General features: G+C 69.0%; 236 protein-coding genes, 1 tRNA gene and 1 pseudogene (2 of these 238 only partly in view). 109 read left to right on the forward strand and 129 right to left on the reverse strand.

Features of this window, described 5'->3' with window-relative positions; translation table 11 throughout:
• Both EPL03_RS01120 and EPL03_RS01125 read right to left on the reverse strand, forming a co-directional pair.
• On the reverse strand, positions 1-460 hold the start of the coding sequence (locus EPL03_RS01120; RefSeq protein ID WP_135827497.1) for a mannose-1-phosphate guanylyltransferase. Its footprint begins 581 nt before the window's first position; 460 of the gene's 1,041 nt are visible here — the first part of the coding sequence; the start codon lies at positions 458-460; its stop codon lies off the left edge, out of view.
• Between the two features lies 1 nt (position 461).
• Positions 462-740: a DUF7091 family protein gene (locus tag EPL03_RS01125; RefSeq protein ID WP_135827498.1), complete on the reverse strand. Its 279-nt coding sequence runs from the start codon at positions 738-740 to the stop codon at positions 462-464.
• Between the two features lie 162 nt (positions 741-902).
• Here EPL03_RS01125 and EPL03_RS01130 point away from each other — a divergent pair, with 162 nt between their 5' ends.
• From EPL03_RS01130 to EPL03_RS01145, 4 genes are all read left to right on the forward strand, one after another.
• Positions 903-1,568, forward strand: a complete 666-nt coding sequence (locus EPL03_RS01130; protein ID WP_135827499.1) for a LysE family translocator — start codon at positions 903-905, stop codon at positions 1,566-1,568.
• 128 nt (positions 1,569-1,696) lie between these two features.
• Positions 1,697-2,629 (forward strand): replication factor A, encoded by a 933-nt coding sequence (locus tag EPL03_RS01135; protein ID WP_135827500.1) that lies wholly within the window; start codon positions 1,697-1,699, stop codon positions 2,627-2,629.
• 1 nt (position 2,630) lies between these two features.
• Positions 2,631-3,269 (forward strand): RPA family protein, encoded by a 639-nt coding sequence (locus EPL03_RS01140; protein ID WP_135827501.1) that lies wholly within the window; start codon positions 2,631-2,633, stop codon positions 3,267-3,269.
• Positions 3,270-3,727: 458 nt separating this feature from the next.
• Entirely contained in the window at positions 3,728-3,982 is a 255-nt protein-coding gene (locus EPL03_RS01145) for a hypothetical protein (protein WP_135827502.1), read from the forward strand.
• A gap of 30 nt (positions 3,983-4,012) precedes the next feature.
• Here the strand turns inward: EPL03_RS01145 and EPL03_RS01150 are convergent, their stop codons facing one another.
• A complete protein-coding gene (locus EPL03_RS01150; RefSeq protein ID WP_135827503.1) occupies positions 4,013-4,414 on the reverse strand; it encodes a universal stress protein in 402 nt (133 codons plus the stop codon).
• Positions 4,415-4,580: 166 nt separating this feature from the next.
• On the opposite strand from EPL03_RS01150, the gene EPL03_RS01155 reads away from it, so the two are divergent.
• Complete coding sequence (locus EPL03_RS01155; RefSeq protein WP_135827504.1) at positions 4,581-5,111, forward strand: DoxX family protein; 531 nt, start codon at positions 4,581-4,583, stop codon at positions 5,109-5,111.
• Between the two features lie 26 nt (positions 5,112-5,137).
• Here the strand turns inward: EPL03_RS01155 and hutH are convergent, their stop codons facing one another.
• Positions 5,138-6,769, reverse strand: a complete 1,632-nt coding sequence (gene hutH / locus EPL03_RS01160) for a histidine ammonia-lyase (RefSeq protein WP_135827505.1) — start codon at positions 6,767-6,769, stop codon at positions 5,138-5,140.
• Positions 6,770-6,908: 139 nt separating this feature from the next.
• Between hutH and EPL03_RS01165 the strand changes: the two genes are divergently transcribed.
• Positions 6,909-7,565, forward strand: a complete 657-nt coding sequence (locus tag EPL03_RS01165) for a DUF7437 domain-containing protein (protein WP_210424878.1) — start codon at positions 6,909-6,911, stop codon at positions 7,563-7,565.
• 4 nt (positions 7,566-7,569) lie between these two features.
• Entirely contained in the window at positions 7,570-8,091 is a 522-nt protein-coding gene (locus EPL03_RS01170) for a hypothetical protein (RefSeq protein WP_135827506.1), read from the forward strand.
• Positions 8,092-8,097: 6 nt separating this feature from the next.
• On the opposite strand, the gene hutI is transcribed toward EPL03_RS01170, so the two are convergent.
• From hutI to hutU, 3 genes are read right to left on the reverse strand one after another with little or no spacing between them, the layout of a single operon-like run.
• A complete protein-coding gene (gene hutI / locus EPL03_RS01175; protein ID WP_135827507.1) occupies positions 8,098-9,366 on the reverse strand; it encodes an imidazolonepropionase in 1,269 nt (422 codons plus the stop codon).
• Positions 9,363-10,313, reverse strand: a complete 951-nt coding sequence (gene hutG, locus EPL03_RS01180; RefSeq protein WP_135827508.1) for a formimidoylglutamase — start codon at positions 10,311-10,313, stop codon at positions 9,363-9,365. Before hutG ends, hutI begins: the two co-directional genes overlap by 4 nt.
• Positions 10,310-12,073, reverse strand: coding sequence for a urocanate hydratase (gene hutU / locus EPL03_RS01185; protein WP_135827509.1), 1,764 nt, complete (start codon positions 12,071-12,073; stop codon positions 10,310-10,312). The genes hutG and hutU overlap by 4 nt, the downstream gene beginning before the upstream one ends.
• An 87-nt stretch (positions 12,074-12,160) precedes the next feature.
• Here hutU and EPL03_RS01190 point away from each other — a divergent pair, with 87 nt between their 5' ends.
• Entirely contained in the window at positions 12,161-12,805 is a 645-nt protein-coding gene (locus EPL03_RS01190; RefSeq protein ID WP_135827510.1) for a helix-turn-helix domain-containing protein, read from the forward strand.
• Positions 12,806-12,829: 24 nt separating this feature from the next.
• On the opposite strand, the gene EPL03_RS01195 is transcribed toward EPL03_RS01190, so the two are convergent.
• The 3 genes from EPL03_RS01195 to EPL03_RS01205 form a co-directional block, all read right to left on the reverse strand.
• Positions 12,830-13,645: a mechanosensitive ion channel family protein gene (locus EPL03_RS01195; protein ID WP_168216157.1), complete on the reverse strand. Its 816-nt coding sequence runs from the start codon at positions 13,643-13,645 to the stop codon at positions 12,830-12,832.
• A gap of 71 nt (positions 13,646-13,716) precedes the next feature.
• Positions 13,717-15,909 carry an ATP-dependent DNA helicase gene (locus EPL03_RS01200; protein WP_135827512.1) on the reverse strand — a complete coding sequence of 731 codons (2,193 nt, stop codon included), beginning with the start codon at positions 15,907-15,909 and terminating at the stop codon, positions 13,717-13,719.
• A gap of 93 nt (positions 15,910-16,002) precedes the next feature.
• The gene (locus EPL03_RS01205) at positions 16,003-16,980 is read right to left on the reverse strand and encodes a cation diffusion facilitator family transporter (protein WP_135827513.1); all 978 of its coding nucleotides are present in this window, start codon (positions 16,978-16,980) and stop codon (positions 16,003-16,005) included.
• A gap of 121 nt (positions 16,981-17,101) precedes the next feature.
• Here EPL03_RS01205 and EPL03_RS01210 point away from each other — a divergent pair, with 121 nt between their 5' ends.
• Positions 17,102-17,626, forward strand: a complete 525-nt coding sequence (locus EPL03_RS01210) for a metallophosphoesterase (RefSeq protein ID WP_135827514.1) — start codon at positions 17,102-17,104, stop codon at positions 17,624-17,626.
• 359 nt (positions 17,627-17,985) lie between these two features.
• Here the strand turns inward: EPL03_RS01210 and EPL03_RS01215 are convergent, their stop codons facing one another.
• Positions 17,986-18,642, reverse strand: a complete 657-nt coding sequence (locus EPL03_RS01215) for an ArsR/SmtB family transcription factor (RefSeq protein WP_135827515.1) — start codon at positions 18,640-18,642, stop codon at positions 17,986-17,988.
• A 113-nt stretch (positions 18,643-18,755) separates the two neighbouring features.
• Here EPL03_RS01215 and EPL03_RS20585 point away from each other — a divergent pair, with 113 nt between their 5' ends.
• Complete coding sequence (locus EPL03_RS20585) at positions 18,756-18,890, forward strand: DUF7859 family protein (protein ID WP_280178808.1); 135 nt, start codon at positions 18,756-18,758, stop codon at positions 18,888-18,890.
• A gap of 8 nt (positions 18,891-18,898) precedes the next feature.
• Here EPL03_RS20585 and EPL03_RS01220 read toward each other — a convergent pair whose 3' ends face one another.
• Positions 18,899-19,921, reverse strand: coding sequence for a threonine aldolase family protein (locus EPL03_RS01220; RefSeq protein WP_135827516.1), 1,023 nt, complete (start codon positions 19,919-19,921; stop codon positions 18,899-18,901).
• A gap of 122 nt (positions 19,922-20,043) precedes the next feature.
• On the opposite strand from EPL03_RS01220, the gene EPL03_RS01225 reads away from it, so the two are divergent.
• Positions 20,044-21,126, forward strand: a complete 1,083-nt coding sequence (locus EPL03_RS01225) for an aminopeptidase (RefSeq protein WP_135827517.1) — start codon at positions 20,044-20,046, stop codon at positions 21,124-21,126.
• Between the two features lie 369 nt (positions 21,127-21,495).
• On the forward strand, positions 21,496-21,645 hold the full coding sequence (locus tag EPL03_RS19700) for a hypothetical protein (protein ID WP_168216146.1): 150 nt from the start codon (positions 21,496-21,498) through the stop codon (positions 21,643-21,645).
• A gap of 8 nt (positions 21,646-21,653) precedes the next feature.
• Here EPL03_RS19700 and EPL03_RS01230 read toward each other — a convergent pair whose 3' ends face one another.
• Both EPL03_RS01230 and EPL03_RS01235 read right to left on the reverse strand, forming a co-directional pair.
• Positions 21,654-21,833: a hypothetical protein gene (locus EPL03_RS01230; RefSeq protein ID WP_135827518.1), complete on the reverse strand. Its 180-nt coding sequence runs from the start codon at positions 21,831-21,833 to the stop codon at positions 21,654-21,656.
• Positions 21,834-22,036: 203 nt separating this feature from the next.
• Positions 22,037-22,111, reverse strand: a tRNA-Arg gene (locus EPL03_RS01235).
• Between the two features lie 263 nt (positions 22,112-22,374).
• Here EPL03_RS01235 and EPL03_RS01240 point away from each other — a divergent pair.
• Positions 22,375-22,950: an AAA family ATPase gene (locus EPL03_RS01240; protein ID WP_135827519.1), complete on the forward strand. Its 576-nt coding sequence runs from the start codon at positions 22,375-22,377 to the stop codon at positions 22,948-22,950.
• 10 nt (positions 22,951-22,960) lie between these two features.
• Positions 22,961-23,380: an RNA-binding domain-containing protein gene (locus tag EPL03_RS01245; RefSeq protein WP_135827520.1), complete on the forward strand. Its 420-nt coding sequence runs from the start codon at positions 22,961-22,963 to the stop codon at positions 23,378-23,380.
• A 40-nt stretch (positions 23,381-23,420) separates the two neighbouring features.
• On the opposite strand, the gene EPL03_RS01250 is transcribed toward EPL03_RS01245, so the two are convergent.
• The 3 genes from EPL03_RS01250 to EPL03_RS01260 form a co-directional block, all read right to left on the reverse strand.
• A complete protein-coding gene (locus EPL03_RS01250) occupies positions 23,421-23,978 on the reverse strand; it encodes a magnesium transporter (protein WP_135827521.1) in 558 nt (185 codons plus the stop codon).
• Complete coding sequence (locus tag EPL03_RS01255) at positions 23,979-24,557, reverse strand: magnesium transporter (RefSeq protein WP_135827522.1); 579 nt, start codon at positions 24,555-24,557, stop codon at positions 23,979-23,981.
• Positions 24,558-24,672: 115 nt separating this feature from the next.
• Positions 24,673-26,067: a signal recognition particle protein Srp54 gene (locus EPL03_RS01260; protein ID WP_135827523.1), complete on the reverse strand. Its 1,395-nt coding sequence runs from the start codon at positions 26,065-26,067 to the stop codon at positions 24,673-24,675.
• Between the two features lie 195 nt (positions 26,068-26,262).
• On the opposite strand from EPL03_RS01260, the gene EPL03_RS01265 reads away from it, so the two are divergent.
• Complete coding sequence (locus EPL03_RS01265) at positions 26,263-26,655, forward strand: OsmC family protein (RefSeq protein ID WP_168216158.1); 393 nt, start codon at positions 26,263-26,265, stop codon at positions 26,653-26,655.
• A 21-nt stretch (positions 26,656-26,676) separates the two neighbouring features.
• Here EPL03_RS01265 and ftsY read toward each other — a convergent pair whose 3' ends face one another.
• The 8 genes from ftsY to thpR all read right to left on the reverse strand — a co-directional run bounded on the left by ftsY (position 26,677) and on the right by thpR (position 31,152).
• Entirely contained in the window at positions 26,677-27,753 is a 1,077-nt protein-coding gene (gene ftsY / locus EPL03_RS01270) for a signal recognition particle-docking protein FtsY (protein ID WP_210424879.1), read from the reverse strand.
• 6 nt (positions 27,754-27,759) lie between these two features.
• Positions 27,760-28,227, reverse strand: a complete 468-nt coding sequence (pfdA, locus tag EPL03_RS20260; protein ID WP_210424880.1) for a prefoldin subunit alpha — start codon at positions 28,225-28,227, stop codon at positions 27,760-27,762.
• Complete coding sequence (rpl18a, locus tag EPL03_RS01275; protein ID WP_135827525.1) at positions 28,224-28,400, reverse strand: 50S ribosomal protein L18Ae; 177 nt, start codon at positions 28,398-28,400, stop codon at positions 28,224-28,226. Before rpl18a ends, pfdA begins: the two co-directional genes overlap by 4 nt.
• 265 nt (positions 28,401-28,665) lie before the next feature.
• On the reverse strand, positions 28,666-29,361 hold the full coding sequence (locus EPL03_RS01280) for a DUF3800 domain-containing protein (protein ID WP_135827526.1): 696 nt from the start codon (positions 29,359-29,361) through the stop codon (positions 28,666-28,668).
• 45 nt (positions 29,362-29,406) lie between these two features.
• Positions 29,407-30,072, reverse strand: coding sequence for a translation initiation factor IF-6 (locus tag EPL03_RS01285; RefSeq protein ID WP_135827527.1), 666 nt, complete (start codon positions 30,070-30,072; stop codon positions 29,407-29,409).
• 4 nt (positions 30,073-30,076) lie between these two features.
• Positions 30,077-30,355: a 50S ribosomal protein L31e gene (locus EPL03_RS01290; protein WP_135827528.1), complete on the reverse strand. Its 279-nt coding sequence runs from the start codon at positions 30,353-30,355 to the stop codon at positions 30,077-30,079.
• Positions 30,355-30,507 carry a 50S ribosomal protein L39e gene (locus EPL03_RS01295; RefSeq protein ID WP_135827529.1) on the reverse strand — a complete coding sequence of 51 codons (153 nt, stop codon included), beginning with the start codon at positions 30,505-30,507 and terminating at the stop codon, positions 30,355-30,357. Before EPL03_RS01295 ends, EPL03_RS01290 begins: the two co-directional genes overlap by 1 nt.
• Before the next feature lie 90 nt (positions 30,508-30,597).
• Positions 30,598-31,152: an RNA 2',3'-cyclic phosphodiesterase gene (gene thpR / locus EPL03_RS01300; protein ID WP_135827530.1), complete on the reverse strand. Its 555-nt coding sequence runs from the start codon at positions 31,150-31,152 to the stop codon at positions 30,598-30,600.
• 201 nt (positions 31,153-31,353) lie between these two features.
• Between thpR and EPL03_RS01305 the strand changes: the two genes are divergently transcribed.
• The 6 genes from EPL03_RS01305 to sufU all read left to right on the forward strand — a co-directional run bounded on the left by EPL03_RS01305 (position 31,354) and on the right by sufU (position 35,463).
• Positions 31,354-32,115, forward strand: coding sequence for a tetratricopeptide repeat protein (locus EPL03_RS01305; protein ID WP_135827531.1), 762 nt, complete (start codon positions 31,354-31,356; stop codon positions 32,113-32,115).
• Positions 32,112-32,402, forward strand: a complete 291-nt coding sequence (locus tag EPL03_RS01310; protein WP_135827532.1) for a DUF424 domain-containing protein — start codon at positions 32,112-32,114, stop codon at positions 32,400-32,402. The genes EPL03_RS01305 and EPL03_RS01310 overlap by 4 nt, the downstream gene beginning before the upstream one ends.
• 124 nt (positions 32,403-32,526) lie before the next feature.
• On the forward strand, positions 32,527-33,771 hold the full coding sequence (locus EPL03_RS01315; protein WP_135827533.1) for an aminotransferase class V-fold PLP-dependent enzyme: 1,245 nt from the start codon (positions 32,527-32,529) through the stop codon (positions 33,769-33,771).
• Positions 33,772-33,851: 80 nt separating this feature from the next.
• Positions 33,852-34,484: an HD domain-containing protein gene (locus tag EPL03_RS01320; protein ID WP_135827534.1), complete on the forward strand. Its 633-nt coding sequence runs from the start codon at positions 33,852-33,854 to the stop codon at positions 34,482-34,484.
• Between the two features lie 45 nt (positions 34,485-34,529).
• Positions 34,530-34,976 carry a hypothetical protein gene (locus EPL03_RS01325; RefSeq protein WP_135827535.1) on the forward strand — a complete coding sequence of 149 codons (447 nt, stop codon included), beginning with the start codon at positions 34,530-34,532 and terminating at the stop codon, positions 34,974-34,976.
• A gap of 58 nt (positions 34,977-35,034) precedes the next feature.
• Positions 35,035-35,463, forward strand: a complete 429-nt coding sequence (gene sufU / locus EPL03_RS01330) for a Fe-S cluster assembly sulfur transfer protein SufU (RefSeq protein WP_135827536.1) — start codon at positions 35,035-35,037, stop codon at positions 35,461-35,463.
• Between the two features lie 611 nt (positions 35,464-36,074).
• Here sufU and EPL03_RS01335 read toward each other — a convergent pair.
• The 4 genes from EPL03_RS01335 to htpX all read right to left on the reverse strand — a co-directional run bounded on the left by EPL03_RS01335 (position 36,075) and on the right by htpX (position 39,921).
• Positions 36,075-37,064 (reverse strand): AI-2E family transporter, encoded by a 990-nt coding sequence (locus tag EPL03_RS01335; protein ID WP_135827537.1) that lies wholly within the window; start codon positions 37,062-37,064, stop codon positions 36,075-36,077.
• 63 nt (positions 37,065-37,127) lie between these two features.
• The gene (radA, locus tag EPL03_RS01340) at positions 37,128-38,162 is read right to left on the reverse strand and encodes a DNA repair and recombination protein RadA (protein ID WP_135827538.1); all 1,035 of its coding nucleotides are present in this window, start codon (positions 38,160-38,162) and stop codon (positions 37,128-37,130) included.
• 147 nt (positions 38,163-38,309) lie between these two features.
• Positions 38,310-38,933, reverse strand: a complete 624-nt coding sequence (pspAB, locus tag EPL03_RS01345; RefSeq protein ID WP_135827539.1) for a PspA-associated protein PspAB — start codon at positions 38,931-38,933, stop codon at positions 38,310-38,312.
• 112 nt (positions 38,934-39,045) lie between these two features.
• On the reverse strand, positions 39,046-39,921 hold the full coding sequence (gene htpX / locus EPL03_RS01350) for a zinc metalloprotease HtpX (RefSeq protein WP_135827540.1): 876 nt from the start codon (positions 39,919-39,921) through the stop codon (positions 39,046-39,048).
• 132 nt (positions 39,922-40,053) lie between these two features.
• Between htpX and EPL03_RS01355 the strand changes: the two genes are divergently transcribed.
• Both EPL03_RS01355 and EPL03_RS01360 read left to right on the forward strand, forming a co-directional pair.
• Positions 40,054-41,190, forward strand: a complete 1,137-nt coding sequence (locus EPL03_RS01355; protein ID WP_135827541.1) for a 60S ribosomal export protein NMD3 — start codon at positions 40,054-40,056, stop codon at positions 41,188-41,190.
• Entirely contained in the window at positions 41,177-42,211 is a 1,035-nt protein-coding gene (locus EPL03_RS01360; protein ID WP_135827542.1) for a class I SAM-dependent methyltransferase, read from the forward strand. The genes EPL03_RS01355 and EPL03_RS01360 overlap by 14 nt, the downstream gene beginning before the upstream one ends.
• Positions 42,212-42,263: 52 nt before the next feature.
• On the opposite strand, the gene EPL03_RS01365 is transcribed toward EPL03_RS01360, so the two are convergent.
• Genes EPL03_RS01365 through EPL03_RS01375 form a run of 3 tightly spaced genes read right to left on the reverse strand, consistent with a single transcriptional unit; the run spans position 42,264 to position 43,457 of the window.
• On the reverse strand, positions 42,264-42,827 hold the full coding sequence (locus EPL03_RS01365; protein ID WP_135827543.1) for a DUF7504 family protein: 564 nt from the start codon (positions 42,825-42,827) through the stop codon (positions 42,264-42,266).
• The gene (locus tag EPL03_RS01370) at positions 42,817-43,173 is read right to left on the reverse strand and encodes a hypothetical protein (protein ID WP_135827544.1); all 357 of its coding nucleotides are present in this window, start codon (positions 43,171-43,173) and stop codon (positions 42,817-42,819) included. Before EPL03_RS01370 ends, EPL03_RS01365 begins: the two co-directional genes overlap by 11 nt.
• Complete coding sequence (locus EPL03_RS01375; protein WP_135827545.1) at positions 43,170-43,457, reverse strand: hypothetical protein; 288 nt, start codon at positions 43,455-43,457, stop codon at positions 43,170-43,172. Before EPL03_RS01375 ends, EPL03_RS01370 begins: the two co-directional genes overlap by 4 nt.
• 115 nt (positions 43,458-43,572) lie before the next feature.
• Between EPL03_RS01375 and EPL03_RS01380 the strand changes: the two genes are divergently transcribed.
• On the forward strand, positions 43,573-43,752 hold the full coding sequence (locus EPL03_RS01380; protein ID WP_135827546.1) for a hypothetical protein: 180 nt from the start codon (positions 43,573-43,575) through the stop codon (positions 43,750-43,752).
• 181 nt (positions 43,753-43,933) lie between these two features.
• Here EPL03_RS01380 and EPL03_RS01385 read toward each other — a convergent pair whose 3' ends face one another.
• Positions 43,934-45,730: a helicase C-terminal domain-containing protein gene (locus tag EPL03_RS01385; RefSeq protein WP_135827547.1), complete on the reverse strand. Its 1,797-nt coding sequence runs from the start codon at positions 45,728-45,730 to the stop codon at positions 43,934-43,936.
• 113 nt (positions 45,731-45,843) lie between these two features.
• Positions 45,844-46,053, reverse strand: coding sequence for a DUF7561 family protein (locus tag EPL03_RS01390; RefSeq protein ID WP_135827548.1), 210 nt, complete (start codon positions 46,051-46,053; stop codon positions 45,844-45,846).
• Positions 46,054-46,164: 111 nt separating this feature from the next.
• Between EPL03_RS01390 and EPL03_RS01395 the strand changes: the two genes are divergently transcribed.
• Both EPL03_RS01395 and EPL03_RS01400 read left to right on the forward strand, forming a co-directional pair.
• Positions 46,165-46,488 (forward strand): HalOD1 output domain-containing protein, encoded by a 324-nt coding sequence (locus tag EPL03_RS01395; protein WP_135827549.1) that lies wholly within the window; start codon positions 46,165-46,167, stop codon positions 46,486-46,488.
• Between the two features lie 58 nt (positions 46,489-46,546).
• Positions 46,547-47,416: a YkgJ family cysteine cluster protein gene (locus EPL03_RS01400; protein ID WP_135827550.1), complete on the forward strand. Its 870-nt coding sequence runs from the start codon at positions 46,547-46,549 to the stop codon at positions 47,414-47,416.
• A 33-nt stretch (positions 47,417-47,449) separates the two neighbouring features.
• Here EPL03_RS01400 and EPL03_RS01405 read toward each other — a convergent pair whose 3' ends face one another.
• Positions 47,450-47,626, reverse strand: coding sequence for a DUF5786 family protein (locus EPL03_RS01405; protein WP_244605206.1), 177 nt, complete (start codon positions 47,624-47,626; stop codon positions 47,450-47,452).
• Positions 47,627-47,773: 147 nt separating this feature from the next.
• Here EPL03_RS01405 and EPL03_RS01410 point away from each other — a divergent pair, with 147 nt between their 5' ends.
• Positions 47,774-48,790, forward strand: coding sequence for a DUF5784 family protein (locus EPL03_RS01410; RefSeq protein WP_135827552.1), 1,017 nt, complete (start codon positions 47,774-47,776; stop codon positions 48,788-48,790).
• 236 nt (positions 48,791-49,026) lie between these two features.
• On the opposite strand, the gene EPL03_RS01415 is transcribed toward EPL03_RS01410, so the two are convergent.
• Positions 49,027-49,311, reverse strand: a complete 285-nt coding sequence (locus EPL03_RS01415; protein WP_135827553.1) for a DUF5789 family protein — start codon at positions 49,309-49,311, stop codon at positions 49,027-49,029.
• A gap of 149 nt (positions 49,312-49,460) precedes the next feature.
• Between EPL03_RS01415 and EPL03_RS01420 the strand changes: the two genes are divergently transcribed.
• A complete protein-coding gene (locus EPL03_RS01420) occupies positions 49,461-50,276 on the forward strand; it encodes a PHP domain-containing protein (protein WP_135827554.1) in 816 nt (271 codons plus the stop codon).
• Positions 50,277-50,894: 618 nt separating this feature from the next.
• Positions 50,895-51,059, forward strand: a complete 165-nt coding sequence (locus tag EPL03_RS19710) for a DUF6757 family protein (RefSeq protein ID WP_168216200.1) — start codon at positions 50,895-50,897, stop codon at positions 51,057-51,059.
• Between the two features lie 42 nt (positions 51,060-51,101).
• On the opposite strand, the gene EPL03_RS01430 is transcribed toward EPL03_RS19710, so the two are convergent.
• A complete protein-coding gene (locus tag EPL03_RS01430; RefSeq protein WP_135827556.1) occupies positions 51,102-51,422 on the reverse strand; it encodes a 4Fe-4S dicluster domain-containing protein in 321 nt (106 codons plus the stop codon).
• A 160-nt stretch (positions 51,423-51,582) separates the two neighbouring features.
• Positions 51,583-51,831, reverse strand: a complete 249-nt coding sequence (locus tag EPL03_RS01435; RefSeq protein ID WP_135827557.1) for a hypothetical protein — start codon at positions 51,829-51,831, stop codon at positions 51,583-51,585.
• 123 nt (positions 51,832-51,954) lie between these two features.
• Between EPL03_RS01435 and EPL03_RS01440 the strand changes: the two genes are divergently transcribed.
• Positions 51,955-52,749 (forward strand): aldo/keto reductase, encoded by a 795-nt coding sequence (locus EPL03_RS01440; protein ID WP_135827558.1) that lies wholly within the window; start codon positions 51,955-51,957, stop codon positions 52,747-52,749.
• A 1-nt stretch (position 52,750) separates the two neighbouring features.
• Here EPL03_RS01440 and EPL03_RS01445 read toward each other — a convergent pair whose 3' ends face one another.
• Positions 52,751-53,188 (reverse strand): MOSC domain-containing protein, encoded by a 438-nt coding sequence (locus EPL03_RS01445; protein ID WP_135827559.1) that lies wholly within the window; start codon positions 53,186-53,188, stop codon positions 52,751-52,753.
• Positions 53,189-53,654: 466 nt separating this feature from the next.
• Here EPL03_RS01445 and EPL03_RS01450 point away from each other — a divergent pair, with 466 nt between their 5' ends.
• Complete coding sequence (locus EPL03_RS01450) at positions 53,655-54,242, forward strand: DUF7474 family protein (protein WP_135827560.1); 588 nt, start codon at positions 53,655-53,657, stop codon at positions 54,240-54,242.
• 135 nt (positions 54,243-54,377) lie between these two features.
• The gene (locus EPL03_RS01455; protein WP_135827561.1) at positions 54,378-56,930 is read left to right on the forward strand and encodes an efflux RND transporter permease subunit; all 2,553 of its coding nucleotides are present in this window, start codon (positions 54,378-54,380) and stop codon (positions 56,928-56,930) included.
• A gap of 92 nt (positions 56,931-57,022) precedes the next feature.
• On the opposite strand, the gene EPL03_RS01460 is transcribed toward EPL03_RS01455, so the two are convergent.
• Positions 57,023-57,766, reverse strand: a complete 744-nt coding sequence (locus EPL03_RS01460; protein ID WP_135827562.1) for a DNA polymerase sliding clamp — start codon at positions 57,764-57,766, stop codon at positions 57,023-57,025.
• A gap of 153 nt (positions 57,767-57,919) precedes the next feature.
• Between EPL03_RS01460 and EPL03_RS01465 the strand changes: the two genes are divergently transcribed.
• Positions 57,920-58,684: a 23S rRNA (uridine(2552)-2'-O)-methyltransferase gene (locus tag EPL03_RS01465; RefSeq protein ID WP_135827563.1), complete on the forward strand. Its 765-nt coding sequence runs from the start codon at positions 57,920-57,922 to the stop codon at positions 58,682-58,684.
• A 456-nt stretch (positions 58,685-59,140) separates the two neighbouring features.
• Here the strand turns inward: EPL03_RS01465 and EPL03_RS01470 are convergent, their stop codons facing one another.
• The 6 genes from EPL03_RS01470 to EPL03_RS01495 form a co-directional block, all read right to left on the reverse strand.
• Positions 59,141-59,350, reverse strand: a complete 210-nt coding sequence (locus tag EPL03_RS01470) for a hypothetical protein (protein WP_135827564.1) — start codon at positions 59,348-59,350, stop codon at positions 59,141-59,143.
• A 97-nt stretch (positions 59,351-59,447) separates the two neighbouring features.
• A complete protein-coding gene (locus tag EPL03_RS01475) occupies positions 59,448-60,224 on the reverse strand; it encodes an SDR family oxidoreductase (protein WP_135827565.1) in 777 nt (258 codons plus the stop codon).
• A gap of 121 nt (positions 60,225-60,345) precedes the next feature.
• Positions 60,346-61,086: a queuosine precursor transporter gene (locus EPL03_RS01480; protein ID WP_135827566.1), complete on the reverse strand. Its 741-nt coding sequence runs from the start codon at positions 61,084-61,086 to the stop codon at positions 60,346-60,348.
• Positions 61,079-61,252, reverse strand: a complete 174-nt coding sequence (locus EPL03_RS01485; RefSeq protein WP_135827567.1) for a ribbon-helix-helix domain-containing protein — start codon at positions 61,250-61,252, stop codon at positions 61,079-61,081. The genes EPL03_RS01480 and EPL03_RS01485 overlap by 8 nt, the downstream gene beginning before the upstream one ends.
• 123 nt (positions 61,253-61,375) lie before the next feature.
• Positions 61,376-61,954 (reverse strand): hypothetical protein, encoded by a 579-nt coding sequence (locus EPL03_RS01490; protein WP_135827568.1) that lies wholly within the window; start codon positions 61,952-61,954, stop codon positions 61,376-61,378.
• Positions 61,955-62,109: 155 nt separating this feature from the next.
• Positions 62,110-64,395: a twin-arginine translocase subunit TatC gene (locus EPL03_RS01495; protein ID WP_135827569.1), complete on the reverse strand. Its 2,286-nt coding sequence runs from the start codon at positions 64,393-64,395 to the stop codon at positions 62,110-62,112.
• A 93-nt stretch (positions 64,396-64,488) separates the two neighbouring features.
• On the opposite strand from EPL03_RS01495, the gene tatC reads away from it, so the two are divergent.
• Together tatC and EPL03_RS01505 are read left to right on the forward strand one after the other, a co-directional pair.
• Positions 64,489-65,340 (forward strand): twin-arginine translocase subunit TatC, encoded by an 852-nt coding sequence (gene tatC / locus EPL03_RS01500; RefSeq protein WP_135827570.1) that lies wholly within the window; start codon positions 64,489-64,491, stop codon positions 65,338-65,340.
• Between the two features lie 61 nt (positions 65,341-65,401).
• A complete protein-coding gene (locus EPL03_RS01505) occupies positions 65,402-65,914 on the forward strand; it encodes an NUDIX hydrolase (protein ID WP_135827571.1) in 513 nt (170 codons plus the stop codon).
• A 268-nt stretch (positions 65,915-66,182) separates the two neighbouring features.
• On the opposite strand, the gene EPL03_RS01510 is transcribed toward EPL03_RS01505, so the two are convergent.
• Positions 66,183-66,518, reverse strand: coding sequence for a winged helix-turn-helix domain-containing protein (locus tag EPL03_RS01510; RefSeq protein ID WP_135827572.1), 336 nt, complete (start codon positions 66,516-66,518; stop codon positions 66,183-66,185).
• A 226-nt stretch (positions 66,519-66,744) separates the two neighbouring features.
• Between EPL03_RS01510 and EPL03_RS01515 the strand changes: the two genes are divergently transcribed.
• Positions 66,745-66,936 carry a hypothetical protein gene (locus EPL03_RS01515; RefSeq protein ID WP_244605177.1) on the forward strand — a complete coding sequence of 64 codons (192 nt, stop codon included), beginning with the start codon at positions 66,745-66,747 and terminating at the stop codon, positions 66,934-66,936.
• Positions 66,937-67,009: 73 nt separating this feature from the next.
• Positions 67,010-69,013 carry a MutS-related protein gene (locus EPL03_RS01520; RefSeq protein ID WP_135827574.1) on the forward strand — a complete coding sequence of 668 codons (2,004 nt, stop codon included), beginning with the start codon at positions 67,010-67,012 and terminating at the stop codon, positions 69,011-69,013.
• Between the two features lie 10 nt (positions 69,014-69,023).
• Here EPL03_RS01520 and EPL03_RS01525 read toward each other — a convergent pair whose 3' ends face one another.
• Together EPL03_RS01525 and EPL03_RS19715 are read right to left on the reverse strand one after the other, a co-directional pair.
• Entirely contained in the window at positions 69,024-69,473 is a 450-nt protein-coding gene (locus EPL03_RS01525; RefSeq protein ID WP_135827575.1) for a hypothetical protein, read from the reverse strand.
• Between the two features lie 33 nt (positions 69,474-69,506).
• Positions 69,507-69,653 carry a hypothetical protein gene (locus EPL03_RS19715; RefSeq protein WP_168216159.1) on the reverse strand — a complete coding sequence of 49 codons (147 nt, stop codon included), beginning with the start codon at positions 69,651-69,653 and terminating at the stop codon, positions 69,507-69,509.
• Positions 69,654-69,925: 272 nt separating this feature from the next.
• Here EPL03_RS19715 and EPL03_RS01530 point away from each other — a divergent pair, with 272 nt between their 5' ends.
• On the forward strand, positions 69,926-71,059 hold the full coding sequence (locus EPL03_RS01530; RefSeq protein ID WP_135827576.1) for an ORC1-type DNA replication protein: 1,134 nt from the start codon (positions 69,926-69,928) through the stop codon (positions 71,057-71,059).
• A gap of 34 nt (positions 71,060-71,093) precedes the next feature.
• On the opposite strand, the gene EPL03_RS01535 is transcribed toward EPL03_RS01530, so the two are convergent.
• The 8 genes from EPL03_RS01535 to EPL03_RS01570 form a co-directional block, all read right to left on the reverse strand.
• Positions 71,094-72,479, reverse strand: a complete 1,386-nt coding sequence (locus EPL03_RS01535) for an ATP-binding protein (protein WP_135827577.1) — start codon at positions 72,477-72,479, stop codon at positions 71,094-71,096.
• Positions 72,480-72,591: 112 nt separating this feature from the next.
• On the reverse strand, positions 72,592-74,379 hold the full coding sequence (locus EPL03_RS01540) for a flippase activity-associated protein Agl23 (protein ID WP_135827578.1): 1,788 nt from the start codon (positions 74,377-74,379) through the stop codon (positions 72,592-72,594).
• A 130-nt stretch (positions 74,380-74,509) separates the two neighbouring features.
• Positions 74,510-74,722 (reverse strand): hypothetical protein, encoded by a 213-nt coding sequence (locus tag EPL03_RS01545; RefSeq protein WP_135827579.1) that lies wholly within the window; start codon positions 74,720-74,722, stop codon positions 74,510-74,512.
• Between the two features lie 57 nt (positions 74,723-74,779).
• Positions 74,780-75,553 (reverse strand): hypothetical protein, encoded by a 774-nt coding sequence (locus tag EPL03_RS01550; protein WP_135827580.1) that lies wholly within the window; start codon positions 75,551-75,553, stop codon positions 74,780-74,782.
• Positions 75,550-76,404, reverse strand: a complete 855-nt coding sequence (locus EPL03_RS01555) for a hypothetical protein (protein WP_135827581.1) — start codon at positions 76,402-76,404, stop codon at positions 75,550-75,552. Before EPL03_RS01555 ends, EPL03_RS01550 begins: the two co-directional genes overlap by 4 nt.
• The gene (locus EPL03_RS01560) at positions 76,401-77,672 is read right to left on the reverse strand and encodes an ArgE/DapE family deacylase (RefSeq protein ID WP_135827582.1); all 1,272 of its coding nucleotides are present in this window, start codon (positions 77,670-77,672) and stop codon (positions 76,401-76,403) included. Before EPL03_RS01560 ends, EPL03_RS01555 begins: the two co-directional genes overlap by 4 nt.
• Position 77,673: 1 nt before the next feature.
• Positions 77,674-78,426, reverse strand: coding sequence for an SDR family oxidoreductase (locus EPL03_RS01565; protein ID WP_135827583.1), 753 nt, complete (start codon positions 78,424-78,426; stop codon positions 77,674-77,676).
• 145 nt (positions 78,427-78,571) lie between these two features.
• Positions 78,572-80,050 carry an aldehyde dehydrogenase family protein gene (locus EPL03_RS01570; RefSeq protein ID WP_135827584.1) on the reverse strand — a complete coding sequence of 493 codons (1,479 nt, stop codon included), beginning with the start codon at positions 80,048-80,050 and terminating at the stop codon, positions 78,572-78,574.
• 226 nt (positions 80,051-80,276) lie between these two features.
• Here EPL03_RS01570 and EPL03_RS01575 point away from each other — a divergent pair, with 226 nt between their 5' ends.
• The gene (locus EPL03_RS01575) at positions 80,277-81,842 is read left to right on the forward strand and encodes an ABC transporter substrate-binding protein (protein ID WP_168216160.1); all 1,566 of its coding nucleotides are present in this window, start codon (positions 80,277-80,279) and stop codon (positions 81,840-81,842) included.
• A gap of 686 nt (positions 81,843-82,528) precedes the next feature.
• On the opposite strand, the gene EPL03_RS01580 is transcribed toward EPL03_RS01575, so the two are convergent.
• The 4 genes from EPL03_RS01580 to EPL03_RS01595 all read right to left on the reverse strand — a co-directional run bounded on the left by EPL03_RS01580 (position 82,529) and on the right by EPL03_RS01595 (position 88,410).
• Positions 82,529-84,604 carry a dipeptide ABC transporter ATP-binding protein gene (locus EPL03_RS01580; protein ID WP_135827586.1) on the reverse strand — a complete coding sequence of 692 codons (2,076 nt, stop codon included), beginning with the start codon at positions 84,602-84,604 and terminating at the stop codon, positions 82,529-82,531.
• 1 nt (position 84,605) lies between these two features.
• Complete coding sequence (locus EPL03_RS01585) at positions 84,606-85,511, reverse strand: ABC transporter permease (protein WP_135827587.1); 906 nt, start codon at positions 85,509-85,511, stop codon at positions 84,606-84,608.
• On the reverse strand, positions 85,508-86,455 hold the full coding sequence (locus EPL03_RS01590; protein WP_135827588.1) for an ABC transporter permease: 948 nt from the start codon (positions 86,453-86,455) through the stop codon (positions 85,508-85,510). The genes EPL03_RS01585 and EPL03_RS01590 overlap by 4 nt, the downstream gene beginning before the upstream one ends.
• Before the next feature lie 470 nt (positions 86,456-86,925).
• Positions 86,926-88,410 carry a CoA-acylating methylmalonate-semialdehyde dehydrogenase gene (locus EPL03_RS01595; RefSeq protein WP_135827589.1) on the reverse strand — a complete coding sequence of 495 codons (1,485 nt, stop codon included), beginning with the start codon at positions 88,408-88,410 and terminating at the stop codon, positions 86,926-86,928.
• A 173-nt stretch (positions 88,411-88,583) separates the two neighbouring features.
• Here EPL03_RS01595 and EPL03_RS01600 point away from each other — a divergent pair, with 173 nt between their 5' ends.
• The 3 genes from EPL03_RS01600 (at position 88,584) to EPL03_RS01610 (ending at position 91,178) form a co-directional block, all read left to right on the forward strand.
• A complete protein-coding gene (locus EPL03_RS01600; RefSeq protein ID WP_135827590.1) occupies positions 88,584-89,921 on the forward strand; it encodes an aminotransferase family protein in 1,338 nt (445 codons plus the stop codon).
• A 261-nt stretch (positions 89,922-90,182) separates the two neighbouring features.
• Entirely contained in the window at positions 90,183-90,704 is a 522-nt protein-coding gene (locus EPL03_RS01605; protein WP_135827591.1) for an Lrp/AsnC family transcriptional regulator, read from the forward strand.
• Between the two features lie 72 nt (positions 90,705-90,776).
• The gene (locus tag EPL03_RS01610; RefSeq protein WP_135827592.1) at positions 90,777-91,178 is read left to right on the forward strand and encodes a hypothetical protein; all 402 of its coding nucleotides are present in this window, start codon (positions 90,777-90,779) and stop codon (positions 91,176-91,178) included.
• Here the strand turns inward: EPL03_RS01610 and EPL03_RS01615 are convergent.
• Complete coding sequence (locus EPL03_RS01615) at positions 91,175-92,005, reverse strand: RNA ligase family protein (RefSeq protein ID WP_135827593.1); 831 nt, start codon at positions 92,003-92,005, stop codon at positions 91,175-91,177. The genes EPL03_RS01610 and EPL03_RS01615 overlap by 4 nt on opposite strands.
• A 274-nt stretch (positions 92,006-92,279) precedes the next feature.
• On the opposite strand from EPL03_RS01615, the gene EPL03_RS01620 reads away from it, so the two are divergent.
• From EPL03_RS01620 to EPL03_RS01635, 4 genes are all read left to right on the forward strand, one after another.
• Positions 92,280-93,206, forward strand: coding sequence for a complex I NDUFA9 subunit family protein (locus EPL03_RS01620; protein WP_135827594.1), 927 nt, complete (start codon positions 92,280-92,282; stop codon positions 93,204-93,206).
• A 216-nt stretch (positions 93,207-93,422) separates the two neighbouring features.
• Positions 93,423-94,601, forward strand: coding sequence for a tubulin/FtsZ family protein (locus EPL03_RS01625; protein ID WP_135827595.1), 1,179 nt, complete (start codon positions 93,423-93,425; stop codon positions 94,599-94,601).
• Positions 94,579-95,364, forward strand: a complete 786-nt coding sequence (locus EPL03_RS01630) for a hypothetical protein (protein WP_135827596.1) — start codon at positions 94,579-94,581, stop codon at positions 95,362-95,364. Before EPL03_RS01625 ends, EPL03_RS01630 begins: the two co-directional genes overlap by 23 nt.
• Before the next feature lie 289 nt (positions 95,365-95,653).
• On the forward strand, positions 95,654-96,469 hold the full coding sequence (locus EPL03_RS01635) for a GNAT family N-acetyltransferase (RefSeq protein WP_135827597.1): 816 nt from the start codon (positions 95,654-95,656) through the stop codon (positions 96,467-96,469).
• A gap of 23 nt (positions 96,470-96,492) precedes the next feature.
• Here the strand turns inward: EPL03_RS01635 and EPL03_RS01640 are convergent, their stop codons facing one another.
• Entirely contained in the window at positions 96,493-97,716 is a 1,224-nt protein-coding gene (locus EPL03_RS01640; RefSeq protein WP_135827598.1) for a hypothetical protein, read from the reverse strand.
• A gap of 1 nt (position 97,717) precedes the next feature.
• Positions 97,718-98,140 carry a MoaD/ThiS family protein gene (locus EPL03_RS01645; protein WP_135827599.1) on the reverse strand — a complete coding sequence of 141 codons (423 nt, stop codon included), beginning with the start codon at positions 98,138-98,140 and terminating at the stop codon, positions 97,718-97,720.
• 119 nt (positions 98,141-98,259) lie between these two features.
• Between EPL03_RS01645 and hisB the strand changes: the two genes are divergently transcribed.
• From hisB to EPL03_RS01670, 5 genes are all read left to right on the forward strand, one after another.
• A complete protein-coding gene (gene hisB, locus EPL03_RS01650) occupies positions 98,260-98,847 on the forward strand; it encodes an imidazoleglycerol-phosphate dehydratase HisB (RefSeq protein WP_135827600.1) in 588 nt (195 codons plus the stop codon).
• Positions 98,848-98,945: 98 nt separating this feature from the next.
• Positions 98,946-99,449: an ACT domain-containing protein gene (locus tag EPL03_RS01655; RefSeq protein ID WP_135827601.1), complete on the forward strand. Its 504-nt coding sequence runs from the start codon at positions 98,946-98,948 to the stop codon at positions 99,447-99,449.
• Positions 99,450-99,512: 63 nt separating this feature from the next.
• On the forward strand, positions 99,513-99,944 hold the full coding sequence (locus EPL03_RS01660) for a universal stress protein (protein ID WP_135827602.1): 432 nt from the start codon (positions 99,513-99,515) through the stop codon (positions 99,942-99,944).
• Positions 99,945-100,131: 187 nt separating this feature from the next.
• Complete coding sequence (locus EPL03_RS01665; RefSeq protein WP_135827603.1) at positions 100,132-101,238, forward strand: DHH family phosphoesterase; 1,107 nt, start codon at positions 100,132-100,134, stop codon at positions 101,236-101,238.
• A complete protein-coding gene (locus EPL03_RS01670) occupies positions 101,235-102,050 on the forward strand; it encodes a BtpA/SgcQ family protein (protein ID WP_135827604.1) in 816 nt (271 codons plus the stop codon). Before EPL03_RS01665 ends, EPL03_RS01670 begins: the two co-directional genes overlap by 4 nt.
• A 33-nt stretch (positions 102,051-102,083) precedes the next feature.
• On the opposite strand, the gene EPL03_RS01675 is transcribed toward EPL03_RS01670, so the two are convergent.
• The 5 genes from EPL03_RS01675 to EPL03_RS01695 form a co-directional block, all read right to left on the reverse strand.
• Positions 102,084-103,082 (reverse strand): carbohydrate kinase family protein, encoded by a 999-nt coding sequence (locus EPL03_RS01675; RefSeq protein ID WP_135827605.1) that lies wholly within the window; start codon positions 103,080-103,082, stop codon positions 102,084-102,086.
• A 341-nt stretch (positions 103,083-103,423) separates the two neighbouring features.
• Entirely contained in the window at positions 103,424-103,846 is a 423-nt protein-coding gene (locus EPL03_RS01680; protein ID WP_135827606.1) for a DUF5807 family protein, read from the reverse strand.
• A gap of 164 nt (positions 103,847-104,010) precedes the next feature.
• On the reverse strand, positions 104,011-104,451 hold the full coding sequence (locus tag EPL03_RS01685) for a DUF7112 family protein (RefSeq protein ID WP_135827607.1): 441 nt from the start codon (positions 104,449-104,451) through the stop codon (positions 104,011-104,013).
• Between the two features lie 56 nt (positions 104,452-104,507).
• Entirely contained in the window at positions 104,508-104,900 is a 393-nt protein-coding gene (locus EPL03_RS01690) for a 30S ribosomal protein S6e (protein WP_135827608.1), read from the reverse strand.
• Positions 104,901-105,000: 100 nt separating this feature from the next.
• Positions 105,001-105,645, reverse strand: a complete 645-nt coding sequence (locus EPL03_RS01695) for a nitrous oxide reductase accessory protein NosL (RefSeq protein ID WP_135827609.1) — start codon at positions 105,643-105,645, stop codon at positions 105,001-105,003.
• A 119-nt stretch (positions 105,646-105,764) separates the two neighbouring features.
• Here EPL03_RS01695 and EPL03_RS01700 point away from each other — a divergent pair, with 119 nt between their 5' ends.
• Genes EPL03_RS01700 through EPL03_RS01710 form a run of 3 tightly spaced genes read left to right on the forward strand, consistent with a single transcriptional unit; the run spans position 105,765 to position 109,299 of the window.
• Positions 105,765-107,693 (forward strand): NosD domain-containing protein, encoded by a 1,929-nt coding sequence (locus tag EPL03_RS01700; protein WP_135827610.1) that lies wholly within the window; start codon positions 105,765-105,767, stop codon positions 107,691-107,693.
• Positions 107,690-108,481, forward strand: a complete 792-nt coding sequence (locus EPL03_RS01705; protein ID WP_135827611.1) for an ABC transporter ATP-binding protein — start codon at positions 107,690-107,692, stop codon at positions 108,479-108,481. Before EPL03_RS01700 ends, EPL03_RS01705 begins: the two co-directional genes overlap by 4 nt.
• On the forward strand, positions 108,478-109,299 hold the full coding sequence (locus tag EPL03_RS01710) for an ABC transporter permease (protein ID WP_135827612.1): 822 nt from the start codon (positions 108,478-108,480) through the stop codon (positions 109,297-109,299). The genes EPL03_RS01705 and EPL03_RS01710 overlap by 4 nt, the downstream gene beginning before the upstream one ends.
• A gap of 3 nt (positions 109,300-109,302) precedes the next feature.
• Here EPL03_RS01710 and EPL03_RS01715 read toward each other — a convergent pair whose 3' ends face one another.
• Positions 109,303-110,058: a hypothetical protein gene (locus tag EPL03_RS01715; protein ID WP_135827613.1), complete on the reverse strand. Its 756-nt coding sequence runs from the start codon at positions 110,056-110,058 to the stop codon at positions 109,303-109,305.
• Positions 110,059-110,088: 30 nt separating this feature from the next.
• On the opposite strand from EPL03_RS01715, the gene EPL03_RS20820 reads away from it, so the two are divergent.
• A complete protein-coding gene (locus EPL03_RS20820; RefSeq protein WP_135827614.1) occupies positions 110,089-110,574 on the forward strand; it encodes a DUF7718 family protein in 486 nt (161 codons plus the stop codon).
• Here the strand turns inward: EPL03_RS20820 and EPL03_RS19725 are convergent.
• The 11 genes from EPL03_RS19725 to EPL03_RS01770 form a co-directional block, all read right to left on the reverse strand.
• Positions 110,571-110,720 (reverse strand): hypothetical protein, encoded by a 150-nt coding sequence (locus EPL03_RS19725; RefSeq protein ID WP_168216162.1) that lies wholly within the window; start codon positions 110,718-110,720, stop codon positions 110,571-110,573. The genes EPL03_RS20820 and EPL03_RS19725 overlap by 4 nt on opposite strands.
• 509 nt (positions 110,721-111,229) lie before the next feature.
• On the reverse strand, positions 111,230-112,702 hold the full coding sequence (locus EPL03_RS01725) for an aldehyde dehydrogenase family protein (protein WP_135827615.1): 1,473 nt from the start codon (positions 112,700-112,702) through the stop codon (positions 111,230-111,232).
• An 80-nt stretch (positions 112,703-112,782) separates the two neighbouring features.
• Positions 112,783-113,589 carry an ABC transporter permease subunit gene (locus tag EPL03_RS01730; RefSeq protein WP_135827616.1) on the reverse strand — a complete coding sequence of 269 codons (807 nt, stop codon included), beginning with the start codon at positions 113,587-113,589 and terminating at the stop codon, positions 112,783-112,785.
• Positions 113,586-114,359, reverse strand: coding sequence for an ABC transporter ATP-binding protein (locus tag EPL03_RS01735; protein WP_135827617.1), 774 nt, complete (start codon positions 114,357-114,359; stop codon positions 113,586-113,588). Before EPL03_RS01735 ends, EPL03_RS01730 begins: the two co-directional genes overlap by 4 nt.
• Positions 114,356-116,317, reverse strand: coding sequence for a NosD domain-containing protein (locus EPL03_RS01740; RefSeq protein ID WP_135827618.1), 1,962 nt, complete (start codon positions 116,315-116,317; stop codon positions 114,356-114,358). Before EPL03_RS01740 ends, EPL03_RS01735 begins: the two co-directional genes overlap by 4 nt.
• Before the next feature lie 163 nt (positions 116,318-116,480).
• Positions 116,481-117,161: a cytochrome c biogenesis CcdA family protein gene (locus tag EPL03_RS01745; RefSeq protein ID WP_135827619.1), complete on the reverse strand. Its 681-nt coding sequence runs from the start codon at positions 117,159-117,161 to the stop codon at positions 116,481-116,483.
• Complete coding sequence (locus EPL03_RS01750) at positions 117,158-117,742, reverse strand: TlpA family protein disulfide reductase (protein WP_210424881.1); 585 nt, start codon at positions 117,740-117,742, stop codon at positions 117,158-117,160. The genes EPL03_RS01745 and EPL03_RS01750 overlap by 4 nt, the downstream gene beginning before the upstream one ends.
• A gap of 39 nt (positions 117,743-117,781) precedes the next feature.
• Positions 117,782-118,570 (reverse strand): sulfite exporter TauE/SafE family protein, encoded by a 789-nt coding sequence (locus EPL03_RS01755; protein ID WP_135827620.1) that lies wholly within the window; start codon positions 118,568-118,570, stop codon positions 117,782-117,784.
• Position 118,571: 1 nt separating this feature from the next.
• Positions 118,572-119,258 (reverse strand): SCO family protein, encoded by a 687-nt coding sequence (locus EPL03_RS01760; RefSeq protein ID WP_135827621.1) that lies wholly within the window; start codon positions 119,256-119,258, stop codon positions 118,572-118,574.
• 283 nt (positions 119,259-119,541) lie between these two features.
• Complete coding sequence (locus tag EPL03_RS01765; protein ID WP_135827622.1) at positions 119,542-120,054, reverse strand: winged helix-turn-helix transcriptional regulator; 513 nt, start codon at positions 120,052-120,054, stop codon at positions 119,542-119,544.
• A gap of 68 nt (positions 120,055-120,122) precedes the next feature.
• Positions 120,123-120,443, reverse strand: coding sequence for a DUF7471 family protein (locus EPL03_RS01770; protein WP_135827623.1), 321 nt, complete (start codon positions 120,441-120,443; stop codon positions 120,123-120,125).
• A 128-nt stretch (positions 120,444-120,571) separates the two neighbouring features.
• Between EPL03_RS01770 and EPL03_RS01775 the strand changes: the two genes are divergently transcribed.
• From EPL03_RS01775 to EPL03_RS01810, 8 genes are all read left to right on the forward strand, one after another.
• Positions 120,572-121,294, forward strand: a complete 723-nt coding sequence (locus tag EPL03_RS01775; RefSeq protein ID WP_135827624.1) for a DUF7504 family protein — start codon at positions 120,572-120,574, stop codon at positions 121,292-121,294.
• A gap of 68 nt (positions 121,295-121,362) precedes the next feature.
• Positions 121,363-122,817 (forward strand): serine hydrolase, encoded by a 1,455-nt coding sequence (locus EPL03_RS01780; protein WP_135827625.1) that lies wholly within the window; start codon positions 121,363-121,365, stop codon positions 122,815-122,817.
• Positions 122,818-122,962: 145 nt separating this feature from the next.
• Complete coding sequence (gene tmk, locus EPL03_RS01785; protein ID WP_135827626.1) at positions 122,963-123,550, forward strand: dTMP kinase; 588 nt, start codon at positions 122,963-122,965, stop codon at positions 123,548-123,550.
• 278 nt (positions 123,551-123,828) lie between these two features.
• Complete coding sequence (locus EPL03_RS01790) at positions 123,829-124,842, forward strand: TRAP transporter substrate-binding protein (protein WP_135827627.1); 1,014 nt, start codon at positions 123,829-123,831, stop codon at positions 124,840-124,842.
• A 20-nt stretch (positions 124,843-124,862) separates the two neighbouring features.
• Positions 124,863-125,429, forward strand: a complete 567-nt coding sequence (locus EPL03_RS01795; RefSeq protein ID WP_135827628.1) for a TRAP transporter small permease — start codon at positions 124,863-124,865, stop codon at positions 125,427-125,429.
• Entirely contained in the window at positions 125,426-126,730 is a 1,305-nt protein-coding gene (locus tag EPL03_RS01800) for a TRAP transporter large permease (protein WP_135827629.1), read from the forward strand. The genes EPL03_RS01795 and EPL03_RS01800 overlap by 4 nt, the downstream gene beginning before the upstream one ends.
• Before the next feature lie 112 nt (positions 126,731-126,842).
• Positions 126,843-127,763, forward strand: a complete 921-nt coding sequence (locus EPL03_RS01805; RefSeq protein WP_135827630.1) for a decarboxylating 6-phosphogluconate dehydrogenase — start codon at positions 126,843-126,845, stop codon at positions 127,761-127,763.
• A 105-nt stretch (positions 127,764-127,868) separates the two neighbouring features.
• Positions 127,869-129,854, forward strand: coding sequence for a HEAT repeat domain-containing protein (locus tag EPL03_RS01810; protein ID WP_135827631.1), 1,986 nt, complete (start codon positions 127,869-127,871; stop codon positions 129,852-129,854).
• Between the two features lie 5 nt (positions 129,855-129,859).
• Here the strand turns inward: EPL03_RS01810 and EPL03_RS01815 are convergent, their stop codons facing one another.
• Together EPL03_RS01815 and rnz are read right to left on the reverse strand one after the other, a co-directional pair.
• Positions 129,860-130,471 carry a DJ-1/PfpI family protein gene (locus EPL03_RS01815; RefSeq protein WP_244605178.1) on the reverse strand — a complete coding sequence of 204 codons (612 nt, stop codon included), beginning with the start codon at positions 130,469-130,471 and terminating at the stop codon, positions 129,860-129,862.
• 55 nt (positions 130,472-130,526) lie between these two features.
• Positions 130,527-131,453, reverse strand: coding sequence for a ribonuclease Z (gene rnz / locus EPL03_RS01820; protein ID WP_135827633.1), 927 nt, complete (start codon positions 131,451-131,453; stop codon positions 130,527-130,529).
• A 224-nt stretch (positions 131,454-131,677) separates the two neighbouring features.
• Between rnz and EPL03_RS01825 the strand changes: the two genes are divergently transcribed.
• The 4 genes from EPL03_RS01825 to EPL03_RS01840 all read left to right on the forward strand — a co-directional run bounded on the left by EPL03_RS01825 (position 131,678) and on the right by EPL03_RS01840 (position 135,641).
• Positions 131,678-133,573 carry a DUF7282 domain-containing protein gene (locus tag EPL03_RS01825; RefSeq protein WP_135827634.1) on the forward strand — a complete coding sequence of 632 codons (1,896 nt, stop codon included), beginning with the start codon at positions 131,678-131,680 and terminating at the stop codon, positions 133,571-133,573.
• Between the two features lie 161 nt (positions 133,574-133,734).
• Positions 133,735-134,754 (forward strand): AAA family ATPase, encoded by a 1,020-nt coding sequence (locus tag EPL03_RS01830; RefSeq protein ID WP_135827635.1) that lies wholly within the window; start codon positions 133,735-133,737, stop codon positions 134,752-134,754.
• A 13-nt stretch (positions 134,755-134,767) separates the two neighbouring features.
• Complete coding sequence (locus tag EPL03_RS01835) at positions 134,768-135,148, forward strand: hypothetical protein (protein WP_135827636.1); 381 nt, start codon at positions 134,768-134,770, stop codon at positions 135,146-135,148.
• A gap of 55 nt (positions 135,149-135,203) precedes the next feature.
• Positions 135,204-135,641: an acyl-CoA thioesterase gene (locus tag EPL03_RS01840; RefSeq protein ID WP_135827637.1), complete on the forward strand. Its 438-nt coding sequence runs from the start codon at positions 135,204-135,206 to the stop codon at positions 135,639-135,641.
• Between the two features lies 1 nt (position 135,642).
• On the opposite strand, the gene EPL03_RS01845 is transcribed toward EPL03_RS01840, so the two are convergent.
• Positions 135,643-136,662, reverse strand: coding sequence for a methyltransferase domain-containing protein (locus tag EPL03_RS01845; protein ID WP_135828561.1), 1,020 nt, complete (start codon positions 136,660-136,662; stop codon positions 135,643-135,645).
• Positions 136,663-136,825: 163 nt separating this feature from the next.
• On the opposite strand from EPL03_RS01845, the gene EPL03_RS01850 reads away from it, so the two are divergent.
• The gene (locus EPL03_RS01850) at positions 136,826-137,386 is read left to right on the forward strand and encodes a TATA-box-binding protein (protein ID WP_115797963.1); all 561 of its coding nucleotides are present in this window, start codon (positions 136,826-136,828) and stop codon (positions 137,384-137,386) included.
• An 83-nt stretch (positions 137,387-137,469) separates the two neighbouring features.
• Entirely contained in the window at positions 137,470-137,814 is a 345-nt protein-coding gene (locus EPL03_RS01855; RefSeq protein WP_135827638.1) for a DUF7473 family protein, read from the forward strand.
• 175 nt (positions 137,815-137,989) lie between these two features.
• On the opposite strand, the gene hisG is transcribed toward EPL03_RS01855, so the two are convergent.
• Positions 137,990-138,856, reverse strand: coding sequence for an ATP phosphoribosyltransferase (gene hisG / locus EPL03_RS01860; RefSeq protein ID WP_135827639.1), 867 nt, complete (start codon positions 138,854-138,856; stop codon positions 137,990-137,992).
• A gap of 284 nt (positions 138,857-139,140) precedes the next feature.
• Between hisG and EPL03_RS01865 the strand changes: the two genes are divergently transcribed.
• From EPL03_RS01865 to EPL03_RS01875, 3 genes are all read left to right on the forward strand, one after another.
• Complete coding sequence (locus EPL03_RS01865) at positions 139,141-140,283, forward strand: M48 family metalloprotease (protein ID WP_135827640.1); 1,143 nt, start codon at positions 139,141-139,143, stop codon at positions 140,281-140,283.
• Positions 140,284-140,485: 202 nt separating this feature from the next.
• A complete protein-coding gene (locus EPL03_RS01870) occupies positions 140,486-141,790 on the forward strand; it encodes an amidohydrolase (protein ID WP_135827641.1) in 1,305 nt (434 codons plus the stop codon).
• 164 nt (positions 141,791-141,954) lie between these two features.
• Positions 141,955-142,716, forward strand: coding sequence for a hypothetical protein (locus tag EPL03_RS01875; RefSeq protein WP_135827642.1), 762 nt, complete (start codon positions 141,955-141,957; stop codon positions 142,714-142,716).
• Positions 142,717-142,770: 54 nt separating this feature from the next.
• Here the strand turns inward: EPL03_RS01875 and EPL03_RS01880 are convergent, their stop codons facing one another.
• Both EPL03_RS01880 and cofH read right to left on the reverse strand, forming a co-directional pair.
• Complete coding sequence (locus tag EPL03_RS01880; RefSeq protein WP_135827643.1) at positions 142,771-143,328, reverse strand: metal-dependent hydrolase; 558 nt, start codon at positions 143,326-143,328, stop codon at positions 142,771-142,773.
• A gap of 74 nt (positions 143,329-143,402) precedes the next feature.
• Complete coding sequence (gene cofH, locus EPL03_RS01885) at positions 143,403-144,800, reverse strand: 7,8-didemethyl-8-hydroxy-5-deazariboflavin synthase subunit CofH (protein WP_135827644.1); 1,398 nt, start codon at positions 144,798-144,800, stop codon at positions 143,403-143,405.
• A gap of 246 nt (positions 144,801-145,046) precedes the next feature.
• Here cofH and EPL03_RS01890 point away from each other — a divergent pair, with 246 nt between their 5' ends.
• Positions 145,047-146,072, forward strand: coding sequence for a phosphoribosylaminoimidazolesuccinocarboxamide synthase (locus EPL03_RS01890; protein ID WP_135827645.1), 1,026 nt, complete (start codon positions 145,047-145,049; stop codon positions 146,070-146,072).
• Positions 146,073-146,551: 479 nt separating this feature from the next.
• Here EPL03_RS01890 and EPL03_RS01895 read toward each other — a convergent pair whose 3' ends face one another.
• Positions 146,552-147,550, reverse strand: a complete 999-nt coding sequence (locus EPL03_RS01895; RefSeq protein WP_135827646.1) for a formyltetrahydrofolate deformylase — start codon at positions 147,548-147,550, stop codon at positions 146,552-146,554.
• Between the two features lie 152 nt (positions 147,551-147,702).
• Here EPL03_RS01895 and purS point away from each other — a divergent pair, with 152 nt between their 5' ends.
• Positions 147,703-147,954, forward strand: coding sequence for a phosphoribosylformylglycinamidine synthase subunit PurS (purS, locus tag EPL03_RS01900; protein ID WP_135827647.1), 252 nt, complete (start codon positions 147,703-147,705; stop codon positions 147,952-147,954).
• Positions 147,951-148,628 (forward strand): phosphoribosylformylglycinamidine synthase I, encoded by a 678-nt coding sequence (gene purQ / locus EPL03_RS01905; RefSeq protein ID WP_135827648.1) that lies wholly within the window; start codon positions 147,951-147,953, stop codon positions 148,626-148,628. The genes purS and purQ overlap by 4 nt, the downstream gene beginning before the upstream one ends.
• Positions 148,629-148,803: 175 nt before the next feature.
• Here purQ and EPL03_RS20590 read toward each other — a convergent pair whose 3' ends face one another.
• The 3 genes from EPL03_RS20590 to EPL03_RS01915 all read right to left on the reverse strand — a co-directional run bounded on the left by EPL03_RS20590 (position 148,804) and on the right by EPL03_RS01915 (position 152,201).
• Positions 148,804-148,929: a hypothetical protein gene (locus EPL03_RS20590; RefSeq protein ID WP_280178811.1), complete on the reverse strand. Its 126-nt coding sequence runs from the start codon at positions 148,927-148,929 to the stop codon at positions 148,804-148,806.
• A 708-nt stretch (positions 148,930-149,637) separates the two neighbouring features.
• Complete coding sequence (gene metX, locus EPL03_RS01910) at positions 149,638-150,855, reverse strand: homoserine O-acetyltransferase MetX (RefSeq protein WP_135827649.1); 1,218 nt, start codon at positions 150,853-150,855, stop codon at positions 149,638-149,640.
• Positions 150,852-152,201, reverse strand: a complete 1,350-nt coding sequence (locus tag EPL03_RS01915; RefSeq protein ID WP_135827650.1) for an O-acetylhomoserine aminocarboxypropyltransferase/cysteine synthase family protein — start codon at positions 152,199-152,201, stop codon at positions 150,852-150,854. Before EPL03_RS01915 ends, metX begins: the two co-directional genes overlap by 4 nt.
• Before the next feature lie 312 nt (positions 152,202-152,513).
• Between EPL03_RS01915 and EPL03_RS01920 the strand changes: the two genes are divergently transcribed.
• Entirely contained in the window at positions 152,514-153,599 is a 1,086-nt protein-coding gene (locus EPL03_RS01920) for an archaeosine biosynthesis radical SAM protein RaSEA (RefSeq protein ID WP_135827651.1), read from the forward strand.
• 648 nt (positions 153,600-154,247) lie between these two features.
• Here EPL03_RS01920 and EPL03_RS01925 read toward each other — a convergent pair.
• Positions 154,248-154,529, reverse strand: a complete 282-nt coding sequence (locus EPL03_RS01925; RefSeq protein WP_135827652.1) for a hypothetical protein — start codon at positions 154,527-154,529, stop codon at positions 154,248-154,250.
• A 168-nt stretch (positions 154,530-154,697) separates the two neighbouring features.
• Here EPL03_RS01925 and fer point away from each other — a divergent pair, with 168 nt between their 5' ends.
• On the forward strand, positions 154,698-155,462 hold the full coding sequence (fer, locus tag EPL03_RS01930; protein ID WP_135827653.1) for a ferredoxin Fer: 765 nt from the start codon (positions 154,698-154,700) through the stop codon (positions 155,460-155,462).
• A gap of 311 nt (positions 155,463-155,773) precedes the next feature.
• Here the strand turns inward: fer and EPL03_RS01935 are convergent, their stop codons facing one another.
• The 17 genes from EPL03_RS01935 to EPL03_RS20400 form a co-directional block, all read right to left on the reverse strand.
• Positions 155,774-156,313 (reverse strand): Lrp/AsnC family transcriptional regulator, encoded by a 540-nt coding sequence (locus tag EPL03_RS01935; protein ID WP_210424882.1) that lies wholly within the window; start codon positions 156,311-156,313, stop codon positions 155,774-155,776.
• 100 nt (positions 156,314-156,413) lie between these two features.
• Positions 156,414-157,853 carry an amidase gene (locus EPL03_RS01940; RefSeq protein WP_135827654.1) on the reverse strand — a complete coding sequence of 480 codons (1,440 nt, stop codon included), beginning with the start codon at positions 157,851-157,853 and terminating at the stop codon, positions 156,414-156,416.
• A gap of 112 nt (positions 157,854-157,965) precedes the next feature.
• On the reverse strand, positions 157,966-159,690 hold the full coding sequence (locus EPL03_RS01945; protein ID WP_135827655.1) for an ABC transporter substrate-binding protein: 1,725 nt from the start codon (positions 159,688-159,690) through the stop codon (positions 157,966-157,968).
• 200 nt (positions 159,691-159,890) lie between these two features.
• Positions 159,891-160,958: a succinylglutamate desuccinylase/aspartoacylase family protein gene (locus tag EPL03_RS01950; protein ID WP_135827656.1), complete on the reverse strand. Its 1,068-nt coding sequence runs from the start codon at positions 160,956-160,958 to the stop codon at positions 159,891-159,893.
• 7 nt (positions 160,959-160,965) lie between these two features.
• Positions 160,966-161,640: an aspartate/glutamate racemase family protein gene (locus tag EPL03_RS01955; RefSeq protein ID WP_135827657.1), complete on the reverse strand. Its 675-nt coding sequence runs from the start codon at positions 161,638-161,640 to the stop codon at positions 160,966-160,968.
• Between the two features lie 13 nt (positions 161,641-161,653).
• Positions 161,654-162,580: a nitroreductase family protein gene (locus EPL03_RS01960; protein ID WP_135827658.1), complete on the reverse strand. Its 927-nt coding sequence runs from the start codon at positions 162,578-162,580 to the stop codon at positions 161,654-161,656.
• Positions 162,577-163,524, reverse strand: a complete 948-nt coding sequence (locus tag EPL03_RS01965; RefSeq protein ID WP_135827659.1) for an aminopeptidase — start codon at positions 163,522-163,524, stop codon at positions 162,577-162,579. The genes EPL03_RS01960 and EPL03_RS01965 overlap by 4 nt, the downstream gene beginning before the upstream one ends.
• A 1-nt stretch (position 163,525) precedes the next feature.
• Positions 163,526-164,206: an AroM family protein gene (locus EPL03_RS01970; RefSeq protein WP_135827660.1), complete on the reverse strand. Its 681-nt coding sequence runs from the start codon at positions 164,204-164,206 to the stop codon at positions 163,526-163,528.
• On the reverse strand, positions 164,203-165,120 hold the full coding sequence (locus EPL03_RS01975) for a DUF1177 domain-containing protein (RefSeq protein WP_135827661.1): 918 nt from the start codon (positions 165,118-165,120) through the stop codon (positions 164,203-164,205). Before EPL03_RS01975 ends, EPL03_RS01970 begins: the two co-directional genes overlap by 4 nt.
• A gap of 36 nt (positions 165,121-165,156) precedes the next feature.
• Positions 165,157-166,242, reverse strand: a complete 1,086-nt coding sequence (locus EPL03_RS01980; protein ID WP_135827662.1) for a DUF917 domain-containing protein — start codon at positions 166,240-166,242, stop codon at positions 165,157-165,159.
• On the reverse strand, positions 166,239-166,676 hold the full coding sequence (locus EPL03_RS01985; protein ID WP_368277062.1) for a hypothetical protein: 438 nt from the start codon (positions 166,674-166,676) through the stop codon (positions 166,239-166,241). Before EPL03_RS01985 ends, EPL03_RS01980 begins: the two co-directional genes overlap by 4 nt.
• Before the next feature lie 2 nt (positions 166,677-166,678).
• Complete coding sequence (locus EPL03_RS01990; protein ID WP_135827663.1) at positions 166,679-167,734, reverse strand: ABC transporter ATP-binding protein; 1,056 nt, start codon at positions 167,732-167,734, stop codon at positions 166,679-166,681.
• Entirely contained in the window at positions 167,731-168,858 is a 1,128-nt protein-coding gene (locus EPL03_RS01995; protein WP_135827664.1) for an ABC transporter ATP-binding protein, read from the reverse strand. The genes EPL03_RS01990 and EPL03_RS01995 overlap by 4 nt, the downstream gene beginning before the upstream one ends.
• A gap of 1 nt (position 168,859) precedes the next feature.
• On the reverse strand, positions 168,860-169,765 hold the full coding sequence (locus EPL03_RS02000) for an ABC transporter permease (RefSeq protein ID WP_135827665.1): 906 nt from the start codon (positions 169,763-169,765) through the stop codon (positions 168,860-168,862).
• Entirely contained in the window at positions 169,766-170,785 is a 1,020-nt protein-coding gene (locus tag EPL03_RS02005; RefSeq protein ID WP_135827666.1) for an ABC transporter permease, read from the reverse strand. It abuts the gene before it with no gap.
• Positions 170,786-170,836: 51 nt separating this feature from the next.
• Entirely contained in the window at positions 170,837-172,546 is a 1,710-nt protein-coding gene (locus EPL03_RS02010; protein ID WP_135827667.1) for an ABC transporter substrate-binding protein, read from the reverse strand.
• 145 nt (positions 172,547-172,691) lie between these two features.
• Positions 172,692-173,171 carry a DUF7529 family protein gene (locus EPL03_RS20400; protein ID WP_244605179.1) on the reverse strand — a complete coding sequence of 160 codons (480 nt, stop codon included), beginning with the start codon at positions 173,169-173,171 and terminating at the stop codon, positions 172,692-172,694.
• A 192-nt stretch (positions 173,172-173,363) separates the two neighbouring features.
• On the opposite strand from EPL03_RS20400, the gene EPL03_RS02020 reads away from it, so the two are divergent.
• Positions 173,364-174,032, forward strand: a complete 669-nt coding sequence (locus EPL03_RS02020; protein WP_135827669.1) for a hypothetical protein — start codon at positions 173,364-173,366, stop codon at positions 174,030-174,032.
• Between the two features lie 60 nt (positions 174,033-174,092).
• Here the strand turns inward: EPL03_RS02020 and EPL03_RS02025 are convergent, their stop codons facing one another.
• A complete protein-coding gene (locus tag EPL03_RS02025; protein ID WP_135827670.1) occupies positions 174,093-174,464 on the reverse strand; it encodes a hypothetical protein in 372 nt (123 codons plus the stop codon).
• A gap of 189 nt (positions 174,465-174,653) precedes the next feature.
• Between EPL03_RS02025 and EPL03_RS02030 the strand changes: the two genes are divergently transcribed.
• The 8 genes from EPL03_RS02030 to hjc all read left to right on the forward strand — a co-directional run bounded on the left by EPL03_RS02030 (position 174,654) and on the right by hjc (position 182,162).
• Complete coding sequence (locus tag EPL03_RS02030; protein ID WP_135827671.1) at positions 174,654-174,848, forward strand: cold-shock protein; 195 nt, start codon at positions 174,654-174,656, stop codon at positions 174,846-174,848.
• Between the two features lie 298 nt (positions 174,849-175,146).
• A complete protein-coding gene (gene cofC / locus EPL03_RS02035; RefSeq protein ID WP_135827672.1) occupies positions 175,147-175,767 on the forward strand; it encodes a 2-phospho-L-lactate guanylyltransferase in 621 nt (206 codons plus the stop codon).
• A 50-nt stretch (positions 175,768-175,817) separates the two neighbouring features.
• Positions 175,818-177,107, forward strand: coding sequence for an AAA family ATPase (locus tag EPL03_RS02040; RefSeq protein WP_135827673.1), 1,290 nt, complete (start codon positions 175,818-175,820; stop codon positions 177,105-177,107).
• Positions 177,108-177,722, forward strand: a complete 615-nt coding sequence (locus EPL03_RS02045; protein ID WP_135827674.1) for a hypothetical protein — start codon at positions 177,108-177,110, stop codon at positions 177,720-177,722.
• Between the two features lie 54 nt (positions 177,723-177,776).
• Positions 177,777-178,922, forward strand: a complete 1,146-nt coding sequence (gene cofG, locus EPL03_RS02050) for a 7,8-didemethyl-8-hydroxy-5-deazariboflavin synthase subunit CofG (RefSeq protein ID WP_135827675.1) — start codon at positions 177,777-177,779, stop codon at positions 178,920-178,922.
• Positions 178,923-179,015: 93 nt separating this feature from the next.
• Positions 179,016-180,299, forward strand: coding sequence for an adenosylhomocysteinase (locus EPL03_RS02055; RefSeq protein ID WP_135827676.1), 1,284 nt, complete (start codon positions 179,016-179,018; stop codon positions 180,297-180,299).
• A gap of 272 nt (positions 180,300-180,571) precedes the next feature.
• A complete protein-coding gene (locus tag EPL03_RS02060) occupies positions 180,572-181,513 on the forward strand; it encodes an alpha/beta fold hydrolase (protein WP_135827677.1) in 942 nt (313 codons plus the stop codon).
• 157 nt (positions 181,514-181,670) lie between these two features.
• The gene (gene hjc / locus EPL03_RS02065; RefSeq protein ID WP_135827678.1) at positions 181,671-182,162 is read left to right on the forward strand and encodes a Holliday junction resolvase Hjc; all 492 of its coding nucleotides are present in this window, start codon (positions 181,671-181,673) and stop codon (positions 182,160-182,162) included.
• 63 nt (positions 182,163-182,225) lie between these two features.
• Here hjc and EPL03_RS02070 read toward each other — a convergent pair whose 3' ends face one another.
• Entirely contained in the window at positions 182,226-182,921 is a 696-nt protein-coding gene (locus EPL03_RS02070) for an SWIM zinc finger family protein (protein ID WP_135827679.1), read from the reverse strand.
• Between the two features lie 392 nt (positions 182,922-183,313).
• Between EPL03_RS02070 and EPL03_RS02075 the strand changes: the two genes are divergently transcribed.
• Together EPL03_RS02075 and EPL03_RS02080 are read left to right on the forward strand one after the other, a co-directional pair.
• Positions 183,314-183,517 carry a DUF7472 family protein gene (locus EPL03_RS02075; RefSeq protein WP_135827680.1) on the forward strand — a complete coding sequence of 68 codons (204 nt, stop codon included), beginning with the start codon at positions 183,314-183,316 and terminating at the stop codon, positions 183,515-183,517.
• A gap of 118 nt (positions 183,518-183,635) precedes the next feature.
• Entirely contained in the window at positions 183,636-184,769 is a 1,134-nt protein-coding gene (locus EPL03_RS02080; RefSeq protein WP_135827681.1) for a YihY/virulence factor BrkB family protein, read from the forward strand.
• Between the two features lie 40 nt (positions 184,770-184,809).
• On the opposite strand, the gene EPL03_RS02085 is transcribed toward EPL03_RS02080, so the two are convergent.
• A complete protein-coding gene (locus EPL03_RS02085) occupies positions 184,810-185,268 on the reverse strand; it encodes a hypothetical protein (protein WP_135827682.1) in 459 nt (152 codons plus the stop codon).
• 245 nt (positions 185,269-185,513) lie between these two features.
• On the opposite strand from EPL03_RS02085, the gene EPL03_RS02090 reads away from it, so the two are divergent.
• The 3 genes from EPL03_RS02090 to EPL03_RS02100 all read left to right on the forward strand — a co-directional run bounded on the left by EPL03_RS02090 (position 185,514) and on the right by EPL03_RS02100 (position 187,050).
• Positions 185,514-185,723 carry an HVO_0649 family zinc finger protein gene (locus tag EPL03_RS02090; protein WP_135827683.1) on the forward strand — a complete coding sequence of 70 codons (210 nt, stop codon included), beginning with the start codon at positions 185,514-185,516 and terminating at the stop codon, positions 185,721-185,723.
• Positions 185,724-185,819: 96 nt separating this feature from the next.
• Positions 185,820-186,023, forward strand: coding sequence for a DUF4177 domain-containing protein (locus EPL03_RS02095; protein WP_135827684.1), 204 nt, complete (start codon positions 185,820-185,822; stop codon positions 186,021-186,023).
• Positions 186,016-187,050, forward strand: a complete 1,035-nt coding sequence (locus EPL03_RS02100) for a hypothetical protein (RefSeq protein ID WP_135827685.1) — start codon at positions 186,016-186,018, stop codon at positions 187,048-187,050. The genes EPL03_RS02095 and EPL03_RS02100 overlap by 8 nt, the downstream gene beginning before the upstream one ends.
• A 27-nt stretch (positions 187,051-187,077) precedes the next feature.
• Here EPL03_RS02100 and alaS read toward each other — a convergent pair whose 3' ends face one another.
• The 3 genes from alaS to EPL03_RS20690 form a co-directional block, all read right to left on the reverse strand.
• Positions 187,078-189,900, reverse strand: a complete 2,823-nt coding sequence (alaS, locus tag EPL03_RS02105) for an alanine--tRNA ligase (protein ID WP_135827686.1) — start codon at positions 189,898-189,900, stop codon at positions 187,078-187,080.
• Between the two features lie 73 nt (positions 189,901-189,973).
• On the reverse strand, positions 189,974-190,156 hold the full coding sequence (locus tag EPL03_RS02110) for a hypothetical protein (RefSeq protein WP_135827687.1): 183 nt from the start codon (positions 190,154-190,156) through the stop codon (positions 189,974-189,976).
• A 214-nt stretch (positions 190,157-190,370) separates the two neighbouring features.
• On the reverse strand, positions 190,371-192,680 hold the full coding sequence (locus EPL03_RS20690; protein WP_135827688.1) for a replication factor C small subunit: 2,310 nt from the start codon (positions 192,678-192,680) through the stop codon (positions 190,371-190,373).
• A 143-nt stretch (positions 192,681-192,823) separates the two neighbouring features.
• On the opposite strand from EPL03_RS20690, the gene EPL03_RS02120 reads away from it, so the two are divergent.
• The 4 genes and pseudogenes from EPL03_RS02120 to EPL03_RS02135 all read left to right on the forward strand — a co-directional run bounded on the left by EPL03_RS02120 (position 192,824) and on the right by EPL03_RS02135 (position 195,388).
• On the forward strand, positions 192,824-193,891 hold the full coding sequence (locus EPL03_RS02120) for a polymer-forming cytoskeletal protein (RefSeq protein WP_135827689.1): 1,068 nt from the start codon (positions 192,824-192,826) through the stop codon (positions 193,889-193,891).
• A gap of 349 nt (positions 193,892-194,240) precedes the next feature.
• Positions 194,241-194,435: pseudogene (samp2, locus tag EPL03_RS20265) on the forward strand (ubiquitin-like small modifier protein SAMP2); the annotation flags it as partial.
• Positions 194,436-194,471: 36 nt separating this feature from the next.
• Positions 194,472-194,975 carry a peroxiredoxin family protein gene (locus EPL03_RS02130; protein WP_135828563.1) on the forward strand — a complete coding sequence of 168 codons (504 nt, stop codon included), beginning with the start codon at positions 194,472-194,474 and terminating at the stop codon, positions 194,973-194,975.
• Entirely contained in the window at positions 194,972-195,388 is a 417-nt protein-coding gene (locus EPL03_RS02135) for a GNAT family N-acetyltransferase (RefSeq protein WP_135827690.1), read from the forward strand. Before EPL03_RS02130 ends, EPL03_RS02135 begins: the two co-directional genes overlap by 4 nt.
• A 7-nt stretch (positions 195,389-195,395) precedes the next feature.
• Here the strand turns inward: EPL03_RS02135 and EPL03_RS02140 are convergent, their stop codons facing one another.
• Positions 195,396-196,814, reverse strand: coding sequence for a phosphoglucomutase/phosphomannomutase family protein (locus EPL03_RS02140; RefSeq protein WP_135827691.1), 1,419 nt, complete (start codon positions 196,812-196,814; stop codon positions 195,396-195,398).
• A gap of 172 nt (positions 196,815-196,986) precedes the next feature.
• On the opposite strand from EPL03_RS02140, the gene EPL03_RS02145 reads away from it, so the two are divergent.
• Positions 196,987-197,610 carry an NADPH-dependent FMN reductase gene (locus EPL03_RS02145; protein WP_135827692.1) on the forward strand — a complete coding sequence of 208 codons (624 nt, stop codon included), beginning with the start codon at positions 196,987-196,989 and terminating at the stop codon, positions 197,608-197,610.
• Between the two features lie 3 nt (positions 197,611-197,613).
• The gene (locus EPL03_RS02150; protein WP_135827693.1) at positions 197,614-198,576 is read left to right on the forward strand and encodes an SDR family NAD(P)-dependent oxidoreductase; all 963 of its coding nucleotides are present in this window, start codon (positions 197,614-197,616) and stop codon (positions 198,574-198,576) included.
• 45 nt (positions 198,577-198,621) lie between these two features.
• Here EPL03_RS02150 and EPL03_RS02155 read toward each other — a convergent pair whose 3' ends face one another.
• Together EPL03_RS02155 and EPL03_RS19730 are read right to left on the reverse strand one after the other, a co-directional pair.
• On the reverse strand, positions 198,622-198,897 hold the full coding sequence (locus tag EPL03_RS02155) for a GIY-YIG nuclease family protein (RefSeq protein WP_135827694.1): 276 nt from the start codon (positions 198,895-198,897) through the stop codon (positions 198,622-198,624).
• A 52-nt stretch (positions 198,898-198,949) separates the two neighbouring features.
• Positions 198,950-199,105 (reverse strand): DUF7563 family protein, encoded by a 156-nt coding sequence (locus tag EPL03_RS19730; protein ID WP_449272223.1) that lies wholly within the window; start codon positions 199,103-199,105, stop codon positions 198,950-198,952.
• Positions 199,106-199,523: 418 nt separating this feature from the next.
• Between EPL03_RS19730 and EPL03_RS02160 the strand changes: the two genes are divergently transcribed.
• A complete protein-coding gene (locus tag EPL03_RS02160) occupies positions 199,524-199,691 on the forward strand; it encodes a DUF1931 family protein (RefSeq protein WP_135827695.1) in 168 nt (55 codons plus the stop codon).
• A 446-nt stretch (positions 199,692-200,137) separates the two neighbouring features.
• Here EPL03_RS02160 and rpiA read toward each other — a convergent pair whose 3' ends face one another.
• On the reverse strand, positions 200,138-200,824 hold the full coding sequence (rpiA, locus tag EPL03_RS02165; RefSeq protein ID WP_135827696.1) for a ribose-5-phosphate isomerase RpiA: 687 nt from the start codon (positions 200,822-200,824) through the stop codon (positions 200,138-200,140).
• Positions 200,825-200,930: 106 nt separating this feature from the next.
• Here rpiA and EPL03_RS02170 point away from each other — a divergent pair, with 106 nt between their 5' ends.
• The 4 genes from EPL03_RS02170 (at position 200,931) to EPL03_RS02185 (ending at position 203,099) form a co-directional block, all read left to right on the forward strand.
• A complete protein-coding gene (locus EPL03_RS02170; RefSeq protein ID WP_135827697.1) occupies positions 200,931-201,746 on the forward strand; it encodes an ABC transporter ATP-binding protein in 816 nt (271 codons plus the stop codon).
• Positions 201,746-202,174 carry an ABC transporter permease gene (locus EPL03_RS20825; RefSeq protein WP_135827698.1) on the forward strand — a complete coding sequence of 143 codons (429 nt, stop codon included), beginning with the start codon at positions 201,746-201,748 and terminating at the stop codon, positions 202,172-202,174. Before EPL03_RS02170 ends, EPL03_RS20825 begins: the two co-directional genes overlap by 1 nt.
• A 188-nt stretch (positions 202,175-202,362) precedes the next feature.
• The gene (locus EPL03_RS02180; protein ID WP_135827699.1) at positions 202,363-202,650 is read left to right on the forward strand and encodes a toxin-antitoxin system TumE family protein; all 288 of its coding nucleotides are present in this window, start codon (positions 202,363-202,365) and stop codon (positions 202,648-202,650) included.
• 41 nt (positions 202,651-202,691) lie between these two features.
• The gene (locus tag EPL03_RS02185) at positions 202,692-203,099 is read left to right on the forward strand and encodes an HVO_A0114 family putative DNA-binding protein (protein ID WP_135827700.1); all 408 of its coding nucleotides are present in this window, start codon (positions 202,692-202,694) and stop codon (positions 203,097-203,099) included.
• 240 nt (positions 203,100-203,339) lie between these two features.
• Here the strand turns inward: EPL03_RS02185 and EPL03_RS02190 are convergent, their stop codons facing one another.
• The gene (locus EPL03_RS02190; RefSeq protein WP_135828564.1) at positions 203,340-203,642 is read right to left on the reverse strand and encodes an amphi-Trp domain-containing protein; all 303 of its coding nucleotides are present in this window, start codon (positions 203,640-203,642) and stop codon (positions 203,340-203,342) included.
• Between the two features lie 314 nt (positions 203,643-203,956).
• Positions 203,957-204,181 (reverse strand): hypothetical protein, encoded by a 225-nt coding sequence (locus tag EPL03_RS02195; RefSeq protein WP_135827701.1) that lies wholly within the window; start codon positions 204,179-204,181, stop codon positions 203,957-203,959.
• 157 nt (positions 204,182-204,338) lie between these two features.
• Here EPL03_RS02195 and EPL03_RS02200 point away from each other — a divergent pair, with 157 nt between their 5' ends.
• From EPL03_RS02200 to EPL03_RS02210, 3 genes are all read left to right on the forward strand, one after another.
• Positions 204,339-204,647, forward strand: coding sequence for an ArsR/SmtB family transcription factor (locus EPL03_RS02200; protein WP_135827702.1), 309 nt, complete (start codon positions 204,339-204,341; stop codon positions 204,645-204,647).
• Positions 204,648-204,867: 220 nt separating this feature from the next.
• On the forward strand, positions 204,868-205,848 hold the full coding sequence (locus tag EPL03_RS02205) for a hypothetical protein (protein WP_135827703.1): 981 nt from the start codon (positions 204,868-204,870) through the stop codon (positions 205,846-205,848).
• 135 nt (positions 205,849-205,983) lie between these two features.
• Positions 205,984-206,817 carry an HpcH/HpaI aldolase/citrate lyase family protein gene (locus tag EPL03_RS02210; protein ID WP_135827704.1) on the forward strand — a complete coding sequence of 278 codons (834 nt, stop codon included), beginning with the start codon at positions 205,984-205,986 and terminating at the stop codon, positions 206,815-206,817.
• 21 nt (positions 206,818-206,838) lie between these two features.
• Here the strand turns inward: EPL03_RS02210 and EPL03_RS02215 are convergent, their stop codons facing one another.
• The 4 genes from EPL03_RS02215 to EPL03_RS02230 all read right to left on the reverse strand — a co-directional run bounded on the left by EPL03_RS02215 (position 206,839) and on the right by EPL03_RS02230 (position 211,778).
• Positions 206,839-208,335 carry an amidase gene (locus EPL03_RS02215; RefSeq protein ID WP_135827705.1) on the reverse strand — a complete coding sequence of 499 codons (1,497 nt, stop codon included), beginning with the start codon at positions 208,333-208,335 and terminating at the stop codon, positions 206,839-206,841.
• Between the two features lie 301 nt (positions 208,336-208,636).
• A complete protein-coding gene (locus EPL03_RS02220) occupies positions 208,637-209,536 on the reverse strand; it encodes an NAD(P)-dependent oxidoreductase (RefSeq protein WP_280178813.1) in 900 nt (299 codons plus the stop codon).
• A gap of 280 nt (positions 209,537-209,816) precedes the next feature.
• Positions 209,817-211,007 (reverse strand): zinc-dependent alcohol dehydrogenase, encoded by a 1,191-nt coding sequence (locus EPL03_RS02225; protein ID WP_135827707.1) that lies wholly within the window; start codon positions 211,005-211,007, stop codon positions 209,817-209,819.
• Positions 211,008-211,778, reverse strand: coding sequence for an SDR family NAD(P)-dependent oxidoreductase (locus EPL03_RS02230; RefSeq protein WP_135827708.1), 771 nt, complete (start codon positions 211,776-211,778; stop codon positions 211,008-211,010).
• A gap of 214 nt (positions 211,779-211,992) precedes the next feature.
• Between EPL03_RS02230 and EPL03_RS02235 the strand changes: the two genes are divergently transcribed.
• Positions 211,993-213,336 (forward strand): NAD(P)H-dependent oxidoreductase, encoded by a 1,344-nt coding sequence (locus EPL03_RS02235; protein ID WP_135827709.1) that lies wholly within the window; start codon positions 211,993-211,995, stop codon positions 213,334-213,336.
• Between the two features lie 102 nt (positions 213,337-213,438).
• Positions 213,439-213,756, forward strand: coding sequence for an RPA12/RPB9/RPC11 RNA polymerase family protein (locus EPL03_RS02240; protein ID WP_135827710.1), 318 nt, complete (start codon positions 213,439-213,441; stop codon positions 213,754-213,756).
• A gap of 93 nt (positions 213,757-213,849) precedes the next feature.
• Here the strand turns inward: EPL03_RS02240 and EPL03_RS02245 are convergent, their stop codons facing one another.
• On the reverse strand, positions 213,850-214,734 hold the full coding sequence (locus EPL03_RS02245) for an alpha/beta fold hydrolase (protein ID WP_135827711.1): 885 nt from the start codon (positions 214,732-214,734) through the stop codon (positions 213,850-213,852).
• Between the two features lie 263 nt (positions 214,735-214,997).
• Positions 214,998-215,927 (reverse strand): 3-hydroxyacyl-CoA dehydrogenase family protein, encoded by a 930-nt coding sequence (locus EPL03_RS02250; protein WP_135827712.1) that lies wholly within the window; start codon positions 215,925-215,927, stop codon positions 214,998-215,000.
• A 160-nt stretch (positions 215,928-216,087) separates the two neighbouring features.
• Here EPL03_RS02250 and EPL03_RS02255 point away from each other — a divergent pair, with 160 nt between their 5' ends.
• Together EPL03_RS02255 and EPL03_RS20420 are read left to right on the forward strand one after the other, a co-directional pair.
• Positions 216,088-217,569, forward strand: a complete 1,482-nt coding sequence (locus EPL03_RS02255; protein WP_244605182.1) for a CoA-binding protein — start codon at positions 216,088-216,090, stop codon at positions 217,567-217,569.
• Positions 217,563-218,225 carry an acetate--CoA ligase family protein gene (locus EPL03_RS20420; protein WP_244605209.1) on the forward strand — a complete coding sequence of 221 codons (663 nt, stop codon included), beginning with the start codon at positions 217,563-217,565 and terminating at the stop codon, positions 218,223-218,225. The genes EPL03_RS02255 and EPL03_RS20420 overlap by 7 nt, the downstream gene beginning before the upstream one ends.
• A 33-nt stretch (positions 218,226-218,258) precedes the next feature.
• Here EPL03_RS20420 and EPL03_RS02260 read toward each other — a convergent pair whose 3' ends face one another.
• Positions 218,259-219,014 carry an MBL fold metallo-hydrolase gene (locus EPL03_RS02260; RefSeq protein ID WP_135827713.1) on the reverse strand — a complete coding sequence of 252 codons (756 nt, stop codon included), beginning with the start codon at positions 219,012-219,014 and terminating at the stop codon, positions 218,259-218,261.
• 4 nt (positions 219,015-219,018) lie between these two features.
• Positions 219,019-219,487: the 3' portion of an MBL fold metallo-hydrolase gene (locus EPL03_RS02265; protein ID WP_135827714.1), read on the reverse strand. 338 nt of this gene lie beyond the right edge of the window; 469 of the gene's 807 nt are visible here — the last part of the coding sequence; the start codon falls outside the window, past its right edge; the stop codon is at positions 219,019-219,021.

Raw genomic sequence — 219,487 nt, forward strand, 5'->3', positions numbered from 1 at the left:
TCGTCGGCTCCACGCCGAACGTTACCAACCCCCCGGTTTCGACTGCGGCGCGGGCGGCGGCCCGGGCGGTCGACCCGAAGTCGCCGGCGATTCGGTGGTCGCTCGGGACGCACAGCAGCACGCACTCGCCGACCTGCCGTCGCACGCGGTGGGTGGCGTACGCCAGCGCCGGCCCGGTGTCCTTCGAGGCGGGTTCGACGAGGACGCCGGCCTCGGGGACCGCTTCGCGCACGCGGTCGGCGTACTCGGCGGCGGTCGAGACGTACACCTCGTCGGCGAATCCCACGCGCTCGACGGTCTGCCGGAGGAGCGAGCCGTCCCCCTCGTTCCCACCGACCGAGAGGAACTGCTTGGGCCGGTCGGCCCTGCTCGCGGGATAGAGCCGGGTTCCGGTCCCGCCGGCCATCACGACCGCGACGAGAGGGGGCGTCGAGCGCTTGCGGTCCGAGTCGCCCGCCATCCTACCACGTCTCGATTCGGCCGTCGCGCACGTCGCGGACGCAGCCCTCGCAGTCGGGGTGGTCGGCGTCGAAGCAGGCCGGTCGGGCGGCCCGGTCGAGGTCGACGGCGCGGCGCTCGGCGTACCGCCGGCAGACGATGCGGGCCTTCCCCGTCTCGTCCTGCGGGAGGTCCGCGAGCGCGGCCCGCCGGGCGTTGGCGTAGGCGCGCTTCGCGTCGGCGTACTGTCGCCCCGCCGACTGGAGTTTCGAGCGGAGGAAGCTTTCGAGGCGGTCGTCCATGTGACCGGGCGTTAGGCGTCGGGAATCATAGGTCTGTTCGTGGGCTACCGTCCGACGGGGTCGACGTCGGTGCCGGGACGAGTGACCGAACCGGGCGCGTCGACGCCGTTTGCACAAAACCTCACGCTTAACCCACTCACAATCGACATGCGACTCACGCTGATGGCCCCGAGCGTCGACCTGCAAAGCTACCTCGTGTTCGTCTCGGCCGCAGCGGCGCTCGTCCTCACGCCCGGCCCGGACACCGTCTTCGTCCTCACGCAGGGGGTCGCCGGGGGCAAGCGCGGCGGCGTCGCGGCCGCGCTGGGAGTCAGCACGGGTATCGTCGTCCACACGACGGCCGCGACGCTCGGGCTCGCCGCGCTCTTGCGGGCGTCCGCGCTCGCGTACGCGGCGGTCAAGTACGCGGGGGCTGCCTACCTCGTCTACCTCGGCGCGAAGACCATCCGGCAGGACGGCCAGCTATCCCTGTCGGACGCCGGCCCGGATTCGCCCCTGGGCTCGGACTTGCGGACCAGCTATCGGCGGGGCGTGACGGTCAACGTCCTGAACCCGAAGGTCGCGCTGTTCTTCCTCGCCTTCCTCCCGCAGTTCGTGGGCTCTGGACCCGGTTCGGGCGTCACCAGCGTTGCACCCGCCGCCGAGATGCTGGCGCTGGGCGCGACCTACGCCGCCCTGACCGCGCTGTATCTCGGCGCGGTCGGCCTGCTCTCGGGGGGCGTGCGGTCGGCGCTTCGCTCCCGGCCGCGCTTTGCCGACGGCCTGCGGTGGGTCTCCGGGTCGGTGCTGGTCGGTCTCGGCGCGGCGCTCGCGCTGGCGTCGTCGTAGACAGAACAGGCGGTAGCGGCGCTGACGGCTTCACGTTCACTTTCACTCCGCGTACCAAGCCTTTTATACCATAGCGCACTAACCAGTCGCATGTCTCCCGGAGAAAACGACGCGGAGACGGATACCCCATGAGCGATGTGCGCCAGCACGCCGAAGACGTGACCGAACAGTTCTCCGAGCATCTCGACCTGTCCGTAGAGGAGGTCGAAGACCGCCTCGACAACCTCGTCAACGAGTACCGGGTGCCCCTCGACGAGGCCCGCCGGAGCGTCGTGAGCCACTACCTCGACGAGGCGGGACTCGAACGCGACGACATCCACAGCGGCGGCGGCACCGAGGAGGTGAACGTCGAGGACGTCGACGAGGACGAGATGTGGCTCAGCCTCACCGCCAAGGTCGTCGACCTCTGGGACCCCCGGAGCGACGCGGTCGGGCAGGTCGGCCTGCTCGGCGACGAGACCGGCACCATCAAGTTCACCAAGTGGGCCGACTCCGACCTCCCGGAACTGGAGGAGGGAGCGGTCTACCACCTCGCCAACCTCGTCTCCGACGAGTACCAGGGCGACTACTCGGTGAAGCTCAACCGGACCACGACGGTCGCGGACGTCGACGAGGACATCGAGGTCGGCGACGACACCGCCGAGGTCGAGGGCGCGCTAGTGGACATCCAGAGCGGGTCCGGGCTCATCAAACGCTGTCCCGAGGACGACTGCACTCGCGTCCTCCAGAACGGGCGGTGTTCGGAACACGGCGAGGTCGACGGCGAGTTCGACCTCCGCATCAAGGGCGTGCTCGACGACGGCCGGGAGGTCCGCGAGGTCATCCTCGACGAGGAGGCCACCGAGGAGTTCACCGGTATCGGGCTTCAGGAGGCCCAGGACATGGCGATGGACGCGCTCGACACCTCGGTCGTCGCCGAGGAGATGCGCGAGAAGACCCTCGGGAAGTACTACCGCGTGACCGGGCCGACGATGGGCCGGTATCTGCTGGCCGACGAGGTCGAGGAACTCGCCGGGCCGGCCGACGCCGAAAGCGTCCTCATCAAAGCGAGGTCGATCTGAGATGTCCGGAGCACCCACCCGAGAGGTCGCCCGCCGCGTGTTCGCCGGCGAGTTCAACGACGCGACCCACACGTTCAAGGAGTCCGAGGAGGAGCGCGCGCCGGTGTACGCCCTGCTGCCGACCGGCGAGAAGGCCAACCGCATCTTCGTCGTCGGCACGCTGACCGAGACCGAGGACGTCGGCGAGGACAGCGAGTACTGGCAGGGCCGGGTCGTGGACCCGAACGGCGACCCGTTCTTCGTCTATGCGGGCCAGTACCAGCCCGAGGCCGCGAGCATGCTGCGAGAACTCGAACCGCCGGCGTACGTCGCTATCACGGGCAAGCCCCGGACCTACGAGACCGACGACGGCGACGTGAACGTCTCCGTGCGTCCCGAGTCCATCACGCTGGTCGACGCCGCCACCCGGGACCGCTGGGTGGTCGAGACGGCCGAACGAACCCTCGAACGCGTCGAGCGATTCGAGGACGACACCAACGAGTACGCCCGGATGGCCGACGAGCAGTACGACCGGTCGCCCGCGCAGTACCGCGACCTCGTCGTCGCGGCGCTCGAGAGCCTCGAAGACGACCCGGACGCGGGTAGCGGCGAGTCGGCATCCGACGAGACCGACGAAGTCGAACCGGAGCCACAGCCGTAGGCGGCGTCGGACGAGGTCGACGCCGGGCCGCGTTCGGGGCGACCGACGCGGAATCGACGCGATATCGTCGCGGAATCGACGTTCGGGGGAGGGTGGACGGGACGCTATCGAGGACGCGGGAGAATCGCACGACGAGTAGCCCAGCGACCGCGCGTTCGAAACGCGCCGGGTGGTACCAGCACCCGGACGCCGGGCGTGCCCCAGTTCGGACGGCCCAATGGCTACGCATACGTCACGGTCACAAGAACGTATCGGGACCGTCTCCGGACCGCGCGAGGAGACGGGTAGGCACGGCCGCGTCGACCACCGCTACTGGCGGTGTCACCGGTGCGGCTCGGGGAGGACGGACCCGCGGCTCCGGGAGGGATGTTTCCGGTGTGAGTCGCGCGCTCGTCGGGCGAGCGACCGCAGTCGCGACGAGCGCGGCGAGGAAGGCACCCGCCGCGACGAGGTGGGACGTGGTTGACGACCGAACCTCGCCCAGCGCGGGCTGGCGGGCGGTGTACGCGGAACTCGGGGTCGACCCCGACGTCGAGGGGCAGCCCCGCGCGTGCCCGGACTGCGGCCGGGAATGCGACGGCCCGCTCGGGGGCGCGTACGAGTGTCCCGTACACGGGGTCGTCGCCGCGTCGGCGTCCAGCGAGGCGCACGCCGACGCGTCGTCGGACGCGGACGACTTCGGCGAAGCCGACCGGCACGGCCGGGCGGACTGACCGCACCCGGCGTCTCCGGGCCGACGGCGTCTACTCGCCGACCTTTCCGGGCCCGACGACGAGGACCGGACGCTCGGATTCGAGCAGCACCTGCTGGGTCACGCTGCCGAACAGCGCCTTGCCCGCCGGCGAGCGACCGCGGGGGGCGAGACACAGCAGGTCGACGTCGCGGTCGTCGGCCACGTCGAGGATGGCCTGGGCAGCGTCGCCGCTGGACTCGGCGTACTCGACTTCGACGCCCGCGTCTTCGAGGCGCTCTGCGGCCCGCCGGACCGCGGCGACCTGATGGACCGACGCCCCCGAGGGGTTGTCCGTGAAGTCGTGGAACAGCGTTACCTCGACGTCCTCCTCGCGGGGCAGGTCAGCGACGGCCGCGGCCTGTTCGAGCGCGCGCTCCTCGTCGGTGCCGATGGCGGCAAGTATCCGATACATACTCGTCCGTTCGCGTTCGTCCCTCATAAGTGTCGGACCGACTTTCGGGCCGCTGGAACCACCGCAACGGGTTTGGGTCGCCACCGCACCGATTTTCAGCGACTGGGATTCGCTGGCCCAGTTAAAGTGTTGTCCCGAACAACTTCCACACGTGAGGTGACTGACGATGTCCACACGAGAACTCGAAACCGAGCTGTTCGGACGGCACACGAACTTCCAGTACTCCGAGACGTGGATCGGCTACGCCCTGCTCACGCTCCGGCTCGTGATGGGGTGGACGATGTTCTACGCCGGCATCACCAAGGTACTCGACCCCTCGTGGTCGGCGGGGGGCTTCTTGGGTAACGCCATCCCCGCGGGGAACCCCTTCACCGCGTTCTGGACGACACTCGCCAACGACTGGCTGTGGCTCATCGACCCCCTGAACCAGTGGGGCCTGACGCTGGTCGGGCTGGCGCTGCTGGTCGGCGCGTTCGTCCGGTGGAGCGCCTTCTGGGGTGCCGTCATGATGCTGTTCTACTGGGCGGCCAGCCTCCCGCTGTCGAACGGCATCGTCATCGACGACCACGTCGTGTACGCCATGCTGCTGTTCGGCCTCGGCGCGTTCGGGGCGGGGCGCATCCTCGGACTCGACGAGTTCCTCGAAGACACCGGGTTCGTGGAGAACAACCCGTGGCTCCGGTACCTGATGGGCTGACGGGACCGACCCGTCGCCCCCGTGACTCACGCGAGCGACTCGCCTAACGCCGACTCGACCCGCTCTTCGAGCAGTCCCGACGCGACGAGCGCGTCGGCGGTTTCGATTTCCTCGTGGAGCGGCCGGTCCTCGACCAGCGGGGCCACGGCCTCGCGAACCGCCTCGTAGGCCGCGCCGGTGCCGACGCCGTGCGAGAGCGAATCGTCGTCTCGCGGTTCGTCACCGCTCGACCGGTCCGAGGCAGTCGCCTCGCCACCGACGAATTCGGCGGCCTGCGCGCCACAGAGCAACTCGATGCCGACCACGGTGACGGCGTTCTCGACCGCGCGCCGGGCGTCGAACGCCGACTGGGCGCTCATGCTGACGTGGTCCTCCTGGTTGCCGCTGACCGGCGTGTTGTCCATCGAGGGCCGCCCGGTCGCGCGGTTCTCGTTGACCAGCGCGGCCGCCGTGTACTGTGCTATCATGTAGCCCGAGCGCAGGCCGCTTTTCTCGGTGAGAAACGGCGGCAGGTGGGCCTCCTGGACGTTCGGATTCACCATCCGGTCGACCCGGCGCTCGCAGACGGCCGCGAGTTCGGTCACGGCGTTGGTGAGGTAGTCCAGCGGGAGCGCGAGCGGGTCGCCGTGGAAGTTGCCGCCCGACAGCACGGCGGCCTCGTCGGTGCCCGACGCCCGGTCGTCGGCGTCGGCGGCGTCGAAGATGAGCGGGTTGTCGGTCGCGCTGTTCAACTCGACCTCGACGGCCTCCCGGAGGTGGCGGACGGCGTCCCGGACCGCGCCGTGGACCTGGGGCAGACACCGAATCGAGTAGGCGTCCTGCACCCGGTCGCAGTTGCGGTGGGACTCGACGATCTCGGAGTCGGCCGTCAGTCGCTTGACGTTGCGCGCGCTCTCGGCGTGGCCCCGATGGGGCCGGACCGCCGCGATGGCGTCGTCCGACGAGGCGGTGGTTCCCATCGTCACCTCCGTCGTGAGCGCGCCCGCGACGTCGGCGGCTCGGACCGCGCGTTCGGCGTCCACGACAGCGAGCGCCGCGAGCCCGACCGTGAGCTGGGTGCCGTTGATGAGCGCCAGCCCCTCCTTGGCCCGGAGGGTCAGGGGGTCGAGGCCGGCGGTCGCGAGCGCCTCGTCGCCCGGCAGTCGCTCGGTGTCGGATTCCGTCTCCACGTCGGCCTCGCCCTCGCCGACCAGCACGAGCGCGAGGTGCGCGAGCGGCGCGAGGTCGCCGCTCGCGCCGAGCGACCCCCGCGACTTCACGACCGGGTGGACGCCCTCGTCGAGCATCGTCACGAGGTGGTCGACGACGACTTCCCGGACGCCCGAGTGGCCCTTCACGAGCGCGTTGAGCCGGCCGAGCAACAGCGCCCGGACCTCCTCGCGCGCGAGTTCGCGGCCGGCACCCGCCGCGTGGCTCCGGACCAGATTCAACTGGAGCCGTTCGATGTCCTCGTCGGGGATGCGCTCGTCCACGAGTTCGCCAAAGCCCGTGTTGACGCCGTAGACGGCCTCGCCGCTCTCGACGACCGCCTCGACGCGCTCGCGGGCGACTCGGACCCGCTCGCGGGCGGCCTCGGGCACGACGACCGGGGCGTCCTCGCGGGCGACTCGGGCGACGTCTTCGGGGGTGAGGCGCTCGCCGCCGGCTTCGACGGTCATCGTTGGCTCCCTCGCTGGCGGTGGTACTCGTCCATGGGTCGTCGTTCGCTCGCCGGTCGTTTCGTCGTTTCGCCTCGGCGTCGCGACGAATCGGTCGTGGCCGAAAATCTGAAATACGTAGATTTCGTACGCACGGTCGATGCCTACACTCACCGACTGGAAACCGGACGAGAGCGCGGTCGACGCGCCCTCGCTGGGCGACTTCGACGGCTTCGTCGCTGCGGCCACCCTCGTCCGCACTCCCCGACTCGCCCGTCTCTACGTCTACGTCTGCTACTACGGCCCGACGACCGTCCCGAACGTCGTTGAGGCGCTCGATGTCGCGCGAGCCACCGCGTACGAAGACGTGGACCGACTCGAATCGCTCGGCGTCCTCGCCCGCGACGACTCCACGCGCCCGCATCGTCTCTCGGTCGAACCGTTCGCGTTCGTCGACGACGCCGAGGTGGCGATTACCCCGACCGCCCTCCACGCGGTCGCACTCAGCGTGATCGACGACGACGTGGACTACTTCCTGAATCGGTACGGCGTCTCCCGTCTCGTCGCCGCCCTCCGGGTCGCTGGGGCCCACTACGCCGGGGACCTCACCCAGCGGATGGCTGCGGACGAACTCGACGTGACCGCCGCCGAAGGGATGGCGGTCGTCGCGGCGCTTCGGCCGGCGCTCGCCGCCGGACGGGCGTACGACCCGTTCTTCGACCGCCTGCTTCCCGAGCAGGCCGGGGAACTGGACCTCGACGTCGACGTTTCCGAACCGACGTCCGGTCGGCCGGACGACGACGCGAACGCGGGGTAGGCCGGTGAGCGAATACCTTCGACCGGAGACCGTCGCTCTCGTCGACACGAATCTCTTCGTGGCTGTCGGCGGTCCCGACAACGACAAGTATCGAGCGCTCCGGGAGTACGTCGAGAATCGGGACGCCTCCCTCAAGGTCCCTCGTCGGGTCGAACGAGAACTCACCACGATGCACTACGCGGACCGCGTACAGCGGGCCGTCGACGAGGGATGGGCCGAACGCATCGACCCGCCGTCGCCGACCGACCCCGGCGCGGTGAGCGCGATGGACTTCGTTCGTCGGGAAATCGCCCGCCGAACGGGGGAAGACGAACACGAGGTCGAGAAGGCGGACACGGCTCTCGCAGGGCTCGCGGTCGAGTATCTGAAACGAACCGACGACCCCGTAGCGGTGGTAACCGACGACCGAGTCTCCGCGCGGGCGATAGAGGCCGGAACGGCACGTAGCGACTGTGAGGGGTCGGTTTCAGTCTTCACCCGCGAGGACTTGATCGGGGGCGGTGGCGACGACCTCCGAATAATCTAGGCTCGTTCAGTACACCACCTCGCCGCCCTTCAGCACGGTCTCGACCGCGTTCACGCCGAAGTTGTACGGGACGTGGACGTAGCTCGGCGCGTCCAGCACCGCGAGGTCGCCCGGCGCGCCCTCCCGAAGCGTCCCGACCGCCTCGGGCAGGTCGAGCGCCGCCGCCGCGTTGGTCGTTCCGGCGACCAGCGCCTCGCCCGGCGTCATCCCCATCTCGACGCAGGCCAGCGAGGCCGCAAAGCCCATGCTCTGGCTGTAGCAGTTGGGGTTGAAGTCGGTCGCGACGGCCACGTCCGCGCCCGCGTCGAGGAACTGCCGGGCGTCGGCGTACGCCGCGCCCAGGCCGAACGCCGTGCCGGGCAGCAGGACCGGGACGACGTCGCTGTCGACCAGCGCGGCGACGTCCTCCTCGGTCGAGTGGAGCAGGTGGTCGGCGCTCGCTGCCCCGACTTCGGCGGCGAGCTTCGTGCCGCCAATGCGGGCCAGCTCCTCGGCGTGGACCTTCGGCGTGAGACCCGCGTCCCGCCCGGCGTCGAGGACCCGGCGGGACTGCTCGACCGAGAAGACGCCCTCCTCGCAGAACACGTCGACGAACTCGGCGATTCCCTGTTCCGCGACGGCCGGAATCTGTTCGGCGACGACCTCCTCGACGTACTCGTCGGCGTCCCGACCCTCGGGCACCGCGTGAGCGCCCATGAACGTCGGGACCACGTCGACCGGGTGGCGGTCGTCGGCGCGGTCGATGACGTCCAGCAGCCGGAGTTCCGTCTCGGCGTCCAGCCCGTAGCCCGACTTGACCTCGACCGTGGTGGTGCCGTGGGCCAGCATCTCGTCGAGGTGGCGGAGTAGATTCCCGAGCAGGCGCTCGTCGCCGGCCTCCCGGGTGGCCCGGACCGTCCGGAGGATGCCGCCGCCCTCGTCGAGTATCTCCTGATACGACTTCCCCCGGAGTTTGGCCTCGAACTCGTCGGAGCGGTCGCCCGCGAACACGGCGTGGGTGTGCGGGTCGACGAACCCCGGAATCACCGCCTTCTCGGTGGCGTCGACCGCGTAGGCCGCGTTCTCCGGCGGGAACTCGCGGGTCACAGGTCCCGTGGGGCCGACCCGGGCGACCTCGCCGTCCTCGATGGCGACGGCGGCGTCCTCGTAGATTCCGAGCGCCGCGTGTTCGTCGGTCGCCTCGCTCGCGCCGTCGTCGGTCGCGTCGGCCTCGTCGTCGGTGGCTTCCAGCGTCACGACCTGTGCAGCGTCGTGAACGACTGCTGTCAGCGTCATGGTCGCTCCTTCGCGGGCCCGCTACTTAGCAAGTGGGCGATAGCTCGCGCGCCGGCGGTCGCGGTCCGGTTCGCGGTCCCGGAGTCGAGCGGCGGGGCGCACTCGACGACCTCGAACCCGGCGAGTCGGTCGTCGCTGCCGGCCAGGCGCAGCGCCCGGAACAGTTCCCGCGTCGTGAGACCGCCGGGCGTTGGCGCGCTCACGCCCGGCGCGGCCGCCGCGTCGAGCACGTCGAGGTCGACGCTGACGTAGACGCGGTCGACCTCCCCCATCGCCTCTAACGCGCGGTCGACCGCCGCGACCGCGTCGTCGCCGACCTCCTCGCTCGTGACGACCTCGCCGCCGCGCTCCCGGACGAACTCGGCGTACGCCGTCGAGGTCTCGAAGTGGCGCGCGCCGACGCAGGCGTAGGCGTCGAGCCCGTCCTCGTAGAGCTGGCGGTACGGCGTCCCCGAGGTCGGGCCGACGTCCTCCCGAACCTCCCGCACGTCGAGGTGGGCGTCGAAGTTGAGTACGCCGACGCTGCCTTCGTCCAGCAGGGGCGCGACGTTGGGGTAGGTCATCGAGTTGTCGCCGCCGAGGAACACCGGGAACGCGTCGGTGGCGTGGACGCGCTCGGCGATGGTCCGGACCCGGTTCTGGAGGTCGGCGACTGAATCGACGTCACCGTCCCCGAGCGTCACGTCGCCGAGGTCGGCGACCGACCTCACCGGGCCCGCGTCGAAGTGGTGGGTCTTGGTGCCCGCGAGGCGCTGGCGGAGGGCGCTCGGTCCCTCCGCGGCCCCCTTCCGGCCGATGACCGCCTCGTCGAACGGTTCCCCGACCAGCACGGCGTCGAAGCGGTCGGCGTCGTCGATGCTCGACAGTTCGACCACGTGGCCGAACTGCTCGTCGGTGGCGTCGTTGGAGGGTCCCATCCAGTCGAAGGTTCGTCCGAGTCGCGTCATTCGTCCTCACTGTCCCGCATCGGCACCGCGACGTTCGATTCGGCCGCCTCGGCGAGCGCTTCGTCGTAGCCGGCGTCGGCGTGCCGGATGACGCCCATGCCGGGGTCGGTGGTGAACACCCGGCGGGCCGTCTCGGCCGCGCGGTCCGACCCGTCGAGGACGACGTGGTTGTTGGCGTGGACGGCGTTCCCGATGCCGACCCCGCCGCCGTCGTGGACCGACACGATGTCCGCGCCGGCCGCGCAGTTGAGCAGGGCGTTGAGAATCGGCCAGTCGGCCACCGCGTCGGAACCGTCCCGCATGGCCTCGGTCTCCCGGTTGGGGCTGGCGACGCTCCCGGCGTCGAGGTGGTCGCGCGTGACGACGATTGGGGCCGATATCTCGCCCGCCGCGACGAGGTCGTTGATGCGGAGCGCGAACCGCGCGCGCTCGGTCAGTCCGTCTTCCTCCTGATACCCCAGCCAGCAGACCCGCGACGGGAGGCCCTGGAACTCGACCTGCTCTTGGGCGAGGTCTATCCAGCGATGGAGGTGGTCCTTCTCGGGGAACAGTTCCGTGACCGCCTCGTCGGTCCGGCGGATGTCCTCGGGGTCGCCCGACAGCGCGGCCCACCGGAACGGACCCTTCCCGCGACAGAACAGCGGTCGGATGTACGCGGGCACGAAGCCGGGGTAGTCGAAGGCGTCCGGTCTGTCGCGGTGGGCTTCGACCTGCCCCCGGATGTTGTTGCCGTACTCGACGGCGACCGCGCCCCGCTCTTGCATCGTCAGAATCCCGTCGACGTGGCGCTCCATCGTGTCCAGACTCTCCTCGCGGTAGCGCTCGGGGTCCGTCTCGCGGAGTTCGTCGGCCTCGGCGACCGTGTACCCCGAGGGGTAGTAGCCCTCCAACTCGTCGTGGGCGCTGGTCTGGTCGGTCACCACGTCCGGCACGAAGTCCCGGTCGAGCATCCCCTCCAGCATGTCGGCCGCGTTGAGGTGGACCCCGACCGAGTACGATTCCCCGTTTTCGGCCGCTTCCTCGGCCTTCCGGATGGCCTCGTCCAGGTCGTCGGTCTTCTCCTCGCAGTAGCCCGTCTCGATGCGGCGGTCGATGCGGGCCTCGTCCACTTCGGCCGCGATGCAGACGCCGTGGTTCATCGTGACCGCGAGCGGTTGGGCACCGCCCATGCCGCCGAGCCCGCCCGTGGCGACGATTTTGCCTTCGAGGCCCCGATTGTCGGGGTAGTGCTGTCTGGCCAGTTCGGCCAGCGTCTCGTAGGTTCCCTGGATGATGCCCTGCGTGCCGATGTACGCCCACGACCCGGCGGTCATCTGGCCGTACATGATGAGCCCCTTTGCCTCCAGCTCGTGGAAGTGGGCCCAGTCGTCCCACTTGCCGACGAGGTTGGAGTTGGCGATGAGGACGCGGGGTGCCTTCTCGTGGGTCCGGAATCGACCCACTGGCTTGCCCGACTGGACGAGCAGCGTCTCGTCGTCGCCGAGGTCGCGCAGTTCCGCGAGGATGGCGTCGTAGGCGTCCCACGACCGCGCGGCCCGGCCGGTGCCGCCGTACACCACCAGCTCCTCGGGCTTCTCGGCCACCTCGGGGTCGAGGTTGTTGTTCAGCATTCGGAGCGCGGCCTCCTGTCGCCAGCCCTCGCACTCGATGTCGGTGCCGGTGGGCGCGCCCTGATACTCCTTCCACTGGTCGCTCGGCTCGCCGACGCCGAAGCCGTCGGCGTCGCCTTCCTCGGGGATGTCTGTCTGGCCGTCGCTCATACCTCCTCGTTCGGGCGCGAGACGCAAATAGCTGCACACCGCCACACGGAGGGTGTTTTAAGTGCTATCGCCCCGGAACCCGATGCGATGCACGAAGCGGTTCTGGGAATCGAACACCCCGGCGCGTACGCGGCGGCGACCGCAGGCACCGACACGACGGTCGAACTCTGGTGTAACGACCACTGCGACCTCCTGCACGTCGGGGGCGAGGGCGGCGAGGCGGTCGTCGCGCACGTCGAGGACGCGGTCGGCGTCCGCGAGCGCATCGCGGAGGGCGACGAGCGGCTGCTCATCACCGAGGCGTGCCTGAAAGCGAGCGAGGGCGACGCCATCGAGACCACGCTCGCGGCCCACGACTGCCTGCTCGTCCCGCCGCTCCGATACTCCGAGGGCCGCAAGTGGTGTCGCGTGCTGGCGCTGGACCCGGCGAACCTGACCGCGTTCTACCGCGACGTGGCGGCCGAGTTCCCCGTCGTCGTGGACTCGAAGCGCGAGGTGGCGTCGGTCCGGGCCGACCGACCCCTGCTGACCCTCGACTCGGCGCTCCCGGACCTCTCGACGCGCCAGCGCGACGCCCTGCTGGCCGCCGTCGAGTCGGGCTACTACCGGATTCCGCGCGAGACGACGACCGCCGAACTCGCCGACGAGCTGGGCGTCGAACGCCGTACGGTCGAGGAACACCTCCGGCGGGCCGAGAACAAGCTCCTCGGGTCGTTCGCGGACGCGCTGTGACCGCCGTCCGGGCCGACGCCCTGACTACCAGTTCTGCGGCAGGTCGATTCCGGCGTCCCGGAATCGCGCGCTGACGGCTTCGAGGTACTCCGACCGGATCGTCACGAACGCTTCCCGCGAGGGGCGGTCTATCCAGTAGCGGGCCTGCACGCCGGCCCGGCCGTCGTCGAGTTCGACCACGCGGACCGTCGGCGAGGGTCGGTCGAGCACGTCGTCGTGGCCCTTCGCGGCTGCCACGAGCAGGGCGGCCACCTCGCCGAGGTCCTCGTCGTCGTCGACGTGGAAGGTGTGCGAGAGCCGGCGCGGCGACTTCGCGACCGCGTTGACCACCGCGCTGGTCGCCAGCTGGGAGTTGGGCACCGTCAGCAGTTCGTTGTCGAACGTCCGGACGCGGGTCACGCGGAAGCTGACGTCCTCGATGACGCCCTCCTCGTCCTGCCAGCGTATCCAGTCGCCGATGTTGAACTCCGGGTCGGTGACGATGAACACGCCGCCGACGAGGTTCGACGCGATGTCCCGACTGGCGAACCCGACCGCGACCGTGAGCGCGGCCACGACCGTCGGCGGAATCGAGAGCAGGTGGCCGTAGTCGGCGGCGTCGAGCGCGACCCGGAGCGCCGCCACCGCTACCGCGACGTGGACCAGCTTCACGACCGCGCTCGCGACCGTCTCCTGAATCCGGCGGGTGCTCAGCGCGCGCTCGGCCAGCGGGACGACGACCCGCCGCCCCACGGCGTACACCGCCGCGAACGTGACGAGGAAGACCCCGACGTCCCAGAGCACCGCGAGGTAGCCGTCCACCGGCACGTCCGACAGGTCGACTTGCGGAGGGGTTCGCACTGTCAGGCAATCCACGGCGCGGCCGGCCCTCAAGATTCCGGCCGACTCGGAGTTTCCGGTCGACCCGTTCCTCACGGCGTCGGGGCGTCGCCGTCCCACGCGTCGTTGTCGGTGAAGAAGTTGAGCATGGCGAACTTCAGCTTCGTCGGGTCGATGTCGACCATCTCGTCGCGCTCCTCGGCCGGGAACGTCCCGCGCACGCTGTACTTGCCCATCTCGCGTTCGCCCGCCTCGGTGTAGCGTCTGTCGACCAGCGCCCGGACCCCGAAGTCCTCGGGCGAGCGGATGACCCGGCCGAGCGCCTGCCGCGTCTTCCGGATGGTCGGAATCTCGACGGCGTACTCCCACCCGGAGTCGCGTCCGGACCGGTCGGCGAACGCCCGGTCGTAGGCGTCCTGGACCGCGTCCATCCGGTCGTCGAGGTGGGGGTAGGGTACGCCCACCACGACCACCGTGCGGGCGTCGTCGCCGTCGAAGCTGACGCCCTCCGCGAGGGTGCCCCACAGGGAGGTGAACAGCGCGGCGTCGTCGTCGGCAACGAACTGCTGGCGCAACTCCTCGACGGAGGTGCCGGGTTCGTCGAGGTAGAGCGTGGCGTCGGGGTCGCCGTCGGTCTCTCGGTCGAGTCGCTCGTGGTAGCGCTCGGCCTCGGCGTAACTCGGGAAGAAGAGGAGGGCGTTGCCGGCCGTGAACTCGACGGCGTCGCGGAGGACGCCCGCGACGACCGCCTGGGTCTCGGGGTCGTCGCGCTCGCTGGCGAACAGCGCGGGCGACTCGACCGCGAACGTCCGGCGGTTGTCCTCGGGGAACTGGAGGCCGTAGGCCATCTCGACCGGGTCTTCGAGGCCCAGCACGTCGCCGATGACGTCGAACGGCCGGAGGGTCGCGCTCATCAGCACCGTGGCGTACACCTCCGAGAACAGGTCGGCCGTCACCTCGCGCGGGATGCAGGTGTACAGTTCGGCCCGGCCGTACACCTCGTCGGTGGCCTCGTCGCGCCGGACGGACACCACCGGATACTGGCCGAGTTCGGTACTCCCGTCCATGAAGTCCCGGACGAACGTCGCGACCTGCAGGGTCTGGCACTCCTCGCGGGTCGTGGTCTCGCCGTTCCTGTACGCCTCCTCGTACTCCTCGTCTAACTCGCGACCGAGGTGGACCGCAAGGTCGAGTTCGGTGTCGATGCCCTTGCCGGTGTACTGTTGGAGGAACGCCAGGGTGAGGTCGTCGCGCTTGCCCTCGTTGGTGATGGAGACGTCCTCCCACGCGTCCCCGACCTGCTCGCGGTCGCCGAATCCGAAGCTGTCCTCGTAGACCTCCTCTACGGCCGCGCGGAACGCCGAGACGACGTTGTAGGCGGGTTCGCTCCGGGCGTCGTCGCTGTCCTGTAGCTCGTCGAGCGCCGAATCCAGCGTGTTCTCGGTCAGGGTCCGGGTGGCGTGCTCGCGGGCGGTGTCCTCGACGTTGTGGGCCTCGTCGAAGATGGTGACCACGTCCTCGGGGTCCCTGCCGAGCCACCGGAAGAACTGCTCGCGGATGGTCGGGTCGAGCAGGTGGTGGTAGTTGCACACGACGAGGTCGACGCCCTCCATCCCGTCCTTCAAAAGCTCGTACCCGCAGAGGTGCTGTCGCTCGGCGTACTCGTAGACGTCGTCGGGCGTGCGCACGTCGTCGTACAACCACGAGTAGAACTCCTCGTTGTCGCCGACGAGGTTGTTGTAGTAGTAGTCGCAGGTGTTCTGCTCGCCGAGGTCCTCGACGCGCTGTTCGACGGCCTCCAGTTCGTCCATCACCGTGCTCCGTGCCTCTGCGGCCTGCTCGTCGCCGTCCTGGGCCTGCTCCAGCAGTTCCTCCTGTCGGGCTTCGAGCTCGCGCTCCTCGCGCTCGGCGTCGACCACCTCGTAGGTGTTGTCCCGCAACACCTGGCACTCCTCGAACCCCACGTCGATGTGGCACATCGACCCCTTCCCCCGGAAGACGACCGCTCGGATGGGTTCGTTCTCGGTGATAGCGCGGGCGTCCGCGACGAACTGGCGCATCTGCTGGTGGACGTTGGTCGTGATGACGACCGTCTTGTCCTCCTCGCGGGCGTACTCCAGCGCGGGCACGAGCGACGACAGCGTCTTGCCCGTGCCGCAGGCCCCCTCGAAGAGCACGTCCTGCCCGCGCGAGAAGGCGTTGTAGATGCGGTCCATCGCCTCCCGCTGGTTGGCATACGGCTCCTCGTAGGGGAAAAACCGCATGTAGTCGTCGGTCTCTGCCACGGCCGGGGTTTGCTCGGCTTCGGGTTTAAAAGCTCGCTTGCGAGTGGAAGTGTCGGACTGAAGGCCTCTTCTCCGACAGGCTGTCGGTCGCGGTTACTCCGCCGTCCCTCCGGTCCTGCTCAACTCCCGCGCCTCCGGTTCGACGTACACCCGATTCACGCTCGGGTTGGCCTCGCGCAGGGCGTCCTCGATGGCGGTGATGCGGTCGTCCATCCCGGCCGTGTCGAGGCCGTTCTCGAAGGCGACGTCGGCGGTGAGCATCACCTGCTCGGGGCCGAAGTAGACCGTCCGGAAGTCGACGATTCGGCCGACGCCGTCCCACTCCTCGACGATGGTCCGGAGCTTCTGCTCCTCGTCCTTCGGCAGGCTCTCGCCAAGCAGCAGGCGCTTGTTCTCCCACGCCAGCGCGAGCGCGAAGCCCATCAGCATGATGCCGATGAGCAGCGCGGAGACGGCGTCGTAGATGTAGTTGCCCGTGACTCGGGTGAGGTACACCCCGGCCAGCGCGAGCCCCGCACCGACCAGCGCGATGGTGTCCTCGGTGAACGCGGTCAGCGTGGTCACGTTGCTGGTCTTCCGGAACGCCTCGCGGAGGCCGCTCCACTCGTGCTGCTCGATGTCGGCCTTCATCCCGGCCCACGCCTTCCTGAGCGCGTAGGTCTCGAACGCGATGGCCCCCAGCAGCACGGCGTAGTTGACGTACACCGGGTCGAAGGGGCCGAAGCCGAGCAGTTCGACCGGCGTGCCGCCGCCGTGGCCGGGATGCATGATGGCGTCGTAGCCGTGCTTGGCGCTCTCCCACCCAGCGATGCCAAAGAGGAGGACGCTCACGAGGAAGCTGTAGAAGAACTGCGCCTTCCCGTAGCCGAACGGGTGGCCGCGACTCGCCTCCCGGTTGCTGTACCGGATGCCGATGAGCAAGAACACCTGATTGCCCGTGTCCGAGATGGAGTGGTACGTCTCCGAGAGCATCGCCGGACTCCCCGTCAGCAGGAAGCCGCCGAACTTCAGCACGGCTATCGCGCCGTTCGCGACCAGCGCCGCCATGACGACCGACTTGCTTTCAGCCATCGTGCCCTCGTTCTCGGCCATCGGATAAGAAAGTGGCCGCCGGCGAACGCGGCCCCGGGGCGTCGGGACGCCCGCCGTCGGACGGAAACGCTCAGGGAGGTGGCCCGCCTACTTCCGCGCGATGATAACCGTCCTCTCGGACACCCACAGCACGTCGGGGCACGAACTGGAGGGCCGCGCGCGGGAGGCCGTCGAGGCGGCCGACGCCGTCGTCCACGCCGGCGACTTCACGAACGAGGCGGCCCTCGACGCCTTCCGCGAGGTCTGCGAGCGACTGTACGCGGTCCACGGCAACAACGCCACGCCGGGGGTGTGCGACCGATTGCCGCCCGAGCGAACGGTCGAGGTCGCCGGCGTGCGATTCGTGCTGACCCACGGCGACGGCCAGTCGGCGACCGCGCTGTCGCTTTTGGGCCGTCAGCAGGCCGCCGACGCGGTGGTGTTCGGCCACTCGCACCGTCACGCGGTCAGCCACGGCGAGGACGTCGTCCTGCTCAACCCCGGCAGTCACGCCGACCCGCGCGGTGGCCGGCCGACCCACGCGGAACTCAGGCCCCGAGGCGGCGACGCGGAGGGCGACGGTCGACTGACGGGTGAAATCCGCCACCGGGACGGGAGCGTCCTCGAAGCGTTCGAGATTCGCTGAGGGTCGAATCCGGCGAACCGGTCGCTGTCGAAGGAGGTGACGGTCGGCGAGAAACCGACATGGTGTGCCGCCCCGCCGGGAGGGTGGTGGGGACCGGGCGACTGCGGTGGCACGGTCGACAGTGATTCGGGCAGGGCGCGTCGCCGGCGGTGGGAGGTCCGACGGCGGCGCGGTACGGCCGGCAGCGGGGTCGCGGTTCGACCGACGCGGCGCGACCGGGAGGGCCGAAGCGGGGCGGTACACCTCTGCCTACGACCCGACCTCCCAAATAGCTCCCGTAAGCTCAAAGACTCGTTTTAGTTACCGACGCCGAAGCTCGAAACGACGGATAGGGGCGCGCTACGGGTTGTTATAGACAGTTACGACTCGCGGTTCGCGTAGTACCACCACGCGAACCCGAGCGCGAGGACGAGCGCGCCGCCCGCGAAGAACAGCACGCCGGGCGGAATCGTCGAGGCGGCCGTCTCGGCTCCCTGCTGGACCGCGTCCGCCGAGTAGAGCGTCGCGTCGCCGCCGGTGGTCTCGGCCGCGTCGCCGGCTCCGCCGAGCGGTCCGCCCTCGAACAGCGCCCCGACGCCGTCGCCGAACGCCTGCTGGACCGCGAGGCTCAGCAGCGCCAGCGCGCCGACCGCGCCGGCGAGCCGCGAGAGCGCGTCCTTCAGCCCCGTGGTGTCGTCCTCGCCGCCCGCGAACACCACGAGCGGCCGGTCGGCGGGCGCGTACACCGTCATCTCGCGGCCCTTCTCCGAGTAGACCGTGTCGGCCGCCTCGATGACGTCGGCGTCTTCGAGCTTGCCGAGGTGGTGCTGGGCGTTCTGGAGCGAGGTGTCGACGGTCTCGGCGAGGTCGGAGGGCGTCGATGGTTCGTCGTGGAGGGCGGCCAGCAGTTCGCGGGCGGTCGCCGGCGAGAGCGCGCCCAGCAGGTCGTCGGCGTCCTCGCTGTCGACGCCGACCACGCGGGGCTCGGCCGACTCCGAGGCCGACGCGTCGGCGGAGGAGGGCAGGAGGTCAGCCATGGGTCGGGGTTGTCGCCGTCCGCCCTTGAACGTTGCTCCCGGTCGCGCGAATCGGCGGACTCGGGCGCGCGAGCGTCGAAACCGATTTGTTCGGCCAACTGAATGTGACGCACATGGAGTTCGTCTACAACAATCCCCTGGTCGTCGGGTTCGTCGTGGTTCTACTCGGCTTCGTGCTGTTCATGTACCTGTTCATCCGGCGGACCGTGACGGGCTTCCGCGAGGGGATGCAGAACGGCGACCGGTAGTCGACGCGCTACGCGTCGAGCGCCTCGCCCACGCGCTCGGCCGCCGTCTCGACATCCTCGCGGTCCACGTCCCAGTGGGTGCAAAAGCGCGCGACGTGGGTGTCGAACTGGGTGCCGAGGACGCCCGCGTCCTCGCAGTCGTCGAGGAACGCCTCGGCGGTCAGCCCAGTGCGCTCGGTGTCCACGAGGACGATGTTGGTCTCGGGTTCCTGCACGTCGAGGCCGTCGATGCCGGCGAGTCGCTCGGCCAGCACGCGGGCGTTCTCGTGGTCGTCGGCCAGTCGGTCGACGTTGTCGAGCGCCGCGAGGCCGGGCGCGGCGATTACCCCGGCCTGTCGCATCCCGCCACCGAACAGCTTGCGGTTGCGCCGCGCCCGTGCGACGAACGCCTCGCTGCCGGCCAGCATCGAGCCGACGGGCGCGCCCAGCCCCTTCGAGAGACAGAACATCACCGAGTCGACGCTCTCGGCGATGCGCGCCGGCGGGACGTCGAGCGCCACGGCCGCGTTGCACACCCGCGCGCCGTCGAGGTGGACCGGGACGCCGTGGTCGTGGGCCGCCTCGGCGGCGGCGTCGATTTTCCCGGGGTCGATGGCGATACCGCCCTTGCTGTTGTGTGTGTTTTCGAGGGTCAGCAGCCCCGTTCCGGGTCGGTGGGCGTCCTCCTCGACGTAGCCCTCCCGGACCTGCTCGGGCGTCGGCACCCCGCGCTCGCCGCCGTCGAGGCTCCGGAGCTGGAGGCCCGAGAGCTGGGCCATCCCGCCGAGTTCCCACTTGACGACGTGGCTCTCGCGCTCGCTCAGCACCTCCTGGCCGCGCTCGGTGTGGGTCCGGACCGCGACCTGATTGCCCATCGTCCCGGTCGGGACGTAGAGGGCGTCCTCGAACCCCACGAGGTCGGCCGCGCGGGCCTCCAACTCGTTGACGGTCGGGTCCTCGCCGTACACGTCGTCGCCCACCTCGGCGTCGCGGGCGGCCTCGCGCATGGCGTCGTCGGGCTTCGTGACGGTGTCGCTCCGCAGGTCTATCATGGTCGGCTCTTACCGGTGGGACGCCAAATACCCCGCGATGGCGGCGAGTCTGCTGGCACGGTCCCGCGATCGGAGGGCCGGAGACCGAAAGCGGTTTGCGCCTCTCGCGTCGAGTCGTCGACATGGACCCTCGAATCCGAAATCACGCCGAGACCGTCGTCGACCACTCCACCGAGGTCGAGGCCGGCGACGACGTGGTCGTCAGCGCGCCGTCCGTGGCCGAGGACCTGACGCTCGCGCTCTGTGAGGAAATCGCCGAGCGCGGCGCGAACCCCTTCCACGTCTCGTTCCGCATGGACCGGACCCGCGCGGCGTTCCTCGGCGCGGCCGACCCCGAGGAACTCGAACTGCCCGAACACGAACTCGCGCTCGCGGAGGCGGCCGACGTGTGGATTCACGTTCGCGCCCACGACAACGTCGCCGAGATGAGCGGCGTGCCGAGCGAGACGATGTCGACCTTCCGGAAGGTCAGCCAGCCCGTCCGCGAGGAGATACTCGACTCGCGGTGGGTGCTCACCCAGTACCCCGCGCCCGCCGACGCCCAGAACGCCGAGATGAGCACCGACGAGTACGAGGAATTCGTCTGGTCGGCCATCGACAAGGACTGGGCCGCCCAGCGGGACCACCAGCAACAGATGGTCGAGATACTCGACGCCGGCGAGGAGGTCCACATCGTCTCGGGCGACACCACCGACCTCCGGATGAGCGTCGCGGGGATGACCACTATCAACGACGACGCCGGCAACAACCTCCCCGGCGGCGAGGTGTTCACCGCGCCGGTCGCCGACTCGGTCGAGGGCGAGGTGCTGTTCGACAAACCGCTGGTCCATCAGGGCCACGAGGTCGAAGACGCCTACCTCCGATTCGAGGGCGGCGAGGTGGTCGACCACAGCGCGACCAAGAACGAGGACGTGCTGACCGAGGTGCTGAACACCGACGAGGGCGCGCGCCGCCTCGGCGAACTCGGCATCGGGATGAACCGCGACATCGACCGGTTCACCTACAACATGCTGTTCGACGAGAAGATGGGCGACACGGTCCACCTCGCGGTCGGGATGGCCTACGAGGCGTGTCTGCCCGAGGGCGAGACGGGCAACGAGAGTGCGGTCCACGTCGACATGATCGTAGACATGAGCGAGGACTCGTTCATCGAGGTCGACGGCGAAATCGTCCAGCGCAACGGCACCTTCCGGTTCGAGGAGTAGCGAGGCCGGCGTGAGACGAGCCCCGAGCTGGAGCGGGGAGCGTGGCGACCGCGGCGGACGGCTTCGAGGACCGAGCGCCCGATTTCCCCGGGGAACCGCGGCGGTCGCTCGCTCCCGTCACGGGACATTATTCCAATCACTTCTGTCCGGTGAAAACGCGCGTCGAGTCGGCAACCGCGTCGGCTCCGTCGAGAGCGCCGATTGCCCGGATACGCGTTCCGCGCTGCGGCGGCCGGGAACCCGGAGGCTTCCGTCGTTCCGTCGGTCGAGAGCGGTCCTCGCGGGACGGCGAGGCGACGAACCGGCCGTAACGCTTCTCCCTCGCGCTCACCTTAGAATTTAAGTATTTGGGCCATAGATTGATTTCCCGTGACGAAGGTCTCGTGTCCCGATTGCGGTCGCAGCATCGCGATGCACGAACTCGAAACGCGAACCGTCGCCCAGCGCAACGACTTCCAGACCAACTACCGGTGTCCGTTCTGCCGGTCCGACATCAACGACGTCGGCGACCTGTTCTGAGGTCGCGCTCAGGTTCGGAGTCGGTCGAGAAGCGAGCGGAGCGACCGCGTCAGGCGTTCGGCCCGGACTCGGTGGGGGGTCGCGCGTCGCGTCGGCCACTCGTCGAGCGTCGCGTGTTCGTCCCGCGCCCAGTCGAGGGTCGCGGTGCTGTACCGGAACTCGGCGTCGGTGGATGGAGGGCTGGACACGCTCGGGGCGTCCCGCGACCGTGGGGTAAGTTTTCCGCTTCGGCGTGACGGGCCGGCCCTCCTCGTCGACGATGGGCCGCTTCGCACCGCACTGGCACGATGAGATTCGACCCGGAGCAAACGGTCCGGGCCTGCGGCCGTTCCGGGGCCGGGACTTGCAGGGTTCGAATCCCTGCGAGTCGGTCGCTCGCGACGGTCGTTCACGGGCACGATGGGATTCGAACCCACGGCCATCGGATTAGAAGTCCGACGCTCTCTCCGGACTGAGCTACGTGCCCTCACGGATTCGTTGGTTTCGCTTCGACAAAAGGCCTTAGGATTCGTAGAGGCGCGATTCCACCGGCAGGAATCCGATTCGACCGGTCCGTCGCAGCGGAATTCGGCGTAGAGCGGCCGAAGACGATGGCTTCCGCGTGAGCCGCGCCGAGACCGCACCGCCGTCAGCGCGTGCCGGCCCGGAACCACGCGCTCGCTCGGAGACGAAGCGAGCACCCCGAACGGAACGCAGTACTTAAGCGGACTTCGACACTATCCAGACCCGATGAAGGTCATCGGAACCGTGGGGCTACCGGGAAGCGGCAAGGGCGAGGCCGCCTCGGTGGCCGAGGACCTCGGCGTCCCCGTCGTGACCATGGGCGACGTGATCCGACAGGAGTGTCGCGAGCGCGGCCTCGACCCGGCCGAGCACCACGGCACGATCGCCGCCGCGCTCCGGGAGGAGAACGGCCCGGACGCCATCGCCCAGCGCTCGCTCCCCATCGTCGAGGACGCGCTCGACGACAGCGACGCCGTGCTGGTCGACGGCATCCGGTCGGGCGTCGAGGTCGAGCGCTTCGAGTCGGCGTTCGGCGACGCGTTCACGCTGGTCAACGTCGCGGCTCCCTTCGAGGTCCGGGCCGAGCGCGTGACCGAGCGCGGCCGCGACGACACCGACGGCGGCGAGTCGCTGCGCGAGCGCGACGAGCGCGAGCGCGGGTTCGGCATGGACGAGGCCATCGCGCGGGCCGACGTGACCGTCGACAACACCGGCTCGCTGGAGTCGTTCCACGCCAAGATACGCGCGCTCCTGACCGAGGGCGTCGAGGGACTCGAACGGACCGCCGAGCGACAAGCGTGACTCCACAGCTATGATTTACAGCATCGACGTCCAGATCACCGCGCCCGTCAACGACACCGAGCTCGCCGACCGGGTGGCCGCCGCCGTCGAGAACGTCTTCCCCGGTGCGGACCCCGAACAGCGCCACGGCGAGGTCGTCGCCGAGGTCCACTCGCTCGACCACTTCTCGGAACTGCTCCATCGCCGGGAGATACTCGACACCGCGCGCTCGGAGTTCTTCGCGAACCGTCGCGGCGACACCGTCTCGTTCGACCTGAAGAAGCAGGCCGCCTTCGAGGGCGTCGTCAACTTCGCGGTGGGCAACCCCGACGAGCTCGGCGACCTCCACGTCCGGGTCCGGGTCGAGGAGCCGAGCGTCGAGGCGTTCGTCGACCACGTCGCCCCGCCGACCGAGGAGGGCACGCCCGTCACGGACGACGCCGACTCGTAGCGGGCCGGGTCGCTGTCCGGTTGGGCCCGCGATGGCGGGCTCACACCAGCACCCGCACGACGCCGAACAGCACCACCACGCCCAGCACGTCGCAGACGTTGGTCACCACCGGAATCACCACGTCGTCGGGGTCGAGTTCGAGCCGGTAGGCTGCGTAGGTCGCCGCGAACGTCACGGCGACCGCGAGCGCGGCCAGTACGAGCCCCGAGAGCGTCGCGACCGCGACCACGGTTCGGGCCGGAAGCGCCGTCCCGCCGGTCGCCAGCGAGAGCAACCACGCGCTCGCCCCGACCAGCGGGAAGACCGTGGCCGCGAGCCCGACCGTGGCGACCGCGTTCCCGACCAGCTCGTCGTCGCGGGCGTCGAACGACAGCGTGCCGAGGTGGAAGGCGGTCGAGAGCCGCGCCGCGAGGATGCTCCCGAGGTTGCCCGCGGTGCCGATCATCACCGGCACGAGCACCAGCAACGAGGGGTACCGGAGCAGGTACTCCTCGAAGGTGTCGAGGACGAGCCCGCTTCCGACCTCGACGACCGCGAGCACCACCAGCAGCGGGAGCATCGCGCGCGTGATGCCCCGGACCGACCACGTCGTCCCCACCTACCCACCTCCGAGCCCGACGACGAGTCGCACTGCGGCCAGCAGGGCGGCCATCCCGAACACGTCGCCGGTCGTGGTGACGACCGGCCCGACCAGCGTGTCGGGGTTGAGCCCCCGGCGATACCCCGCGAACGCGACCGCGACCACCGCGACCGTGAGCGCAACGCCGGACAGCAGCCCCGCAACCAGCGCGATGGCGACCAGCGCGCCCAGCGAGGCGCTGGGTCGGCCGACCGCGACGAGGACGCCGTAGGTCACCGCGGCGGCGAACGCGCTGATGGCGACGCCGTTGAGCATCGCGGCCGCGACCGCGGCGTACACGCGCCGGTCGTCGGGAACCAGCGTGGGTTCGACCAGCCCCTGATGGAGCCCGGTCGAGAGCTTCGCGCCCATCGCGCCGTAGACGTTCCCCCGGGTCGCGAGCAGTGCCGGAACCAGCACCAGCAGCCCCGAGACCGTCCGCAGGTCCGAGCGCATCCCGCCCAACACCAGGCCGGCGAACAGCCCGCCGACGGCGCTGACTGCCAGCACCGGCAGGGCCTCCCGGTAGGCTCGCTCGGCGACGTCGCGGGCGGACATCTACCGAACACGTCTCGGCGCCGCGTGAAAAAAGCGGGTGTGGCCGTCGTTGGCATTTCGGAGCCGCCCGACGACAGCCCGCGCGGGCGACCCGTGGTCGACTCCGAGAGGGTCGTCAGTCACCGAACGGTCCGAGTCCGCCCATCCCGCCGCCACCGCCGCCGCCCTGGTTTTGCATCTTCTTCATCATGCGCTCCATGTTCCCCTGTCCCATCCCCTGGAACTGCTTGAGGGTCTGGGACATCATCTTGTGCTGTTCGAGGAGTTCCCGCACCCGGTCGGCGTCCGTCCCGCTGCCGCGGGCGATGCGCTCGACCTGGCTCGCGCCGATGGCGCGCGGATTCTCCAGTTCCGCGTCGGTCATCGAGTCCATGATGACCTCGAACGAGCGCATCCGGTCCTGTGTCACGTCCATGGCGTCGTCGGGGAGTTCGTCCATCAGGCCGCCGCCCATGCCCGGAATCATGTCCATCACCTGGTCGAGCGGCCCCATGTTGTTCATCGCCTGCATCTGGCGACGCATGTCCTTCAGGGTGAACTCGCCTTTCAGCATGTCCTCGGGGTCCCAGTCGCCGTCGTCTTCCTGGGTCTCCTCCATGGCGCGCTCGACGCGCTCGGTCAACTGCTTGAGGTCGCCCATCCCGAGCAGCCGGGAGATGAACCCCGAGGGCTCGAAGCGCTCGACGTCCTCGACCGTCTCGCCGGTGCCGAGGAACGCGATCGAGGAGTCGGTCTCGTTGACGGCGGTCAGCGCGCCGCCACCTTTCGCGGTGCCGTCGAGCTTCGTGACGACGACGCCCTCGATGCCGATGGCGTCGTCGAACTGGCGGGCCTGGTCTTTCGCGCCCTGCCCGATGGCGGCGTCGAGCACGAGCAGGTTGCGGTCGGGGTCGACCGCGCGCTCTATCTCCTCGATCTCGGCGATGAGGTCGTCTTCGAGCGCGTGTCGCCCGGCGGTGTCGACGATGTGGACGTCGGCGTCGCTGGTGGCGTCGAGGCCGTCGCGGGCGATCTGGACCGGGTCGTCGGCGTCGGGGTCGCCGTAGAAGTCCACCTCGGCGCGCTCGGCCATCTCCTCGGCCTGGTCGTACGCGCCGGGCCGGAAGGTGTCGGTCTGAATCACGGCTGGCCGCAGGCCCTTCTTGGAGAACCACCACGCCATCTTGGCCGCGCTGGTGGTCTTCCCGGACCCCTGCAACCCCGCGAGCAGGATGGTCTGTCCTTCGAGCGGAATCTCGGTGCTGTCGCCCACGAGGTCGACCATCTCCTCGTAGACGATGCTGAGGACGTGGTCGCGTGCCGAGGTGCCGCCGGGCGGCTCTTCTTCGAGCGCCCGCTCCTCGATGGAGTCCGAGAGGTCCATCACGAGGCTGACTTCGACGTCGGCCTGCAGGAGCGACCGCTGAATCTCCTTGACGATGTCCTTCACGTCCGCCTCGGTCACGCGGGACTGCCCGCTGAGTTCGCCGAGAGAGTCGCGGAGGGAACTCCCGAGATCGTCGAGTACCATCGTTGTCGTAGGGTAGGCCGCGTGGGCGTTAAAGGCTTTTTCTACCGTACAGGTCAGGTCCGGCCGTCGAGCCACCGATGGCGTCGACCGGCTCGCACTCGCCCCCGTATGCGTCGCGTACGAGTGACCAGACGATGGAATTGCGTCGCGCGATGGACAGAGTTATGCCTCGAATCTCGAAACTCACGGACGTTCATGTCCGACATCCACGTCGAGACCACCGCCGAAACGGGGTACGACACGCGCTCGACTATCGACGACCACGAGGTCGACGTCGACGCGGGCGGCCCGAGCGCGCCGTCGCCGGTCGAGATGCTGGTCGCGGCGTACACGTCGTGTTTCCTCGCGTCGTTTCGCGCCGCCGCGAAGCGCAACGGCGTCCGTGACCCCGGACGCATCGACGTCGACGCCGACGCGTGGCGCGACGACGACGACCGTCTCGACGCCATCTCGTTCGCCGTCTCGGTAGAAGCGGACCTCGACGACGCGACCGAAATCGTCGCCGACGCGCGCGAGGAGTGTCACGTCGACGCCTCGCTGAAACAGTCGGTGCGGGCCGACGTCACCGTCGAAGACGACGCGTTCTGAAACGCCGTCGGGCCGCTCCGCTCACTCCCCGTCGCCGAGGAGCCGGTCGACCAGTTCCTCCGGGTCGAACGCCTCGATGTGGTCGTAGCCCTGCCCGACGCCCAGAAAGAGGATGGGCTTGCCCGTGACGTGCGCGATGGAGATGGCCGCGCCGCCCTGCGAGTCGGCGTCGGCCTTCGTGAGGACGGCACCGTCGATCTCGGCCGCCTCGTCGAACTGCTTGGCGCGCTGGACCGCGTCCTGTCCGGCCACGGCCTCGTCGACGAACAGGGTCATGTCCGGGCCGACCACGCGGTCTATCTTCTCTAGCTGGTCCATCAGCCCCTCGTCGGTGTGGAGCCGCCCGGCGGTGTCGCCCAGCACGACGTCGACGTCGTTCGAGTCGGCGTACTCGACGGCGTCGTAGATGACGGCCGCCGGGTCGCCGCCCTGCTCGTGGGCGATGAGCTCGGTGCCGAGGTTGTCGGCGTGCTCCCGAATCTGCTCGTTGGCTCCCGCCCGATAGGTGTCGCCGTTCGCCATCACGGTCGAGTACCCCCGGTCTTCGAGGTACTTCGAGAGCTTCGCGATGGTGGTGGTCTTGCCCACGCCGTTGACGCCCGTGAAGATGATGGTGACCGGCTTGTCGGCCTCGGCGATGCGCTGGTCGAAGTCGAACTGGCCGACCGAGATGACCTTCAGCAGCGAGTCGGCCAGTGCCTGCTCGACCACGTCCGCGGTCTCGCTGCTGAACGACCGGGTCGCGCCCACGAGGTCCTCGCGGATGCTGTCGAGTATCTCCTGGGCGACGCTCATCTCCACGTCGCTCTCCAGCAACGCCATCTCCAGCTCCCAGAGCGGGTCCTTGAGGTCCTGCTCCTCGATGACGATCTCGCCCTTCGCGAACGACTTGGCCTTCGCGGCGAAGCCGCCGCCCGACGAGCCCTCGTCGCCCGACGATTCGCTCGCGTCCGACGCCGACTCGGCGTCGGACGCGCCCGCACCGGCCCCATCGGTTCCGGCCCCGTCGTCGTCGGCCTCGGTCTCGGCCTTCTCCTCGGTCGTCTCCTCGACGTCCTCGCGGAAACTCCCGAGCTTGTCCTTCAGGCTGTCGAACATCGGGGATTACTCGTCCTCGTCGTCTCCCTGGCCCTGCATCTGCTGCATCTGCTGTTGCATCTGCTGTTGCTGGAGCTGTTGGGCCTTCTGCTCCAGCTCGTCGCTTTCGGCCTCCACGTCGCTGACCTCGTCCTGCAGGTCGGAGATGCGCTCGTCGAGGGTGTCCTGCTTGTGCTCCAGGGTCTCGACGGCGGCGTCCTCCTCGCGCTCGGCCGCGTAGCCGCCGCCGAGTTCCACGACGATCTCGTCGAGGTCCTGGACCTCCGCGTGGACGTGCGCGCCGCCGCCCAGCGGCACCTGCACGGTCGCGCCGGTGTCGAGCGCGTCGATGGTCTCGATGGCCTCGTCGATTTCGGTCTTCTCCTCGCGGAGCTCCTCGATCTCGGCTTCGAGCTCCTCCTTGGCCTCCTCGAGCTCCTGTAGCTGCTGGGAGAGCTCCTGCAGTTCGGGATTGCCGCCGCCACCGCCCATCATCGGCCGTCGACCTCCTCGACGGTCACCTGGGTCCGCTTGAGCCCGTACCGACCGCCCAGATTGGCGTAGGTGTGCTCGCGCGCCACGTCCTCGTTCTCGGCCTCCACGTCCGTCTCGAACTCCTGCCAGCCGTCTCGGGTCTGGAACTGGCCGCGAACAGTAAACTCACTCATGGACGAATCTGGGACGCGCGCAGGGAAGAATCTTCCTACTCGGGGATGGTCGGTCGCTCGGAGACACGCGACTCGGACGGCCGTGCCCGATGCAGCGCGACACTCTCATTCAAAGTCTAGCCGGTACACCCTACTAGGAATCCCTGCTAGGAAACGGGAAGGATTTATACTGCTAGGGTCGCTAGCCCTAGATAGGCGGCGCGGGAGGCGATGATCCCTCTCTGAAGGGGCACGAGGCTCCCGTGGCTGCACGTTTTCCTGCTGCTCACCGAGCAAACCGGAGGTCGTGGAGCAGCCCTGCTGCCGTTCCACAGTCTGCTCGCGTCAGATTCCGCCGCCACGAGTAAGCAGCTACGTCACCGAACTGGATTCCCGGCGTGCTTTTGCTGTCCCGAATCGAAAACGAGATACTATCCACGTTGAGCGCACCTCGCACGACGTTCGCCGCGTTTTCCCACGTCGTCGCGTCCAAGAGAACTCGAATCCCGTCGTACGATTCGTCGTCGAGGAGCGCTCGACGATTCGTTAGCGGAGCGAGGACCGAGGAGAGGCCCATCACCTGCATCGCTTCGAACGCCGAGAGGCGGCTGAGGTGGTCGTCCAGCACGGTTCGACAGACTCTCCCGTGAAGGGGAGCGATGGTAAAACCGACTGGAAACGACATCGTCCACGGCAGGTTGTTCTCGGCGGTGACGAGCGAGTCGTCGTCGTACACCTCCGACTGCAGTCGGTCGACGACGGTCCCGAGCGTGTCGGGGTCGAGCTTCGCAGATTTGATCTCGGAGGGCTGTCGCTCGTACCCTTTTATCGACTGGACCGTATCCAGAAGCCTGTCTTTGGTCGCCATCAGTACGTCGTGTGGATTACTCCACTCTGACAAGAACCAGCAACCAGCGACGGTGTAGCAGTCGTCCGTCGCCTTACGACCGCTCTCGTCTACACAGATGTACAGCGTCGTCATCGTCCGTCAACTCATCGATTGGGGTCCAACTCGCCCGTCTGTATCTCACTCGATGTAGCCCAGCGCCTGGTCGATGCGACCCAGCTCCGGCCCCGTGGTCTCCTGGCCGACCACGTAGCCCGCCTCGTTGGCGACCAGTCCCGACCCAACGAGCGGCGCGCCGTAGTTGACGGTGCCGATGTCGGCGGGCACGTCCAGCACGTCCTCCAGCCTGTCGAGCTGGTCGTCGGTCGCTTTCGGATGACAGAGGACGCCGTCGTTCGTGGCGACGCCCGCGGTCCCCACCGTCTGCACGTCGGCGAGGTCGCCCCGGTCGACCGGCACGTCGAGCGCGTCCTCGACCGCCTGCACCGCCTCGCGGGAGAGGTCCGGGTGGACGTACGCGCCGGCGTCGTTGGCGAGGACCACGTTCCCGGCGGCGTTTATCTTGCCCGGGAGCTCGGTCACGGTCGCGCCGGTGGCGTCGGCGATGCGGTCGCGCTCCCGATCTGTGACGCGGTTGCTGACCAGCAGGCCGTTCTCGTTGCCGACCGCGAGCGCGCCAACGGTCGAGGAGCCCCCGACCGTGGTCTCGACGGTCCCGACGCCGAGTTCCTCGCTCACGTCGGCCACGAGGTCGTCGTCGAGGTCCGGCCGGACCAGCAGGTACTCGTCGGTCGCGCGAGCGAAGACCCCGACGTACGACGAACCGAGAAAGGCGGCGCGGAGCAAAGCTCTACTCGGCGTGTTCCGCCTCGACGACGGTCTCGCCCTCTTCCTCGAAGCGCGCTGCGCGCACCCGAAGCTTGCTCGGGGGCTTCTTGCGGCCCTGCGACCAGACCGCTTCGTTGATGGAGGGGTCCAGACGGACCTCGCTGCCCTCGACCTTGAAGTGCTTTGCGAGGTGGTCCCGGACGAGCGACATCGCCTTGTCGGCGCGCTCGTGCTTCGGGGCGGCCTTGGCGTCCCGGAGCGGCACCGTCACGACGCGCTCCTCGAAGTCGCTGGCGCTCATTATTCGTCGGTGTCCTGTCGCCGCCAGTTACGGCGCTTGGGGTTCTGCATCACGTCGCGGTCGGTCTTCATGATGACCCACGCGGGGACGCGGCTGTTCTGGCGCTCGAGCTTGGACAGGCGTTTCTTCTTGGCCTTGGACTTCTTGCTCATGGTACCACGTTGTTCCCCACCGCGGCTTAAAATCGTGTTGCTTTGGCCCGCCGGGGGCGCTGGCGGTCGAGCCGCGGCGCCGACGACAGCCTACAGCTCGAACGACTCGACCGTCGAGTACTCCGGTCCCTCGTCGGTCAGTTCGCTCTCGGTCAGTCGGACCGCGGTCACCTCGGCCGTGCCGACGGTCGGGTCCAACTCCTCGACGGCGTCCTGCACCAGTTCCTTTCCGCCGGCGTGCTCCATGCGAGCGAGGGTGACGTGTGGCGTGAACTCGTGGTCGTCGGGGTCGAAACCCAGCTTGGTGGTCTCGCGCTCGATAGCCTCGTGGAGTCGCGTCAGTTGCTCGCCGCCCTCGCTCACGCCGAGCCAGAGGACCTGGATGTAGCTGATGTCCGGAAAGACGCCGAGTCCCTCGTACGTCGCGTCGAAGGGGTCGACCCCGGCGGAGGCGACGCCACGCCGGACCGCGTTCTTCACGCGGGGAAGCTCGCCCCGATTCACGTCGCCGAGAAACTGGAGGGTGACGTGGGCCTGCTCGGGGTCGGTGAAATCCAGCCCCGGCGCGCCCCCGAACTCCTGCTGTACCTGCTCGATTTCGGCCGCGAACTCGTCGGGGAGGTCGACGCTCACGAAGAGTCTCATCCTGCAGGGAGGTTGGTCGCACGGGGCTTGAAGGTGGGTGGTCGGCCGGACGGCGTCGGACGCCCGGTCGAGCGAGGTCTGTTCGTGACCGGCCGAGCGAGGTCGCGTCGCCCCCGACCGAACGGGGCGAGTTCGGTGTCGCTCGGGCTCTGATTCCCATGGCGCAGTCCTTAACATCGCTGCATCCCAATCCCGTGGTACATGACCGACCCCATCGACGACGACCACGAGTTCTCGGAGGGCGAGGGCTTCGGGGACCCCTACGAGGAGTTCGACATCGACCCGCCGGAACTCGACGTCGACCCCGAGAAGGTCGACCCCGTCGACTCCCGCGTGGTCACCGACCTGCTCGACGACCAGCAGCTCGCCGACGACGAGGTCGACGTCGAGCAGTTGCTCGACGTGGGCGTCAGCTACATGCAGATAAACCGCTTCGAGCAGGCCGCCGACGCGTTCGAGCGCACCGCCCAGTACGCGCCCGACGGCAGCGGCCTCGAACAGGAGGCCTGGACCAACAAGGGCGCGGCCCACGCCGAACTCGACGAGTGGGACGCCGCCATCGGCGCGTACCGCGAGGCCATCGCAGTCGACGAGGACAGCGAACACGCCGCCACCGCCGAGACGAACCTCGCGTACGCGCTCTGGGAGTCGGGGCGGAGCGAGCAGGCGCTCGAACACGCCGAGCGCGCGGTCGAGATCGACGAGCGGTTCGCCGAGGCGTGGTTCAATCGGGGCTTTTTCCTGCTCGAGCGCGGGCTGGCCGAGGACGCGCTCAACAGCCTGGAGAACGCCATCCGGCTCGGGATGCGCAACGCCCGGACGCTCGACGAGAAGGCCCGCGCGCTCGAAGAACTCGGCCAGTACGACGAGGCCGAGGAGATAGCCGAGGAAGCCGAGGAGATGCGCGAGCAGGTCGAGCAGGAACTCGTCGAGGAGCAGCGCGAGCGCCGAGAGCAGCGATGATACTCAAGGAGCGCGACACCGACGAGGGACTGCTCGTGGCGGTCTGTGACGACGACGTGCTCGGCGAGACGTTCGAGGACGACGGCGTCTCGCTCACCGTCACCGAGGAGTTCTACGGCGGCGAGTCGGTCGAGGAGGAGGCCGTCGTAGCCAGTCTCGCCCGCGCGTCGGTCGCCAACATCGTCGGCAGCGAGGCGGTCGACCTCGCCGTCCGGGAGGGGTTCGTCGACGAGGCCAACGTGCTGGAGGTCGACTCGACCCGCCACGCCCAGTTCCTCCGGATGTAGCCCGGCTTCTTCGAGCGGGCGTGAGCGACCGCGCGGCCCTCCCGGACGCGACGAAACCGGTTCTACTTACCCGCGAGCGCCGGGACCGAAGGAATGTTCTTGCTCGAACCCGTATTCTCACCCAATGGGACTTCAGCAATCGGACGCGCTCGACGTCGAACGCAGACGGGAGGATTTCCCCATCCTCCAGCGCGAGTTCGACGGTCAGCAGGTGGTCTACCTCGACAACGGCGCGACGACACAGAAGCCCGACGCGGTCGTCGACGCCATCGCGGACTACTACCGGACGTACAACGCCAACGTCCACCGGGGCATCCACCAGTTGAGCCAGGAGGCCTCCATCGCCTACGAGGAGGCCCACGACACCGTCGCGGAGTTCGTCGGCGCGGACGGCCGCGAGGAGATGGTCTTCACCAAGAACACCACCGAGGCCGAGAACCTCGTGGCGTACGCGTGGGGCCTGAACGAACTCGGACCGGGCGACGAGGTCGTGTTGACCGAGATGGAACACCACGCCTCGCTGGTGACGTGGCAACAGATCGCCGAGAAGACCGGCGCGGACGTGAAGTACGTCCCCATCACCGACGAGGGCTACCTCGATATGGAGGCGGCGGCGGACCTGATAACCGACGACACCGAGATGGTCAGCGTCCTCCACGTCTCGAACACGCTGGGCACGGTCAACCCGGTCGCCGACCTCGCGGACCTCGCGCACGACCACGACGCCTACATATTCGTGGACGGCGCGCAGGCGGTCCCGAACCGCCCGGTCGACGTCGAGGCCATCGACGCCGACTTCTACGCCTTCTCGGGCCACAAGATGCTCGGCCCGACCGGCATCGGCGGCCTCTACGGCCGGAAGGAACTGCTCGAAGGGATGGAGCCGTTCCAGTACGGCGGGGACATGATTCGGAAGGTCACCTTCGAGGACGTGACCTGGAACGACCTGCCGTGGAAGTACGAGGCCGGGACGCCGGTCATCGCGCAGGGCATCGGGCTCGCGGCGGCGGTCGACTACCTCGAAGACGTCGGGATGGACGCCGTCCGACGCCACGAGGAGCGCCTCGCGGGCTACGCGCTCGACCGCTTCGCCGAGTTCGACGACCTCACGGTGTACGGGCCGACCGACCCCGAGGACCGTGGCGGACTGGTCGCGTTCAACCTCGACGGAGTCCACGCCCACGACCTCGCCTCGATTATGAACGACCACGCGGTCGCCATCCGGGCGGGCGACCACTGCACCCAGCCCCTCCACGACGTGCTGGGCGTGGCGGCGTCGGCGCGGGCGTCCTTTTACCTCTACAACACGACCGACGAGATAGACGAACTCCTCGAGGCGATCGACAGCGCGCGAGAACTGTTCGCCTGACCGCTCAGCGGCCCCTGAGCGGCCGGTCGCTCGCGTTCGAACTCCGATTCCTTTTCCGTCCTCGCTCCCTCGGTCGAACCATGATGGACGAGGTCCGGGAGCGCGCCAGACCGTACTTCGAGGACGCGTCGCCCGCCCACGACTGGCACCACGTCCGGCGGGTCGCGCGACTCGCCGAGACGCTGGTCGACGAGCAGGACCGAGCTATCGACGAGGACGTCCTCTTCGCGGCGGTCTGGCTCCACGACATCGGCCGAACCAAGGAGGACCGTGGCGAGATAGCCGACCACGCCGAGTGGGGCGCGAGGGAAGCGGGCCAAATTCTGCGGGACCTCGACGCGGCCGCCGACACCGCCGAGGCGGTCCAACACTGCATTCGCGCACACCGTTACTCGAACGACGTGGACCCCGCGACGCCGGAAGCCGAGCTTCTCAGCGACGCCGACAACCTCGACGCGCTGGGCGCGGTCGGCATCGCGCGCGTGTTCAGCTACGGCGGGGAACTCGGCCAACCGCTCCACGACCCCGACCTCCCGCCGGAAGCAGACGACTCCGATTCGGGCGCGACGCAGTTGAACCACGTCCACGAGAAGATACTCTCGCTGCGCGACCGGATGTACACCGAGCCCGGCCGGGAACTCGCCGAGGCGCGCCACGACTACGTGGTCGCGTTCGCCGAGCGGTTCGAGCGCGAGGCCGCCGGCGAGCGCTGACCGGGAATCGCCCGCTTTTTGAGACGTCCGTCCCGAGATTCGGGCATGGTCGACTGGACACTCGCAGCGGTGATGGGTTCGCACACGCTGATGGCGGTCCTCTGGGCGGGCGGCTATCTGGTCACGTCGATGCTGGTCGTCCCGGCCGCCGGGCGACACGACGCCCCGGCGTTCGCGCTGGACGTGCTCGACTCGCTCAAGTGGTTCGCGTTCGGCGGCATCGTGGTGATGGGTGCCTCGGGCGGCGCGGCGCTGTGGGTGCTCTACGACAACAGCCTTCCCGACGGCGTGCGGGGCACCGCGCTGATAGCGATGATGACCCTCTACGGCGTCTTCGGTCTGACGAGCCTCTGGGCGTGGCGCGAGACCAAGAGCGCCCGCGAATCGGGCGTCGCCGAACTCCCGACCCGGCTGAAGATGGCGTTCCGCACGAACGCGCTGGTCGCGACCCTGCTCGTGTTGAACGCGTCGGTCATCGGCTACGTGGCCTGAGCCGCGAAAACCGGCTACGCAACTCTTTTACGCCGGACTCGCCTACGTTCGCCCAACAATGGGCATGGGCTCGGACATGTACCGCCAGCAGATTCTCGACCACTACAAGAACCCCCGCAACTACGGGGAGATGGAGGAGGCGACCTACTCCCACGCTGGCGAGAATCCGATGTGCGGCGACGAGATACGGATGGACGTGAAACTCGACGACGACGAGGAGACCATCGAGGGCGTCTCGTTCGAGGGCGACGGCTGTGCCATCAGTCAGGCCAGCGCGAGCATGCTGACCGAGAAGCTCCGGGGCATGGCGGTCGACGAGATGAAGGCGTTGGACCGCGACGACGTCATCGACATGCTCGGCGTGGAGATTAGCCCGATGCGGGTCAAGTGCGCGGTCCTCGCCGAGAAGGTGGTGCAGGACGGCGCGGACATCCACGAGGGCGAGAAGCAACTCGACAAGACGACGACAGAGGACGACGACGAGTAGCCCGGTTTTCGTCCCCGGGTCGAGCAGTCGGTCGGCGGTCCCTGTCGACTACCGAAGTTCGGACATCTGTACTGCCCACTGCAATCGACTGCAGCATCCGTATCTTCCGAACCGGCGCGCGCTGGCGCGGCGCGTTCATGCGCCGCGCCAACTGCGCGAGGGAGGGGCGCGCTCGTGCGCCCCGAGGCTGGGGAGGGGTGAGGCTCACCGTTGCGGCGCGGTCGCGGCGCTGTGCGGTTTCTCACGTGCCTCGGCAGTAGCTCGCTTCGTCGCTCCGTACGTTCTGTCGGGCGAGTGACGAGCTACTTTCCCGCCGGAAAGTGCTGGACTCCCCGTCGCCGAGCGTACTGAGCTAGCTCTGCTTGAGCCTATGAGTAAAGAAGCCCTCGCTCGTCGTCGCGACGCTCCTCCTCGCTCGCCCTTCGTCCGCCGAGGCTCCGCACCGCGAACCTCACCCCTCCCCAGCCGCCTCGCTCCCGCGCTCCCTCCGGTCGCACGGTCGGCCGTCCCTCGCACGCGCCGGGTGGATAATTCAGTTCAAGCTGAACGCTCCGTGAACACTCGTTTAGAACTGCGAAGACGCAGTCAGAGTCCGAGAGAGTCGATTAAATCTACGCCAGGTCGTAGTAGTCCGAGAACACCTCGACGGTGGCCTTGAACAGCGCCAGAACTATCGGGCCGACGAAGATGCCGATAGCGCCGACGAAGTACACCGCGCCCAGCACGCCCAGCAGGATGACCCCGGAGTGGAGCGACGACTCCCGGTCGATGACCAGCGCCCGGAGGTAGTCGTCCGTGACCGCCACCGCACTCATCCCGTAGACCACCAGCAGCCCGGCGGCCAGCCATCTCCCCTCCGCGAGGAGGTAGACGGTCGCGCCGCCGAGCACCGGCGCGACGCCGACGATGGGAATCATGGCGAGGACCATCATCACGACCGTCCAGAACCCGGCGTTCGGCACGCCGAACGCGAACAGGCCCAGCCCCGAGACGAGCCCCTGCACGGCGGCGACGAGCACGTGGCCCTTCAGTACCGCCCACGTCGCGTCGGCCGCCTCGCCGTACAGGTCGTCTTGCACGTCGCGGGGCAGGGGCGTGACGCGCTTGACCCACCCGACGAGTTCGTCGCCGTCCTTGAGGAGGTAGTACAGCAGAAAGAGCAGGAGCATCAGTCCGAGAAAGGCGTGGACGCCCGCGCTCGCGGCCGTCGACGTTCGGTCCGCGATACCGGACGTGACCGACTCGACCAGCCGGTCGGCCAACGGACCGATTTCGACGCCGAAGCGACCTTCGAGCTGATTCTGTATCGGCTGGAGCGCGGGCAGCTCCTCGGTCGAGGTCGGCAGGCTCTCTAGCTCGGCGACGCCGACCGTCACGAGCAGGCTCAGCGGGCCGACCACGAGGACGACCGCGAGACTGACCAGCGCGAACGCCGCCGCCTGCGGTCCGACGGCGGGGACGAGGCGTCGCTGGAGCGGCGAGAGCGTGAACGCCAGCAGCATCGCGCCGAGGACGTAGCTCAGGAACGGCTCGACCACGAGAACCGACAGGGTCGCGAGGGTCCCGACGAGGACCACGGCGAACCCGGTCCGGGCGTTCATGGCCCTAACGACACGGCTTCACGGCGTAAAAGCCGACTGGGCCGGGTGACCCGAGCCGACCTGTTACTCGGGCTTCAGGCCGTCGTTCTCGACGCGCATCACGGCCTCGCCGTCGGCGAGGTTCGGGGCGTCCACGAGCCGGACGATGCGCTTGTCGCCCTTCGACTTCCGGAGGTAGATGCGGAACGTCGACTTGTGGCCGAGGATGTTGCCCCCGATGGGCTGGGTCGGGTCGCCGAAGAACGAGTCGGGGTTCGAGGCGACCTGATTGGTCACGACGACCGCCGTGTTGTGGAGGTTGCCCACCTTGTCGAGGTCGTGGAGGTGCTTGTTGAGCTTCTGCTGGCGCTCGGCGAGTTCGCCGCGGCCGACGTACTCCGCGCGGAAGTGGGCGGTCAGCGAGTCGACGCAGAGCAGTCGGATGGGGTACTCGTCGTCCTGGGTCTCGTTGGCGAGTTCCTCGGCCTTCTCGGCCAGCAGCATCTGGTGGTTGGAGTTGAACGCCTTGGCGACGTGTATCCTGTCGAGGAAGTCCTCGACCAGCGCCTCCATCGCCTCGTCGTCGCCGGGCGAGCCCTCGATGTCGCGCTCGTCCATCGCGGCCTGGATGGCCTCGTCTGGCAGCCCCCGAACCATGTCGTCGATGCGCTCGGGTCGGAAGGTGTCCTCGCTGTCGATGAACATGGCGCTGCCTGCGAGGCCGCCGTGTTCGCGGGGAAGCTGGACGTTGACGGCGAGCTGGTGGGTGACCTGGGACTTGCCGGCTCCGAACTCGCCGTACACCTCGGTAATGGACTGGGTCTCGACCCCGCCGCCGAGCAGGTCGTCGACCTCGTCTATCTTCCACTCCAGTTTGCCGATCTTCTCGCGGCGCTCCAGCACCGTCGCGCCGGTCTCGAAGCCGCCCACATCGGCGGCCTCGCGGGCGGCCTGTACGATGTCGGCGGCCGTCGAGTCGCCGACGTCGGCGGTGTTGGAGAGTTCGCCGGGGCTCGCCACGGCGAGGCCCTCGTAGGAGTCGAACCCCGCGTCCTGAAGCTTCTCTGCGGTCGCCGGGCCGACGCCCGGAAGCTCTTCTAAGTCTGCGTTTGCTGCCATCGTATCCGTGGCTTGTGCGTCCCGTCATATAAACCTCCGTTAACAGGGGAGTGAAAGTGAAAATGCGGGCAAGCGGAGCCACGGCTGGAATCAGAAGACAGGATTTACGTTAGAAGAGGTCGGCCGTCATCGCGTTCCGGTCACGGGTCACTCCCACGGATGCCTGCCGGGCGAACTCGGCAGGAGGGCGTACCAGTACTCCTTGTTCTCCTCGACTTCGAGTTCGCCGTCGAGGTTGCTCTCCAGTTTGAACTCCGCACTGGAGTCGCGGTCGTTCGTCCCCTTGGGCACGAGCGGATAGTACGCGCCCCGGCGGAACGAGTACGCCCAGTAGACGTACTGGCCGTCGTCGACCCGCCCCGACGTGTCCTGGAACGCGAACAGGGCCGCGAGCAGTCGGGAACCGTAGCCGCGCTCGATGAGCGTGTCGGACGCGAAGTGGAGGCTGGTCACGAGGTCCTCGAAGTCGTCGTCGCGGAGGACGACCCACGAGTAGCCGTAGTCGTCGGTGTGGCCCTCGGCCTCGGTACCGGTCTCGTCCTCGCCCACGTCCAGAATCTCGTGGACTTCCTCGACCGTTTCGGCGAAGTCGGTGCTGTCGACCTCCGAGAAGCACAGCGCGGCCTCGCCGACCGCCTCGTAGCCCAGTTCGGCCTCCATCGTGAGGTACGCCGTGCTCATCCCGAACAGGTCCTCGGGGTCGGCCTTCCTCGTCGCGTCGGATTCGGCCTGGATGCCCAGCACTTGCCGCAGCCCGTCGAACAGTCCCATGAGCGGACGTAGGCGCGCCCGAACAAAAAGGATGGTAGTGCGGTCGCGCCGGGCGGGTTCCGGCGACCGCGCGGCCGTCAGAAAACGTCGGGGAGGCGACCGTCCCGCGTCGTCAGGCCGCTTCCATCTCGCGTTCGAGGTCCCGGAGCCGCTCGATTCGGGCCTCGGTGCTGGGGTGGGTGCTGAACAGCTTCGAGATGAGGCCGCTCTTGATGGGGATGATGAAGAACGCGTTCATCTCGGACTGCTCGCGGATGTCGTCTTTCGGCACCTTGTCCATGTCGCCGCTGATGGTCATCAGCGCCGACGCCAGCGCGGCGGGCTTGCCGGTGATGGTCGCGGCTCCCCGGTCGGCCGAGTACTCGCGGTACCGGCTGAGCGCCCGGATGAGGAAGAAGCTCACGATCCACACGACCAGCGAGGCCGCGATGGCGACCCAGACCGGAGCCTGATTCCGGCTGTCGCCGCCCCCGCCGAACCACCAGCCCCACCGCACCACGAGAAAGGCGATGGTCGAGAGGAACGACGCGATGGTCATCACCATCATGTCGCGGTTCTTGACGTGGGCGAGTTCGTGGGCCAGCACGCCCTCCAACTCCTCCTGGTCGAGCGACCGCATGAGTCCGGTCGTGACGGCGACGGCAGCGTTGTCCTGCGAGCGTCCGGTGGCGAAGGCGTTCGGGACGCGGCTGTCCACGACGGCGACCTTCGGTTTCGGCAGGTCGGCCTGCTGGGAGAGTCGGCCGACCATCCGGTGCAGCTCCGGATACTCGTCCTCGCCGACCTCCTTGGCTCCCATGCTCCACAGCGTCAACTTGTCGCTGAAGAAGAACTGGACGAGCGAGAAGCTCCCCAGCAGCAGGACCGGAATCAGCATGCTCGTGAACTGCGTACTCAGTACCCCGATGAACACGGCGTACAGCGCGAACAGCAGGAACATCGTGAGGGCCATCCGCCCGCGAAGCCCCCAGTCCGCTTTCCATTTCATGTGTACCCATAGGGAGTCACCCCTTTTAAGCGTTCTTCGACCGGTCGGCGGACGAGCTACCACCCGACTCGGCGACTGCCACCGCGTCCGCACTCCTTCAGACTTAAACCCGCGAACCTCCTACCCCGGAACATGACTACCGACGCTCGCCAGTTCTGCCCGAACTGCGGGGAGTCGCTCGACTCCGACCCCGCCGAGCGACCCTCGCTCCCGGACGCCACGGGCAAGCGCGGCCGCGAGCAGAAGCTCTGTGACGCGTGTTACTTCGACCGGTTCGACCTCGTGGACGCGCCCGACCGCATCGAGGTCCGGGTGTGTTCGCGGTGTGGCGCGGTCCACCGGGGCAACCGCTGGGTCGACGTCGACGCCCGCGACTACACCGACGTCGCCATCGAGGCCGTCAGCGAGTCGCTGGGCGTCCACCTCGACGCCCGCGAGGTGTCGTGGCAGGTCGACCCCGAGCAGGTCGACCGCAACACCATCCGGATGCACTGCCTGTTCTCGGGCGTCGTGCGCGGGACGTTCGTCGAGGAGGAGGTCGTCGTCCCCGTGAAGATATCGCGGGAGACCTGCACCCGGTGCGGTCGCATCGCGGGCGACTACTACGCCTCCACGGTGCAGGTCCGCGCCGTCGACCGAACGCCCACCGCCGAGGAAATCGAGCGCGCCGAGGAAATCGCCCACGACGTCGTCGCCGAGATGGAGGCCACGGGCGACCGCAACGCGTTCGTGACCGAGGTGGGCGAGACCGACGACGGCGTGAACCTCAAGGTCTCGACCACCAACATCGGCAAGAAGATCGCGGCCAAACTGGTCGAGGAGTTCGGCGGGGGGTACTCCGACTCCGAGACGCTCGTGACCGAGGACGAGGACGGCGAGGAGGTGTATCGGGTGACCTACGCCGTGCGCCTGCCGCCGTACTCGCCCGGCGAGGTAATCGACCCCGAGGACGGTGACGGCCCCGTGCTGGTCCGGAGCGTCCGGGGGAATCTGAAGGGCACGCGACTGACCACCGGCGAGGACTACGAGGCGACCTTCGAGGAGGGCGACGCGCCCGACGCCCGGCGGCTCGGCCACCGCGACGACGCCGAGGCGACGACCCTCGTGGCCGTCGAGGACGAGCGCGCGGTGCAGGTGCTCGACCCCGAGACGTACCGCTCGAAGACCGTCGCGCGCCCGGACTACCTCGACCCCGACGCCGAGACCGTGCCGGTGTTCAAGAGCCGCGCGGGGCTGCACGTGGTGCCGGAGCGGGATGACGGGGAGTGAGCTCGCGGCGGTCGTCCGCAAGCCCGAGAGCGAGGCGACCATCGCCGCGCTCCGCGAGGAAGGCGTCTACGACGCGACCCGGTCGGTCCGCGAGCGCGACGACGAGACGGTCGAACTCCCCGTCACGGACCCGCCGACCGAAACCGCGGTCCTCGACGTGGTCGAGCAGGTCGACCCCGACCGGCGACTCCCCGACCTCGACGCCCACCTCCGCGAGCGCGGCTGGTCCGACGCGGAAATCGAGCGCGCGCCGTCGTCGTGGGCGGTGGTGGGTAGCGTCGTCCTCGTCACCTTCCGCGACGAGGACGGCGACGACGCTCTCGACGCCCCGGAGCGCGAGGCGGTCGGCGAAGCGCTGCTCGACCTCCACCGCGAGGCCGACACCGTGCTGGCTCACGAGGGCGTGTCGGGCGAGCACCGCGAGCCGTCGGCGTCGGTGGTCGCAGGCGAGGGCGACACCGAGACGGTCCACGTCGAGCACGGCACCCGTTACGCGCTCGATCTCGCGGCGGTCATGTTCTCGCCGGGCAACAAGGCCGAGCGCGCCCGGATGGGCGAGGTGGTCGAACCGGGCGAGCGCGCGTTCGACATGTTCGCCGGCGTCGGCTACTTCACCCTGCCGATGGCCCGGGCCGGGGCCGACGTGGTCGCGGCCGAGCGCAACCCCGAGGCGTTCCGCTATCTGGTCGAGAACGCGATGCTCAACGAGGTCGCCGACCGCGTGTCGGCGTTTCGCGCCGACTGCCGCGACGTCGAGGTCGACCCGCGAGCCGACCGGGTGGTGATGGGCTACTACGAGGCCCACGAGTACCTCGATTCTGCGCTCGCGGCGCTGCAGCCCGGCGGAACGGTCCACATGCACGAGGCCACGCCCGAGGCGCTGCTGTGGGACCGACCGGTGTCCCGACTTCGGGACGCCGCCGGGGAGGCGGGTCGGGCGGTCGAGGTCCTCGACCGTCGGACCGTCAAGAGCCACAGCGAGGGCGTCGCACACGTCGTCGTGGACGCCAGAGTCGAGTAGCGTCGGACGCCGGCGGGACGAGCCGCGAGCGCGTCGGTGGCGAGCCCGGGGCTCAGTCGCGCCGGGCGGGCAGGGTCCGGTCGACCACCTGCTCGAACCGCTCGACGGTCGACGGCTCGACGCTCCGCTCGTCGACGACGTACACGCCCCGCAACCCCTTGCTTCGACACTGTCGCACGAACGAGTCGACCAGCCGGTGGAGGCGCTCCGGTCGCGAGTACATGAGCAGAACGCTGAGGTTGTCGAAGACGACCCACCCGCGTCCCTCCCGGAGGTGGCGGTACGCCCGCGAGAACGCGATGCTGACTCCAGTCAGGTCGCTGGGATAGACGTTCTCCTCGCACCAGAGCGGGCCGGTGTAGTCGTCCGTCGAGGGGGAGACCGGGACGACGCCGACGCTGTTTAGCGGCCGGCCCAGTTGGCGGAGCCGGGACTCCATCTTCCGTGCGGTCGTCCCGACCGAGACGACCAACAGGTTCTCGAACGCCCCGTCCGGGAGCGCCCCGAGTTCGAACGTCCCGCCGTCCGTCGTGACCAGTACCTGTTCGCCGGCGATGAGCGTCTCCAGTCGAAGCCCGTTCCCGTCGGTCGGGTTGGCGGCGTCGCTAATCAGCATCCTCGAAGCCTCCCTCCCCGTCGGCCGGTACCTGAAAGACGTCCCGGTCCTCGAAGACGATGAATCCCCGGGCGAACAGCCACACGCTTCGCAGGTGCAGCCAGCCGGAGACGACGTACAACAGGCTGTAGATGCTCGTGACGACCGGGTCGGTCGCGACGTCGAAGTACACCAGGTCCTCGACGACGGTACCGCCGGCGAAAAACAGCAGGCTCAGGCTGAAGTAGAGGACCCCGCGCCGGTAGAGGACGGCGTAGTCGTTCCGCACGACGGGAACGAGCAGCGCGAGGCTCGCAGCGACGAGCAGAACGGTGAGCACGACGAAGACGACGCCCTCGGCGATCACACGCGATCACCCCGGAGGAGCAGGGTGAGCCGGAGGGCGGACAGGCACGCCGCGAGGGTCCCGACCGCCCAGGCGACGACCGCGAACCCGTGCACCGCGGGCGCATCTATCCCGAGGATGACGATGACGAGATAGAGGATGAAGCTGACCTCGACCACCGGAATCGGCTGGAGCACCCGCCCCCACGGCGTCCCCCGATAGCCTCTGTACGCCAGAATCGCCAGCGGTAACGACGCCGCCAGCAACAGGATTTTCGCTAGATTTGCGAGCGTCGTAATAATCATCAGAGCGAAGATTGTACTCCGGTTATTTATAAACTACGGCGGCCGAGCGCCCCGGAGCGGCTCGCCTCGGACGCCGGCCCGCAGGTTTAACTGCCGACTGTCTGAACGTCCCCGCATGCCGACGTGTCCCGCCTGCGAGCGCGACGCGAGTTCCCCGAACTACCGCCGCCAACGGGTCGAACCGACCGCCGACCGCGACGGCGTCACCGTCACCGCGACCACGGGCCTCCAGTACTGGATGGTGGTCTGCCCGCACTGCGAGGCCGTCCTCGGGACCGTCTCGGGCCGGCGCTAGCGAGTCGTCGCGCCGCGCCGAGGACCCCAACCGTTATTTCGCTCGACTCGCTCCCGTTACGCATGGACGACGACACGCGCCAGAAGCTCATGTCGCTGTTTCTCGTGCTCCTGATGATAACGTCGGGGGTCGCCTACGCCGCGTCGTTCCTCTGAACGACGCCCCGCCGACCACGGGGCAGCTACTCGACGTCCCAGACGTCGGCCATCGGGCTCTTCCGGTCGTTCGAGCGCCGGCCCGCCGCGCTCCCGTCGCCGGAGTCGCTCGACTCGGGCAGGGAGTCGCGGCGTCGACCTCGGCTCCGCCGATTCGCGCCCGACCCGCTCGCGCTCGTGGGGTCGAACTCCGGGAGGTCGGGTCGGCTCATCCGGGCTATCTGGTCGGCGAACCACGGCGGCACGTCGCTGTCGGCGCGGTCGAACACCTGGAGCAGGCTCGCGTCCGCGAGGTAGGTCGCGCCGTGGTCGTCGGGCGACCGGACCACCCGACCGCAGGCCTGGATGACGGTCCGGAGCGCGGTCCGGTAGTACCACGCCCACTGGCCGTCTTCGAGCCGGTGGGCCACTCGCGAGTCGCCGGTGTTGAGGAACGGGGCCTTGCACAGCACCTGCCAGCGCGCGAGGTCGCCCTTCAGGTCGAGCGCCTCCTCCATCTTGACCGAGACCAACACCTCCTCGCCGTCGGTGGCCTTCCACGACTCCAGTTGGGCGTCGCGGTCGTCCGTGTCGTGGGTTCGGATTCGGTCGCCGACGCCGAACTCGGCGAGCCGGTCGGCCAGACGCTCCTGAATCGCGTACGAGTGGGCGTGGATTATCCCCTTCTCGCCGCGGTGGCGCTGCATGAGTCGGACGATAGTCCGGGCGATGTCGGGCAGGGTGTCGTCGCGGTCCTCGTAGGTCATCTTGCCCTGCGTCACGTCGTACAGCGGCCGGTTCTCGACCGGGAACGTGTGGTCGACGTCCACCAGCGCGACGTTCTCGGGGTCGAGGCCGACCTGCCGGCAGAACGCCGCCTTGTTCAGGATGGTCGCCGACAGGAGCGCGAACTTGTTGCCCCGCTCCCAGACGGTGTGGCTCAGGTAGCGCTCGGGGTTCATCGGCTTGATGGTGATGGCTCCGCCGTCGTCCCCACCGCCGCTCCCGTCCTGCTGGTCGACCACCCACGTCGTCGCGCTCCCGGCGTCGCGGTAGTCCTCCACGAACCACTGTAGCTCGCCGATGAGTTCCTGTAGCTTGTCGCGCTCGGCGGCCTCGTGGGGGTCGAGTTCCTGTCGAGCCACGAGTTCGTCCTTCCGGCGTCGGAACGCGCCGACCACGCTCTCGGCGAACCGAACCGCGCGGTCGAGGTCCCCGTCGGTCAGGTCGGGGACCGACAGGTCCTCCCACGTCGGGACGGTCCGGGGGTTCAGGTCGATGGTCGCGTACATCTCGGCCCACTCCGCGAGCCCGTGGGCCTCGTCTATCACGACCACGTCGCGCTTGCGGAACACCTCCGAGCCGGCGGTCCGCATGAAGTACGCCAGCGTCATCGCGGCTATCTCGCGGTTGCTCGCGATGGCCCGGTCCGAGAAGTACGGACACCGGTGCTTGACCGAGCAGTCGTAGCCCTTCTCGCGGGCGCAGGGCGCGCGATTTACCGGCGTGTCGGTCTCGCCCGGCAGGATACACGAGTAGTTGCGCTTGCCCCGGATTATCTTGAGGTCGTCGAGCAACTCGTCTTCGGCCACGTCGTCCAGTTGGGACACCTGCGGCGTGGTGTAGTACGCGCCGGTGGCGTCACTGGGGGCGGCCTCGTCGGGCTGGCGGGCGGCCCCCGCGATGGCGCGGGCGAGCAGCGATTTACCGCTCCCCGTGGGTGCCCGGACCAGCACCACGTCGTTGCCGTCGGCGAACGCCTCCCCGATGCGTTCGAGGGCGTCGCGCTGGTTGCCGCGATAGGAGGGCGCGGGGAACTCGTCGGGTATCCGCTCGGGGGTCACTATCCGAAGTCAGGACGGTGTGCCGGATAAAGGCTACTGGTTGCGGCGATTGGAGCGTCAGGGGTCCCCACCGTCTTCGGTGTCGTCGGCGAGCCTGAGACTTCCGGACCGTTTCAGCTCCCTCCGAGTCCCGCCACGTCCGACGCAGTGGGGTCGTCCGGGAGTCGGTCGATGCACTCGAAACAGAGGAAGTGTTCGCTCGCGTCGCTGTCGAATTCGAGGGTCATCCCGCCGGTCTGGTCGCGTTCGAACGTCCAGAGGTTGGCGATGCCGCCCGCGATGGTGACCTGCTCGCCACAGCCCTCGCACGTGTCGCTGGCCATGCCCCGACCGAGTGGTTCCACGCTCAAAGCCGTGCCGACGGAATCCGAATCATATTTATCCGAGTTCGTCGTGCTTCGCCGTACTCGGTTACCACCCACGATGGAGACACCATGAACGACACAGATTCACCGGCCTCACCCGCCGCCGACGGTCCGACGTACGCGTCGAACACGGCCCACGCCCACTTCGACGCCGAAACCGACGAACGCCCGGTCCCCGCCGTCCTCGAAGCGCTGGGCGAGGCGGCCGAGCGTCCGGTCGACGAACTCGGCGTTCGCCTGCACGACGCGGTCGACCCCGACGCGCTCGACGACCTGTTCCGGACGACTGCTACCGGCCTGCGCCGCGACGAGGGACACGTCTCGTTCGCCGTCGGCGAGTTCTCGGTGGACGTCCACGCCGACGGCCACGTCTTCGCGCGTCGGACGCGCTGAGCTCGGGACGCCACCCGATTCCTTATCCTGTTGGCCCGCCTACCTTCGCGAGGTATCGATGAAGGTCGACTGCGAAGGATGCGCCGGCTGTTGCATCGACTGGCGGCCCATCGCGCCCGAGCCCAGCGACCACGAGCGCCGGGGACCCCGCGTCCCGCTCGACGACGACTACAACCTCGTGCCGCTGACCCGCGACGACGCCCGGGCCCTGCTCGACGCGGGACTAGCCGACGCGCTGACGCCGCGACTCTGGCGCGCCGAGGAGGGCGTCGCGGTCGACGGCACGACGCTGGCGGCCATCGACGGCAAGCCCGCGTTCTTCCTCGGACTCCGGAAAGCGCCCAAGCCCGTCGCCCCGTTCGCGGCCGACCCGACGTGGCTCCCGACGTGCGTCTTCCTCGACCCGACGACCCTCCAGTGTCGGATTCACGGCGAGGAGACCTACCCCGAGGAGTGCGCCGACTACCCCGGCCACAACCTCGAACTCGACCAAGAGACCGAGTGCGAGCGCGTCGAGTCGGCGTTCGGCGGGGAGCGACTGCTGGACGACGACCCGCCCGACGACCGCTCGGGCTTCCTGCTCGGCCCGCAGGCGCTCGGCCAGAAGGTGTTCGTCTTCCCCGACGGCGACCGACTCGACGGCGTCGTGGCGCGCGCCGAGGCCGGCGACCTCACCGACGACGACCGCGCGCTGTTCGTGGCGGCCGCCGTCGCGGCCGCGCCCGGGACGACGAACGTCGACCGCGACCGCTTCGAGGACGCTCTCGCGGAGGCTCGGGCCGCCGACTCGTGGGCGGGCCGGGCCCTCTCGGAGTGGGCGGAGCGAGCGGGAGCGCCGGGCGACTCCGCCCCGGAGCAGTCCCTCGCCGAGCGAATCGAGGGCAATCGCGGCGCACCCGACACGCCGGGCTGGGACGGGATGCACTGAAACGGTCGAGCGCGCGACAGAAACAGACCGCGTTCACTTCCCGGCCTTGATCTCCTCGAACTGGTCGAGCAGCGCCTCGGTAGAGTTCCCGGAGTCGTACTCGACGGAGCCGTGATACGCCGTTCGGTCGTCGTCCTCGCTGATGTCGACCGAACTGTTCTTGCGTTCACGGCGCTCGTGTTCTTCCTCGTCATAGGCACCCATTGACATGACAACCACACTCATGGGTTGGGGGTGGCCGGTAATGAATGTAACGGATAATAGCGTTCGTTTCACCGGCTGCAAACATCTCGAAATCCGCCGGCCGCGAGCCGCCTCGACGCAAGAGGTAAATTCCTCGCGTGCTAGCGTCCGAACGTGGCAAGCCCGCTCCGCTTTCGCCGCTCGACGGAGCGGTGGACCGACGACCGAATCAAGCGCGACCTGCTCGCGTCGCTGGACGAGACGTTCGGCGCGCAGCTCCTGACGCCCCACTACGCCGCGCCCGCCGGCTACGAGGCCAGCCGATTCGAGATGGACAACGGCGACCTCGCGCTGTTCCTCCGGGCCGACGACGGCGAGGCGGCGTTCTGGCTCGGCAACACCGAGACGCCCTCGGCGCTGTGGCGCACCGAGAAGTACACCTTCGACGAGGTGCCCTACCCCGTCGCGCGGTGGGCCCAGCGCGAACTGCTCGCGGACCTCGAAGTCGAGGCCCCGTGGCTGGCCGCCTACGACCACCTCTCGTGGTTCTTCCTCCCGGTGCTGTTCTCGAAGGACGGCCGCCACTCCTCGCGGGAGTTCTTCCGCGACCACGCGATGGGCTTTCCCGACGCGGACCGCGACGAGGCCCTGGGATTCTACGAGGAGTTCCTCTCGACGGGCGCGCTCGACGACCACCGCTACGAGATGGCGTCGAAACTCGGCACCAGCCCGCAGGTCGACCCCGTGCGGATGGCCTCGGCGATGAGCGAGTTCACCGCCGCGAAGCTGCTCGTCGACGCCGGCTACGCGGTCACCCCCGAGATAGCGGTGACGACCGGCCACTCGCTGGACTTCCGGGCCGAGTCGCCGAACGGCGGCGAGTCCCCGCTGGTCGAGGTCACCCGGCCGCGACCCCCGACTCGGCGGCAGGCGAGCACGCCGGTCGCCGCGCTGCGCGAGACGGCCGAGACGAAGGTGTCGGGCCAACTCGACAAGCACGGCGGCGGCGCGGTGCTGTTCGTGGACTGTTCGAGCTTCCGCGACGACGAGTGGGCCGCCGTGGCGGGCGAACGGCCCGACGTGCGCCACCGGCCCGCCGTGGTGTTCCGAGCGCGACCCTCCGGCCGGGTCGAGGCCTACAGCAAGGGGTCGGTGCCGCTGGACCTCGGCGGTGCCGTGGAGTGGATATAGTAGCTGTTGACGGTGGTTGTGACGCGGTGGCCGCCTAACGACTCCCCGCGAGCGAGGGAGCGAAGCGACCGAGCGAGCGGCCCAAGGAACTCTCGACGGAGCGCCGGAGATGCGCTTTGCGCATCTCCAAGCGAGGGAGGGAGTGACGCCGTGGTTTTGGTCGAGCTTTTGCCAGGGAGCCGGGCGGGCGTGTCGCAAAGCGACCGCCCGCACTGCGACCGCAGCAAAAGGTCGTCTTAGAAGCTGACCTGTTCCGGCCCGAACGTCCCGAGCGTCGTCGGGTCGCGGTCGCTGTACCCCTTCCGGCCGATGGCCTTGCCGCTCACCGAGCAGTAGAGGGCCGCCTCGGCCTCGCCCGGTGCGTGGAACGTCTCGCTCTCGCCGCGTCGGAGTACCTCCCCGAGTCGCTCGGTGCCGTTCGGGAGGTCGAGTTCGTAGTCGCCGTGCGAGTCGGCGAGCTGGTCGGTCGTCGCGGGGTAGTCGTGTTGACGGAGTAGCTCCGTCGCCTGTCGCAGTGACATCGACAGCACGTACATCAAAGATAATGATAAACTTTGCTGGGGCATGTGATTCAGGAATTTAAGGAATCTAAGGACGGGGTTCGCGCACCGTTCGCGCCGCATCGCCCTCGTAACGAAGCGCTTTCGACCCCGGCGCGCGTTCTGCGGGTATGAGCGTCTTCGCCGACCTGCACGTCCACACGACCAACTCCGACGGCGAGATGGAACTGTCGGCGGTCGCCGGGGCCGCCCGCGAGGCGGGCGTCTCGGTCGTGGCGATCACCGACCACGACCGGCTCCACCCCGAACTCCCCACGCCCGTCACCGCGTTCGAGGGCGTGACGGTGGTCCACGGCATCGAGTTGCGGGTCGACCCCGACCCTGGGGACTACGAGAGCGAGACGGCCGGCGAGCGCGTGGACCTCCTCGGCTACGGGGTCGCGCCCACGCCCGACCTCGCGGACGAACTCGACCGAATCCAGACCGGCCGCGAGGAGCGCGGCCGGCGAATCATCGAGAACGTCGAGGACCACCTCGGCGTCGACATCGGACTCGAAGCCCGCGAGGGACTGGGCCGACCCCACGTCGCCCGCGCGGTCGTCGACCACCCCGACACCGACTACGAGGCCGTGGGCGAGGTGTTCGACGACCTCATCGGCAACGACGGGCCCTGCTACGTGGCCCGGGAGGTGACCTCGTTCGAGCGCGGCGTCGAACTCCTCTCGGACGCCTGCGGCCTCGTCGGACTGGCCCATCCGCACCGGTACGACGACCCCGAGGCGGCGCTCGAACTCACCCGACACCTCGACGCGGTGGAGCGATACTACCCCTACGACCGGGAGGTCGACCCCCGGACGATAGAGCGCGCCGTCGCCGAACACGACCTCGTCCCCACGGGCGGCAGCGACGCCCACGACGACGTGCTCGGCCGCGCGGGGCTGTCCGAGCCCGAGTACCGTCACTTCCGGTCGTCGGTGAATCTGTAACCGGGGTGTCCGTTGGTCGGTTCGGGCGGTCCGAGCGGTCCGCCGTCGCGGTGCGGATGCAGTGGGTCGCGGTGTGGATGCGGTGTGGATGCGGTGTGGATGCGGTGTGGATGCGGTGTGGATGCGGTGTGGATGCGGTGTGGATGCGGTGTGGATGCGGTGTCTCCTCGGCTCAAGCAGTAGCTAGCTTCGCGTTGACGTTCGTTCCGTCGAGTACGCTACTACTGCTTGAGCCGAGGAGTACCGCCACCGCCCCGCCATCGCCCCGCACCGCCACCGCCCCGCCATCGCCCCGCACCGCCACCGCCCCGCCATCGCCCCGCACCGCCACCGCCCCGCACCGCCACCGCCCCGCACCGCCACCGCACAGCACCGCCCCGCACCGCGACCGCGCCCCGTGCCTCCCCGCTTGCGAGCGCACGAGCGCGCTCGCGGCGCGTCCCGTGGTCGGTGGCGGGTCGCGCACCTGTCGTCAGTGATGGGTCGCACTCCTGCGCCGGTGACGATTCGAGGGACTGCTGGTCGGCGAACGGCTCGGCCTCGGTGTGGGGTACCGAGTCGACGCGGTCGCTGGCCCGAGCGCAGAACCTAAATCCTCCGCACCACCTACCAACTGGTATGCGGTGTCACTACTGCGACCGGGACGCGTCGTTCGCCCCCGAACTGAACGGCGTCAGGGTGGGACTCTGTGACGTGCACTTCCGCGAGCAGTTCGAGTACCTCGCGGAGACCGACGCGCTGGCGTACCTCCGGCAGGAACTCGACGTCGACCGGACGGAGTAGCCGCCCGCGACGTTCCCGGCCGTGCGGAAGAAGGGGGTCTCGTCAGGCCCGGCCGGCGTCGACGTCGATGGCGTCCACGGGGCAGACGTCGACACAGAGCATGCAGTCGATGCACTGGGCCTCGTTGGCGGGGTCGGCCTTCTGTTCGCTCTCGGGATGGTCCGGGGAGTCGACCCACTCGAACACGTCGACCGGACAGTCCTCCAGACACGCGCCGTCTGCGATGCAGATGTCGAAGTCGACCGCGACGTGCGTGCCGTGGATGCCGAGCTGCTCGGGCTCCTCGACGGGGCCCCACACGTCGTGGCCCTCGTGGTCGTCTACCTTCTCGCGGTTCTCGTGAAATTGCGGGTCGATTGCCATACTACAGCTTCGGCGAGAGGATACTTAAAACACGGTCCTCCACTTAAGCGTGGCGGTGGCGGCGGTTAGTTTAGGCCGGGCTAAAAACGCGTGACGGGGAGGAATTGCGGCGTTCGCCCCCGAACGTGCTCACCGGGGTTTAAGTAGTGGGCTCGCCGCGCTACTCGCGCATCTCGCACCCCGGTTCCGGCGTCGGCCCGAACCGCCGCCACGCGACCCCCAGCGCGGCGACCGTCAGCACCGTCACTCCCACCTGTGCGACGCCCGCGCCGAGTCCGCCGGCCGCCGCGGTGCCGGCTACTGCGCTGCCGGCCACCGCCGCGCCGCCGACCGCGGTGGTGCCGACACAGCAGAGGCTCGCGACCCCGGCGAGTCCGAGGAGTCGCCACGGCGCGTCGCGGTCGGTCACGCGACCGGCTTCTCGCGCCGTGCCTATCGCTCTTTCGCCCCGCTCGGTGCGACCGGCGACCGACGCGAGAACGAGGTTGCCGACGCGCGTAGCTTTTTGCCCGTCCGACGACACCGTTCGGCCATGCCGACGATTCCGAGTCCGGGCCTCGGCACCTCGGGCAACGACGACCCCGACCAGTGCGCCGAGACGCTCCGGACCGCGCTCGACGTCGGATATCGCCACGTCGACACGGCACAGATGTACGACAACGAGGCCGCGGTGGGCGAGGGCATCGCCGCCAGCGACGTGCCCCGCGAGGAGGTGTTGCTCGCCACGAAGGTCCACCCGTCGAACCTCGCGCCCGAGGACGTGCGCGAGACGACCGACGAGAGCCTCGACAGGCTCGGCGTCGACGCCGTGGACCTGCTGTACGTCCACTGGCCGACCGGGGCCTACGACGCCGAGGCCACCCTTCCGGCGTTCGACGAGGCCCGCGACGCCGGGAAGACCCGCCACGTCGGGGTGAGCAACTTCACCGTGGACCTGCTGGAAGCGGCCGAAGACATTCTCGACGCCCCCATCGTCGCCAATCAGGTCGAGATGCACCCGCTCCTTCCACAGGACGACCTGCTCGACTACTGCCGGGACCGCGATATCACCGTGGTCGCGTACGCGCCGCTGATGCAGGGCGAAGCGGGCGAGGTCGACGTGCTGGCCGACCTCGCCGACGAGTACGACGCCACGCCCGAGGCCGTCAGCCTCGCGTGGCTCGCCCAGCGCGAGGGCGTGGTCCCGATTCCGAAGGCTACGGGCGAGGCCCACCTCCGGGCAAACCTCGCCCCGCCCGAACTCACCGACGACGAGGTGGCGCGCATCGACGCTATCGACGAGCGCGAGCGCCTCATCGACCCCGACGCGGCGGCGTGGAACCAGTAGGTCAGACGGGTTCGACCTCGTCGCCGACCGCGATCTCGCCCGACTCGACCACGTCGGCTTCGAGCCCGCCCCGGTGGACCAGCGCCGACACCGCGCCGTCCTCGGTGAGCGATTCGAGGTGGCCGCAGGGTTCACAGAGCGCGACGCCCTCGCAGACGACCTCGCCGACCCGGAATCGCTCGCCCACGAGGTGGTTCAGCGCGACGTCGCGCGTGGTGACGTTGCGGCGGTGCGCGCCGTCGCGGAGGTCGACGCCGCCGTCGGCTGCCGCGTCGAGCGCTTCGGCTTCGATGAGGGTCAGGTCCGCGCCGTCGCCGCCGAAGTGGCGGTCGCCGCGAACGCCCTCGCCGGCGACCGTCTCGGCCGACTCGACCGGTTCGGTGTCCGCGCCCGACTCGGGCGCGAGGTGGACGGCTTCGACGGTTCCGGTTCCGTTCATGCTCGCGGTGTGGAACCGAACGCTCTTAATTCTCGCGCGTGGTTCCGCCGTAGCTCCCTGACAGCGTCGAGGCGAGTTCCCGTCGAACGGAATCGGATTGGTTGGGGAAGTGATGGCTCTGAAGAACAGTGGCGCTAGCTTCTGCCGAGGCAACTGAGAACCGCACCGCCCCGCAACCGCACTGCCCCGAAACTGCCCCGCAACCGCACCGCATCCGCCACCCGCAACCGCCCCGCACCGCGACCGCGAGCCTCACGCCTCCCCAGCCTCGGCGACCGCATAAAAGCGGTCGCCTCCCTCGCACGTTTTGGCGCGGCCACGAGGGCCGCGCCAGCGCGCGCCGGAGTGGGAAGACGAGTCGGCGAGCGCGCCGAACGCTCCCTCCGCGCACGATGCCCCGAACGCTCGCACTCCAGTTTCGACCGAATCAGACCAGTTTTGTACCCTCGGAGCCACACACCGACTCGTGCCGAGGTTCGAGTACCCCTGTCCCGACTGCCGGACGACGAGCAACCTCCACGGGGCCGACTGCGAGTTCGAGGGCGCGTCGTGGGCCGACGTCGAGAAGGCCTACGCCGACGTCGTGGCGGTGCTGTCGGGCGGCCCGCTCCCCGAGGACGCGCTCCCCGAGGCGGTCCACGGCCGGTGGAGCAGCGTCCACCGCGCCGCGCTCGACCGCCTCCAGCACGAGCAGCGCGTGGTCGAGGACGGCGGACAACTCGAACTCCTGACCGCCGAGCAGTACAAGGAACACGTCACCGACCCCACCGTCGAGCCCATCAAGACGGTCGCTCGGAAGGGGTCGGTGCCGGGTGCCCACGACAACGCCGTGTTCGCCATGATAGCGTGGTACGAGATGGTCGGCCTCTCGTGGTCCGAGACCCGCGAGCGCGTGGTCGACTGGCTCCGGGAGACGGGAACGTGGACCAGAGGCGGGTTCGAGGAGTCCTCGCCCGAGGAACTGGTCGACAACAAGCGACACGTCTACGAGTCGGGCTACGGCTGGAAGGAGAAGGCCGAGGCAGCCAAGGCGGTCATCGACCGGAGCCTGTAGCCCGCGAGCGGGTCCCTTCGACTTTCGCACAGTCGCTGGCTCTGCAACTGTGCGTCCCCCCTTTTTGCGTCGGGTGTCGTCGCTCGAACCGTCAGCCGTACGGTCCCCGAATCTACGGCGGAACCCGACACTACGATGGTACGAGACACACCCAAGCGAATCGTCGAATTCGTGACGAACCACAACCGAATCGTCGTCGTCTTGCTGTTGCTGTTGACTGCCGGCGTCGCGGGCGGGGCCACCCGGCTCGAGATGCAAAACTCCGTCCAGCTCGACAGCGATTCGGTCGGAGAGACGACGGTCGCACAGAAGAGCGAGTACATCGACGAACACTACGGTCAAGACGGGGAGGACTCGAACGACACGGCGTCCTCGACGGTGTACGTCCGGGCCGAGGACGGGAACGCCCTCTCGAAGCAGTCGTTGCTCGACTCGCTGCGCTATCAGCGCGACGTTCGGACCAACGAGTCGGTCGCCGGCGCGCTCGCCGACGAGGGCGGCGTCCTCGGCGTGTCGAACGTCGTCGGCGCGCGGGCCGCGGGCGACCCGGACGCCGACCTCGACGCCCGGATAGACGCGCTCGAAGCGCTGAGCGACGACGAGGTGGCCGACCTCGTCGCGGCGACGCTCTCCGAGGGGTCGTCGGCGCTCGAACTCATGCCGACCGACTACGAGCCAGGGAGCGCGACCGCCGAGAGCCGCCGGATGGTCTTCGAGTTCGAGGCCGCCGGCGACGGCACCGGAATGCCCGCCCCGCCTGCGGACGCACAGCGGGCGCTGTACGAGACGGCGGGCGAGTACGGGGCGGTCGACGACGGCACCGCTCGGGAGTACTTCACGATGGGGCAGTTCGCCTCTCAGTCGTACTACGAGCAGATGAACGCCGACGTCTTCGAGCTGATTTTGCCCGCCGCCCTGCTGTTCATCCTCGGCGTCCTCGGGTTCGCCTATCGCGACGTCGCCGACGTCGTCGTCGGCTTCGTGGGCGTGGTCGTCTCGGTGGTGTGGCTGTTCGGCGTCCTCGGCTGGCTCGGGATTCCGGCCGGGATGACAGTCATCCTCGGTCCCGTGTTGATAACCGGCCTCGGAATCGACTACGGACTCCACGTCTTCATGCGGTACCGCGAGCAGCGCGGCCCCGAAGATGGCGTCCGCGAACCGATGAACCGCGCGCTGTCGTCGGTCGGGGTCGCGTTCGTGCTCGTCACGCTTACCACCGCCGTCGGCTTCCTCGCGAACCTCACCAGCCCCTTCGAGACGATACGGAACCTCGGCGTCGGCATCACGCTCGGCGTGGTCTCGGCGCTCGTGGTGTTCACGACGCTCGTCCCCGCGCTCAAGGTGAGCGTCGACGGACTGCTCGAACGCGTCGGCTTCGACCGGCGAAAGCCCGCGCTCGGCCACGGTCGCTACCTGCGCGCCGTCCTCGGTGCGGGCGTCACCGCTGCCCGGCGGGCCGCGCCGCTCGTCGTCGTGGTCGCGCTGGTCGCGGGCGCGGGCGGTGCGGTCGCGTGGACCGACGTCGACCGGCAGGCCTACCAGACCTCGACCGACGTCGCAGAGTGGAAGACCGACCTCCCCGGGCCGCTGGCCTGGGACGCGACCGACGACCCGTACTACGCCAACCAGCAGTTCGTCCAGGAGGCCTACCAGTCGACCGACAGCGACCGCCGGCTGAGTTCCGTCCTGGTCGAGGGCGACGTGACCGACCCCGGGGCGCTCGACCGGGTCGCCGCGGGCGTCGCGGACGCCGAGCAACGCGACGTCGCGTTCGAGCGCGACGGGCGCGTCCGGGTCGTCTCGGTCCTGTCGGTCCTGGAGTCGGCGGCCGCCGAAGACGAGCAGTTCGCCGCGACGCTCCGCGAGGCCGACACCGACGGCGACGGCGTCCCCGACCGGAACGTCGAGGCGGTGTACGACGAGCTCTACGCGGCCGCGCCCGCGCAGGCCGCGCAGGTCCTCGAACGCACCGACGGCGAGTACCGGTCGCTCCGGATGCTCGTGCCGGTCGAAAAGGGGCTCGAAGTCGACGTCCGCGCGGAGGCGATGCACGGCGTCGCCGGTACCGTCGAGGACGGCGGGGGTCTGACCGCCACGGCGGTCGGGCAGGCGACGTTCGCGAACGCCGAACTCGGTCAGCTGGCGGACGGCATCCTCCGGACGATGCTGATCGCGCTGGGGATCATCGGGGTCGTGCTCGCGGTCGTCTACCGGCTCACCGCGGGGAGCGCGACGCTGGGCGCGCTCACTGCCGTCCCCATCACGCTCGTCCTCGCGCTCGTCTTCGGCGGGATGTACCTCACCGGGACGCCGATCACGTTCGTCACCGCGCTGTTGATGAGTCTCGTCATCGGACTTGGCGTCGACTACAACATCCACGTCAGCGACCGGTTCGCCCAGGAACTCGACCACGGACGCGACCCGGTGACCGCGCTGCGCACGGCCGTCACGGGGACCGGCGGTGCCCTGCTCGGTAGCACCCTCACGTCCGGCGGTGCCTTCGCCACCCTGCTGTTGCACGTGAGCCCGCAGATTCGCGGGTTCGGCGTGCTGGTGGTGCTCGGGCTGGCGCTGTCGTTCGTCGTGAGCGTCTACGTCTTCCCCAGCATCCTCCTGCTGTGGAGCCGTCGCGTCGGCGTGGCGTCGCTGGCCGACGGCGAGTCCGCAGCGACGACCCCGAGCGACTGACCGCTCGGGTGCCGTTCGTTTCCACTTCGGTCGCCGAAGGCGGCGCTACGGTCGAGCGGTCGAACGCGAGAATGACCGAAAGAACGGGCGTCTCAGTCGCTCTGAATCCGGGGCGCGAGCATGAACGTGACGTTGCCCTGGCCCTCCGCGATGTCGAAGTGGAGCTTGACCGGGAACTCCTCGCCGAGGTCGACCGTGACCTCGGCGTCGGTCGGGATGGCCTTGTTCATGTCCTTGAGGTAGTCGAGGCTAAAGAGCGACCGGGCGGGACCGGCGGTGAGGTCGACGAGGTCCTCGCGGTCGAGTTCGAGGCGCACGTCGTCGGTGTCGCCTTCGGCTTCGACGACGAACGTCTCCTCGCCGTCGTCGACCGCCAGCGCGATGTGGTCGCTCACCATGTCGGCGGCCGTGACCGAGCGGTCGATGTCCGCGCCCTCGACCACGATCTCGGCCGGGAGGTCGAGGTCCGGGATGTCGGGCTCCTGCCGGATGGAGTCGGGGTCGATGAGCGCGAGCGTGTACTCCAGCCCGTCGATCTGGATGTGGAGTTTGCGGGTCTCCTCGTCGAGTTCGAAGTGGACCGGCTGGTCGCCGCTCGCCATCCCCGCGATGTCGTCGAGCCGGTCGAGGTTCACGCCGATGACGCCGCCGTCGGCCTCGTAGGACTCGAACGCCTCGGCCGAGAGGTCGAGGTCGACCATCCCGACGTTCGCGGGGTCGACCGCCCGGATGGCGAGTCCGTCCTCGTTGAGGTGGATTTTGCACTCGTCCACCAGCACGCCCACGGAGTCGATAGCGTCCTTGAGCGTGTCGGCGCTCACGATAGCCTTAAACATCTTGGCAAGTGGTACGAACCCCCGGCATAAAAAGACACTCGTTCGGGCGCGTGCGCGCGACGCGACCACAGCGACTCTTTCGCCGGATTCGGGCGCGTACGTGCATCGAACGAAGCGCGTAAACCCCTCGCCGGACTACCACCGTACAATCGAATGAGCCACAAGGACCACTACTACAACAAGGCCAAACAGGAGGGGTACCGCTCGCGGTCGGCGTACAAACTCACGCAACTCGACCGCGAGGAGAACCTGCTCGGCGAGGGCAAGACCGTCGTGGACCTCGGCGCGGCCCCCGGCGGATGGTTACAGGTCGCCAGCGAGGCGGTCGGCGAGTCGGGCACCGTCGTCGGCGTGGACCTCCAGCGAATCGACCCCATCGACGGCGTCGAGACCGTTCGCGGGGACGTGACCGACGAGTCGACGAGGGAGGAGGTCCGCGAGGTCGCGGGCGATTCGGTGGACGTCGTCCTCTCGGACATGGCTCCGAACATGACCGGCGAGTACAGCGTCGACCACGCCCGGTCGGTCCACCTCGCGCGACAGGCGTTCGAGACCGCCCTCGACGTGCTCGACTCGGGCGGGGACTTCGCCGTGAAGGTGTTCGAGGGCCGGGACCTCGACGACTTTCGGGACGACATCGACGAGGAGTTCCAGTACGTCCGGACGCTCGGCCCGGACGCCTCCCGGGACTCCTCGTCGGAGGTGTACCTCGTCGCCAAGGGGCGAACGACCGCGCCGGTCGACGAGGGCGACACCGTCGAGGTCGAGGTCGTCGACGAGGGCTCGGAGGGCGACGGCGTGGCCAAGGTCGACGGCTACACGCTGTTCGTCCCCGGCGCTTCGGCGGGCGAGACGGTCGAAATCGAGGTCACCGAGGTCAAGCCCCGGTTCGGGTTCGCGGAACCGGTCGAGGAGTAGGCGCGCGCTCGGCCGCGGCTTTTCACGTCTCGAACTGTCGAACAGTCGCGGGTGGCGCGCGACCGGGCGCGGCGCTCGTGCGCCGCGCCCGTCCGCGCGAGGTCCTCGGGAACGAGGTGACCGAGGGCTCGGCGGACGTGGTTTGTCCGCCGGTGGACGAGGACCGCGGGAGGTTGGGGAGGTGCGAGGCTCGCGGTTGCGGTAGCGGAGCAGTGCTGTGCGGTGGCGGGGCGGTGCTGTGCGGTTTCTCATCGGTCGAGGCAGAAGCTAGCGGTACGCCGACGGAATCACTCGTCACGCCGACGGAATCACTCGTCACGCCAACGGAACCACTCGTCACGCCGACGGGACCACTCGCGACGCCGATGGAACTCCCCGCTCCGGCAGTACTCGTTCCGACCGACTCCCGACAGGACTCGTAGCGAACGCCGACCGAACTGACCTCCTCGTTTCGTCTCACCGCGAAATCCAGCAGTAGGTCTGAATCGCGCCGAACAGGAGCGCGAACACGCCGTTCTCCACGAGCAGGAACAACTGGGCCTGCGCCGGGTCGACCTCGCGGACGACCAGCAGCAGGACGCCGAACGCGGTCGCCAGCACGAGGTTGTACTTCGCCAGCGCCGACCAGCACGACTGGTCGAGTTCGATGAGGCCGTCGCTACCCATGCAGGACGAATCGGCGCGGAGGCCGAAAAGCCGAGGGGGCGCGGTCGTGGGTCGCGCGCCGTGGCTCACCCAGTGTTGGTCGTTCTGCCGTCCGTCGCTATCCGGTGTTGGTCATCCCGCCGTCGACCACCAGGCTCTCGCCGTTGACGTAGGACGAGAGGTCGCTGGCGAGGTAGAGCGCGGCGTCGGCGACCTCCTCGGGCTGGCCGAAGCGCCGCGACGGGATGGTCTGGAGGAAGCCCTCGCCCGACTCCGAGCCGACGATGGGCACGTCCTCGGTCGTCATCTCGGTCTCGATGAGTCCCGGGTGGATGGCGTTCACGCGGACGCCCTCGGGGCCGAGTTCCGCCGCGAGCGCGTACGTCAGCAGTCGGACCGCGCCCTTCGTCGTGGAGTAGGTGGCAAAGCCGGCGCTGCCCTCGAGGCCGGCGACGCTGGACATGTTGATGATGTTCCCGCCGCCGTTCTCGACCAGCTTCCGGGCGGCGTACTGCGCGCCGAAGTAGACGCCCTTCACGTTGATGTCCATCATCTGGTCGAACGCGTCCTCGCTGACCTCGGTGAACTCCTGTTCTCGGAAGATGCCGGCGTTGTTCACCATCACGTCGATGCCGCCGAACTCGTCGGCGGCGTCCACGGCGGCTTCGAGCTGGTCGAGGTTCGTGACGTCGCACTCGACGTACGTGGCGTCGACGCCGTGGTCGTCCGCGACGAGTTCGTGGGTCGGTGTTCCGCCCTCGCGTGGCTCGGACTGGATGTCGGCCACGACGATATTCGCCCCCTCCTCGGCGAACGTCTTCGCGATCTCGCGCCCGTTGCCGCTCGCACCGCCGGTGATGACTGCGGTCTGCCCGTCGAGTAGTTGTTCTGACATCGCAGACCGTGCTACGAGGGGAAGCCCCGTAAATGCCAGCAAAGCGGACATCCCGGTGACTTCCGTCCGGCGGGCGACCACTCGACCGCTGACGAACGTCCGGAACGGTGGGCTCGTCCGGTCAGTCGGCGGTCTCCGCTGGGGTCGGGCCGGTCTCGCGCGAGCGAAGGAGTCCGACCACGGCGTAGACGAACGGCGTGTCCCCGACCGCGATGAGCAGCTTCAGGACGTACTGGCCCACGATGAGTCCGAGCAGGGCGTTGACCGACTGCGGGTCGCCGCCCCGGAGCGCGGGCATCGCGGCGAACCCGACGACCACGAAGATTATCGAGTCGACGAGCTGGCTGGTCGCGGTCGACCCGACGTTGCGGAGCCAGAGGCGCTGGCTGCCGGTCCGTTCGCGGATGCGATGGAAGACGTACACGTCCCAGTTCTGGCTCACGGCGTACGCCAGCAGGCTCGCCACGACGACGTTGAGGCTCGCGCCCAGCACCGTCTCGAACGTCGCGGGGTCGACCTCGGTGAACGGCGCGGCGGGCGCGGCGATGGTCGAGTACACCAGGGCCAGCAGGACGAAGTTCATGACGAAGCCCACGTTGACCATCTTGTGGGCCTCGCGCGGGCCGTAGAGTTCGGAGTAGCAGTCGGAGGCGAAGAACGTCACCGCGTACGCCAGCGCCGCGCCGGGCATCGCGAGCATCGCGCCGGTGAACGGAAGCTCGAACGGAATCGCAAAGCCCAGCAGCTTCGACGCGGTGAGCTGTGCGGTCACCAGCGCGGTGACGAACAGCGCGACGAGCGCGACGCGCCCGAGCGGGAGCGGCGTGACGTCTCGGTACTCGTCGGGTCCGGGCTCACTCATCGTCGAGTCGCCCCTGTCGCTGGTCGATTTCGTCGAGCAGGTCGAGGGTCTTCCGGACCGACGCCCGGACGGCCTCGCTCCGGTTGACGAACTTGCCGTCCTCGCCGACGTGCTCGTCGAGGTCGTCGAGGAGCTCGTCGGGCACTTCCACGCTTATCTTGGTCATACTCGGGTATTATCGACGGCTGGTTTAAATCGTTCGGGACCTCCGGAGCCTCCCCCGGCTTTATCTTATCTGTAGTCGCTCGCTACTACAGGTCGACGTCAACGGCCTCGTCGCTCGGGTCCCTCACCGCGTCTCCGGTTCGAACGTGGTGGCCGTCTCCGTGCGGTAGGTCACGGGAGCGTCCGACGCGGTGAGTTCCAGTTCGAGGTCGACAGCGATTCGCTCGGCCGGGGCGGTATTCGGGTCGATAATCGTGTTGATGAACACTGTTTCGTCGGTGACGTCCGGCGCGTCCGACAGTGCGATCCGCGTCGAACCATCGCCTTCGACTCGTCCGTACCTCAGGTTCGGCCACACCGCACCGGGTGGCGAGGCGAGGTAGATGTCGGCGGGCTCCTCGGCTGGTTGCGTGCGGAGATCGAACCGGAAGGACTCGACGCTCGTCGCCTCGTCGTACTCGATGAAAATCCCGAACCCGAACCGGTCGTTCAGTGACGCCGGAAACGAGTGCTGATCGAACCCCACCACGCGGACCTCCTCGCCGTCGTCTCGGTAGACGAGGTACGTCTCGTTTTCGCGACGTCCGTCCTGCTGTTCGATTTCGGCTTCGAGCTCGACGGTCCGGTCGGCACCGAACGAACATCCGGCAGTCGTGACTCCGACCGGTATCGCAGCCGTCGCGAGGAATCGCCGTCTGTCCATGGTGGCACTCCTGACTGATTTTAATAATACGTGTCGGTTTTCCCGCAAGATCGACAGCAGGCGCAGCATACGCCCGTGAACCTATCACAAAATATGGACCCCGACGTGTCCACGCCGCTCACTCGACGGAAAACCAGAGAACCGGTTCCGGTCGGTTATCGCCGCCCGCCCAGCGACACCAGCCACAGCACGCCCAGCCCGAAGACGTACGCCAGCGACAGCGGGATGGCGATGAGGAACATCGTGTAGAGGCTATCGGGCGTGAGCAACCCGGCGACGGCGAAGATGGCGATGGTGACCTCGCGCCACCGGTCGTACATCGCCTCGAACGAGACGATGCCGCCGTAGCGGAACAGCCACATCGTGAGCGGCACGTCGGCCAGCAGGCCGATGCCGGCGGTGGTGAAAAAGACCAGCCAGAAGAAGTTGCTGACCCGGTAGGAGATTATCATCTCGGCGCGCACGGCGTCGGCGACCAGCCACGAGATGATGCGGGGCGCGACCTGGAGATAGCCCAGCGCACTGCCGGCGACCAGTCCGACCGCGATGGTGCCGGCCCACACGCCGAACACCCGGCGGTCGCCCCCGGCGAGGCCGCGCTCTTTCATCGCGGGCCACGCCCAGTAGAGCACGACGGGCAGGACGGCCACCAGCGCGAGCAGGGTCGATATCTTGACCTCGAAGATGAGCGCCTCCACGGGGTGGAGGACGACGATGTTGAGTATCTCCTCGCCCGACCCCATCTCGGGGCGCACCTCGGCGGGAAGCCGTTCGAGGAAGTCCTCGCGGATGTAGCCGATGCCGCCGCTGTAGAGGAACATGAACGCAGCCGCGAGCACGGCCATGAAGATGCCCACGAGCCAGAACATCTTCGAGGTGAGGCTGTCGAGGACGAACCGGATGTCGTAGTACCACCCGCCGATGTCCTCCTCGGTGGTCTCCTCCTCGGTGAAGGCGTCGGCCATCCCGGCCGCGGTGCTCCCGAGGACGCCGGCGTCGTCGTCGCCCGTGGCCACGTCCTCGGCCATCGGAGCCTCGCCGTCGCCGGTCCCGCCCTCGTCCGGGGTCGAGGTCCTCGGGGCGTCGCCCGACGCCGCTTCGGGCGCGGTCTCGGCGTCCGCGGGCTCGCCCGCCGACTCCTCGTCCTCGTCGGGGTTGAGTTCGTCCCAGCGGTCGAGGATGGTCTGGGCCTTCTCGGCCTCGTCGTCGTCCATCGCCTGCCGGGCGTAGTCGACCGCCTCCTCCTCGCCCATCTCGACGAAGACCTCCGGCGGGGCGGCCCTAACCGCGCCGGCGTCGAGCGCGCCGAGGTCGATGTTGCCCGGCGCGCCGCCCCCGTGCTCGTCGTCGCGGGGGGCCAGTTGGCTCAGCGTGACCGAGAGGTAGTAGAGGAACGTGACCACGAACGCGACGCCGGCGGCGGCCCCGGCCGCCGCGAGCACGGCCTGCCCGCGCGGGAGCCCGAGCAACTGTTCCACGGGCGGAATCGCGAAGTCGAGCGACGACGGGAGGCGCTCGTTGACCGCTGAAACGCCCGCCTCGGTGAAGAACAGTCTGACGAGGAGGAACACCAGCGCGGGCGCGCCGAACGTCCGAATCCAGTTGTCCCGGACGACGCTCCGCAGGGTGAACCGGTCGCTCGCGCGCTTGAGCATCACGACTACCTTCGTGAGGTAGAGGCTGAACGCGTACAGCAGGATGAGCGGGGTCGCCCACATGATCTGGGTGAACGGGTCCGGGGGCGACGCGAACGCGCCGAACAGGAAGATGCCCATGATGGCGTAGCGCCACTTGTCCCGGAACGTCTCGTAGGGGACGATGCCGGTGTAGCCCAGCGCGCTCATCGCCAGCGGCAACTCGGCCGCCAGCCCGAACGACAGCGACAGGAACAGGATGAACTCGGTCCACTTGACGATGGAGTAGTTGGTCTGGAACCCGGCGGTGATGGCGTTGTCCGCGAGGAACTGGAACATCAGCGGGAAGAAGACGAGGTAGCCGTAGAGGATGCCGCCGAAAAACAGCGCGAGCGCCAGCAGCCCCAGCCCCGCCAGCTTCCAGCGGGCGATGGGCGTCTCGGGGTACCACGACCGCTCCTTGAACGAGTCGCGGGCGTAGTACGCCAGCGCGGGGAGCGCGAGCAGTATCCCCGCGATGACACCGATTTTGGCCTGCAACAGGATGACGTCGAACGGCGTCACCGCGACGATGTTGATGCTCTCGGCGACCTCGTCGGACATCTGGGCGGTGGTGACGTCCCTGAGGAACGGCCAGCCGACGCCCCGCAGCGCGTAGAAACAGCCCAGAAAGCCCACGAGGAAGACGACGAAGACCTTCCGGAGGTGGTCCTGTGCGGCCGACAGCATCGACCCGACGGTCTCCCGGCCGCTGTTGACCGCGCGGGCGGTGTCCTCGTCGACGATGCTACTTCCGGTTCCCGACATTCGTTAGAAGGGGTTGCCGTGTCGTAGTTATCAATCTTCTCGTAGCGCCGGTCACAGAAGACCTATAAGAACCGCCGGGCTTAGACCGACTGGATGGCCGACGAATCGGAAGCGACCGCCAGCAACCTCTCGCGGGCCGAGAAGACCGACCCGACGGCCGGGCGGGAAGAGCTCGACGAACTCGACGACCCGTCCGGCCACCCGAACCGGGGAGGCGAGCCGCTGGAGGACGAGGAGATGCCGCTGGCCGACCACATCGAGGAGATGATAAAGCGGCTGGCGGTCGTCATCGTGGTCGCGGGGACCATCACCGCCATCGGGCTTCCGTTCGCCGAGGACGTCATCAACTTCCTGTGGTACAACATCATCCCGCTCGACCAGCTCGGCCAGGAGGCCCGGCCCCGCATCTACCACCCGCTGGCGCTGGTGTTGACCAAGCTCAAGGTCGCCAGCCTCGCGGGCGTCGTCGTGGCGCTGCCGGTGTTCGTCTACCAGACGTACCTGTTCATGAAGCCCGGGCTCTACCCCCACGAGCGACGCTACTACCTCGCGGCGGTCCCCACGAGCCTCGTGCTGGCGTTCGTGGGCGTGAGCTTCGCCTTTTACCTCGTCCTGCCCGCGATATTCACCTACTTCATCTACTACACCGACGACGTGGCGATTCTGGCGTTCGGCCTCACGAAGACGTTCGACCTCATCCTGATGTTGATGGGGTATCTGGCGGTCGTGTTCCAGATTCCGCTCTTTATCATGCTCGCCATCATGATGGGACTGACCACCCGCCGGTGGTTGGCCGACCGCCGCCTGCTGTTCTGGGGCGCGTTCCTCGGCATCTCCTTTCTGTTCACGCCGGACCCGACCGGGATGGCACCCATCCTCGTCACCGTGACGATGATCGGTCTGTTCGAGGGGACGCTCGCGCTCCTGAAGTGGACCGGGAACTGAGGGGACGGTCCGCAACCGTCGGAACGGTACGCTTTTTCGCCCGCGCTCCGCACCGTCGGCCGTGTCCCCAGACGTCGCTCCCGACGCCCCGCGCGAACCGCAGACGCTCCGGCTGCCGGCGTCGAAACTCGACTCGTTCCGCGCGTGGGCCACTCGCGGCACCGCGCTCGCGGCCGCAGCGCGCGTGCGGGACTCCGAGGGCAGAATCGCGCTCGTCCGAAACAGGTGGTCGGACGGGTGGACGCTGCCCGGCGGCGCGGTCGAATCCGGCGAGTCACCGGCCGAGGCCGCCCGCCGGGAGGTTCGGGAGGAGACCGGCCTCGACGCGACCGTCGGCGAGCCGCTGGTCGTCCTCGACCAGTCGTACGTGGCCGAGGGCGATGTGAACGACGGTGACGCCGCCGCGGACGTGCAATTCACGGCCGAGTACGTGGTGTACTCGGCGTTCGCCGAGGGAGCGATTCCCGGCGCGTCCGAGCTGGGCGTCGACGCCGACGAGATAGCGGCGGCCCGCTGGTTCGCGTCGCCGCCCGCGGACCTCCACGACGGCGACCTCCTCCGGCCGTACCTCTGAGCGCCCGCCGGGGACGACTGCGGGGCGTCCGCTCGGGCAACGTCGGATTTCCGCGAGCGTAATCGCCCTATAACTAAGGTGCTGTGGCTCCAAGCACGGCGTAGCGTTCGCACCTGCCACATAGCTCGCGTGCCAGCAGCTACGTACCGCAGTTCGCGTGCCAGCAAACTGCCACCCTGGGTGCGAACGCGACTTTCTGAGGACCAATCGGCGAGCGACGCGAGGAGCGGACCGTGTCTCGACGAGGACTCGACGTGGTTCGGGAACCCTACGCCTCGGGCACGCAGTCGAGCAGGTCCCACTCCAACTGCGCGAGGTCTTCGGCGGCGGGATTGTCGCGATTTATCCGGTACATCTGGCTGTTGCCGACCGTGCGCGTCCGCTCGACGACTCCGTAGGCGACGAGGTCGTCGATGTGTTCGTAGAACGTGCTCCGGTCGATACCCGCCAATCGAGAGACGTCGGTCGGATTGAGGTCGCGGTCGTTCTCGCTCAACAGCGCGACGAGAATCTTCACTTTGGCGTGCGGGCCGAGAACGTCGGTGAGGACGGTTCCCTCCGCAGCGGCCTCGGACGCGTTCTCGTCTATCTGGGGCGTACTCATCTATGACCGAGAACAGTCGTCGCGGAGTTATACCTTTCGGATATTCTCCGGCTTACTCTCGTATAAAAACGATATAGGTGAAGTCTTATCCCAACAGGTTTAAATAACTTACTTCGACTCTATCGACTAAATAGCGATGTCCGACGATGCGCAACTCCGGGTGAAAATAGTAACGAAGCTCGCCCGAAAACCAGTGGTTGGGTCACACAAAAAGCGGGTCGACACCGTGAAAAACTGGTTCGCCACGGACGACCAAGGACGAGTCGAAGACCTCGTCCGAGAGATGATTCGGAATCCCGACGCACCGCTGGAAGGATACGGCGGGAGTCGGGACAACGTGCGGTTGACCGGCGTCGAGGACGCCAAACGGTACATCGAGGAACGCGGCGGGGACCTGCCGTGGGGTTTGCGCGACTGATTCCACCCTCGGGCTCACGCCACGCGAACGCTCCGCGAATATTTTTAACCGAGGGGTCGGTACTCCACGCCGAATGGAACTGGAGGCCATCCCGGGCGTCGGGTCGAAGACGGCGGCGGCGCTCTCGGAACTCGACGACCCAGAGGCCGCGCTGGCCGACGGCGACGTGGCCGAACTCGCCAGCGCCCCGGGCATCACCGAGGGTCGGGCCGCCGCCATCGCTCGCGGTGCCGTCCGGGAGCGCCACGACGACCCCGGTGGCTTCGCGGCGACCGACCGCGCCGAGGAGATATATCGGGACGCCCTCGACCTGCTCGCGGAGCGAACCGTCACCGACTACGGCGCGAAGCGGCTGGAAACCGTCTACCCGAGCGGCGTCCGGTCGCGCATCGAGGAGGTCCGTGAGTTCGCCGAGTCGGCGATGGAGCGCGACCCCGACCCGGCGGTGTCGGACGCGCTGGCCGACGTGGAACCCCTGGCCGACCCCGGCGGCGTGACGGTCCGCGACCGGTGTCTGGCGACCGCCGACGCCGAGCGCTACAGCGAGGCCCAGCGGGCGATGCCGGAGCTGAGCGTCGAGGTGGTCGAGGACGCCCGCGACCTCGCGGACCTCGCGCGGGGCTACTCCACCGTGGTCGCGCTCGACGAGGCGTTCGCCGGCGTAGCAGTCGAGGGCGACGTGCGGGTCGAACCCGACGCCCTCGAACGCCCGGCAGAGGTCGTGCCCGAGCGCGTGCTGGCCTTCTTCGCGGCCAATCGGGAGTGTCTGCGGGCCGCCGCCGAGGTCCACCGCGTGGCCGACCTCGACCCGCCGCTGGACCTCGACGACCTCGAAGCGGCGCTGGCGCGGGTCGACGCGGACGGGACCGTCGTGGGCGACGACGAGTTGGACCGGCTGGCGCGGGCGGTCGACGACCTCGACGCCGCCGTCTCGACCGCCGAGAGCGCGGCCAACGACGCGCTTCGGGAGGCTATCGAGGAGCGCGACGTCACCGTCGAGGGGTCGGACCTGCTCTCGCTGGTCGAACAGGGTGCGGGGGTCGACTCGCTCCTGTCGCGCGAGTTGAGCGACGAGTACGCCGAGGCGGTCGCGCTGGCCCGCGAGGAACTGATAGACTCGCTCGACCTCGACTCGGGCGAGGCCGAGGTGGCTCGCCGGGCGTTCCCCGAGGAGCCGACCTTCCCGGTCGAGCGCGACGAGGACGTCGTGACCCGACTGCGCGAGGACCTGCAGGCCGCGAAGGACCGCCGGGCCGCCAGTCGGAAGCGCGAGCTCGCGGCCGACCTCGCCGACCGCCGCGCGGCCGCCGAGCAACTGGTCCGGACCGCGCTCGAACTCGACGTGGAACTCGCTATCGCTCGGTTCGCCGAGGACTTCGACTGCACGATGCCGGAGTTCGCGGACGAGCCGTCCGGGGGCGGAGCGCAGGGGTTCGAAATCGAGGGCGGGCGCTCGCCCCTGCTCGACGTCGAGTTCGAAGACGTGGAGCCGGTCGACTACGCGGTGTCGGACGTGGCGCTCCTCTCGGGGGTCAACAGCGGCGGGAAGACCTCCACGCTCGATCTGGTGGCGCTCGTCGCGATTCTGGCCCACATGGGTCTGCCGGTCCCCGCCGAGTCGGTCCGGTTGGAGCGGTTCGGCGAACTCCACTATCACGCCAAGACGCAGGGTACGCTCGACGCCGGCGCGTTCGAGGCGACCGTCCGGGAGTTCGCGGACCTGACGGCCGGCGGCGAGGACCGACTCGTCCTCGTGGACGAACTCGAGAGCATCACCGAACCCGGCGCGAGCGCCAAGATAATCGCGGGCATCCTCGAAGAGCTCCGGGACGGCGACGTGACGGGCGTGTTCGTCTCCCACCTCGCGGCCGAGATACGCGAGATGGCTGACTACGACGTGCCGGTCGACGGCATCGAGGCCGAGGGGCTGGTCGAGGGCGAACTGGTCGTGAATCGCTCGCCGGTGAAAGACCACCTCGCGCGCTCGACGCCCGAACTCATCGTGGAGAAACTCGCGGGGGATTCCGACGACGCGCCTCGCGGCGAGTTCTACGACCGCCTGTTGGAGAAGTTCTGAGCGCGAATGGTTACTCGCTCAGGAGGTCATCTAAGTCGCTGGCCGTAAGGGAGTCGTGGTCTTCGAGATACGATTCCACGTTCTCGACGGATTCCAAGTCGGTGATAGCGTCCAGTTTCTGCTGAGCCCGATAGCTGAATTTCCCCAGTTCCCCTCGGTCGTACTCGTGGTCTTCGTCGACGTACAGGACGTACACCACGTGATACTGCGTGTTCCCTTCGGGAATGTACGTGATTATCTTCGAGTACGCACGCCCTGCACCACTGAATCGTATGATATCCACGTTCCCGATATTCTCGTAAACGTAGCTATCGGGAGGTGCATCCGCTGCGGCGATATTCCTGAGCTTCGTCAGTAACTCCCGCTGCTCCGAAGTCCCGAGGCTAGCGAGTTGGTCGGGGACGCTCCCCTCGAATATGACGTGTGTCTCCTCGGAACCGCCTAGCGGGACGTAAGCCACACCTCCGTAGAAACCGATAGCGTAACTTAAAATTTAAAATTTCAGAACGGAATCGATGTCGTCCTCGCTGGCAGTGTCTCCTTCAGCAAGGTTGTCGATTGCTTCGAGAACCGCCTTCGGAACGCGAGGTTCACCGTCTCCCTCGCATTCTACGGATTCCCGGTCGAATTCGGTCGACATACTCCGGTTTACGGAACTCACCGGTATAAATCTGTCTCCAACCTGATTCGGCAATCAGGCGCGGCTGTCGTGTGAACGGCGACGGACAACTGCCCGCCTCAGACGACCGGAAATCAGTCAACACACCACAGAATTCTCCCGACTGATATCGAATCCCCGTAACCCTCCCCGGGAACGCCGAGACCCTCCGAATCGCCCGCGTTCGACCTCTCTCGGCTTTAATACTTCCGCCCGCCGAAAGGTTAAGTAGCTGGGAAAGCGAGGTGAAAGTGATGGCAGACGACCCCGAGGAGGGGATGCTCTCGTGGGACGAGACCGTGTTCCGGGACGAACACGTCTTCGAGATAGACTACGTCCCCGAGACGTTCTCGCACCGCGAGAGCCAGTTGCGGAGCCTGAAGTACGCGCTCCGGCCCGCCGCGCGCGGTTCGCGGCCCCTCAACGTCATCGCTCGCGGCCCGCCCGGCACCGGCAAGACCACCGCCGTCCAGACGGTGTTCGGCGAACTCGGCGCGCAGACCGACGTTCGGACCGTCCGGGTGAACTGTCAGGTCGACTCGACCCGCTACTCGGTGTTCTCGCGCATCTTCGAGGGCATCTTCGAGTACGAGCCGCCCTCGTCGGGCATCTCGTTCAAGAAGCTGTTCCGCCAGATAACCGAGAAGCTGGTCGACGACGACGAGGTGCTGGTGGTCGCGCTCGACGACGTGAACTACCTCTTCTACGAGGGCGAGGCTTCGGACACGCTCTACTCGCTGTTGCGCGCCCACGAGGCCCACTCGGGCGCGAAGATCGGCGTGGTCGTGGTCTCCTCGGACCTCAACCTCGACGTCATCGAGGACCTCGACGGCCGGGTCCAGAGCGTGTTCCGGCCCGAGGAGGTGTACTTCCCGGTGTACGACCCCGAGGAGATCGTCGACATCCTGCGCGAGCGGGTCGACCGCGGGTTCCACGACGGCGTCGTCTCCACGGATGTCCTCGACGAGGTGGTCGAACTCACCGCCGAGAGCGGCGACCTCCGGGTCGGCATCGACCTGCTCCGGCGGGCCGGCCTCAACGCCGAGATGCGCGCCAGTCGGACCGTCGACGTCGAGGACGTCCAACAGGCCTACGAGAAGTCCAAGTACGTCCACCTCAGCCACAGCCTCCGGGCGCTCTCCGAGAGCGAGATAGAGCTGCTGGAGGTCATCGCCGAGCACGACGGCGAGCGGGCGGGCGACGTCTACGACGCGTTCCACGACCGCACCGGGCTGGGCTACACCCGCTACTCCGAGATAATCAACAAGCTCGACCAGCTCGACATCATCGACGCCACCTACACCAACGTCGACGGTCGCGGCCGGTCGCGCCAGCTCTCGCTGCGATACGAGCCCGACGCGGTGTTGGACCGACTCGACGACGACTGACGCCCGGTATCTCGCTTCTCGCGGACGCCCCGACTCAGTGGTCGTGGCTGTGTCCGCCGTCCGCGCTCGCTCCACCCGAAATATCCCCGCCCGCGACCAGCGCGTCGTGGTCGCCCTCTATCATGTCGAGGTCCTTGAGGTTGTCCCGCTCCTCGAAGTCCTCGACCGCGTCCACGAAGTCCGACTGCGTCAGCGCGGTCCGTTCCTCGGTCAGAGCGTCCAACACGGCCTCGCGCAGCACCATCCGGAGGTCACTGCCCGTCAGGCCTTCGGTCTCCTCGGCGAGCTCGTCGGGGTCGAAGTCCGTGACGTCCATCGGCCGGGTGATGAGCCGGAGGATGTCCGCCCGCATCTGCCGGTCGGGCTTCGGGAAGTTGACAATTTCGTCGAATCGCCGCCACGCCGCCGCGTCCAACTGGTCGGGGTGGTTGGTCGCGCCGATGAGCAGCACGTCGTCCTCGATGAGGCTGATGTCGTCGATGGACTTGAGCAGGGTGTTGACCGCGCGCTTGATGGCGGCGTGTTCGTCGCTGGCGCGGGTCTTGGCGACGAAGTCGAACTCGTCCATGAAGAGGATGCACGGGGAGAGTCGCTTGGCCACCTCGAACACCTTCTCGACGTTCTTGGCGGTCTCGCCGAGGTACTGGCTGGTTATCATCGACAGCTTCACCTCCACGAACGGGAGGTCCAGATCGTAGGCCAGCGCCCGCGCCGTGGAGGTCTTGCCCGTCCCCGGCGGGCCGACGAACAGGAGTTTGCCGATCTCGCGCAGCCCTATCTGGGCGAGGTACTCGCGGTGCTCGATGGCCTTGACTATCTTGTGTATCTCGGCCTCCTGGTCGTCGGTCAAGACGAGGTCCTCCAGCGTGGTCTCTATCTCCTCGGGCGCGCGGATGTCCACGAGGTCGAGCATCTCCTCCTCGTCCTCGTCGGCGAAGTACTCGGCCAGCAGGCCGTCTATCCACGCCCGGTCGGCCTGCACCGGACGGTTGGCGTTTCGGGCGGCCTCGTAGTCCGCGCCGTCGACCTCGTCCTCGAAGGCGTCCGCCAGCACGGGGTTGTGGACCACGCGCTCGCCGCCGCGTTCGAGGAACCACTCCTCGGCCATGTCGGGCTGGGTGAACTCCAGCGCCCCGGTGAACTCGTCGCGGTCGGTGAACAGCAGCTCGGAGATGGCGCTCCACGGGTTCTCGACGCCGGTCGCCCGGCGGGCGGTCTCGATGGTCGGTCGGATGGGTCGCTCGATGCCGACCGGCGCGCCGTCGCCCGGGCGCTCGCGGTCGGCGCTCCCGCCCGTGCCGTCGGGCCAGAACACCTGTCGGTAGCGCGGCGGGAGGTCGTTCTCGTCCAGCGTGCGGTTGTCGTTGTAGTGGCTCGCGGTGAGCAGGAACTCGACGACGTCCAGTGCCGCGTCGCTCATTCTCCGAACGGTTGGCACCAAAGGTGCTTAAGCGCGTCGAAGGCCCGTCGGGCGTTCGGGTCCCGCCCCGGCGTCGGGTCGCGAGCCGGGCGTTCGCGCCCGCCCCGGCGTTCTACGTCGCGTCCTCGTCGACGTACACCATCACCGTGCTGATAGTACAGCCGCTGTCGTGGGCGAACCGCTGGATTTCGTGGCTCTCGTAGCCGTCGAGGTACTGTTCGACGTCGTCGGCCGAGTCGTAGCTCTCCGTGCAGGTGCTCGCTTCGCCCAGCGCCACGACGACGGGCGGCATCTCGTCCATCCCCCCGACCACGTCGGGGTCCCGGACGCTGTCGCGCTCCGCGCCGTACGCCTCCAGATACCACTCCAGGGGCAGGCGGCCGAACCAGCCCGAGCCCTGCGGTGCGGGCGGTACGTCGTGGCCGGCCTCGTCGGCCGAGTAGAACTCGTCGCCGTAGTACAGCACGTCGATGCCCTCGTTCGCCCGGGTCACCTCCCGGATGTCGCCGAGCAGCGGCTTCATCTCCGAGGACGACTGGGCGTACTGGACGAGTTCGTTGTGGTCGCTCTGGGGGTTCACGTAGGAGGTGTCGACAGCCGTCGCGCCGACCTGCGCGGTGAGCACCAACACGACGAGCGCCGCCGCGCTCGCCGAGAGCGCGTCGCCGTCCGCCGCGCTGGCGAGGCCGAGCCGAACCACCAGCGCGAGGCCGACCGCCGCGGGGACGACCAACGGGACCACGACGTGGATGACCTCCCAGGGGAACGGGTTGTCGACGATGACGGGGTAGCCCAGCAGGCTGGCGAACCCCCAGTAGGAGGCGAACGCCACCGCGTCGCGGGGCGTCTCGTCGGCGTAGCGGTCCGCGACGAACCCGAGGACCGCCAGCGCCAGCAGGACGCCCGCGCCGGCCACCAGCGCCGGCCAGAGCGCCTCCACCGCCCCGATGTACGACTCCTCGTTGCCGGTGCCCCACTGGTCGACGAAGTCGGTCCACGTCCCGAGGGTCGCGTGCTCGACGACGGCGGGCAACAGCGTCGGGTCGGCCAGCGCCTCGCCGAGGCTCGGCGCGCCGGCGTCGACCGCCGAACTGGGGTGTTCGGCGATGCGGTCGGCGTTCCGTGGCGCGTAGAAGAACACCACGATGGCGAAAAACTCCACGACTGCGAGCGCGAGGTGGGGCCACCACTCGCGGAGGCCACCCGCCCGCGCGCGGAGGTCGGCCCACGCCGTCCCGAGCAGGCCGCGCTCGCCCGCCCGTCGGGCGAACAGCCGGTGGTCCCACAGCAGGGCGGCCGCGCCGACCCAGCAGGCCGCGTACACCAGCGCGTTCTCCTTGGTGGTAAAGGCGAGCGCGAACGCGCCGACTCCGGCGTACAGGAACGCGGGCCGGCCGTGGTCGTACGCCCGAACGAGGAAGCCGAAGGCAACGAGCATGAACCCGGCCAGCAGCAGGTCGTTGCGGTAGAACCGCGAGTAGTACAGCAACAGCGGGTTGGCCGCGAGCAGGAGCGCCATCGCTATCGTCTCCGAATCGCGGAGCCGGTCCCGAAAGAGGAGGGCCGCGAGCGGGAGCAGGCCGCCGAACAGCGCCACGACCAGCCGCATCGTGAAGTCGTCGGCCCCGAGCAGGCCGAACAGGTGCCCGTCGACGATGGTGAGAAACGGGCCGTGGACGATGGGTCGGTACTCGTAGACGCCGTTCTCCATGTAGCGGTACGCCCAGTAGGCGACCCGGGCCTCGTCCTGGTGGGCCACCCGCGCGCCGAGCTCGAACAGGCGCGCGACCAGCGCGAGAAGGGTCACGCCGAGGACGGCGAGCTGGGTTCGCGAGAGGTGTCCGGGAAGCGCCTCGCGGAGGGTCACTGCGGACGGCGACGACTCAGTTTCCGAGGCCATGCGTCGGGGAGTGGGACCGATGGCTCGGTGTGCGAACGACGCGGGCGGCGGTCATACACCTCTTTGCTTCGGGTTCGGACAAATAGCTTCTGGACCGAGGTGTGGACGGCGTCGCTCGTCGGCTCGGGGGCTACTCCGCCTGCTCGCCGGCGTACCGCATCACCCACGCCGACAGCGGGAGGCTGGCCGCGACGAGTCCGTACACGCCGCCCATGATGGGTTCGAATCCGAGGCTCGGACCCAGCAGGTAGCCCGCGCCGAACCCGAGGGGGTCCAGCACGAGCGCGAGGATGAGTATCTGTCGCTCGAACGGTTTCGACTCGAGCCACTGGAGCGCGGACATGATGTGGTACCCAGACTCCCGTGGAATAAAACGCGTGCTTCGCGTCCGGGGAGCGCGCTACTCGCGGCGTTCCACCAGCCCCGACCGGTGGGCCGTCCGGGCGGCTCCGACCGTCAGGGCGTGGTAGGCGTCGCCGAGGTCGGCCTCGACCGCGAGGTCGTCGAACCCGCCGACGACCGCGAGGTCCGAGACGAGGTCCGCGATGGAGTGGGTGACCGCCTCCTCGTCGGTCGGGCTGAGGTACGGCGTGGTCGAGTTGGTCACCGACTCGATCAGCGCCTCGTCGTTGTCGCCCTGCGGGTCGACCTCGGCCGTGATGGTCGCGTCGCCGAGTCGGACGTCGAATCGGACGCCAGCCCCGTACTCGCGGGGTCGAAGCTCTATTTCGCCCCCGCCCGCCGCGAACGTCACGGGCTCGCTCACGGTCCGTCGGGGTCGAGGCTCGGACTCGACGAGGTCGACCTCGCCCAGCGCCTCGGCAAGTGCCGGGTTCGGCAGCCCGGCCGGGTGGCCGACGACGCTGTCGGGTCCCATCTCGGCGGCGTAGCAGAACCGGTGTTCTGGCCGGGCGAAGTCCCACTCCTCGCGGACGCCGACGACCTTCGCGGCCGTCACGCCCCGGAGTCCGAGCGGGCCGAGGACGTGTTCGACGACGAACGAGCGCGTCCCGTCCAGGAGGTCCGAACACGTCTCGTCGGCGAGGTCGACCCGCACGTCGGCCTTGGCGACGTAGTCGACGGTCGCGGGCACGCCGTTGACCTCGATGCCGGGCGTCTCCTTGGGCTCGACCCGGACCTCCGCGCCTTCGACCGGTTCGGCGAGGGTTCTCACGCGCTCACCCCCAGGTTCGAGAGGGTGGCGTCCAGCAGTTCCCGGCAGGTCTCGTACTGCTCGCGGGAGTACTCGCCCGCGCCGGGCGTGCCGGTCCCGAGCGCCACCTTCCCCGCGCTGGGAATCGCGCCGAACGCGCCGGGTTCGGGGAGCCACTCGTAGTCACACTGGCCGCGAACCTCGCAGTGGGCGGCATCGACCGCCTCGCGCACGTCCGGCGAGGGCGAACTCCGCTCGACGCCGACGACCGGCTCGTAGGCGACGCTCTCGACGCCTGCGACCTCGGCGAACTGCGACTCGACCGCGCGGGCGCTGGTGGCGGGCGTCGTCGACACGTCGAACGTGGCGGTCAGCCCCTCGCCGACCGAGAGGTCGTCGAGCGCGAACGTGGTCATCCCGGTGGTGAACGCGCCCTGCACGTCGTCGGCCACGGGGTAGTGGTCGTGGCTGGGTGCCGCCGCGTCGAGCAGCGCGGAGACGCGCCGGTCGAGGCGGTCGAGCGAGGGGTCGGCGCTCGCGTCGTACGCGAGGTCGACCACGGCTCGGCCCGTCCCCTTCGCGACCGTCGAGACGAACCCCGACAGCGGCGCGAGTACGAGCCACGGCCCGTCGGCGGTCAGGTCGGGCTCGGGGTAGTGGACGGCGAGGTCGCCCCCGGCGTCGACTGCGGCCGCGAGGCGACCGAGCGCGCCCGCCGTCTCGCCGACGTAGCCGTCCGCTGTACGCTCCACGGCGTCCGGGTCGATTTCGCCCGTGACCGCGAGGTTCACGGCTCCCTCCGCGGTGGCCTCGCGCGCTTCGGCCGCGACCGACTTCGGGTCCGGAAGCGTCGTCTCCTCGTCCCCGCTCATTCGGTCGCCCCCATCAGGTCGGCCGTCGAGGCCGCCATCACCTTGGTCGCGGTGACTATCTCCTCGACGGGGACGTACTCGTCGACGACGTGGGCCTGGTCGAGCAGCCCCGGCCCGTAGACGATGCACTCCTCGATGCCGGCGTCGTTGACCACGAACCGCTGGTCGTCAGACCCGGGCGAGACGACGGGCTCGGTCTCGTCGTAGAAGTCGAGGATGTTGTCGGTGTAGGTCCGGGCGACCGTGCAGTCTTCCGGGACGCTCGCGGGTTCGGCGAACATTATCTCCTCGTAGTCGAACCCGTGGCCGGTCGCGGCCTCGGCCTCGTCCATCAGGGTCCGTATCTCCTCGCGGGCCGACTCGACCGTCTCGCCGGGCACCAGCACGCGGTAGAACGTCGCCGTACACCGGTCCGGAATCACGTTCTCGGAGTAGCCCGCGTCGAGCATGGTCGCGGAGATGTCCGCACACCGCGACTCCGGCGGCGTCACCGGCAGGTCGGTGGTGCGGTCGTGGAGGACGTCCTCGTACTCGTCGATGCGCGTGAGGAAGTCGTTCATCGCCATCACGGCGTTCGCGCCGTCGTGGGCCATACAGCCGTGGGCCTTCTCGCCGCGCGCGGTGACGTGGAACTTCAGCACGCCCCGGTGGCCCAGACAGATGCGCGAGGAGTCGAAACACTCGGTGTAGACGCAGTAGTCGGTGTTCTCCGTGGAGACGTACCCTTCCTCGACCAGATAGCCCAGTCCGGTGAACCCGCCGGTCTCCTCGTCGACGGTCATGCTCTGGGTCACCGACCCGCGAACGTCGACGCCCGCCGCTTCGAGCGCGTCGACCGCGAACAGGCTGGCCGCGATGCCCGATTTCATGTCGCTGGTGCCTCGGCCGTAGACCCGGCCGTCCTCGACGCGCGGGTCGTAGGGGTCGTCGCTCCAGTCCTCGCCCGCCGGTACGACGTCGAAGTGGCCCGTGAAGTGGACGTCCGGGCCGTCGGCGTCCTCGGCCTCGCCGGCCTTCCGGCCCACCACGTTCACGCGCTCGTGGTCGGACCGGTCGGGGTAGTGGTCGGCCACGACGTCCTCGGGCACCGCGACGGTTTCGGTGTCGTAGCCCCGGTCGGCCATCGCGTCGGTCAGGAACTCGGCCCCCTCGCGGTAGTTGCGCCCCGGCGGGTTCTCGGTGTCGATGGCGACGAACTCCCGGAGGAACTCGACGATGTCGTCCTCGCGCTCGTCGACCGCGTCGTAAATCTCCTGCTTCCTAACCATGTTAGATGTCCCGTCCGCCGTCGACTTCGAGCGCGGTCCCGGTCACCATCTCGGCCTCGTCGCTGGCGAGGAACACCGCCGCGTTGGCGATGTCCTCGGGCTCGGCGAGCCGGCCCAGCGGGATGGTGTCGGCCATCCCCTCGACGCTCAGGTCGCCCCCGGCGAAGTCCGGCAGCATGTCGGTGTCGGTCGCCACGGGACAGATGGCGTTGACTCGGATGGCGTCCTCGGCGAGCTCGTACGCGAGCTGTTTGGTCAGCGTTATCATCCCGCCCTTCGAGGCGGCGTACGCCGACAGCCCGGTCCGGGGCCGGATGCCGGCGGTCGACGCGGTGTTCAGGATGACGCCGCCGCCCTGTTCGCGCATGTGGGGGACCGCGTACTTCGCGCCGAGGAACGCGCTCTTGAGGTTGACGTCCTGGATGGCGTCCCACGTCTCCTCGGTCACGTCCTCGACCGGCGTCGACTCCTGGGGGATGCCCGCGTTGTTGTGGAGGACGTCGATGCTCCCGAACTCCTCGACCGCGCGCTCGACGAACGCTTCGACCTCGTCGGCCTCGGAGACGTCTGCGGTGACCGCGACCGCGCCGCCGTCCCCGAGGCCGGCCAGTTCTTCGACCGTCTCCTCGGCCGCCTCGGCGTCGAGGTCGACGACCACGACGTCCGCGCCGCGTTCGGCGAACAGCCGCGCGGTCGCGCGGCCCATCCCGGCTCCCGCGCCGGTGACGACTGCCGTCTTGTCAGTGAAGCCCATGTCACACAGTTATTTCTCTCCCGTATCAAACTATCGCCGATACGTGCTTCATTGTTCGACAAAAAGCTCTGACGAGTGAACGGCATCCGAAGTTCTGGCGGGCCGCCCCGCTCGCCGACCGCTCCGGGCCGGCCGATTCGGTCCGCTACGCGCCGGGCAGCGAGTCCGAACTCCCTTCGGCGAGGTTGATGGCGACGTTCTTGGTCTGGAGGTACGAGTCGAGCGCCTCCAGCCCCTTCTCGCGGCCGATGCCGCTCTGCTTGTACCCACCGAAGGGGGTCTGGTTCGTGTCGCCGAACCACTGGTTGACGTAGACGTTGCCCGCCTCCAGCCCGCGAGCGAACTGGTGGGCGCGCGTGACGTCGCTCGTGAAGATACCCGCGACCAGTCCGTAGTCGACGTCGTTGGCGACTTCGAGCGCCTCGGCCTCGGTCTCGAACGAAATCACCGACAGCACGGGACCGAATATCTCCTCCTGGGCGATGCGCATGTCGTTGTCGACGTCGGTGAATATCGTCGGCTCGACGAAGTAGCCCTCGCCGTCGGGCGTTCCCCCGCCGGCCGCGAGCGTCGCGCCCTCCTCGCGGCCCACCTCGACGTAGCCGGTGACCTTCTCGAACTGCTCGGCCGAGACGACCGGCCCCATGTCGGGGTCGTCCGAACCGCGACCCAGTTCGTACGACTCGGCGCGCGCGACGAGTTTGTCGACCAGTTCGTCGTGGACCGACTCGTGGACCACGACCCGGTCGGCGGCCGAGCATATCTGGCCCGCGTTCGTGAAGATGGCCCGGTCTATCCAGCGGGCGGCCTCGTCGAGGTCGGCGTCGGGGAACACGACCGCCGGGTTCTTACCGCCGAGTTCGAGCGTGACCGGCGTGACGTTGTCGGCGGCCTGCTTCATGATGACCTGGCCGGTCGGCACGCTCCCGGTGAACGTGATGGTGTCGACGCCCTCGTGGGAGGACAGCGCCGCGCCCGCGGGGTCGCCGAAGCCGGTGACGACGTTGACGACGCCGTCGGGCACGCCCGCCTCCTCACAGAGCTCGGCGAGCCTGAGCGACGACAGCGGGGTCTGCTCGGCCGGCTTGACCACTGTCGCGTTGCCGGCTACCAGCGCGGGAGCCACGCCGCGAGCGAACAGATTTCCGGGGAAGTTCCACGGCGTAATCTGTGCGCTCACGCCGTACGGCTCCCGGAGCGTGAAGTCTATCCCGTCGGCCCCGACGGGGACGCTCGTGCCTTCGAGCTTGTCGGCCGCGCCCGCGTAGTACTCGAAGTAGCGAGCCGCCCCGTCCACGTCGCTTTTGGCCTGCGAGAGGGGCTTGCCCTGGTCGAGGCTTTCGATTGCGGCGAGCTCCTCGCGGTTCTCGCGCACGAGTTCGCCGATGCGGTGGACGATGCGGCCCCGCTCGTCCGGGTCGGTGTCGCGCCACGCCGGGAACGCCTCGCGGGCGGCCGCGACCGCGCGGTCGACGTCCTCGGCCGTGGCCTCGGCCACCTCGGTTATCGATTCTTCGGTCGCTGGGTCGACGGTCGCGAAGTGGCCGCCGTCCGACGCCGACACCCACGCCCCGTCGATGTAGAGGTCGTAGCTGTCGGCGACGTGCTGGGTAGGTACTCCCATACCACGTGGTATATTTTACAGGGTGTTAACTGCTAGGTCTGGAACCTCTCCTTGACTCCCAAGAAACGTTGAATTTTGTTGCGCTAACCGCCGCTTCAATTGAATAAAGATTTATCTACGTGGTCGCACAATACTGCGAACGAATCACATGGCAAATGATAGCAATCGGGATTGGCTGACACCTACTCGCCGTCGCCTCCTCGCCGGACTCGGCGGAGGCACGGCGATGTCGCTGGCTGGCTGTACGTCCGGCGGTGACTCCCAGGACACGACCGACGGCGCAGCGACGGACACGACCGACAGCGCGGCGACCGAATCCGGCGGGGCCCAGGACGACACGGAGTCCGGCGACGGCGGGGGCGGCGGCGACCCCACCACCGTCAGCATCGGCATCACCAACGGCGGGTGGGACCTGATTCCCGGCCGCGACACGGACTTCGACTCGAACAAGGTGTACACCCTCATCTACGACAACGTCGTCAACCTCGACTCCGACGGCGAGGTCGTCCCGGACCTCGCGACCGACTGGACCCGCGAGTCCGACACCCAGTTCGTCTTCGACCTCGAGGAGGGCGTCACGTTCCACAACGGCGAGGAGTTCACCGCCGAGGACGTGAAGTACACCTACGACTGGTTCTTCGAGTACGAGAACCCGCGACAGAACTACATCGAGGCCGTCGAGGACGTGGTCGTCGAGGACGACTACACCGTCCGCTTCGACCTCTCGGAGCCGTACGCGCCGTTCCTCAACAAGGTCCACGCGGTCATGTGGCCCCTCTCGAAGACCGCTATCGAGGAGTACGGCGACGACTACAACCAGAACCCGGTCGGGACCGGGCCGTTCGAGCTGACCTCGTGGGACTCGGGCAACATGGCGGTGCTCGAGAGCTACGACGACTACTGGAAGGACGACCAGCCCAACATCGACCGCATCGAGTTCCGCATCCTGCCCGAGGACTCCTCGAAGGTGGCCCAGCTCGAATCGGGCTCCATCGACCTCCTCGACCGGATGCCCCCGCAGTTCACCGACCGCGTCGAGAACTCGGGCAACGCGAGCGTCATCACGACCGGCGGGGTCAGTTCGGGCCGCATCGACTTCAACACCGACGTCGAGCCGCTCGGCGACCGGAACGTGCGGCGCGCCATCGCGTGGGCGCTCGACAAGGAACAGATTACCCAGACCGTCCTGCAGGGGTACGGCAACCCCGCCAAGTCCATCCTGCCCGACTCGTTCCCCTCGTACAACGACTCCATCTCGGACTTCAACCATCCGAACGGGGACGCCGAGCAGGCCCAGTCGTTGCTCGACGAGGCGGGCTACGACGACATCTCGCTCGAGATCAAGACGTCCACGAGCTCCCGCCACGAGCGCACGGCCACGCTGGTCCAGAACATGCTCGGACAGATCGGCATCGACGTGTCCATCCAGACGCTCGCGGGTGACACGTTCTTCTCGCAGGAGCTCGATGGCAACTACGAGATCGCGGTCTCGAACTGGACGTGGTTCGGCGACCCCGACACGCTGCTGTACCTCTACCACACGGACGGACAGAACGTCTGGAACATCAACAACGAGGACCTCGACGAGCTCCTCGAGGAACAGCGCCGGCTCGTCGACCCCGAGGAGCGCCAGTCGGTCATCGACGAGATTCAGAAAATCGTCTACGAGGAGGCGTACTCGGTGTACACTTACTACCCCCAGCGCATCCAGGGCATCTCGAACCGCATCGAGGGCTTCGAACAGTACGCCAACGGGTCGTTCCGGTCGCTCGACGGCGCGTCGCTCAACTGAACGCACTGGTCGAACTGCCCTGTTTTCTTTTCGCTTCGGTCGACGGCGTTGGCGCGCACACTGTCTCGTCTCTCGTTTCAACTGATACTCAATTCGCGCTCGCTTTTCGAACGATGTTCGAGTCAGCGTGCGCTGGCTTCGTTTTCCACGGTCGGCGCGCGCTGGCGCGACGTCGTGTCGCGCCAACGCGTGCGAGGTCTGCGCAAGCGAAGCGCGCGCAGGCTCGGCAGATGCGGTTTGTCTGCCGGCGGACTGAAAGGGCGAGGCGGGCTCCGGGAACCCCGACGACGTAAGCACCGCAGGAGCGAAGCGACGAGGAGCGCAGCGAGTCGCGGGACCGGAGCCCGCCGAGGGCTTTCGGGGACGTGGTTGCAGTGTGTCACTCTCCGACGCAAGGAGTCGATAGGCCGAACTGCGTTTCGGACCAAAGGAGTCGCACCGGGAAGCTAGCTATCGCTTGAGCCTAGGGGACACCGCCACCGCACCGCAACCGCAAGCCTCGCGCCTCCCCAGCCTCGGGGCGCACGAGCGCACCCCCCTCGCACGAATTGGCGCGAGATGAACTCGCGCCAGCGCGCGCCGAGTCGGAGGGACGGACCAGCGTACGGGTAGAGAAAATGGCTACTCGGTCTCCGAAAATCGAACCCCGACGACCTACAGTCTGACGACCTACGACCCGGCCCCAGTCAGACCGAATCCCCGCCGTCGGCCCGCGCGGCGTCGTCGGCGTCCGGTTCCGGCGGGTCCGGGTCGGCGGTCGCGTCCGCGCCGTCGCCCCGAACCGCGTCGTGGTGGAGCAGACACGCCACCTCGCCGTCGTCGCTCGCGACGAGTTCGGGGTCCATGCGCTCGCACTCGGGCATCGCCTCGGGACACCGGGTCACGAAGTTACACCCCTCGGGCGGTCGCTTCGGGTCGGGCATCTCCCCGTCGAGGACGATGCGGTCGGCGTCGACCTCCGGGTCGGGGTTCGGGACCGCGCTCAACAGCGCCTCCGTGTAGGGGTGGCGGGGCGCGTCGAACAGTCGCCGGGTCGCGCCGACCTCCACGATGCGGCCCAGGTACATCACGGCGACCCGGTCGGAGATGTGGCGGATGACCGAGAGGTCGTGGCTGATGAACACCAGCGAGAGCCCGCGCTCGCGCTTGATGTCCTCCAGCAGGTCGAGCAGTTGGCCCTGCACGCTCACGTCGAGCGCGCTGGTCGGCTCGTCGGCGACGATGACGTCCGGGTCGACCGCGAGCGCGCGGGCGACGCCGACCCGCTGTTTCTGCCCGCCCGAGAGCTGGTGGGGGTAATCGTGTCTCGTCTCCGGGTCGAGTCCCACCTCGGTCAGCAACTGGGCGATGCGGTCGTCGACGTCGGCGTCCTCGTCGTGTTTCTCGACGGCGAACCGGAGTATCCGCCCGACGGTCTGGCGCGGGTTGAGCGACGAGTTCGGGTCCTGGAACACGAACTGGATGCGGCCCCGCAGCTCCGACTCGGGCACCTCGGTCAGCGGCCGCCCGTCGAAGCGAATCTCGCCGTCGGTCCGGTCGGTGAGTTCGAGCAGGAGCCGCCCGAGCGTGGTCTTCCCGGAGCCGGACTCGCCGACCAGCCCGAGCGTCTCGCCCTCCGCCAGCGTGAGGTCGACGCCGTCGACGGCCTTGACCGGCGGGTCGCCGCCCGGCAGGAGGCGGTCGAGCAGCGAGTCGGCCGAGCTGAACTCCTTGCGGACGTTCTCGCCCTCCACGATGGTCGCGCCCGCGTCCGCGCGGGTCGACTCGTGTCGCTCGGCCTCCGGAATCGGGTCCATCGGGCCGATGTGGTCGGTCCGGACGCAGGCGACCTCGCGGCCCTCGGCCGCGTCGAGCGGCGGGTCCGCTACCCGGCAGTCGTCCGTGCTGTGGGGACACCGGGGCGCGAAGTTGCAGCCGGTCGGCCGCTCGCCGGGCCCGGGGACGTTGCCCGCCAGCAGTTCGGGCTCGACGTCGTCGATGCGCGGGGTCGACCGGAGCAGTCCGGCGGTGTACGGGTGGCGGGGCGCGACGAACACCTCCGAGACGGGCCCCTGCTCGACCACGCGCCCGGCGTACATCACGGCGACCCGGTCGCAGGTCTCGGCCACCACGCCGAGGTCGTGGGTGATCTGTATCAGGCTCATCTCGCGCTCGCTCACGAGGTCCTCGAGCAGGTCGAGAATCTGGGCCTCGATGGTGACGTCGAGCGCGGTCGTGGGCTCGTCGGCGACGAGCACGTCCGGGTCACAGGAGATGGCGATGGCGATGAGCACGCGCTGGCGCTGGCCGCCCGACAGCTGGTGGGGGTAGGTGTCGACGACCGACTCGGGGTCGGGGATGCGGACCCGGTCGAGCAGCCTGATGGCCTCCTCGCGCGCCTCCGCCTTCGTCACGTCGCGGTGTTCGAGTATCGTCTCGGTTATCTGGGTCCCCACGGTCAGCACCGGCGTCAGCGACGACATGGGGTCCTGGAATATCATCGCTATCTCCGAGCCCCGCACGCTCGCGAGTTCGGACTCGGACATCGCGGTGAGTTCGCGCCCCTCGAGGTCGACCGACCCGTTCGCGACCCGGCCGTTCTCGTCGAGCAGCCCCATGATGGAGCGGGCGGTGACGCTCTTGCCCGAGCCCGACTCGCCGACGATGCCCAGCGTCTCGCCGGGGTCGAGGTCGAACGTCACGTCCTCGATGGCGGTGATGCTCCCGTGCGGGGTGGCGAACTCCGTCGTCAGCTCGTCGACCGAGAGTAGTGGTCCGTTCACGTCAGAACCTCCGTTCCGCGTTCTCGCGCGGGTCGAGTGCGTCCCGCAGTCCGTCGCCGATGAGGTTGAACCCCAGCACCGTCACGAAGATGGCCGCGCCCGGGAAGAAGGAAATCCACGGGGCCGACGTGAGGTAGCCGCTGCCGTCCGAGACCATCTGGCCCCACGTCGGGGTCGGCGGCTGGACGCCCAGGCCGAGGAACGACAGCGACGCCTCGGCGATGATGGCGAACGCCATCAGCAGCGACGCCTGCACCAGCAGCGGCGAGATGCAGTTGGGGAGCACCTCCCGGAACACGACGTGGGGCGTCGAGTAGCCAAGCGCCTTGGCGGCGTCGACGTACTCCTCGCTGGAGACGCTGAGCGCGGTACTCCGTGCGATGCGGGCGAACTGGGGAACGTACACGACGCCGAGCGCGATGACGACGTTCGTGAGGCTGAACCCCAGCGCCGCGACCAGCCCGATGGCGAGGACCAGCGCGGGGAATCCAAGCAGCACGTCCACGACGCGCATCACGACCGTCTCGACGTAGCCGCCGGCGTAGCCCGCCACGACGCCCAGCGGCGAGCCCAGCGCCGCCGCGACCAGGACCGCGGTGAGCGCGACCTGGATTGAGACCTTCGCGCCGTAGAGCGTGCGGGCGAGGACGTCCCGCCCGAGCGTGTCCGTGCCGAACGGGTGTGCGAGGCTCGGTCCCTGCAGCGGCATGAACTGGGGCTCGAAGGGGCTGTAGTACACGGAGCTGATGATCGCGTTGCCGAGGAACGCGTCGTCGACGTACGCCGCGATGCCGACGACCGTGACGATGGCGACGACGACCAGCCCCGCGACCGCGAGGCCGTGCGCCCGGAACCCGCGCCACGTCCGCCGGAACCCCGTCGGTTGGGAGGACGATTCGCCGCTCATGACGCGCTCACCCTGGGGTCGAGGTACGAGTATGTGAGGTCGACGGCGAGGTTGACGAGGACGAACAGGGTGGCGACCACCAGCACCGTCCCCTGGACGGTCGGGTAGTCCTGCTGTCGGACCCCCGACCAGATGAGTCGACCCATCCCCGGCCACGCGAACACCTGCTCGACCACGACCGTAGCCGAGAGCAGGTAGCCGAACTGGAGTCCGGCGACCGTGATGACCGGGAGCAACGCCTGCTTGAGCGCGTGCCGGACGAGTATCTTCCGGCCGGTGAGTCCCTTCGACTTGGCCATCTTGACGTACTCCTGATTGAGGTTGTCCAGCATCGACGACCGGGTCTGTCTGGCCAGCAGCGCGGCGTACGCGGTCCCCACGGTCACCGCCGGGAGGGCGACGTGTCTGAGCGCGCCCCCGGGGTCGTCGAGCGGGGAGACGTAGTTCCCGGGCGGGAGGACGTTGTAGGTTCGCGCGAACACCAGGATGAGTATCAGCCCGAGCCAGAAGTTCGGGATCGAGATGCCGGTCAGCGCGCCGACCGTGACGCCGTGGTCGCTGGCCGACCCCTTCCGGATGGCGCTGACGATGCCCGCCGGGATCGCGATGAGGGTCGCGACGACCATCGAGGCCACCGCGAGGAACAGCGTCGCGGGGAGCCGACTCGCGATGAGCGCGGCGACCGAGCGGTCGCGGGTCAGCGACTGACCCATGTCGCCCTGCAGGACCCCGCCGATCCAGTTGACGTACTGGACGTACAGCGGGTCGTTCAGCCCGTGGACCTCGCGGAGCTGTTCGACGTTCTGGTCGGTCGCGTCGATTCCGAGCATGTTCACGATGGGGTCGCCCGGGGCCGAGTGGATGATGATGAACACGACGACCGAGACGCCGAACAGGACGGGGACGGCCTGGAGCAGTCGGATGGCGATGTATCTGTATCTCATTTATGTCAGTTCGTTCTAGCTACCGTTCGCGCTCGGACTCGACCACCGGCTCCGGTCGTTCCGTCTCCGGAGGTGGCGAGTTCGACCGCCGCGGATGCCCGGGGTCCGGGCGCTGTCGTTTCCGTCCTCGTTTCGTCGGGGAGAGTCCCGTACCGCCTTCATGTGTGTCACATGCTCGCAGGCCTGTATAAATCTTCGGAGTCGATTGTTCACGGGATATCGAATTATGTTGGATGATGTCCCCGGAATCGGAATTGCCATCTAATTATATACGATATTCACAGCCAGGATACAAACATTAATCATCTGATTGGCGCTGCCGGCCGCCACCTCTAGGTGACCGGCCGCTGCCGCGACGACCGCGTGGGCGGCCAACGGAGCCGCCGGGGCCGAGGCAGGGTCGGGAACCGGGAGGGGACGAGCGGCCGCGCCCTGCGTGCGTCCGGCGACGCCGTCGGGACGACCCTCGACTACGACTCGCGGTCTGGCCAGCGCTCGATGTACACCGTCTCGTCGGTGTAGAAGTGAATCATGTCCTCGCCCTGCGCGTGGAGGTCGCCGAAGAAGGAGTCCTTCCGGCCGCCGAAGTGGAAGAACGCCATCGGCGCGGCCGTGCCGGCGTTCACGCCGAGGTTGCCGACGTCGGCCTCGTGGCGGACTCGCTTGGCGTCGGCCCCGCGCCCGGTGAACAGGCTCGCGGCGTTGCCGAAGTCGCTCCGGTTCAGCACGTCGATGGCCTCGTCGAGGTCCCCGACCCGCACGAGTCCCAGCACGGGGCCGAAGATTTCCTCGCGTGCGATGGTCATCTCGGGGTCGACGTCGCCGAACACGGTCGGGCCGAGGAAGTTACCGTCCTCGTAGCCCTCGACCGCGACGTCGCGGCCGTCCAGCAGCAGTTCGGCCCCTTCCTCGACGCCGGACGCTATCATGTCCCGGACCCGCTGCTCGTGGTCGGGCGTGATGAGCGCGCCGATGTCGGTCCCGTCGTCGAGGCCGTTCCCGACGGTCTGGGCCGCCGAGACCTCGACCACGCGGTCGACGAACTCCTCGTACACGTCGTCTTCGACCACCGCGACGTCGTTGGCCAGACACCGCTCGCCGCCGCAGGCGAACGCCGAGCCGACCGTCTTCTCGGCCGCGAAGTCGAGGTTCGCGGTCTCGGTGACGATGACGTGGTTCTTCGCGCCGCCCTGGGCCTGGGCTCGCTTGCCGTTCGCGGCGGCGCGCTCGTACACCTGCCGTGCGACGGGCGTGCTGCCGACGAACGACGCGCCCTCGATTCCCTCGTGGTCGAGCAGCGCGTTCACGGTGTCGACGCCGCCGTGGACGAGCTGGACGACGCCGTCGGGGAAGCCGGCCTCGTCGACGAGTTCGAACATGCGCTCGGCCACGACCGGGTCCTGCTCGCTGGGTTTGAGGACGAACGCGTTGCCCGTCGCGACCGCGTACGGCAGGAACCACAGCGGAATCATGCCGGGGAAGTTGAACGGGGTGATGGCGGTGAACACGCCCAGCGGCTTCCGGACCGCCGTCTCGTCGATGCCGGGCGCGGCGTTTGGCAGGTGGCCGGCCTGCATCATCGACGGGATGCCACACGCCACCTCGACGTTCTCGATGCCGCGCCGGAGTTCGCCCTTCGCTTCGGCGAACGTCTTGCCGTGTTCCCTGACGAGGACCTCGGCCAGTTCGTCCTGATGGGCTTCGAGCAACTGCTTGAGTTCGAACAGCGGCTGGATTCGCTCCTCGACCGGCGTCGACTGCCACGTCTCGAACGCGGCCTGCCCGGCCCGCACGGCCTCGTCGACCTCGTCGTCGCTGCTGAAGCCGACGCGCGCGAGCGTCTCTCCGGTCGCCGGGTCCACGACGTCCTGTCCGTCCTCGCCGTCCGGAACTCGCCAGTCGCCGTCGACGTAGTTCCGGACGTCGTCCCACGGGGGCGTAGTGTCTACAGTCATTCGACGTTCCGAAGTCCCGCTCTTCGACAATAAGTTTTCCTCACGCTCTCCAACGAGCAATCGATTCGTAGACACAGAATACCGATAGCTCGACAAATAAGAGAACATTGTCCGAGTTATCCCGGCCTAGTGCAAAGATTAATCAATACCAGGCCAGTAGTTGACACACATCGATGTCACGACAAGAGGACGCGGCCGCCGACCGCAACGAGGTCGAAGCCACCGACAAGGAGTACGTCTTCGGAACGTGGGCCTACCAGAGCGAGGTCGACCCCACGCAGGTAGAGCGCGCCGACGGCGTCCGGTTCACCACGGCCGACGGCGAGGAGTACCTCGACCTCTCGGGTCAGCTCATGTGTTCGAATCTGGGTCACTCCGCCGACGCGGTCGCCGACGCCATGGCCGAGCAGGCCCGCGAGGCCGCCTACGTCGCGCCGAACTACACGACCGACGCGCGGGCGCGCCTCGGCGAACTGCTCGCGGAGGTCACGCCGGGCGACCTCTCGAAGACGTTCTTCTCGACCAGCGGCACCGAGGCCGTCGAGGCCGCCATCAAGATCGCGCGGTTCTACACCGGCAAGCAGAAGATACTCTCGCGCTACCGGTCGTACCACGGGGCGACCGCCGGCTCCATCAGCGTCACGGGCGACCCGCGCCGGCTGGCGGCCGAACCGGGCGTCCCCGGAGCCATCAAGGCCCCCGACCCGTACGCCTACGGCTCGACGCTCGACCCGATGGAGAGCCTCGACTACATCGACGAGATGCTGATGCTCGAAGGCGACACGGTCGCGGCCGTCCTCGTCGAACCCATCGTGGGCTCGAACGGGATTCTGGTGCCGCCCGAGGAGTACCTCCCCCGACTCAAGGAGATCGCCCACGACCACGGCGCGTTGCTTATCTGCGACGAGGTCATGGCCGGCTTCGGCCGGACCGGCGAGTGGTTCGGCTCGGACGTGTTCGGCGTCACGCCCGACATCATGACGATGGCCAAGGGGCTGACCGGCGCGTACGCGCCCCTCGGCGCGACCGTCGTCACGCCCGAAATCGCCGACCACTTCGAGGACGAGATGCTGTGTCACGGTCACACCTACGCGGGCCACCCGGTCGCCTGCGCGGCCGGCGTCGCGGCCATCGAGACCTACCGCGAGCAGAACCTGATAGAACGGGCCAGCGAGACCGGCGAGTATCTCGGCCAGCGCCTCGAGGACCTCGCGGACGCCCACCCGAGCGTGGGCGACACGCGGGGCGTCGGGCTGTTCCGCGGGGTCGAACTCACCAAGCGCGAGGGCGAGCGCGAACCCTTCGGCCACCGCTCGGACAAGGTCTCGAAGGGCACCACGGTCGTCGACGAGGTCGCGGCCCGCGCGGCCGATGAGGGCGTCTACGTCGCCAACATGATAAACACGCTCATCGTCGCGCCGCCGCTGACCATCACCGAGGAGGAGGTCGACGAGGCGGTCGCCGCGCTCGACGCCGCGCTCGACGTCTCGGACGCCGCGATGGACGACTGAACGCGACTACTATCGTCCGACCGATTCCCGGCCGCCCGCCTCGTCGACCCGGTCGGCGACCAGCGCCGCCTGGTCGAGCACCGCCCGTCGTCGGTCCGCGCTATTCGAGTCGAGTCGGTCCGCGCCAGCCGGGTCGGACCGAGACCGACTCGGCGCGAGCGAATCGAACAGAAATCAAAAATACGCCGCCAGTGAGTAGAATGTTCGACCTCGTTCACTCTGTCCAGTATCTTTTTTAGTTTCTCCGAAGACGTGTGTAGCATGGAGGACTCCGACGAGGCGGTGGCGGACCTCGACGACGTCGACCTCAAGCTGCTCGAACACATCGAGGCGGACTTCGACGTCAACCTCGAAGAGCTGTCCGAGCGGCTCGGCTTCTCGAAGTCGGCCATCCACTACCGGCTCAACAAGCTCCGCGAGAAGGACGTCATCGACGGCGTGTCGGCCGACCTCGACCCGCTGGCGTTCGGGCTGAACATGATGATGCTCTCGGAGGTGTCGGTCACCCACGACACGGGCTACGCCGACGAGATCGGCTCGGAGCTCACCGACATCGACGGCGTCCAGCAGGTGTACTACACCATGGGCGACGTCGACTTCGTCGTGGTCGCGCGGGTTCAGGACCGCGACCAGATGAACCGGCTCATCGACGAGATGGTCGCGATCGAGGGCGTCAACGAGACCTCCTCGCGGTTCGTGATGAAGGAACTCAAGACCGAGCGCAAGACGCTCGGCAACATGTCCGAGGAGATGCGCGAGGCCATCGTGGACTTCGAGGGATAGGCCGGTCGGGCTCGATTGCCGCGGTCCGGACCAACGCTCAAACCGCTCCGGCCCGTATCCGCCATCGACCGAATGACTCACGAACTCGAACTCCCGAACGGCGAGGTCGTCACCCCCGAGGACGTGTTCTGCTACGAGAACTACCCGTATCGGGTCCGGTTCCCGGACGACGAGGCGTCCGAGTCGGCCGACGGGCCGACCGGCGCGGACGCCGACTACGCGTTCGCGCTCTCGCCGCTCTACTGGGGCGGCGGCGAGATGGACGTCCCGTTCCGCGACCGCGAGGCGCTGGCCGACCAGTGGGGCCCCGAGTCGCGGGGGACGCTCGCGCCCGAGGAGTGGGCGGCGTGGCTCCGGGAGGCCCGCCACGACGACCGGTTCGGCGACGACGAACTCGACGCGCTCGCCCGCCAGCTCCCGACGCCCGGCGGCGACGGGCCCGTCGCGCGGCTCCGCCGCGCGCTCGGCTTTTAGGCGTCGAGCAGCCGGCTGGTCCGCTCGGCCACCGCCGACCGGAACGCGGCCGGGTCGACCGTCCGGTCGCCGCCGAACAGCCGAGCGTGTTCCTCGCGGGCGAGCCGCTCGACGATGCGGTCGGTCACGGTGTCGACCGCGACGCGGCGCTGCTCGTCCTCCAGTTCGGCGACGACGGCCTCGACGCGCTGGCGGGTGACGTACTCCTCGGCCAGTTCCCCGGGCGTCGCGTCGACCGGGACCGACGCGTCCGCGTCGCGGACCTCGGGGCGGAGCAGCGTCGCGCGGTCGCCGGTCTTGTTCCGGAGGACGACGCCCGCCGCCGGGCCGTCGTCCCACGCCGACGCCGGCACGTCGTACGACTCGGGGTCGAAGTCGACCGCCCGGACCTCCTTCTGGACGGTGTTCACCGGTTCGAGTCCGAGTCGGTCGTACGCCTGCTCGACCGCGTCGGGCGGCAGGAACCGCCCCTCGTCGTCGTTCCAGACCTCGACCCCCAGAACGGAGGGCAGTCGGTCCCAGTCGTAGTCGACGGCGCGGCGGTGGGTCGCCACGCCGACGAACACGACCGATTCCACGTCGTCGACCGCCTCCCGGAGGGCGGCCCGGTCGACGCGCTCGCGGACGTGCCGGACCGCGTGGCGGTACGAGACGGGGACCTCGCCCGGCTCGAACACTCGACTCCGGTCGCCGAACTCGAACGCCCCGGAGTCGCGCAGCCGAAATCGGAGGGTCGCGCCGTCGACGTGCTCTTGAATCCAGAGGTGGCCCGACTCGAACAGCTCCGGGGCGTCCTCGACCGGCGGAATCGGCGGGAACTGCTTCATCGCCGTGGGCTACTCGCGGGCGGCAGGTAAGGGTTCGGCACGCCGTCGGCCGACGCTTGCGAAGCCAGTGGCGGAACCTCGGACGCCCTCGGCGCGCTCGCCCTTTCGACCTGCCGTCGGGTCGCCCGCGACGACCCTCGCCTCGCAGTCGCGCGGTGAGACGCCGAGGGCGGCGGTTGGTCCCTCGAGCGCACTGGCTGTCGGTCGTGGATATCTGAACGCGACCGCGTTCCTCGGCAGTAGCTTTACCTGCCGTCGATACCTATCACGACGCATGAACGTCCTCGTCGCGGGCGGAACCGGATTCATCGGCACGCGCTTCGTACGCGAACTCCACGACGGCGGCCACGACGTGACCGTCCTCGCGCGTCGCCCGGACGACGCCGACGTCCCGGAGGGCGTCGAGCGCGTCCGGGGCGACGTGACGGCGTACGACTCCATCGAGGGCGCACTCGCCGGACAGGACGTGGTGGTCAACCTCGTGTCGCTCTCGCCGCTGTTCAAACCCACGGGCGGGACGTCCCACACCGAGGTCCACCTCGGCGGGACCCGGAACCTCGTGGACGCCGCCGAGGCCCACGACGTGCGGAAGATGGTCCAGATGAGCGCGCTCGGCGCGGACGCGACCGGACCGACAGAGTACCTCCGGGCGAAGGGACAGGCCGAACAGGTGGTCGCCGACGCCGACCTCGCCCACACTATCTTCCGTCCCTCGGTCGTGTTCGGCGACGGCGGGGAGTTCGTCCCGTTCACGAAACTGCTCACGACGCCGTACGTCACGGCCCTGCCGGGCGGCGGGCGCACGCGGTTCCAGCCCATCTGGGTCGAGGACCTGACGCCGATGCTCGCGGCGTGCGTCGAGGCGGAACACGACGGCGAGGGCTACGACGTCGGCGGCCCGGAGGTGCTGACGCTCGCGGACGTGGCCCGACTGGCCTACCGCGCGGAGGGGCGGTCCGTGAAGGTCGTCCCGGTGCCGATGGCGCTGGCCCGCGTCGGACTGACGGTCGCGGACCCGCTCCCGTTCGTTCCCTTCGGGAGCGATCAGTACCGGTCGCTCCGGGTCGACAACACCGTCGCGGACAACCGCGTCGACGCGTTCGGCGTCGCCGAGTCCGACCTGACGACGCTCGGGGAGTATCTCGGCGTCTCGGGCTCGGGCGGGACGCCCGACCCGTCCACGGGCAAGACGGGCGTCTGACGCGGGCGCGATTACCCTTCGTAGGGGATACGTCCGCCGCGAGATAAACTTAAAAGGACATGTTCACTATCTGTTGCTGATTCGGGGTGAGGAAAAACGACGGCTTACCGTCTTGCGATTTCGGGTAACGGCGTGTTTCGACTTCACGCCGAGCGGACCAAAAGGATTATACCCTCTTCGTGGTTGTGTTTCTCCCAACGGAGTACGGTCCGGAAAATGAAGCTCGCAATGATCGGTTTCGGGCAGGCCGGTGGGAAAATAGTCGACAAGTTCCTGGAATACGACCAGCGAACTGGTAGCAACATCGTTCGGTCGGCGGTCGCGGTCAACTCCGCGAAGGCCGACCTGATGGGGCTCGACGAAGTTCCGAAGGACCATCGGGTCCTCATCGGTCAGTCCAGAGTCAAGGGGCACGGCGTCGGTGCGGACAACGAGCTCGGCGCGGAAATCGCCGAGGAGGACATCGACGAGATTCAGGGCGCTGTCGATAACATCCCCGTCCACGAGGTCGACGCGTTCCTCATCGTCGCGGGGATGGGTGGCGGAACCGGGTCGGGCGGTGCGCCGGTGCTCGCCAAGCACCTCAAGCGCATCTACACCGAGCCGGTGTACGGGTTGGGAATCCTGCCCGGAAGCGACGAGGGTGGTATCTACACGCTCAACGCCGCCCGCTCGTTCCAGACGTTCGTCCGCGAGGTCGACAACCTCATGGTGTTCGACAACGACGCGTGGCGACAGTCGGGCGAGTCCATCGAGGGTGGCTACGCCGAGATAAACGAGGAGATCGTCCGGCGATTCGGCATCCTGTTCGGCGCGGGGGAGATAGACGGCGACGACGAGGTCGCCGAGAGCGTGGTCGACTCCAGCGAGATCATCAACACGCTCGCGGGCGGCGGCGTCTCGACCATCGGCTACGCCGCCGAAGAGGTCGAGACCACCAACTCCGGCGGCGGCCTGCTCTCGCGGTTCACCGGCGGCGAGGAGGAGTCGATGGACACCGCCAACACCACCAATCGAATCACCAGCCTCGTCCGCAAGGCGGCCCTCGGCCGGCTCACCCTGCCCTGCGAGATCGAAGGCACCGAGCGAGCCCTGCTCGTCCTGAGCGGTCCGCCCCAGCACCTCAACCGGAAGGGAATCGAGCGCGGGCGGAAGTGGCTGGAGGAGCAGACCGGCTCGATGGAGGTGCGGGGCGGCGACTACCCGGTCGCCGACTCGGGTTTCGTCGCCAGCGTGGTCCTCCTGTCGGGAGTCAACAACGTGCCCCGCATCAAGGAGCTCCAGGAGGTCGCCATCGAGGCCCAGGAGAACATCGACGACATCCGGGAGGAGAGCGAGGAGAACCTAGAGGAGCTAGTGGAGGACGATGACGATGAACTCGAACCGTTGTTCTAAGCCACTCACCGTCCTGCTCGTACTCGTGCTCGCCGTCTCGGCCGTCGGGCCCGCCACAGCGCTGTCGGTGTCGGCCGCCGACGCGCCGTCCGAGGCGGAGGTCGGCGAGGAGATCGAGACGACGTTCACGCTCGAACGACCGTTCAGCGAGTACGAGGAGTGGACGCTGAACGGGGAGACGAACCTCAGCGACGTGACCTGGACCGTCAAGCTGTACGACCAGGCCGGCGACAAGCTGGACCAGCAGTCGTACGACGGGACGTCGTTCAACCACTCGCTCGAACAGAGCGACGCGTTCGAGGTCGAAGTCGTGCTCGAAGGGACGGTCACCGAGGTCGCGGCGTACAGCTACGACCCGGCCCAGCAGACGCTGCTCGCGGAGCTGAATCAGGTCCGCGACGGGGGGAGCAGCGACACCATCGACGCGTGGGAGTTCCGGCCGTACACGGCCGACAGCGACGAGGCGCGCACAGCCATCGCGGACGCCGAGCAGGCCATCGCGGACGCCGACGACAGCGGCGCGGACGTCTCGGCGGCCGAGAACACGCTCGAGAGCGCGGTATCGGCGTTCGACCACGGGAACTTCGAGAACGCGGGCAACCTCGCGAGCGACGCCCAGGAGAGCGCCAACTCGGCCCAGCAGTCGAGCCAGCAGACCCAGATGCTGCTGTACGGCGGCCTCGGGCTGGTCGCGCTGGTGCTGGTCGTCGGAGCGGTGTTCTGGTACCGCTCCCAGCAGGACGACTACGACAAGCTGGGGTGAGGGCGCGGTTCCGGACCGTCTTTTCGTGGATGCCGACCGGTGTCGAGGTACGTCTCTTCGGGAACGCCACGGACCGGTAGGGCGAACAGGCGGCGCGTTGACGAGGTGGTCGCGAGGGGCGCGCCGCGCTCCCGCCTCGACGCCCTCGCGGCGGTTCTCAGGTCACGGCCCGGTTTCGTCTCGTTTTCGGCTGTAAAGCTTTGGACCGGACGCGGGCCGGGGTATCCGGAGCGTACGCTCGCGTATCCGGTCAATAACCTTGACGGCGGCCGACCTACTCGTGGCCGACATGGGCACGCCGCAACTGGAGTTCGACGGCGACGTGGAGGACCGCATCTACCGCTACGTCGAGCGCAACGGCTCGGCCACGCGCGAGGAGGTCCGCGACGCGGTTCGAGTCGCCGAGAGCGCCGGCGCGAAACCGCCGCGGTCGGGGACCGAGCCCGCCGCCCGGCTCCCGGTCGCGGAGTGCAACGAGCGCGTCGACGCGCTGCTCGACGCCGGACGCCTGACCGAGCGCGACGGAAGCCTCTACGTCGAACCCGACGCCGAGGCCGAGACCCACGAGGCCGACGAGTTCGAGTACGTCGTCCGGCCGGCCGACGAGGACGACCGCGAGGCGGTCGCGGCGCTCGTCCGCGAGGTGGCCGACGAGGGAGCCATCGTGGTGGACGCGCGCGTGGCCGACGCCATACAGCGCGACGGCGCGCTGGTCCGGCTCAACGAGCGCGAGTCCCGGATGGTCTTCGTGGCCGAGCGCCACGCGGAGGGCGACGACGCGGACGACTCGGGCGAAATTCTGGGCTGGGTCCACCTCCAGGGATTCGAACTCCCGGCCCGGAGCCACACCGCGGAACTCACCGTCGGCGTCGCGCCCGAGTACCGCGAGCAGGGCGTCGGGTCGACCCTGCTCGAACGCGGGATGGCGTGGGCCGACGACGACGGGTGCGTGAAGGTGTACCAGAGCCTTCCGGCCACCAACGAGGAGGCGCTCGACCTGCTCGACGAGCACGGCTGGGACCGGGAGGCGACCCGCGCCGACCACTACGAGGTCGGCGACGAGTTCGTCGACGAGGTCCAACTGGCGAAGCGACTCGACGGGTGAGCAGCGCCGCGGCCCACGAGGGGTCACCGCTCGCGGAACACGCCGAGGACGAGCCACGCGAACGTCGTCGCTCCGGCGAGCGCGCTCGCGCGCCCCGCGAGGCTCGCCGTCGGCGCTCCGACGAGTGTGCCGCCGACCTCCGCGAGCAGGCCGACGCCGACCAGCGCGACCGACGCGAGCGCGGTCCGGTCGGACGCGCCCGGGAAGGACCCGACCGTCGGCGGGTAGAACTGGTAGGTCGCGCCGACGATTGTCAGCCCCACGAATCCGAGGACGTTGAGCCGGAGGTGGGCCTCGACGAGTTCGAATCGGACGCCGGAGAACGCGAAGTGCAGGCCGAGGGCGACGCCGAGGACGCCGGCCGTGACTCCCGCGAGGACGGCGTAGAACCCGACCCGGCGGCGCTCCGACCGGGCGAACAGCGCGGCGTAGGCCAGCGCGAACCCGACGACCGCGAGCGCTTCGAGCGTCGCGCCCGCGCGGAACCACCAGCCGTCGTAGAGCCCCAACGCGAGGACTGCGGGCCCGAGCGCGCCCGCCGGCAGGACGACCGCGACCAGCGTCGGCGGCGGCGAGGCGACCAGAAATCGGGGAAAGAGCCGGAAACCCACGGCGAATAGCAGGAGCGCGGCGGTGCCGGCGGCCAGCAGGTGGGCGGTCCGGGCGAACGCGACGGCGGGCAGCCCCACGGCGGCGAGGTCCGCGCCGAGAACGCCCGCGTAGGGCGTCAGCGTGGCGGCGGTTCCGGCCACCAGATACGCCAGCACGACCGGGACGAAGGCGTTGGCGAATCGGTCGACCCGCCGCCGGTGGGCGTTGGCGTCGCTGGTGCCGGTCTCGCGGCCGGTGGGGTCGTCCCGGAGCGTCCACCCGAGCGCGACCACGAACACCGCGACCCCGGCCGCCCAGCAGAGCGCGCCGAGCGCGCCGACGACCTCGGGGACGCCCGGGAGGGGTTCCGCCGCGAGCCCCGCCGCGCCGAGCGCGGCGAGCGGGAAGTGGACTCCGGGCGCGCGACCGAGCGCGAGCGACCGGTCGAAGTACGAGGGGACCAGCGAGTAGGCTTTGCCGAAGACCGCGTTGAGGACGAATCCGTACACCGCGAGCGTCACCCGAGTCCGTCGGGGAACGTCGACCCCGACCGTCGGGAGCGCCGCGAGGACCGCGGCGACCTGCCACGCCACGAGGAAGACGGCGCTCGCGGCGACGAACCGCCGCGCCCACCGGGACACGTCGCCCGCGCTCATATCAACAACAGAAGATGAACGGGTACATGAGCGCCACGCGAGCGCCGTCTGTGAGTTCGGTGTCGAGGCCGTCGAGGTGCTCGTTGAACTGCCCGTCGACGGTCACCCGGGCGTAGGTCCGGGTCTGTTCGCCCTCGGGGTTCTTCTCCCACGTTCCCGGCGGGTCGTCGGGCCGACCGGCCCACCCGCTCGCGGTGGCCTCGGCCTCCGTCTCGGCGACCAGCAGGTCCTTCACGTCGTACTCGTCGAAGAACGCGTCGAGGAACGCCCGGAGCGTGGTCCCCTCGAAGGTGTACTCCATGCGGGGCTCGCCGACCGCCGTCCGGACGTGGCCCGTACACCGGACCTCGACGGTGGTCTCGGGCGCTCGGTCGGTCCCGTCGTCCGCCGAGCGTGGCGCAGTCGACGCGGCGTTCGTCTCCATGTTCGGACGTACGTCCCCCGTCCCCGAAAGCACTCGGACGAACATGTTCGCACACCCGCGAGCGCCCCGGTCGAGCGCCCGAGGACAACGACCTTGTACCTCCGCGCTAACCCTCGCGTATGAGCGACCGAACCGCCGCAGTCGCCCGCGAGACCGCCGAGACCGACGTGGAGGTGACCTTCGACGTGGACGGCGACGGCGACGCCACCGTCGAGACCGGCGTCGGCTTCCTCGACCACATGCTCGACAGCTTCGCCACCCACGGCCTGTTCGACCTGACCGTGCGGTGTGACGGCGACCTCGCGGTCGACGACCACCACACCGTCGAGGATGTCGCCATCGCGCTGGGCGAAGCCCTCGCGGAGGCGCTGGACGACAAGCGCGGTATCGAGCGGTTCGCCGACCGAAAAGTGCCGCTGGACGAGGCGGTCGCGGCGGTCGTCGTGGACGTGAGCGGGCGACCCTTCTTCGCGTTCGACGGCGAGTTCTCCCAGGACAGCGTGGGCGAACTCACGAGCAACATGGCCGAACACTTCTTCCGGTCGCTGGCGACGAACGCGGGGCTGACCCTCCACCTCGCGGTGTCCGGGGAGAACGCCCACCACGAAATCGAGGCGCTGTTCAAGGGCGTCGCGCGGGCGCTCGACGACGCGACGCGAATCGACGACAGGCGGGGCGACGTCGCGAGTACGAAAGGCCAGTTGTAGTTGGTGTCGGCCTCGCGGTCGCCTCGACCGCGACGACAGGGGAACGCGACCCGCCGAGAGACAACGACTAAGCCCCCCGCCGACCCAGTACCGCAAAAATGTTCGACGAGATAATGGGGAAGTTCGAGGGGAGCCCGTCCCAGCAGGCGGTCATCCGGCTCCTGCTCGAACGCGGCTTCTCGGTCAGCGACGAGGGCCGGGTCGTCTCGGGCTCCATCGAGATTCCCAACACCCAGATCGCCCGAGAGATCGACGTCGACCGCCGGGTCGTCGACTCGACCACCGACGCCATCCTCGAAGACGACCAGCTCCGGCGCATCTTCCAGAATATCTCCTCGATTCCGAGCCTGATGGACCTCGCGCCCGTGCTCGACTTGACGGTGCTGACCGTCGACGTGACCGACGCCGACCGCCCCGGCATCGTCGCAGAGGTGACCACCCTGCTCGCCGAGCGGGGCATCTCGATCCGCCAGACCATCAGCGAGGACCCCGAGTTCACCGACGAGCCGCGCCTGTATCTGGTCACCGACGAGGACGTGCCCGGCGACGTCCTCAACCAACTGACCGCCCTCGACTTCGTGCGGAAGATAGAACTGGAGTGACCGACCCGCCGGCCCACGCCTCGTCCACCGAACTTTAAGAGCCGTCCGACGGTAGACCCAGTCATGTTCGACACCGTCGTCGTCGCCACGGACGGCTCCGAGAGCGTCACCCGGGCCGTGACGGTCGCGCTCGACCTCGCACAGCGGTTCGACGCCGCCGTCCACGCGCTCTACGTGGTCGACAGCGGGGAGGTCGACTCCTCGCCCGAGGAACTCCGCGACGAACTCCGGGCCGCCCTGGAGTCCCAGGGCGAGGTGGCGCTCGACGCCGTCCGCGAGAGCGCCGACCGCGGGGTAACGACCGCGATCCGAGAGGGGCGGCCGGCGGCCGAGATCACCGAGTACACCCGCGAGCAGGACGCCGACCTCGTCGCCACGGGCACGCGGGGCCGCCACGGCGAGAACCGATTTCTCATCGGTAGCGTGGCCGAGCGCGTGGTCCGGACCTGTCCGGTCCCGGTGCTGACGGTCCGGCAACTCGAAAGCGAGTCGTAGCGGGGATACTACGCCGCGTCCGGCGGTTCGGCGAGCGACCCCGGTGCGCTCGACGAGCTCGGCGGCGGCCCGACCGGGCGGGGCGGGCTGGCGTTCGAGACGCGCTCGCCGCCCGAATCCGCGACTCCGGACGCCGCCCGCGCCGACACCCGGAGGATTCTTCCGCGCCCGCCCCGGAACGAAGGGCATGGAAGACTGGGTCATCGACGACGACACCCTCTCGGTCGAGCGCAAGTCCATCCTCCCGGGCGAGGGCTTTTTCGTCCCGGACTCCGTCGAAGAGGCCAAGGAGGAAGCGGAGGTCGAGGCGGAACTGACCGGCGCGGACGTGGCGGTCGTCGCCGACCCCGACGCCGATGGCCTGGCCTGCACCGCGCTGGTTCGCGAGGTGTACGGCGAGGCGGCGCTGGTCGACGCCGGCCCCCACGACCTCGACGACGCCCTCGAACGCGTCGCCGAGTACACCGAACCCGGGGCGCGCGTGTTCGTCTGCGACCTCTGTCCGGACACGTACGACGAGGTCGGCGGCGCGCTGGAGACGGTCGTCGAGCGGGGGAGCGACGTCCGGTGGTTCGACCACCACCAGTGGACCGACACCGTGGCCGAGGCGGTCCGCGACGCCGGCGTCGACCTCGTGGTCGGCGACAGCGACGCGGAGTGTACCGCCGACGTGGCGGTCCGGTCGCTGGACTACGAGTTTCCCGACTACCTCGTGGAACTCGCGGCCGTCACCCGCGACCACGACCTCTGGATACGCGACGACGAGCGCAGCGACGACCTCGCGGACTTCTCGTACTGGGCCGACCCCGAGGAGTACGTCGACGTGGTCGCCGAACACGGCCCGAACCTCCCGGCGGAAATCGAGGAGTTCCTCGCCGAGATGCGCGTGGAGAAAGACGCCCTGATAGAGAAGGCGGTCGCACGCGCCGACGTCGAGGAGGTCGGCCCGTGGACCGTCGGCGTGACCTACGGTCGGTGTTCCCAGAACGAGGTCGCCGAGGCCCTGCGCCAGCAGGGCACCGACGCCGCCGTCGTCGTCAAGCCCTCCGGGAGCGCCTCCATCCGGGGCACTGACGACTTCGAGCGCGCCCACGAGGTCGCCCGGCAGGTCAACGGCGGCGGCCACCCCAAGGCGGCGGGGTGCAAGCCCGACCTCTACGACGACATGCTCGACTACGCCCACCACTGGACCACGCGGGGCGCGGTCGCCAAGCAGGTGATTCTGGACGCGTTCCGGAACCTGGAGTACGACGAGGCGGAGGCCGCCGCCGGGACCGGGGCCGCCGAGGAATGACCGGGCTCGACCGAATCGCCGCCGAGAAGCCCGTCGTCGGCATGGTCCACCTCCCCCCGCTCCCCGGCGCACCCGAGTTCGACGGCGACTTCGCGGCGGTCCGCGAGGCCGCCGTCCGCGACGCCCGCCGACTCGACGCCGGGGGCGTCGACGCCCTGCTGGTGGAGAACTTCGGCGACGCGCCGTTCTACCCCGACGACGTGCCCAAGCACGTCGTGGCCTCGATGACCCGCGTCGCGGCCGAGGTGCGCGCGGCGGTCGACCTGCCGATGGGCGTCAACGTCCTCCGGAACGACGCCGAGGCGGCGCTCTCGGTCGCGAGCGCGGTCGACGCGGCGTTCGTCCGCGTGAACGTCCACTCGGGCGCTCGCGTGACCGACCAGGGCGTCGTGGAAGGCGGAGCCCACGAGACGATGCGACTGCGCGACCGCCTCGACAGCGACGTCGCCGTCCTCGCCGACCTCGACGTGAAACACTCGGCCGCGCTGGCGGACCGCCCGCTCGACGCCGAGGCGGTCGCCGAGCCGATAGCGCGCGGGCTGGCCGAGGGCCTCGTGGTCTCGGGCGCGGGCACCGGCCACGAGGTCGAGTCGGGCCACCTCGAATCGGTGGCCGCCGCCCGCGACGAGGCCGGCCTCGACGCCCCGATATTCGTCGGGAGCGGCACCACGACGGCGAACGTCGCGGACCTGCTCGGCGTCGCGGACGGCGCGATAGTCGGGACCGCGCTGAAGGCGGGCGGCGAGACGACGAACCCGGTGGACGAGGCCCGCGTCGAGTCGCTGGTCGCGGCCGCCGACGCGGCGCGCTGACGCGCGGGCCGGCCCGCTCGTCGGCGCGCGGGTCTACCGGTCGGCCAGAAAGTCCCGAACTGCCGCCGCCGTCGGGAGGCCGTCGCGGGCGTTCTCGGCGGTGCAGTTGAGCGCGGCGGTCGCCGCGGCCAAGCGGCCGGCCGCCGACGCCGCCGAGTCGCCGAGCAGCCACGCGTGGACCAGTCCGGCGGTGAAGGCGTCGCCCGCGCCGGTGGTGTCGGCGACCGGGACGTCGAACGCCGGAAACCCGTGGACGTCGCCGGTCTCGTCGAGGACGAGCGCACCCGCCGACCCCCTGGTGACCGCCGCGCGGTCGACCCCGCGCTCGCGGAGTCGCTCGATTGCGCCGCGCGGTCCCGCGCCGAGATACGACCGGGCCGACACCTCGTTGGCGACGAACAGGTCACAGACCGGGAGGAGCGCGTCGATGGTCGCCCGGCGGGTCCCCCGGCCGTCGAGCTCCGAGAGCGGGCCCGCGAGGTCGAAGACGAGCGGCGGGAACGAGTTGGATTCGTCCGACTCGGCGGCGTCGACGAGCGCGGCCGTGACCCGGTCGGGCGCGTACGCGCTCGTGAACGCGAGGTCGGCCCGCCGGACGTACTCGCGGTCGGCGTCGGTCAACCGGAGGTTCGGGACGCTCTCGCCGCCCGCGATTATCATGCGCTCGCCCTCCGGGTCCCGGAGAATCAGCGAGTAGGAGGTCTCCTCGTCGGTCGCCCCCCGCCGGACGTGCCGGGCGTCGACGCCCCGCTCGCGGAGGTCCGCGCGGACGCGGTCGGCCGCCTCGTCGTCGCCGACCCGCGAGACGACGCCGGTCTCGTGGCCCAACCGGGCGAGTCCGGCCGCGACGTTCGCCGCGACCCCGCCGGCCGCCGTGGTGGCCTCGCGGACGAACGCGCCGCCGTCGGGTTCCGGGAGGTTGGTCAGCGCGTAGACCCGGTCCTCGACCGCGCTGCCGACCGCGACGACTTCGGGCTGTTCTGGGGCACCGCCGCCCTCGTCGGCACTCGGCGAGCCGTCGGAGTCGGTCATCGGCGTGACCGAGGAACTGCGGGGGCAAACCGCTTACGACGGCCGACCGGTCGCGTTCAGTGTAGTCGCCTCAGCGTGGCCCCATTCGCGGCTCGGGCGGTGCAGAGAGCCGCGAATGTCCCGCTGAGCCGCCTCCTCGTGAGCGAAGCGAACGAGGGCTCGTCGGGACTCGCTTCCGACGGCGGCGACCGGGCGGGGGCTTTCGGAAGAGAACTGTGGTGTCGTTCGTACGCGTCGCGGCGGGCAGGGGCTTTCGGGGTTGCCTTCCGCTCCGGTTGGGGTCTTCGAGAGGTCGTTCTCCGGATGGGGAGCATAGACCGCGACGACGCCACTTCGGCGAGCTACGCCGATTCCCCAGCGACCCACTTGTCCGAAAAGGACGTCCCGCAGTCGCAGTAGGCGTAGGCGTGAATCACGTCGCCCTCGGCGTAGAGGCCGCCGACCTCCTCGTTCTGGGCCTCGGCGAACGCGAAGACGAACTGGACCGCGCCCTCGCAGTCGGGGCAGGTCCCGCCAGAGAGGTCGCGGGCGATGTCGCCCTCGGCGTCCATCGCCTGCTTGGCGAACCCCATCGCGTCCATGCCGGTCGCGGTCTCGAACACGCTGCGGCCCTGCTCGCCCTCCACGACGAGGACGGTGCCGTCGCCGACCGACTCGCCGTGGCTCGCCAGACCGTCGCCCTCGCCGTCGACGAACGAGTCCGCGAGGTAGAGCGCCACGTCCTCGGGACGCTCGCCCGCCAGAAATTCGTCTCGCTTGGTCATACGCTCCGTAGTGGGATGGCAGGGAAAAGCGGTGCGTTCTGTGTCGGGAACGCGTGGGTCGGTCCGATTCGGGGGCGGGCCGAGCGGGACTGGTCGCGAAAGCGGTCTCGTTTCGACCCTCACCGCGCCCACGCGTCGAAATCAACCGCGGGAGCGCGCCGGATTCACCCGTCGAGCTGCTCGGCGATGTCGGCCAGACTGTCGTCGGGCGACTCGGTGGCGTCGTAGAACGCGCGCCGGCCGGGTTCGCGCAGGCCGTACTTGAACCCCGGCTCGACGACGTCCACCAGCACCGACTGGCCGAACTCGACGCCGGTCGACTCGACCCACTCGCCGAGCAGGTTCTCGCCCTCGCCCGGGTTGCGGGCGAACTCGGGCGTCTCGTACAGCCCGCGAATCTCGCGGCCGTCGCCGGTCAGCGGCGACTCGACCCGGGCCCGATACTCGGTCTCGTCGGCCACCACCCGGACCACCTCTCCGGCGGGGAATCGGTCGGCGTCGTCGGCGGGAATCTCGACTTTCGGGCGGTCGAGCGCGCCGCTCCGGGCGAGCGTCGCGCGGACGGTCGGCAGCGAGGCGTGGTCGCTGGAGATGCGGTCGGCCATCGGAAGCGTCGCTCGGGCGTACGTGCGTGGAGAACAAAACCGCTACGGTCCCGTACTTACTCCTCGTCGCCCTCGCCGAGGAGCTCCTCGACGTCGGCGTCGCCGCGCTCGGCGATCTTGACGTTGAGCTGGGCGGTCGCCTCGCCGACCTCGCCGCCGCGGACGGTCACGCGCTTGCGCTCGCCGTCGCGAGAGGGCTCGTAGCCGGTGCCGCCGTCGAGCAGCACTTCCTTGAGGTTCGGCCCGGAGACGTCGCCCCGCATCGGCCGGCCGGCGTCGTCGGAGCCGCCGGTGATCTCGACGGTGTAGCCGTCGAGCCCGACCGCGCCGCCGTCGACTTCCTCGCCGATGGACCGGCCGACGAATCGGTTGGCGTCCTGTCCGTCAACGTCGCGCTGGTAGGTCGTCCCGGAGTCGGGGTCCGCGACGACGACCTGAAAGTCTGCCATGCGGGACAGAACTCGGTCGTGGCGTAAAAACACGTCGAATGCGGCTCGGCTCCGGCGCGTCGAGCCCGCGACGGCCGCGCCGGAGCCGCGGCTCGCCGCGTCAGTTCCCGACGAGCCCCTCGTCGATGTCGCCGTAGGCGACGACCTCCCCGTCGTACTCGTCGGCGAACGACTCGGCGTCCGCCCGGTCGGAGAACGGGACGAAGTCCGGACCCATCGCGCCCTCGACCGCGCTGTTCACGACGTACCGGAGGTCCTCGGCGCGGGCGAACGACTCGGGCGCGGTGTGCGAGGAGATGGTCGTGGTGTCGCTCCCCGCCGAGACCTCGTAGTCGACCGACGAGTAGTCCGTGACGTAGGCCGCGTCGAGGTCCCAGCCCAACTGCTCGCGCTCGAGCCGGTACGGGAAGAGACACTGCTTGAGCGAGTCGAACCGGGCGGGGTTGTCGTGGCCCTCGGGCCCCTCGCCGTCGTAGAACAGCTGGCCGGTCGGCCCGGGGTGGTTCTCGATGACCATGCCACAGACGTCGCAGTCGCGGCCGTCCGCGAGCGAGATGGGGTCGGTCGCGCCGTCGTCGCCGGGCGGGAGGTCGCCGAGACAGCCCGCCAGCGACGCCGCGACGCCGGCGGCGCTCGCGCCGAGCACGGTTCGACGGCCGAGTCGGTCGTCCGGGCGGTCGGCGTCGGTCGCGAGTCGACGCTCGCGTTCTCGGGGTGGAGCCCGGCCGCAGTCCGGAGAACACATACCTCGGGGTTCCCGGCCCGCGGTCATAGTTCGTCTGGTACAGTTTTCGAATCCGGGAATCGTGGAAAGGTGCAAGGGGGACCCGCTCGTACCCTCGGACGAGACCCCGAGCCACGAAGATGAACGCGAAACCCGTCCTGGCCGTTCTGTCGGCCGTTCTGCTCGTCAGTAGCTCCGCGTTCGTCCTCGACGCGAGCGCGGACCGCCCCGACCCGGTGGCGTTCGAGGACACCATCAGCATGGGCATGACCGCCGCAACTACCGTCGAAGCCAGCGAACGTGGCGTCGAGATTCCACGCGCGCAGGTGTTTTACTCCCAGTACCGGTACGTCGTCGGCTACCACGGCGTCCCCTCGCTGGTCGACGAACTCGCCCGCGAGGGCCACCGCAGCCAGTTCGGCGTCCCGCTGACTGTGTACGTCAGCGACTACGCCGAGGCCGACCTGAACGTCACCGACGACGGCACCCTCCGGGTGCCGAACGCGCCGTCGTCGTACGTCGACTGGGTGCCCGCCGCGGAGGCCCACTTCGTCGTCGGGAGTCGAGCGCGGACGCCCGCGGGCGAGGCGGTCGTCCCGTTCTCCGACCGGGCGACCGCCGCGGCCTTCGCCGACGAGCACGGCGGCCAGCTCCGGGACTGGAGCGCGGTCCGGTCGACGACGTTCGACGCCGGGACCCCCGCCCGGGACGCGTTCCGGCGCGACGTCGAGCGCCGTCACGAGTGGGCCGACGAGCGGACCGCCGACGCTCGCGAACTGCTCGACCGGCCGGTCTCGACCGTCGTCGGCGAGGACGCCCCGACGCTCGCGGCCGCCGTCGAGGCGGCCCCGCCCAACACCACCGTCTCCGTGCCGCCGGGGACCTACGACGCGAACCTCACGGTCGACGAGCCGGTGACCCTCCGGGGCGCGGGCGAGTCGACCCACCTCCGGGGCGACGGCAACGGGAGCGTACTGACGGCGACCGCTCCCGGCGTCGGCGTCGCCGACCTGCGCATCTCGGGCGTCGGCGACACCTTCACGCCGGAGAACGTCTCGACCGACCGGGGCGACGACTGGGACTCGCAGGTCCAGTCGAGCTACGGCTACGGCGACGCGGGCGTCACGCTGGACTCGGCCGGCGGCTCGCTGGTCCGGAACGTCTCGGTCGACACCCCGGCCAACGGGGTGGTGGCGCGGCGGAGCCCGAACGCGGTGGTAGAGGAGGTGGCGGTGAACGGCAGCGACGACTGGCGGGACGGCTTCATGGGCGTCATGGCGATGCGCTCGAAGGTCGTCGTCCAGAACTCGACGTTCGCGAACGGTCGCGACGGCGTCTACACCCACCTCTCGGACGGGCTGGTCGTCCGGGACAACCGGATGGTCGGCGGGGGCGGGATGCGGTTCGGCGTCCACGAGATGTACACCTCGGACGCGCTGGTGGCGAACAACACCGTCACCGGCACCAACACGGGCGTCGTGGTGATGACCCGACCGAGGGGGAACCTGATAGTCGGCAACGACGTGCGGAACAGCTATTCGGGCATCAACGTCGGCGGCGAGTCGTCGTACGTCGCCGACAACGTGGTCGCGAACAACGGGTACGGCCTCGAAGCCCCGTCCGAGACCACGCTCTACGAGCGCAACGTCGTGGTCCGCAACGGAATCGGCTTCCGGTCCGCGTCGCTGATTCCCACCAACCGCGTCGTCGCCAACGACTTCGCGGACAACCGCCGGGAGGCCACCGCGACGCTCGGCCCGCTGCGGCTCTGGTCGGCGGACGGTCGGGGGAACTACTGGGCCGGTGCGCCCGGAAGCGACGCCGACGGCGACGGCGTCCTCGACAGGTCGTTCCAGCCCACCCATCCGGTCGACGGCCGCGCGGGCGACGTGGTCGGCGCGACGACGCTGGCGAGCGCGCCGGCCCTGTCGGCGCTCCGGACGCTCCAGGGCGCGGTTCCGGGGCTTCGGCCGACCGGCGTCGTGGACCGAGCGCCGCTGGCCGAGCCGGTCCGCCCCGACGCGGTCGCGACCGAGACCGCCAGGAACCGAACGGGGGGTCCGGCGTGACCGACCCCGCCGACGCGGAGGGGAGCGCGTCGGAATCGCCGGTGGTCGAAGTCGAGGGGTTGAGTCACTCGTTCGGCCAGATCAGCGCGTTCTCGGACGTGTCGTTCGACGTCGCCGCCGGGACCGTCACGGCATTGGTCGGGCCGAACGGGTCGGGCAAGACGACGCTGCTCCGGGCGGTGCTCGGGCTGCTCGACCCCGACGACGGGACCGTGGACCTGCGCGCCGAGCGCGGCGTCGGTCGCCGGGTCGGCTACCTCCCTCAGAACCCGCAGTTCCGGCCGACGTTCACGGTCGAGGAGACCCTCGCGTTCTACGCCGACCTGCTGGGTGGCGAGGTCGACGCGTCCGCGGTGATCGACCGGGTGGGGCTGTCGGCCGCGAGCGACCGCCGGGTCGACGCGCTGTCGGGCGGGATGACTCGCCTGCTCGGCATCGGGCAGGCCATACTCGGGGACCCGGAGCTGGTCGTCCTCGACGAGCCGACCGGCGACCTCGACCCCCGGATGACCGAGTACATCTTCGACCTCGTGGCGGACCTCGCCGACGACGGGATGGCGGTCCTGCTGGCGACCCACAACCTCGCGGGTGCCGAGACCGGTGACGCCGTCGCGTTGCTCGACGACGGCGGGGTGGTCGCGACCGGGCCGCCAGCCGAACTGCTCGACCGGACCGGAACCGACTCGCTCCACGCGGCGTTCGTCGAACTCACCGGCGGGCGACCGCAACTCGGCGGGGACGCCGAGACGCCCACGGTCAGCGTCCGAACGCGGGGTGGCCGCGAGTGACTCGCGAGTCCGTCGACCGACTGTTCGTGGTCGCCAGCCGCGAGCTGACCACGGTGGCCCGGACCCGAGCGTTCCTCGCGCTCGCGGCCGGGTTCGCCGCGCTCGTGGCCGCGCTGGCGTGGAGCGCCGAGCCGACCGGGTACGCGCCGCTCGTGCTCGACCTGCTCACGCCGGTCGAGGTGCTGGTTCCGGCGCTCGCGCTGGCGTTCGGCTATCGGACCGTCCTCGGCGACCGCGAGCGAGGCGAACTCGACGTGGTCCGGACCTACCCCGTCTCGCGGGCCACGTTCGTCGTCGGGGCGTACCTCGGCCGGGCGGCGGCGCTGCTGGTCGCGGTGGTCGTCCCGCTGTTCGGCGTCGCGGCGCTGGTGCCGGCGGTCGGCGGCGTCGGGACCACGGTGGTCGCCTCGCACGCGGCGGCGGACTCGCCCGTCCTCTACGTCCGGTTCGTCGTCCTCGCGGCGGCGTTCGCGCTGGTGCTGATGGCGGTCGCGATGGCCGTCTCGGCCACCGCCCGGTCGACGCGGGCCGGCCTCGCGGTGGCGGTCGCGCTCGGCCTCGCGCTGGTGGTCGGGTTCGACGCGGGCATCGTCGCGGGACTGGCGGGCGGGGTCGTCGGCGACGACGCGCTCGGGCTGGCGCTCGGAGCGAGCCCCAACAGCGCCTTCCGCGGGCTCGTGCTGTCGACGGTCGTCGGTGGCGTCGAGTCGAGCGCGCCCGTCGCCGACCCGGCTGCGAGTCTGTTCGGCCTCGCGGCGTGGCTCGTTGGGTCGCTCGGGCTCGCCGCGGTCACGGTCTGGTCGGGGCGGCGTCGGTGAGCGTCACCGGCCGGTGTGGAACTCGTCGAGCGTGGCGTCGACGCGCACCCCGTCGTCGGGCGCGTCGGCGTCGTCGAGTTCGACTCGCCGCACCCACGCGGTGTAGCTGTCGGGCAACTCGTCGAGGTCGACCCGAATCTTCAGCACCGTGGCTTCGCGGGCCTTCGCCCGCATCGCCGCGCGCTGGCTCCGCTCGAACGAGCCGTCGCCGGCCTTGATTTCGCACCAGTACTCCGCGAGAGCCGGGCGGTCGGAGCCGAGTCGGGCGACCGCCCGGCAGTCGGGCTCCCACCGCGCGTCGCCGGCGACGACCACGGGTTCGGGGTCGTCGTCGAGTTCCACCCGGAGGTTCTCGGCCTCGCGCGCCGAGCAGTCGGCGTCCACTCGCGCGAAGTGGGTCAGGACCGGCGGGTTCACCGCCGGCGAGCAGACCAGCGCCTCGCCGAGCGCACCGTACTGGGCGGCCGCCGTGTCGAAGGTCAGCCCCTCGGTCGGCGTGCCGTCGGGCGTCCGCCGGCGGCGCTCGGGCCACGCCACGAGGTAGGCGTCCACGTCGGCGGGGTCCTGCGGTGCGGGCCGCTGGACCTTCACCGGGGTCTCGCCCGCCTCGGACAGTTCGCGGGCGCGCCGGTGGGCGTCGGCCGCCGAGTCGAACGCGACCACCTCGCTCTCCTCGCGTACGAGCCGCCGGACCGCCTCGTTGGCGTCGCTGGCGCTGTCCTTGACCGCGACGCGGAAGGGGTCGGCGTCGAAGCTCATTACGAGGTAGCTGTCGGAGCGAGTACGTGAATGTCGGGGGTTCGGGACGGCGTCGAACTCGAACGAGGACGTTTATCTACGGGGCGTTCGTCAGCGATTTCTAACAGGTGTCGCGGCGTGACTACTGAGGGAGGGATTCGCTGGTTGGAGTGGCCATACGTCCGGGTTCGGAGCGAAGTTCACACGGACCGTACTGGTGACGTTTCGGAGTTCGTCGTTCAACTCGAATACGACGTGGGCGTTCGAGCCGACGGTCGAGGTAGCAGTGATTGGCGACAGGTCGCACGCTTCGACCATCAGCCGGATCACGATCACGGCCACGATATCCGGGACGAGCGACTGCACATGGACGTGTACCGGGATGGTGAAAAGGAAGCCGTCGAGCGTGGATTCCCGCCGGTCGACGTGAACGAGGCACCCGCGTTCTGCGAACGAGTCTTCGAACGGAACGCCGAGGAGTTAGTCCAGCGGTTCGAGCGATGGCACGGAATCAGTGGTCGACGCGACGGACGCTAGTCGCAGACATCTTCCGGACTGACAGTTTCCAGTTCGTCGAGGTCCGGCACGTGGCCGTCGTACTCGTAGTCCTCGACCGGGCGGCCGGTTTCCTCCGACAGACGTTCTGCGACCGATTGCTGGTCGCGTTCTTCGAGAGATGACATTCTCGTTCCCCTCTATTCGTACGATATATTGGTCGACAGAACGTAAATAACTAATGGACGCGCCGGTCCGGTCGGTTATTCGGAAGAGTCGTGCCGGAGTCCGCGACCACGACACAGTAGGGGCCGAAGCCCATTGTGAGGAGGACCGCGAGCAGCAGTCGTCCGGGACGTGTAATCCAATTTATACGATAGCGTTTCGGCGATGCCGGATATGTTTTTCCGCCGATGAGTCGAGGAAGACTCGCACCGCGCAGCCTCCCGCACGCTGGCGCGCTCACAGGAGCCGCCAGCGTGCGCCGGGAGTGCAGTTTCGGCCGAGCCTCAATCGAGAGCTGCGGTCCGACCCAGCAGTCCCACCGCTCGCCCGGCCGAACGCGTAGTTGCGCGTTCGGCCGGGCGAGCGGTCCTTTTTTGGTCCAGATTTTTCGAGGAGGGTGCGCGCAGGCGCGACGTAGTCGCGCCTGCTCGGCGCATCCGACGAAGAAAAAAGGTGGTCGTCAGAACGCCGTTCAGAACGGGTACTCGCGCGTCTCGGTCTGCGTGGATATCCACTTGGTCGTCGTCAGTTCGTTCAGAATCTCCTCGCCGTCGTACCGGCCCAGTCCCGAGGCCTTCATCCCGCCGAACGGAATCGCCGGCTCCTCGTTGACCGGCTGGTCGTTGAGGTGGACCATCCCGGCGTCGATGCGGTCGGCGAGGTCCCGCGCGCGGTCGAGGTCGCCCGAGTGAATCGCGGCCGCCAGCCCGTACTCGGTGTCGTTGGCGAGTTCGACCGCTTCGTCCTCGTCGGCGAACGGAATCACGGGTGCGACGGGGCCGAAGTGCTCGTTGCACGCGGCGGCCATGTCGTTGGTCGCGTCCGAGAGGACGGTCGGCTCGACGAACAGCTCGTCGTGGTCGCCGCCGGTTTCGAGGGTCGCGCCCTGCTCGACCGTCCGCTCGACGTACTCCAGAATCTGGTCGCGCTGGCCCTCGTCGATGATGGGGCCGACCACGTTGTCGCGCTCGCGGGGGTCACCGATGGGCAGGTTCTCGGCGCGCTCGGCCAGTTCGTCGACGTACTCGTCGTAGATGCTCTCGTGGACCAGATGGCGATTGATGGAGATGCAAATCTGGCCCTGATGGAGGAACGAGCCGAACACGGCCGAGTCGACCGCCGCGTCGAGGTCGGCGTCCTCGGTCACGACGAACGGGTTGTTGCCGCCCAGTTCCATCGCCGGGAGCGCGAGGTTCTCGGCGGCCGTGGCGGCGACCTGCTTGCCGACCTCGGTCGAGCCCGTGAACGCCATCACGTCGAGTTCCGGGTGGCCGGCCATCCGGTCGCCCACGTCCGAGCCGTGGCCGGTGACGACGTTGAGCAGGCCGTCGGGCAGGCCCGCCTCCTCGAAGATGCGCGCGATGAGCAGTCCGCCCGTGATGGGCGTCGCGGACGCGGGCTTGAGCACGACCGCGTTGCCCGTCGCCAGCGCGGGCGCGACCGCCCGCATCGAGAGGTTGAACGGGAAGTTCCACGGCGAGATGACCCCGACCACGCCCTCGGGGACGCGCTCGACCTCGTTTTCCTTGCCGGGAATCATCGAGTCGGACGTCTCGGTCCCCAGCTTCCCCGCGAGGTCGGCGGCGTGGTAGCACATCCCCTGGGCGGTCTGCCACTCGGCGAAGGCCTTCGGGTTGGCGCTGCCCGACTCGACCGCGAGCGATTCCAGAATCTCGTCCCGACGCTCGTCGAGCAGGTCGACCGCGTCCTGGACGACCGCGGCGCGCTCGTCGGCCGGCGCGTCGGCCCACTCGGACTGGGCGTCGGCGGCGACCTCGTAGGCCCGGTCGACGTCGGCCTCGGTGCCCGCCGGGACCGCGGCGACCTGCTCGCGCGTCGCGGGGTTCTCGACCGCTATCTCGTCGCGGTCGCCGGGCTCGACCCACTCGCCGTCGATGTAGAGCGCGTTCCAGTCGGCGTCCGTCGTGAACTCGGTGGGAGCCATGCGCGTCCCAGTTGGCGCTGGACGGGCAAAAGCCCAGTCACTTCGGAAGCGGCCACCGCTTTCGACGGGTCCCGCCGGGGTCAGCGCCACGCCAGCACCGAGGCCAGTCCGAGCGCGCCGACCAGCCACGCGGCGAGCGCGACCGCACCGAGACGTGCGGAGTGGCCCCCGGGGACGGTCACGCCGGTCGGCGCGACGCTGAGCTCGAAGACGAGGCTGCGGTACGCGCTGTTCGGGCTGAGTCCGAGGAGGGTCGTCGCGGCGTCCGGCGGGACCACGCCGGCGGCGAGCGAGCCGAGCAGCGCGCCGTCGAGTCCGGCGACGAGCGCCGCTACCGTCCCGGTCGCCAGCGCGAGGCCGGCGCGCGAGGAACGTGCCGCGGCGGACACGAGGAGGGCCAACGACAGCACGACCAGCCCGAACAGCGCGGTCACCAGAACGTAGCGCAGGTACAGCGCGGGCGAGTCGACGGTGGCGTGGGAGGCGACGACCGAGAGCGTCGGCTCGACGGTCATCGGAACGGCCGCGCCGGCGACGGCGTGGCCGGCCGCGACCACGCCGAGAACGACCACCGCCCGGCCGAGGTACACGCCGAAGACGTACCAGTGGCCCGAGACCGGGTACGTTCGAATCGTCCGGAGTTCGCCGCTCTCGCGGTCGGCGAGTAGCGACCGATAACCGACGGCGAACGCGAGCACCGGAACCAGCACCTCGACCGGCGTGAGCAGGTCGAGCACGAGCGCGAGGTACGAACCGGTGCCGGCGAGCCACGCGGCCCCGCCGACCAGCAGGACGTAGCCGACCCCGACCGCCCACAGCGCGCGGGTCCGAACGACGGTCAGGAACTCGCGCTGGGCGACGTCCAACACGTACCGGCTCCCGGTCATCGTCCGCCTCCGCGGAGTCCGGACGCGACGCTGGCCGCGCCCGCGTCGGGGCCGAGCGCCTCGATCGCGGCTTCGAGGCGCTCGGCGTCGGCCTGGGCAAGCAACTCCTCGGGCGTGCCGGCCGCGACCAGTTCCCCGTGGTCGAGCAACAGTACGGTGTCGGCAACGCGCTCGACCGCGCGCAGGTCGTGCGTCGAGAGCACCACCGCGCCGCCGCCCCCGGCGAGGTCGTCTATCACTGCCCGTATGTGCCGTCCCATCGCGGGGTCGAGGCCGCTCGACGGCTCGTCGAGCGCGAACACCGACGGTTCGCCGACCATCGTCTGGGCGATGCCGAGCAGCCGGCGCATCCCGCCCGACAGCGCGTCGACCCGGCGGTCGGCGACCGCCGTGAGGCCCACGCGGTCGAGGACGGCGTCGACGTCGGGCGACGGCTCGACGAGCGCCCCGTAGAACTCGACCGTCTCACGGACGGTGAACTGGCCCCGGAACGCGGGCTGTTGGGCCAGATAGCCCACGCGGCGGCCGGGTCCCCCGGCGACCGAGACGCTCCCGTCGTCGGGGTCGAGCAGGCCCGCGACGAGTCGGAGCAGCGTGGTCTTGCCCGACCCGTTCGGGCCGACGATGCAGGCGACGCTGCCGGTCTCGATGCTGAAGGTGACGTCGCCGAGCACGTCGAGGTCGTCGAACGAGTGACTCACCCGCTCGACCTCGACGAGGGCCCGGTCGTCGGTCGGTCCGTCCGTTCGGGGAGTAAGCTGTGAGCTCATGGTGTGGTCACGTTGTTCGCCGCTAACCGCTCGGGTCGAACCGGGTCGGCGAGCGGGGCGGGGTCGACGATGCCCGCGCCGCGAAGCCCGGGAACGGACCCCTGAAACCGCCTGAGCGCCCGCGAGATGGGCGACCGAGAGAGGGCGTAGGCCGCCTGGGAGTCCCCGGCGCTCCGGTCGACGAGGTCGGTCGGCCGGTAGCGCCGGTCGACGACGCCGTCGCCGTCGCGGTCCGTCCCGGGAACCACGCCCCAGTAGTTGCCGCGTCCGTCGACCGCCCACGCTTCGAGGCCCGCCATGCCGGGCGACACCGGGCGGTCGTTGGCCACGATGTCGTTCCGGGAGACGTCGTTGGTGGGCAGTAGCGTCGTCGAGCGGACGCCGACGTCGTTGTCGACGACGGTGTTGTGGCGGTAGACGGACCGGGTGGTCCCGACCGTCAGCCCGACCTCGTTGTTCGCGAGGACGTTGTCGGTCGCCAAGGAGGCCGAACCGGCGACGCTGATGCCGACGGTGCTGTTCCGAACGTCGTTGCCGGTCAGGAGGTTCCCGGTCGGGCGCGTCATCACGAAGACGCCGGTGTTCGTGTCGCGAATCGTGTTGTCGGCGACGAGCACGTCGCTCGTGTGCATGTCGTGGAAGCCGTACCGGACGTCCTCGATGCGGTTGTCGCGGACGACCGTCCCGTCGGCGTAGTGGGTGTAGACCGCGTCGCGCCCCCCGTCGAACCGGGAGTCCTCGACGACCGTCCGCGAGTACATCGGCAGGACGCTCATGAAGCCCTCCCGTCCCGCGGTGCCGTTCACCTCGACGGACCGGACGACGGTGTCGTCGCTGTCGAGCGCCACGACGCCGTTCGAGGGCGTGTCGATACTGACGTTCTCGACGAGCGACCGCGGAGCGTCCCGGAGCCGGATGGCCGCGTCGCCGTACCCGTAGGTGAGCCTGATGCGGCGGTCCCACGCCGACCCGTCGTCGGCCGCCGGGTCCCCGCCGTTGCTCGCCCCGACGCCGACGATTCGGAGGTCCGCGACCGCGACGTCGGGCGACCGGACGGCGACCACCGAGCCGTTTCCGCCGCCGTCGAGGACGGTGTCGGCTCCCGCACCGCTGAGCGTGACCGGCTTCTCGACGGTGAGGTCGGCGTCGTACCGGCCCGGAAGCAGTTCGACGGTGGTGTCGGCCGGGGCGCGCTCGACCGCCGTGGCGAGCGTCGGGCCGCCCTCGCCAACCACCACCGTCGACGGCGAGCGGGCGAGCCGGTCGGCCGCCGCCGCGACCGCCTGCCGGTCGGTCCCGACGACCATCGAGACCGGCCGGTCGCGCGTCGCCTGCGCCCGGTCGACGGTCCGGTCCGCCCACCGGTGGCGCTGGGCGGCCGACGGCTCGCGGTCGGTCGGGGACCCCTCGCCCGCGTCGCGAGCCGCGAGCTCGTCCCAGTCGAGGACCGCGCCGCCGTGTTGGTCGGCGAAGGTCCGCGCGGCCGCCCGGTCGCCGAACGGGAGCGTGGCCGGACCCGCGGGCGTTCGCGCCGACGTTCCGACCACGAACCACGCCTCGCGGGCGCGCGTCCAGCCGGGCGACCGCCCGTCCGGCAGCGTCACGTACCCCTCGTCGGTCAGTCGCGGGTCGGTCCCGGAGAGGTCGGTGACGAACGCGGCGAGCGGGCGGCCGAACTGGGCCGCGTGGCGGGGTCCGGTCGCGCCCGCCACGAGCGAATCGGTCCCGTAGAAGCCGACCACGTACTCGTACTGGGCGTAGAAGACCTGCCCTCGCGGGACGACGTGGCCCGCTTGCTCGGCGCGCTCGACGTCGACGCCGGTGAGCCCGGTCGCGAGCGTCTGGTCGAACGGGACGGGCGAGAGCTCGCCGCCGTCGGCCGGGTCGACCGCGAGACCGCTCGCCGCTACGAGCACCGCGAGCAGGACGGCCGCGCCGGCGTACGTCACGGCTCTCATCGACGTGTCCCCCGTGGCGGTCGCGCCGGTGTCGCCGCCCCGTCCGGGCGTCGGTCGACGTCTCGCGCGAGCGGAGCCGACGCCTCCCGCGGACCCGACACACCGCGCGTCCGGTGGCGTCGACCGGGCGTACCGAACGCGCCGCCCCCGGCGTGCTGTCGACTCATATCGGGAGCGACGGCACGGCGTTCGGTGCGACGGCGAGCACGATTTGCCCCACGCCGGCGAGGGACACGACCGCGCCGGCGGCCCGTTCGAGCCGCCCGCCGAGGTCGGCGAGTCGCCCCGTGGCGACGTCGAGCCCGAACCCCACCGCGAGGGTCAGCGCCACCAGCGGCACGGCGACGCCGGCAGCGTACGCCGCGACCACGGCGACCGCCGCCCGGGCCGAGAGCGCGACCGCCTGGACGACGACGGCCAGAAACACCGGCAGGACGCAGCCCGCAGACGCGCCGGCGTAGCCGGCTCCGAACAGCGCGAACCCCGGCGCGTCCGCCCGGCGGGCCGGCAACGGGACGGTCAGGGTCGGCCCGCGCGCCGTCAGCAGCCCGACGCCGAAGACCACCAGCGCGACACCGACCAGCGGTTCGACGACCGCGAGGAGCCCCGAGACGGGGCGACCGACGAGCACCGCCAGCCCCGCGAGCGCGCCGAGCGTCGCGACGACGCCACCCCCGGCCGCGAGCCCGCGCGCGACGATACCGGCCGCCCGCCGGTCGTCGCCGGCCACGCCGGCGTAGTAGCCGACGTAGCCCGGCACCAGCGGCAGCGCGCACGGCGACAGGAACGTCACGACGCCAGCGCTCGCCGCGAACGCGAGGTGGCTCCAGACCGGACCGCTCACGCCGACTCACCGCCGCGTGCGGCCCGTATCTCGTCGGCGATCGTCGCGGCGGTCGTCGGGCCCGCGTGCGACCACGTTTCGGTCCCGTCGGGCGCGACGACGACGGCGGTCGGCACGCTCGTCGCGTCGTACGCCCGGGCCAGCTCCGTCCCGTCGTCGGTGGCGACGGGCCACGTCCCGCCGTGGTCGGCCCACCACGCGGCGACGTCGTCGGCCGAGACGGTCAGCCCGACGGGCTCGCTCGTGACCGAGAGGAACTGGACGTCGTCGTCGACCCGCTCGTGGGCCTCGCCGACGACCGACATCTGGGACGCACAGACCCCACAGGTCGTCGCGAAGAACTCGACGAACGTCACGCGCCCGGGCTCCGGGACGGTCGTCCGACCGGCCTCGCTGCCCGGGGCGTCGAGGGTCTCGACGGTCACCGGTCCCGCGTCGCGGGCCACCGACTCCGTTTCGCCGGTCACCGGGCCCGCGTCGCCCCCGTCGTCGCGCGCGAGCGACTCGCCGAGGCTGTTGCACCCGGCGGCCGCCATCGTCGTCGCGGTGGCGACCGACGCGAGCAGGTCACGTCGTCGCACGAGGGTCACCCCCGTCGCCCGCCCGTCGAGGCGGCTCGCTCACCACGGCTGGAAGCTGGGCAGCGGGACGGCCGGGAGCCCGACGCCCAGCGCCGCCAGCCCGTGCTGGACGGGGACGTACCCGAGCGCGACGAAGGCGAGTCCGAGCCCGCGGTGGAGTCGGCGGCGCTCGCCCACGTCGAGCCCGTCGAACAGCGCCCCCGTCAGGAAGACCGCGGGGATGGTTCCGGCCCCGAGGGCCGCGAGCGCGGCCACGCCCCCGAGCGCGGAGCCCTGGGCGAACGCGTACAGGTACGCGGGGTACAGGAGCGGACACGGCAGGAGGCCGTGGACCGCGCCGAGTCCGGCGATGCGGTAGTCGCCGACCCACGCGTCGACGCGGGGAACCAGAGCGGTTCGGACGGCGGCCGATATCCGGTCGATTCCCGGTATCGGAACGCGACGTGCGCCCCGGCCGGTGAGGTAGGTGACCCCGACGGCGGCGACGACGAGCCCCGCGCCGATTCCGGTCGCGGCGCGAACCTCCGTCGCGACGCGGGTCAGGTCGCGGAGGCTCACGAAGACGAGCTGGCCGGCGAGGCCGAACAGTCCGCCGAGCAGGGCGTAACTGGCCGTCCGACCGAGGTTGAACAGCGCGTGCTGGCGGACCGCCCGGACCGTGAGCGTGTCGTCGCGAGCCCCCTCGTCCATTCTGGCGGCGTAGGTCGCGACCAGCGGCCCGCACATTCCGATGCAGTGTGCGCCCCCGAGCAGGCCGACCAGCGCCAGTACCGGGAGGCCGAGCGTCTCGGTTCCGAGGAGAGGGTTGGCTGGTGTGCATGTGGTCATCTCAACTGGTTGCGTCGACGACCGTCTCCACGTCCGAGAGGACGCGCTCGTGGTCCGGTTGGTCGGTCCGATACGCGCGCTCGACGACGCCGTCGGGGTTCCGGAGGAAGGTCAGCGAGAGGTGCCGGAAGTCGTAGCCCGGAAGCCGCTCGGACTCGCCCGCGCCGATGCGGTCGAAGCTGATGCCGAGTTTGTCGGCGACGACCGCCTTCGCGCGCTCGGCCGACTCCGGGCGCAAGAACCGCCAGTTGCCCGCCTCCATGTCGACGTTCATCCGCTGGCCGTAGTTCCGGAGCGTCTCTGCGTCGTCGCGTTCGGGGTCGAAGGTGAGCGCCAGGAACGTCACCTGGTCGTCGACGTTCCGGTCGACGGTCCCGTGCTGGACGCCCGCCAACTGTCCGATGAGGCGCACGCACTCGACGGGACAGGTGGCGAAGAAGGCGGTCACGACCAGCGTCGCGTCGATGGCGTCGCTGTCGACCACCTCGTCGGCCAGCGGGTCCGGCAGGCTGAACGCCGGCAGCGGTTCCCCGTGGGCGGGGTACGGAAGTTCGCTGCTGTCGTACTGTCGGTCGTCGGGCGCGTCGAGGACCGTCGCACTCGCTCCCCCGTCGTCGCCGAATACCGTAGTGAGACAGCCGGCGCTCGCGGTGGCGAGTCCGGCCGCGAGATAGGTTCGTCGGTCCATCGCTCGACGCTTGTGAACTCGCGAAAGTAAGCAATCTGGTGCACCTCTCGAAAACTTCCGACAGCTGCACCAGACCGCCTCTCATCGCGGTCCGACGACGGTGTGGTATGGACGCTCGACGCACCATCGAACCGAACGGCTACTGCGTGAGCGACGTCCCAGGTGGGCGAGACGGCGAACCGAACTCCGTCGAGCACCCCCGGACGAAGCGGCCGTCGAACGCGGAGCGTTCGACCGAGCCGTCGCCGACCAGTCCCGGGGGCGACTGCCGGACTGACCGCTCTCACTCGCGGAACGTGTCGTCGATGAGCCGCGTGAAGCGGTCGACGAGGCGGTCCGAGAGCGACGGGGCCACCTCGTCGAGCAGGCGGCGAGTCTCCTCGGGGCGGGTCAGCGTGACGTGGCTTCGGCCGTGCTGGTCGTAACACTTCTCCGCGACGTCGGCCTCGACGAGCGTCGAGACGTGCCACGATATCGTGCTCCGCGCCACGTCGAGTTCCGCAGCCAGGTCGGCGGCCGACGGCTCCGGGTCTTCGAGCGCGACGACGATGATGCCGCGGACGGTTTCCCGCCGGAGGAGCGCGATGGTTCGTCGCTCCCAGGACTCGTACCCCTGCGGGAAGTAGTGGGTCCGGTCGCGAAGCTCCGCGACGTCGAGACGTCCGGCTCGGCGGAGACGGCGGAGGTGGTACTGCGCTTGCCCGGTTGCGATGTCGAGGTCGCGGACGAGTTCGTTGAAGTGGACGCCCGGATGGGATTCGACGTGGCTGTGGACCGTCCGTCTCACGTCACTCATGCTCTCGTCGGTTGGCCGTCGCCCGTGTAAAGGCGCTCGCCGGTTCCCAGTCGCTGGGAACGCGCTGTTCAACCCGACCGCGAGGGCGGCCCGCTGCGATACAGCGCGTACAGCACCAGGGTAGCGACCGCGAAGTCCGAGCCGTGTTCGACGAGGTGGTGGACCGGCATCGGGACGAGTCCCGCGAGCGTCCCGAACCCGACGAACGACCGGCAGACGAGGACGCCGAGCGCGACCGTCACCAGAAAGTAGACCCTCGTCCGCCGCCGTCGGTAGCCGGCCAGCCCGAGCAGGAACAGCGCCACGGTCCCGAGCGTCGCGAGAACGAGGACGGCGATCAGCACCGACGCTTCGGTCCCACTTATCCAGTCGGCGACGAGCGGGAACATGCCCGGTTGGGCCGACGCACTCGAACCGGGAGTGCGTTACGGGTTCCAGCGGCCGTCGAGCCGACCCGGACGCCGGCCGAGGCGGGGTGACAAAGATTTATGGGTCACACTATAGAACGTTGCTTTAAATGGCCGGAGAGAGCATAGGAAACTCCTACGCCTCCGAGCGCGACCGAAACGGGGCGTTGCCCGGCTTCCGGTCGCGCCTTCGGACCCTCAAGAGCGAGGGTTGCAACCTCCTCGTCGTCGGGGACCCGTCTCGGGAGGTGTTTACGCGGGCGAGCGGGACCATGCTCGGCGACCCCGACGCCCGGCGGTGGCGGGTGCTCGCGCTCACCGACGCCGACCCCGAGAGCGTCTACGACCGGCTCCCGGCGGCCTCGGTCGCGCCGCGCCCGCCGACCGAGACCACGCGGGTCCTCAACCACGCCACTCCGCCCCGACCGATAACCGAGACCACCGACGGACTCGGCGCGACCGTCCCCGAGGTGACGGTCGGCGACGCGAACCTCGCCGGCCTCAGGAGCCGGCTCTGCGAGGCGGTCGCCGACTTCGGCGCGCGGAGTCGACGGCCCTCGGCGCTCCGGGTCGCGGTCGACTCGCTCGCGCCCCTGCTCGCCCACTACGAGTCCGACGTCGTCCGGCGGTTCCTCCGGACGGTCGGCGACCGGGTGCGCGAGCACGACGCGATGGCCCACTACGTCCTGCCCGAACCCTACGACGGCGACCGGTGTCGGCGACTCGCCGACGAGTTCGACGCGGTGGTCGAACTCCGGACGGTCGCGGGCGACCCCGAGGAGCGGTGGCACCTCCCCGACTCGGGCGTGACGACGCCGTGGGTGCCCCTCTGAAGCGCCCGACGGCGAACCCGCCCTCCGCGAACCCGACGTTTATCACGCCGCCGGGCACACGCGAACGCATGGCAACTCCCGTTTCCTCGGACAAGCGCCGCGAAATCGAGACGTTCGCGAGCGAGTGGGTCCGCGAGGAGGGCGTCCCGGGCGCGAGCGTCGCCGTGGTCGACGCCGACGGCCTCGCGTACGCCGAGGGGTTCGGCGCGCGCGACCGGGCGGCCAACGACCCGGCGACCCCCGACACCCTCTACGGCATCGGCTCGTGCACCAAGTCGGTGACGGCGGTGGCGGTCATGCGGCTCGCGGAGGCCGGCGACCTGTCGGTCGAGGACCCGGTCGACGACTACCTGCCCCACCTCGCGGACGCGCCGGGCGACCCCGTGACGCTCCACGAGTTGCTGTGTCACTCCTCGGGGCTGCCCAGCGACGGCAACCTCTCGGCGCTCATCACCCGGCTGACCGACCGGGGCGACCGCGACCCGGACCTCCCGATGACCGGCGACGGCGACTTCCGGCGACACGTCCAGACCGCCGCCGACGAGCGACTGGTCGGCGAGGACCGGTTTTTCTACTACAACACCGGCTACACGCTCCTCGGGAAGGTCGTCGAGGAGGTGACCGGGCGAACGTACGCCGAGTACGTCCGGGACGAGATTCACGACCCGCTCGGGATGGACCGGTCGTGTTTCTCCCGGGCGGCCTTCGAGGCGGCCGACGACCGCATGACGGCGTACAACCGCGAGCCGGTCGGCGACGACGACGGGAGCGGCGACGCACTCGACGCGGTCGAGGCGTCGCTGGCGTTCGACGAGCGCCTCTACGCGCCCGGCGGGATGCTGAGTTCGGTCGCCGAGATGGCCAACTACGTCCGGCTGTACCTCGACAGCGCCGACGGGGACAGCGCGGGCGAGCGCGACCGCGGCGCGTTCGAGGGCGAGCGGCTCCTCGCGCCCGAGTCGGTCGCGCGGATGACCGAGCGTCACGCGACCCGCGAGGACTACCTCGACGGTCGCGCGCAGGGGTACGGCTACGGCCTCTCGTCGACCGCGTTCCTCGACGACGTGCTCGTGGGCCACGGCGGCATGATGGGCACGACGACCGCGTGGTTCGGCTACCTCGAAGACGCCAACGTCGGGGTCGTGGCCGCGTGCAACGCCGCGCCCACCAAGCACCCGTCGGCCGTGGGGAAGGCGGTGCTCGCGCTGGTCCGGGACGCCGACCCTCACGAGGTGGTCCCGTCCTACGCCTTCGAGCGGAAGGCCGAGCCGCTGGTCGGCGAGTACGCCTCCCACCGCGAGGTCCGGACCGCCACGGTCGAGCGCGACGGCGCGGGCTTGCGGATCGCGTTCGACGACCCCGGCTGGTCGGGCGAGTACCGGGTCGTCCCCGAGAACATGGACCCCGACGACCACCGGTACTACGTCGTCACGGCGACCGGCAAGCGCGTCCCGGTGGAGTTCCGCGTCGGCGAGGACGACGTGAGCCTCCTGCTCCAGCGCTGGCGGCTCCACAGGCAGTAGTCCGAGCGGTGCCGTTCGGGGGACCGTCGGGCTCCCGACGTCACGGACGGCCGGAGGCGTGCCGAACGGCTCCGGGGCACTCCCCCGAGACGAGTGGTGGACGCGACCCACAGCGCTTTATACCGCGCCGGAACCACCTCCGGGTATGCTCGTTACGCTTGAGGGGCTCGACGGGAGCGGCAAGACGACGGTCTGGGAGGTGCTCCGCGAGGAGTTCCCCGACCACGTCTACACCCGCGAGCCCACCGAATCGTGGTACGGGGAGGCGGTCGACCGCTCGGTCGCCGACGACGACGCCGACCCGCTGGCCGAACTGTTCCTCTACACCGCCGACCACGCCAACCACCTCGCCGAGACGGTCCGGCCCGCGCTCGCGGACGGGAAGGTCGTCGTCTCGGACCGCTACTCCGATTCGCGGTACGCGTATCAGGCGGTCAGCATCGAGGAGTACGTCAAGCGCCCGCTGGAGTACGTCCGGGGCGTCCACGGCCCGTGGACCCGGCCGCCCGACGCCACGCTCTACTTCGACGTCGACCCCGAGACGGGCGCTGCCCGGAGCGGCGCGACCAACAAGTTCGAACAGGCGGCGTTCCTGCGCAGCGTGCGGGAGAACTACGAGCGGCTCGCGGACGCCGAACCCGAGCGGTTCGTCCGCATCGACGCCACGCGGTCGCCCGAGGCGGTCATCGATTCGGCCGTCGACGTGTTCGAGCGACTGCTCGCCGACGAGTGACCCGCCGGGAATCGGCTTGCGCGCGAGCCTCAGTTCCGCGGTGGGACCGGGGTCAGTCGGACGTCGGGGGCGGGTCCGGGAATCGAACTGTCCCGATACTATTAAAATGAACGTCGCCCCCGGCGCGAGGTATCGCCATTACTATCTTACGAGTTAAATGGGGAATGAATTACGATGGTTTCCTACACTGGCGACGTGAGTGGATATGTGTTCCTAAAGGGGCCAAATATTCCTATTATCATAAGGTATATACCCGGGCTCTCTAAACAAGGGGAAGCATGGTAACTAGGCGCAAGTACCTTTCGGCGGTCGCGGCGGCAACCGGCGTCGGCACCACAGGACTGGCTGGCTGTCTCGGTGACAGCGGCGGCACGACCGAGATCAGCGCGGCGACGGTGTTCAACGAAGACCACATCCAGGCCCGCATCCTGAGTCGCGGTGTCGAGAACTTCGTCGAGGCGTCCGACAACGACTACGAACTCGACCTGCTCGCGGGGTCCATCGGCGGCGAGGAGGACCAGATGGAGTCGGCCGCGACGAACGACATCCAGATGCACAGTACGAGTTTCGGCGGACTCACCAACCGATACGACAGCGAGTACGGGTTCATCTCCGCTCCGTTCGTGGCCCAGGACTGGGAGCACCTGCAGGCCATCGAGGAGGAGTTCGTTCACGGCGACGACGGGTTCAACAGCGTGCTCGCCGAAGAGGGCAGCCAGCGCGTCCTCGGCGGCGCGTACCGCGGCATCCGGCACACCACCTCGAACATGCCGGTGACCCATCCGGACGACCTCGAGGGCGTCCCGATGCGGCTGCCCGAGATAGACTCGTGGATTCAGCCGTGGGACGAGATCGGCGTCGAGGTCACGCCGGTCCAGGCCGACGAGCTGTACTCGGCGCTCGAAACGGGCGTCATCGAGGCCTCTGAGGGCCCCATCGGGCAGTTCAACGACTTCAGCCTCTACGAGGTCCAGAGCCACTTCTCCCAGACCGGACACATGGTGCAGGCGTACGCGCAGGTCGTCAGCAACGAGTTCTGGGACGGCCTCTCGGACGCCGACAAGGACGCCCTCGACCAGGCGGTGCAGGACGCCATCGACTGGGGGTACGAGACCCTCCAGGGCGAGTTCGACGACCTGACACAGATGGTCCAAGACGAGCACGGTACGACGGTCGTGCCCGCCGAGGAGGTCGACCAGGAGGCGTTCCAAGACGCCGCCCAGCCCGCACTCGACCGCCTGTTCGAGGAGGAGTGGCTGGTCGGATACGACGAAGTCGCCAACCTCGCGTAACGAGGGGGCCCCATTTTATCATGAGCGAGAATACTGATTCGACGGGCTCCGTAGATTCAGGGAGCGACGGCACCGTTTTAGACGGAGTCCACAAGGGGCTGGAGGTCGTCGGGGTCGCGCTGCTCGTGCTCATCGGCGTCATCACGTCGGCTCGGGTCGTCGCCCGGACGTCGCCGGCGTTTCCGAACCTCATCTGGTCCGGCGAGATAGCCCGATACGCGCTCGTCATCATGACCATCATCGGGATTCCGTACGCGATGCGGACCGAGGACCACATCTCGATCCGACCGCTGCTCGAAGGCCTCGAAGAACGGACCCGGACCGTCCTGTTTCTGACCGCCAACGTGCTGGTAGTCGGATTCAGCTTCCTCCTCGCGTACGCCTCGGCGCGGGTGGCCGAGCGGACGCTCGGGAACCCGCTGCCGACGGTCCGGTGGCTGAACTACGGCTACGTGAACATCCTCATCACGATCATGTTCGTCCTGACCGCGATATACGCGCTCGAACAGGTGGCATCGGAGTGGAGAACGCTGACCGGAAACGCGACGACCGACGGTGAATCGGTCGAGGCCAAGGACAACGCATGAGTGACCTCGTCCTCGCGGCGGCGTTCCTCGTCGTGCTCCTCGCGCTGTACGCGATGGGCGTCCACGTCGCGTTCGCCATCGGCATCTCGTCGGTCGTCATCATGCTGCTGCCGTTCGGGCCGCCGTTCCAGGTCCAGACGCTCGCACAGCGGTTCTACACCGGGATGAACAGCTTCATCCTCATCGCGGTGCCGTTCTTCCTGCTCGCGGGCAGACTGATGAACGAGGCGGGGATGACCGAGATAATCTTCGACTTCGCCGAGGAGCTCGTCGGTCCCATCCGCGGCGGCCTGGCCCACGTCAACGTCCTGGTGAGCATGCTGTTCTCCGGGATGAGCGGCTCCGCGGTCGCGGACGCCGCCGGGCTGGGCGTCATCGAGTACGAGTCGATGGTCGACCGCGACTACGACAAGAACTTCGCGGCGGGCATCACCGGCGCGTCCGCGACCATCGGTCCCATCATCCCGCCGAGCATCGCCGTCATCGTCTACGGCGTCCTCGCGGAGGTGTCGGTGGGCGCGCTGTTCATCGCCGGCATCATCCCCGGCATCCTGATGGGTCTCAGCCTCATGGGCATGGTGCTGGTGCTCAGCTACACCAAGGGGTTCGCGCCGCCGGTCAAGCAGTACGACTTCGGAGCGCTCGGCCGGTCGTTCCTCCGGTCGATTCCGGCGCTGATAATGCCCATCATCATCGTCGGCGGCATCCTCACCGGGCGGTTCACGCCCACCGAGGCGGCGGTCGTCGCGGCGGTGTACGCGCTGTTGCTCGGGACGCTCTACTACAGGAGCCTGTCGCTGCAGTCGCTGTACGGCGTCCTGAAGGAGACGTTCATCGACACCAGCGTCCTGCTGTTCATCATCGGCATCGCCAACCTCTACGGCTACCTGCTCGTGCTGTCGGGCGTGCCGTCGTTCCTGACCGACAACGTGCTCGCGCTGACGTCGAATCCGACGCTCATCCTCGTCCTCCTCGCCATCGTCCTGTTCCTGCTCGGGACGTTCATGGAGACGCTCGCCATCATCATGATAATGACGCCGATGCTCGTGCCGGCGTTCCCCGACCTCGGCATCGACCCGCTGGCGTTCGGCATCATCATGATGGTGGTCCTGATGATGGGCATCATCACGCCGCCGTTCGGCATCGCGCTGTTCTCGCTCGAACGGGTGACCGACCGCCAGTTGGACGACCTCATCCGGGGCGTCGCGCCGTTCTACGTTCCGCTGGCGCTCGTGGTGCTCGTGCTCATCCTGTTCCCCGACATCGTCCTCTACCTGCCCGAGCGGTTCGGGCTCTACTGACGCCCGTCCCTGCCGTTTTTTCGGCGAGCGCGTCCCTCGGCCGGCAGCCGCGTGGGGACGCCGCGCGGACCGAACCGCAATCCCTACCTTGGGCGTCCGCACACTCACTCCCATGCAACTGGGCGTCGTCGGACTGGGCCGCATGGGCCGCATCGTTGTCGACCGGGTGCTGGACGCTGGCCACGACGTGGTCGCGTTCGACTTGGACGACGAAGCAGTCGCGGCCGCCAGCGATGCGGGCGCGACCCCCGCCGACTCGGTGACCGACCTCGCCGAGCGCCTCGACGGCGACGGGCGCATCTGGCTGATGGTCCCCGCCGGCGAGCCGGTCGACGCCGCGCTCGACGACCTCGAACCGCACCTCTCGGGCGACGACGTGGTAGTCGACGGCGGCAACTCCCACTTCGAGGACTCGGTTCGGCGGGCCGAATCGACCGCGGCCGCCTACCTCGACTGTGGGACCTCGGGCGGCCCCGCCGGGGCGGAACTGGGCTTCTCGCTGATGGTCGGCGGCCCCGCGTGGGCCTACGAGGAACTGACGCCCGTCTTCGACGCGGTGGCGACCGGACCCGAGGGCCACGACCGGATGGGTCCCTCGGGGTCGGGCCACTACGTCAAGATGGTCCACAACGGCGTCGAGTACGCGCTGATGCAGACCTACGGCGAGGGGTTCGAGCTACTGGCGAACGGTCGATACGACCTCGACCTCGAATCGGTGGCCCGGACGTGGAACAACGGCGCGGTCGTCCGGTCGTGGCTGCTCGAACTCTGCGAGGAGGCGTTCCGCGAAGAGGGGACCGACGGGGACGAACTCGGCACCGTGGCCGACCACGTCGCTGGCGGGTCGACCGGGACGTGGACCGTCCAGGAGGCGCTCGAACGGGAAGTTCCGGTGCCGCTCATCTATCAGGCGCTCGTCGAGCGGTTCGGCTCGCGCGCGACCGGGGACGGGCCGGGTCGGTTCTCCCGGCGGTTGGCCAATCGGCTCCGCTACGGCTTCGGTCGTCACGAGGTGGCTCGGCGCGGGGAGTAGCGCTGCGAGGCGTCCGGGCGAGGACTCCCGGGACAGCACTCCTCTCGGTTCAGATAATTACCGTTTAGGAATATCTTTATGCACCAGTGATTCACACGCCCAACCATGCTCTCTGTCGAGGATTCCAAGCCCGCCCTCGTCGGCGGGGCGGCGGCGGTGGGCGCGTCGCTGGCGGTGAATCCGACGATATCGGTGGCGCTCGGCTCGCTTCTGGCCGTCGTCGTCAAGAACAGGACTGACCCGGACGCGAACTTCATGCTCGTGGGCGGACTGATGCTGACGCTCGTCGGCATCGGTGGCGTCGCAATCGGCTCGTTTCCCGGCGCACCCGTGGCGGTCATCGGGGCCGGCGGTAGCATCGTCGGCGGCACGTTCCTCTGGGTCGGGAAGAAGATAGACCAGTGGGCTATCGGTCGAATCCTGCGATTCCTCTGGGCGCTCGTCCACCTCGGGTCGACGCTCGTCGTCATCGCGAAGATAGCGGTCGTGCTTCCGCTGACGTTCGTGGCCGGCGTGGTCGGCGCGGACGTTCCCATCCTCGGCAATTTCACGTTCGTCCTCTACTGCCTGGCCGTGATGTTCGGATTCTACGCCATCGACCAGGGCAAGTCCGTCTTCCAGGTGCGCCGGAAGATGTACGGCTCCCGCCGCCGGGCCAGCGTCGACGACGTCAAGAACGCCGCCGCCACGGCCGAGAAGACCGCCCAGAAGGCCGAGGACGTGGGCGCGAGCGTCCGGGACGCCGACGCACAGGACGTCAAGCAGGCCGCCTCCTCGGCGAAAGAGACCGTGAGCTCGGTTCGGGGCGGTGGCGACGACGGCGGCGTGGCCGCGAGCGACGGCGGCGGAGCGGCCGCGAGCGATGGCGGTGGGGCGGCCGCGAGCGACACGCAGGCCCCGACGGCCGCCGAGTCGGGCGCGGACGGGCCGGACGAGCCGACCGCCGAGTCGGCGACTCGAAGCGAGTCGACGACCGCCTCGGCCGACCGGTCGGCGGGCGGCGACGACGACGGCTCGGTCTCGACCGACTGGCTGTCCGACGCCGCCGACCCCTCGCTGGTGGTGCGCAACCACGCCGGCGAGTCGAAGTCGGCTCGCGTGGGCTGTCGGGTCGACGGCGAGAAGCGACTGGCCGACGACGTCACGCTGGGTCCGGGCGACGCCACCGACTGGGACGACCTGCCGACCGACGACCGGTTCGAGGTCGGCGTGGTGGTCGACGACGGCCCGTCGGCCGGCGAGCGGTTCGACCCCAGCGATGCGCCCGACGAGATTCGAGTCACCATAACCGACTGGGACGTCGTGTTCGACGCGGGGGACGGGTCGGGCGGCGACGCGGCCTCGGGGAGCGCCGACTCGGCCGCCGCGTCCGACGCCGGAGCGGCCGACAGCGAGCCGACGAGTCCCGAGTCCGACCCCGCGTCGTCCGGAACTGTAACCGCATCGTCCGGAACCGGGTCGTCCGGTGACGCCGCTGGGGCGTCGGGGGCAGGAACCGGCTCGGCGTCCCGCGACGACCCCGAGCCGGCCCGGTCGTCCAGCGCCGCCGACAAGGTGTTCGGCGGAGCGACCGGCGGGTCCGACGACGGCGGGGCATCCGGCGAGACCCCGGACCCCGAGGACGAGTCGTGGGACGGCGCGGCCGACCTCGCGGCTGCGGTCCGGGACTCGCCCTCGGAAGCGCGGGTCGAGCGACTCACCGAGTTCCTCGACTCGGCGTCCGTCGCCGAGCGCGAGGCGGCGATTCGCGGGCTCAGGCAGTCGGTCCGTGACCACCCCGGCGCGGTCGCGGGCGCGGTCCCGAGCGTCGCGGCGCTGCTCGACGCCGACGTCGGGGAGACCCGCGAGGAGGCCATCGTCACGCTCCAGCGACTCGCCGAGACGCATCCCGACGCGGTCGCCCGCGCCACCGACGCCGTGGTCGCGCGGCTCGACGACGGGAGCCCCAAGGTCCGGACCGCGGCGTGTCGCACGCTCGAAGCGACCGGCGCGTCCGCCGGGACCGAGAAGCTCCGCGAACTCGCCGACGAGGACAGCCACAAGGGCGTGCAGGTCGCGGCCTTCCACGCCCTCCAGTCGGCCGGGAACTGACTGCTCTATCTGTCCGCCTGGTACACCTCGCCCCGGCGCTCGTACTCCATCTCGGTCGCCACTCGATCGGCGACGGTCTCGCCGCAGAGTCGCTCGACGACGTGGAGCGCGAGGTCCAGCCCGGCGGTCACCCCGCCGGCGGTCACCACGTCGCCGTCGTCGACCACGCGGGCGTCCACGACCTCGGCGTCGGTCTCCCGGAGGTCGTCGACCGCGCCGGCGTGGGTGACCGCGGGTCGGCCGTCGAGCAGTCCGGCCGCCGCGAGTAGCATTCCGCCCGTACAGACCGCACCGAGGTCGACCCCGCGCTCGTGGAGGTCGGCGAGCGCGGCCGGCAGGTCGCCGGCCTGCGCTTGCGCCCACGCGCTGGCGTCCGAGCGGTCGTTCCACCCGCCGCCGGGGACGACCACGAGGTCGGGGTCGGCGTCGGCGAGCGTTCCCGCCACCTCGACGCGGAGGCCGTGACTCGCGGTCACGCTGTCGGTCGAATCGAGCGTGCGCAGCGAGACGTCGAGGTCGCACCCGCGCTCGGCCGCGTTCGAGAACACCTCGTACGGGCCGACCGCGTCGAGTTCGTCGAACCCCTCGTAGACGACGATTGCGATGTCGGTGGTCACACCGTCCGCTGTGGGTCGCGCGGTGAAAAGCGTGGGGTCCCGTCGGACGACGAACTCACTCGTCGGGATACGGAATCTCGCAGGTCTCGCCGTCGTCGGGCACGAACACCTCGCCGTCGAAGGCCTCGCGGGCCTCCGCGAGGTGGTCCGAAACGTCGCCGGCGTACCGCGAGGAGATGTGGGTGAGCGCGAGTCGTTCGACGCCGGCCCGGTCGGCGAGTTCGGCCGCCTCGCGGGCGGTCGCGTGGCCTGTGTCGGCGGCCCGGTCGGCCCAGTCGTCGGCGAACGTGGCGTCGTGAATCAGGAGGTCGGCGTCGGCGGCCGCCGCCTCGACGGGGCCGGTCGGGCGCGTGTCGCCGGTGTAGACCACTCGCCGGCCGGGTCGGGGGTCGCCCACGACCTGCTCGGGGTCGACGACCGTGCCGTCGTCGAGTTCCACGGACTCGCCCCCGTGGAGTCGGGAGAACTTCGGGCCGACCGGGACGCCGAGTTCCTCGGCGCGCTCGCGGTCGAACCGGCCCTTGCGGTCGTCCTCGACGAGCGCGTAGCCCACCGCGTCGGTCCGGTGGGCGGTCCGTATCGTCCGGACCTCGTAGCCGTCGCGCACGACCGCGGCCTCGCCGGGTTCGACGCCGTAGACGTGGACCGGGAACGACGGGTGCGTGTCGGCGGCGTGGACGAGGCCGCGGACGTCGGACTCGATGCTGGCGGGCGCGTAGATGGAGAGGGCGTCTTCGCGGCCGTTGAAGTCCATGGTCTGGACGAGTCCCGGCAGTCCGAGAACGTGGTCGCCGTGGAGATGCGTCACGAACACGTCCGAAACCGTGAACCCCGTGCCGAAGCGCATCATCTGGCGCTGGGTGCCCTCGCCGGCGTCGAACAGGAGCCGGTCGCCTTCCCGGTGGACCAGCACCGAACTCGGGTTGCGTTCCGTGGTCGGCACTGCCCCGCCGGTTCCGAGAAAGGTCACGCGCATCGACATCCTCGACCGAAGGTCGGTCGGCGAGGGGGAAAGCGCCTTCGATATCCGGGGCGAGGTACGCTCGGTTACCCGCCCGGAAAGGTGGTGTTTCGACGCGGGTTGCGTCCCCGGAATCGGCGGACAGTACGGGCCTAACCCGCGTATCATCGTGTTACGCGCGTGAACGGTCGCGCCGGTTTATTCGCGAACTCGTCGTTCGATTGCCTGCGGAACGGGGGTTACAAATGACACGAGACAGCAAGACGATTAGCGCCGTCTTCATGACGGTCGTACTGGTTCTGGCCAGCGGCGCGGCCGTGTCGTTCGCGGCGACGGCGGACGACGGCGGCGCGAACGCCATCGGCGTACAGGACACGACCACCGGAGACGGCCTCAACGAGACGACGACGGAAGACGACGGCGTCGACGAAGGCGACGGCGTCGGCGAGACCGAGACCGAGGAGGACGGGGAGACCGCCGAAGGGGCGAGCATCACCATCGACGAACAGGAGAGCGACGGGGAGATGCTCGTCGTCGATTCGGTGACGGTGCCCGAGGGTGGCTTCGTCGTCATCCACGAGGAGAACTGGGAGGGCGCGCCGCTCTCGACGGTCCTGGGTAGCTCGGTGTACCTCGACGCCGGTACTCACGAGGACGTGGAGCTATCGCTCGCTCGGCCGCTCGAAGAGAGCCAGACCGTCGTGGCGATGCTCCATTCGGACACCAACGACAACCGCGTGCTGGACTTCGTCCTGTCGAGCGGGAACCTCGACGGGCCCATCGTCGAGGACGAATCGCCCGTCGTCGACGACGCCGAGGTGACCGTCGGACAGGACACCACGACCGAGGAAGACGTGGAGACGGTGACCACGACTGAAGAAGACGATGTCGAGACGGTCACGACGACCACTGAAGAGGACATGGAGACGGTGACCACGACCGAAGAAGACGACGTCGAAACGGTCACGACGACCGAGGAAGACGAGGTCGAGACGGTCACCACGACCGAAGAGGAGGGGATGCAGCAACTCGTCTTCAAGGTCGAGGAGATGGCGATCGACCGGTGGTCGTTCGTCGTCGGCGACGAGGAGATGCCCGACGAGACCGTCTACGTCAACGGCTCCGAACTGTTCCCGCCGGACGGCTCGCTGACCGACGAGCGAGTCACGGTCGACCTCGCGGAACTGGCCGAGCAGGGCGAGGTCGAGCAGGAGGACCTGATGGCGACCACGACGCGCAGTCCCGAGGAGATAGAGCAGGACATCGAGGAGAACCTCTCGGGCGACATCCCGACCGTGCGGTACGTCGTCCAGGGAGTGAACGTGGAGAACGCCACGCTGGTCGTCACGGTCCCCGAGGACATGGACCTGCCCGAACAGCCCACGGTCGAGGAGCCGACGACCACTGAAGAGGACGTGGAAACGGTGACCACGACCGAAGAAGAGGACGTGGAGACCGTCACGACGACTGAGGAAGACGTGGAAACGATGACCACGACTGAAGCGGATGTCGTCGACGAGACCACGACCGAAGAGGACGTGGAGACGATGACCACGACCGAGGAGGAGGTCGACGAGACCACGACCGAAGAGGACGTGGAAACGATGACGACGACTGAAGCGGATGTGGTCGACGAAACCACGACCGAAGAAGAAGACGTGGAGACAGTGACGACGACTGAAGAAGATGTCGTCGAAACGACGACCGAGGAAGCCGAGGTCACCGAGACCACTACTGTCGACGAACCGGCCGGCGAGGCCTCGTCCTTCGAGGTCGCCGAGCTGGACGCGCCCGCGAGCGTCGCGGTCGGCGACACCATCGACGTCTCGGCGACGGTATCGAACCCCAACGACGAGGAGGCCACGCAGACCGTCGCCTTCCGTCTCCAAGGTGACGTCGTCGCCCGCGAGGACGTCACGCTCGGCGCGGGCGAGGAAACGACCGTGTCGTTCGGCGTGGACACGACCGGCATCGAGCCGGGCGAGTACGTCCACGGCGTCTACACCGTGGAGTTCGGTGAACTCGACGTTATCGTGCTCGAGGACGCGGCCGACGACGAGTCCGACGAGGGCGACACGGCCAGCGACGAGGAGACGACCGTCGGCGACGAGATGGAGACCACGACCACGGCCGCCGAGTGAAACTCGCGGTCGACCGTTCCGGCGAGGCCGGACGACGCCCGAGCGGCGAAGTCGCCCGAATCGCCCGACGAACCACCGCACTCTCGCGGTTCCGTTCTTTCGCGCCCCGTGAGCGTCGCGGACCGACCGATTCTTACCCGCCCGAGCCGTAGCCGGACGTGATGGACGCGCCGCTGTGGACCGAACGCCATGCGCCCGACCTCGCCGACCTGCCCCAGTCGGAGGTCCGCGAGTACCTCCAGAAGGCGGTCGACGACCCGATAAATCTCGTCCTCTACGGACCGTCCGGAGCCGGCAAGACCGCCGCCGTCCGGGCGCTGGCCCGCGAGGCCCACGAGGACCCCGACAACGACCTCGTGGAGATAAACGTCGCGGACTTCTTCGGCATGACGAAAAAGGAGATCGCGTCGGACCCGCGATTCTCGTCGTTCATCGACAGCAAGCGCAAGCGCAACTCCTCGAAGGCCGACCTCATCAACCACGTCCTCAAGGAGTCGGCGAGCTACTCGCCGGTCGCCGGGAGCTACAAGACCGTGGTGCTGGACAACGCCGAGGCCATCCGCGAGGACTTCCAGCAGGCGCTCCGCCGGGTGATGGAGCGCCACCACGGGGCGACCCAGTTCGTCGTCACCACCCGCCAGCCCACGAAGCTCATCCCGCCCATCAAGTCGCGGTGCTTCCCGGTCGCGGTGCGCGCGCCGACCGTCGAGGAGACCGTCGACGTGCTGGCAGGCATCGTCGAGGCGGAGGCAATCGAGTACGACGAGAACGGCCTCGAATACGTCGCGGGGTACGCCAACGGCGACCTCCGGAAGGCAATACTGGGCGCACAGACCACCGCCGAGCAGGCGGGCGAGGTCACGATGAACGCCGCCTACGAGGTGCTGGGCGACGTCGGCGTCCGGAGCGAGGTCGAGGCGATGCTCGACGACGCCGAGGCGGGCGAGTTCACCGACGCCCGCAAGACCCTCGACGACCTGCTCGTCGACGAGGGGTTCACCGGCGAGGAAGTGCTACAGGAGATTCTGGACGTGGCCCACGCGGGACGGTACACTGGCGACGAACTGGCCGAGGTGACCCGGCTCGCGGGCGAAATCGACGCCGACCTCGCCGAGGGGGCGAACGACCGCGTTCACGTCTCGCACCTGCTCGCCGAGTTGGGCGCGACGGGGGAGGCGTAGTCTCACTCCAACCATGCCCCTCCCGGACACACTCGAACGAATCGGCATCGTCGTCGGTTCCGCGTTCCTGCTCGCGCTCCCGGCGAGCGCGCTCTCGACGTTCCTGTTCGGCGTCGGCGACGCTCCGGCGGCGACTCCGTACATCTGGGTACTCCCCGGGCTGGTCGTCGGTCTCCTCGTGGCGACCGATAGGCTCGGCGTCACGTACCACGCGATATGGAAGTTCTCGCTGGCGAGCTACTTCGCGGCGTTCGTCGGTGCGGGGCTGCTCGGTCTGGACGCGGGGACCGACGACCCCGCGCTGGCGGTCGGCTGGTGGCTCGTCTCCATCGCAGTCGGCGTCCTCGTCGCCCGGACCGACTTCCGGACCGCGCTCGCCGGTGCGGACCGATAGGTCGCGTCGGGCGACGGACCCGACACTCTTGACGGTGGCCTGCGAAGCACACGGCGTGCCAACCCTCTCTGAAACCTACCTCGAGAACCGGTTCCGCGTCCAGCCCAACGACGCCAACAACGTCGAGACGCTCCACGGCGGCAACCTGATGAAGTGGCTCGACGAGATCGGCGCGATGTCGGCGATGCGCTTTTCGGGCGAGACCTGCGTCACCGCGGGCGTCGACGACCTCTCGTTCCACCGGCCCATCCCGCTCGGCGACACCGCGCTGGTGGAGGCGTACGTGTACGAGGCCGGCCGGACCAGCGCAACCGTCCGGGTGCAGGCGTGGCGCGAGGACCCCCGGACGGGCGAGACCGAGCGCACGACCGAGTCGTCGTTCACGTTCGTCGCGGTCGAGGACGGCGGAAGTCCGGTCGAAGTGCCCGAGTTGACGGTCGAGACCGACGAGGGGGAGCGACTGCGCGAGGAGGCGCTGGACGCCAACTCGTAGCTCAGCCTAGCACTACGACGTGGCGGTCGAGCGACCGGTGAACGCGGCGCTCGAACTCGTTCTCGACGGTCCAGCCCCGCTCGCGGGCCGTCTCGGCCCACGAGCGGTCGCCGACCACGACCGCGCGACTCGCGACCCGGCGGGCCTCCGAGAGCGCGCCGGCCACGAGGTCGTCGAGGTCGAGGTTCGCTATCTTCGACTGGCGGCCGTAGGGCGCGTCGAACACCACGGCGTCGAGCGAGTCGTCCGGGACGGGCAGGTGGGTCGCGTCGCCCTGCACGGTCGCCCACTCGCCCGTGGCTCGCGGGTCCGGGTCGAGATACGCGGCGAGGTTCTCGCTCGCGCCCCGGACCATCTTTCGCTGGGCGTCCGCGCCGTAGGCCGTCGCGCCGACCAGTCCCGCCTCCACGAGGACGCCCCCGGTCCCACACATCGGGTCGAGCAGGGTCGCGCCGGGCCGCGCTCCCGCGAGGTTGACCAGCGCGCGGGCCAGCATGGGGTCCATCCCGCCCGGCTGGAAGAAGGGCCGGTCGGTCGGCTTGCGCGTCCCGTAGTCCCGAACGCTCTCGCTCTCGAGCCACCCCACGATGCAGGTGTCCTCGGAGAAAATCGCGCGGAGTTCGCGGTCCGGGTCGTCGAGGTCGACCGCGAACCCCCGGTCGACGAGCACCTGCCCGAGGGCGCGCTCGGCGCGCTGGGTGTCGACGCCCGTGAGGTTTCGCACGTCGCGGGCGCGGACCGCCACGGTCGTCGCCGCGCCGGCGTCGACTCCGTCGCGCCTGCCGTCCCCGTCGCGGTCGATTTCGGCGCAGTCCAGCAGCGCGCGCGCCGACTCGACGCTGGCGTCGGTCCGCCCGAGGAGTTCGCTGGCGCGGTGGGTGTACGCCAGATTCCGGACGCGGTCGGTAATCGTCGAGGCGGTGGCGAGGCCGGGGGCGACGACCTCGACTCCGGCCGCTGCGCTGGCGGCCTCCGCGGCCGCGAACCGGTCGTCCTCGCCGGCGAGTTCGAGCGCGTACACGACTGCCCGGAGGCGGCCGCCAGTCTTGGGGATTTCGTCTCCCTCGCGCGGATTCGTACCGCACACCGCTCGACGTCGCGCCGTACCACATAAACCCTTCAGCCTATCTGTCAGGACCGAGTACCAACCTTTATAAACCTTAAATACGACATTTAAGTCGAACATGACCGACCCAAAGGAGACCATCAACATTGAAAACGTGGTCGCCTCCACCGGCATCGGGCAGGAACTCGACCTCCAGAGCGTCGCCATGGACCTCGAGGGGGCCGACTACGACCCCGAGCAGTTCCCAGGTCTCGTCTACCGCACCCAGAACCCCAAGTCCGCCGCGCTCATCTTCCGGTCGGGCAAAATCGTCTGCACCGGCGCGAAGAGCACGGCCGACGTCCACGAGAGCCTCGAAATCGTCTTCGACAAGCTCCGCGAGCTCCAGATCGACGTGAACGAGGACCCCGAAATCGTCGTCCAGAACATCGTCACGAGCGCGGACCTCGGACGCAACCTCAACCTCAACGCCATCGCCATCGGCCTCGGTCTGGAGAACATCGAGTACGAGCCCGAGCAGTTCCCCGGGCTGGTCTACCGGCTCGACGAGCCGGAGGTCGTCGCGCTGCTGTTCGGGTCGGGCAAGCTGGTCATCACCGGCGGCAAGAAGCCCGAGGACGCCGAGCAGGCGGTCGACAAGATCGTCTCGCGGCTCGAAGAGCTCGGCCTGCTGGAGTAGGAATCGTCGCCGCGGACTGATTCTCTCGCCCCGACCAACGACAAACCGCTACTTCCTTGCCCTGTCGCTCCCGACTCGTACGCATGGCGACTCCTATCGTCGCGCTAGTCGGCACGTTCCTGCTCGCGGTGCTGTTCTACGGCGTCACGGCCCACATCGCCGCGCGGTACGTCCTCGGCGACGTGCCTCTCTCGCGGGCGTTCGCGGTCGGACTCGTCCCGGCGATAATCTCGTTCGCGCTACAGGCGTACGGTCCGGCGGTCGTCATCGCCCTGAGCGGGGCGGCGGACCTCTTCGCCATCAAGGCGGCCTACCGGCTCAAGTACCGGACTACGGCCGTCGTGACCCTGACCCACTACACCGTGAGCGCGCTCGTGGGCATCACGATATTCAATCTGGTCCGGCTGCTCGCGACCGCGCCGACGTGAGACGGAGGGCGGCGTTCCATCGACAGATTGGCGCGCGGTCCCGACGCGAGGTTGTAGTGCCGGTTCTTCTGGGACTGGACAGTCGCCAGTTCGGTACGCTCCCGGATAGCGACCGGGCCGTCTCGAAGCGACCTACTGCCTCGACCGACGGGAGACCGCACCGCAACCACGGGCCTCACTCCACCAGTCGCTCGATCTCGGTCACCAGAATCCCGCTCGCGCCCACCGACTTCAGGTCGTTGATGGTCTCGAACACGTCGCGCTCGTCGACGACCGCGTGGACCGCGACCGTGTCGTCTTCCCCGCCGTTTCCACCACTTTCGACGTTCATCACGGTCGGGCCACCCAGCCCCGGAATCACGTCCCGGACCTCGTCGAGGCGGTCCTCGGGCGCGTTCATCATCAGGTAGCGCTTGCCGTCTGCCGACAGCACCGACCGGAGCGCCATCACGACCTGTTCGACCTTCGGGTCGTCGGCGACGTCCTCGCGGGCGAACAGGTGGACCGAACTCTCCAGGACCTCGTCGACGACCGCGAGCCGGTTGACCTTCAGGGTCGTCCCCGTGGAGGTGATGTCCACGATGGCGTCGGCCATCTCGACGTGGGGCGTGAGTTCGGTCGCGCCCGAGACCTCCACCACGTCGACCTCGACGTCCTGCTCGTCGAAGTAGCGCCGAGTGATGGTCGGGAACTCGGTTGCGACGGTCTTGCCCGCCACGTCCGCGACCGACTGGATGTCGCCGTCCTCGGGGGCCGCGAGGACGAGCCGACACTGGCCGAATTCGAGGTCGAGCAGGTCGGTGACGTTACCGGGGTCGGCCTCCCGGACCTGGTCGAGGCCAGTGATGCCGACGTCGGCCGCGCCGTCGCTGACGTACTCGGGCACGTCGGCCGCGCGGGCGAACAGCAGTGTGACCTCGGGGTCGACCGTGTCGGCGTAGAGCTTGCGGTCCGCGCCGTCGACGGCGTGCAACCCCGCGCGTTCGAGCAGTTCCATCGCCGGGTCGTGGAGTCGGCCCTTGTTCGGGACGGCGATTCTCATGTGACACCTCCGGCTTGACGTTCGCGGCGGAACTACCTTTCGTCACGCCCCAGTCTCCCGTCACCTCGCGAGCACCGTCGTACAAAGGTTCAAGTACGAGAGCGGGACGAAACCGGCCCGTGACCTGATTCGGGCCGGGACGCGTTCGCGGTCGCGCGGCGCACCGCGTTCCGGGAGCGCGTCGCTCCGCGACGCCAGCGACGAACGCGCCGCCAGTTCGCCCCGACTCCCTCGGACTCGACCGAAGAGCAATCCACTTACTCCCGGCGCTCGGACGCCGAAATATGGCCGTCCCCGCCGTCGCGAGCCCCGCGATTGCAGTCGGCGTCGTCGCCGTCCTCTCGTTCGCTACGCTTCGACTGTACGCGCGGCGCGCCGCGAAGGAACCGCCGAAAATCGCGATGCGTCGCATCCGAGTCGCCATCGCCGCCGGCGCGGTGTCGTCCGGAGTGGTCGCACTGTTGGCTGCCGTCGCGGCCGACGCGCTCGACCTGACCGAGGCCTCGCTCCGGGCGGTGAGTCCGGCGCTCGCCGAGTCGCCGGTCGGCGCAGTGCTGACGTGGATACCAACCATCTTCGGCGTCACGGTAGCGATCGAAGCCAGCTACCTCGGCGCGTTCCCCTTCGTCCGCGAGATTCGGGACCTGGGTGTGTCCGTCCCGACGGCCGCGTGGAGCGTCGCGAAGTACGTCGGTCAGTTCTTCGCCCTGTTGGTCGCGGTCCTCGGCACGATGAACCTCCTTCCGGCGGGCGCGTTCGCCTCCTCGCTCTCGACGCTCGCGCTGCTGGTCGCGGTCGGAGCGGCGCTCCTCGCGCTCCAGCCGTGGGTTCTCGCGCTCCAGCACGACGTCAGGGAGCCGACCGACGCGGAACGCGAGCGTATCGCGGGACTCTGCGAGACGGCGGGGGTCTCGCCTCGAACGGTTCGCGTCCTCGACCTCGACTCGAACAGCGTCGCCACCGCGACGCTCGCCGGTCTGCCCGGCCACCGTCGCCTCCTCGTGACGACCGACCTGCTCGCGGACCTCGACGACCGATACGCCGCAGCAGTGGTCGCCAGCGAGACGGGCCGAGCGAACCACTACTACCGCGAAGCCAAGTTCGCAGTCCTCTTCGCGGTCGCGGCTCCCGTCCTCGGAGTGTCGTCAGGCGAACTCCAGTCGCTGACGGGAGTCGACGCCGCCCCGCTCGCCCTCGGAATCGTGGCCCTCGCGGTCGTCCTTCTGTGGCTCGGCAGGCGACTCGTCTACGCGGCCGACGACTACGCGGTCGACCGCGTCGGTGCCGAGACGTTCGCCGAGACCCTCGAGACGCTCGCCGACGACTTGGCGGTCTCCTACGAGTCCGGCCGTCTGCTCAGCCTGCTACTGATGCGGCCGCCCCTCGGCCGGCGACTCGACCGACTTCGGAGTCGAATCGGCGACTGAGACGTCCACCGGGCGCTACCGCCCGGTCCGACGGTCCAGCCCGAGCAACGACCGCCGATCGCTGTCTCAGGTTCCGTTCGGACTCAATCGAAGTGCGACCGCTATCGTCCCGAAACGACGTGAGTTCGAACTCGGACGGGGAGACCGGGCGAGTGCGCCGTGACCCGATGGATTGACACGCCGGGCGCGAGAACGCCGACGCATGACGACTCTGCGAATCGCCGGTGGCGAGGTGCTCCATCCCGACGCATCGGTCGAGACGGGCGACGTGCTGGTGGACGCCGACGAGGGCGAGATTCTGGCGGTCGGCGACCCTGAGGAGGTGCCCGAGGGCGACCAGCGACTCGACGCCGAGGGCGGGCTGGTGATGCCCGGCCTCGTCAACGCTCACACCCACGTCGCGATGACGCTCCTTCGGGGGTACGCCGACGACAAGGAACTCGACGCGTGGCTACGGGAGGACATCTGGCCCGTCGAGGGCGAACTGACGCCCGAGGACGTGCGTGCCGGGGCCGAACTCGGGCTCGTGGAGATGATTCGCTCCGGGACCACCGGTTTCGGGGACATGTACTTCCACGTCCCCGAAACCGCCGACGCGGTTGCACGGGCCGGCCTGCGCGCCCGCCTCGGCCACGGCGTCGTCACGGTCGACAAGGACGGGGCGGTCGCCCGCGAGGACCTCGAAACCAGCCTCGACGTCGCCCGCGAGTACGACGGTGTGGCCGACGGTCGCATTCGGACCGCGTTCATGCCCCACAGCCTCACCACGGTCGGTGCGGAGTATCTCCGCGAGTACGTCCCCGAGGCTCGCGAGCAGGGGACGCCCGTCCACTACCACGCAAACGAGACGACCGACGAGGTCGACCCCATCGTCGACGAGGAGGGACAGCGTCCTCTCGAGTACGCCCGCGACCTCGACCTGACCCGTGCGGGCGACTTCGTGGCCCACGGCGTCCACGTCGACGACGCCGAAATCGACCTGCTGGCCGAGACCGGCACTGCCGTAATCCACTGCCCGGCCTCGAACATGAAGCTCGCCAGCGGGATGGCTCCGGTCCAGCGGCTCCTCGACGCGGGCGTGACGGTCGGGCTCGGCACCGACGGCGCGGCCTCGAACAACGATCTGGACCTGTTCGACGAGATGCGCGACGCCGCCATGGTGGGGAAACTCGCGGCCGACGACGCCAGCGCGGTCCCGGCCGAGGCAGTCGTCAGGATGGCGACGGAGGGAAGCGCCGACGCACTCGGATTCGACAGCGGCCGCATCGAGGCGGGCGCGAACGCCGACCTCGCGGTCGTGGACCTCGACGCTGCCCACCTCACGCCCCGCCACGACCTCGTGAGCCACCTCGCGTACGCGGTTCGCGGGTCGGACGTGCGCCACACCGTCTGTGACGGCGCGGTGCTGATGCGCGACCGCGAGGTGCTGACCCTCGACGAGGCGGCGATTCGGGCTCGCGCCCAGGAACGCGCTCGGGCCGTGGTCGAACGCACCGAGAAACAGTAACGTAGCGGTCAGGAAACGGCTCGTTGAAGCCGACCGATAAACGACGAGGAACGTTTTTGAACCGTTTCGAGCGGGCTGAGATCGTCTCTGGGTCCGCGTGAACCCCGCGAACGGAATGGACGGGAATCCGGATTTAATCGCCCGTTTCCCGTAGGTCCGAGCACATGACATCGAAGCAATCGCTGTTCGCCGTGTCGCTCGTGGGCTTCGTGCTCGCGTCGGGCGTCGCGGTCGCCGGCGTCGCGTCGGGTACTACCAATACGGTCGGCAACGACCTCGGCGTCGCGGTCGAGAACGTCGGCAACGACGGAGCGACGGTGACCGTAACCAGGAACGGGTCGGCAGTCGCCAACGCCTCGGTGACCGTGGAGGCGGCTGTCGACGGGTCGTACGCGGGCACGGGCGAGTACGAGACCGGCGCGAACGGGACCGTCTCGCTGCCCGACCCCGACGAGGACGTGACCGTCGAGGTCATCGCCGCGACCGGGAACGCGACCGGCTCGACGACCACCACGCTCACCGCCGGCGACTCCGACGACGCGGCCGGAGCGTTCGGCCAGCGCGTCTCGTCGTTCGTCCACGAGATACTGGGCGCTGGCGACGACGGCGGTCCGCTCGGGCACCTGGTCTCGGAGTTCGCGACCGAGAACAACCCCGGTAACGCCTCCGAGAAGAAGCCTGACCACGCGGGCGGCCCCGGCGCGGCGAACGAAACCGGGGACGGCAACGAGACCGGCGCGGACGACGAGCGCGGCCCGCCCGACCACGCCGGCCCCGACGGCGACGATGCCGGCGAGAGCGGGGACAGCGACGACGCTGACGACGGAGAAGAGAGCGACGAGGACGACGACGGAGAGGCCAGCGACGACGAGGATGGCGGGTCGCGGGGACCGCCCGACCACGCCGGCAACGGACAGGGCAACTGAGCCGCCTCGGCGACGCCGTGTCTCCCGCTCGCCGTGCGGAAACGCGACGATAGCTCACCGCAGATACCGCATCTCTATCTCGGGAAGTCGCTTGCGGACCGCGACGTACACGACCGACACACCGAGTGCGACGACCGTGGCCGTCCGGACCCACCCGTCGAACAGGACGAGTCCCGGCACCGAGAGCACGGCCGCCAGCAGCAGGTCCTCGGGCGCGCCGTCGTAGCGAATCCAGCGCCGGGGTCGGACCCACCGTCCGGCGGGGTGAACGTACACGCCCCGCTCGTCGGTCGCCTCCCACGGCCGGAGTTCGAGCCCCCCGCCCAGCGCGTCGGTGACGCAGTGGAGCGTCGCCGACAGCAGGAAGAACGCGGCCGCGACCGTCGCGGTGCCGGGCGCGACCAGCGCAGCGACTCCGGCCGCGAGCGCGGCGGCGGCGTAGTACGCCGGGAAGTGGAGCGTCCGGCGGTGCTGGCCGCCGAGCAGGTCGAGGTCGGGGAACGTGCCGCCGACGACGGCCGCACCCGCCGCCATCGGTGCGAACTCCGGCGCGAGAATCGCGAGCGGGGACGCGAGCGCGATTCCCATCACGGCGTGGGTCGTGTTCATCATCGTCGGGTCGCCTCCGCGCTCGTCCTCGCGGTCGATCCGGTCCGTCCCCGGGTCGGTCTGGAGTCGAACATCGGTCAGTCGTCGGCCGGCGAGCGGTCGCCGGCGCTCGGTGACGCGTCGCTCGACTCGACCAGCGGCGTTCCGTCGGCGGCCGGCGCGAGTTCCGGTCCGAACGGCGGCTCCTCGGGGTCGACGACGCGGGTCTGGCGGTAGTCTGTCGAACGCTCGACCGGCGTCCGCCCGATTGCGGTTATCATCTCGACGTACTCCGCGAAGCTCCGGGCCTCGCCGAACTCCCCGCCCGCACGCTTGGTAATCTCCTCGCTCAGGATGGTGCCCATGAAGTCGTTCGCGCCACACGACAGCATCTTGAGCCCCTGCTCGTCGCCGTACTTGACCCACGACGACTGGACGTTCTCGACGTTGTCGAGGAAGAGCCGACCGACCGCTATCATGAGTTCGTCCTCGTGGACGGTCGCGCCGGCCTCGACCATCCCGCGCTCGTGGAGGGGCGTGCTCGGGTGGACGAAGGAGAGGGGCACGAACTCCGTGATGGCTCCGGTCCGGTCCTGTAGGTCCCGGAGTCGCTTCAGGTGGAGCGCGCGGTGGGCCTCGTTGTCGACGTGGCCGTACATGATGGTGGCGGTCGCGTCGAGGCCGACCGACGTGGCGGCCTCCATCGCTTCGACCCACTCGTCGGTGCCGATCTTGCCGGGGCAGATGACCGACCGGACCTCGTCGACCAGAATCTCGGCGGCGGTGCCGGGCACGCTGTCGAGCCCCGCGTCCTTCAGCCGGCCGTACACCTCCTCGTAGGACCAGTCGGTGCCTCGGCGCGCGTGGTAGGCCTCCTCGGGCGTCATCGAGTGGAGGTGGACGCCCTCGACGCTCATCGCCTCCATCTGGTCGACGTAGGTGCCCGGGTCGGTGACGTAGGCGTCGGCCGACTTGTAGTTGAGGTCGCCCCGGTCGCTCGATTCGAGGATTTCGAGGTGCTCGTCGTCGAGCGCGAACGCCGGGTGGAGCCCGCTGACCGACGTGACCTCGTAGATGCCGGTCTCGCGCGCCGACGCGACGATATCGCGGGACTCCTCGGGCGTCTTGGTGAACCCGCCGTGGTCCGCGCCGCGTTCTTCCTCGAAGTTCTCGGCGGTGTCCTTGAAGTTGCAGAACAGACACCCCGTGTTGCACGCGGTGGTGACGTTGTTGTTGAGGTTGGCGACGAACGTGACCTCGTCGCCGACGACCTCGGCTCGTCGGCGGTCGGCGGCCTCGAGCACGCGCTCTTTGCGAGCGAGGTCGATGCCTTCCCGGTCGGTGCCCGTGGCCAGCAGCTCGATCGCGTCGTCGACGGTCAGTCGCTCGCCGTCGCGGGCCTTCGCCAGCGCGTTCTCGAACGACTGGTCGGTGTCCGGGACGTGCTCGAACTCGAACTCGTCCCTCGGGACGTTCGTCCGTACCGCGTCTTCCATCGCTCGAATCGACGGGTGGCAGCCGTAAAAACCGCCGGGTTACGGCAGACTCCGGTTGGTGTCGGTCGTCGACCGCGCGGTGGCGGCTCGACGCCGATACGTTGGCCGAACGTGCACATTCGACCGCACGGGTCCACGGGCAGTACGCACGGGAATGGAAACGCCTTAGTCCGGCCGCGGACTCCCCTCGCACATGACCGACAAGCGGGTGCGGCCCAGAGCCGCCACCGCACGGAGGCGGTCGCAGTGACCAGCGTGAAGGAGTTTCGGGTCGAATCCGAGCCCACCACCGACGCGCTCGGGGTCGGAGCGTTTTCCTTTACCGACGACTATTCGGTGTTCGACTGGGGGAAGATGCCCGACGAGATTCCGGACAAGGGCGCGAGCCTCTGCTCGATGGGGGCGTACAACTTCGAACGACTGGAGGCCGAGGGCGTGCCGACCCACTACCGGGGCGTCGTCGACCCCGACTCGGGCGAGGTCGTCGACTTCGACGCGGTCGACGCCCCGCCGACCGAGATGGCCATCGACCTGACGCAGGTGCCCGAGTTGCCACGCGACGGCCGGGACTACGACTACGACGCCTACTTCGCCGACGCCGGCGACAACTACCTCGTCCCGCTGGAGGTCGTCTTCCGCAACAGCGTGCCCCCGGGGTCGAGCCTCCGGGCGCGGACCGACCCCGCCGACCACGGGCTGGACTTCCCCGAGTGGCCCGAGGGCGTGGTCCAACTCGAAGAGCCAATCGTGGAGTTCTCGACCAAGTACGAGGAGAGCGACCGCTACCTCTCGCGGACGACGGCGGACCGCATCGCTGGCAAGGCCGACGTCGGGGAACTGGCCGACCTCGCCCGCGCGGTCAACCGCGTCGTCACCGAACGCGGGGCCGAGGTGGGGCTGACCCACGAGGACGGCAAGATAGAGTGCCTCTACGTCGAGGGCGACCTCCGCGTGGCCGACGTGGCCGGCACCTTCGACGAGAGCCGCTTTAGCTACCACGGCCAGCAGGTCAGCAAGGAGTTCCTCCGCCAGTACCACAAGGCCACCCAGCCCGAGTGGGTCGAGGCGGTCGGCGACGCCAAGGCCGAGGCGAAGGCCCGCCACCGCGCCGACTGGACGGCGCTGTGTGACGCCGAGCCGGAACCGCTCGCCGCCGACGTTATCGCCGCCGCGCGGGACCTCTACGCCGCCGGCACCAACGCCTACGTCGGCCGCGACCTGTTCGACGCGCCCGACCTCGACGACGCGGTGGCGGCGGTGCGGGACCTCTGAGCCGGCAATCTTGGGGAAGCCGTCGTCGCGCGTCTCGAATTCGCTGCCGCTCGCAGCCGAAATCGAACGGGCCACGCTGGCGCGCGCTGGCGTGACCCGCCAGTGGTCACGCCGACGCGCGCGAGGGAGGGGCGCGCTCGTGCGCCCCGAGGCTGGGGCGGGATGAGGCTCGCCGTCGCGGTGCGGTGTTGTTGCGGTCGCGGTGCGGTGTTGTTGCGGTCGCGGTGCGGTGTTGTTGCGGTCGCGGTGCGGTGTTGTTGCGGTCGCGGTGCGGTGTTGTTGCGGTCGCGGTGCGGGTGCTCATTGGCCCCGGCAGTAGCTAGCTATCTCGAACTGTGGGTCACGGAGACTCGGAAGGGCGACCGAGAGCGCGACGCTACCTCCGCTTGAGCCGAGGCGTCCCCCGCGACCGCGCGGTCCCGTTCCCCCGCCACGACCGCACCGCACTTCACCACGGTCCAACTCGCTCCCGCGTCGCCTTACTCCCCGGGCGTCGGTTCGGGCAGGCCCTCGTCGGTCGGCCGGTTCGGCGTCTCGCGGTCGAGCGCCTCGGGCATCCCGAGCTGGTAGCCGCCCGCGTCCTCGCGGAGCTCCGTCCGGCCGCGATGGACCGTCACCGCGTCGTCGAGGTGGAGCCGGACCGCCTCCAGCAACACGTCGGCCTCGAGGGGCTGGCCCCGCGCTTTGAGGTCCGCGACGCTGGGCTCGCGGGAGCCGGCCCCGCCGGTCGCCGAGTCCCCGTCGGCGCTCCCGTGGGGGACGTTGAACGCGCGCTGGGCGAGGATGGGTCCCTGGTCGAGGTCGGTCGTGACGTAGTGGGCGGTCACGCCCGCGATGCGGACGCCCGCCTCCTTGGCCTGCCGGTAGGCCTTCGCGCCGGGGAACGCCGGCAGCAGGCTCGGGTGGACGTTGATGATGCGGCCCTCGTACCGGAAGACGACGTTCGGTCCGAGGATGCGCATGTAGCGGGCCAGCACCACGAGGTCGACGTCGTACTCCCCGAGCAGGTCCAGCAGTTCGTCCTCGTCGGGAGTGCCGCCCTCGTCGCCGACGTCGTGGAACGGAATCCCGTACTCCTCGGCGACCGGTGCGAGGTCGGGGTGGTTGCCGATCACGACCGAGAGTTCGGCGTCGAGCGTCCCGTTCTCGCGGGCCTCGCAGAGCCGTTCGAGACAGTGGGACTCCTTGGTGACCAGCACCGCGATGCGGCGGGTCTCGCGGTCGGCCGGGAACCGGACCCGCACGTCCACCCCGAGGTCGTCGCCGAGTCGCTGGAGGTCCGCCCGAAGCGCGTCCTCGGTGGTCTCCATTCCGGCCGTGTCGACGTGCATCGTCATCCGGAACAGTCCGTCCTGGACCGCCTGGTCGATGTCCTCGATGTTGATGCCGCGCTCGAACAGCAGCGACGTCACTCCGGCCACCAGTCCGGTGTCGTCGTCGCCGACGACCGCGATCTCGGTCAGCTCGCGCTGGCTCATCGCACCACCTGCTCGACGGACATAGTTGGGTGGCGTACGACGACGGGACTTAAAAAGAGCTGTTTCGACGCAACACTCTCCGTATATCCACGTTCATGCCGGGAACCCGGATTCCGAAAGGGCTTTTGAGCACGGTCGACCACACCGACACGATGACTGGCTACACCGCCACGGTCACCGTCCGGCTCAAGCAGGGCGTCCTCGACCCCGAGGCCGAGACCACCCAGCGGGCCTTAGAGCGTCTCGGCTTCGAGCTGGAGTCGCTCCGGTCGGCCGACCGGTTCGAGGTCGACCTCGACGCCGAGTCGGCCGACTCGGCCGCCGACCGCGCCGAGGAGATGGCCGAGCGCCTGCTGGCCAACCCGACCATCCACGACTACGAGGTCGCGGTCGAACAGCGATGACGGTCGCGATACTCCGATTCGGCGGGAGCAACTGCGACCGGGACGCCGAGCAGGCGCTCGACCACCTCGACGTCGACGCCCGCGTCGTCTGGCACGACGACGGTCTGCCCGACGACTGCACGGGCGTCGTCCTCCCCGGGGGCTTCTCGTACGGCGACTACCTCCGGGCGGGAGCCATCGCCGCCAACAGCCCCATCGTCGACGAGGTTCGAGCGGCCGTCGAGGAGGGGACGCCGGTACTGGGCGTCTGCAACGGCGCACAGATCGGCTCGGAGTCGGGGCTGACCCCCGGCGCGTTCACCACCAACGCCTCGGCGCGCTTCCAGTGTGAACACGTCCACGTCCGGGTCGAGAACGCGGACACGCCGTGGACTCGCGCCTACGAGGAGGGCGAGGTGCTGGAGCTCCCCATCGCGCACGGCGAGGGCCGATTCGAGATCGCGGGCGACCGGATGGCCGCGCTGAACGACGCGGACCGCGTGCTGTTCCGGTACTGCGAGCCGGACGGGGCGGTCACCGACGAGGCAAATCCCAACGGCTCGACCGAGAACGTCGCGGGCGTCGCCGGCGAGCGCGACCACGTCGCCGTGCTGATGCCCCACCCCGAGCGCGCCAGCCTCCCCGACGTCGGTCCCACTGACGGTCAGGGAATCCTGCGCGGGTTCGAGAACTGAGTCGTACGACTACGCCTTCGAGCGCCGCCCCGACGCCACGAGCAACAGCCAGACCAGTCCGACCAGCGCGACCCATAGCAGTACGAGTACCGCCGACCACGCCGAGATGGGTCCGACCGGGACGGTCATGGTGGGTCCTCGGCGGCTCCGACTGCCGTGACTCTCCCGGCCGCCGTCATCGCTCTATCGAGACCGGCGCGTCGGTCGCTATCCACTGGTCGTCGGTCTCGGCGCTGTTGCGTATCTCTATCCAGCCGTTCGAGCAGAATATCGTCTCGTAGTCGCTCCGTCCTTCGGCCATACTGTCCGACACGCCGGATGGGCGCTGCGGCGTTCCCCCGTCGCCACAGGCCGCCGTCGACGTGCCCCCCGAGCGAATCGCTCGGCGGGTATCGACTTTGTTATCCGGTGGATAGCGGGCGGTAGGTCGTGCTTAGCCGCTCGCAATGGGCGTTGAAGTCGGGGACGGCGACGGGTGCGCTCGGCACGGCGGAAACTGCTCCGCGCTCGCCCGCACTCTCGGTTCGCTTCCGACTGCATTCCGGAATCCTCCCTTCGCGCTCGGCTGCACTCCCGGTTTGCCCTCGACTGCACTCCGATTTGCTCGCTGGCGCGTGCGGGCGAGGTCCTCGTGACCGCGCCATCCCGCGCGAGGAGGCTGGGCCGGCGTGAAGGTCCCGCCGTGCGGTCGCGGTGCGGGTACTCATCGGTCGAGGCAGCAGCTAGCTCGGAGACGCTCGGAACGCGGGAGAACGACGCGAGAAAGCTAGCTACTGCCGAGGCCGATGAGTACCCGCATCCGCACCGCGAGGGCGGGCCTCACCCCGCCCCAGCCTCGGCGAGCGCCTGAACGCGCTCGCCTCCCTCGCACGCATTGGCGCGGCATGGAGGCCGCGCCAGCGCGCGCCGACCGTGGAACATCGAGTCAGCGCGCGTCGGTCGCGTTCGGCCTCGCGTGACCGAGGTAGAACTTCCGGACCGCGTCGTCGCTCGGGCCGACCAACGCCGCTCAGTCCCCGAACAGGCTCGTGTGGACCGGCGCGAACTCCCGGTCCTCGTCGGCGTCGCTGACCGCCCGGCCCTCGACGCCGGCCGCGAGGAAGTCCCGGACGGGCGGGCCGACCTGCTCTGGTTCCACGAGGAACGCGTCGTGGCCGTGGTCGCTCTCGACGACGTGGTTGGCCACGTCCGCGCCCGCCGCCTCGAACGCGGCCGCGAGCCGGTCGGCCTGCTCGACCGTGAAGTGCCAGTCGCCGGTGAAGCTGAGTATCAGGGCCTCGCCCGAGAAGCCAGCGAGCGCGTCGGCGTCCGAGTCGTAGCCCGAGGCGAGGTCGTAGTCGTCCATCGCCCGCGTGAGATAGAGGTAGCTGTTGGCGTCGAACCGCCCGGCGAATCGCTCGGCCTGATAGTCGAGGTACGACTCGACCTCCCGGTAGGGGAAGAAGTCGCTGGCGGGGTCGTCGGGCGCGAAGTCGTCGGCCACCGCGTCCCGGCCCGCCGACCGGCGTCCGAACCTCCGGCCCATCGACTCCTTCGAGAGGTACGAGAGGTGGCCGAGCTGGCGCGCGACCGCCAGCCCCTCCTCGGGGTCGGGGCGGTCGTCGCCGTAGTAGTCGCCGCCGTTCCAGTTCGGGTCGGTGGTGATGGCCCGCCGCGCGACGGCCTCGATGCCGAGCATCTGGGGGTCGAGTCGGGCGGCCGTGGCGACCGGGACCACCCTGTCGACGCGCTCGGGGTAGCGCTTGGCCCACTCGAGGACGTTCATCCCGCCGACGCTCCCGCCGATCACCGCCGCCAGCGGGCCGACCCCGAGGTGGTCGAGAAGGGCGGCCTGCGCGCGCGTCCAGTCGGTGACCGTCACCGGCGGGAAGTCGGTGCCGTACGGCTCGCCGGTCTCGGGGTCGGTGCTGGCGGGGCCGGTCGTGCCGTAGCACGACCCGGGGACGTTCGCGCAGACCACGAAGTAGTCGCGGGTGTCGACCGCCTTGCCGGGTCCCACCACGTCGCTCCACCACGCGGCGGCCTGCCCGCCGGTCGCGGCGGCTCCGTCCGAGGCGTCGCGTTTCGGGCCGGTGACGTGGGCGCTGCCGGTCAGCGCGTGACACACCAGCACCGCGTTCGTGCCGTCGTACTCGCCGTAGGTCTCGTAGGCGACGTCGAGGGGAACCGACTGGCCGCAGTCGAACTCGAACTCGCCGAGGTGGGCCGTGTCGCGCGTTCGATTCATGTGCCGGTCGCCGTCACGGCCTCGGTTATCGCGCTGTCGAGGTCCGCGAGCAGGTCGGCGGGGTCCTCGACGCCGACCGACAGTCGGACGAGGTCGGGCGAGACGCCCGCCGCGCGCTGTTCGTCGGGTGACAACTGGGCGTGGGTCGTGCTGGCGGGGTGGATGACCAGCGTCTTGGCGTCGCCCACGTTGGCGAGGAAGCTGGCGAGGTCGACGCTCTCGCAGAACCGCTTGCCCGCCTCGAACCCGGCTTCGAGGCCGAAGGCAATCATCCCGCCGTAGCCGCCGTCCAGATACTCGCTGGCGTTGTCGTGGGTGTCGTGGCTCTCCAGTCCGGGGTAGGCCACCCACGCCACGTCGTCGTGGTCCGCGAGGTACTCCGCCAGAATCGCGGCGTTCTCGCAGTGGCGGGCCATCCGGAGCGGGAACGACTCCAGCCCCTGGAGGGTCTGCCACGCGTCGAACGGCGACTGCTGGTTGCCCAGACTCCGGAGCGCGCGAAATCGTGCGGCAGTCGCGAGCGGCGCGTCGGGGAAGTCCCGCGAGAAGTCGGTGTCGTGGTAGGCGGGGTTGTCGCCCGCGAGTTCGGGGTAGCGCTCGGCGTGGGCCCGCCAGTCGAAGCTCCCGCCGTCGACGAGGACGCCCCCGACCGTGGTTCCGCTGCCGTGGAGCCACTTCGTCGTGGAGTTCCACACCGCGTCCGCGCCGTGGTCGAGGGGGTTGCACAGATACGGCGTGGCGAAGGTGTTGTCCACGACGAGGGGTGCGCCCGCGTCGTGGGCGATCTCGGCGACGCGCTCGAAGTCCGGGGTCACCAGCGAGGGGTTGCCGATGGTCTCGACGTGGACGAACGCGGTGTCCGAGTCCACTGCCTCCTCGTACGCGTCGTAGTCGAGCGTGTCCACGAATCGGGGTTCGATGCCGCGCTTGCCCGCCGTGTGGCGCAGATTGGCGGTGGTCCCGCCGTACGTGTCGGTCGAGCAGACCACGTTGTCGCCCTCGCCCGCGAGTACCAGCACCAGCGAGTCGAACGCGGCGAGTCCGCTCGCGGTCGCGACCGCGCCGGTGCCGCCTTCGAGGCTGGCGAGCCGGTCTTCGAGCGTCCGGACGGTCGGGTTCGAGATGCGCGAGTAGACGTCGCCCTCGGCGTCGAGCGCGTAGAGGTCGGCGGCGTGGTCGGCGTCGTCGAACTCGTAAGAGGTCGTCTGGTGGATGGGCGGCGCTCGCGCTCGGGTCGCGGGGTCGGCCGATTGGCCCGCGTGGAGGCTTCGCGTGTCGAACCGGGGTGCGTCGGGGGCGTCCGCCGGGTCGGGCGTCGGCGGCGGCTCGTCGGCGTCGTTGGTCATGTGTAGTAATCATATTCCTACGTAGAGTTATAACCAGCAGTTACGGCAAGGATTGCTGGGGAGCGAGGCCGACCGCGTCTCCGTGACAGGTCACAGCCTCCATATCTCCGTCGCGTGGCGCGGCCGACGCCGTTCCGATACGAGTGACCGAACCAGTTGCGCTCGGTGACACAACTGGCCTCCTTGGCGGACTGAAAGGGCGAGGTGCGTTCCGGGAACCGGGCTTTCGAGAGCTCGCTTCGGGTTGTGAACACTCCCGCGGGACCCGCGACTCCGAAGCCGCTTTACGCGCCGGACGGCTACCGGGCCCCAATGAGCAAGCCGAGTCCCGACGTGTACGAGCAGGGGCGCGGGATGGACGCCCACAACAAGGTGATGCGCGACATCCGCGCGCGGAAAGACGAGAGCTACGACCCCCACGAGCCGACCCGCGTGTGGGTCGACGAGGACCGCACGCCCGGCGGGGTGTACGACAGCCTCACCATCATCCTCAACACCGGCGGGTGTCGCTGGGCGCGCGCCGGCGGGTGTACGATGTGTGGCTACGTCGCCGAGTCGGTCGAAGGGGGTTCGGTGGCTCACGACGCGCTGGTAGACCAGATAGACGCCTGCCTCGCCCACGAGCGCGACCAAATCGAGTCGGGCGACCTCGACTCCGAGTGTGGCCTCATCAAAATCTACACCTCCGGGTCGTTCCTCGACGAGCGCGAGGTCGGGGCCGAGACCCGCCGGGCCATCGCCGAGACGTTCGCCGACCGCGAGCGCATCGTGGTCGAGAGCCTGCCCGACTTCGTCGAGCGCGAGAAGCTCGCGGACTTCACCGAACGGGGCCTCGACACCGACGTCGCCATCGGCCTCGAAACCGCGACCGACCGCGTGCGCCACGACTGCGTGAACAAGTACTTCGACTTCGAGGACTTCATCGACGCCAGCGAACACGCCGAAGCGGCCGGCGCGGGCGTGAAGGCCTACCTCCTGATGAAGCCGCCGTTCCTCTCCGAATCGGAAGCTATCGAGGACATGAAGTCGTCGGTCCGGCGGTGCGCGGAGTACGCCCACACCGTCTCGATGAACCCCACGAACGTCCAGCGCTACACCATGGTCGACGAACTCTACTTCCGGGACGGCTACCGCCCGCCGTGGCTCTGGTCGGTCGCCGAGGTGTTGGAGGACACGGCGGACGCCGACGCCATCGTGGTCTCGGACCCGGTGGGTCACGGCAGCGACCGCGGCCCGCACAACTGCGGGGAGTGTGACGACCGAGTGCAGAAGGCCATCAAGGACTTCGACATCCGCCAGGACCCCAGCGTCTTCGCGGAGGTGTCCTGCGAGTGCGAGGCGACGTGGGAGGCGGTCGTCGAGCGCGAGGCGAGTTTCAGTCTGCCGCTTGCGAGGTAGGTAGCGACGAATTGCGAGGCCGGCGGTGAGGAATTACGAGGCCGGCGGTCGGGTCGGGGGCGCGTTTGGTCGGTTTCGATACGTCCCGCTGGGGCTTTTTGCGCGCCTTGCTGGGCCTCTGTTCCACGTCAGCGCGCGCTGGCTTCATTTCCACGGTCGGCGCGCGCTGGCGCGAGTTCATCTCGCGCCGACATGCGCGAGGTCTGCGCAAGCGACGCGCGCGCAGGCTCGTCAGCGCTCGCCTCTGACGGTGGAGGCGAGCGCGTTCAGGCGCTCGCCGAGGCTGGGGAGGGGTGAGGCTCCCGCTGTGCGGTGCGGGGCTGTGCGGGTGCCGTGCGGTGCGGTCGTCCTCGGTGGACTGAAAGGGCGAGGCGCGGTCGCGTGCAGTTTAGTCGCTGAGCGACCCCTCTCCGTCGCAACTACGTCCGTCGGAAATGTCGCTGAGCGACCGCGAGCCCACCGAGGGCGTTCGAGACTGTGGTGTCGGTTCTCGTGTCTGAGAGCGCGCGGAGGGCTTTCGAGGCTATGGTTGCGGTTCTGTTGTCCGAGAGCGGGCCGAGGGCTTTCGAGGATGTCGTAGTTCCGGCGTTGTCTGAGAGCGCGCCGAAGGCGTTCGAGGCTGTAGTCAACCCTGACCCCCGAGGCGATTCACACGTCCAGAATCTGGTGGCCGCGCTCGCGCTTCTCCTCGGCGGTCATCCCCGACGGGTCGAACGTCCCCCGGGACACCCAGCCGTCCATCCCGTAGAACAGAACGTGGGCGCGGTCGTCGGTTTCGAGTATCCACGAGCCGACGATTCCGAGGCGGGGGTTCGAGCCGACGTCGAGCGGTTCGGTCCACTCGACCGCGTCGGCGTCGCCAACCTTCTCGACGTCGGACTCGCTCAGTGGGTCGTCGGGCAGCGACTCCAGCACGTTCGGTTCGGACATGCGCGTGGGTTGGCGGTCCGAGACAAAAAGGGCGGGTGTCCGGCCGCGCGCTCGGACCCGACCGAGCTCTCGCGCCGGCGAGCGCGCCGAGGGGCGTCCGCGTCGGCTGCACACTGTCGACGACCGGCAAGCCAAGGTTTATACGTCGGATTTCGCTAGCCGCAGGTGATGGAGTCCCCGTTCGACGTGCTCTCGGTCGACCCCGACGCCGACGAGGAGGCGGTCGAGCAGGCCTACCGCGAGCGGGTCAAGCGCGCCCACCCGGACCAGGGCGGGTCGGTCGAGGAGTTCCGCAGGGTGCGGCGGGCCTACGAGCGCATCGAGAGCGGCGACTGGGACGACGAGCGGGCCCCGGCGTCCGACGCCGACGGAGCCGAACGCGACCGAGGTCCGAGCGACCGCACCGCCAGCGACCGCCGCTCGGGCGACCCGGCGGCGAGCGACCGAACTGGGGCCGACCGAACCGCGAGCGACCCGGACGGGGCCGACCGGGCGCGCGACCGGCGCATCACCTCGGAGGTCACGTACCTCGACTACGACGTCCTCGCGGACTTCGGCTGGGACGTCGACGACGAGGACCTCTTCGACCGAGCGTCGGCGGCCGACCTCGACGCCACGGATTTCGGCCGATTTCGGGCCGAACCCGGCGAGTCGCTGCTGGAGGCCGCCGAGGAGCGCGGGTTCGCGTGGCCGTTCGCCTGCCGGGGCGGGGCCTGTGCCAACTGCGCGGTACTGGTGCGGGACGGCGCGGTGTCGATGCCGTCGAGTCACGTCCTCCCCGACGAGCTCGTCGACCGGGGCATCCGGCTGTCGTGCAACGGCATCCCGATAACCGACGAGCTGAACGTGGTCTACAACGTCAAGGGGATGTCGGAGCTCGACGACCTGCTGTTGCCGCCCGACCCGTTCGAAAATCGATATGCCGACGACTGACGGTCGCTTCCCGTGCGACTCAGGGAGTCACGCAGTAGTGACGCCAGTCGCAGGCCGCTGCCGGGTCGACGGCCGCTCCGAGGAGCATCACGGTCGCGAGCAGTACGAGTCGAGTCTTGTTCATTGGTGACATCGTTCGAGACACCATCCGGCAACTCCCGGGGTAGATTCAAAACAGTTTCTACAGTAAATCAACTGGTTTGACTATCAGTTCGACGTTCTCCGGTCCCGACCGCCCGGCGTCGTCCGACCTCGTCGAGACGTCGGCCCGGCCGTCGAGAATCGGTGCGTCGACGACCCCGCGTGCGACCTCAGTCGCTCGAACCGTTGTCGGTGAAGTCGCGGTGGAACATCTTGTAGGAGTTGGTGATGGGGACGACGGTGTACGAGTCGACCACGTCGTTGTCGTGGAGGTGCTCGCGGACGTGGGCGTTGACCTCGCCCAGCGACGACTGCCAGACCCGTATCATGAGGTCGTACTCGCCCATGCACTCGGCGACCTCGTACACGAGGCCGTCGTCGAGCAGCGTCCGGATGAATTCGTCGATTCGGTCGGAGCCGGCGGTCGCGTCGTAGGAAATCTGGACCTCGGCGTACGCGTAGTCGGCCTGCTTGAACACGAGGAGCGCGAAGATTTCGAGGATTCCCTCCTCCTGGAGTCGCTTGCGTCGTCGTCGGGCGGCGGTGCGCGAGAGGTCGACGCGCTCGGCCAGTTCCGTGTCCGAGAGCCGGCCGTCCTCGTTGAGCTCCCGGAAGATGAGGTAGTCCTTGTGGTCCATCCGGTCTTCCAGCAACTCGACGACCCTCGGGTCCTCTATCCACTCCTTCGAGTCCGGCAGTCCCATAGTCATGGATATCGTTCACTACGGTCTCGTATGAAGCTTCTGCGTCGGCCCGGCACCCACGCTGACCCCGCGCTCGAATCCGGCGGCGGTGTCGTCGCGGGACCGCTCATGGCGTCCCGGCGTTCGCGACCGCCTCACCGACGGCGATGGCCGTCGCTTCGTCGTTCCACGCCGAGACGACCTGCAACCCGACCGGCTTCCCGTCGACGGTCCCGGCCGGGACCGACAGCGCGGGGTTGCCCGAGACGTTGAACGGCGCGGTGTTGGCCGTGGTCTCGGTGACGTCGGCGGCGGTCGACACCGCCCCGAACTCGGGCGCGGTCGTCGGCGTCGTGGGCAACACCAACGCGTCGAACTCGGCCAGTCGGTCCCGGACCGCCCCGGCGAACGCGGCGCGGGTCGCGCTGGCGGCGTCGTCCCGGGCGTCGCGCGCGGCCTCGTCGAGCGCGCGATTCCGGACGAACTGCTTGCGGACGCGCTCGCCCAGTTCCGGCGAGCGCGCGAGTCGGGAAGCGGTCTCCCGCCACGCCGCCGGGAAGCCGGTCTCGGGGCCGGCGGCCCGACCGCCATCGGACAGCAGCGCCGCGAACTCCGCGCCCGTGATGGCGACGTGTGCGGCTATCGCGTCCTCGAAGCCCGGCAGCGAGACCGACTCGACGGTCGCCGCGTCGGCGGCGACCGCCTCGGCGACTGCCTCGACGCGGTCGGCCACGCGCGGCCGGGACCGCTCGACGGCCTGCTCGACGAGTCCGAGCCGGAGGTCCGAGCCGTCCCGGTCCAGCCCGGCGCTCGCGGGTTCGGGCGCGCCCGCGCCGTACGTCGTCGGGTCGCTCGGGTCCGGCCCCGAGATGGCGTCGAAGACGCGCGCGACCGTCTCGACGTCGCGGGCCAGCGGCCCGACCACGTCGAACGAGGGCGCGAGGTCGGCGAACCCGTACCGGGAGACCCGGCCGTACGTCGGCTTCAGTCCCACGACGCCGCAGTACGACGCCGGGATGCGGACGCTGCCGCCGGTGTCCGAGCCCAGCGCGGCGTCGAGCAGTCCGTCCGCGACGGCGGCCCCGCTCCCGCTCGACGACCCGCCGGGGACACAGCCCTCGACGCGGGGGTTCGCTGTCCGGCCGTGTCCGCAGGTCTCGCCGGTCGTGTACAGCGCGAACTCGTCCATGTTCGTCGTCGCGGTCACGTCCGCGCCGGCCTCGGCGAGCCGCCGGACGACCGTGGCGCTGTCGTGGCCGGTGAACTCGGCGGCGGCCGACCCGCAGGTCGCCGGCACGCCCGCGACCGCGAGGTTGTCCTTCACGCCGACCGACAGCGACGACAGCGGGCCGTCGCCGGCCGGGAGGTCGAATCGGTACGCCAGCGCGTTCAACTGGTCGTCGGCGCGGGTGACGTTCGACGCGGTCTCGGCCGGCTCCGGAGCGTCGCCCGTGGGTGGGTCGTCCTCGCCCGCGACGAGGTCCGCGACCGCCTCATCCGAGAGCGGGACGCCGAGCCGGTCGGCCGTCTCCCGTACCTGTTCGGGCGTTATCGAATCTCGTGACATGCGTGTTGTCGGTGTGTGGTGGCTGTCATCGTGGCAGTCCGCTCGGTGGACGCGTCGGCGTCACGGCCGGTTCGGAGCGCGGCCGGGGTCGCGCCGAGACGAAACTCGCAACTCACTGGGCGCGTCCGTCGCCCTCGCGGTACAGTTGACTGATGTCCCACTCGAACGCCAGCGGCGGCCGGTACTGGAACCCGCCCACGTTCTCGTTCAGCCCGATTCGGTAGGGCGGATTGGCGACGAACAGCGAGGGGTAGGCGTCGACGATGAGCTGCTGGGCCTCCTCGTACAGCTCCATCCGGGCGTCGAAGTCGGTTTCGGCCCGGGTCTGTTCGAGGACCTCGGTGAGTTCGTCGTCGGAGTACCACGAGATGGACCAGTAGGTCCCGAACGCGTCGGGGTGGTACATGTAGTAGGTGTAGTTGTCCGGGCTCGGGATGACCGGCGAGAGGTAGACGTTCGACATGTGGGGCGCGCTCTCCTCGCTCGACGCCCGGTCGGTCAGGGTCGACCACTGGATGGGGTTTATCTCCAGTTCGATGCCCAGTTCCTGGAGGCCGCTCTGGTTGAGCAGGCCGAACTGGCGCTGGGCCTCGGTGCCCGCGAGCACGGCGTGTTCGAGGCCGATTTCGTTTATCTCCTCGACGGTGTAGTCGGACTGGTCGAGGAACTCCTGGGCGCGGTCGAGGTCGCGCGAGAACTCCTCGACGTCGCCGTTGTGGCCGAACAGGTTCTTCGGCACGGGACCGGCGGCCTTGCTCCCGCCGCCGACGATGTCCTCGACCGCGCTCTGGTAGTCGAACGCGTAGGTGATGGCCTTCCGGACGTTGACGTCGTCCAGCGGCGGCTTCCGGGTGTTCATCGGGATGTGGAACAGCTGAATCTGGGCGGTGGTGGGCACCTCGACGTTCGAGTAGCCCGCCATCTCCTCGTAGGCGTTGGTCCCCATGTACTGGTCGGTCATGTCGGCGTCGCCGACCCGCATCATGTTCTTGACGGTGGACACCTCGCCGACGACCTCGGCCCGGACCCTGTCGAACCGGTTGTCGGGCCAGCCGTTCCAGTAGTCGTCGAACGCCGCCATCTCCAGTGTGTTGCCGGCGTCCCAGTTCGCCAGCGTGTAGCCGCCGGTGCCCGCGACGTTCTCGGAGAGGTACGCCTGTCCGTAGTCGCCCCGCTCGCCGAACTCGCCGTCGACCTCGTTGTCCTTGACGGTCCGGCTGTCGACGACGAAAAACTGGGTGAAGCTGGCGAGCAGCGGACCGTACGACGAGCCGAGCGAGAACTCGACCGTGTACTCGTCGCGGGCCGTGACGTCCTCGCCGGGTTCGAGCCGGTCGGCCCAGTTCGACGCCGGCCCCTCGCCGATGGAGAGGATGCGGTTCATCGAGTACACCACGTCCTCGGCGGTGAGCGTGCCGCCGTTCTGGTGGGGGACGTCCTCGCGGAGCGAGAACACCCACGTCTGCCCGTCGTCCTCGGTGGTCCAGTCGGTGACGAGGTGACCGACGGGTTCGAACGTCTCCGGGTCGGTCGTCACGAACGGGTCGTAGAAGTTCTGCGCGGCGAACCCCTCGGTGTAGTCGGTCTGCTTGGCCGGGTCGATGGTGCCGAATACCTGCGTGACCGCGAAGACGAACTCGTTGTCCCCGCCGCCCGTCCCGCCGGTGTCGGTGTCGGTCTCGGTCCCGCCCTCGTTCGTCCCCTCGCCGGTCGTCGTCTCGGACTGGTCGGCCGAGTCGTCGTCGGACGACCCCGCACACCCCGCGAGCGTCGCGACGACGCCGCCGGTCCCGACTGACTTGAGAAACCGTCGCCGACTCTGCTCTGTGCCTTCCATTGATACACATACCCATACCGAACGCGCCGACTTAAGTATTCGGGATGGCGTATACATTTCGTAGCGTATTTATTCATATATTGTCCGAATTACTGCGATATACTCTCCAAAATGTTCGGGTATTGGCTCCAAAATGTGTGAGTCTTCGGTGGCCGCGTTCGCGACGCGTCGGTTACGTCTCGGCCTCGTCGGCGCGGCGGTTACGCCTCGTCCTCGTGGGTGAACGCGTAGACGACCTTCCCGCCCGACTCGATGGTCTGCATGGCTCCGGACGTGGCGAACTGCTGGGCCCCGGCGTACGCCCAGAGGTAGCCGTCTTCGGGCATCTCGACCTGCTCGATTCGCTCGCCGTGGAGGTCGACGACGTCCGCGACCACCTCGCCGGCCTCGACGAACTCGCCGGTCGGCTGCGTGGGGTAGAGCAGGCCGCCGTGGTCGTTGCGGAGCATACCGTGGGCCCGGTTGACCCCCGTGCCGCCGGTGTACTTGCAGGGGACGAGCGTGACGTCGTCCTGCGGTCCCTCGGAGGGTTCGCCGTCGAGCAGGTCGAACTCCCGCAACACGTCGAGGGTGCCGTCGACGCCCACCCGCAGGCTGGTCTCGTCGAGATAGCGCCCGTCGATGAACTCCACCATGAGTTCGGGGATACCCTCGGCCGCGCCCTTGTTGCTGAGCGTCGGTACCCCGCCCGCGCCCGCCGGGCTCGGCCCCTGGTCGACGCGGTCGTCCTTCCGGATGGTGGTGACGCCGAACGCCTCGGCCGCGCGTTCGAGGTCGGGCTCGGTCTCCTCGGTCGGCTCGATTATCTGGAAGTACAGCGAGTCGGGGTGGTCGTTGCAGTGGAAGTTGAGGACGAGGTCGGCCTCGCTCCACGCCTCGGTCCAGATGGCGTTGGCGAGTCGTTCGGTCGTGTTGCCCGCGGGGTTCTCGACGCTCACGTAGCCCACGTCCCGGTTGTCTATCCACGACCGGTAGGTGGCGTGCATGAACGCCAGCGGGTTGGCGACCGGAATCGCCACGACCGCGCCCGCGACGGACTCGGGCGAGAGTTCCCGATGCATCAACTCGTGGACCACCTCGGTCCCCTGGAGCTCCTTGCCGTGCTGGGTCGAGAACAGCAGCGCCGTCGGCCCGTCCTCGACGCCGTTGAGCACGAGGACGGGTATATCGATGCTGTCGCCGGTCGTCAACTCGACGCCGTCGATGTAGCCCGTCGCCAGTTCGCCCGGTTCTGCCGCCGCGTCGCCGACTTCTATCGTGTCACTCATGGTCGAATCACTCCGCTACCGATTCGGTCGGAAGCAGTGCGGTGGTCCCCACCGCGGCCATCGCCACCACGGGGTCGACGACCGGGATTTCCAGCGAGTCGCCCAGGTCGGCCAGCACGCCCGAGGTCGTCAGCCCGGTGCAACTGGGCGCGACCACGTCACAGCCCGCGTCCGCGAGCCGTTCGACCGACGCCCGGATCGCCTTCCGGCCGCCGTCGGTGGTGAGGAAGTTGGTCGTGTCCGCGCCCACCACAGTCTCGCTGGCCGCCAGTCGGTCGCCCAGCAGGTCGGCGACGTTCGGGGGCGTCCCGCTTTCGAGGCCGAGCGTGCCGACCCGGTCGCCCCGAGCGAGCGCGGCGGCCGCCACGCTCGCGCCCGCCCCGACGACCGGCACGTCGAGGTCGGCGTCGAGCGAGTCGACGGCCGGGTCGAGCGCGCAGCTCACGCCCAGCACGTCGACGTCGGCGGCCATCTCGCGGCCCAGCTCCTCGACGTACGGCACGGCGTCTGCCTCCGACTCGACGTCGGGGATGCCGTCGGGGTGGTCGGGGATGCACCGGGACGTCGTGTCGACGCCCGGGAAGTGGCGCTCGATTACTCGGCCGTGGTGCGATACGTCCTCGGGGTCGTCGAGCGTCAGCACGCGCAGGACGCCCATCTCGATGTGGTCTGGATTCGTCATGGTCTGTCTCCCGTCAGTCGTCGCCGCACTCGTCGGAGTCCTCGTCCGCCGAGTCGGCGTTCTCTCCGTCGGCCGGCTCGTCGAGGCCGCGCGCCGCGAAAAAGCCCTGCTGGCGGAGCGCGGCCAGCAGCGTCCCCTCCCGGCGGTTCATGAACCCGTCCGGCCCCCAGTAGCGGACGAGCGTCCCGTGCCACTCGCGGGTCGAGTCGCCGTAGACGCTGTCGCCGTACATCGCGTCCATCGCGTCGTGGCACGCCTCCAGCAGGTCCCCGTCGGGGTCGTCGTAGCCGTCCTCGTGGAGGACCGCGTCCAGGGGCACGCGCGGGGCGTTCTCGCTCGCCTCGCCGTGGCGGGGCACGCCGATGCAGAGCCCGAATATCGGGAGGACGCCCTCCGGGACGCCGACCGTTTCGGCGACGGCTGGCAGGCCGTTCAGAATGTTGCCGATGGGACAGACGCCGTACCCCCGGCTCTCGGCCGCCGTCATCGTGCCCATCGCCGCCAGCGAGGCGTCGATAGCGCCCTCCAGCAGCCCCATCGCGGGCGTGATCTGGAACTCCCGGTCGCGGTGTTCGAGCAGCCGGCGAATCCGGCGCAGGTCGATGCAGACCACCAGGAAGTGGCTGGCTTCCTCTATCTGCTCGGTGCCCCGGTCGCAGAGGTCGTGGATTCGCTCGCGCGTCGCCGGGTCCCGAACCCAGACGAAGCTGTACATCTGGGTCGTCCCGCTGGTCGGGGCCTTCCGGCCCGCGTCGACCATCTCGCGCACCTCGCCGTCGGGAATCTCGGCGTCCGGGTCGAACTCCCGGACGGTCGCGCGGTGCGCGAGCCACGAGGTCAGGTCCGGGACCGACCCGCCCGATTCGGCGGCGAGCGCGGGCCGGTCGCGTCGGTCGCCGTCGGGGTCCCCGTCCACGCACTCGCGCTCGGCGTCGCTCATACCACCACTTCGCCCCCGCTCACGACGAGTTCGTCGTCGAGGTACACCTCGGGTTCGAGGACGATGCCGTCGAGGTGCGAGTCGCACTCGATGGTGCCGCCGAACCCGTGGTTGTCGCCGAACGCGACGTGGCAGGTGCCGTACACCTTCTCGTCTTCGAGGACGGTCCCGATTATCTCGGCCGCCGGGTTGGTGCCGAGGCCGAGTTCCGCGACCCGGCGGGCGCACTCGTCGCCCGCCGTCGCCTCGCGGAACTCGTCGGCCGACGGCCCCTCGACCGACGCGATGGTGCCCGACTCGATGCGGACCACCAGCGGTTCGTCGAGTTCGCCCACGCCGACGAGGCCGCCGTCGAACGCGATGGCCCCCTCGGCGGTGTCCTCGACCGGCGCGACGTAGCTCTCGCCCGACGGCAGGTTGCCCGAGTCGCCCGACTCGGTGACCAGTCCGTCGCTCGGGATGCCGTCCCGGCCCGACAGCGACAGCGTGAGCGTCTCGCCGCCCGACTCGATGCGGGCCTCGTCGGCCGCCGTGAGTCGCTCGGTCAGCGCGGCGGTGAGTCGCTCGACCTCGGCGTAGTCGGCGGTGATGGCACCCTCGCCGAACATGCGCTCGGTGATGCCCGGCATCGTGGCGACCCGCGCGCCCGCCTCGGTCGCGTCCTCGCGCGCCCGGGTGTGGGTCAGCGACGCGCTGGTCGGACAGACCACCACGTCGGCCGCCTGCATCGCCGCCGACACGTACTCGGGCGGCTCCATCCCGCTTCGCTCCATGGGTCGGGTCTCGACGACGCCGGCGTCCAGACCGAGGTCGTCGCCCGCCTCGAACAGCGCGCGACCGATGGCCCGCTTGTCGGTGTCGGTCACGACCAGCAGGCTCTCGCCGGCTTCCGCGCCCATGTTGTCCTCGAGGACGCGCCGGGCGACCGCCCGCAGGTCGGCCACGCTACAGCACCTCCGTCGCGGTCTTGGCGAGGACCGACCGGCCGAGCAGGACGCCCGCACCGGTCTTCTCCTGCACTCGCGCCTTCATCTCGGGCGTGTAGCCCATACAGTCCATCACGACGAGGTCGGTGTCGGTGCCGATGGCCTCGGCCGCCGGGGAGACCTCGTCGCCGTCGGTGTACGGCGAGCCGGCGGCGGCCACGACGTCGAACCCGTCCCACTTGTCGAACGTCTGGTCTAGCTGCTCGGCCTTCGGCATCAACACCCCGATGGTGCCGTCCTCGACGATGCTCGACGCCCACGCGTGGAGCAGGTCGCTGGGTTCGAGTATCGGTACGCTGGCCTCGAACGACGGGAAGTCGCCGGTGCAGAGGACGCCGATGGTCGAGACCTCCTCGGCGAGGTCGTGGATGCGAGCCTGCAGCAACTCGACCACCGAGTCGCGGTCGACCGTGACCGACGACCCGTCGCGCATCCGGGTGACGAAGATGGGTTCGCCCTCGCGGGGACCGACCGCCTCGCGCACCTCGTCGGCGGAGTCGAACTCGTCGAGAGCGCCGGCCTCCACGACCTCGATGTGGTCGGGGAGCTGGTCGACGATGTCGGGCGTGATGTCGGTCCGGGGCGACTGGCCGATGGTGACGAGTCCGACGGTCGTTCCGCCCCGTTCGGCCGTCGTCATGCGTCCTCCCCGGGCGTCTGGAGTCGGTCCATCGAGCCGTACAGCGACTGGAGCCGGTCGAACTCCTCGTCGTCGTAGAACGCCGCCCGGCCCCGCGTGAAGTCCTTGGCGGCTTCGAGGACGAACCCGGTCGCCTCGGCGAGTTCCGGGATGTAGTTCGCGCCCGTGCCCGAACCGGGGACGGGGTTGACGCTGGTCGTAGCGACGCCGACGACCGGCGCGTCGGTCGCGGTCGCGGGCTGGAGGATGCTGTTGATGTGATGGAGGTCGTTGCCGTACGGCGTAATGTCCTGGGTCGTGAGCGTGAGCGTGGACGGCGGCTCGCCGGTCACGCGCTCCTGGGCGTCGAGCAGTCCCTCGCTCGGGGGCAGAATCCAGCCCTCCTTGACCGTGGGCGAGAGCGCGAACCCGCGCTCGCAGTGGACCCGGTTGCCCTTGGTCGCGTCGACCGACAGCACCGCGTCCATCTCCTCGTCGACCTCGTGGTCGTTCATCGTCTCCATGTCGACCGGGCTCCCCATGAACGGCACCGGGTCGTGGGGCTGGGTCGGCGCGTCCGGGCAGACGTGGGTCGCGATGCGGACTTCGCCCGGCAGCACGTCGTCGCGGTCGTACATCTCCGCGAGCTGGAACGCGGTGGCGAGCGCGACGATGGCCCCGTCGGCGTCCGAGACCATGCCGATTTCGGCGGGGCGCGCGCCCGCGCCGCCGAGCCGACCGACCACGCCGAGCGTGTCGGCCTCGGGGTCGTGGCCGGGGACGACGACCTTCACGAAGTCGGTCGTCCCGTCGTCGGTCGAGATGGTGGTCACGTCCACGTCGACGCCGGTGCCGTCGAGGGCGTCGCGGACTGCGCTGCCGCTGGCTTGCGGGTGGTCGAGAACGTCGTACGCTCGCTGAATCTTGTCGAACATGTGGTATCTGTGATCGTCGGGGGTACTCGTGTGTCGTTACTCCTCGAACGCGAATTCGACGACCGGCTCGCCGACCGCTTCCTCGACCGGCTCGAACAGCTCCGGCCGGTCCATCCCGGCTCCGAGGCGGAGCGACGACGCCGGGGCCACCACGACCGCGACCGACTGCCCCTCCGAGAGTTCGGCGGTCGAGACGGGCTCGCCGGTGTCGGCGTCGAGCGTGGTTATCAGGTCGGGGAAGGTCGCGAGTCGCTCGCCGTCCCGGTCGAGGGTCATGTACTCGTTCCAGAACGTCAGGTCGTGGCCGTCGACGACGACCGTGCCGACGTCGAAGCCGCCGGTGGTTTCGAGGGCCCGCGACTCGACGGTGCCGGTGACCGCGACCTCGCCGTCGAGAACGTCGGCGACGCCGGCGGCGGCCGTCGCGCCGTCGTCGGCGGTCCGGACCGCCCGGCCGACCGCCTCGGCCTGCTCGTAGATGCCGACGGCGGCGTTGTCCGCGGCGTACTCGGCCGACACCGGGTTGCGCGCGACCGCCACCAGCCCGCCGGCCGCCTCCGCCCCGCTCCGGAGGGTCGAGGCGGCCGACCCGAGCTGGGCCTCCACGACGAGTTCGTGGCGGCGCTCGGTGCCGGGTTCGCCGCCGACGCCGACCTGCAGGACGGTCTCGTCCTGCGCGAGACCGATGGAACCCATCGGCCCGGTCGGGTGCGCGCGGCCGTTGCACGCGGCGTCCACCAGCGGGAGGCCGGTGACCGCCGACTGCAGCAGGCCGTTGACCGCCGCGAACCCGCCCATCTCGTTGGTCATCAGCGCGCCGACGGTGGTGCCATCGGCCGCGAGTCGGTCGACCGCCAGTTCGACCGCGCGCACGTAGTCGGCGGGGTCGACGTGGCTCTCGGTCGCGGCGGGCGCGCCCACGCCGCTGACGGTCAACACGACGTCGCTCGGGTCCAGCGCCGAGACCGGAACGATGTCCGGGCTCCCGTACTCGACCGCGAGCTGTCCGAAGTCGATTCCCTCGTCGAGCGAGCCGCCGCCGCCGCCGCCGAGGACGGCACCGCCGACCGCGACGTGCTTGACCCACTCGTCCGTGACGTCGTCGTATCCCTGATTACTCATCGGTTGTCTCCGTGTTCGTCGTCCGCTGGTTCGGACTCCCGTCCGCGCGATTCGTCGGTCGGGTCGGTCCCGACCGCGCCGTCGCCCGCCAGCGCGAGGAACGCGTTCGGGCGCTCGCGGTCGGCGGTGCGGTACTCGGCCTCGTCCCGGCTTCGGAGCCGCTTCATCGCGGTCTCGACGAGGTGGTAGGCCTGCTCGCGGCCCATCTCCTCGAACAGCGCCTCGGACTTGGCGACCGCCGTCGCGCACACCTCGTCCTCCTCGCAGGGCGCGGGACACGCCGCGCACGCGGGCAACTCGTCCTTGAACGCGGTCGGCTCGGACGCACACTCGACCGCGAGGTCGTCGGTCCACGGTCGGCGCTCGCGCGCCCGCCGGAGCGCCTCGATTCGGGAGCCGTCGGTCCCGCGCCCGGAGCGGTCGGCGTCGGCCATCGTCACCAGTCCGGGCCCTCCTCGTACTCGTCGTCGTGGAGGTAACACCGCGCCACCTGGTCCTCGCCCATCTCGTACATCCCCGGCTCGTCGCCCGAGCAGGCGTCGAACGCGTAGGGACACCGCGACCGGAACGCACAGCCGCTGGGCTTCTCCCGGGGGTCGGGAATCTCGCCCTCGACGTTCTGTCGGTCGGGCTTGGCGCGCTCGTCGGCCTGGCTCACCGTGGAGATGGCCGACAGCAGCGCCCGGCTGTAGGGGTGTTCGGGCGTCTCGAACACCGAGTCGACGTCGCCGACCTCGACCAGCCGGCCGAGGTACATCACGCCGATGCGGTCGGCCACGTTCCGGAGCAGCGAGAGGTCGTGGGTGATGAACAGGTAGGTGATGCCGTACTCGTCCTGGATGTTCTCGAGGATGTCGACGATGCGGGCCTGCACGCTCACGTCGAGCGCGCTGGTCGGCTCGTCGAGGACGACGAACTTGGGGTTGAGCGCGACCGCCCGCGCGATGCCCACCCGCTGTTTCTGGCCGCCCGAGAGCTGTCCCGGATGCCGGTAGAGGAACTCCCTCGGCAGGTCGACCATCTCCAGCAGTTCCTCGATGCGTTCGAGGCGCTCGTCGGCGTCGCCGTAGTCGTGAATCTTGAGCGGCGCTTCGATGATGCTCTTGACCCGGTGGCGGGGGTTCAGGCTCGACGTGGGGTCCTGGTGGACGATCTGCATGTTCCGGCGGAACTTCTTGAGTTCGTCGTCCGAGAGGTCCACGACGTCCTGCCCGTCGATTTCGACGGTGCCGGCGGTGGGTTCGGTCAGCCGGAGCATCGACCGGCCGGTCGTGGTCTTCCCGGACCCGGACTCGCCCACGAGGCCGAGCGTCTCGCCCTCGGCGATGTCGAAGCTCACGCCGTCGACCGCGCGGACCTCGCCGGCCCGCTGCTGGAGGATGCCCTCGTAGATGGGGAAGTGCTTCTTGAGACCCTCGACCCGGACCATCGGGTCGTCGCGGTCGCGGTCGGTCTGTGCGGCCGTTCCGTCGGAGTGGTCCGTCAGGCTCATGAGTGGGACCCCCCGTCAGCGACCGCGTCGGACTCGGAACTCGCGTCGGAGGCCTCCCACGGCGGGACCCCGATGTCGACGGGGTCGGCCGCGAGGTCGGCGTGGCGGTCGTGGGCCGGCCGGCCCTCGAACAGGTGGCAGGCCACGTTGTGGTCGTCGCCGGTCTCCCGCGGGTAGGGGTACGCCTCCCGGCACTCGGGCTGGGCGTGGGGACACCGGTCGGCGAACCGACACGCCTCGGGCGCGTCGGTGTAGTCGGGCAGGTGGCCCGCGATGCCGTCGCCGATGCCGGTCGACAGCGACGGGATGCTGTCGAGCAGTCCGCGGGTGTACGGGTGTTGCGGGTCGGCGAACAGGTCGGCGGTCGGGGCCTGCTCGACGATTTCGCCGGCGTACATCACGTTGATGCGGTCGCTGACCTCGCGGGCCACGCCGAGGTCGTGGGTGATGTAGAGGACGCTGGTGTTGCGCTCCTCGACGAGTTCGTCGAGCAGGTCGAGCACCTTCGCCTCGGTCGTCACGTCGAGGGCGGTCCCGGGCTCGTCGGCGATGAGCAGGTCGGGCTCCGACAGCAGCGCGATGGCGATGAGCACGCGCTGGCGCATCCCGCCCGACAGCTCGGCCGGGTAGCTCTCGAACACGCGCTCGGGCGCGGATATCTCGACGTCGCTCAGCATCTCGACGGCGCGCTCGCGGTACTCGGCGTCCGACCCCCGGTCGAGCTTGTCCCGGACCCAGCTCGTCACCGACATCCGGGGCTGGCCCTGCCACTTGAGGACGTCGGTCATCTGCTCGCCGACCGTCAGGACCGGGTTGAGGCTGGTCATCGGGTCCTGCATTATCATGCTCATCTCGCGGCCCCGCCGGGCGTGGCGCTCGGCGTCCGAGAGGTCGAGCACGTTCTGGCCCTTGTAGATGATTTCGCCCTCGGGGATGGTGGCTTCGGGCACCAGTCCCATGACGGACTTGACGGTGACGCTCTTGCCACAGCCGGTCTCGCCGACCAGCGCGGCGGTCTCGCCCTCGTCGAGGGTGAAGTCGACGCCGTTGATGACCTCGGCGGTGCCGTCGTACGTGTCGAAGTGGACGTGGAGGTTTCGTACCTCTAGTATCGGGTCACTCATGTCAGTTCACATCTACGTCGAAGACGTCGCGCAGCCCGTCCCCGATGAAGTTGAACCCGAGCACGGCGAACGATATCGCCAGTCCCGGGAACACCGCGATCCACCAGTAGCTGGTGACGTAGTTGCGGCCCTGTGCGATCATCGCGCCCCACGTCGGGGTCGGCGGCTGCGCGCCGAGTCCGAGGAACGACAGGCCCGCGCCCACGAGGATGACGAACCCCATGTCGAGGGTGGCCTTCACGGTGATGGGGCTCACGACGTTGGGGAGTATCTCCTTGAACGTGGTCCGGAGCCAACTCGCCCCGAGCGCGCGACTCGACTCGATGAACTCGTCTTCCTTGATGGACAGCACCTCGCCCTGGACGAGGCGCGCGTACCACGACCACCACGAGAACGCGATGGCGACCATCACGTTGACCAGCGACGCGCCGGTCGCGGCCACCACCGCCATCGCCAGCAGCGTGGGCGGGATGGCCAGAAAGATGTCGGTCACCCGCATGATGACCGTGTTGACCCACCCGCCCAGGTAGCCCGCGACCAGCCCGAGGGTCACGCCGATGGAGATGGCTATCGACAGCACCACCACGCCCATCATCAGCGACAGCCGGGAGCCGAACAGGATTCGGCTGAGGATGTCCCGGCCGGTGGTGTCGGTTCCCATCGGGTGGTCGATGCTCGGCGGCTGGCTCGCGCGGTCGAAGTTGACGCCCGCGCCGGCGTCCTCGGGGTAGGGCGCGATGAACGGCGCGAAGATGGCCGCGAACACCAGCACCAGCACCATCGACAGTCCGACGACCGACAGCCGGTTCTGTGCGAAGCTTCGAGCACCCCGCTTGAACTGCTTTATCCGCTCCTGGCGCGCGGTGTCGTTCGATTCGATCGTCGCTCCGCCGGTTTCGGTAGCCATCTAGTCTTCCTCCAGTCTGACTCGCGGGTCGAGGTAGCCGTACAGCAGGTCCACGACGAAGTTGGCGGTCACGAACCCGACCCCGACCACGATGGTCACGCCGACGATGGCGTTGAAGTCCTGGTAGAGGATGGCGTTCACGCCGTAGCGGGCCATCCCCGGCCACGCGAACACGATCTCGACGAGGAACGCGTTGCCCAGCAGGAAGCCAAAGGAGAGCCCGATGACCGTCAGGGAACTCGTGAACGCGTTCCGGAGCATGTACTTGTACTCGATGAGGTTGTTCGGGAGCCCGTACGCCTGCGCGGCCAGCACGTAGTCCTTCCGGTTCTCGTCTATCATGTCCGAGCGGATGAGCCGCATCACCTGTGCGAGCGTCGCCAGCCCGAGCGCGAACACGGGCAGTACCAGGTGCTTGGCGGCGTCGACGAACGTCCCGAACTGCCCCGCGATGAGGCTGTCGACGAGGTAGAGGTGGGTCACGGTCGGCGGCGGCGCGATGCCGTCGCTCAACCGCCCCGACAGCGGCAGCAGGCCGAGCGTGACCACGAAGATTATCTGGAGCACGATGGCGACCCAGAACCGGGGCATCGACACGCCGAACAGCGCGGTGACCCGAGAGACGTGGTCCTGCCAGTGGTCCTTGTTCGTCCCGGCGACGACGCCGAACGGAATCGCGAGCAACACTGCGAAAAACAGCGTCAGCACGGTGAGTTCGAGCGTCGCGGGGAGGCGTGCGACGATGTCGTTGAACACGTTGTTGTTCGTGCGCAGCGACATCCCCCAGTCGCCCTGGAGTACGCCGGTCAGCCAGTCGACGTACTGCATGGGCAGGGGCTGGTTCAGTCCCATCTCCGCGCGCAGGGCGTCGACCTGCTGCTGGCTCGCCTCCGGGCCCAGCGCCAGCCGGACCGGGTCTCCCGGGACCACCCGGGAGATGAAGAAGATGAGCACCGACAGCCCGAAGATGACGGGGACGGATTGGAGCGCGCGTCTGACGAGGTAGTCAGCGTATGACATTGTGAATGGTGGGAACCGTCGAAGTGAACGCGTCGGTGGGGTCGCCGGCTATCAGGCCCGGCCGTCGCCGTCGCGGTACATCGAGTGGACGTCCCAGTCGAACGACATCACGCCGCCGTACGACCAGCCGCCGACGTTCTCGTTGATGCCGATGCGGTAGGGCGGGTTGGCGATGAACACGCTGGGCATCCCGTCGACGATGAGTTCCTGAGCGTCCTGGTACAGTCCGAGCCGGGTTTCGAGGTCGGTCGCGCTGCGGGCGTCCTCGAGGACCGACGTGAGCTCGTCGGTGGTGTACCACGACTGGGAGATGTACGACCCGAACGACGAGGGGTGGTACATCTGGTAGGTGAAGGTGTCGGGCGAGGGCATCTTCGCGGTGTGGAAGATGTTCGTCATGTGGGCGGTCGACTCCTCGCTGGTCGCCCGGTCGGTGATGCGCGCCCACTGCTGGGGGTTGATCTCGACCTCGATGCCGAGTTCGCTCAGCCCGGACTGGTTGAGCAGGCCGATCTGGCGCTGGAGTTCGGTGCCCGCGACCACGACGTGCTCGAGGCCGATTTCGTTGATCTCCTCGACGGTGTAGTCCGACTGGTCGAGGAACTCCTGGGCCCTGTCGAGGTCCTGAGACATCGGCTCGAGGTCGTCGTTGTGGCCCGCCATCTCGGCCGGCACCGACCCGGCGGCGACTGCGCCGCCGCCCACGATGTCGTTGACCGCGCTCTCGTAGTCGAACGCGTGGGCGATGGCCTTCCGGACGTTGACGTCGTCGGTCGGCGCTTTCTGGGTGTTCATCGGGATGTGCAGCAGCTGGAGCTGGGGCACTTCCGGCACCCGGACGTTCGGGAACGAGTCCATCTGCTCGTAGGCGTTGGTCCCCATGTACTGGTCGGTCATGTCGCCGTCGCCCTGCTGCATCGTCGAGACGATGGTGGACTGCTCGGTGATGACCGTCGACCGGAACGTGTCGAAGCTGTTGTCGTCCCAGCCCTTCCAGTAGTCCTCGTAGGCCGAGGCCTCGATGGAGTTGCCCTGCTCCCAGTTGTCGAGGACGTACGCGCCCGACCCGGCGGAGTTGTTCTGGAGGTAGGCGTTGCCGTAGTCGCCGTCCTGCTCGTTCTCCTGAACCACCGCGCTGTTGACGATGTAGAACTGGACGAACGTCGCCAGCGCCGGCCCGTACGGCTGGTTGAACTCGAACTGGACCGTGTACTCGTCTTCGGCCGTCACGCTCTCGGCGTCGAGGTAGTCGAGCCAGAACGACGAGTAGCCCGCCTCCATGGCGAGCATGCGCTCCATCGAGTAGACGACGTCCTCGGCGGTCAGCGACTCGCCGTCGGTGAACGTCACGTCCTCGCGGAGCGTGAACACCCACGTCTGGCCGCCGTCCTGGGTCTCCCAGCTCTGTGCGATGTGTTCGGTCGGCTGGAGCGATTCGGGGTCGACCGTGATGAACTCGTCGTAGAGGTTCTGTGCCGCCAACCCCTGCGTGTAGTCGACCTGTTCGGCCGGGTCGAGGGTCCCGAAGACCTGCCCGGCGATGAAGTGGAAGTCGTTCTCCTGGCCGTCGTCGCTCCCACCGCTGTCGTCGGTCGACTCGGTGGTGTCGCTCCCGCCCGAGGACTCGGTCTGGTCGCCGCCCGAGGACTCGGTCGTCTCCTGTTCGTCGCCCCCGCCCGAACAGCCAGCGAGTGCGACGCTCGCCGCGCCCGCGCCCATCAGTTCGAGGAACTTCCGCCGGTCAGTGTCGCCAGTTGCCATGACCCACATTGAAATCCATGAGGACATAAACGTTTGGTTTGAAAAGATATTTTGTAGATTATACTCGGTAAATAAACTACCTAGATTAAAAAATACAACTAGGTGTAGATAGATTCCTATGGTTGTACGTAAGTGTGTAGCGTGATTATTGGAGAAATAGCGTTGGTTTTTCGTGTCTGAACGAGAACCTCCGGGATTCACGCAAGTTCGTGATGTTCGTGTATATCGTGTCCGACTCGCGAACGTCCTCGACGAATTCGAGGTCCACCGCCGGGTCGTAGTAGACCGGGTAACAGATGGCGCGTTCGAGCGCGGTCGCCTTCACGACCACGGCGAACATCGCCAGCGCCTCGACCGCCGCGGCGTGGACCTCGAACTCGTCGTACGCGTCGTCGCGCTCGCCGACCAGTTCGGCCAGCGCATCGAGCTCCGAGTCGGGGACCACGAGCCCGAATGCCGGCCCTCGGTCGCCGTCGGCCGGCATCGGTGCGACGTCGCCGGGGGAAAGCACGAGCGTCTCCCACCCCGACTCCTCGTACTCCCGCGTGAGCGCTTCGACCTCCTCGGTCATCTCCTCCCACCGGACCAGCGCCTTGGTCGCCCGGTTGAACGACTCGTGATTCATCTTGGGGAGGGCGAGGGTTTCAGTGTGAAAAAGTCTTTCTCCTGGGCGAATTTTTAGGACGATTTCCCAATTTCAGTTCTCCTTTGGTAGGCTGTTTCAATCCGGACGAGCGTCCAGTTTCGGGCGACTACGCCGGACGTCGCCGGACGACCCGTGCGAACAATTAACTGCTCGGTCTCCGAACCGGGACCCATGAAAGCCGGGGTACTCGGACTCGTCCGGGACGACTTCGAGGTGGTCGACTCCTTCTCGGAGACCGTCGAGGAAAACGACCGCGCGCTCGACCGCGTGCTCGACGTGCGACGGGTGTTCTCGTTGCCGACCGGTCACGTCGCGTTCGAGGGCCGCGCGGCCGTCGAACGCGTGGTCGACCGGACCACGACCGAACTCGACTACGGCGAGGTCCGTCTCGAAGAGACCCCCGAGACCGAGACGCGCGTGACCAGCGTGGCCGGCGTCCCTGGCGAGTTCGTCGTGGCAGGGAGCAACGCGGGCACCTTCGCGTTCGACCTCGTGACCAGCGACACCGGGGCCGACATCGAGCGGGCGACCCTCGACCTGGGGGCGTTCCTCGACGCCCAGTCCGACGCCGCACCGTGGCGCGCGGGTTTCTACGGCAACGACGGTAACTGCGAGAACGGCGTCCTCCACGGCACCGACCTGTTGGACGACGACGACCTCGGCGGGCTGCTCGACGACGCGTCGCTCAACCAGCTCGGGCTCGACTGCTCGTACGGCGACCACGCGCTCAAACTGACCGCCTCCGAGAGCGGCTACGTCGAACTGTACCGGCCCGGCGAGTTCGACACCGAAGCGTATCTCCAGTACCTCCTCGAAGCGGTCGTTCCGCACGCGGAGTGACGCCGCCGGGACCCGGCCGGTCGGCGCTCGCGTCGGTCCCGCGGGCGTCACGAACGCGCGTCAGTCGTCGGCGGGCGCGCCGGTCGTCGGTCCCCGCGAGCCGCCGCTCGACGACGTCGCGGTGTGGTACGCCATCAGGAGCATCGCGACGATGAGACACAGCCCCCAGAGGAACGCGGTCATGTGCAGGACGCCGAGCCCGAGGCCTTCGGCGAGCCAGACGCTCAGCGGGAGCCCCCACTGGCCGACGACGTAGAGGCCGGTGACCGCCGACCGGAGGGTCCCCGAGAGCGCGAGCGCGTCCACGGTGAACCCCATCACGATGGCGAGGATGGAGAGGACGCCGAGGTGGGCGTGACCGCCGATCATCCACGCGGGGGCTCCCTGCCCCGACGCGATTAGGACGTTCTGGTACATCCCAACGAACATCATGGCCGTCAGACCGAGAAAGCCTGACGTTTTGAGTATGCGTGACACGGTGTCTTCCACTGATTTTCGACATATAGTAATTTTGCCAACGATGCGTCACGTCCGGCTGCGGTTCGGCCTTCCTGTCCCCCCGGTCGGGTCCGGCCTCGACTCGGAAGCCTTATCCCTGCTGGACTCGTCGGTACGGTTGCAATGGCGAAAGGCGAAGTTGATTTCTTCAACGACACGGGCGGCTACGGTTTCATCGACACTGAGGACGAGGACGAGGACGTTTTCTTCCACATGGAGGACGTTGGCGGCCCGGACCTCGAAGAGGGACAGGAAGTCGAGTTCGACATCGAGCAGGCGGACAAGGGTCCGCGGGCGACTAACGTCACCCGACTCTAAGTCGAGCTTCCAACTAACTAACCTACTCCGTTTATTTTTCGACCGGCCAGCAGCCGCCGCGTTCGGGTCTTCGAACGCCGCTCAGACGCGCATAGCCGGGTTCGATGTCCCCGGGGGAGTTGGAACATCCCTGGCGGGGTAGAGGGCGAGGCGCGCCCGCGGGCGCGCGAGCGCGGTGTGGTTCAAAAGCTGCGCGTACTGTCCCTGTGCCCGCGCTCACCACGCGAACTCGCGTCTCCGGGCGCATCCGCCCCGATTCCACAGGTCCTTAAGTCGGCGCGGACGAGGTGCCCGTGAGATGCGAGTCGTCGTCCCGTACGCCACGCGCGAGCCCAAGACCCGACTCGCGGGCGTGCTGTCGCCCGACGAGCGGTCGGCGTTCGCCGCCGCGATGTTGGCCGACGTCCTCGACGCGGTGCGTGCGACCGGCCGCGACCCCGAGGTCCTGGCGACCGCGCCCGTGGACGCCGACGCGCCCGTCACCGTCGACGACCGCCCGCTGACCGACGCCGTGAACGCCGTGCTGGCGGACGCCGCGAGCGACACGGAGCCGGTCGCGGTCGTGATGGCCGACCTCGCGCTGGCGACGCCCGACGCGCTTTCCCGACTGTTCGAGACCGACGCCGACCTCGCGGTCGCGCCGGGGCGGGGCGGCGGGACGAACGCGCTGGTGGTTCGCCACCCCGACTTTCGGGTGGACTACCACGGCACCTCGTTTCTGGACCATCTGGAAATCGCGCGGTCGGTCGGTGCCGGGGTCGAGGTGGTGGACTCGCACCGATTGGCGACCGACGTCGACGAGCGCGCTGACTTGACCGAGGTGCTGGTTCACGCCGAGGGGGAGTCGTTCGAGTGGTTGCAGGCGGCGGGGTTCGCGCTGGCGGGCGACGAGAGTCGGGTGGGCGTGGTCCGGGAGTAAGGCTACGGTTTTTATGTCATGACGGGCAAGTTGGAAGCGAGCGACCATCGATGACGGACCTCGAACGCGTCGAGATTGAGGGCTTCAAGGGGCTGGAGTACGTCGAGTTCGAGCCGACGGACATCAATCTGATTACCGGGCGGAACAACACCGGGAAGACGTCGTTTTTGGAGGCGGTGGACTTGCTGTTCAATCCTGCGAACCTTCAGGAATTCGGTGATAACCTTGGCTCCGTAATCAATACGGAATTCGACTATGCGAAAATCCACGGGGAAACTGAATTGGCACCTACAGAAACGAAAATACGGCACCCGTCAGCCTCGAAAGCCGCAGAAGTCTTCTACGAAATTGCTTCCCGTACTGGAGGATTCCAAATGAGTCTCACGCAGTTTACCACTAAAGAGAAGGTGGAGCCTCATTCGGATGAGGTCACAACGGACGCTCCAAAGAAAATCTACGAGGATATACGGAATTCACTAATTAATAATATAAAAGAAAAGTTATCTGTAGGGCCAATTGATGGGCTTCAGGACGAAATATTACTACTTTCCACAGCAGATCGAGAATTTCCTTGTTTTATTGGCGGAAAGCAGAGTACCTCTCTCATGCGAGATATCTTAGAAGGCGTAGTGGAAGAGTTCCGTGAAAGCGAAAATATAGACGATTTCGGTTTCTACCACAATCAACGAGGCCCGAGAGCGTACTTCGAATTTTCTTCCAGAAGAATAGAACTCGGACTTCCTCCTGAGAATACGCTTGTTGACCAACCGGAGCCGACCGATTCTACAACGTTTATCGAGTCAACTAATTTAACCGAGGATATCGAACGAACAGACGACGAACAAGAACCAATCAAAATAGACGACATCAGCGACTATATAAAGGAGGTGGGTCTGGTTGATGACCTCAAGACGTTCACGCTTGAATACCTTGTCTTTCAGGATGACCGGGGGGAAAAAGACCAAATACCGTACGATTTCATGGGTGATGGTTTCAAGTCCATCGTAGGGCTGCTCTGGGAACTCATGGACGACGAGATCGAGGACCAAATCGTCCTCATCGAAGAACCGGAGAACCACATGCACCCCGGCTACGTCCGAGAGATGGTCTACTTCCTCATCGACCTCGCTCGTGAGGAGAACGTCCAACTGTTCATCACCACTCACGACAGCGACTTCATCAACGACTTCTTCACCGAGAATCTGACCGACGATGAGGAAGCGTATCTAAAAGACGAGTTCTCTCTCCTCCGAATGGAAGAGGACTCCGCAGTCGTGGAGGACTACGAGACGGCCCGCGAGAACCTGAAGGAACATCACCTCGACCTGCGAGGGATTTGAATGAAACAGATTGTGCTGAGCGAAGGGAAACACGACGTACATCTCGTATCATATTTCTTTGAGAAGCGCCACGGAAGTTTCGAGATGACGAAGTTCATCGGCGAGGACGAGGAGTCACCGATACAGCAGAAAGAATCGCGTATGATCAAGAACTTTCAGGAACGACGGAATCCGTACGACGTCCTCGCGAAATCCGAGAACGGCAAGCCGGACCTCAAGCAGGTGTTTTCGTCTCTCCTCAACCAGCTCATGGGAATCGACCCGGAAATCGTCTTCTTCGTCGATTTGGACGGCGGTGATCTGGACAGTTTTCTCGGCAAATTAGACGAGCAGATTCGTGGTCGTCACTCCGCGCGAGGAATCAAGCTCGGTAACCACTCGGTGACGAAGCAAAATACCGACATGGTGGCCGCAGACTGTGAAGTTCTCACCGCGAGCGGGCAGGTAAAAGGCGAATTCCGAATCGTCGCGTTCCAGCAGACCTTGGAGCGTGTCGCTGGCGTATCCCGAGACGCCGAGGGCGACGACTGGAAAGCCGAAATCGAAGCCTTCCTTGACGAAGAGGACCACATCTTCGACCTGCTTCATTCAGCGCTACCGGACAAGGGTACCTGACCACGAATAACCGCGAAAGCAAGCATTTTCCCGGCGAAGACAGAACTATAGACGATGGCAGGTGCCGACATCCCGGGAGCCGACGAGTACGACGTGACGCTCACTCTCGACGACAGCGAGGTCCAGCGACTCCTCGACGTCGGCCCCGAAGACGTCGCGCCCGCCGACGAACTCACCTTCGCCAAGAACGTGTTCGTCCCGCTCACCACGGCGTGCCGGTACACCTGCACCTACTGCACCTACTTCGACCCGCCGGGCGAGGCCTCGCTGCTCTCGCCCGAGGCGGTACGGGACATCCTCGAAACCGGCGCGGACGCCGGCTGTACCGAGGCGCTGTTCACCTTCGGCGACGACCCCGACGACCGGTACACGCGCGTCCACGACCAACTCGACGAGTGGGGCCACGACTCCATCCACTCGTACCTCCGGGAGGTCTGCGAGATGGCGCTCGACGTGGGCCTGTTGCCCCACAGCAACCCCGGCGACCAGACCCGCGAGCAGATGGCGCTGGTCGCGGACGTGAACGCCTCGATGGGCGTGATGCTCGAAACCACCGCCGACGTGGCGGCTCACGCCGGCCCGCGCCGCAAGTCGCCCGGCCAGCGCCTCGACACGCTCCGGAACGCGGGCGAACTCGGCGTCCCCTTCACCACCGGCATCCTCGTGGGCATCGGCGAGGGCTGGCGCGACCGGGCCGAGAGCCTGCTTGCGATTCGGGAGTTGCACGAACGCTACGGCCACATTCAGGAGGTCATCGTCCAGAACGTGGTGCCGAACGAGCGCTCGACCTTCGAGCGACCCTCGGTCGAGACCATGCGACGGGTGGTGGCGATGGCCCGCGAGTGCCTCCCCGAGGAGGTGTCGGTGCAGGTGCCGCCGAACCTCTCGCCGACCCGCGAGTTGCTCGACTGCGGCGTCGACGACCTCGGCGGCGTCTCGCCCGTGACCGACGACCACATCAACCCCGACTACGAGTGGCCCGCGCTCCGGGAACTGGAGGACATCGCCGACGGGGCCGGCGTCCCCCTGCGCGAGCGCCTGCCGGTGTATCGACGGTACCTCCCGGACGAGGTGGGACAGAGCGGAGACGCCGACGACGGGACGGTCGACACCGAGTGGATTTCCGAGACGGTTCTGAGCGCCGTGCGGGCCGACGACGCGGCCGGGGCGCGCTACCGGACCGTCCTCGACGGGCGGTAGTCTCGACCGGCGGTAGCGTCCACCCCGGGACTCTCGGCTTCGGCGGCGTCCGCCTTCGGTAGCGTTTTGAGCGCGCTCCACCACGATTGGTGTATGACGACCTATCCGACCATCAGCGAGCAGGTCGACGACGTGGCGGCCGCTCGCACCGAGGGCCATCGGAAGATGGACTGGGCGCGCGAACACATGCCGATTCTGACCGCGCTACAGGCCGAGTTCGAGGCCGAGCAGCCGCTGGACGGCCAGCGAATCGGGATGGCGATGCACGTCGAGGCCAAGACCGCCGTCCTCGTGGAGACGCTGGCCGACGGCGGCGCGGAGGTCGCCGTGACCGGCTGTAACCCGCTGTCGACCCACGACGACGTGAGCGCCGCCCTCGACGAGCATCCCAACATCACCTCCTACGCGAAGCGCGAGGTGGACGACGACGAGTACTACGCGGCCATCGAGGCGGTCATCGGCCACGAGCCGACTATCACGGTCGACGACGGGATGGACCTCGTGGCGGCCGTCCACGAGGACTACCCCGAACTCATCGATTCCATCGTCGGCGGGGCCGAGGAGACCACCACGGGCGTCCACCGCCTGCGCGCGATGGACGAGGACGGCGCGCTCGACTACCCAGTGTTCGCCGTGAACGACACGCCGATGAAGCGGCTGTTCGACAACGTCCACGGCACGGGCGAGTCCTCGCTGGCGAACATCGCCATGACCACGAACCTCTCGTGGGCGGGCAAGAACGTCGTCGTCGCGGGCTACGGCGACTGCGGCCGGGGCGTCGCCAAGAAGGCCTCCGGACAGAACGCGAACGTCGTCGTCACCGAGGTCGAACCCCGCCGCGCGCTCGAAGCCCACATGGAGGGCTACGACGTGATGCCGATGGCCGAGGCGGCCGAGATCGGGGACGTGTTCCTCACGACGACCGGTAATCGAGACGTTATCACCCGCGAGGACTTCGAGAAGATGGACGACGGCGTCCTGCTGGCCAACGCTGGTCACTTCGACGTGGAGGTCAACCTCGACGACCTCTCGGACCTCGCGGTCGCCGAACGCGAGGCCCGCGAGGGCGTCCGGGAGTACGAGATGCCGGACGGCCGTCGTCTCAACGTCCTCGCTGAGGGCCGACTCGTCAACCTCGCCTCGCCCATCGCGCTGGGCCATCCGGTCGAGGTGATGGACCAGAGCTTCGGCGTGCAGGCCGCCGCGGTCCGCGAACTGGTCGAGAACGGCGAGAACTACGACGCCGGAGTCCACGATGTGCCCGACGAGTTGGACAAGGAGATCGCCGAGATCAAGCTGGACGCCGAGGGCGTCGAGTACGACGAGTTGACGCCCGAGCAGGCCGAGTACATGGGTAGCTGGCAGCACGGGACGTGAATGCGAAGTCATTCATGTGGACATAGTTCCCGCCGATTTTGCGGGAGTAACCACGCAAACTCTATGCCACATGGCACATTATCTCTGAGTGTACGGTGGCAAGGAAGACGATGATCCCTCTGTGAAGGGGTATGAGACTTCCAGCGCCACCTGTTCGACGGTACGGCGGACGATGATCCCTCAGTGAAGGGGTATGAGACCGCCAATGCCGTCGAGCGTGTCGCGCCAACTTGACGCCAACTCTTTCGTCTCGGAATCCTAAGCAACGGCTCATGCCCCTCGACCACGCCGCCGACCCCAGCCCCGAGGCCGAACGCTTCCTCGACGCAGTCGAAGCAGTCTGCGCCCATTACGACGTCGACGCCGAATCCACGTACGCGGAACTTTCCGGGCCGGCCGACAAGGTCCACTACCTCACCGCAGGCGAGGGGCCGCCGCTGTTGCTCCTCCATGGCCTCAGCACTACCGGCGCGTCGTGGCTTCCCGTCTTCGACGCGCTGACCGACCGGTTCACCGTCTACGCGCCCGACCGGCCCGGTCGGGGCCTCTCGACTGCCGTTGACTACCGCGAGACGGGGTTCCGGGAGTTCGGCGTCTCGTACGTTGTCGCGTTGCTCGACGCGCTCGGCGTCGAGCGGACCGCCGTGATGGGCAACTCGCTCGGCGGGTTCCAGACGCTCGCGCTGACCCTCGACCACCCCGAGCGCGTGACCCGGCAGTGTCTGGTCGGCGCGCCCGCCGGACTCTCGACCGACGTTCCCGTCTTCCTCCGACTGCTCGACCTGCCCGTCCTCGGCACCTGGCTGTTCGACTACTCGAAGGCCGAAACCGTGGCCGAGGCGCGGCGGACGTACCGCCGGATGAACCTCGAGGACGATTCGGCGCTTCCGGACTGCTACTTCCGACCGGGAATCGTCGGCGAGGGGCTGCCCGGCCAGCGCGAGAGTCTGCGGTCGCTGCTGGAGACGCTGGGGACGTTCCGCGGCATCAACTCCCAGTTCGACCTGTCGGCGGCGCTTCCGGGCGTCGAGACGCCCACGCGGTTCGTCTGGGGCACCGAGGACTACTTCTGGCCGCCGGAGGTTGGCCAGCCGGTCGCCGACCGAATGTCCGATGCCGACTTCGTCGTGCTGGACGGCCACGGCCACACGCCGTGGCTCGAACCCGGCGACGATGCGATCTCGGCGGCGACGGAATTTCTCACCGCGGAGTAGCATCGGGAGTTCCCTGCGGACCAGACTCGTTTCACTTCCGCCTCGCTCCCGAGGGACTTAACACGCCGAAGGAAGCAGTGTTCCACATGGCCGACAGCACGGGGACCGCCGATTCGTCGGGAGCGGCCGACGCGACGGACTCGCGGGGGGTGCGGTGATGTCGAACGCGAAGGGCGACCGCCGGGAGCGCGAACTCGTCAACCGGCTCGACGAGGCCGGGTTCGCGGTCATGCGCGCGCCCGCCAGCGGGAGCGCGACCGAGCGCGAACTCCCGGACGTGCTCGCGGGCGACGGCACCGACTTCTACGCCGTCGAGGCCAAGTCGAGTTCGGGCGACCCCATCTACCTCACCGGCGAGGAGGTCGAGGCGCTGGTGTACTTCGGGAAGAACTTCGGCGCGAAACCCAAGATCGGCGTGCGGTTCGACCGCGAGGACTGGTACTTCTTCCACCCGGCCGACGTCCACGAGACCGACGGCGGCAACTACCGGGTCAAGAAGGAGACCGCGCTCGAGGAGGGCGACCCGCTCGACGCCCTGCGGACCTCGGACGACGGCGACGAGGACGACGACCACGACGTTCGAGACGTGCTCCGGGCGGTCGAGCAGGGCGTACTGTCGGTCGAGGAGGCCGCCGCGATGTTCGAATAGCGCGGCCCACTCGGCGCGCCGCCGTTTCGGCGTCGACACCGCCAGCGCGGCGTCGGGCGCTCGTCAGTGTCGGGCCGACTCGAAGTCGCCGAGCTCCGACTGGTCGTCGCGCGCGCCGACGCGGCGCTCGCCGCGCCGGACCAGCCGGCCGCGCGGGAACGAGTAGCGCCGCCGGTGTCGGGGCTCCAGCTCGCCCGGGTCGAGACCGGCCGGTACGGGGTACATCGCCTCGACCACCGCGTCGTCGGCGCGGTAGTCCTCGTTGGTCGGGTAGTCGGCGACGGTGACCTCGCAGTCGGACACCGCCACCTCGTCGGCCCGGCGGTCGGTGGTCCTGACGACGACCAGCAGGTCGCCCGTCTCGCGGTCCACGACCGTCTCGCCCGGCCCCAGTTCGCACTGCTCGCAGAGGCGGGGTCCGGTCGCTCGCTCGTCGGCGAACCACTCCTCGCCGCAGTTGACGCAGGAGACCGCCGATTTGCCGGGCGGCGGCACCCGTCCCTCGGTGACCTCCATGGCGACCCGCCGGAGGTGCTTGCACCGGACGCCGCGGAAGTTGTGGTCCGGACAGGTGCAGCGCCCGCCCGGCAGGTCCACCGAGTAGGTGTTGGCGCTCTGGCTCTCGACCGCGTAGACGCCCCCGCCCAGCGGCCCGACCGCCATGCGCTCCATCCGGGCGCGCTGGGACCGCGGGTCCCCCACGCTCCCGGCCGGAGGCAGCGATGCTCGCGTTCGTTCGGAAGCTGTTGTGTTTGCCATCGGCTTCCCACCTTGCGTGCGGCCGACCGACGGGCGGCCGAATCCGCACCGCAGACCGTCGCGCCGTCGGCCGGTTCCGCGTACTATTCGGTAGGTGCCGGACCACCCTAAGTCTTGCACCTGTCAGACCACCGAAATTCGAGAACGGAGAGATTGAACGCTTCTCGCGTCGGAATTCGATCCAGATAGCCGCCGGAACGCGGGAGTTCGCTGCCGGAACCTGTCGGCGAGCGGGAAGCGTCAGCGACGAGCGAGCGGCCCCACCGGCGGGCAAACCACGTCCTCCGGGCCTTCGGTCGCTCCGTTCCCGAAGACGACGGGCCGTGTCCGCGCGACCGCAGCAAACGGTCGTAACCGAAGCCCTTTTGGAGGTACTCTCGGAAGCTCTCGGCATGGATATCGACCAGGAGACGCTGCGCGAGATATTCGTCGGCGCGGCGTCCGTGGGCCTGTTCGTCGCGCTCCTCTACTGGGTCGGCCTGACGTACGGCGGCGACGCCCTCTCGGAGACCGGTGGACTGGCGGTCGTCGGCGTCATCGTCGTGTTCGTCGCGGTGATGACCGCCGTGGGCTACTGGATGTCCCGACAGTACTGAGCGTCGACTCTTCTCCGCGGCGTTTCCCCGCTCTCGGCGGCCCGTCTGCGCCGCCGACGCGGCGCTCCGAGGCCGGACGGGCGGAGCCGTTTTTGCTCGCCGCCCCGTGTCGTCCGTCATGGGGGTTCGAAGCGAACTCGGTCGAGTGGTCCGGGAGACGTGGCGGGAGGTACGCGACGAGAACGTCACGTTCATGGCCGGGAGCATCGCCTACTACGCGTTCGTCTCGCTGCTTCCGCTGCTGGTGTTCGCGCTCGTCGTGCTCGCGGCGCTCGACAGCGCGGCGTTCACCGCGCGCCTCTCGGCCCTCACCGAGGCGTTTCTCACCCCGTACGCCCGCCAGCTGCTGGTCGAGTCGCTCGACGCCAGCGCCGCCCGGACCGGCATGTCGGTCGTCGGCGCGCTGACGCTCCTCTGGGGGATGTCCCGGATATTCCAGGGGCTCGACGTGGCGTTCTCCGAGATATACGACACGCGCGCCGAGAAGTCGCTGCTCTCGACGGCCCGGAACGGAGTCGTGGTGTTCCTCGCGCTCGGACTCGCCGTCGCCGCCTTCGCCGTCGTCGGGTCGGTCGCGGCGTTTGCGCCCGACCTGCCGCACCCGTCGGTGGCGAATCCCCTCCTGCTCGTGGCCGGGCTCGCGGTCGCGTTCGTGCCCGTCTACTACGTGTTCCCCGACGTGGACCTGACGGTCCGGGAGGTCCTGCCCGGCGTCGTGTTCGCGGCGGTCGGATGGACCGCGCTCGGGGTGGTGTTCCAGGGATACGTGGCGTACGCCACCCGGTACGAGACGATATACGGCACGCTGGGCAGCGCGTTCGTCCTGCTGGTCTGGCTCTACGCCTCCGGGCTCGTCGTCCTCGTCGGCGGCGTCCTCAACGCGGTGCTGGCGGGCCGGACCGGCGACGAGCACGCCCTCGGCGTCACCGACGAGGTCAGCGCCGACCCGACGGCCGATGGCCGCGGCGAACCCGCTCGCGACGGAGCCGGGCTCGCTCGCGACGGCGACGCGCCACGGGACCCGGACGACCTGCGCCGCGCGTACCGCCGGCTCGACCGCGCCCACGAGGAACTCGGTCGGGCCTACGAGCGCCTCGACGCCGACCGCGAGCGCGTCCGCGAGGAGGCGTCGCGGCTGGCGGCCGAGAACGAACGGCTCCGCCGGGAGAACGACGCTCTGACGCGCCGACTGGCCCGTCGGCGCTCGGTCTGGGCTCGGGCCAAGCGGCTGGTGGCCGGCGAGCGCAGCTAGTCGGGCGCGCAATCGCGGTCGCGTCTGACCGCCCGACGGCTCAGTCCTGCACGGCCGACACGACCGCGGCGAACAGCGCCGCCGGCAGTCCGAGCGCGCCGAACAGGACCAGCCGCAGCGGCGGACGCCGCCCCGGTTCGACGAGGACGAGGCTCGCGAGCGAGACCGCTCCGACTGCCCCCGCGAGCGCGACCACGGCCCACTCGACTCGGGGGTCGTACTCGGCCCTCGCGACCCTGACCGTCCAGTGGTCGCTCGCGCGCTCGCGAGCGGCCCGGGAGCGGCGCTCGATTCCCTCGTCCGTGCGAACTGCGTAGAACAGCCGCCGGTACCCGACCAGCATCGCGCCGAACAGCCCGCCGACGAACAGCCCCGGCACCGACTGGTCGCCGCCGGCCAGCGTCGCCGCGCCGCCGACGAGGACGGCGGGGACGACCAGCAGGGCCAGACATTCGAGGACGTCGATTTCCGGTGCTCGCGTCTCCCCTCGGGACGTCATCTCGTCGTCGTTCGACGCGGAGACGGATTAATCGGTACGGTTCGACCTCCAGTTGGGGGATGCGCTCGAATTCCGGTGCCCGTCACGGCGGGTTCGCCTCGACCTCGCGCCCGCCAGTTCGTCGTGCGCGGTGCGGAATCGGTCTCGTCGCCGGTCGTGCCGACTCGATTCGGTCCCGTGGCCCTCGGTCTCGCGGGTCTCCCGACGAGGGAACGTTTATGACCCGTGGCGTGGTACGTGTGAACATGAGACACGAACCGAGGCCGGGAGCGAGCCCCTTCGAGCGCCTGGGCGCGCACTTCGACGAGGTCGACCGGGTGTGTCCAGACTGCGGCTTCGAGGACGCCGACGGGCGCTGGACCACCACGACCACCGGCGACCGGGTCAGCTACCGCCACGTCTGTCCGAGCTGTGGCTCCATCCGCAAGCGGACGCTCGACGTCGGCGACCGGTAACGGGGTCGACGGGGGACCGCCAGGCGGTCCGCGACGGGTGGGCCGTCCGCGAGGCGGCCCGGGAATATATGGCCGCCCCGGTCGTGCGTTCGGTGGATGACGCCGCGAACGTGGGAGTACCGGACGCTCCGGCCGGAACGGGGGGCGACGATGGAGGAGGCGGTCGACCCGGAGGCCGCGCTGAACGGGCTGGGTGCGGACGGGTGGGAGCTCGTCGACACCATCGAGTACGTCGGCGGCGGCACGAAGTTCCTGGTGTTCAAGCGCCCCGCGTCGGAGGCCGAGCTCGCGGATGAGTGACGGGAGCGACGACCCCCGGCTGGCGGGCCGCGGAGACGAAACCGCCGACACGATGCGCGGACGCGCCGGCGAGAGCCGTCTCAAGCTCCGACTGTTGCTCCGGACGAACCGGCTCGCGGTGACGGGCGCGCTGGCCGCCGCGGTCTTCGTCGCGTTCGTCGCTGCGGGCGCGAGCGTGGACCCGTCGTTCCGCGCGACGGTCGCCGACAGCAGCGTCCTCGACTACCTCTTCTCGTCGATGCTCGGCGCGCTCGTCACCGGGGTAACGCTGGTGGTGACCATCAACCAGCTCGTCCTCTCCCAGGAGCTCGGGCCGCTCGGCGACCAGCACCGGCGGATGAGCGACACGATGGACGTCCGGACCTACGCCGCCGAGTTGCTGGGCGAGACGACGCCGGCCGACCCGTCGACGTTCCTCCGGGACCTGCTCCGGAGCGCGCGGGACCGCGCCGAGACGCTCCGCGCGGCGGTCGCCGCCGACCGCGCGGGCGACCTCGGACGGGAGGTCGACGTAGTCGTCGACGACGTCGCCGACAACGCCGCGAGCGTCGCCGACCGGCTCGACGCCGCGGAGTTCGGCACTTTCGAGGTGGTGTTCGCGGCGCTGGACTTCGACTACTCGTGGGCGGTGTTCCACGTCGAGCGTCTCCGCGACGAGTACGACCTATCGGACGAGGAGGACGCCGCCCTCGACGACCTCCGGACCGCGCTGGTGATGTTCGCGCCGGCCCGCGAGCACGTCAAGACGCTGTACTTCCAGTGGGCGCTCGTGGACCTCTCGCGGCTCATCGTGTACGCCGCCGTCCCCGCGCTGGTCGTCTCCGGAATCGGCATCGCGTTCCTCGGAGCCGAGACGTTCCCCGGCGCGACGCTCGGCGTCGGCAACCTGCTGTGGGTCGTCGCGGCCGGGTTCACGGTGACGCTGGTCCCGTTCTTGTTGCTGGTCTCGTACATCCTGCGCATCGCCACGGTGGCCAAACGGACCCTCGCCATCGGCCCGCTGGTCCTCAGGGATTCGCGGCGGTGAGAGTCCGAGCGACTCCCCCGCGCCCGACTACGCGTTCCGGACCTGCTTCAGCACGTCGGGCGCGTCGTCGAGCGCCTCGCCGAGCTTGTCGGCGTCGGGGCCGCCGCCCTGCGCGAAGTCCGGCGGGCCGCCGCCGCCCCCGCCGACCTTCCGGGCGAGTTCGCTGACGACCTCGCCGGCGTTGACGCCGACGCTCTCCGGGACTGCGACGACGAACGTCGCGCCGTCCGCGCCGCTTCCAAGCACCGCGATTTTCCCCTCCTCGACCAGCGCGTTGGCGGTCGCGCGCAGCTCGTCCATGTCGGCGTCGAGTCGCTGGACGACCGCCGTGGCGTCGCCGACCGCGACCTCCTCGCCCGAATCGCCGCCGGAAGCGCGGGCCTCGGCCAACTGTTCCTTGAGGTCCTCGATCTGCTTGCCCCGGCCTTTCCACTCCTCGAAGAACCGGCGGGCGGTCTCGGGCACCTCCTCGGGCGCGACGTCGAGTATCCCTGCGGCGTCGGCCAGCGCGGCCTCCGTACGCTGGGTGGCCTCGATTGCGGCCTCGCCAGCGGCGAAGGTGATGCGCTCGACGCCGTCCTGGACGCGCTCGGTGTTGAGTATCTTGACGGTCCCCACGTCGCCCGTACGCCGGACGTGGGTGCCCCCGCAGGCCTGCACGTCCTCGGCGACGTGGATGAGCCGGATGTTCTTCCCGGCGGGGATGCCGCCCTGATACAGGTCGAAGCCGTACTCCTCCTCGGCCTCGTGGCGGTTGGGCCACTCCTGCTGGACCGACGTGTTCTCCATCACGAGCTCGTTGGCGACGCGCTCGATCTCGTTTCTGGTCTCGCGGTCGATGCGCTCGTAGTGGCGCACGTCGATGCGCGAACTGTCGACGCCCTTCTGCGCGCCCGCCTGCCGAACGTGGTCGCCCAGCACCTCGCGGGCGGCGTGGACGACGATGTGGGTCGCGGTGTGGTGGCGCATCAGCCGGCGGCGGCGCTCGGCGTCGATCTGTCCCCGGACGATGTCGCCCTTGTCGACCGGCTCGTCGGTCCGGTGGAGGATGACGCCGTCCCGAATCTGGACGTCCTCGACCTGCACGGTCGCGTCGTCGGTCGTCAGCACGCCCCGGTCGGCTGGCTGGCCGCCGCCCTCGGGGTAGAACATCGTCTGGTCGAGCACCACGTCGTAGACGGTTCGGTCGTCCCCGCCGCCGTCTTCACCCGTCTCGTCTCCGCCGTCCTCGCGCTCGAACACGTCGAGGACGACCGCCTCGAAGTCGGTGCCGTACTGGTCCTCGTAGTAGTGGCGGTCGGTCGTCGGCAGGTCGTCGAACCGGTCCTCGCTCCCGGTCGTCTCCTCGACCGCCTCGCCCGAGTCGTGTCGGGAGGCGACGAGGCTGTAGAAGTCGTCGGGCACGTCGACCGTGGCCCCGTGGTCGGCGGCGATGTCCTCGACCATGTCGGGCTGGATGCCGTGGGAATCGTACAGTTCGACCAGTTCGCTCGTCGGGACGGGGTCGCCCTTCCGGGCGTACTCCTCGGCGAGGCGCTCGACCCGGCGGCCGCCCTGTTCGAGCGTCTCGCGGTACTTCTCGACCTCGGTCCGCACGACGTCCCGCACCGTGTCGCGGTTCTCGTAACCGAGCCGGTCGGCCTGCATGTCCACGAGTTCGTCGAGCGGGGCGTCGACGCCCACGTTGTCACAGAGGCGCTTGGTGCGCCGGAGGACCATCCGGGCGAGGTAGCCCGTGCCGACGTTCGAGGGGACGATGCCGTCGCCGAGCATGTACGCCAGCGTCCGGCAGTGGTCCGCGATGGCGTAGATGTCCTCGAGGGGTTTGAGCAGGGCTTCGAGGTCGCTCGTGGCGACGCCGAGCTTGTCGGCGATGTTGTCGCGGGCGGCCGCCATGTCCTCGGCCTCGTCGATGTCCATGTGGCCCGCGAGCTTCGAGGACCGGTGGACGAGTTCGGCCTCCTCGTCGGTGTGGTCGATGCCGGCGTTGTCCTTCAGGAACGATATCATGTCGGGGTAGATGGCCTCGTAGACGGTCGGGGTGCCCTGGCTCACCCACGTCCAGCGTTCGAGGCCGTAGCCGGTGTCGACGACGTAGGTGTCCATCTTCGAGTACCGGTTGCCGTCCTTCATCTCGTACTCGCCGTCGGGGTCTTGCTCCATCGACATGAAGACCAGCGTGGCGAGTTCGACCCCGCGATAGATGACCTCGATGGCGGGGCCGGCGTTGCCGCCGCCGACCCACGGGTCCTCGATGTAGATTATCTCCTCGGGGTTCGCGCCCATCGACTCGAAGAACTCGTCGCAGTATTCGACCGTCTCGTCCTTCCAGTAGACCTCGCCCTGATAGGCGTACTGGTCGGGGTCCTCCAGGTCCTCGCGGGCGTTGAACGCGTGGTGGGCCATCATCTCGAACGCCATGGTGTGGCGGCCCGTCTTGCCCACGTTGTCGATGTCCTGCATCCGGATGCACGGCTGGGAGATGGTCAGGGGGTTGGCCGGCGGCGGGGTCTCGCCCGACGTGACCAGCGGCTGGAAGTCGTAGACCGACGCCTGCGTGAGCAACACGTCGTCGCGCCATCGGTTCGCGGCGACCGGATACGGCTCGATGCGCTCGTGGTCGTGGTCCTCGAAGAAGGAGAGGAACGCCTCGCGCATCTCTTCGAGGCTGTACTCGGCGTCAAGGCTCGGGTTGTCGATGAAGTCGTACTCCTCGCAGGGCGGTTCGCCGCAGGTCTCGCGGGCCTCGTCGCGGGTCCAGAAGAAGGCACCGCACTCGGTGCACTCCTTCCTGACGAAGCCGTTCTCCTCGAAATAATCGAGGCGGTACTCCGCTTCGAGTTCGCTCATATTGTGCGTATTTCGCCAACGAACGGGTAAAACAGTTCCGCAACCGCGTCCGATTCCGGCGGTCCGGGCGAGCTCAGTCGTCGGCCGCGGGCGCGGCGTCCTCGCGAGCGGACGCGGTCGACCCCGACCGCGCGCTCACCGGTTCCCCCCCGCAGTCGACGCAGACGTAGCTCCCCTCGACCGTCTTCGCGACGGGCGCGTTGCAGTCGATGCACTTCAGGCGCGCGTCCCGTACCTGTCGCGGATAGCGTCCCATGGATGTACTCCCCCCGAAGTACGCCCGGCCGGGGGAAAAGCGAGACGGCCGTCCGGCGTCGTTTCCGACGGTAGCGAGCGCGTTCCCGACTCCTTCGCTGGCGGCGCTCGCGTCGGTCGGGCGTTTCCGTCGTGAGCGCGACGGAAACGCCCGATTACGGTCGAACAGGACGCGCTTACTCGCGGAGCGAGGTCGGTGACTCGCCGAGCCGCGACTACTCCTCGTCGAGCGACAGCGACGCGAGCAGGGCTTCGAGCTGTATCTGCTCGTTCGCGCCCTCGGTGATGCGGTAGTCGACGTCGCCCACGCGGTCCATCAGTCGCACGGTCGCCGCGTCGTCGAGGTCGAACTCCCACACCGACCGGTGGAGCTGGTCGATGATGTCGCCGCCGGCCATCCCCTTGTTCGTGAGCAGGTCGTCGAGAATCGAGCGCGCCTTGCTGAAGTCGCCCGCGATTGCGTGGGACACCATCTCCTCTATCTCCTCCGGGCGGGCCGTGCTGGTGATGGTGAACACGGCCTCCTCGTCGACGACCTCGCCCATCACGGCCGCCGCCTGGAGCGCGTTGATGGCCTTGCGCATGTCGCCGTCGGCGGCGTACACCAGCGCGTCCACGCCGTCCTCGGTGGTCTCGATGCCCTCGGCCGCTGCGACCTTCTCGACCTGCGCGGCCACCGCCTCGTCGCTCAGCGGGCCAAAGCGGAACGTCGCGCACCGCGACTGGATGGGGTCGATTATCTTCGAGGAGTAGTTACACGAGAGGATGAATCGGGTGTTGTTCGAGAACTGCTCCATCGTCCGGCGGAGCGCCGACTGGGCGTCGCTGGTGTTGTGGGTCAGGATTCCGTTGGCGAGCATGAAGTTCGGTGTGCCCTCCATGCTGATGTTGTACGCCTTCCCACGGTGGCTGTATTCGATGCGGCGTATCTTCGCAGTCTCAACTGTTTGGAGTCCGCCGTCGGCCACGACTGCAGGATCGAATTCGTCTTTCCCGTAGTGTTCGTGGTGCGGGAGTTCGCCGTCACCGACCACGACGAACGTGTAGTCGTCGCCGTACGTTTCGAGGAACTCCTCTACCTTTTCGGTCTGTCCCCACAGTTCGGCGACACCCTTGACCTCGACCACCGTGTCGTCTATCAAGAAGTCCGGATGGAGCACCGAATCGGACAACTCGAACTCCGGTTCGTACTCGTACTCGATTCCCGCGTCTTGGAGCGCCTTTGCGACGTCGTATTCCCAGTCCGACCGGACGAGATGGCCGAGTTCGTCGCTGTGTCTGATGTTCCCGCCCGTCGGTTCGTGTCCCTTCAGCGCTTCCGAGACCTTCTGTGCGACCTCCGGGTCACGCATCGGGTTGTTATCGCCGGTAATATCGCAGACGGGATAATCGCAACTCTCCGCGCTCTTTTCGACGAGTCTCGCTTTCTCGCCTTCGTCTAGACTGTTCCACCATTCGGTTAAAGCCTCCCCGATGTTTTCCTTTACGGCTTCAGCATCGGCATCAACGACCCACTCGTCCCAAGGGGTTCCCGACCGCATTTCGCTGAACCGTTCCCGGAATCGCTCGACGGTCTCCTCGTCCATCTCCCAGACGCGAGTCCCGTGGAACTCGCCCCCGTAATTCGGGTTGTCCTCGCCTTCTAACCGTCCGTCGGAGAGCTTTTCGACGATCTTCTCGCGCCGCTCGTCCGACCACTCCGTTCCGTGCATCGGGTTGCCCCGACCCTGCATCTTCCGACTGTGTCCCTCGTTCTTGCAGTCGACGGAGCAGAATGTACCCGCAGTCCAATCCCCACAGGTCTCACACTTCGAGACGCCGATGTCGTCCCCGAAATCAGCGATTTCGTCGCCCGGTGACAGTTCTTCGAGTTCTTTCTCGACGAGTCGCCCGTCCTCTCCGACCACGAAGAATGGGTGAGTGAGGCTCGCTTCTATCGTCCGTCCGTCCGCCAGTTCGACCTCGAAGAAGTCCGCGACGCCGGAGTCCACGAGTTTTCCCTTGTCGGACTGCACCTCGTTCGTCTCGAAGTCGACGGACGGAATCGGCTCACCGTCCTCGGCCACTTCCTCGATTGGCTTCACTTCCGGTTTCGACGGGTATCCGGTAACGACTTCGGTCCCGGTCGGCACGCACAACGAGTCCGCCTCGTCGAGGAATATCACCCGGTAGTTGTACCCGCCGAACGACGACCGCGCGAAGTTCTTGATGCGGTCCCGGACCACGTCGATGCCCCGCTGGTCCGAGGCGTTGAGCTCCATGAAGTTCTGCTCCCAGTCGTCGCCGTACAGTTGCTTGGCGATGGCCACCGCGCTGGTGGTCTTCCCCACGCCCGCCGGCCCCGAGAACAGGAGGTTCGGCAGGTCGTCGCGCTCGACGTACCGCTTCAATCGCGCGGTGATGTCGTCGTGGCCCGCCACCTCGTCGAGGCTCTGGGGCCGGTACTTCTCTATCCATATCTCGTCCCGGCCCGCGCCCGCCGCCGACTCGGCTCCCTCGTCGGCCTCGCTCTCGACCTCGCTCATGTGGGTCACGAGGCGCTTGCCGGTCTTAAAGTCCCCGAGGTTCGGCCGGCGGTCCGACCCCCCGCTCGGCGCGGCCTGCTGGAGCCCGGTCGCGGCACAATTAACAGGGAAATTACTATTTCCCGGGGGGACGAACGGCCGGTATGGACCGACGATTCGCACTCGCGCTCGCGGTGGTCGTCGCGCTGGCGGCGGTGCCAGCGCCGGTCGCCGCCCAAGAGACCAGGAGCGGCGGGACCGTCACCGTCGAGGCCGACGAGACCGTCGACGGCGACCTCACGGCGTTCGGCGGGACGGTCGTGGTTCGGGGCACCGTCGACGGCAACCTGACTGCGGCCGCCGGCAACGTCCTCGTGGCGGGGCAGGTGAACGGCGACCTCGAAGCGTTCGCCGGCAACGTCCGCATCAACGGCACCGTGACCGGCGACGCCAGCGCGGTCGGCGGCAACGTCTTCCTCGACGAGGGCGGCCGGGTCGACGGCGCGCTGGAGGCCGGCGCGGGCAACGTCGTCGTCGAGGGCGAGGTCGGCGGCGACGCCCGACTCGGCGCCGAGACGGTGACGGTCGGGCCGAGCGCGGTGGTCGGGGGCGACCTCGCGTACGGTGGCGACCTCGACCTCGCCGACGGTGCCAGCGTCGCGGGTGAGGTCCGCGAGGAGTCGAACGTCAATCCCGACGTGGGGCCGGTCGGCGGCACCCTGCCCGGCTGGGTCTCGTGGGCGTACGGCCTGCTCGCGAACCTCGTCCTCGGCGCGATAGCGGTCCTCGCGTTCCCGCGCTTCTCCGACGGTCTGGCCGACCGGGTCGCGGGCGACCCGCTTCGCTCGGGCGGGGTCGGGTTGCTGTTGCTGGTCGGCGTTCCAGTCTTGCTCGTCCTGCTCGCGATCTCGCTGGTCGGCATCCCGCTCGCGCTGGTCGGCGCGTTCGCGTACGCGTTCGTGCTGTGGCTGGGCTACGTCTACGGCGCGTTCGCGGTCGGCACCCTGCTGCTCGGGCTCGCGGACGCCGCCAACCGGTGGCTGGCGCTGGCGGTCGGGCTCGTCGCCGTCTCGCTGGTCGGCATCGTGCCCGTCGTCGGCGGACTGGTCGAGTTCGCCGTCCTCCTGCTCGGGCTGGGCGCGCTCGCGCTCGGCGTCCGGAACCGCTACCGGGGCCGGCGGGCGAGCAGGGCGGGCGAGCCGTCCGACCTCGACTCCGGGGCGACGGCGTAGCGATTCCCCCCGACCTGCGGCCCGCGTGGAGAAGCTGTTTTATCCGGCGCGTGCGGGCGCGACCTCGTGTCGCGCCCAACGCGCGAGGGACGAGCGAAGCGAGGAGGCTGGGGAGGTGTGAGGCCCGCGGTCGCGGCGCTGTGCGGTGTCTCATAGGTCTCGGCAGTAGCTAGCTCGAACTGTCCGGTCGGCCCCGTCGCGTCTCCCCCGAGGAGTCACGAACATCGACAGTAGCCCGCTCACACCGCTACGACGGCGACGGACGACAGCGTGACGCGAGCGACTGTTTGAACCTGTGAGACGCCGCGACCCCGACACGCTTACCTCGCGCGCCGCGCAATCCTCCCTCATGCACGTGACCGTCGAGGTCGTCGGCGAGGGGAGCCGCGACCTCGAAGTCGAGGACGCGACCTACGCCGACCTGCTCGCGGCGGTGGGCCTCAGCCCGCACGAGGCGTCGGTGATGGTCGACGGTCGCCCGGTGCCCGAGGACGAACCGGTCGAGGCCGACCACGTCAAAATCCTGCGGCTCATCAAGGGCGGGAGCGGAGCGAGCGACTTCGAGCGCGAGCGCGAGGGACTGGGCGTCTCGCGGCTCGACTTCGAGTTGCCCAACGCCGGGACCGGCCCGGACCCGCTGGCGCTCTCGGAGTTGGCGGCCGACCCGGACACCGACGCGGTGGTCGTGTTCTTCCAGCGCGACGACCGGTGTCGGAACTGCCGCCGGCAGGTCCAGGACGTGGCCGACCGGTACAGCGAGTTCCGCGAGCGGGACGCGGCGGTCGTGTCGATTCTCCCCGAGTCGAAGGCGACCGCCGAGGAGTGGCAGGAGCGGTACCACCTCCCGTTCGCGCTCGTGGCCGACGAGGGGAAGGACGTCGCCGCGGCCTACGGCCAGCCCACGCGGTTCGGCAAGTTGGGCGAGTTGAGCGACCTGCTCGGCCGGATGCCCCAGACCGCGATTCTGGACGCCCGGGACGGGCTCGAACTCCACGCGGTCCACCGTGGCGACTCGCCGGGCGACCGGCCCTCGGTCGACGACGTGCTGGCGATGGTCGACCGGCTGCTCGCCGACGAGGGATGAGTCGAGCGGGCGGGACGGACGTCGCGGTCCGCGAGGCGACCGATGAGGACCGACTCGGCGTCCGGCGGGTCCTCGACGCCGCGATGCTCGACGTGCGCGAGGACCTCCCGGCGCGAATCGCGGCCGGCGACGTGCTGGTCGCGACCGACGGGAGCACGCCGATTCTGGGCGCGCTCGTCCTCGTCGCCCGCGAGTCCGGCGCGCACGTCGACGCGGTCGCGGTCCGGCGCGCGCGGCGCGGGCGGGGCGTCGGCTCCGCGCTGGTCCGGGCAGCCGCCGAGCGCCGCGACCGACTGACCGCCGCGTTCGACCCGGACGTGCGCCCGTTCTACGAGTCGCTGGGGTTCGACGTCGAGCCGGTGACGTCGGAAGAAAATCGATTCCGGGGCACCTACGAGTCGGGGTCGCTCTGAAGACGGCTCACACCAGCGGCTCGACCAGTTCCCGCCCGGCGTCCAGCAGCGTCTCGACGCGCTCGGCGCTGTCGGCCTCGGCGTAGACTCGCATCTTCGGCTCGGTCCCGCTCGGGCGCACGAGGAGCCACGACCCGTCTTCGAGCAGAATCTTGAAGCCGTCCGTGTCGTTGACGCGGTCGACGCGCTCGCCCGCCACTTCCTCGGGCAGGTCGGCTTCGAGGTCGGCGAGGACCGGCTCCTTCCGGTCGTCGGGGCAGTCGACGCTCAGCTTCGACTGGTGTATCTCGCCGAACTCGTCGAGTAGCGCGTCCACGCGGTCGTCGAACGAGCGCTCGCTCTCCATCTTGGCGGCCAGCACCGCCATCAGCACGCCGTCCTTCTCGCGGTTGTGGCCCCGGATGGAGAACCCGCCGGACTCCTCGCCGCCGACGAGCGCGTCGTGGTCGCCCATCGCCTCGGCGACCCACTTGTAGCCGACCGGCGTCTCGATTACCTCCTCGCCGTGGGCCTCCGCGACCCGGTCGACGAGGAACGTGGTCGAGACGGTCCGGACGGCGGGGCCCGAGTCGTCTTCGAGCAGGTAGTCGTACGCCGCCGCGAAGAAGAGGTTCTCGTCGAGGAATCCGCGCTCGGGCGTGACCACCGCAATGCGGTCGGCGTCGCCGTCGTTGGCGACGCCGAGGTCGGCGTCCTCCTCGCGGACCGTCTCGACGAGGTCTTGGAGGTTCTCTTCGCTGGGCTCGGGGTTGGTCCCGCCGAACTCGGGGTCCTGCTCGCACCGAAGCCGCACGACCTCGGCCCCGGCGTGTTCGAGGAGTTCGTCGGTGAACCCCCGACCGGAGCCGTGCATCGCGTCGTAGACGACTTCGAGGCCCTCGAAATCCGGGTCCGACGGCGGGTCGGCCGTCTCGTCCGGGCTCACGCCGAGCAGGTCGTAGACGTGGTCGCCGTACGACCGCATGAAATCGGCGTCGTCGATGGTTCCCCACTCGCTCTCGTCGAGCGCGCGCGGCTCGGCGATGCGGGCCATTATCTCGTCGGTGACCGCGGGCAGGGCGGGCGCGGCGTCGTGGGGGAAGAACTTCACGCCGTTGTACTCGGGCGGGTTGTGGCTGGCCGACACGATGAGCGCGCCCGCCAACTCGCGGTCGGCGACGGCCCAGACCGCCAGCGGCGTGGGACAGTCCCGCCGGGAGATGAGCGCGTCGAAGCCGTTGGCCGCCAGCACGCGACACAACTGCTCGGCGAACCCCCGCGAGGTCTCGCGGGCGTCGTAGCCGACCGCCACGGTCCCGCCGTCGCGGTCCTCGACCTCCCGCAGGTAGTCGGCCACCGCCTGCCCGACCATCCGGACGCGCGGGGCGGTGAACTCGTCCAGCGTCGCTCGCCAGCCGTCGGTTCCGAACGAGATCGGCGTCTCCATGTCGCTACCGTCTCCGCGAGCGCCGAAAAAACCACTGTGTGTCCCGTCGGCACGGGGCGGTCGCCCGGCGGACTCGGTGTCGTCGGAACCCGGGCCGCGCCACTGTTCGAGCGGGCCCGGGAATTCGATTCCGGAAACTGTTATTCGGTTGAGCACGCTACGTCGAACCACGATGAGCAGAACGCCAGTCGTGGCCGCGCTCTCCGGAAGCATGCGCGACGACAGTTACACCCGGACCGCGCTCGGGCACGTCCTCGACGCGGCGTCCGAGCGGGGTGCCGACACGGAACTCCTCGACGTGCGCGAGTACGACCTGCCGGTGTTCGACCCCGACGACGACGAACCGCCGGCCGCGACCGAACTCAAGCGGAAGCTACGCGAGGCCGACGTCGTGGTGTGGGGCAGCCCCGTGTACCACGGCTCGTACTCGGCAGCGTTCCGGAACGTCCACGACTACTGTGGCTTCGACGAGTACGAGGACACCACGGTCGGACTGCTGGCGAGCGCCGGCGGCGGTACGTTCGCCAGCACGCTCGACCACATGCGAATCACCGCCCGCGGCGTCCACGCGTGGGTGTTGCCCCATCAGGTCGGCATCCGGAACGCGCGGGACAAGATCGAGGGCGGCGAGATACGCGACGACGACATCGCCGACCGCGTCCGGAAACTGGGCGAACAGGCGGTCGAGTACGCCTTCATCGACCCCGACGTGAGCGCGCCCGAGGCCGGAGCCGAGGGGGACGCCCGGACGGACGGGCGGGAAGCCGACGCGGACGGACAGGACGCCCACGAGTGAGCGATGGGCCTCACCGTCCTCGTCACGGGCGCGACCAGCGGCATCGGCCGCGAGGCGGCCCTCCGGTTCGCCGAGCGGGGCGCGACGGTGCTGTTGACCGGCCGGGACCGCGGGGCCGGCGAGGCGGTCCTGTCGGCGGTCCGGGACGCCCATCCCGACGCCGGCGGCTCGTTCTACCGGGTCGACTTCGCGGACCTCGGCGCGGTCCGGGAACTCGCCCGCGAGGTTCGGGCCGAGCACGACCGCCTCGACGTACTGGCGAACAACGCGGGAACGTCGCTGAGCGAGCGACGCACGACCGCGGCCGGCATCGAGGGCGGACCCGACGGCGGCGTCGAACGCACCTTCGCGGTCAACCACCTCGCGCCGTTCCTGCTCACGAACCTGCTCGCCCCGCTCTTGCGCGCGACCGCGGCCGCCGGCGACCGAAGCGCGGAGTCCCGGGACGGAGGCCCTGCGCGGATCGTCACGACGGCCAGCGGCCTCCACGAGAACGGCTCGCTGTCGGACCTCGACGCCGTGGTCCGTGGCGAGAGCTTCGACGGACTCGACGCCTACGCCGACTCCAAGCTGGCGAACGTGCTGTTCACCGTCGAACTCGCCGAGCGACTCGACGGGACCGGGGTCACGGCTAACTGCTTCCATCCGGGCTGGCTCCCCCACACCGGGCTCGTCCGGAACGCCACGGGCTTCTCGCGGCTGTTCACCGGCGCGGCGTCGCTGGTCGCCCGCGTCGCGCCCGTGGGGCCGTTCGAGTCGGTCGCGGGGGCCGCCGACGCGCTGGTCCACCTCGCCACGAGTCCCGGGGTCGCGGGCGTTTCGGGCGCGTACTTCGACCGAAAAGAGCGGGCGACGCCGGCCGGCGTGACTGGCGACGCCGCCCTCCGCGAGCGGCTCTGGACCCGGAGCGCCGAACTCGTCGGGCTCCCGTCCTCGGTGCCAGCGGGCGACCCGATGCGCGAGTAACCGGCCCGGGTGACCCGCTGGCCGAGCGACGGCCTCGGGAATCGGTCACTCGAACCGGTCGGGCGGCGTCCCCGCGTCGCTGTCGACCAGTCGCTCCTTCCCGGCCCGCGTGAGCCGTTTGACCTCGTACTCGCGGGACATCGCGGCCGACCTCGAGTCGAACGCTTCGACGTGGACCAGTTCCACCGGCGTCCGGCCGCGCGTGTACTTCGCGCCCTCGCCCCGGTCGTGTTCGCGGACGCGGCGCTCGACGTCGGTGGTGTAGCCCGTGTAAAAACTGCCGTCGACGCATTCGACGACGTAGACCCAGTGGCCCGGCACGCCTCGAAGGTTCGTCCCGTGTTTCTTGTACGTTCGGTTCTCCGGCTCGCGGCTACGCTCGCGGCTCGCCGGTCCGCTCGCGCGCGACTTCCGCGATTCCGGCGTTCGCGGAGCACGAGGGGCACGCCTTCAGCCGGCCGCCCTCGTCGGCGAACACGCGCGCGAACTTGTCCGACACGTGCGAACCGCAATGGTCACACTCTGGCATTGGCATTCAGCTGGCGGGGCTCCCGCCAGTGGCAAAATATTTGTCCCGATAGACTAAAAATCCTTCTCAAATCCGATTCTCAGTTCTCTAAAACTGAAACAACGTTTTTGTACCCTCGGTCCAAAGCATGAAGGATTGACAGTGTTTCTCACCCGAGACGAACCGACCGCTCGTGAGATGCGACACGACTCGTCACGCTCCCCGAACGCGCGTCCGTCGACCGGAATCCAACCGCGATTTCCCCTCACTGGGTGTTCTCCGAACCCTGTGGCGCGCCTCTCGGAACTGCTGGCACACAACTCGATTGTATTTATAACTTTTGGCTGTCGGCATAGATGACCACGGACCGACCGACACTGGGCCGCTCTCCTGAAAATTTGAGAAGCTTTATTAGGGGTGGACGGAAAGACAAACCCGTATGGCAGACCTCATCGTCAAAGCCGCCGTGAAGGACGCACTGGACGACAAGAACGTCGCGTCGGACTTCTACGACGCTCTCGACGACCGCGTCGACGAGCTCCTCGACGAGGCCGCCCGCCGCGCCGAGGCCAACGACCGAAAGACCGTCCAGCCCCGCGACCTCTGAATTCGGGACGCCAGTAGACGGCACCGTTCCTTTTATCGCACCGCCGATGAGGTAGCCGATGGCTCGTTCTCCGTCGGGAGTCGATGGTGTCGAGACGGCTGTAGACTGTGAGAAGCGGTAGTACTCCGGCCGCTAGCTACTGGTCGTATTTTGGGCGCTAGCTACTGGTGATACTCCCGACGCTAGCTACTGCTTGAGCCAGTGAGTGACCGCACAGCACCGCACCGCGACCGTGCTGCGACCGCACCGCACAGCACCACACCGCGACCGCGAGCCTCAGGCCTCCCCAACCGCGACGAGGGCGCTGGCGCACTCGCGCCAGCGCCCTCGCCGCCCTCGCGCGCGAGCAACGCGCGCGCCAACGCGGGGATTGAGTCGAAGTCGAGAGCAATCGCGAGTGTTCGGTGAGCCGTCGCGTTCGAAGCGTCCCCGCATCGGTCCCGCGGTCAGAACGTCCGCACGTCCACGCCCGACTCGGTCCCGACGTGGACCGCGTCGGCTATCCCGACGAACAGACCGTGCTCGACCGCGCCGGGAATCCCCGCGAGGTCGGCCGCGAGGTCGGCCGGACGCGGAATCTCGCCGAAGTCGCAGTCGAGGACGAGGTTGCCGTTGTCGGTCACGACCGGCCCGTCCTTGCGCTCGGCGGCCCGGAGCTCGGGGGTCCCGCCCAGCGCCCGCACCGCGTCGGCGGCGGTGGTCCGGGCGTCGGGCAACACCTCCACCGGCACGGGGTGGTCGAGCCGGTCGGCAGCCTTGCTCGGGTCGGCGACCACGAGCAGGCGGTCGGCGGCAGCGTCGACTAGCTTCTCGCGGGCGTGGGCCGCGCCGCCGCCCTTCACGAGGTGCGGGCCCGAGAACTGGTCGGCCCCGTCGATGGCGAGGTCGACCGACTCGGCCGCGTCGAGCGCGGTGAGGGGGACGCCGACCTCCAGCGCGAGCGCCCGCGACTGGTAGGAGGTCGGAACCCCGCGCACGTCGAGGCCGGCGTCGACCCGCCGGCCGAGTTCCCGGATGGCGTGGGCCGCGGTCGACCCCGTGCCGAGCCCGACGACCGCGCCGTCGTCGACCGCCTCGGCCGCGCTCTCGCCCGCCGCGCGCTTCGCCGCGTCGCTTCCGTCCGAGGTCTTCATGGGTCGCTCTCGGAGGCGAGGGACCAAAAGGGTGGGCGGGTCGGTCGCGAGGTCCGGCGGGTCGGACGCCAGCGTTTTGGCGCTGCTCGGCGTATCCCGGGGGACGATGGCTGCCAGCGACTCGGACGCGGGGGGCGAACCGGGGGCCGACGGGGTGGAATCGGGGGCCGACGGGACGAATTCGGGCGGAACGGCCGACGGGACCGACCGGGGGAACGCGGTCGCGCTCCGGGACGTGCGCAAGACCTACCACCTCGGCGAGCCGGTCCACGCGCTCGACGACGTCTCGCTGTCGATTCCGCGCGGGTCGTACACCGCCGTCATGGGCCCCAGCGGCTCGGGCAAGTCCACCCTGCTCAACCTCATCGGCTGTCTCGACACGCCCACCGAGGGCGAGGTGTGGGTCAACGACCGCGAGGTGTCGGCGCTCTCCCAGCGGGCCCGCACCCGGGTCCGAGGCCAGGAGGTCGGGTTCGTCTTCCAGACGTTCAACCTCATGCTGAAGCTGACCGCCGCCGAGAACGTCGCGCTCCCGCTCGTCTTCGAGGGCGTCGGCAAGGCCGAGCGGGCCGACCGCGCGGCCGAACTGCTCGAACAGGTGGGACTGGGCGACCGGGCCGACCACCGGCCCAACGAACTGTCGGGCGGCCAGCGCCAGCGGGTCGCCGTCGCTCGCGCGCTCGCGAACGACCCCGCCATCCTGCTGGCCGACGAGCCGACCGGCAACCTCGACCAGGAGACCGGCGAGCAGATAATGGGCCTCTTTCAGCGGCTCCACGACGAGGGCAACACCGTCCTGATGGTGACCCACGAGCGCCCCATCGCCGAGCACGCCGGGCGCGTCGTCCACGTCCTCGACGGCACTATCGAGCGAATCGAGGAGATAGCGTCGCCCCGGCGCGTCGAGTCTGAACGCCGCTGATGGAACTGGTCGAGAGCCTGCGGCTGGGCCTACGCTCGATACGGAGCCACCGGTTCCGGTCGGCGCTGGCGATACTCGGCGTCGTCGTCGGCGTCGGCGCGGTCATCACCTTCGTCACGCTCGGAACCAGCCTGCGGGCCGACGTGCTCGGGCAAGTGAGCGCCGACCAGTCGCCCAACCTCTACGTCTGGGCCGGCCCGGAAGGCGCGGACGGCAGTCCGGGCGCGGGCGCGCAGCCGGCGTTCACGGCTCGGGACCTCGACCGACTCGGCGAGATTCGGGGCGTGGCGTCGGTCGTGCCCCGGGGCGTGGTCCCGACGGCGGCCGTCGCGGTCGGCGTGGGCGTGACTGTCGGCGTGCTCGCGGGAATCTACCCGGCGTGGAGCGCCGCGCGGACCGACCCCATCGACGCCCTCCGGTACGAGTGACAAGTGGTCGCGGTGCGGTGACGGGCGGTCGCTCATCGGCTCAAGCAGCAGCGAGCGTTCTCGTCGACCTTCAACCGGTGTCGCGGACGAACCGAGACGACCTCTCTTTGCCGATAGTGGAACCCGATTTGCGCGATTCCGCTCTTCCCTAGATTTTTTATCCTATGGGGAGAACACCATAGTATGGGATGGCAGACGACGAAACGTTGGTGCAGTACACCGACGAACGCGAGGACGGAACGATAGAACGAGTGTTCATCCGACGCACCACCGACGCCGCGTATCCGAGTGGTTGGCGTTACAGCCTCCACTACGGGACGAAAGACGGCGAAACCATCGTCCGCTACGACAACGCTCACGAAGCCACGAAAGGCCACGAACGCCACGTCGACGAACAGGTGACGATTATCGACTTTCCGGGCATGATGGAACTGTACGACCGGTTCCTCCGGGACGTCGAGGACAATCGACCCTGAATCACGCCGTGGTCTGCCATCGAAAACGAGGTACCCACGCCATGACCGAACCCACGAACCCACGAACGTTACAGGTGCGCGTCGGCGAGACGAATCGCACTCGGCGAGAGGCCCGCGAGAAGATCGCGGCGCTCGAACGCGGCGAGAACGTCGAGGACATGCTCGTATTGAACCTCCCGAACTACGCCGAACTCGCACGGCTCACCAGAGAGAAGAATCTCGAACTCCTCCGAGCGCTCGCCCAGCACGACCCGGCCAGCATCCGAGCGGCGGCCGACTTGGTGGACCGCGACTACAAGGAGGTCCACCGGAACCTGAACGAACTGGAGACGCTCGGCGTCGTCGAGTTCGAGGACGACGGGCGCTCGAAGCGGCCGGTCGTCCGCTTCGACGAACTCGAAATCGACGTGTCGCTCACCGACGCCGAGTCGGTCGACGCGGCCGCGTAGGATTCGACCCATCGACGCGCTACAGTTCACGAGGTCCCAGAGGACGCTCACCCCGCTGACTCACCGAGGAATTGTAGAACGCGGGACGGAGACGGTGGCACCCGTCGACGCCCGACGCCGCCGGGACCTCCCCGCAGACGATTCGACGTACGTCGCCACGAGAGACAAACATCTCCCACGTCGCCGAAACCACCGGCTCGGAACCCCGTCGCGGCGACCGCGAGCCTCTCCCTCTGGGCGTCACTCCACGCTCAGGTCGCCGTCGCCGCGCGGTTCGGTGAACTCGAACTCCACCTCCAGTTCGGCCTCGCGCCCGCCCGCGAACTCCACCTCGACTTCGACCGGTTCGCGGTACTCGAAGGGAATCTCCCACTCCTCCGAGGAGAGCGTGAGCGTCGTGTCGTCCTCTATCTGGTCGGCGAGGTCCCGAAGGAACGACGCCGTGGCCGCCCGCGAGAGATGTATCTCGCGCTCGAAGAAGCCGTCGGTCACCGTGGTCCTGTTCCGCTCGCTGTCGTCCGGCAAATTCACCCGGTCCCCCATGTCGTGGTCCCCCACGTCGTCGGCGTACGGCCCGACGCGCCAAGTATCGTCCGGTGCGTGGAGATATCAGGGCGTTCGTACCTGGGTACAGCGTTCTCGTTGTCTTCGTGTTGGATTTCGTGGCCGACGCTGAAGGCTCGAAACACAAGTAACGCGCGCTCGGGACGAACAAAATCAAGCTCGCCCCAGGAGTTGTCGCGACGCTTGTCACTGTTAATCCAGACGCTAAAACGACTTTTCAGGCCAGACGACGAAAGTTCAGACAATTAGAGTGAGTGGCGGAAACTACACCGCTGGATACCGGCCACCTGATATCATCGGTCGACGAAGCGTTTGGTCGTTTCGGTGTTTCCGAACAGTCCACGGCGAACGGCGGCCAACCATGTGAAAAACGAAAGTATCACACCCCAAAAGACACCCGTCGCCAGCTCACCCGCTGGATGGAAGAGCATTGCCATCCCCACAGCAAGCGGGACCGTCAACAATAGAGAGACAAACTGCTTGACTGCAAGTCTCCAATCCGTTTCGTTATCCCTCATGAATCGCCATACCATCCGAGTGTACTAAAGAGCTTCAGCACTTGACAAAGCCGGCTCCGTCGACTGCCTCCGGACCGCACTCCGACCACCACCCCGTCCGATTTCGCCCTGCGACCGCCGGATGGCTTTTTGTTCGGGCCGTCGTATCCGCGATATCGTGTCGCTCATCGACCTACTGGGGAGCAAGGCCCGCATCCAGATACTCCGGGAACTCTCACGCGAACCGCGGTACGTCTCCGAACTCGCCGACCTCGTCGGCATGGACGGCAAGACGGCGGTCCACCACCTCTCGGCGCTCGAAGATGCCGGCCTCGTCGCTCACTACCGCCGGGGTAATCGGAAGTACTACTACCTCGCGCGGACCGTCGAACTCCGGGCCGCCCCGCCGCCCGAGCGCACCTTCGTCCTCCGGACGGGCGAGCGTCGCACCGACCCGACCGAAGTCGAGTCCGCGGACGACGACTGACCGACCCGCCCGCCACACGCTCCGCCTAGCCTCGCCTCGCCGCTCGTAACGCGGGATTTATCGCCGCACGCGCACCCGAACCCCGTCGGAACGCCGGTTCCGACCGCGCCCGGCTCGACGCGGCGTGCCGAACGTTATCGGTCGGGAAAACCCGGCTTATCCCGATGAACGGTTCGAACGGTATCTCCGATTTAACGCGGGTGCTGGCGTGTCTCTCGGCGTGAGAAGCATGAAACGGCGGCAGTTCGGCGCGATGCTCGCGACGGCGGCGGTCTCGCTCGGGAGCGTCGGGCACGTGGCGGCGGAGACGACGGCGCAATCGACCGACCCCCTCGAAGTCGAGGACGTCTCGACGACGATCGGCGGGGCGACCGCGACCGTCGGACGGGCTGCACTGACCTACGAGGAGAGCACGATGACCTTCGAAGTGAGCGACTGGCGGACCGAGAGCGATGCGGGGACGCTCTCGACGGACGCGGTCGAGGTGGTCGCGGAGGACGTTTCCGCCGAGACCTACGACGCGGTCCGGTCGGCGATGGTCGAGGCCTACGAGGGCCAGTCGATGTCGCCGCTCCTGACCGCGCTCGCCGAGGCCGAACCGAACCCGGAGTCGCCGGTCGCGGTGACGGTCGAGTCGGTCGAGACCGACGAGCAGGTGGTGGCCGACGGCGTCACCGCGACCGGGACCGTGCGGTCGGTCGTCCCCGAGGGCACTCGGGCGCTCGCGGCCGGTGACGCCTCGATGTCGGACCTCGACGCGCTGGGGAGCTCGGAGTGGAGCCAACTCACCGTCGAGCGCGGCGACGCCGAACTCGCGGCCGACGACGTGGTGATGGAACTCGACGGCGCGGCGCTCGCGGTGACCTCGCCCGAGGGCACGGCCACCGCCGCGGACGGTGAGTTCGAGTTCGCCGAGCTGGAGGCGACCCTCGCACCGCCGGAGACGATTCCCTCGGCCCACGTCGAGTTCGCCTCGCAGGCGCGCGAACTGGCGGCCGACGGCGAACTGACCGCCTCGGCGGTCGAGTCGGCCGCCGCCGACGCGGGCGTGACAGTCTCGAACACGGCCGAGGCGGTCCGGAGCGCCAACGTCGAGATCGCGCTCGCCGAGGTGACCGAGGGCGGCGAGACCGTCGTCTCGGACTTCGCGACCAGCGGGACGGTCGCGGAGTTGCTCGCGGTGCTGGACCAGCAGGCCTGAGCCTGCGGGCGATTTTTCGAGTGCGTGCGGGCAAGCGACGGCTCCGAGGAACGTCGATTGTGACGCCTGGCCGCTTCGAGCCACGTCGATTGTGACGACCCGAATGCTTTTGCTCGCCCGCGAAAATCCCGACCCATGTCACACGAGCGGTCCATCCTGTTCGTTCCCGGGTCCGACGCCGACGCCATCGACGCCGCGACCCGCTCTGGCGCGGACGGACTCATCCTCGACCTCGAAGACACTGTCAGCCCGGCCAACAAGGCGGCGGCCCGCGAGGTGACCCTCGACGCGCTGTCGTCGTGGGCCGACGACGACCCGACGCCGTTCGTGCGGGTCAACGGCCTCGATACGACGGAGGGCGTCGCCGACCTCGAAGCCGTCGTCGCGAACGACGCCGCGCCCGAGGCCGTCGTGCTTCCGGACGTTCGCGGCCCCACGGACGTCCGAATCGTCGCCGACCGCCTCGACGACGCGGGGTCGGACGTCGGCGTCGTCCCCATCGTCGAGCGCCCCGACGCGCTGTTCGCGGTCGACGCCATCGCGGCCGCCGACCGGGTGAGCGCGCTGGCGTTCGGCTCGGTCGACTTCCGGCTCAACGCCGGGATGTCGATTCTGGACGACGACGTCGACGTGACGATTCCGAAGTACCTCGTCTCGCTGGCCGCCAGCGCGGCCGGGGTCCGGGCGTTCGACACCGTCTACCTCGACCGGTCGGACCCCGACGGCCTGCGAGCGGCGGCGCGAGAGGCCCGAGCGATGGGCTACGACGCCAAGATGGCGATTCACGAGGACCAGATAGAACCCATCGCCGAGGCGTTCGCGCCCTCGGAGGCGGAACGCGACCGCGCCCGGCGGCTGGTCGAGCAGTTCGAGGCCACCGACGAGGGGGTCGTCTACTTCGAGGGGTCGTTCGTCGACAAGCCGGTGGTCGACCAGCAGCGCGAACTGCTCGAACGCGGCGGGGAGTAGGCCCGCGAGAGGGGCCGGATTCTAGCCGAGGTGCGGTTCGACCGTCGCCGCCGCGCCGAGGAGTCGGCGCTCGCCGAACGCTTCGCCCATCAGTTGGAACCCCACGGGGAGCCCGTCGACCGTCCCGTTCGGGAGCGAGACTGCCGGAAGCCGCGTGACGTTCGCCGCCCGCGTGTTCCGGGCGTAGTCGAAGCCGGGGTCGTCGGCCGCCTCGATTCGCGGGGCCACGTCGGGCATCGTCGGGAGCGCGAGCGCGTCGACGCCGTCGAGCGCCGCGTCGAACTCCTCGCGCAGCACCTCGCGGACAGCCTGTGCGCGGGTGTACCGCCGGCCGCCGTGGGTCTCGACGACGTGTGCGCCCGCCAGCAACTTGGCCTTGTAGAAGGTGTCGAGGTCGCCCGACGACGCTCGCGTCCGGTCGGCGAACGCGGCCTGATAGCCGTCGTCGACCACGCCCCCGCGACGGTACGGCGCGGCCCCGTCGCGCCAGTGGACCGCGAGTTCGGTCAGGCTCAGCAGGTTCTTGACCGCCGGGCCGTACTCGAAGCCGTCGACCGACACCTCCCGGACCGCCGCGCCCGCGTCCGCCAGTCGGTCGAGCGCGGCCCGCGTGGACTCGGCGACCGGGTCGGCGACGCCCTCGCCGAACCCCTCGGCCAGCACGCCTATTTCGAGGTCGTCGAGGTCCGGGCCGCCGTCCTCGACCGCGCTCGCGTAGCCGCCACACTCGTAGTCGTCCCGGCCTGCGGCCGCCAGACTCGCGGGGTCGTCGGGGTCCGTGCCGGCGATGGCGTCGAGCGCGGCCGCGACCGGCGCGGTCGCGTCGGCGAAGACGCCGACGTGGTCCTGCGTGTACGTGTTCTCGACCACGCCCGACAGCGGCACCAGCCCGTAGGTCGGCTTGAGGCCCACGACGCCACAGAACCCCGCCGGGATGCGGACCGACCCGCCGGTGTCGGTGCCCAGCGACACGTCCACCCGGTCGGTGGCCACCGCGACCGCGCTCCCGCCCGACGAGCCGCCGGCGGTCCGCTCGGGGTCGTGGGGGTTGCGGACCGGCGGCCCGCGCCCGGTCGTGCCCCGCCCGCTGCCGGCGAACTCGTCGAGGTTCAGCTTCGCGGTGACGGTCGCCCCCGCCTCCCGGAATCGCTGGACGACGGTCGCGTCGGTCCGCGGCACGTAGCCCGCCATCACCTCCGAGCCGCACTCCATCGGCACGCCCGCGACCGCGATGATGTCCTTCAGTCCGACCTCGACGCCCGCGAGCGCCCCGGCGTTGTCGGGCGCTGGCTCGACGCGACACTCGTAGCTCACGGCGTTGTACGGGTCGTCGGTCGGTTCGCGCCACGTGCGCTCGCCGCCGGGGCCGTCGTCGGCCACCGCCACCTCGTCGACCGCGTCGAGGCCGTCGAGGAAGCCGTTGACGGCGTCGACGAGTTCGTCCGTCTCGGCGTCGGTGACGGCGACGCCGAGTTCGTCCGCGAGCGCTTCGAGTTCGTCCGCCGAGAGCGGTCCCATGCGCAGGGGTGCTTGGCGGGTTTCAATAAAGCTGGGCGTCGCGGTAAGTCACTGAACAGCGACCACGTCCTCGAACGCCCTCGGCGCGCTCGCGGTCGCTGAGCGGGATATCCGCGCTCTCCGCACCGCACCGGCGCGGATAGAGCCGCCAGAGACGACCACAGGCCTGCGGCCCGCGACCGCGCCTCGCCCGTTCAGTCCGCCAGGGGCGGTCAGTTCACCGGGCGCACTCGGTCAGTGGTCGAATGCACGCCGAGCGCGCCCGTCCCGTGGCGCGACACACTCGTTCCTCTTGGATGCCTCACTCGTCGATGCGGGCCTCGGTGTCCGCGAGGCGTTCGATTATCTGAATCACGCCTGAGTTGTCGTCGTCGCCCAGTCCGGACTCGACCATCGACTTGTACATCTCGTGGGTCACGCCGGTCACGGGCATGGGCGCGCCGTAGGCCTGCCCGGCGTCGGTGGCGATGCGGAGGTCCTTGTACTGGTAGGAGGCGAAAAAGCCCGGTTCGAAGTCGCCCCGAATCATGCTGGGCGCGCGGTTGTCGAGCGCCCAACAGCCCGCCGCGCCGCCGCTGATGGCCTCGACCACGGCTTCGAGGTCGGCGTCGGCCTGCTGGGCGAAGACCAGCGCCTCGCTGATGGCCTGTAGCGTCGTCGAGACGACGATCTGGTTGCAGGCCTTCGTGACCTGTCCCGCGCCGTGACCGCCGCAGTGGGTGACGGTCTCGCCCATCGCCTCGAGCACGTCGCGCTGGGCCGCGAGGTCCTCGTCCTCGCCCCCGACCATGATGGAGAGGCTCCCGTCGATAGCGCCCTCCTCGCCGCCGCTGATGGGCGCGTCGAGGACCGAGACGCCCATCTCGCCGAGTTCGTCCGCGAGCCGTTCGGCGACCGTCGGCTTGATGGTCGAGGTGTCCACGAACGCGTCGCCCGCCGACAGCCCCTCGGCGACGCCGTCCTCGCCCAGCACGACCTCCTCGACCACCTCGGAGTCGGGCAGGCAGGTCACGACCACGTCGGCGCGCTCGGCCGCCTCGGCCGGGGTCTCGGCGCGCTCGCCGCCGTTCTCGACCAGCCGGTCGACCGCTTCGGGCGAGCGGTTGTGGCCCACGACCGGGAAGCCCGCGTCGAGCAGGTTGTTCGCCATCGGTTCGCCCATGATTCCGAGTCCGACGAAGCCGACCGTTTTCGAAGTCACGTCCCGTTCACTCGCGCCGGGGAACAAAACGGTATCGCCGGGGGCAAGGGGACCGAGTTTCGAATGGTCACCAAACCACACCCTCGGCGGACTGAACGGGCGAGGCGCGCTCGCGTTCACTGTAGTCGCCTGCTCGACCCCTATCCGCGCCGATGCGGATGCTGTGCGGTGAGGCGCGGATATGTCGAGCAGCGACCGCGAGCGCGCCGAGGGCTTTCGAGGCTGTCGTTCGAGGTCTGATAGCTGTCCGAAAAACATCAGCCGCATCGCCGCGAACGACTCACCCGTCCGGCCTGAGCGCCGCGTGAACGATGTCGGGGTCGAATCCCTCGCCGGGAAGCTGGCGCTCGATGGCGGTCTCGGCCTCCCGAACCGGGAAGACGTGGCTGATGATGGACGCCACGTCGTCGCCCCGGCGCTCGACGATGCCCATCGCGCGCTCGACTTCCAGCGCCTGCCCGCGCCCGCCGAGCAGGCTGATTTCGTCGTGGACCAGTCGGTCGGCGTCGATTTCGACCTCCTCGCCGGGAAAGCCCGGCAGGACGACCGTGCCGAGCGGAGCCACCACGTCGAGCGCGAGGCGGAGCGCCGCGCCGGAGGGCGCAGTCACGACCGCGACCGGCGGCCCCTCCTCGCCGGTCGCCGCGCGGACGCGGTCGGCCGCGCCGTCCTCGTCGACGAACACGGTGTCGGTCGCGCCCAGTTCGGTCCCGAGTTCGAGCCGGTCGGCGTCGTCGGACAGCCCCGCGAGGACGATGGGGTCGGCTCCGGCCTCGTCGGCGACGACGACCGACGCGAGTCCCTGCGCGCCCGGCCCGACGATGGCGACGCCGTCGCCGGGGTCGACGTCGCCCTTCGTGAGAATCCAGCGGACGCCGTTGGCGACGACAGTGCCGAGACAGGCCGCCTCGGCGGGCACGTCCTCGTCGACGACGTGGAGTTTGGTGTTGGGCGCGAGGTAGACGTACTCGCCGTACCCGCCCCAGAGGTGCGGCGGCTCGCTCGCGGGGATGCTCACGCCGTACGCGCGCTCGGCCTCGCACATGTGGTAGTTGCCGGTCTGGCAGTAGTGGCAGTCGTAGCACGGGATATACGGCTCGGGCACCACGCGGTCGCCGACCGAGACGCCCATCCGGTCGAGGGTCTCGTCGTCGCCCGCGACGACTCGGCCGACGACCTCGTGGCCGAACACCAGCGGGAGCGTGTCGAAGTGCGACTCCCCGCCGTAGATGCCGACGTCGGTGCCACAGACCGAGGTCATCTCGACTTCGAGCAGCGCGCCGCCCTCGGAGACGTCGGGCACCGCGAACGTCCGCGGTTCGAGGGCCCCGTCCTCGGTCAGCACCATCGACGTGGTCTCGTCGGGAAGCGACGCGGGAGCGTCGTCGGTCGGCGCGCCGTCCCGAGACGACGCGGCGTCGCCATCGGTAGTCCCGTCGTCGTCAGTCGACCCGTCCCCGTCGCTCGCCATTCAGACCTCCTGTCGGACGCTCAGCGAGAGGCCGCCGTCGACGGTCAGCGTGGTGCCGGTGACGTACGACGCCTCGTCCGAAACCAGGAACAGCGCGGCGTCGGCGTGGTCGCGGGGCTTGGCCATCCGGTCGAGCGGAATCTTGCTCCGGGTGGCCTCGCGCTCCTCCTCGCTGGTCAGTTGCTCGATGAGCGGCGTGAGGGTCCCGCCGGGACAGAGCGCGTTGACCCGGATGCCGTAGTCCGAGAGGTCCCACGCCATGTGCTTGGTCAGCCCGATGACGCCCCACTTCGAGGCGGTGTAGCTCGCCGGGCCGGCGTAGCTGAGGTTCAGCCCCGCGATAGAGGAGATGTTGAGGATGCGCCCGTCGCCCTGTTCGGCCATCGCCGGCACGGCCTCGGCCGAGCAGTTGTAGATGCCCGTGAGGTTGACGTCCATCACCTGCTGCCACTCCTCGGGCGTGATGTCCTCGAACCGCTCGCCGACCGAGATGCCGGCGTTGTTCACCAGCACGTCGAGGCTGCCGAACGCGTCGAGCGTCGCGTCGACGGCCTCGCGCACGCTCTCGCGGTCCGAGACGTCGCACTCGATGGCTTCGGCCTCGATGCCCTCGTCGGCGAACGCGGCCGCCGTTTCGTCGGCCGCCTCGACGTCGACGTCGGCGATGACTATCGACGCGCCCTCCTCGCCGAGGCGCTCGGCGATGCTTCGCCCGATTCCGTTCGCAGCGCCCGTCACGAACGCGGTCTTGCCGGATACGCGAGAACCCATGGTGGTGGAGTCACGACCGCCGCATATCCGTGTGACGGTTCCGGTAAGTGGGGCGCGGGTCCCTCGAAGAATCGTCGGCGTGAAATCGAGACGGTGTCTCTTCCGTCACGTTGATTAAAACTGCCTCCGATGGTCGGGTAGTGCTTGGGACGAGATACCGCACGGCACGGGACGGACATCGATTCGGGAATCGCGCCGCGGGGGCTCACTGCCGATGCTGAACCTGCCCGCCAGACTGCGCGAGCGCGACGACCCCGTGGCGGCCGGGGTCGTGGGTGCGGGGCTGTTCGGCACCAACCTCATCGACCAGATGGAGCGCGTCCCCGGACTGGAGACGGCCGCCGTCGCCGACGTCGACCGTGAGAAGGCGACCGACACGCTCCGGGACGCCGGCGTCCCGGACGGGGACGTGCGCTCGGTCGAAGACGCCTCGGGCGTGAACGACGCGCTCGCGGACGGGAACCGCGCGGTCGTCGCCGACGGGGTGGAACTCGCGACCAGCGACGTCGACGTGGTCGTGGAAGCGACCGGCGTCCCGGACGTCGGCGCGCGCCACGCCTACGAGGCCATCATGGCGGCCAACCACGTCGTGATGGTGACCGTCGAGGCCGACGCCGTGGTCGGCCCCATCCTCGCGGAGATGGCCGACCGCGCGGGCGTCACCTACTCGATGGCCTACGGCGACCAGCCCGCGCTCATCGCCGAACTGTACGACTGGGCGCGGACCGTCGGCCTCGACGTGGTCGCGGCCGGCAAGGGCAACCCGTACCTGCCTGAGAACCGCTACGGCACGCCCGAGGACGTGTTCGAGCGCTGGGGCTTCGACCCGGAGTTCGTCGAGGAGCAGGGGCTCAACCCCCGGATGTACAACTCCTTCCTCGACGGCACCAAGGTCGCGGTCGAGATGGCGGCCGTGGCCAACGCGACCGGCCTGACGCCCGACGTGCCGGGGATGCACATCCCCGACGCCGCCGTCCCCGAGATTCCCGAGAAGCTCCGGCCGAAAGCCGACGGCGGCATTCTGAACGACACGGGCGTCGTCGAGACGGTCAGCGGCCTCCGGCCCGACGGCACCGAGATCGAGTTCGACGTCGACTTCGGCGTGTTCGTCGTCACGACGACGCCCAACGAGCGCGTCCAGGAGTACGTCGAGCAGAACAGCGGCTCGGGCATCTACGTCGCCAGCGACGGCGAGTATCAGGTGTTCTACCGGCCCCACCACCTCCCGGGCCTCGAAACGCCCGTGAGCGTGGCCAACGCCGCCGTCCGGAACGAACCGACCGGGGTGGCGCGCGCCCACGAGGCCGAGGTGGTCGGCGCGGCCAAGCGCGACCTCGACCCCGGCGACGAGATAGACGGCGGCGGCGGGTACACCGTCTACGGCCACCTCGTCGCGGCCGAGGACGCCGACGACGCGGGCTACGTGCCGATGGAACTGCTGGAGGGCGCGACGGTCACCTCGGCGGTCGAGCGGGGTGAGGTGCTGACCTACGACGACGTCGCGGTCGACGAGGAGTCGTTCATCTACCGGCTCCGGCGGCTTCAGGACGGTCGCTGAGCGCGGGATGGGGCGATTTTCGACAGCGAGCGCGGGCGCGGGGGACCGCGACGGAGCGGAAATTAAGACATATATCCGACCACCCGCGTATTCCGACGGGACATGCAATTCTGTGACGAGTGCGGGTCGCTGATGCACACGGAGGGCGAGACGTGGGTGTGTCGCTCCTGTGAGAACGAGGAGCCGCGGGACTCGGAGGCGGACGCGGCGATGGCGACACGGGACGGACAGCGCGACGACGGGGCACCCGCCGTGGCCGACGCGACCCAGGGGTCCACCGAGACGATGGAAGAACCCTGTCCGGCCGAGGACTGCGACGGCGACGAGGCCGACTACGAGATGATGCCGAAGCCGGGCGGTTCCTACGAGGTTCGGCTGTTCACCTGCGTCGAGTGCGGCCACCGGTGGCGCGAGTCCTGACGGCGCGTGGTTCGCCGTCCCCGGCACGAACGACCGCCGAACTGAGGCGAGCGTCCGACGCCCACGACCGACGGAGACGGTTCTAAAACGCGGCTACTGCTCCGACGCGACGTCCTCGAAGAACGACGCGATCTCCTCGTTCGCGAATTCCGGGCGCTCGTAGTGGGCGAAGTGGCCGGCGTCCGGCACCGGCTCGAAGTCGAGGTCGGCGAAGTACTCGTCGAGCCGGTCGGCCCACTCGACCCGCAACACGGGGTCGAGCTCGCCCCACCGGACCGCCGTCGGCACCTCGATCGCGGGCAGGTCGGGCGCGCCGTCGCGCATCAGCCCCGTCCGGCGCTCGTCGGCGGCGACGTACCAGTCGAACCCGCCCTGCAGGTTGCCGGGCTCGGCGAAGTTGTCGACCCACGCGTCGAGGTCCTCGGCGAAGGCGTCGGGGTCTCCCGCCCAGTGGCGGAGGAAGTGGCCGACGTAGTGCCGAATCGTCTCGCGGTTCGCCCCGACGAGGTCGGCGGCCCACGGCTGCTGGTTGAACGACTGGTACCAGATTTCCCCGAGGTGGTCGGGGTCGAGCCACCGGTCGCCGATGCCGGGGTACGGGCAGTCGAAGAAAAAGAGGCCGGCCACCCGGTCGGGGTGTTCGCGCGCGAACGACTGGGCGACGTGCGCGCCGAGGTCGTGGCTCACCAGTCCGACCGACTCCAAGCCCAGTTCGTCGACGAACCCTCGGAGGTCGGCGACGTGGGCCGCGATGCCGTACCCCTCGCCGGGCGACGTATCTGGGTTGTCGCTGTCGCCGAACCCGCGCAGGTCGGGCGCGATTACGTCGAACGAGTCGGCCAGCGCGGGCAGGTTCTTGTGCCACGTCCGCCAGAACTCGGGCCACCCGTGGAGGAAGACAAGCGGGTCGCCCGACCCCTCGCGGACGTAGTGGATGGTAGCGCCGTCGACCTCGACGTACTCGTGGTTCGGCTCCATGCGCCGAGGATGATTCGACGGGGCTTGTAGGTTTCCCCGGCTAATTCGGGAGTGTTCGGATAAGAGCGACCAATCTCGGTTGCGGTGGGGTGCTGTGAGGCGCGGATATCCGCCAGAGGGACCGCGAGCGTGCCGAGGGCTTTCGAGGCGTTGGTTGCTGTCTCGGTGTCAGAGAGCGCGCCGAGGGCTTTCGAGGACTGTCCACCACCCGAACCTGACGTAACCGAACACCGCCGCCGACTCGCATCCGCAGAGGTCCCGACTCACTCCCCGAGCGCGCGCCGGAGCGCGGCGACCCGGCGGTTCCGGCGCTCGACCACCTCGTCGGGGTCCTCGTCGTACTCGTAGAACCCTTCCCCGGCGTCGACGCCGGTCCGGCCATCCGAGACGTACTCGTCGAACAGGTCGCCGGCCTCGTCGGCGTCGCTCAACTCGGGATACAGGTCGTCGGCGATGGTCTCGAACAGGTCGACGCCCGCGAGGTCCATCGTCTCGAACGGCCCGACGACGGCGGTTCGGAGGGCGTAGCCGTCCCGGACCGCCGCGTCGATGTCTTCGAGCGAGGCGACGCCTTCTTCGAGGAGGTGCACGCACTCGCGGACGACCGCGAACTGGATGCGGTTCCAGACGAACCCCGGCACCTCCCGGTTCAACACGATTGGGTCGCGGTCGACCGCCTCGACGAACGCGGTGGCGCGCTCGACGGTCTCCTCGCTGGTCGCCTCGCCGGGGACGACCTCGACCAGCGGCAGCAGGTACGGCGGGTTCCACCAGTGACAGACCACGACTCGGTCGGCCGCCTCGGGCACGCCGGCCGCGATGTCGCTCGGCGGGATTCCGGACGTGTTGCTCGCCAGCACCGCGTCGTCGGGCGCGGCCGCCGCGACGTTCCCGAACACCTCGTGTTTCACGTCGAGGTCCTCCGAGACGGTCTCTATCACCAGCTCCGCGCCCGCGACGCCCTCAGCGGTGTCGAGCGTGGGGTCGATGCGGTCGAGGACGCTCTCGGCCGACTCGTCGGCCAGTCCCTCGTCGTTCAGGAACTCGACCGCCGCGCGCATCTGCTCGAGCGCGCGGTCGAGGTTCGACTGGCGGTGGTCGACCATCGACACCCGCGCGCCGTGGCGCGCGAACTGGACCGCGAGCCCGTGGCCCATCACCCCTGCTCCGACGACGGCGACGTCTGATACCATCGTCCGTACGGTCGAACAGCCGTCACATAAATCTCGCGCAGAATGTCGAACGTTCACGGAAGAACGCGAATCGGAAACGCTTCGTCACGTATCTCGGCGACGTATCAGCAACACCGTCTCGGGGCGGAAGAGCTAAGGCGGGCGTTGGTCGAACACTGCCATGGTACGAACCGAGACCGAACTGGAGCCGTTACTGGCTCCCGAGTCGGTCGCCGTGGTCGGCGCGAGCCCGGACTCGTGGTACTCCTCACAACTGGTCGACAACCTGCTCGACTACGGCTTCGACGGCGACGTGTATCTCGTCAACCCCGGCCGCGACGAGGCGTGGGGTCGACCCTGCTACGACGCCATCTCGGACCTGCCCGAGCCGGTCGACCTCGCGGTCGTCAGCGTCCCCCGCGAGGTCGTCGTGGACGTGGTGCGGGAGGCCGGAGAGATGGGCGTGCCCGCCGCGCTCGTCATCACCGCCGGGTTCGCCGAGGCCGACGACGAGGGCGCGGCGCTCGAAGCCGAACTCGCCGAGGTCGCAGACGCCCACGACGTCGCGGTCTGTGGCCCCAACTGCATCGGACTGGCCAACGCCCGCGAAGGCACCGTGCTGACCAGCACCTGCTCGCGACGGCCCGAACCGGGCTCTATCGGGCTCGTGAGCCAGTCGGGCGCGCTGGCGTTCACGACCTTCTTCGAGCGCGCGGCCGACGAGGACGTTCACTTCTCGCACATCGTCTCGACCGGCAACGAGGCCGACCTGTCGGTGACCGACTACGTGGGGTCGCTGGCCGACCGCGACGCGGTCGACGCGGTCTGCACCTACGTCGAGGGGGTCGACGACCCCCGGCGGTTCATGGCCGCCGCCGACGAGGCGGTCCGGTCGGGCACGCCCGTCCTGACCGTCAAGGTCGGCGCGTCCGACGTGGCCGAGGCGGCGTCGGTCTCCCACACCGGGTCGGTGACGGGCAACGACGCGGCGTGGGACGCCGCGTTCGCCCAGACCGGCGTCGAGCGCGTGCCCGACGTGCCCGACCTGCTCTCGCGGGCCAGCGCCCACGCCGCGTTCGACCCGCCCGCCTCGGACCGAGTCTGCGTGGCCTCGACCAGCGGCGGGCTGGCGAGCCTGCTCGCGGACATGGCCGCAGCGCGTGGCCTCTCGCTTCCGGACATCGCGGGCGAGACCGAGCGGGCGTTGCTCGATTCGGAGGACCTGCTCACCTTCGGCGAGATGCACAACCCGGCCGACATCCGGGGGTACGGCGCGGAGGTACTCCCCGACATCGCGGACGTGCTGTTCGCGGACGACGCCTTCGACGCGTACGTGTTCGCCATCGGCCTCCCGGCGGTCGGCGACGACGCCGAGGAAATCGCCGACGACCTGCTCGAAGTCGCGCAGATGGCGTCCGACCCCGTGTTGTTCCTCTGGACCGGGCGGAAAGAGCCCGCGTCGCCGCCGCCCTCCCCTACGAGCGCGTGCGCCGCGAGACGCCCCTGTTCTACGACCCGAGCCGGTGTATGGACGCGCTGGCCTCGCTGGTCGACGCGGGCGAGCGCCGCGACCGACTCGCGGCCCGGCCCTCGCGGGCCGAACTCGCGGCCCACGCGGCCGCGAGTTCGCCCGACACCGACCTGCCCGACGACGACGTGCTGACGTGGGACGAGGCCGAGTCGCTGCTCGCCGAATACGGCATCGACCTCCACGAGACCCGACTGGCGACCGACGCCGACGAGGCGGTCGCGGCCGCCGAGGCGGTCGGCTTCCCGGTCGTACTCAAGGTCGACTCGCCCGACGTGCCCCACCGCACCGACGCCGGCGCGGTCCGGACCGACCTCTCGGACCCCGAGGCGGTCCGGGAGGCCTACCGCGAAATCGTCGCCAACACCGAGGCGTTCGCCCCCGACGCCCGAATCGAGGGCGTGCTGGTCCAGCCCCACGCCGAAGAGGGCGTCGAGGCGCTGGTCGGAGCCTCCCGCGACCCGGTGTTCGGCCCGCTGGTCACGGTCGGCTCGGGCGGGACCGCCGTCGAGTCGCTCGACGACGCGGCGGTCCGGGTGCCGCCGTTCTCCGAGGGGGACGCCCGCGACGCCATCGCCGAGACGCGGCTCGCGGCCCTGCTCGGGGACGACCGGGGCGGTGGGGACGAGCAGGTGAGTTCGGACGGCGACGTCGCGGCGCTGGCGGCGCTGCTCGAACGAGTCGGCGACCTCTGCACCGAGGTCGAGACCGTCGCGGAACTCGACCTCAACCCGGTCGTGGTCCACGACGAGGGCATTTCGGTCGTGGACGCGCTGGTCCGGACCGAGTAAGGGAGAATTGGGGTCGCGTGCGCCTTCGACCGCTTACGCGTCCTCGACGGTCGGCACGTCGTACTCCTCGGCGATGCGGCCGGCGGCGCGTTCGAGTCGGTCGAGCGCGGTCGGCACGTCCTCGGCCAGCGTCGGGTTGCCGTGGATGGGCGCGACGGCCGAGACGTCGTAGTCGTCGAATATCTCGTCGAGCGCGGTCCTGAGCTTGTCGGGGTCGACGTACTGGAGCCAGACGAGGTTGTCGCGGTGGAACTCGTAGACCGTCTCCTCGGGCACGGCGTCGTCGAACTCCGAGGAGAGTTGTTCGCACTCGCCGGGCGCGTGGTAGTTGCCGAACCCGTCGGCGGTAAAGAGGACGCCCGATTCGGAGTCGCGTATCCACGTCGTGTGCGACCGGTCGGCCAGCGGCGGGTCGATGAAGTTGAACGTCCGGCCCAGCACGTCGAGGTCCTCGCCGATGACACACCGGCGGGCGTCGGTCAGCCCCTGAATCTCGGGCGACCCCGAGGAGGCGACCAGTTCCACGTCGTCCCACTCGTCGCGGAACTCGGAGATGTTGCCCGAGTGGGGGTAGTCCGAGTGCGAGAGGATGATGGCGTCGATGCCCGCGCCGTCGGTCGCCTCGTCGATGGCGTCCGCGAGCTGTTGTTCGTGGTGGAACGACCCGGAGTCGACCAGGATGTACGAGCCGTCGTGTTCTATCAGGTAGACCGAAACGTGTTCGTGGGCGTCCTCGTGGGGGTAACACACCGTCAGCCACTGGACGTCGTCGGTCACGTGTCTCGTCATCGAATCACCCCAGAATCCCGATGCGGTCGCGCTCGTTTATCTCGGCCACCACGTCCTTCATCAGGTCCATGTACTCGGTCGGGTCCTCCCGAACGACGAGTCCGTGGGCCGGGAGAATCCACTCCGGGTCGTAGTGGTCGACGAGCCAGTCTATCTCGCGCTGGACCTTCTCGACGTTCACGTACTGGTGCCAGAACAGCACCCGGCCGTGGAACTGGAGCAGGCGGCCGAGGTCGAGGTCGTGGTCGAGTTCGTCCACGAACGACAGCATCTCGTGTTCGGCGTGGGGGTAGCCCAGCCAGTCGACCGGCAGCAGCATGTCGTTGGTGCGCTCGGTCATCCACACCGACACGGGCGCGTCGAGGAACGTCGCCTCGTGGAAGTCGAGGACGTATCCGCCGAGGTCGATGCTGTCGCCCTCGCCGACGTGGGTCGCGTCGTCGAGGTGGTAGAGTTCGTGGTCGTTGCCGTAC

The organism is Halorussus halobius (assembly GCF_004765805.1).
GTDB lineage: Archaea > Halobacteriota > Halobacteria > Halobacteriales > Haladaptataceae > Halorussus > Halorussus halobius.

Bases quoted from the DNA above. Each gene is read 5' to 3' on its own strand.
- EPL03_RS01125 (WP_135827498.1), bottom strand. From the start codon at position 740: ATGGACGACCGCCTCGAAAGCTTCCTCCGCTCGAAACTCCAGTCGGCG.
- EPL03_RS01130 (WP_135827499.1), top strand. From the start codon at position 903: ATGGCCCCGAGCGTCGACCTGCAAAGCTACCTCGTGTTCGTCTCGGCC.
- EPL03_RS01135 (WP_135827500.1), top strand. From the start codon at position 1,697: ATGAGCGATGTGCGCCAGCACGCCGAAGACGTGACCGAACAGTTCTCC.
- EPL03_RS01140 (WP_135827501.1), top strand. From the start codon at position 2,631: ATGTCCGGAGCACCCACCCGAGAGGTCGCCCGCCGCGTGTTCGCCGGC.
- EPL03_RS01150 (WP_135827503.1), bottom strand. From the start codon at position 4,414: ATGTATCGGATACTTGCCGCCATCGGCACCGACGAGGAGCGCGCGCTC.
- EPL03_RS01155 (WP_135827504.1), top strand. From the start codon at position 4,581: ATGTCCACACGAGAACTCGAAACCGAGCTGTTCGGACGGCACACGAAC.
- hutH (WP_135827505.1), bottom strand. From the start codon at position 6,769: ATGACCGTCGAAGCCGGCGGCGAGCGCCTCACCCCCGAAGACGTCGCC.
- EPL03_RS01165 (WP_210424878.1), top strand. From the start codon at position 6,909: ATGCCTACACTCACCGACTGGAAACCGGACGAGAGCGCGGTCGACGCG.
- hutI (WP_135827507.1), bottom strand. From the start codon at position 9,366: ATGACGCTGACAGCAGTCGTTCACGACGCTGCACAGGTCGTGACGCTG.
- hutG (WP_135827508.1), bottom strand. From the start codon at position 10,313: ATGACGCGACTCGGACGAACCTTCGACTGGATGGGACCCTCCAACGAC.
- hutU (WP_135827509.1), bottom strand. From the start codon at position 12,073: ATGAGCGACGGCCAGACAGACATCCCCGAGGAAGGCGACGCCGACGGC.
- EPL03_RS01190 (WP_135827510.1), top strand. From the start codon at position 12,161: ATGCACGAAGCGGTTCTGGGAATCGAACACCCCGGCGCGTACGCGGCG.
- EPL03_RS01205 (WP_135827513.1), bottom strand. From the start codon at position 16,980: ATGGCTGAAAGCAAGTCGGTCGTCATGGCGGCGCTGGTCGCGAACGGC.
- EPL03_RS01210 (WP_135827514.1), top strand. From the start codon at position 17,102: ATGATAACCGTCCTCTCGGACACCCACAGCACGTCGGGGCACGAACTG.
- EPL03_RS01215 (WP_135827515.1), bottom strand. From the start codon at position 18,642: ATGGCTGACCTCCTGCCCTCCTCCGCCGACGCGTCGGCCTCGGAGTCG.
- EPL03_RS20585 (WP_280178808.1), top strand. From the start codon at position 18,756: ATGGAGTTCGTCTACAACAATCCCCTGGTCGTCGGGTTCGTCGTGGTT.
- EPL03_RS01220 (WP_135827516.1), bottom strand. From the start codon at position 19,921: ATGATAGACCTGCGGAGCGACACCGTCACGAAGCCCGACGACGCCATG.
- EPL03_RS01225 (WP_135827517.1), top strand. From the start codon at position 20,044: ATGGACCCTCGAATCCGAAATCACGCCGAGACCGTCGTCGACCACTCC.
- EPL03_RS01240 (WP_135827519.1), top strand. From the start codon at position 22,375: ATGAAGGTCATCGGAACCGTGGGGCTACCGGGAAGCGGCAAGGGCGAG.
- EPL03_RS01245 (WP_135827520.1), top strand. From the start codon at position 22,961: ATGATTTACAGCATCGACGTCCAGATCACCGCGCCCGTCAACGACACC.
- EPL03_RS01255 (WP_135827522.1), bottom strand. From the start codon at position 24,557: ATGTCCGCCCGCGACGTCGCCGAGCGAGCCTACCGGGAGGCCCTGCCG.
- EPL03_RS01260 (WP_135827523.1), bottom strand. From the start codon at position 26,067: ATGGTACTCGACGATCTCGGGAGTTCCCTCCGCGACTCTCTCGGCGAA.
- EPL03_RS01265 (WP_168216158.1), top strand. From the start codon at position 26,263: ATGTCCGACATCCACGTCGAGACCACCGCCGAAACGGGGTACGACACG.
- ftsY (WP_210424879.1), bottom strand. From the start codon at position 27,753: ATGTTCGACAGCCTGAAGGACAAGCTCGGGAGTTTCCGCGAGGACGTC.
- pfdA (WP_210424880.1), bottom strand. From the start codon at position 28,227: ATGATGGGCGGTGGCGGCGGCAATCCCGAACTGCAGGAGCTCTCCCAG.
- rpl18a (WP_135827525.1), bottom strand. From the start codon at position 28,400: ATGAGTGAGTTTACTGTTCGCGGCCAGTTCCAGACCCGAGACGGCTGG.
- EPL03_RS01280 (WP_135827526.1), bottom strand. From the start codon at position 29,361: ATGACGACGCTGTACATCTGTGTAGACGAGAGCGGTCGTAAGGCGACG.
- EPL03_RS01290 (WP_135827528.1), bottom strand. From the start codon at position 30,355: ATGAGCGCCAGCGACTTCGAGGAGCGCGTCGTGACGGTGCCGCTCCGG.
- EPL03_RS01295 (WP_135827529.1), bottom strand. From the start codon at position 30,507: ATGAGCAAGAAGTCCAAGGCCAAGAAGAAACGCCTGTCCAAGCTCGAG.
- thpR (WP_135827530.1), bottom strand. From the start codon at position 31,152: ATGAGACTCTTCGTGAGCGTCGACCTCCCCGACGAGTTCGCGGCCGAA.
- EPL03_RS01305 (WP_135827531.1), top strand. From the start codon at position 31,354: ATGACCGACCCCATCGACGACGACCACGAGTTCTCGGAGGGCGAGGGC.
- EPL03_RS01310 (WP_135827532.1), top strand. From the start codon at position 32,112: ATGATACTCAAGGAGCGCGACACCGACGAGGGACTGCTCGTGGCGGTC.
- EPL03_RS01315 (WP_135827533.1), top strand. From the start codon at position 32,527: ATGGGACTTCAGCAATCGGACGCGCTCGACGTCGAACGCAGACGGGAG.
- EPL03_RS01320 (WP_135827534.1), top strand. From the start codon at position 33,852: ATGATGGACGAGGTCCGGGAGCGCGCCAGACCGTACTTCGAGGACGCG.
- EPL03_RS01325 (WP_135827535.1), top strand. From the start codon at position 34,530: ATGGTCGACTGGACACTCGCAGCGGTGATGGGTTCGCACACGCTGATG.
- sufU (WP_135827536.1), top strand. From the start codon at position 35,035: ATGGGCATGGGCTCGGACATGTACCGCCAGCAGATTCTCGACCACTAC.
- EPL03_RS01335 (WP_135827537.1), bottom strand. From the start codon at position 37,064: ATGAACGCCCGGACCGGGTTCGCCGTGGTCCTCGTCGGGACCCTCGCG.
- radA (WP_135827538.1), bottom strand. From the start codon at position 38,162: ATGGCAGCAAACGCAGACTTAGAAGAGCTTCCGGGCGTCGGCCCGGCG.
- pspAB (WP_135827539.1), bottom strand. From the start codon at position 38,933: ATGGGACTGTTCGACGGGCTGCGGCAAGTGCTGGGCATCCAGGCCGAA.
- htpX (WP_135827540.1), bottom strand. From the start codon at position 39,921: ATGAAATGGAAAGCGGACTGGGGGCTTCGCGGGCGGATGGCCCTCACG.
- EPL03_RS01355 (WP_135827541.1), top strand. From the start codon at position 40,054: ATGACTACCGACGCTCGCCAGTTCTGCCCGAACTGCGGGGAGTCGCTC.
- EPL03_RS01360 (WP_135827542.1), top strand. From the start codon at position 41,177: ATGACGGGGAGTGAGCTCGCGGCGGTCGTCCGCAAGCCCGAGAGCGAG.
- EPL03_RS01365 (WP_135827543.1), bottom strand. From the start codon at position 42,827: ATGCTGATTAGCGACGCCGCCAACCCGACCGACGGGAACGGGCTTCGA.
- EPL03_RS01375 (WP_135827545.1), bottom strand. From the start codon at position 43,457: ATGATTATTACGACGCTCGCAAATCTAGCGAAAATCCTGTTGCTGGCG.
- EPL03_RS01380 (WP_135827546.1), top strand. From the start codon at position 43,573: ATGCCGACGTGTCCCGCCTGCGAGCGCGACGCGAGTTCCCCGAACTAC.
- EPL03_RS01390 (WP_135827548.1), bottom strand. From the start codon at position 46,053: ATGGCCAGCGACACGTGCGAGGGCTGTGGCGAGCAGGTCACCATCGCG.
- EPL03_RS01395 (WP_135827549.1), top strand. From the start codon at position 46,165: ATGAACGACACAGATTCACCGGCCTCACCCGCCGCCGACGGTCCGACG.
- EPL03_RS01400 (WP_135827550.1), top strand. From the start codon at position 46,547: ATGAAGGTCGACTGCGAAGGATGCGCCGGCTGTTGCATCGACTGGCGG.
- EPL03_RS01405 (WP_244605206.1), bottom strand. From the start codon at position 47,626: ATGTCAATGGGTGCCTATGACGAGGAAGAACACGAGCGCCGTGAACGC.
- EPL03_RS01415 (WP_135827553.1), bottom strand. From the start codon at position 49,311: ATGTCACTGCGACAGGCGACGGAGCTACTCCGTCAACACGACTACCCC.
- EPL03_RS01420 (WP_135827554.1), top strand. From the start codon at position 49,461: ATGAGCGTCTTCGCCGACCTGCACGTCCACACGACCAACTCCGACGGC.
- EPL03_RS19710 (WP_168216200.1), top strand. From the start codon at position 50,895: ATGCGGTGTCACTACTGCGACCGGGACGCGTCGTTCGCCCCCGAACTG.
- EPL03_RS01430 (WP_135827556.1), bottom strand. From the start codon at position 51,422: ATGGCAATCGACCCGCAATTTCACGAGAACCGCGAGAAGGTAGACGAC.
- EPL03_RS01440 (WP_135827558.1), top strand. From the start codon at position 51,955: ATGCCGACGATTCCGAGTCCGGGCCTCGGCACCTCGGGCAACGACGAC.
- EPL03_RS01445 (WP_135827559.1), bottom strand. From the start codon at position 53,188: ATGAACGGAACCGGAACCGTCGAAGCCGTCCACCTCGCGCCCGAGTCG.
- EPL03_RS01455 (WP_135827561.1), top strand. From the start codon at position 54,378: ATGGTACGAGACACACCCAAGCGAATCGTCGAATTCGTGACGAACCAC.
- EPL03_RS01460 (WP_135827562.1), bottom strand. From the start codon at position 57,766: ATGTTTAAGGCTATCGTGAGCGCCGACACGCTCAAGGACGCTATCGAC.
- EPL03_RS01465 (WP_135827563.1), top strand. From the start codon at position 57,920: ATGAGCCACAAGGACCACTACTACAACAAGGCCAAACAGGAGGGGTAC.
- EPL03_RS01470 (WP_135827564.1), bottom strand. From the start codon at position 59,350: ATGGGTAGCGACGGCCTCATCGAACTCGACCAGTCGTGCTGGTCGGCG.
- EPL03_RS01475 (WP_135827565.1), bottom strand. From the start codon at position 60,224: ATGTCAGAACAACTACTCGACGGGCAGACCGCAGTCATCACCGGCGGT.
- EPL03_RS01480 (WP_135827566.1), bottom strand. From the start codon at position 61,086: ATGAGTGAGCCCGGACCCGACGAGTACCGAGACGTCACGCCGCTCCCG.
- EPL03_RS01485 (WP_135827567.1), bottom strand. From the start codon at position 61,252: ATGACCAAGATAAGCGTGGAAGTGCCCGACGAGCTCCTCGACGACCTC.
- EPL03_RS01490 (WP_135827568.1), bottom strand. From the start codon at position 61,954: ATGGACAGACGGCGATTCCTCGCGACGGCTGCGATACCGGTCGGAGTC.
- EPL03_RS01495 (WP_135827569.1), bottom strand. From the start codon at position 64,395: ATGTCGGGAACCGGAAGTAGCATCGTCGACGAGGACACCGCCCGCGCG.
- tatC (WP_135827570.1), top strand. From the start codon at position 64,489: ATGGCCGACGAATCGGAAGCGACCGCCAGCAACCTCTCGCGGGCCGAG.
- EPL03_RS01510 (WP_135827572.1), bottom strand. From the start codon at position 66,518: ATGAGTACGCCCCAGATAGACGAGAACGCGTCCGAGGCCGCTGCGGAG.
- EPL03_RS01520 (WP_135827574.1), top strand. From the start codon at position 67,010: ATGGAACTGGAGGCCATCCCGGGCGTCGGGTCGAAGACGGCGGCGGCG.
- EPL03_RS19715 (WP_168216159.1), bottom strand. From the start codon at position 69,653: ATGTCGACCGAATTCGACCGGGAATCCGTAGAATGCGAGGGAGACGGT.
- EPL03_RS01530 (WP_135827576.1), top strand. From the start codon at position 69,926: ATGGCAGACGACCCCGAGGAGGGGATGCTCTCGTGGGACGAGACCGTG.
- EPL03_RS01535 (WP_135827577.1), bottom strand. From the start codon at position 72,479: ATGAGCGACGCGGCACTGGACGTCGTCGAGTTCCTGCTCACCGCGAGC.
- EPL03_RS01540 (WP_135827578.1), bottom strand. From the start codon at position 74,379: ATGGCCTCGGAAACTGAGTCGTCGCCGTCCGCAGTGACCCTCCGCGAG.
- EPL03_RS01545 (WP_135827579.1), bottom strand. From the start codon at position 74,722: ATGTCCGCGCTCCAGTGGCTCGAGTCGAAACCGTTCGAGCGACAGATA.
- EPL03_RS01555 (WP_135827581.1), bottom strand. From the start codon at position 76,404: ATGAGCGGGGACGAGGAGACGACGCTTCCGGACCCGAAGTCGGTCGCG.
- EPL03_RS01560 (WP_135827582.1), bottom strand. From the start codon at position 77,672: ATGGTTAGGAAGCAGGAGATTTACGACGCGGTCGACGAGCGCGAGGAC.
- EPL03_RS01565 (WP_135827583.1), bottom strand. From the start codon at position 78,426: ATGGGCTTCACTGACAAGACGGCAGTCGTCACCGGCGCGGGAGCCGGG.
- EPL03_RS01570 (WP_135827584.1), bottom strand. From the start codon at position 80,050: ATGGGAGTACCTACCCAGCACGTCGCCGACAGCTACGACCTCTACATC.
- EPL03_RS01575 (WP_168216160.1), top strand. From the start codon at position 80,277: ATGTCGCTGGCTGGCTGTACGTCCGGCGGTGACTCCCAGGACACGACC.
- EPL03_RS01585 (WP_135827587.1), bottom strand. From the start codon at position 85,511: ATGAGCGGCGAATCGTCCTCCCAACCGACGGGGTTCCGGCGGACGTGG.
- EPL03_RS01590 (WP_135827588.1), bottom strand. From the start codon at position 86,455: ATGAGATACAGATACATCGCCATCCGACTGCTCCAGGCCGTCCCCGTC.
- EPL03_RS01595 (WP_135827589.1), bottom strand. From the start codon at position 88,410: ATGACTGTAGACACTACGCCCCCGTGGGACGACGTCCGGAACTACGTC.
- EPL03_RS01600 (WP_135827590.1), top strand. From the start codon at position 88,584: ATGTCACGACAAGAGGACGCGGCCGCCGACCGCAACGAGGTCGAAGCC.
- EPL03_RS01605 (WP_135827591.1), top strand. From the start codon at position 90,183: ATGGAGGACTCCGACGAGGCGGTGGCGGACCTCGACGACGTCGACCTC.
- EPL03_RS01610 (WP_135827592.1), top strand. From the start codon at position 90,777: ATGACTCACGAACTCGAACTCCCGAACGGCGAGGTCGTCACCCCCGAG.
- EPL03_RS01615 (WP_135827593.1), bottom strand. From the start codon at position 92,005: ATGAAGCAGTTCCCGCCGATTCCGCCGGTCGAGGACGCCCCGGAGCTG.
- EPL03_RS01620 (WP_135827594.1), top strand. From the start codon at position 92,280: ATGAACGTCCTCGTCGCGGGCGGAACCGGATTCATCGGCACGCGCTTC.
- EPL03_RS01625 (WP_135827595.1), top strand. From the start codon at position 93,423: ATGAAGCTCGCAATGATCGGTTTCGGGCAGGCCGGTGGGAAAATAGTC.
- EPL03_RS01630 (WP_135827596.1), top strand. From the start codon at position 94,579: ATGAACTCGAACCGTTGTTCTAAGCCACTCACCGTCCTGCTCGTACTC.
- EPL03_RS01635 (WP_135827597.1), top strand. From the start codon at position 95,654: ATGGGCACGCCGCAACTGGAGTTCGACGGCGACGTGGAGGACCGCATC.
- EPL03_RS01640 (WP_135827598.1), bottom strand. From the start codon at position 97,716: ATGAGCGCGGGCGACGTGTCCCGGTGGGCGCGGCGGTTCGTCGCCGCG.
- EPL03_RS01645 (WP_135827599.1), bottom strand. From the start codon at position 98,140: ATGGAGACGAACGCCGCGTCGACTGCGCCACGCTCGGCGGACGACGGG.
- hisB (WP_135827600.1), top strand. From the start codon at position 98,260: ATGAGCGACCGAACCGCCGCAGTCGCCCGCGAGACCGCCGAGACCGAC.
- EPL03_RS01655 (WP_135827601.1), top strand. From the start codon at position 98,946: ATGTTCGACGAGATAATGGGGAAGTTCGAGGGGAGCCCGTCCCAGCAG.
- EPL03_RS01660 (WP_135827602.1), top strand. From the start codon at position 99,513: ATGTTCGACACCGTCGTCGTCGCCACGGACGGCTCCGAGAGCGTCACC.
- EPL03_RS01665 (WP_135827603.1), top strand. From the start codon at position 100,132: ATGGAAGACTGGGTCATCGACGACGACACCCTCTCGGTCGAGCGCAAG.
- EPL03_RS01670 (WP_135827604.1), top strand. From the start codon at position 101,235: ATGACCGGGCTCGACCGAATCGCCGCCGAGAAGCCCGTCGTCGGCATG.
- EPL03_RS01675 (WP_135827605.1), bottom strand. From the start codon at position 103,082: ATGACCGACTCCGACGGCTCGCCGAGTGCCGACGAGGGCGGCGGTGCC.
- EPL03_RS01680 (WP_135827606.1), bottom strand. From the start codon at position 103,846: ATGACCAAGCGAGACGAATTTCTGGCGGGCGAGCGTCCCGAGGACGTG.
- EPL03_RS01685 (WP_135827607.1), bottom strand. From the start codon at position 104,451: ATGGCCGACCGCATCTCCAGCGACCACGCCTCGCTGCCGACCGTCCGC.
- EPL03_RS01690 (WP_135827608.1), bottom strand. From the start codon at position 104,900: ATGGCAGACTTTCAGGTCGTCGTCGCGGACCCCGACTCCGGGACGACC.
- EPL03_RS01695 (WP_135827609.1), bottom strand. From the start codon at position 105,645: ATGTGTTCTCCGGACTGCGGCCGGGCTCCACCCCGAGAACGCGAGCGT.
- EPL03_RS01700 (WP_135827610.1), top strand. From the start codon at position 105,765: ATGAACGCGAAACCCGTCCTGGCCGTTCTGTCGGCCGTTCTGCTCGTC.
- EPL03_RS01715 (WP_135827613.1), bottom strand. From the start codon at position 110,058: ATGAGCTTCGACGCCGACCCCTTCCGCGTCGCGGTCAAGGACAGCGCC.
- EPL03_RS20820 (WP_135827614.1), top strand. From the start codon at position 110,089: ATGTCGGGGGTTCGGGACGGCGTCGAACTCGAACGAGGACGTTTATCT.
- EPL03_RS19725 (WP_168216162.1), bottom strand. From the start codon at position 110,720: ATGTCATCTCTCGAAGAACGCGACCAGCAATCGGTCGCAGAACGTCTG.
- EPL03_RS01725 (WP_135827615.1), bottom strand. From the start codon at position 112,702: ATGGCTCCCACCGAGTTCACGACGGACGCCGACTGGAACGCGCTCTAC.
- EPL03_RS01730 (WP_135827616.1), bottom strand. From the start codon at position 113,589: ATGACCGGGAGCCGGTACGTGTTGGACGTCGCCCAGCGCGAGTTCCTG.
- EPL03_RS01735 (WP_135827617.1), bottom strand. From the start codon at position 114,359: ATGAGCTCACAGCTTACTCCCCGAACGGACGGACCGACCGACGACCGG.
- EPL03_RS01740 (WP_135827618.1), bottom strand. From the start codon at position 116,317: ATGAGAGCCGTGACGTACGCCGGCGCGGCCGTCCTGCTCGCGGTGCTC.
- EPL03_RS01755 (WP_135827620.1), bottom strand. From the start codon at position 118,570: ATGACCACATGCACACCAGCCAACCCTCTCCTCGGAACCGAGACGCTC.
- EPL03_RS01760 (WP_135827621.1), bottom strand. From the start codon at position 119,258: ATGGACCGACGAACCTATCTCGCGGCCGGACTCGCCACCGCGAGCGCC.
- EPL03_RS01765 (WP_135827622.1), bottom strand. From the start codon at position 120,054: ATGAGTGACGTGAGACGGACGGTCCACAGCCACGTCGAATCCCATCCG.
- EPL03_RS01770 (WP_135827623.1), bottom strand. From the start codon at position 120,443: ATGTTCCCGCTCGTCGCCGACTGGATAAGTGGGACCGAAGCGTCGGTG.
- EPL03_RS01775 (WP_135827624.1), top strand. From the start codon at position 120,572: ATGGCCGGAGAGAGCATAGGAAACTCCTACGCCTCCGAGCGCGACCGA.
- EPL03_RS01780 (WP_135827625.1), top strand. From the start codon at position 121,363: ATGGCAACTCCCGTTTCCTCGGACAAGCGCCGCGAAATCGAGACGTTC.
- tmk (WP_135827626.1), top strand. From the start codon at position 122,963: ATGCTCGTTACGCTTGAGGGGCTCGACGGGAGCGGCAAGACGACGGTC.
- EPL03_RS01790 (WP_135827627.1), top strand. From the start codon at position 123,829: ATGGTAACTAGGCGCAAGTACCTTTCGGCGGTCGCGGCGGCAACCGGC.
- EPL03_RS01795 (WP_135827628.1), top strand. From the start codon at position 124,863: ATGAGCGAGAATACTGATTCGACGGGCTCCGTAGATTCAGGGAGCGAC.
- EPL03_RS01800 (WP_135827629.1), top strand. From the start codon at position 125,426: ATGAGTGACCTCGTCCTCGCGGCGGCGTTCCTCGTCGTGCTCCTCGCG.
- EPL03_RS01805 (WP_135827630.1), top strand. From the start codon at position 126,843: ATGCAACTGGGCGTCGTCGGACTGGGCCGCATGGGCCGCATCGTTGTC.
- EPL03_RS01810 (WP_135827631.1), top strand. From the start codon at position 127,869: ATGCTCTCTGTCGAGGATTCCAAGCCCGCCCTCGTCGGCGGGGCGGCG.
- rnz (WP_135827633.1), bottom strand. From the start codon at position 131,453: ATGTCGATGCGCGTGACCTTTCTCGGAACCGGCGGGGCAGTGCCGACC.
- EPL03_RS01825 (WP_135827634.1), top strand. From the start codon at position 131,678: ATGACACGAGACAGCAAGACGATTAGCGCCGTCTTCATGACGGTCGTA.
- EPL03_RS01830 (WP_135827635.1), top strand. From the start codon at position 133,735: ATGGACGCGCCGCTGTGGACCGAACGCCATGCGCCCGACCTCGCCGAC.
- EPL03_RS01835 (WP_135827636.1), top strand. From the start codon at position 134,768: ATGCCCCTCCCGGACACACTCGAACGAATCGGCATCGTCGTCGGTTCC.
- EPL03_RS01850 (WP_115797963.1), top strand. From the start codon at position 136,826: ATGACCGACCCAAAGGAGACCATCAACATTGAAAACGTGGTCGCCTCC.
- EPL03_RS01855 (WP_135827638.1), top strand. From the start codon at position 137,470: ATGGCGACTCCTATCGTCGCGCTAGTCGGCACGTTCCTGCTCGCGGTG.
- hisG (WP_135827639.1), bottom strand. From the start codon at position 138,856: ATGAGAATCGCCGTCCCGAACAAGGGCCGACTCCACGACCCGGCGATG.
- EPL03_RS01865 (WP_135827640.1), top strand. From the start codon at position 139,141: ATGGCCGTCCCCGCCGTCGCGAGCCCCGCGATTGCAGTCGGCGTCGTC.
- EPL03_RS01870 (WP_135827641.1), top strand. From the start codon at position 140,486: ATGACGACTCTGCGAATCGCCGGTGGCGAGGTGCTCCATCCCGACGCA.
- EPL03_RS01875 (WP_135827642.1), top strand. From the start codon at position 141,955: ATGACATCGAAGCAATCGCTGTTCGCCGTGTCGCTCGTGGGCTTCGTG.
- EPL03_RS01880 (WP_135827643.1), bottom strand. From the start codon at position 143,328: ATGATGAACACGACCCACGCCGTGATGGGAATCGCGCTCGCGTCCCCG.
- cofH (WP_135827644.1), bottom strand. From the start codon at position 144,800: ATGGAAGACGCGGTACGGACGAACGTCCCGAGGGACGAGTTCGAGTTC.
- EPL03_RS01895 (WP_135827646.1), bottom strand. From the start codon at position 147,550: ATGAGCCAGCGCGAGCTGACCGAGATCGCGGTCGTCGGCGACGACGAC.
- purS (WP_135827647.1), top strand. From the start codon at position 147,703: ATGACTGGCTACACCGCCACGGTCACCGTCCGGCTCAAGCAGGGCGTC.
- purQ (WP_135827648.1), top strand. From the start codon at position 147,951: ATGACGGTCGCGATACTCCGATTCGGCGGGAGCAACTGCGACCGGGAC.
- EPL03_RS20590 (WP_280178811.1), bottom strand. From the start codon at position 148,929: ATGGCCGAAGGACGGAGCGACTACGAGACGATATTCTGCTCGAACGGC.
- metX (WP_135827649.1), bottom strand. From the start codon at position 150,855: ATGAATCGAACGCGCGACACGGCCCACCTCGGCGAGTTCGAGTTCGAC.
- EPL03_RS01915 (WP_135827650.1), bottom strand. From the start codon at position 152,201: ATGACCAACGACGCCGACGAGCCGCCGCCGACGCCCGACCCGGCGGAC.
- EPL03_RS01920 (WP_135827651.1), top strand. From the start codon at position 152,514: ATGAGCAAGCCGAGTCCCGACGTGTACGAGCAGGGGCGCGGGATGGAC.
- EPL03_RS01925 (WP_135827652.1), bottom strand. From the start codon at position 154,529: ATGTCCGAACCGAACGTGCTGGAGTCGCTGCCCGACGACCCACTGAGC.
- fer (WP_135827653.1), top strand. From the start codon at position 154,698: ATGGAGTCCCCGTTCGACGTGCTCTCGGTCGACCCCGACGCCGACGAG.
- EPL03_RS01935 (WP_210424882.1), bottom strand. From the start codon at position 156,313: ATGACTATGGGACTGCCGGACTCGAAGGAGTGGATAGAGGACCCGAGG.
- EPL03_RS01940 (WP_135827654.1), bottom strand. From the start codon at position 157,853: ATGTCACGAGATTCGATAACGCCCGAACAGGTACGGGAGACGGCCGAC.
- EPL03_RS01945 (WP_135827655.1), bottom strand. From the start codon at position 159,690: ATGGAAGGCACAGAGCAGAGTCGGCGACGGTTTCTCAAGTCAGTCGGG.
- EPL03_RS01950 (WP_135827656.1), bottom strand. From the start codon at position 160,958: ATGAGTGACACGATAGAAGTCGGCGACGCGGCGGCAGAACCGGGCGAA.
- EPL03_RS01955 (WP_135827657.1), bottom strand. From the start codon at position 161,640: ATGACGAATCCAGACCACATCGAGATGGGCGTCCTGCGCGTGCTGACG.
- EPL03_RS01960 (WP_135827658.1), bottom strand. From the start codon at position 162,580: ATGAGCGACGCCGAGCGCGAGTGCGTGGACGGGGACCCCGACGGCGAC.
- EPL03_RS01970 (WP_135827660.1), bottom strand. From the start codon at position 164,206: ATGACGACGGCCGAACGGGGCGGAACGACCGTCGGACTCGTCACCATC.
- EPL03_RS01975 (WP_135827661.1), bottom strand. From the start codon at position 165,120: ATGTTCGACAAGATTCAGCGAGCGTACGACGTTCTCGACCACCCGCAA.
- EPL03_RS01980 (WP_135827662.1), bottom strand. From the start codon at position 166,242: ATGAGTAATCAGGGATACGACGACGTCACGGACGAGTGGGTCAAGCAC.
- EPL03_RS01985 (WP_368277062.1), bottom strand. From the start codon at position 166,676: ATGGCCGACGCCGACCGCTCCGGGCGCGGGACCGACGGCTCCCGAATC.
- EPL03_RS01990 (WP_135827663.1), bottom strand. From the start codon at position 167,734: ATGAGCCTGACGGACCACTCCGACGGAACGGCCGCACAGACCGACCGC.
- EPL03_RS01995 (WP_135827664.1), bottom strand. From the start codon at position 168,858: ATGAGTGACCCGATACTAGAGGTACGAAACCTCCACGTCCACTTCGAC.
- EPL03_RS02000 (WP_135827665.1), bottom strand. From the start codon at position 169,765: ATGGCTACCGAAACCGGCGGAGCGACGATCGAATCGAACGACACCGCG.
- EPL03_RS02005 (WP_135827666.1), bottom strand. From the start codon at position 170,785: ATGTCATACGCTGACTACCTCGTCAGACGCGCGCTCCAATCCGTCCCC.
- EPL03_RS02010 (WP_135827667.1), bottom strand. From the start codon at position 172,546: ATGGCAACTGGCGACACTGACCGGCGGAAGTTCCTCGAACTGATGGGC.
- EPL03_RS20400 (WP_244605179.1), bottom strand. From the start codon at position 173,171: ATGAATCACGAGTCGTTCAACCGGGCGACCAAGGCGCTGGTCCGGTGG.
- EPL03_RS02020 (WP_135827669.1), top strand. From the start codon at position 173,364: ATGAAAGCCGGGGTACTCGGACTCGTCCGGGACGACTTCGAGGTGGTC.
- EPL03_RS02025 (WP_135827670.1), bottom strand. From the start codon at position 174,464: ATGATGTTCGTTGGGATGTACCAGAACGTCCTAATCGCGTCGGGGCAG.
- EPL03_RS02030 (WP_135827671.1), top strand. From the start codon at position 174,654: ATGGCGAAAGGCGAAGTTGATTTCTTCAACGACACGGGCGGCTACGGT.
- cofC (WP_135827672.1), top strand. From the start codon at position 175,147: ATGCGAGTCGTCGTCCCGTACGCCACGCGCGAGCCCAAGACCCGACTC.
- EPL03_RS02040 (WP_135827673.1), top strand. From the start codon at position 175,818: ATGACGGACCTCGAACGCGTCGAGATTGAGGGCTTCAAGGGGCTGGAG.
- EPL03_RS02045 (WP_135827674.1), top strand. From the start codon at position 177,108: ATGAAACAGATTGTGCTGAGCGAAGGGAAACACGACGTACATCTCGTA.
- cofG (WP_135827675.1), top strand. From the start codon at position 177,777: ATGGCAGGTGCCGACATCCCGGGAGCCGACGAGTACGACGTGACGCTC.
- EPL03_RS02055 (WP_135827676.1), top strand. From the start codon at position 179,016: ATGACGACCTATCCGACCATCAGCGAGCAGGTCGACGACGTGGCGGCC.
- EPL03_RS02060 (WP_135827677.1), top strand. From the start codon at position 180,572: ATGCCCCTCGACCACGCCGCCGACCCCAGCCCCGAGGCCGAACGCTTC.
- hjc (WP_135827678.1), top strand. From the start codon at position 181,671: ATGTCGAACGCGAAGGGCGACCGCCGGGAGCGCGAACTCGTCAACCGG.
- EPL03_RS02070 (WP_135827679.1), bottom strand. From the start codon at position 182,921: ATGGCAAACACAACAGCTTCCGAACGAACGCGAGCATCGCTGCCTCCG.
- EPL03_RS02075 (WP_135827680.1), top strand. From the start codon at position 183,314: ATGGATATCGACCAGGAGACGCTGCGCGAGATATTCGTCGGCGCGGCG.
- EPL03_RS02080 (WP_135827681.1), top strand. From the start codon at position 183,636: ATGGGGGTTCGAAGCGAACTCGGTCGAGTGGTCCGGGAGACGTGGCGG.
- EPL03_RS02085 (WP_135827682.1), bottom strand. From the start codon at position 185,268: ATGACGTCCCGAGGGGAGACGCGAGCACCGGAAATCGACGTCCTCGAA.
- EPL03_RS02090 (WP_135827683.1), top strand. From the start codon at position 185,514: ATGAGACACGAACCGAGGCCGGGAGCGAGCCCCTTCGAGCGCCTGGGC.
- EPL03_RS02095 (WP_135827684.1), top strand. From the start codon at position 185,820: ATGACGCCGCGAACGTGGGAGTACCGGACGCTCCGGCCGGAACGGGGG.
- EPL03_RS02100 (WP_135827685.1), top strand. From the start codon at position 186,016: ATGAGTGACGGGAGCGACGACCCCCGGCTGGCGGGCCGCGGAGACGAA.
- alaS (WP_135827686.1), bottom strand. From the start codon at position 189,900: ATGAGCGAACTCGAAGCGGAGTACCGCCTCGATTATTTCGAGGAGAAC.
- EPL03_RS02110 (WP_135827687.1), bottom strand. From the start codon at position 190,156: ATGGGACGCTATCCGCGACAGGTACGGGACGCGCGCCTGAAGTGCATC.
- EPL03_RS20690 (WP_135827688.1), bottom strand. From the start codon at position 192,680: ATGAGCGAGGTCGAGAGCGAGGCCGACGAGGGAGCCGAGTCGGCGGCG.
- EPL03_RS02120 (WP_135827689.1), top strand. From the start codon at position 192,824: ATGGACCGACGATTCGCACTCGCGCTCGCGGTGGTCGTCGCGCTGGCG.
- EPL03_RS02135 (WP_135827690.1), top strand. From the start codon at position 194,972: ATGAGTCGAGCGGGCGGGACGGACGTCGCGGTCCGCGAGGCGACCGAT.
- EPL03_RS02140 (WP_135827691.1), bottom strand. From the start codon at position 196,814: ATGGAGACGCCGATCTCGTTCGGAACCGACGGCTGGCGAGCGACGCTG.
- EPL03_RS02145 (WP_135827692.1), top strand. From the start codon at position 196,987: ATGAGCAGAACGCCAGTCGTGGCCGCGCTCTCCGGAAGCATGCGCGAC.
- EPL03_RS02150 (WP_135827693.1), top strand. From the start codon at position 197,614: ATGGGCCTCACCGTCCTCGTCACGGGCGCGACCAGCGGCATCGGCCGC.
- EPL03_RS19730 (WP_449272223.1), bottom strand. From the start codon at position 199,105: ATGCCAGAGTGTGACCATTGCGGTTCGCACGTGTCGGACAAGTTCGCG.
- EPL03_RS02160 (WP_135827695.1), top strand. From the start codon at position 199,524: ATGGCAGACCTCATCGTCAAAGCCGCCGTGAAGGACGCACTGGACGAC.
- rpiA (WP_135827696.1), bottom strand. From the start codon at position 200,824: ATGAAGACCTCGGACGGAAGCGACGCGGCGAAGCGCGCGGCGGGCGAG.
- EPL03_RS02170 (WP_135827697.1), top strand. From the start codon at position 200,931: ATGGCTGCCAGCGACTCGGACGCGGGGGGCGAACCGGGGGCCGACGGG.
- EPL03_RS20825 (WP_135827698.1), top strand. From the start codon at position 201,746: ATGGAACTGGTCGAGAGCCTGCGGCTGGGCCTACGCTCGATACGGAGC.
- EPL03_RS02180 (WP_135827699.1), top strand. From the start codon at position 202,363: ATGGCAGACGACGAAACGTTGGTGCAGTACACCGACGAACGCGAGGAC.
- EPL03_RS02185 (WP_135827700.1), top strand. From the start codon at position 202,692: ATGACCGAACCCACGAACCCACGAACGTTACAGGTGCGCGTCGGCGAG.
- EPL03_RS02190 (WP_135828564.1), bottom strand. From the start codon at position 203,642: ATGGGGGACCGGGTGAATTTGCCGGACGACAGCGAGCGGAACAGGACC.
- EPL03_RS02195 (WP_135827701.1), bottom strand. From the start codon at position 204,181: ATGAGGGATAACGAAACGGATTGGAGACTTGCAGTCAAGCAGTTTGTC.
- EPL03_RS02210 (WP_135827704.1), top strand. From the start codon at position 205,984: ATGTCACACGAGCGGTCCATCCTGTTCGTTCCCGGGTCCGACGCCGAC.
- EPL03_RS02215 (WP_135827705.1), bottom strand. From the start codon at position 208,335: ATGGGACCGCTCTCGGCGGACGAACTCGAAGCGCTCGCGGACGAACTC.
- EPL03_RS02225 (WP_135827707.1), bottom strand. From the start codon at position 211,007: ATGGCGAGCGACGGGGACGGGTCGACTGACGACGACGGGACTACCGAT.
- EPL03_RS02230 (WP_135827708.1), bottom strand. From the start codon at position 211,778: ATGGGTTCTCGCGTATCCGGCAAGACCGCGTTCGTGACGGGCGCTGCG.
- EPL03_RS02235 (WP_135827709.1), top strand. From the start codon at position 211,993: ATGCTGAACCTGCCCGCCAGACTGCGCGAGCGCGACGACCCCGTGGCG.
- EPL03_RS02240 (WP_135827710.1), top strand. From the start codon at position 213,439: ATGCAATTCTGTGACGAGTGCGGGTCGCTGATGCACACGGAGGGCGAG.
- EPL03_RS02245 (WP_135827711.1), bottom strand. From the start codon at position 214,734: ATGGAGCCGAACCACGAGTACGTCGAGGTCGACGGCGCTACCATCCAC.
- EPL03_RS02250 (WP_135827712.1), bottom strand. From the start codon at position 215,927: ATGGTATCAGACGTCGCCGTCGTCGGAGCAGGGGTGATGGGCCACGGG.
- EPL03_RS02255 (WP_244605182.1), top strand. From the start codon at position 216,088: ATGGTACGAACCGAGACCGAACTGGAGCCGTTACTGGCTCCCGAGTCG.
- EPL03_RS02260 (WP_135827713.1), bottom strand. From the start codon at position 219,014: ATGACGAGACACGTGACCGACGACGTCCAGTGGCTGACGGTGTGTTAC.